This window comes from Microbacterium sp. 22215 (assembly GCF_052045655.1).
Taxonomy (GTDB): Bacteria; Actinomycetota; Actinomycetes; order Actinomycetales; family Microbacteriaceae; genus Microbacterium; species Microbacterium phyllosphaerae.
Genome location: NZ_JBQEPC010000010.1, coordinates 1 through 163,621, shown reverse-complemented (window position 1 = coordinate 163,621; position 163,621 = coordinate 1). Strand labels below are relative to the sequence as shown.

General features: G+C 68.5%; 155 protein-coding genes, 2 tRNA genes and 2 riboswitches. Of the genes, 58 read left to right on the top strand and 99 right to left on the bottom strand.

What is annotated here, in order from left to right:
* A partial coding sequence (locus ACTJKH_RS15660) for an LGFP repeat-containing protein (protein WP_440737664.1) occupies window positions 1–1,751 on the bottom strand: 1,751 nt, incomplete at its 3' end.
* A gap of 134 nt (window positions 1,752–1,885) precedes the next feature.
* Entirely contained in the window at window positions 1,886–2,959 is a 1,074-nt protein-coding gene (locus ACTJKH_RS15655; protein WP_440737663.1) for a glycosyltransferase, read from the bottom strand.
* A gap of 106 nt (window positions 2,960–3,065) precedes the next feature.
* Between ACTJKH_RS15655 and ACTJKH_RS15650 the strand changes: the two genes are divergently transcribed.
* A complete protein-coding gene (locus ACTJKH_RS15650; RefSeq protein ID WP_440737662.1) occupies window positions 3,066–4,826 on the top strand; it encodes a DUF4012 domain-containing protein in 1,761 nt (586 codons plus the stop codon).
* A 143-nt stretch (window positions 4,827–4,969) separates the two neighbouring features.
* Window positions 4,970–5,542, top strand: a complete 573-nt coding sequence (locus ACTJKH_RS15645; RefSeq protein WP_440737661.1) for a hypothetical protein — start codon at window positions 4,970–4,972, stop codon at window positions 5,540–5,542.
* Window positions 5,543–5,776: 234 nt separating this feature from the next.
* Here the strand turns inward: ACTJKH_RS15645 and ACTJKH_RS15640 are convergent, their stop codons facing one another.
* The 6 genes from ACTJKH_RS15640 to ACTJKH_RS15615 all read right to left on the bottom strand — a co-directional run bounded on the left by ACTJKH_RS15640 (window position 5,777) and on the right by ACTJKH_RS15615 (window position 11,672).
* Window positions 5,777–7,144 carry an LCP family glycopolymer transferase gene (locus tag ACTJKH_RS15640; RefSeq protein WP_440737660.1) on the bottom strand — a complete coding sequence of 456 codons (1,368 nt, stop codon included), beginning with the start codon at window positions 7,142–7,144 and terminating at the stop codon, window positions 5,777–5,779.
* A gap of 83 nt (window positions 7,145–7,227) precedes the next feature.
* Window positions 7,228–7,695 carry a 5-(carboxyamino)imidazole ribonucleotide mutase gene (gene purE, locus ACTJKH_RS15635; protein ID WP_210099143.1) on the bottom strand — a complete coding sequence of 156 codons (468 nt, stop codon included), beginning with the start codon at window positions 7,693–7,695 and terminating at the stop codon, window positions 7,228–7,230.
* A gap of 109 nt (window positions 7,696–7,804) precedes the next feature.
* Window positions 7,805–8,929 (bottom strand): 5-(carboxyamino)imidazole ribonucleotide synthase, encoded by a 1,125-nt coding sequence (locus tag ACTJKH_RS15630; RefSeq protein ID WP_440737659.1) that lies wholly within the window; start codon window positions 8,927–8,929, stop codon window positions 7,805–7,807.
* An 81-nt stretch (window positions 8,930–9,010) separates the two neighbouring features.
* Window positions 9,011–9,565 (bottom strand): PH domain-containing protein, encoded by a 555-nt coding sequence (locus ACTJKH_RS15625; protein WP_440737658.1) that lies wholly within the window; start codon window positions 9,563–9,565, stop codon window positions 9,011–9,013.
* Window positions 9,566–9,624: 59 nt separating this feature from the next.
* The gene (locus tag ACTJKH_RS15620) at window positions 9,625–10,386 is read right to left on the bottom strand and encodes a biotin--[acetyl-CoA-carboxylase] ligase (protein ID WP_440737657.1); all 762 of its coding nucleotides are present in this window, start codon (window positions 10,384–10,386) and stop codon (window positions 9,625–9,627) included.
* A 2-nt stretch (window positions 10,387–10,388) separates the two neighbouring features.
* Window positions 10,389–11,672 (bottom strand): CDP-glycerol glycerophosphotransferase family protein, encoded by a 1,284-nt coding sequence (locus ACTJKH_RS15615; RefSeq protein WP_440737656.1) that lies wholly within the window; start codon window positions 11,670–11,672, stop codon window positions 10,389–10,391.
* Between the two features lie 152 nt (window positions 11,673–11,824).
* Here ACTJKH_RS15615 and ACTJKH_RS15610 point away from each other — a divergent pair, with 152 nt between their 5' ends.
* Window positions 11,825–12,850 (top strand): glycosyltransferase family 2 protein, encoded by a 1,026-nt coding sequence (locus tag ACTJKH_RS15610; protein WP_440737673.1) that lies wholly within the window; start codon window positions 11,825–11,827, stop codon window positions 12,848–12,850.
* Window positions 12,851–12,872: 22 nt separating this feature from the next.
* Here ACTJKH_RS15610 and ACTJKH_RS15605 read toward each other — a convergent pair whose 3' ends face one another.
* The 3 genes from ACTJKH_RS15605 to ACTJKH_RS15595 are packed head-to-tail and all read right to left on the bottom strand — an operon-like array spanning window position 12,873 to window position 17,223.
* Window positions 12,873–14,309, bottom strand: coding sequence for a CDP-glycerol glycerophosphotransferase family protein (locus ACTJKH_RS15605; RefSeq protein ID WP_440737655.1), 1,437 nt, complete (start codon window positions 14,307–14,309; stop codon window positions 12,873–12,875).
* The gene (locus ACTJKH_RS15600) at window positions 14,306–15,559 is read right to left on the bottom strand and encodes a CDP-glycerol glycerophosphotransferase family protein (RefSeq protein WP_440737654.1); all 1,254 of its coding nucleotides are present in this window, start codon (window positions 15,557–15,559) and stop codon (window positions 14,306–14,308) included. The genes ACTJKH_RS15605 and ACTJKH_RS15600 overlap by 4 nt, the downstream gene beginning before the upstream one ends.
* 53 nt (window positions 15,560–15,612) lie before the next feature.
* On the bottom strand, window positions 15,613–17,223 hold the full coding sequence (locus tag ACTJKH_RS15595) for a S1C family serine protease (protein WP_440737653.1): 1,611 nt from the start codon (window positions 17,221–17,223) through the stop codon (window positions 15,613–15,615).
* 98 nt (window positions 17,224–17,321) lie between these two features.
* Between ACTJKH_RS15595 and ACTJKH_RS15590 the strand changes: the two genes are divergently transcribed.
* Window positions 17,322–18,521 carry an aminotransferase class I/II-fold pyridoxal phosphate-dependent enzyme gene (locus ACTJKH_RS15590; RefSeq protein WP_440737652.1) on the top strand — a complete coding sequence of 400 codons (1,200 nt, stop codon included), beginning with the start codon at window positions 17,322–17,324 and terminating at the stop codon, window positions 18,519–18,521.
* Between the two features lie 19 nt (window positions 18,522–18,540).
* Here the strand turns inward: ACTJKH_RS15590 and ACTJKH_RS15585 are convergent, their stop codons facing one another.
* Window positions 18,541–19,362: a carbon-nitrogen hydrolase family protein gene (locus ACTJKH_RS15585; RefSeq protein WP_440737651.1), complete on the bottom strand. Its 822-nt coding sequence runs from the start codon at window positions 19,360–19,362 to the stop codon at window positions 18,541–18,543.
* 79 nt (window positions 19,363–19,441) lie between these two features.
* Between ACTJKH_RS15585 and ACTJKH_RS15580 the strand changes: the two genes are divergently transcribed.
* Window positions 19,442–19,515: transfer RNA gene (locus ACTJKH_RS15580), tRNA-Met, on the top strand.
* Window positions 19,516–19,612: 97 nt separating this feature from the next.
* Here the strand turns inward: ACTJKH_RS15580 and ACTJKH_RS15575 are convergent.
* The 3 genes from ACTJKH_RS15575 to ACTJKH_RS15565 all read right to left on the bottom strand — a co-directional run bounded on the left by ACTJKH_RS15575 (window position 19,613) and on the right by ACTJKH_RS15565 (window position 24,085).
* On the bottom strand, window positions 19,613–19,870 hold the full coding sequence (locus tag ACTJKH_RS15575; protein ID WP_210097509.1) for a hypothetical protein: 258 nt from the start codon (window positions 19,868–19,870) through the stop codon (window positions 19,613–19,615).
* Window positions 19,871–20,052: 182 nt separating this feature from the next.
* Window positions 20,053–22,944, bottom strand: coding sequence for a UPF0182 family membrane protein (locus tag ACTJKH_RS15570; RefSeq protein ID WP_440737650.1), 2,892 nt, complete (start codon window positions 22,942–22,944; stop codon window positions 20,053–20,055).
* A 46-nt stretch (window positions 22,945–22,990) separates the two neighbouring features.
* On the bottom strand, window positions 22,991–24,085 hold the full coding sequence (locus ACTJKH_RS15565; RefSeq protein ID WP_440737649.1) for a YlbL family protein: 1,095 nt from the start codon (window positions 24,083–24,085) through the stop codon (window positions 22,991–22,993).
* Between the two features lie 117 nt (window positions 24,086–24,202).
* Between ACTJKH_RS15565 and ACTJKH_RS15560 the strand changes: the two genes are divergently transcribed.
* Window positions 24,203–25,624 (top strand): zinc-dependent metalloprotease, encoded by a 1,422-nt coding sequence (locus ACTJKH_RS15560; protein ID WP_440737648.1) that lies wholly within the window; start codon window positions 24,203–24,205, stop codon window positions 25,622–25,624.
* Between the two features lie 818 nt (window positions 25,625–26,442).
* On the opposite strand, the gene ACTJKH_RS15555 is transcribed toward ACTJKH_RS15560, so the two are convergent.
* On the bottom strand, window positions 26,443–28,164 hold the full coding sequence (locus ACTJKH_RS15555; RefSeq protein WP_440737647.1) for an ATP-dependent helicase: 1,722 nt from the start codon (window positions 28,162–28,164) through the stop codon (window positions 26,443–26,445).
* A complete protein-coding gene (gene nudC, locus ACTJKH_RS15550; RefSeq protein WP_440737646.1) occupies window positions 28,161–29,057 on the bottom strand; it encodes an NAD(+) diphosphatase in 897 nt (298 codons plus the stop codon). Before nudC ends, ACTJKH_RS15555 begins: the two co-directional genes overlap by 4 nt.
* Before the next feature lie 97 nt (window positions 29,058–29,154).
* On the opposite strand from nudC, the gene ACTJKH_RS15545 reads away from it, so the two are divergent.
* Window positions 29,155–30,465: a phosphotransferase gene (locus ACTJKH_RS15545; protein WP_440737645.1), complete on the top strand. Its 1,311-nt coding sequence runs from the start codon at window positions 29,155–29,157 to the stop codon at window positions 30,463–30,465.
* Here ACTJKH_RS15545 and ACTJKH_RS15540 read toward each other — a convergent pair.
* Together ACTJKH_RS15540 and ACTJKH_RS15535 are read right to left on the bottom strand one after the other, a co-directional pair.
* Window positions 30,411–33,854 carry a UvrD-helicase domain-containing protein gene (locus tag ACTJKH_RS15540; protein WP_440737644.1) on the bottom strand — a complete coding sequence of 1,148 codons (3,444 nt, stop codon included), beginning with the start codon at window positions 33,852–33,854 and terminating at the stop codon, window positions 30,411–30,413. The two genes, ACTJKH_RS15545 and ACTJKH_RS15540, sit on opposite strands and share 55 nt — an antisense overlap.
* Complete coding sequence (locus ACTJKH_RS15535; RefSeq protein WP_440737643.1) at window positions 33,851–37,081, bottom strand: ATP-dependent helicase; 3,231 nt, start codon at window positions 37,079–37,081, stop codon at window positions 33,851–33,853. The genes ACTJKH_RS15540 and ACTJKH_RS15535 overlap by 4 nt, the downstream gene beginning before the upstream one ends.
* A gap of 185 nt (window positions 37,082–37,266) precedes the next feature.
* On the opposite strand from ACTJKH_RS15535, the gene ACTJKH_RS15530 reads away from it, so the two are divergent.
* The 3 genes from ACTJKH_RS15530 to ACTJKH_RS15520 are packed head-to-tail and all read left to right on the top strand — an operon-like array spanning window position 37,267 to window position 38,302.
* A complete protein-coding gene (locus tag ACTJKH_RS15530; protein WP_210097501.1) occupies window positions 37,267–37,491 on the top strand; it encodes a DUF3107 domain-containing protein in 225 nt (74 codons plus the stop codon).
* Between the two features lie 7 nt (window positions 37,492–37,498).
* On the top strand, window positions 37,499–37,786 hold the full coding sequence (locus ACTJKH_RS15525; RefSeq protein ID WP_259159844.1) for a hypothetical protein: 288 nt from the start codon (window positions 37,499–37,501) through the stop codon (window positions 37,784–37,786).
* A 6-nt stretch (window positions 37,787–37,792) separates the two neighbouring features.
* Complete coding sequence (locus ACTJKH_RS15520; protein ID WP_440737642.1) at window positions 37,793–38,302, top strand: hypothetical protein; 510 nt, start codon at window positions 37,793–37,795, stop codon at window positions 38,300–38,302.
* Here ACTJKH_RS15520 and ACTJKH_RS15515 read toward each other — a convergent pair.
* A complete protein-coding gene (locus ACTJKH_RS15515) occupies window positions 38,299–39,012 on the bottom strand; it encodes a ferritin-like fold-containing protein (protein WP_210097499.1) in 714 nt (237 codons plus the stop codon). The two genes, ACTJKH_RS15520 and ACTJKH_RS15515, sit on opposite strands and share 4 nt — an antisense overlap.
* Before the next feature lie 168 nt (window positions 39,013–39,180).
* Between ACTJKH_RS15515 and ACTJKH_RS15510 the strand changes: the two genes are divergently transcribed.
* Window positions 39,181–40,704: a DEAD/DEAH box helicase gene (locus ACTJKH_RS15510; RefSeq protein ID WP_440737641.1), complete on the top strand. Its 1,524-nt coding sequence runs from the start codon at window positions 39,181–39,183 to the stop codon at window positions 40,702–40,704.
* An 88-nt stretch (window positions 40,705–40,792) separates the two neighbouring features.
* Here the strand turns inward: ACTJKH_RS15510 and ACTJKH_RS15505 are convergent, their stop codons facing one another.
* Window positions 40,793–41,668 carry a PHP domain-containing protein gene (locus ACTJKH_RS15505; protein WP_440737640.1) on the bottom strand — a complete coding sequence of 292 codons (876 nt, stop codon included), beginning with the start codon at window positions 41,666–41,668 and terminating at the stop codon, window positions 40,793–40,795.
* A gap of 87 nt (window positions 41,669–41,755) precedes the next feature.
* On the opposite strand from ACTJKH_RS15505, the gene ACTJKH_RS15500 reads away from it, so the two are divergent.
* From ACTJKH_RS15500 to ACTJKH_RS15490, 3 genes are read left to right on the top strand one after another with little or no spacing between them, the layout of a single operon-like run.
* Entirely contained in the window at window positions 41,756–42,778 is a 1,023-nt protein-coding gene (locus ACTJKH_RS15500; RefSeq protein WP_210097496.1) for an endonuclease/exonuclease/phosphatase family protein, read from the top strand.
* A gap of 37 nt (window positions 42,779–42,815) precedes the next feature.
* Window positions 42,816–44,237 carry an aminopeptidase P family protein gene (locus tag ACTJKH_RS15495; RefSeq protein ID WP_440737639.1) on the top strand — a complete coding sequence of 474 codons (1,422 nt, stop codon included), beginning with the start codon at window positions 42,816–42,818 and terminating at the stop codon, window positions 44,235–44,237.
* A 9-nt stretch (window positions 44,238–44,246) separates the two neighbouring features.
* On the top strand, window positions 44,247–45,140 hold the full coding sequence (locus tag ACTJKH_RS15490) for an aminoglycoside phosphotransferase family protein (protein WP_440737638.1): 894 nt from the start codon (window positions 44,247–44,249) through the stop codon (window positions 45,138–45,140).
* Window positions 45,141–45,143: 3 nt separating this feature from the next.
* Here ACTJKH_RS15490 and ACTJKH_RS15485 read toward each other — a convergent pair whose 3' ends face one another.
* The 5 genes from ACTJKH_RS15485 to ACTJKH_RS15465 are packed head-to-tail and all read right to left on the bottom strand — an operon-like array spanning window position 45,144 to window position 48,485.
* A complete protein-coding gene (locus ACTJKH_RS15485) occupies window positions 45,144–45,539 on the bottom strand; it encodes a VOC family protein (protein ID WP_440737637.1) in 396 nt (131 codons plus the stop codon).
* Window positions 45,536–46,273 (bottom strand): metallophosphoesterase family protein, encoded by a 738-nt coding sequence (locus ACTJKH_RS15480; protein ID WP_440737636.1) that lies wholly within the window; start codon window positions 46,271–46,273, stop codon window positions 45,536–45,538. The genes ACTJKH_RS15485 and ACTJKH_RS15480 overlap by 4 nt, the downstream gene beginning before the upstream one ends.
* A gap of 12 nt (window positions 46,274–46,285) precedes the next feature.
* Window positions 46,286–46,936: an alpha/beta hydrolase family protein gene (locus tag ACTJKH_RS15475; protein ID WP_440737635.1), complete on the bottom strand. Its 651-nt coding sequence runs from the start codon at window positions 46,934–46,936 to the stop codon at window positions 46,286–46,288.
* Window positions 46,936–47,733 (bottom strand): DUF4870 domain-containing protein, encoded by a 798-nt coding sequence (locus ACTJKH_RS15470; protein ID WP_440737634.1) that lies wholly within the window; start codon window positions 47,731–47,733, stop codon window positions 46,936–46,938. The genes ACTJKH_RS15475 and ACTJKH_RS15470 overlap by 1 nt, the downstream gene beginning before the upstream one ends.
* The gene (locus ACTJKH_RS15465; protein WP_440737633.1) at window positions 47,733–48,485 is read right to left on the bottom strand and encodes a general stress protein; all 753 of its coding nucleotides are present in this window, start codon (window positions 48,483–48,485) and stop codon (window positions 47,733–47,735) included. The genes ACTJKH_RS15470 and ACTJKH_RS15465 overlap by 1 nt, the downstream gene beginning before the upstream one ends.
* A 112-nt stretch (window positions 48,486–48,597) precedes the next feature.
* Here ACTJKH_RS15465 and ACTJKH_RS15460 point away from each other — a divergent pair, with 112 nt between their 5' ends.
* The 4 genes from ACTJKH_RS15460 to ACTJKH_RS15445 are packed head-to-tail and all read left to right on the top strand — an operon-like array spanning window position 48,598 to window position 52,011.
* The gene (locus tag ACTJKH_RS15460) at window positions 48,598–49,863 is read left to right on the top strand and encodes a magnesium transporter MgtE N-terminal domain-containing protein (protein WP_210097489.1); all 1,266 of its coding nucleotides are present in this window, start codon (window positions 48,598–48,600) and stop codon (window positions 49,861–49,863) included.
* Window positions 49,863–50,414 (top strand): DUF1003 domain-containing protein, encoded by a 552-nt coding sequence (locus ACTJKH_RS15455; protein ID WP_440737632.1) that lies wholly within the window; start codon window positions 49,863–49,865, stop codon window positions 50,412–50,414. The genes ACTJKH_RS15460 and ACTJKH_RS15455 overlap by 1 nt, the downstream gene beginning before the upstream one ends.
* Complete coding sequence (locus tag ACTJKH_RS15450) at window positions 50,411–51,529, top strand: Mrp/NBP35 family ATP-binding protein (RefSeq protein ID WP_440737631.1); 1,119 nt, start codon at window positions 50,411–50,413, stop codon at window positions 51,527–51,529. The genes ACTJKH_RS15455 and ACTJKH_RS15450 overlap by 4 nt, the downstream gene beginning before the upstream one ends.
* A gap of 8 nt (window positions 51,530–51,537) precedes the next feature.
* A complete protein-coding gene (locus tag ACTJKH_RS15445; RefSeq protein WP_440737630.1) occupies window positions 51,538–52,011 on the top strand; it encodes a YcxB family protein in 474 nt (157 codons plus the stop codon).
* A 27-nt stretch (window positions 52,012–52,038) separates the two neighbouring features.
* On the opposite strand, the gene ACTJKH_RS15440 is transcribed toward ACTJKH_RS15445, so the two are convergent.
* The gene (locus tag ACTJKH_RS15440) at window positions 52,039–52,425 is read right to left on the bottom strand and encodes a twin-arginine translocase TatA/TatE family subunit (protein WP_210097485.1); all 387 of its coding nucleotides are present in this window, start codon (window positions 52,423–52,425) and stop codon (window positions 52,039–52,041) included.
* An 89-nt stretch (window positions 52,426–52,514) separates the two neighbouring features.
* Here ACTJKH_RS15440 and ACTJKH_RS15435 point away from each other — a divergent pair, with 89 nt between their 5' ends.
* Window positions 52,515–53,150 (top strand): O-methyltransferase, encoded by a 636-nt coding sequence (locus ACTJKH_RS15435; protein WP_210097484.1) that lies wholly within the window; start codon window positions 52,515–52,517, stop codon window positions 53,148–53,150.
* 88 nt (window positions 53,151–53,238) lie between these two features.
* Here ACTJKH_RS15435 and ACTJKH_RS15430 read toward each other — a convergent pair whose 3' ends face one another.
* The 3 genes from ACTJKH_RS15430 to dapE all read right to left on the bottom strand — a co-directional run bounded on the left by ACTJKH_RS15430 (window position 53,239) and on the right by dapE (window position 55,781).
* Window positions 53,239–53,412 (bottom strand): DUF3117 domain-containing protein, encoded by a 174-nt coding sequence (locus ACTJKH_RS15430; RefSeq protein ID WP_017203323.1) that lies wholly within the window; start codon window positions 53,410–53,412, stop codon window positions 53,239–53,241.
* A 96-nt stretch (window positions 53,413–53,508) separates the two neighbouring features.
* Window positions 53,509–54,726: a hypothetical protein gene (locus ACTJKH_RS15425; RefSeq protein ID WP_440737629.1), complete on the bottom strand. Its 1,218-nt coding sequence runs from the start codon at window positions 54,724–54,726 to the stop codon at window positions 53,509–53,511.
* Window positions 54,708–55,781 carry a succinyl-diaminopimelate desuccinylase gene (gene dapE, locus ACTJKH_RS15420; RefSeq protein WP_440737628.1) on the bottom strand — a complete coding sequence of 358 codons (1,074 nt, stop codon included), beginning with the start codon at window positions 55,779–55,781 and terminating at the stop codon, window positions 54,708–54,710. Before dapE ends, ACTJKH_RS15425 begins: the two co-directional genes overlap by 19 nt.
* A gap of 65 nt (window positions 55,782–55,846) precedes the next feature.
* Here dapE and dapD point away from each other — a divergent pair, with 65 nt between their 5' ends.
* Window positions 55,847–56,800 carry a 2,3,4,5-tetrahydropyridine-2,6-dicarboxylate N-succinyltransferase gene (gene dapD, locus ACTJKH_RS15415; RefSeq protein WP_440737627.1) on the top strand — a complete coding sequence of 318 codons (954 nt, stop codon included), beginning with the start codon at window positions 55,847–55,849 and terminating at the stop codon, window positions 56,798–56,800.
* A 228-nt stretch (window positions 56,801–57,028) separates the two neighbouring features.
* Window positions 57,029–58,435: a DEAD/DEAH box helicase gene (locus ACTJKH_RS15410; protein ID WP_440737626.1), complete on the top strand. Its 1,407-nt coding sequence runs from the start codon at window positions 57,029–57,031 to the stop codon at window positions 58,433–58,435.
* A 70-nt stretch (window positions 58,436–58,505) separates the two neighbouring features.
* On the opposite strand, the gene ACTJKH_RS15405 is transcribed toward ACTJKH_RS15410, so the two are convergent.
* The 7 genes from ACTJKH_RS15405 to ACTJKH_RS15375 form a co-directional block, all read right to left on the bottom strand.
* Entirely contained in the window at window positions 58,506–58,985 is a 480-nt protein-coding gene (locus ACTJKH_RS15405; protein WP_440737625.1) for an SRPBCC family protein, read from the bottom strand.
* A gap of 11 nt (window positions 58,986–58,996) precedes the next feature.
* Entirely contained in the window at window positions 58,997–60,316 is a 1,320-nt protein-coding gene (locus ACTJKH_RS15400; protein WP_157534228.1) for a citrate synthase, read from the bottom strand.
* A 144-nt stretch (window positions 60,317–60,460) separates the two neighbouring features.
* The gene (gene dapC / locus ACTJKH_RS15395) at window positions 60,461–61,573 is read right to left on the bottom strand and encodes a succinyldiaminopimelate transaminase (RefSeq protein WP_440737624.1); all 1,113 of its coding nucleotides are present in this window, start codon (window positions 61,571–61,573) and stop codon (window positions 60,461–60,463) included.
* A 3-nt stretch (window positions 61,574–61,576) separates the two neighbouring features.
* On the bottom strand, window positions 61,577–61,897 hold the full coding sequence (gene fdxA / locus ACTJKH_RS15390) for a ferredoxin (RefSeq protein ID WP_042542002.1): 321 nt from the start codon (window positions 61,895–61,897) through the stop codon (window positions 61,577–61,579).
* 9 nt (window positions 61,898–61,906) lie between these two features.
* Window positions 61,907–62,380, bottom strand: a complete 474-nt coding sequence (locus tag ACTJKH_RS15385) for a histidinol dehydrogenase (RefSeq protein WP_440737623.1) — start codon at window positions 62,378–62,380, stop codon at window positions 61,907–61,909.
* Window positions 62,381–62,415: 35 nt separating this feature from the next.
* Window positions 62,416–62,730: an AzlD domain-containing protein gene (locus tag ACTJKH_RS15380; protein ID WP_440737622.1), complete on the bottom strand. Its 315-nt coding sequence runs from the start codon at window positions 62,728–62,730 to the stop codon at window positions 62,416–62,418.
* Window positions 62,727–63,437 carry an AzlC family ABC transporter permease gene (locus tag ACTJKH_RS15375; RefSeq protein WP_440737672.1) on the bottom strand — a complete coding sequence of 237 codons (711 nt, stop codon included), beginning with the start codon at window positions 63,435–63,437 and terminating at the stop codon, window positions 62,727–62,729. The genes ACTJKH_RS15380 and ACTJKH_RS15375 overlap by 4 nt, the downstream gene beginning before the upstream one ends.
* 93 nt (window positions 63,438–63,530) lie before the next feature.
* On the opposite strand from ACTJKH_RS15375, the gene ACTJKH_RS15370 reads away from it, so the two are divergent.
* On the top strand, window positions 63,531–64,079 hold the full coding sequence (locus tag ACTJKH_RS15370; RefSeq protein ID WP_440737621.1) for a helix-turn-helix domain-containing protein: 549 nt from the start codon (window positions 63,531–63,533) through the stop codon (window positions 64,077–64,079).
* A 1-nt stretch (window position 64,080) separates the two neighbouring features.
* Here ACTJKH_RS15370 and ACTJKH_RS15365 read toward each other — a convergent pair whose 3' ends face one another.
* From ACTJKH_RS15365 to typA, 4 genes are all read right to left on the bottom strand, one after another.
* On the bottom strand, window positions 64,081–65,706 hold the full coding sequence (locus tag ACTJKH_RS15365; RefSeq protein ID WP_259159871.1) for an MFS transporter: 1,626 nt from the start codon (window positions 65,704–65,706) through the stop codon (window positions 64,081–64,083).
* Window positions 65,707–65,742: 36 nt separating this feature from the next.
* Entirely contained in the window at window positions 65,743–66,753 is a 1,011-nt protein-coding gene (gene glsA, locus ACTJKH_RS15360) for a glutaminase A (protein ID WP_440737620.1), read from the bottom strand.
* A gap of 171 nt (window positions 66,754–66,924) precedes the next feature.
* Window positions 66,925–67,818 carry a phospholipase gene (locus tag ACTJKH_RS15355; RefSeq protein ID WP_440737619.1) on the bottom strand — a complete coding sequence of 298 codons (894 nt, stop codon included), beginning with the start codon at window positions 67,816–67,818 and terminating at the stop codon, window positions 66,925–66,927.
* A gap of 149 nt (window positions 67,819–67,967) precedes the next feature.
* Window positions 67,968–69,881 (bottom strand): translational GTPase TypA, encoded by a 1,914-nt coding sequence (gene typA, locus ACTJKH_RS15350; RefSeq protein WP_210097472.1) that lies wholly within the window; start codon window positions 69,879–69,881, stop codon window positions 67,968–67,970.
* 92 nt (window positions 69,882–69,973) lie between these two features.
* On the opposite strand from typA, the gene ACTJKH_RS15345 reads away from it, so the two are divergent.
* Window positions 69,974–70,768: a CPBP family intramembrane glutamic endopeptidase gene (locus ACTJKH_RS15345; RefSeq protein ID WP_440737671.1), complete on the top strand. Its 795-nt coding sequence runs from the start codon at window positions 69,974–69,976 to the stop codon at window positions 70,766–70,768.
* 22 nt (window positions 70,769–70,790) lie between these two features.
* Here ACTJKH_RS15345 and ACTJKH_RS15340 read toward each other — a convergent pair whose 3' ends face one another.
* From ACTJKH_RS15340 to ACTJKH_RS15280, 13 genes are all read right to left on the bottom strand, one after another.
* Window positions 70,791–71,354 (bottom strand): PH domain-containing protein, encoded by a 564-nt coding sequence (locus ACTJKH_RS15340; protein WP_440737618.1) that lies wholly within the window; start codon window positions 71,352–71,354, stop codon window positions 70,791–70,793.
* Window positions 71,351–73,030, bottom strand: coding sequence for a dipeptide ABC transporter ATP-binding protein (locus tag ACTJKH_RS15335; protein WP_440737617.1), 1,680 nt, complete (start codon window positions 73,028–73,030; stop codon window positions 71,351–71,353). Before ACTJKH_RS15335 ends, ACTJKH_RS15340 begins: the two co-directional genes overlap by 4 nt.
* Window positions 73,027–73,971, bottom strand: a complete 945-nt coding sequence (locus ACTJKH_RS15330; protein WP_440737616.1) for an ABC transporter permease — start codon at window positions 73,969–73,971, stop codon at window positions 73,027–73,029. Before ACTJKH_RS15330 ends, ACTJKH_RS15335 begins: the two co-directional genes overlap by 4 nt.
* Window positions 73,964–74,890, bottom strand: a complete 927-nt coding sequence (locus tag ACTJKH_RS15325; protein ID WP_210097468.1) for an ABC transporter permease — start codon at window positions 74,888–74,890, stop codon at window positions 73,964–73,966. The genes ACTJKH_RS15330 and ACTJKH_RS15325 overlap by 8 nt, the downstream gene beginning before the upstream one ends.
* 103 nt (window positions 74,891–74,993) lie before the next feature.
* Window positions 74,994–76,667 carry a peptide ABC transporter substrate-binding protein gene (locus tag ACTJKH_RS15320; RefSeq protein WP_440737615.1) on the bottom strand — a complete coding sequence of 558 codons (1,674 nt, stop codon included), beginning with the start codon at window positions 76,665–76,667 and terminating at the stop codon, window positions 74,994–74,996.
* Window positions 76,668–76,892: 225 nt separating this feature from the next.
* The gene (gcvP, locus tag ACTJKH_RS15315) at window positions 76,893–79,724 is read right to left on the bottom strand and encodes an aminomethyl-transferring glycine dehydrogenase (RefSeq protein ID WP_440737670.1); all 2,832 of its coding nucleotides are present in this window, start codon (window positions 79,722–79,724) and stop codon (window positions 76,893–76,895) included.
* Between the two features lie 61 nt (window positions 79,725–79,785).
* Window positions 79,786–80,163, bottom strand: coding sequence for a glycine cleavage system protein GcvH (gcvH, locus tag ACTJKH_RS15310; RefSeq protein WP_440737614.1), 378 nt, complete (start codon window positions 80,161–80,163; stop codon window positions 79,786–79,788).
* Complete coding sequence (locus ACTJKH_RS15305; RefSeq protein ID WP_440737613.1) at window positions 80,160–81,344, bottom strand: glycine cleavage system aminomethyltransferase GcvT; 1,185 nt, start codon at window positions 81,342–81,344, stop codon at window positions 80,160–80,162. Before ACTJKH_RS15305 ends, gcvH begins: the two co-directional genes overlap by 4 nt.
* Before the next feature lie 54 nt (window positions 81,345–81,398).
* A riboswitch (glycine riboswitch) is annotated at window positions 81,399–81,500 on the bottom strand.
* Between the two features lies 1 nt (window position 81,501).
* Window positions 81,502–81,596: riboswitch (glycine riboswitch) on the bottom strand.
* A gap of 126 nt (window positions 81,597–81,722) precedes the next feature.
* Window positions 81,723–82,559 carry an ATP-binding cassette domain-containing protein gene (locus ACTJKH_RS15300; protein ID WP_440737612.1) on the bottom strand — a complete coding sequence of 279 codons (837 nt, stop codon included), beginning with the start codon at window positions 82,557–82,559 and terminating at the stop codon, window positions 81,723–81,725.
* A complete protein-coding gene (locus ACTJKH_RS15295) occupies window positions 82,556–83,419 on the bottom strand; it encodes an ABC transporter ATP-binding protein (RefSeq protein WP_440737611.1) in 864 nt (287 codons plus the stop codon). Before ACTJKH_RS15295 ends, ACTJKH_RS15300 begins: the two co-directional genes overlap by 4 nt.
* A complete protein-coding gene (locus tag ACTJKH_RS15290; protein ID WP_259159882.1) occupies window positions 83,416–84,396 on the bottom strand; it encodes an ABC transporter permease in 981 nt (326 codons plus the stop codon). Before ACTJKH_RS15290 ends, ACTJKH_RS15295 begins: the two co-directional genes overlap by 4 nt.
* Window positions 84,389–85,384: an ABC transporter permease gene (locus tag ACTJKH_RS15285; RefSeq protein WP_259159884.1), complete on the bottom strand. Its 996-nt coding sequence runs from the start codon at window positions 85,382–85,384 to the stop codon at window positions 84,389–84,391. The genes ACTJKH_RS15290 and ACTJKH_RS15285 overlap by 8 nt, the downstream gene beginning before the upstream one ends.
* Before the next feature lie 38 nt (window positions 85,385–85,422).
* Window positions 85,423–87,114 (bottom strand): ABC transporter substrate-binding protein, encoded by a 1,692-nt coding sequence (locus tag ACTJKH_RS15280; RefSeq protein WP_440737610.1) that lies wholly within the window; start codon window positions 87,112–87,114, stop codon window positions 85,423–85,425.
* A gap of 245 nt (window positions 87,115–87,359) precedes the next feature.
* Between ACTJKH_RS15280 and ACTJKH_RS15275 the strand changes: the two genes are divergently transcribed.
* The 7 genes from ACTJKH_RS15275 to ACTJKH_RS15245 are packed head-to-tail and all read left to right on the top strand — an operon-like array spanning window position 87,360 to window position 94,683.
* Entirely contained in the window at window positions 87,360–88,076 is a 717-nt protein-coding gene (locus ACTJKH_RS15275) for an NUDIX hydrolase (RefSeq protein WP_210097458.1), read from the top strand.
* Entirely contained in the window at window positions 88,073–89,410 is a 1,338-nt protein-coding gene (gene nadA / locus ACTJKH_RS15270) for a quinolinate synthase NadA (protein WP_440737609.1), read from the top strand. The genes ACTJKH_RS15275 and nadA overlap by 4 nt, the downstream gene beginning before the upstream one ends.
* Complete coding sequence (nadB, locus tag ACTJKH_RS15265; protein WP_440737608.1) at window positions 89,407–90,909, top strand: L-aspartate oxidase; 1,503 nt, start codon at window positions 89,407–89,409, stop codon at window positions 90,907–90,909. Before nadA ends, nadB begins: the two co-directional genes overlap by 4 nt.
* Window positions 90,909–91,760 carry a carboxylating nicotinate-nucleotide diphosphorylase gene (gene nadC / locus ACTJKH_RS15260; RefSeq protein ID WP_440737607.1) on the top strand — a complete coding sequence of 284 codons (852 nt, stop codon included), beginning with the start codon at window positions 90,909–90,911 and terminating at the stop codon, window positions 91,758–91,760. The genes nadB and nadC overlap by 1 nt, the downstream gene beginning before the upstream one ends.
* A gap of 5 nt (window positions 91,761–91,765) precedes the next feature.
* Window positions 91,766–92,905, top strand: a complete 1,140-nt coding sequence (locus ACTJKH_RS15255) for a cysteine desulfurase family protein (RefSeq protein ID WP_440737606.1) — start codon at window positions 91,766–91,768, stop codon at window positions 92,903–92,905.
* A 36-nt stretch (window positions 92,906–92,941) separates the two neighbouring features.
* A complete protein-coding gene (locus tag ACTJKH_RS15250; protein ID WP_440737605.1) occupies window positions 92,942–93,889 on the top strand; it encodes a glycosyltransferase family 2 protein in 948 nt (315 codons plus the stop codon).
* A 20-nt stretch (window positions 93,890–93,909) separates the two neighbouring features.
* Complete coding sequence (locus ACTJKH_RS15245; RefSeq protein ID WP_440737604.1) at window positions 93,910–94,683, top strand: SDR family NAD(P)-dependent oxidoreductase; 774 nt, start codon at window positions 93,910–93,912, stop codon at window positions 94,681–94,683.
* Between the two features lie 7 nt (window positions 94,684–94,690).
* On the opposite strand, the gene ACTJKH_RS15240 is transcribed toward ACTJKH_RS15245, so the two are convergent.
* Window positions 94,691–96,736, bottom strand: coding sequence for an ABC transporter ATP-binding protein (locus ACTJKH_RS15240; RefSeq protein WP_440737603.1), 2,046 nt, complete (start codon window positions 96,734–96,736; stop codon window positions 94,691–94,693).
* A 170-nt stretch (window positions 96,737–96,906) separates the two neighbouring features.
* Between ACTJKH_RS15240 and ACTJKH_RS15235 the strand changes: the two genes are divergently transcribed.
* Window positions 96,907–98,385 (top strand): MDR family MFS transporter, encoded by a 1,479-nt coding sequence (locus ACTJKH_RS15235; protein ID WP_210097451.1) that lies wholly within the window; start codon window positions 96,907–96,909, stop codon window positions 98,383–98,385.
* A 25-nt stretch (window positions 98,386–98,410) separates the two neighbouring features.
* On the opposite strand, the gene ACTJKH_RS15230 is transcribed toward ACTJKH_RS15235, so the two are convergent.
* Window positions 98,411–98,554: a hypothetical protein gene (locus ACTJKH_RS15230; RefSeq protein ID WP_210099270.1), complete on the bottom strand. Its 144-nt coding sequence runs from the start codon at window positions 98,552–98,554 to the stop codon at window positions 98,411–98,413.
* A 93-nt stretch (window positions 98,555–98,647) separates the two neighbouring features.
* Here ACTJKH_RS15230 and ACTJKH_RS15225 point away from each other — a divergent pair, with 93 nt between their 5' ends.
* Window positions 98,648–99,229, top strand: coding sequence for a 1-acyl-sn-glycerol-3-phosphate acyltransferase (locus ACTJKH_RS15225; protein WP_440737602.1), 582 nt, complete (start codon window positions 98,648–98,650; stop codon window positions 99,227–99,229).
* A gap of 10 nt (window positions 99,230–99,239) precedes the next feature.
* Here the strand turns inward: ACTJKH_RS15225 and ACTJKH_RS15220 are convergent, their stop codons facing one another.
* Window positions 99,240–99,461 (bottom strand): hypothetical protein, encoded by a 222-nt coding sequence (locus tag ACTJKH_RS15220; RefSeq protein WP_440737601.1) that lies wholly within the window; start codon window positions 99,459–99,461, stop codon window positions 99,240–99,242.
* A 69-nt stretch (window positions 99,462–99,530) separates the two neighbouring features.
* On the opposite strand from ACTJKH_RS15220, the gene ACTJKH_RS15215 reads away from it, so the two are divergent.
* Window positions 99,531–100,064 (top strand): DUF6328 family protein, encoded by a 534-nt coding sequence (locus ACTJKH_RS15215; protein ID WP_440737600.1) that lies wholly within the window; start codon window positions 99,531–99,533, stop codon window positions 100,062–100,064.
* Window positions 100,065–100,084: 20 nt separating this feature from the next.
* Here ACTJKH_RS15215 and ACTJKH_RS15210 read toward each other — a convergent pair whose 3' ends face one another.
* Window positions 100,085–100,627 carry a Dps family protein gene (locus ACTJKH_RS15210; protein WP_210097447.1) on the bottom strand — a complete coding sequence of 181 codons (543 nt, stop codon included), beginning with the start codon at window positions 100,625–100,627 and terminating at the stop codon, window positions 100,085–100,087.
* 163 nt (window positions 100,628–100,790) lie between these two features.
* On the opposite strand from ACTJKH_RS15210, the gene ACTJKH_RS15205 reads away from it, so the two are divergent.
* The 3 genes from ACTJKH_RS15205 to ACTJKH_RS15195 all read left to right on the top strand — a co-directional run bounded on the left by ACTJKH_RS15205 (window position 100,791) and on the right by ACTJKH_RS15195 (window position 102,117).
* On the top strand, window positions 100,791–101,264 hold the full coding sequence (locus ACTJKH_RS15205) for a GNAT family N-acetyltransferase (RefSeq protein WP_440737669.1): 474 nt from the start codon (window positions 100,791–100,793) through the stop codon (window positions 101,262–101,264).
* A 76-nt stretch (window positions 101,265–101,340) separates the two neighbouring features.
* A complete protein-coding gene (locus ACTJKH_RS15200; RefSeq protein ID WP_210097446.1) occupies window positions 101,341–101,640 on the top strand; it encodes a Fe-S cluster assembly protein HesB in 300 nt (99 codons plus the stop codon).
* A 132-nt stretch (window positions 101,641–101,772) separates the two neighbouring features.
* Entirely contained in the window at window positions 101,773–102,117 is a 345-nt protein-coding gene (locus ACTJKH_RS15195; RefSeq protein ID WP_210097445.1) for a LysR family transcriptional regulator, read from the top strand.
* Window positions 102,118–102,120: 3 nt separating this feature from the next.
* Here ACTJKH_RS15195 and ACTJKH_RS15190 read toward each other — a convergent pair whose 3' ends face one another.
* Window positions 102,121–103,785: an ABC-F family ATP-binding cassette domain-containing protein gene (locus ACTJKH_RS15190; RefSeq protein ID WP_440737599.1), complete on the bottom strand. Its 1,665-nt coding sequence runs from the start codon at window positions 103,783–103,785 to the stop codon at window positions 102,121–102,123.
* Between the two features lie 107 nt (window positions 103,786–103,892).
* Here ACTJKH_RS15190 and ACTJKH_RS15185 point away from each other — a divergent pair, with 107 nt between their 5' ends.
* Window positions 103,893–104,561 (top strand): hypothetical protein, encoded by a 669-nt coding sequence (locus ACTJKH_RS15185; RefSeq protein WP_440737598.1) that lies wholly within the window; start codon window positions 103,893–103,895, stop codon window positions 104,559–104,561.
* A 21-nt stretch (window positions 104,562–104,582) separates the two neighbouring features.
* Here ACTJKH_RS15185 and ACTJKH_RS15180 read toward each other — a convergent pair whose 3' ends face one another.
* Genes ACTJKH_RS15180 through ACTJKH_RS15165 form a run of 4 tightly spaced genes read right to left on the bottom strand, consistent with a single transcriptional unit; the run spans window position 104,583 to window position 107,696 of the window.
* Window positions 104,583–105,119, bottom strand: a complete 537-nt coding sequence (locus ACTJKH_RS15180) for an isochorismatase family protein (RefSeq protein WP_440737597.1) — start codon at window positions 105,117–105,119, stop codon at window positions 104,583–104,585.
* Window positions 105,120–105,124: 5 nt separating this feature from the next.
* Entirely contained in the window at window positions 105,125–105,685 is a 561-nt protein-coding gene (locus ACTJKH_RS15175; RefSeq protein ID WP_440737596.1) for an alpha/beta fold hydrolase, read from the bottom strand.
* A gap of 58 nt (window positions 105,686–105,743) precedes the next feature.
* A complete protein-coding gene (locus tag ACTJKH_RS15170; RefSeq protein ID WP_440737595.1) occupies window positions 105,744–105,890 on the bottom strand; it encodes a hypothetical protein in 147 nt (48 codons plus the stop codon).
* A gap of 39 nt (window positions 105,891–105,929) precedes the next feature.
* On the bottom strand, window positions 105,930–107,696 hold the full coding sequence (locus ACTJKH_RS15165; protein ID WP_440737594.1) for a GNAT family N-acetyltransferase: 1,767 nt from the start codon (window positions 107,694–107,696) through the stop codon (window positions 105,930–105,932).
* 84 nt (window positions 107,697–107,780) lie between these two features.
* Here ACTJKH_RS15165 and ACTJKH_RS15160 point away from each other — a divergent pair, with 84 nt between their 5' ends.
* Window positions 107,781–108,560, top strand: a complete 780-nt coding sequence (locus tag ACTJKH_RS15160) for an alpha/beta fold hydrolase (protein WP_440737593.1) — start codon at window positions 107,781–107,783, stop codon at window positions 108,558–108,560.
* Between the two features lie 156 nt (window positions 108,561–108,716).
* On the top strand, window positions 108,717–109,007 hold the full coding sequence (locus ACTJKH_RS15155) for a hypothetical protein (RefSeq protein ID WP_440737592.1): 291 nt from the start codon (window positions 108,717–108,719) through the stop codon (window positions 109,005–109,007).
* Window positions 109,008–109,104: 97 nt separating this feature from the next.
* Here the strand turns inward: ACTJKH_RS15155 and ACTJKH_RS15150 are convergent, their stop codons facing one another.
* From ACTJKH_RS15150 to ACTJKH_RS15140, 3 genes are read right to left on the bottom strand one after another with little or no spacing between them, the layout of a single operon-like run.
* Window positions 109,105–109,425, bottom strand: a complete 321-nt coding sequence (locus ACTJKH_RS15150; protein ID WP_440737591.1) for a hypothetical protein — start codon at window positions 109,423–109,425, stop codon at window positions 109,105–109,107.
* A 5-nt stretch (window positions 109,426–109,430) separates the two neighbouring features.
* Window positions 109,431–110,522 (bottom strand): redox-regulated ATPase YchF, encoded by a 1,092-nt coding sequence (gene ychF / locus ACTJKH_RS15145; RefSeq protein ID WP_440737590.1) that lies wholly within the window; start codon window positions 110,520–110,522, stop codon window positions 109,431–109,433.
* A gap of 52 nt (window positions 110,523–110,574) precedes the next feature.
* Window positions 110,575–111,324 (bottom strand): class I SAM-dependent methyltransferase, encoded by a 750-nt coding sequence (locus ACTJKH_RS15140; RefSeq protein ID WP_440737589.1) that lies wholly within the window; start codon window positions 111,322–111,324, stop codon window positions 110,575–110,577.
* A 59-nt stretch (window positions 111,325–111,383) separates the two neighbouring features.
* On the opposite strand from ACTJKH_RS15140, the gene ACTJKH_RS15135 reads away from it, so the two are divergent.
* Window positions 111,384–111,977, top strand: a complete 594-nt coding sequence (locus ACTJKH_RS15135) for an exonuclease domain-containing protein (protein WP_440737588.1) — start codon at window positions 111,384–111,386, stop codon at window positions 111,975–111,977.
* A 44-nt stretch (window positions 111,978–112,021) separates the two neighbouring features.
* Entirely contained in the window at window positions 112,022–113,320 is a 1,299-nt protein-coding gene (locus ACTJKH_RS15130; RefSeq protein ID WP_440737668.1) for a DNA recombination protein RmuC, read from the top strand.
* A gap of 2 nt (window positions 113,321–113,322) precedes the next feature.
* Here the strand turns inward: ACTJKH_RS15130 and ACTJKH_RS15125 are convergent, their stop codons facing one another.
* Both ACTJKH_RS15125 and glpX read right to left on the bottom strand, forming a co-directional pair.
* Window positions 113,323–113,622 carry a hypothetical protein gene (locus ACTJKH_RS15125; protein WP_440737587.1) on the bottom strand — a complete coding sequence of 100 codons (300 nt, stop codon included), beginning with the start codon at window positions 113,620–113,622 and terminating at the stop codon, window positions 113,323–113,325.
* Between the two features lie 157 nt (window positions 113,623–113,779).
* The gene (gene glpX, locus ACTJKH_RS15120) at window positions 113,780–114,766 is read right to left on the bottom strand and encodes a class II fructose-bisphosphatase (protein WP_056308721.1); all 987 of its coding nucleotides are present in this window, start codon (window positions 114,764–114,766) and stop codon (window positions 113,780–113,782) included.
* Window positions 114,767–114,949: 183 nt separating this feature from the next.
* Between glpX and fbaA the strand changes: the two genes are divergently transcribed.
* A complete protein-coding gene (gene fbaA / locus ACTJKH_RS15115; protein WP_210097433.1) occupies window positions 114,950–115,978 on the top strand; it encodes a class II fructose-bisphosphate aldolase in 1,029 nt (342 codons plus the stop codon).
* Window positions 115,979–116,042: 64 nt separating this feature from the next.
* On the opposite strand, the gene ACTJKH_RS15110 is transcribed toward fbaA, so the two are convergent.
* From ACTJKH_RS15110 to ACTJKH_RS15100, 3 genes are all read right to left on the bottom strand, one after another.
* On the bottom strand, window positions 116,043–116,564 hold the full coding sequence (locus tag ACTJKH_RS15110; protein WP_440737586.1) for a DUF6264 family protein: 522 nt from the start codon (window positions 116,562–116,564) through the stop codon (window positions 116,043–116,045).
* Window positions 116,565–116,825: 261 nt separating this feature from the next.
* Window positions 116,826–117,617, bottom strand: a complete 792-nt coding sequence (locus ACTJKH_RS15105) for an IclR family transcriptional regulator (RefSeq protein WP_440737585.1) — start codon at window positions 117,615–117,617, stop codon at window positions 116,826–116,828.
* A gap of 2 nt (window positions 117,618–117,619) precedes the next feature.
* Window positions 117,620–118,663, bottom strand: coding sequence for a 4-hydroxy-3-methylbut-2-enyl diphosphate reductase (locus ACTJKH_RS15100; protein WP_210099130.1), 1,044 nt, complete (start codon window positions 118,661–118,663; stop codon window positions 117,620–117,622).
* Window positions 118,664–118,752: 89 nt separating this feature from the next.
* Here ACTJKH_RS15100 and xseA point away from each other — a divergent pair, with 89 nt between their 5' ends.
* From xseA to ACTJKH_RS15075, 5 genes are read left to right on the top strand one after another with little or no spacing between them, the layout of a single operon-like run.
* Window positions 118,753–120,045, top strand: a complete 1,293-nt coding sequence (xseA, locus tag ACTJKH_RS15095) for an exodeoxyribonuclease VII large subunit (protein ID WP_440737584.1) — start codon at window positions 118,753–118,755, stop codon at window positions 120,043–120,045.
* Between the two features lie 31 nt (window positions 120,046–120,076).
* Complete coding sequence (locus tag ACTJKH_RS15090; RefSeq protein ID WP_440737583.1) at window positions 120,077–120,316, top strand: exodeoxyribonuclease VII small subunit; 240 nt, start codon at window positions 120,077–120,079, stop codon at window positions 120,314–120,316.
* Window positions 120,313–120,951, top strand: coding sequence for a DUF4245 family protein (locus ACTJKH_RS15085; protein ID WP_440737582.1), 639 nt, complete (start codon window positions 120,313–120,315; stop codon window positions 120,949–120,951). Before ACTJKH_RS15090 ends, ACTJKH_RS15085 begins: the two co-directional genes overlap by 4 nt.
* Before the next feature lie 5 nt (window positions 120,952–120,956).
* Window positions 120,957–121,646 carry a carbonic anhydrase gene (locus ACTJKH_RS15080; RefSeq protein WP_440737581.1) on the top strand — a complete coding sequence of 230 codons (690 nt, stop codon included), beginning with the start codon at window positions 120,957–120,959 and terminating at the stop codon, window positions 121,644–121,646.
* On the top strand, window positions 121,643–123,037 hold the full coding sequence (locus tag ACTJKH_RS15075; RefSeq protein ID WP_210097426.1) for a class II fumarate hydratase: 1,395 nt from the start codon (window positions 121,643–121,645) through the stop codon (window positions 123,035–123,037). Before ACTJKH_RS15080 ends, ACTJKH_RS15075 begins: the two co-directional genes overlap by 4 nt.
* Before the next feature lie 228 nt (window positions 123,038–123,265).
* Here the strand turns inward: ACTJKH_RS15075 and ACTJKH_RS15070 are convergent, their stop codons facing one another.
* A complete protein-coding gene (locus ACTJKH_RS15070; RefSeq protein WP_440737580.1) occupies window positions 123,266–124,648 on the bottom strand; it encodes a PhoH family protein in 1,383 nt (460 codons plus the stop codon).
* A 227-nt stretch (window positions 124,649–124,875) separates the two neighbouring features.
* Complete coding sequence (locus ACTJKH_RS15065) at window positions 124,876–125,655, bottom strand: isoprenyl transferase (RefSeq protein ID WP_440737667.1); 780 nt, start codon at window positions 125,653–125,655, stop codon at window positions 124,876–124,878.
* 97 nt (window positions 125,656–125,752) lie between these two features.
* On the opposite strand from ACTJKH_RS15065, the gene trhA reads away from it, so the two are divergent.
* Complete coding sequence (trhA, locus tag ACTJKH_RS15060) at window positions 125,753–126,481, top strand: PAQR family membrane homeostasis protein TrhA (protein WP_440737579.1); 729 nt, start codon at window positions 125,753–125,755, stop codon at window positions 126,479–126,481.
* Between the two features lie 16 nt (window positions 126,482–126,497).
* Here the strand turns inward: trhA and ACTJKH_RS15055 are convergent, their stop codons facing one another.
* Window positions 126,498–126,782, bottom strand: a complete 285-nt coding sequence (locus tag ACTJKH_RS15055; RefSeq protein WP_259159931.1) for a hypothetical protein — start codon at window positions 126,780–126,782, stop codon at window positions 126,498–126,500.
* Window positions 126,783–126,851: 69 nt separating this feature from the next.
* Here ACTJKH_RS15055 and ACTJKH_RS15050 point away from each other — a divergent pair, with 69 nt between their 5' ends.
* Complete coding sequence (locus ACTJKH_RS15050; RefSeq protein ID WP_440737578.1) at window positions 126,852–127,238, top strand: DUF4307 domain-containing protein; 387 nt, start codon at window positions 126,852–126,854, stop codon at window positions 127,236–127,238.
* A gap of 96 nt (window positions 127,239–127,334) precedes the next feature.
* The gene (gene greA / locus ACTJKH_RS15045) at window positions 127,335–127,826 is read left to right on the top strand and encodes a transcription elongation factor GreA (protein ID WP_210097420.1); all 492 of its coding nucleotides are present in this window, start codon (window positions 127,335–127,337) and stop codon (window positions 127,824–127,826) included.
* A gap of 78 nt (window positions 127,827–127,904) precedes the next feature.
* On the opposite strand, the gene ilvA is transcribed toward greA, so the two are convergent.
* Both ilvA and ACTJKH_RS15035 read right to left on the bottom strand, forming a co-directional pair.
* The gene (gene ilvA, locus ACTJKH_RS15040) at window positions 127,905–129,134 is read right to left on the bottom strand and encodes a threonine ammonia-lyase (protein WP_440737577.1); all 1,230 of its coding nucleotides are present in this window, start codon (window positions 129,132–129,134) and stop codon (window positions 127,905–127,907) included.
* The gene (locus tag ACTJKH_RS15035) at window positions 129,131–130,327 is read right to left on the bottom strand and encodes an AI-2E family transporter (RefSeq protein ID WP_210097418.1); all 1,197 of its coding nucleotides are present in this window, start codon (window positions 130,325–130,327) and stop codon (window positions 129,131–129,133) included. The genes ilvA and ACTJKH_RS15035 overlap by 4 nt, the downstream gene beginning before the upstream one ends.
* 77 nt (window positions 130,328–130,404) lie before the next feature.
* On the opposite strand from ACTJKH_RS15035, the gene ACTJKH_RS15030 reads away from it, so the two are divergent.
* Window positions 130,405–131,667 carry a winged helix-turn-helix domain-containing protein gene (locus ACTJKH_RS15030; RefSeq protein WP_440737576.1) on the top strand — a complete coding sequence of 421 codons (1,263 nt, stop codon included), beginning with the start codon at window positions 130,405–130,407 and terminating at the stop codon, window positions 131,665–131,667.
* Entirely contained in the window at window positions 131,664–132,152 is a 489-nt protein-coding gene (locus tag ACTJKH_RS15025) for a hypothetical protein (RefSeq protein ID WP_440737575.1), read from the top strand. The genes ACTJKH_RS15030 and ACTJKH_RS15025 overlap by 4 nt, the downstream gene beginning before the upstream one ends.
* A gap of 68 nt (window positions 132,153–132,220) precedes the next feature.
* Here ACTJKH_RS15025 and ACTJKH_RS15020 read toward each other — a convergent pair whose 3' ends face one another.
* From ACTJKH_RS15020 to ACTJKH_RS15010, 3 genes are all read right to left on the bottom strand, one after another.
* Window positions 132,221–132,787 carry a LemA family protein gene (locus ACTJKH_RS15020; protein ID WP_056508667.1) on the bottom strand — a complete coding sequence of 189 codons (567 nt, stop codon included), beginning with the start codon at window positions 132,785–132,787 and terminating at the stop codon, window positions 132,221–132,223.
* A 94-nt stretch (window positions 132,788–132,881) separates the two neighbouring features.
* A complete protein-coding gene (locus tag ACTJKH_RS15015) occupies window positions 132,882–134,195 on the bottom strand; it encodes a D-arabinono-1,4-lactone oxidase (RefSeq protein ID WP_440737574.1) in 1,314 nt (437 codons plus the stop codon).
* Complete coding sequence (locus tag ACTJKH_RS15010; protein WP_440737573.1) at window positions 134,192–135,439, bottom strand: alanine racemase; 1,248 nt, start codon at window positions 135,437–135,439, stop codon at window positions 134,192–134,194. The genes ACTJKH_RS15015 and ACTJKH_RS15010 overlap by 4 nt, the downstream gene beginning before the upstream one ends.
* 511 nt (window positions 135,440–135,950) lie before the next feature.
* Between ACTJKH_RS15010 and ACTJKH_RS15005 the strand changes: the two genes are divergently transcribed.
* Window positions 135,951–136,026, top strand: a tRNA-Leu gene (locus ACTJKH_RS15005).
* A 9-nt stretch (window positions 136,027–136,035) separates the two neighbouring features.
* Here ACTJKH_RS15005 and ACTJKH_RS15000 read toward each other — a convergent pair.
* The 11 genes from ACTJKH_RS15000 to ACTJKH_RS14950 all read right to left on the bottom strand — a co-directional run bounded on the left by ACTJKH_RS15000 (window position 136,036) and on the right by ACTJKH_RS14950 (window position 146,326).
* Window positions 136,036–136,731 carry a DedA family protein gene (locus ACTJKH_RS15000; protein WP_440737572.1) on the bottom strand — a complete coding sequence of 232 codons (696 nt, stop codon included), beginning with the start codon at window positions 136,729–136,731 and terminating at the stop codon, window positions 136,036–136,038.
* Complete coding sequence (locus ACTJKH_RS14995; RefSeq protein ID WP_440737571.1) at window positions 136,728–137,558, bottom strand: cation-transporting ATPase; 831 nt, start codon at window positions 137,556–137,558, stop codon at window positions 136,728–136,730. Before ACTJKH_RS14995 ends, ACTJKH_RS15000 begins: the two co-directional genes overlap by 4 nt.
* Window positions 137,559–137,843: 285 nt before the next feature.
* A complete protein-coding gene (locus ACTJKH_RS14990; RefSeq protein ID WP_440737570.1) occupies window positions 137,844–139,328 on the bottom strand; it encodes an NAD(P)/FAD-dependent oxidoreductase in 1,485 nt (494 codons plus the stop codon).
* A 39-nt stretch (window positions 139,329–139,367) separates the two neighbouring features.
* Window positions 139,368–140,645: a S8 family peptidase gene (locus ACTJKH_RS14985; protein ID WP_440737569.1), complete on the bottom strand. Its 1,278-nt coding sequence runs from the start codon at window positions 140,643–140,645 to the stop codon at window positions 139,368–139,370.
* An 11-nt stretch (window positions 140,646–140,656) separates the two neighbouring features.
* Window positions 140,657–141,199, bottom strand: a complete 543-nt coding sequence (locus tag ACTJKH_RS14980) for a DUF501 domain-containing protein (protein WP_440737568.1) — start codon at window positions 141,197–141,199, stop codon at window positions 140,657–140,659.
* A gap of 68 nt (window positions 141,200–141,267) precedes the next feature.
* Complete coding sequence (locus ACTJKH_RS14975) at window positions 141,268–141,834, bottom strand: FtsB family cell division protein (protein WP_440737567.1); 567 nt, start codon at window positions 141,832–141,834, stop codon at window positions 141,268–141,270.
* A gap of 53 nt (window positions 141,835–141,887) precedes the next feature.
* Window positions 141,888–143,168, bottom strand: coding sequence for a phosphopyruvate hydratase (eno, locus tag ACTJKH_RS14970; RefSeq protein ID WP_440737566.1), 1,281 nt, complete (start codon window positions 143,166–143,168; stop codon window positions 141,888–141,890).
* Window positions 143,169–143,268: 100 nt separating this feature from the next.
* Entirely contained in the window at window positions 143,269–143,928 is a 660-nt protein-coding gene (locus ACTJKH_RS14965; RefSeq protein WP_440737565.1) for an O-methyltransferase, read from the bottom strand.
* A gap of 31 nt (window positions 143,929–143,959) precedes the next feature.
* Window positions 143,960–144,910, bottom strand: coding sequence for a lysostaphin resistance A-like protein (locus ACTJKH_RS14960; protein WP_440737564.1), 951 nt, complete (start codon window positions 144,908–144,910; stop codon window positions 143,960–143,962).
* 55 nt (window positions 144,911–144,965) lie between these two features.
* Window positions 144,966–145,979: a DUF1648 domain-containing protein gene (locus tag ACTJKH_RS14955; protein ID WP_440737563.1), complete on the bottom strand. Its 1,014-nt coding sequence runs from the start codon at window positions 145,977–145,979 to the stop codon at window positions 144,966–144,968.
* Window positions 145,976–146,326 carry a GntR family transcriptional regulator gene (locus tag ACTJKH_RS14950; protein ID WP_434329804.1) on the bottom strand — a complete coding sequence of 117 codons (351 nt, stop codon included), beginning with the start codon at window positions 146,324–146,326 and terminating at the stop codon, window positions 145,976–145,978. Before ACTJKH_RS14950 ends, ACTJKH_RS14955 begins: the two co-directional genes overlap by 4 nt.
* A gap of 98 nt (window positions 146,327–146,424) precedes the next feature.
* On the opposite strand from ACTJKH_RS14950, the gene ACTJKH_RS14945 reads away from it, so the two are divergent.
* Window positions 146,425–146,895 carry a PaaI family thioesterase gene (locus tag ACTJKH_RS14945; RefSeq protein WP_440737562.1) on the top strand — a complete coding sequence of 157 codons (471 nt, stop codon included), beginning with the start codon at window positions 146,425–146,427 and terminating at the stop codon, window positions 146,893–146,895.
* Window positions 146,896–146,947: 52 nt separating this feature from the next.
* Window positions 146,948–148,174 (top strand): APC family permease, encoded by a 1,227-nt coding sequence (locus tag ACTJKH_RS14940; protein ID WP_440737561.1) that lies wholly within the window; start codon window positions 146,948–146,950, stop codon window positions 148,172–148,174.
* Here ACTJKH_RS14940 and ACTJKH_RS14935 read toward each other — a convergent pair whose 3' ends face one another.
* Window positions 148,175–148,975 (bottom strand): helix-turn-helix domain-containing protein, encoded by an 801-nt coding sequence (locus tag ACTJKH_RS14935; protein WP_440737560.1) that lies wholly within the window; start codon window positions 148,973–148,975, stop codon window positions 148,175–148,177. It abuts the gene before it with no gap.
* Between the two features lie 2 nt (window positions 148,976–148,977).
* A complete protein-coding gene (locus ACTJKH_RS14930; RefSeq protein WP_210099269.1) occupies window positions 148,978–149,211 on the bottom strand; it encodes a hypothetical protein in 234 nt (77 codons plus the stop codon).
* 84 nt (window positions 149,212–149,295) lie between these two features.
* On the opposite strand from ACTJKH_RS14930, the gene ACTJKH_RS14925 reads away from it, so the two are divergent.
* A complete protein-coding gene (locus ACTJKH_RS14925) occupies window positions 149,296–149,817 on the top strand; it encodes a VOC family protein (protein WP_440737559.1) in 522 nt (173 codons plus the stop codon).
* Here ACTJKH_RS14925 and ACTJKH_RS14920 read toward each other — a convergent pair.
* The 4 genes from ACTJKH_RS14920 to nhaA all read right to left on the bottom strand — a co-directional run bounded on the left by ACTJKH_RS14920 (window position 149,789) and on the right by nhaA (window position 153,819).
* On the bottom strand, window positions 149,789–150,598 hold the full coding sequence (locus tag ACTJKH_RS14920; RefSeq protein WP_440737558.1) for an SGNH/GDSL hydrolase family protein: 810 nt from the start codon (window positions 150,596–150,598) through the stop codon (window positions 149,789–149,791). The two genes, ACTJKH_RS14925 and ACTJKH_RS14920, sit on opposite strands and share 29 nt — an antisense overlap.
* A 59-nt stretch (window positions 150,599–150,657) precedes the next feature.
* On the bottom strand, window positions 150,658–151,908 hold the full coding sequence (locus tag ACTJKH_RS14915; RefSeq protein WP_440737666.1) for a histidine--tRNA ligase: 1,251 nt from the start codon (window positions 151,906–151,908) through the stop codon (window positions 150,658–150,660).
* Window positions 151,909–151,973: 65 nt separating this feature from the next.
* On the bottom strand, window positions 151,974–152,585 hold the full coding sequence (locus ACTJKH_RS14910; protein ID WP_440737665.1) for a MazG family protein: 612 nt from the start codon (window positions 152,583–152,585) through the stop codon (window positions 151,974–151,976).
* A 67-nt stretch (window positions 152,586–152,652) separates the two neighbouring features.
* Entirely contained in the window at window positions 152,653–153,819 is a 1,167-nt protein-coding gene (gene nhaA / locus ACTJKH_RS14905; RefSeq protein WP_440737557.1) for a Na+/H+ antiporter NhaA, read from the bottom strand.
* Window positions 153,820–153,907: 88 nt separating this feature from the next.
* Between nhaA and ACTJKH_RS14900 the strand changes: the two genes are divergently transcribed.
* Together ACTJKH_RS14900 and gdhA are read left to right on the top strand one after the other, a co-directional pair.
* Window positions 153,908–156,595 carry a phosphoenolpyruvate carboxylase gene (locus ACTJKH_RS14900; protein WP_440737556.1) on the top strand — a complete coding sequence of 896 codons (2,688 nt, stop codon included), beginning with the start codon at window positions 153,908–153,910 and terminating at the stop codon, window positions 156,593–156,595.
* Between the two features lie 149 nt (window positions 156,596–156,744).
* On the top strand, window positions 156,745–158,115 hold the full coding sequence (gene gdhA, locus ACTJKH_RS14895; protein WP_440737555.1) for an NADP-specific glutamate dehydrogenase: 1,371 nt from the start codon (window positions 156,745–156,747) through the stop codon (window positions 158,113–158,115).
* Between the two features lie 91 nt (window positions 158,116–158,206).
* On the opposite strand, the gene ACTJKH_RS14890 is transcribed toward gdhA, so the two are convergent.
* The 3 genes from ACTJKH_RS14890 to ACTJKH_RS14880 all read right to left on the bottom strand — a co-directional run bounded on the left by ACTJKH_RS14890 (window position 158,207) and on the right by ACTJKH_RS14880 (window position 163,519).
* Window positions 158,207–159,634 carry an APC family permease gene (locus tag ACTJKH_RS14890; protein WP_440737554.1) on the bottom strand — a complete coding sequence of 476 codons (1,428 nt, stop codon included), beginning with the start codon at window positions 159,632–159,634 and terminating at the stop codon, window positions 158,207–158,209.
* 157 nt (window positions 159,635–159,791) lie between these two features.
* Window positions 159,792–162,896 carry an aminotransferase gene (locus ACTJKH_RS14885; RefSeq protein ID WP_440737553.1) on the bottom strand — a complete coding sequence of 1,035 codons (3,105 nt, stop codon included), beginning with the start codon at window positions 162,894–162,896 and terminating at the stop codon, window positions 159,792–159,794.
* Window positions 162,893–163,519 (bottom strand): gamma carbonic anhydrase family protein, encoded by a 627-nt coding sequence (locus tag ACTJKH_RS14880; RefSeq protein WP_440737552.1) that lies wholly within the window; start codon window positions 163,517–163,519, stop codon window positions 162,893–162,895. Before ACTJKH_RS14880 ends, ACTJKH_RS14885 begins: the two co-directional genes overlap by 4 nt.
* Window positions 163,520–163,621 lie beyond the last annotated feature (102 nt).

Below are 163,621 nucleotides of genomic sequence, written 5' to 3'. Positions count from 1 at the left end.
TGCGCCGTGCCCCCGCCATTCGCAGACACCGACACCGTGTCGCCCAACGGATAGCCCAACGCACCCGACGGACCGCCCTTCCCGGCGTAGAAGTCGAAAACATCGCCGGCGACGTATCGCCCCGCACCGTCGATCGTGTAAGCGGTTCCGTGCTGGAACTTCTGTGAGCACCCGCCACCAGCGAGTCCGCAAGACTGCGCACCGAGCGGCCACCCGAGCTGTCCGGACACACCACCCGCCCGGCTGTGCGCCTTGCGAATCTCACCGGCGATCGCATACGCACCGGCGCCGCTCATGCTCACGGCACCATTGGCGAAGGCCTGTTCCTTGCCCCCGCCGCTCGCGGCCGACGTGACCAGATTCGACGTCGGGATGCCCAGGATGCCCTTGGCACCCCCGGCCGCGTTGTATGTCTTGAGCACCGTCCCATCCGTCACGGAAAGCGCGCGCCCTCCGACTTCCGAGATGACCGCGTTCTGGAACGTCTGCACGCAACGGTCGCTCCCGCTGCTGCATGTCTTCTCCGAGGTCGGCCAGCCGGCGGACTGACGGACCCCTCCCAGCTCCGCGTGCGCCGTGCGTGTGAGCCCGGTCAATGAGAAGACGCCGCTCGGCCCGGCGTTGACGAGGACCTTCGTGAATGACTGCGCTGTTCCCCCACCATTCTCGGTAACAGCCACGGCTGCCGAGTTCGGGTAGCCGACCTTCGAGACTCCCTTGGAGATTGCCCATTTGGCGATCGTTCCGGTCGCGACGACGAGCGGCTTGCCCTGCTGCCAGTAAGCGATCGCGTTTTGGAAGACATGTCCGCACACAGTCGCACCGCTGCACTTCGGGGCGTCGAGGCGGTTTCCCCACGATCCTGACAGCCCACCAGCTGACGCCCAGGCCTTGCTGATCGCCTGGGAACCTTCGCTGACTTGACTCGACTGCGTCGAACCGAACCAGTCGGTGAAATAGTTGTAGAAGTTGCGATTGCCGTATGCAGAGCAGCTGTTACCCACCCCGTAGCCGGCCTTCAACGCTGCGGCGTTCGGCTGGTACGGCGTGTAGTAGTAGAGCGCGGCAGTCGCCTTGTTCGCGACGTACACGCGGCCCGACCCGCACGCCGAGTTCGGGTTGTAGAGGATGTTCCAAGTGTTCCCCGGGGCATACCACTGGAACCACTTGCCCTCCATGTAGATCTGCATCTGCCTCGCGGCACCGTAGATCTGGTGGAAGAAGCCGATGAAGTTCGGGTCGCACGGCGCGGTATCGGGGCAGCCTTGACCGAGCGCGATGTTGTAGCGCCAGTCGCTGGGCCAGGTGTGTGTGATCAGCCCCTGCTCCTTCTGGAGCATGACGATCAGCACCTGCGGGTTGATGTCGCACGCCTGCGCTACGCGGTAGATGATCCGCGCGGCGCTCTCGTTCGCAGCGCCCTTGTATCCCGAGCAGTACTGGTCAGCAGGTCTCGTCACCGAGGTGATCCGGAAGTCCTTGAGGCAGACGTACCCGCTCTGGCACTTCGAGACCTTGCTGTTGAAGAAGGTCTGGATCTGCGCCTCGGTCATGGTGCTCTTGTTCGTGAACACCGCATCGCTGATGATGTTGCCCGCGCTGAACCCCACCAGGGTCGTCTTCACGTCTCGGGCCTGCACGACTCCCGTCGACGCCGAAGTCGCCGCAGAGGCGGAGGCTGCAGGGACGGTGACACCGACCACGAGCGCCGCTACTGCGACGAAGGTGGCGAGGATTCGGGGCATCCTCATGGTGTTTCGAGAGCGTGGGGCACGTCGAGACATGTGACCAGTGTGACGGAAGTTGCAGGATGATGCCACTGTTGCGTGAAATCGGACGTTGCGAAACGGCGTGTCGGACGAAGACACAGCGGGCGCTCAGCACCTCAGAGATCGGCGTGCAGGCCCCAGACGCGCTCGGCCGCGCCGAGCCAGGAGAACGAGCGGGAGCGATCAGCGGCGAGAACGCTCAGTCTGCGCGCGCCCGCGCCGACTGCGTCGACCACGGCGTCGGAGAGGTCGGCAGGTGCGACCACCGCGCCCCCGTCGGCGATCACGTCGTGGTGCACCCCGCTCTCGACGGCGACGACCGGGACGCCGAGCGTCATCGCCTCGACGACGCGCCATGGCCAGGCCCCGCACGTGCCGGTGGCGACCATGGCCGAGGCCGCGCCGAACACGGCGGCGCGGTCGTCGGCGGAGAGCGGGCCCCGGATGTGCGCTCGCGACTCCGGCAGTCCGGCAGCAGCGGCGATCTCGGCCAGCTTCGGCTCCGATCCCTCCGGAGCGTCGAGCACGACCGCGTGCTTCCCCGAGGCGAGCGCTGCGCGGAAACCGAGATCGAGCGTGTCTGCGGATCCGGTCAGAACCACATAGCCGGACGGAAGCGACAACGATGCTCGGCGTGCTGAAGCATCGAGTGGAACGACGAATCCCGACGGCACGGCCCCGGGGATGACGCGGATGCGATTGCGGAGCTTCGCGATCTCCGCGAGACGCTCCGCGATCGCGTGCGACGGGACGACGACGGCGTCCGCGTGCTTGGCGGCTCTCTTGAGCATGCCGCGCTGCCAGGCGACCGACGTCTTCGACAGCGACTCCGGCGCCTCCCATGCCTGCAGGCCCCAGAGGGTGACGGTCGTCTGATCGTGGTCGTGGACACGGTCATGACGAACCAGGGGCGCCATCAGAGTCGCCGAGTGGATCAGTCCACCGCCGACTCCCGGGACGATCCCCATCTGCCACGACGCGGCGAGCTCCCGGCGAGCGAGAGACAGCCTGCGCACCTCGGAGATCCCCGGAACGGGCACGTCTGCGCCCGACGGCACGATGGCCTCCACCGTGCATCCCGACGGCGCGGTGGCGACGAGTGCGGCGGCGAGATCCGTCGACGCGGACGCCTGATCGGCATCGACGACATGCGTCAGCTGATCAAGAACCACACGCAGCCGAGCACCCATGCGACAACAGTAGTCGTCTGCGCCTCCAGAACCCGGGAGCGTGGCCGCAGCAACCGGCACCGATCTCCGTTCCCTCCGATATGCCGCATCGTGCTTGAATGCAGGGGTGAGTGACGGACGCCTCCCTGTACGTCGTCGATGGTTGCGGTGGACCATCGGCGTGATCCTGACGCTCCTCGTGCTCGCGACCGGATGGGTCACGATCCGCGGCATCGGCGCGGTGAACGATCTCCAGCAGGTCGCGTCGTCGTCGTCGAAGCTCAAGGCGGCAATCGGTGAGGGCGACCTCGACAAGGCGGCCTCGCTCTCCGAACGCATCGCCCACCATGCGAAGTCCGCACACGATCTCACCTCCGACCCGGTCTGGCAGGGCTTCGCCTTCGTGCCGTGGTTGGGACCGAACTTCTCCGCCGTGAGCGATGTGGCCGAGATCGCCGACGACGTCGCCGCTGACGCGCTCGTGCCTGTGCTCGACGCGGCCGGCGAACTCGACCTCGCGAGCCTGGGCCTGTCCGGAGGAGTCATCGACCTGACACCGTTCGCGGCGATCGAACCCTCCCTCGCCGATGCGAGCGACACGTTGGATGCGGCCGAGGAGCGCGCGCTCGGGATCGACGCGGATGCGACCCTCCCCCCGCTCGCCGATGCAGTGCGAGAGATGCGTTCCACCGTCACCCAGGCAGCGACCGTCGTCGGCTCGCTGCACGGTGCAGCGGCTCTGCTCCCGAGCATGCTCGGTGCCGAGGAACCGCGGAACTACGTCATCGCGATGCAGAACAATGCCGAGCTCCGCTCGTCGGGAGGCATCATCGGCGCGATCGCCCTGCTGCACGCGGAGAGCGGTCGGATCACGCTCGTCCAGCAGGCATCCGTCCCGGACTTCCCGGCGCTCGACACTCCTCTCCCCCTGAGCGACTCGACCGTCGCGCTCTTCGAGGATCAGCCCGGCCGCTACATGCAGAACCTGACCAGCGTCCCCGATTTCACCGAGGCCGGACCAGCGATCGCCACACGCTGGCAGGAGCGCTTCGGGCAGACGGTCGACGGCGTCATCGCCGTCGACGCCGTGATGACCGAGAATCTTCTCGCAGCCACCGGTCCCCTGTCGTTCGGACCGTTCGACGTGACGAAGGAGACGGTCGTGAGCCTGCTCCTCTCGGAGATCTACGCGGCCGTTCCCGATCCGAGGGCACAGGATGAGATCTTCTCGCAGGCAGCCGGCGTGCTCCTCTCCGCCGCGCTGACGAAGGCAGAGCCCAAGGATCTCGTCGCCGCTCTCGCCACGTCCGCGGATCAAGGACGCATCCGCATCTGGAGCGCGCACGACGACGAGGAGGATCTGCTCTCCGCCTCGTCCCTCGGCGGCGCCCTGCCCACCGATGACACGGAGACGCATGTCGGTGTGCTGTTCAACGACACCACCGGCGGGAAGATGGACTACTACACGAACGCCGCCATCTCGACGTCGATCGGCACCTGCGACGGTCAGCCGACGACGCAGGTGACCGTCACGTGGACCAATGACGCACCGGCGGATGCCGCGACCTCGCTGCCGCCCTATGTCACGGCCGATGGCTTCTACGGGGTGCCCGCGGGCTCCGTCCGCACGCTCGTCACCGTGTACGGGCCCGAAGGTGCCACGCCGTCGCACGTCGACCGAGACGGCAAGGAGGAGGCCGTCCAGACCGCGCTCCTGGGCTCGCGTTCCGCCGTCCAGCACGAGGTGCTCCTGGCCCCGGGCGAGTCCTCCACGATCACGGTCGAGTACCAGGGCACCGGCGCGGGAGAACGGCTGACCGTCGTCGACCACACGCCGATGATCCGCACTCCCGAGACATCTCGAGAACAACTGCGTTGCGCATCGTGACTTTCCCGATCCGATGATGTAGGGTCATTCTCACTGGGGAATATCTGGGTTCTGCAATTCTGTCGTGGGGACAGAAAGAGCTCACGCAGTCGGGTGCAGGGGTGTATCCGGATGCGATTCCGCATGACATTCTGGGGAGAATCATGCTGAAGAAACTGGCTGCCATCAGCCTTACCGCTGGCGCACTCGTGCTCATGGCACCTGCTGTCGCCTCTGCCGCACCGAGCGGGTCCGACTCGTACTCGGAGCCACCGCGCGTGAGCGTCGATCAACCGATCATCGACACCTGTGAGGTCTCGACCGTCGCCTTCGGAGCCGGCTACTTCCAGCCGTCCGAGAACGTCGGCGTGTCCGTCTCGGGTCTCGACGCCGGCGACTCGGCGGTCTCGGGGAACACCGCAGCTGCCGACGGCAGCCTCGTGGTGAGCTACCGCCCGCCCGCCGACGGCCAGGGATCGTATGCGCTCTCGTTCGACGGTTCGCGTTCGTACACGGCGACCATCACGGTCTCGCAGGGGCACGATGCCGCGGCGAGTTGCGAGCACGATCCCGCAGCTGTCGCCTCCGGCACCGAGCTTCCGCTCACCGGTGGCGGCCTCGAGCTCGCGCTGACCGGTGGAAGCGTGTCGCCGTGGCTCATCGGCGGCGGGGCAGCTGCCCTGGTCGCAGGCGGGGCGCTCGTCGCAACAGGGATCACTCGCCGCAAGCGCGCCTAGGTCAGATCCCCGTGCCAAGCGGGGATCGACTGGACGACGGTGATCCCTCCCCCTCCGATCACCGTCGTCTGGTGAATCCGGTCTCGTGCCGGATGCCCACGACCGCCACTCTCACTCTCAGGTGGCGGTCGTGGGCTTATTCGCGCGCCGGAACGGATCGATGAGCCACCGTAGCCCAGCCGGGGTCCGAGTCCTCTGCCAGTGCGCAGACCGTGGCAGCCCGCCGAGCGGGCATCACGGCGTCGGTGTCGGCGTCTCCGTCGGCGGGTGCAGCGTCTGCTGGATCATCTCGTGGATGTAGTCGTAGTTCGGCTCGTGCTCATCCACGCCGTTGTCCGGGGTGAGCTCGATCGTCGTGATCGGCAGCTCTTTCGCCTTCGTCATCAGGTCGAAGAACTCCGGGAGCTTGTCCTGAGGGAGGTCGGTGTCGATCAGCGCTGTGCCCGCTGCGGCCACTTCGTTGAATCTCGTCAGCACCGTCTGCGGCGTGAACTGGGCGAGGATCGCCTCCTGCAGCTCTCGCTGTCGCTTCATGCGGTCCCAGTCGCTGGTCGTGTAGCGCGAACGCGCATACCACTGGGCGGTGTCGCCGTCCATGTGCTGCTGCCCGACCTCGATCCATCCGATCGCCCATGCATCGACGTCGTGCGGGTCCGTGCCATCCGGCGGACCGCCCTTGGGCAACCGCTCCGTGACGTTGATGTCGACCCCGCCCAACGCATCGACGAGCGCCGCAAAACCGTGCATGTCGACGAAGACGTAGTACGGAATCTCGATGCCGAGAACCCCCTCAGCCGCATCCTTGGTCGCCTCGATACCGGGGTCAGACCCATGAGCCGCCGCGTCGGGGTACAGCCCCTCACCCTTGTCCTCGCGACAGATCTCCGCCGCATTGCGAACGTGGTTCATCCATCCGTTCCAGCCGCACGAACTCGAGCTGTGCCCCTCGAACCCGTTCGGGTACAGCGCCTGCATCGGGCTGCCCTCACTGAACGGCGCCCCGGGCAGCTCTCGTGGGATTCCGGTGATGGTGACGGCACCGGAGGTCGCGTTCACGGAGACCACGGAGATGCTGTCGTACCGCATCGAGTCACGGCCGTCCCCACTGTCGGCCCCGAGAAGGAGGATGTTGTAGTAGCCGTCGCTCGGAGGCAGGCTCGGACCGCTCTGGCCGAACAGGGTGCTGATCGTTCCACGAGCGGTGCCGACGTACGACGCGGCATACCCCATGCCGGTGCCGACCAGACCGAGAAGCAGCATCGCGACGAGCGGGATGGCGAACTTCGACGGCCCGGGGATCCGGACGAGCCGCACGAGGCGGAGGACATCGAAGGTGAGCACGATCCAGAGCACGATGTACGCGACCATCAGCACCTGCACGAGCGTGAGGATGACCGCCGAGAACCAGCCGCCGCCAACGGTCAGCCACAGCAGCACGGGTCGCGCGAAGAGAGCGAGACCGGCGCCGACGATCACCATGAACCACGCGAGAAGAGTCGCCCCCAAGCCGATGCGTCCGAGTCTGCGATTACCCGCCAGCACCTGAGCGGAGCCCGGCACGAGCAGGTTCAGCACGACCAGCCACCAGCCGCGCTTGGTCATCGTCGCGGCATCCGTCGGATCCGGATGCCGGAGCGGACGGGTTTCGATGAGCGGTCGCGCCGTACCTCTCGGCGGCGCAAGGGTCACAGCGAGCCCTTCAACCGTTCGTTCTTCTCCTCGACCTGCGCCTCGAGGTCGAGCGCATACGCTTCAACGCGATCGGCGAGGTCTTCATCCGACGTACCCAGGATCCGCGCGGCGAGGATGCCCGCGTTGCGGGCTCCCCCGATCGACACGGTCGCCACCGGGATTCCGGCGGGCATCTGCACGATCGACAGAAGCGAGTCCATCCCGTCGAGGTAAGCGAGGGGCACCGGGACACCGATGACCGGCAACGCCGTCATCGAAGCGAGCATGCCCGGCAGGTGAGCGGCCCCGCCTGCGCCGGCGATGATCACGCGGATGCCGCGACCACGCGCTTCGCGCGCGTACTGCATCAGCTTGTCCGGGGTGCGGTGCGCCGAGACGACCTCGACCTCGTGCGGGATTCCGAAGTCACTCAACGACTGAGACGCATCGCTCATGACACGCCAGTCGGAGTCGGAACCCATGACGACGCCGACGAGGGGCGCTGCGGAGGAGTGCAATGGCTCAGTCACCCACTCAGGCTACGGTCTGCTGCTGGGAGAAACCCCGAACGGCACACCTCTGAATGAGCCCTCAATCGAAGTGAGCGGCTGCTGCCCGCGCGATGTACACAGCGTCATCGAGGTCGTCGCCCGACACGTTCACGTGGCCGACCTTGCGGCCGGGACGCGGCTCCTTGCCATAGGTGTGGATCTTGGCGGAGGGATACCCCGTCATGGCACCGGCGAAACGCTCCCCGAGCGAGCCGTCCTTCGGGCCTCCGAGGATGTTGATCATCACGGACCACGGCGCGCGCGGCGTCGTGTCGCCGAGCGGCAGATCAGCGACGGCGCGCAGATGCTGCTCGAACTGCCCGGTCACTGCGCCGTCCTGGCTCCAGTGCCCGCTGTTGTGCGGACGCATCGCCAGTTCGTTCACCAGGATCCGCTCGTCGTCGGTCTCGAAGAGCTCCACGGCGAGCATCCCCGTGACGCCGAGTCCCTCGGCGATCGAGCGCCCGATCTGCTCGGCCATCTCGACGAGACGGTCGGGTGCCTGCGGAGCGGGCGCGATCACCTCGGCGCACACGCCGTCTCGCTGCACCGTCTCGACCACCGGGTACGCGACGATCTCGCCACTGGGGCGACGAGCGACCTGCTGGGCGAGCTCGCGCACGAATCCGACGAGCTCCTCGACCAGCAGCGCCTCGCCCTCGGCCAGAGCATCGAACCAGTCCTGAGCCTCGGCCGCCGCTCGCACGACCCGCACGCCCTTGCCGTCGTATCCGCCCCGCGGCGTCTTCACGACACCCTTGCCGTCGTGTTCGTCGAGGAACGCCTGCAGCTCGGCGAGGTCGCGCACCGGCGCCCAGTCGGGCTGCGGCACGCCCAGTTCAGCGAGGCGAGCGCGCATGACCAGCTTGTCCTGCGCGAACTGCAGCGCATGGGGCCCCGGATGCACGGCCACACCGTCGGCGACGAGCGCGCGAAGGATCTCCTGCGGGACGTGCTCGTGGTCGAAGGTGACGACGTCGACATCCTTCACGAAGGCGCGAACGACCTCGAGGTCGCGGTAGTCGCCGACAGCGGTCGCGGCGAGCTGCGCCGACATGCCCTCGTCTTCAGCGAGCACCCGCAGGTCGAGTCCGAGTTCGACCGCCGGAGCGATCATCATCCTGGCCAGCTGGCCTCCACCGATCACGCCAACACGCAACGCCATGTGCCGTCTCCATTCGTCCTGACCATTCTCGCGCATCCACGCGAACACCGATCACACGTCTCGCGCGGACGTCGGCATCGCTCAGAACGAGGTCTGAGCGTCCTGCCCGGACTGCGCGTCGCGATGCGCGAGGATCTGGCTGACCTCGATCTGGTCGGCGAGTGTCTCGTGCACGAGTGTCACCGTGGGAACGTTCGAGAGACGCAGCGGTTCGTCGACCCCGTTCGAGAGGGTGATGGTGCCCACACCCCACAGACGCTGCAGCACTCCGCGGCGCACTCCGATCGTGTACCCCCGCGCGTGGGACATCTCACGGCGGCTGCGGGCTCCGATGCCGTGACGGACGATGACTCGTCGGGTCGTGACGGTGACCGTGCGCGAGTACCAGACGACGTACGGCACGACCACGAGCAGGAGCACGAGCGCACCCGCTGCGCTCAGCAGCATCCAGTTCTCGAACGGAGCCGGAAGATTGTCGAAGAAGTAGGCCGTGGCACCGAACACGCCTATCAGGACCAGTGCGGACCAGAACAGCCGGCGCGCGTGGGTGCGGAACCGCGCGATGAGCAGCTCTTCTGTGGGCACGCCTGGCGGTGGCATCGTCGGCCTTCCGCCGAGAGTCACGGGCTGGGTCACCCTTCCATTGTGCCTGGAAGGACCGACATCGGTGCTCCCCGCGCCCGGGCGTGTCAGACTCAGGCCGGTCGGACGTGCACGACGTCGCCCGCCGAGACGGTGTGCTGGACACCTCCCGACGACACCACGAGCCGACCTTCGGCATCGAGAGCTGTCGCCTCCCCGACGAGGGTGCGGCCCCCGGGCAGCGACACCGCCACGTCGAGGCCGATCGTCGCGCATCGCTCGCTCGCCGAGGAATGCAGACCGCTCGAGACCGCGTCTCCGGCAGCGGTGAGCCCTCCGACCAGCACATCGAGCCGGCGCAGATAGGTCGCGAGCAGTCGATCGGCGTCCGTCTCGACTCCGAGCACCGCGAACGACGTCGCCGAGGGAACCGGAAGCTCCGCCGCAGTCATCGCCGTGTTGATCCCGGTGCCGACGATCACCGCATCGGCGGTCGCCTGTGCGAGGATGCCGCAGATCTTCCGCCCGTCGACCAGGATGTCGTTCGGCCACTTGACCGCAACGGTGTGGTCGGGAAGCTGATCGGCGATCGCATCCGCCATCGCGACGCCGGCCGCGAGAGGGATCCACCCGCGCACATCAGCGGCCGGAAGCCGCCGCAGAAGCACGGAGACAGCGAGCGACGCTCCCGGCGGTGCGATCCAGGAGCGGTCCAACCGCCCACGGCCCGCCGTCTGGTTGTCGGTCACGAGCACGGAGAGGTGCGGCCAGACGCCGGCATCCGATGCGTGCTCGTTCAGAACGGCGTTCGTCGAGCCGGCCTCGGACAGCACCTCGAGATGCGAGGCGACCGTGCGGGTGACGGGCAGGTCCATCGTCAGACCTCTTCCTCGTCGGCCTCTTCGTCGTCGTCGTCCTCGTCGGTTCGCACGGCGCCGATCTCGTTCGCCTGCCAGCGATCCCACTCCTGCATGAGGTGGTCGATCGCTCCGTGGAACTTCGCGGTGGCGACGCCCGGTGTCGTGTCTCCGAAGTAGTGCTGCACCCACATCCGAAGACGGGCGATCGCCGCCTCGTCGGCGCGCACGCGCTCGACCTCGGCGATGATGTCGACCGCGCCGTCTGCAGTCAGCCATTCGCAGTCCGACAGATATCCGTTGGTGTCGATCGACGCGCGGTCGTCGGTCGGGCGTGTGATCATCAACGGCTTGCCGACGGCGAGGCGGTCGTAGACCATCGCCGAGATGTCGACGATCGCCACATCCGCGGCAGCGAGCTGCCAGCCGAGATCCGCACCGTCGTCGTACACGTGCTGCGCGGTGGCGTCCGAGGAGTTGGCCGCGGCGATGGCTGCGATGATCCGTCGGTGCGCCGCATCGTACTCGTCGTCGACCACCCCACTGCGAGGGTGCGGGCGGTAGATGACCCGGTGGCGCTTCGACGCGAGCAGCGCCTTGACGAGCGATTCGCCGTGGGTCGCGATCGAACCGTAGTGCGCGCTCGGGCGGTCGCCCTCCCATGTGGGCGCGTAGAGCACGACGATGCGCTCGTCCGGGGTGTACGGCAGCGTCCCCGAGTAGTGGTCGGCCTGCGGTCGACCGATCTCGATCGTGCGGCTGTCGATGTCCCAGTCCCAGAGTGTGCGCGAGAGACGATCCCGAGCCGCCTGCCCCGCCACCAGTGCGTAGTCGTAGGCCTTGTACTGGTTGGTGGTCATGTACATCTTGTCGGACTCGCCGTGGTTGATGAACACGTGCCAGCGCCGGCCATAGCGGAACATCTGGAAGTTGCGCGTGTTCTGATTCACATAGAGGACCACGCGGATGTCCTGTGCGGCGATGAAGCGCTCCAGGTCTCGCACCGTCGGCACGAACGCGACCGGCGGTCCATCCTCATCGAGCAGCTTGTCGGCGCCGGTGGCCGATCGCGACAGCACCACGACGGGCCAGCGCTTCGAAAGCTCTGCCAGCGGTCGGTACCACTGGCGCATCTGGTACATGTTGACCGCACCGTCGGCGAAGTAGACGGCGACCTGATAGTGGTCCAGAGGGTGCGGCTCGCGGTCTGAGAGCCGCCGGCGCACGCGTTGCACCGCCTTGCGCGAGGCCAGCGCCCGCTTCAGCAGACGGTATGCCTTCTTCGCGTCGGACACTGCACCCATCCCTCCAGGATACCGAGTGCCGACGACACGTCCGACGGGTTCCGCAACCGACGGCCCGCTTCCGAATCAGCGAACGCCCGACGAGCCCATGCCATGATCGTCATGTGCCAGTCAACGACAACGATGCGCCAGAAGCCGGAGTGTCGTTCGTCATGCCCGTGCTCAATGAACGCGCCTACCTGGAGCACGCGATCAACTCCGTGCTGGCCCAGGAGCTGGCGGTTCCGGCCGAACTCGTGCTCGCACTCGGCCCGTCCACCGACGGCACGACGGAGCTCGCGCAGCGCCTCGCCGCAGGCGATGCCCGGATCCGGCTCGTCGACAACCCCGCCGCGCACATCCCCGTCGGACTGAACGCGGCGATCCGCGCCAGCCGCTACGCGACCATCATCCGTGTCGACGCGCACTCCGAGCTCGCCCCCGGCTACGCGGCGCGCGCGCTGGAGACGCTCGAGCGCACCGGTGCCGCCAACGTCGGAGGCGTGATGCACGCCGACGGACGAGCGCCGTTCCAGAGGGCGGTCGCACGTCTGTACAACTCCCCCGTCGGCCTCGGGGGCGGCGCCTACCACGGTGGCACGCACGAGGGCGAAGCCGAATCCGCCTATCTCGGCGTGATGCGCCGCGCCGTGCTCGACGAGGTCGGGCTCTTCGACGAGACGATCCGCCGAGGCGAGGACTGGGAGCTCAACCTCCGCATCCGCCAGGCCGGTCACCTGGTCTGGTTCGACCCGAGCCTCTCGGTGACCTATTGGCCCCGTGAGAGCTGGCTGCGTCTGGCGCGACAGTTCCGAGCGACCGGCGCCTGGCGCGGAGAGCTCGTGCGCCGATTCGGGCGGCGCAACGGCATCCGCTTCTTCGCGCCTCCCGCGCTCGTCGTCCTCGTCGTGATCGCCGTGCTCGTGGGGCTGCTGCAGATGACCGGGGTGCTCACCGGGCCGCTCTCCCTGGTCATCTCGGCGGTGGTCTACCTGCCGCTCCTGGCATATGTGCTGCTCGTGATCGCCGTCGCCTGCCTGCCCGGTGGCGGTGGGCCCCGTCAGCGGCTGTGGACCCTGCTCGTGCTGCCCACCATGCACCTCTCGTGGGGACTCGGCTTCCTCGGCGGAGTGCTCCGCGGAGCGCGCGACACCGTCGACGCCTCACGACTGGGCACGCGCAACACCCCCCTCCCCTGAGCGTGAGGGGGCGCCGGTCGGCTCAGCGGGTCACGTACCCCTGATCGAGGATGCGCGCGACGACCCGCTCTGCCGCGTGGCCGTCGTCCCTGGAGTTGAACTGCGCACGCCACGCCGTGTAGCGCTCCGCATAGACCTTCTCGTGCGTGTCGTCGGCGAGCGCGGAGACGAGTTCGCCCTGCGAATGCACGAGCGGGCCGGGCGCACGGGCTTCGAGGTCGAAGTAGAACCCTCGGAGCGCTCCCCGATAGTGCTCGAGATCGGGGACGAGGAAGTACATGGGCTTGCCGGTGACGCTGAAGTCGAACATGACCGACGAGTAGTCGGTGATCAGGGCATCTGCGGCGAGCAGCAGCTGCGACGTCTCGGGGTACCCGGTGACGTCGATCACGCGTGCTCCGGAGCGGTCACGGTCGGTGTGGATCGTGCGGGAGTGGCCTCGCACGAGCACGACCGAGTCGGTCTGACCCGCCAGCGCCTCAGGATCGACGAAGTCGACCATCTCGCTGCGGTCGTCCCGCCAGGTGGGTGCGTACAGCAGCACGCGCTCATCGTCGGCGATGCCGAGTGCGGCACGGATCGCGGCGGCGTCGCCGGTGACCAGCGCGTCGTCGCGAGGATAGCCCTCGACCCAGATCGGACGGCCGAAGAAAGCATATGCCTTGCGCAGAATGCGCTCCGAGTAGGTGTTCTGCGCGAGCAGCACGTCCCAGCGACGTGACTCCTTCACGACCGCCGCCATCCGGCGGGGGTCGAACCCGGGGCGATGCAGGGCGAGACGCTTGAGGGGCGTGCCGTGCCACGTCTGCAGGACCTTCTGGCCGGGCTTGCGCGCGAAGCGTCGCCGCAGCCAGTCGTTCACGACGAGCAGCCGCGCAGCCGCCCGAGCGCGCCACCACTCGGGGCTCCCCTCGACGACCGCGATGGCCCCATCGGGCACCGCGACGGAGAGGTCGACGACGCTCCAGTAGCGCACGACGTCCGGAGCCTGCGCCGACAGCGCACGGTCGATCGCCTGCGGATTGCAGCCGACGCTGCGCCCGTAGAAGCTCTCGAAGAAGACCGCGTTCTCGGTGCCGCCCGGGTGAGCGACATAGCGGCCCTCGAGGGTCGACTGCCCTTCGGACGTCTCGTAGGCGGGGTCGACGGGTGCCGCGATACGAGCGATGTTCCCCTCGACGGCGATGCGGACCCCTGTCAGCACCTGGGGAGTGATCTCGAGTTCGTCCAGCTCCACGCCGGAGACGCGGATGTCGTAGTCTCCCGTCGGCAGCGGAAGCTCCGCCCCGCCCCAGCGCGATGCGCGCAGCGGGAAGGTCGTCTTCCAGGTCTTGCCCCCGCCCGTGATCCGAGCGGCGACGCGCGCGCGAGGTCCGACCAGCTCCGCCGTGGCGGGACGCTGACCGGCCCCTGCGATGATCAGCGTCTCTGCCGCCTCATCGATCCGGGCCGTGGTCATACTGCTCCCTTCGGCGCGGGGATGCCTCGCGCACGGATTGTCTCGTACACGCGCCGGGTGTTGCGTCCGTCACGGAACGCGTGCATCTCCGCGCTGAGCGTAGCGGAACGCTGCGACCTCGCGGCGGACACGCCGTCATCGCCCAGAAGCTCCGACAGCTGCGGGAGCAGGTCACCCCACCCCTCGGCGGCGTCATCTCCCGCGACGTCACGGAAGCGGCCGTAGAAACCCCTGGTGCGTGCGTACTCGTCGGCGTCGGGAGCCAGATACAGCACGGGCATGCGCAGGAGTCCCACGTCGTACGCGAGCGACGAGTAGTCGGTGATCAGGACATCCACCGCCGGGAGCACAGGGGTCACGTCCGCGACGACGCTCGCACTCAGCATCCGCACCCGTCTGCTCGGCAGCGGCGGTGCGTATCCGCCCTCGCCGAGCGGATGCGACCGGACGAGCAGAACGGCGTCGCGCTGTTCGAGGAGTCGGATGATCTCGATCCACTGCTCGGCATCGGGCACAGCCGGATCGATCGCACCGTCGCGCCAGGTCGGGGCGTACAGGATCGTCCGTGTCGTGGCGGGAATGTCTCCCACAGCGCGGCCGAGGAGCGCGGATGCCGTGGCTCGCCGCTCGTCGGGCTCGCCGACCGACAGCACGTCGACGCGGGGCTCCCCCGTGACCACGACTCGCCCGTCGCCGAGCGCGAACGCGGATTCGAGACGGCCCCGCGAGCGGTGCGAGGCGGCGGGCAGCACCCGGATCTGCCGGGCGGCCCGACGATAGAGGATGCCGATCAGACGCCGGAGCAGAGGTGCGCCGGGAAGGGCCGGAACCTGCGTCGTCGCCGGTGAATCGAGACCGATGCGCTTCAGCGGGATGCCGTGCCACAGCTGCACGACGAAACCGCCGGGGATCGCGTACCGGTTCACGTCTCCGAGGCCATGCGTCACCACGATGACCCGGGCCCTGGCCGTCGCCCACCAGCCACGCAGACCGCCCTTGCGCACTGCGCGAAGACCGAGCGCCGCCGCATCGCGGTCCTCACGATCCGACGAGGTCAGCCAGAGCGTGTCGTGCCCCTCCGCCGCGGCGAGGCGTTGGAGGGCGAGCGCTCCATCACCGACCCCTGCACCGCAGCCGAAGACCCAGCGCGAGCCGCGCGGGACGAGAAGTGTGCCGACGCGTCCGGCGAGATAGAGCGGGATCCGGAGCAGCTTGGCCGCATTGCCGGAGCCGAAGGAGAAGGACGCCACCCCGCGAGCCTATCGCGGGGTGGCGTCCTTGTCGGTGCGCGGGGAGCGCGGGGTCAGCCGGCGAGCTCACCCAGCGTCACGTCGATCTCGTACTCCTTGCCACCGCGGATGTAGGTGACCTTCGCGTCACTGCCGGCCGCGGCCGCACGCACCTGCGCGGTGAGGTCGCTGGCGTTGGTGATCGGCACACCGTTGAAGGCGGTGACGATGTCGTCGGCCTTCAGTCCGCCGGCAGCCGCTGCACCGCCGTCGGTGACGTCGGCGATGTATGCGCCCGAGACCTCGGCGTCCTTGACCGACGCCGCATCCTGCACCGACGCTCCCAGCAGACCGTGGCTCGCGGCGCCGTCGGCGATGATCTCCTCGGACACCCGCTGAGCGATGTTCGCCGGGATCGCGAACCCGATCCCGATCGACCCGGACTCCTCTGAGCTTCCCGAGCTGGCGATCGCCACGTTGATGCCGATCAGCTGCCCCTTGCTGTTGACGAGCGCGCCACCCGAGTTGCCGTGGTTGATCGCGGCATCCGTCTGGATGACGGCGATCGAGATCGATTCCGAGCTCTGCTGCGACGTGTTGCCGGGCAGGTCGAACTGGAACGGACCCTGTCCGTCACCCTGATCGGGCGTCTGCTCGTCCTGCGGGGCGTCCTCGGACGACGAGTCGGGCAGAGCGGACGACGCGATCTGGATGCTGCGGTTGAGCGCGCTGACGATTCCGGTCGTCACGGAGTTCGAGAGTCCGAGCGGAGCGCCGAGCGCCACGGCGGTGTCGCCGACGTTGAGCTTCGACGAGTCTGCGAAGTCGATCGGCGTCAGGTCTTTCGCGCCCTCGAGCTTGATGACCGCGAGGTCGTAGATCGGGTCGGTGCCCACGACGGTCGCCGTGAAGATGCGGCCGTCCGAGGTCGTGACCCTGATGGTCGGGTCTGCGACGGCTCCGCCGAGGGTGACGACGTGCGTGTTGGTCAGCACATAGCCGTCGTCGCTGATGATCACGCCCGAGCCGCTGCCCGCCTGATCGGAACCCGCGACCTCGATCGTGACCACAGAGGGCAGTGCGGCGGTCGCGACCGCGGTCGTCTCGTTCACCGAGCCGGGGTTGTTGACGGTCACTGTCTCGGGACCTTGGGCGACCCCGGTCGAGTTCTGGTTCGAGATCCCGTTGAGGATCGCGCCGCCGCCGAAGCCGGCGACACCGCCGACGAGGGCCGCGGCGACCACGATCGCGGCGAACTTCACGCCGGCTCGGGGCTTCTGCTGCTTGACCTTCGTGGCACCGTCGACCGGCTGACCCGTCTGGGCTGCGGTGTGGATGCCGAACGCAGCCCCCGGGGCTGTGGCCGTGGGAGCACCCGGGTGCGAGGGGACCTGCTGTCCCGGGGCACCGAAGTAGGGCTGCGGCACCGTCTGGGCGGCCGGCGACACATGGGCCGCAGGTGCTTCGAACGTGGGGGTGGGAATCTGGGGCGCCGCCGGGGCGACGACGGGCGACGACGCGAACGTCGAGGGGACCTCATGGCCCTGACCCTGGCCGGCGGCCGTGCCGGGGGTCTCAGCGGCGGCATCCGTCGTCGAACGGTCGACGACCTCTGCTGCCTCGGTGGACGGCACCGCGTCGTTCGACGCGGGTGCCGAGTGGTCCTGGTTGTTGTCTTCGTTCATGATGTGCTCCTTCAACGACGCTCTCTCAGAGTGGCCCCTGTATCTGTGCGTTTCGTATGGCGAAGTTGAGTTTCCGCTATGGCCTTAGCCTGTTCTTCATGAGTGTCATCCCCGGCGCCTGGCGGCGCACGGCAGCGGGAGCCGGTCTGCTCGCATCCGACGGAACCGTCGCGCCCACCATCTTCGCAGAGATGTCGGCCGCAGCGGCCCGAACCGGAGCGATCAATCTCGGCCAGGGATTCCCTGATGAGGACGGCCCTGCCGAGGTGCTCGAAGCCGCACGCGATGCGATCGCTCACGGCGCCAATCAGTACCCGCCCGGCCGCGGCATCCCCGATCTGCTCGCGGCGATCAGCGAGCATCAGCGCCGGTTCTACGGGCTCGATGTCGATCCGGAGCGCGAGCTCATCGTGACGGCCGGTGCGACCGAGGCGCTCACCTCGACGCTTCTCGCTCTGATCGACGGCCCGGACGACGAGGTCGTCGTCTTCGAGCCCTACTACGACTCCTACGCCGCAGCGGTCGCGCTCGCCGGGGCTCGGCTGCGCACCGTTCCGCTGCGCGCGCCCGACTTCCAACCCGATCTCGACCGGCTCGCCGCCGCCGTCACGGATCGCACGCGGATCATCCTCGTCAACGACCCGCACAACCCGACCGGCGCCGTGTTCGATCGCGCCGTCCTCGCCGAAGTGGTCCGTCTGGCGGAACTGCACGACGCCATCATCGTGACGGATGAGGTGTACGAGCACCTCTCCTTCCACGCACCCCACACTCCGATCGCCACTCTGCCCGGTGCCGGCGCTCGCACACTGACCATCTCGTCGGCGGGCAAGACGTTCTCGACCACAGGCTGGAAGATCGGTTGGGTGCATGGACCCGCCGAACTCATCACCGCCGTGCTCACGGTGAAGCAGTACCTCACGTACGTGAACGGCTCGCCGTTCCAGCCGGCTGTGGCCGCGGGGCTTCGGCTGAGCGACGAGTTCTTCACCGAGGCCGCGGCGACCCTGGCGGCCAAGCACGAGCTCCTGGCGGCCGGTCTCCGCACCGCGGGGTTCACCGTGTTCGCACCCCGGGGCGGATACTTCACGGTCGCCGATGCCTCGCCCCTCGGCGGAGCGGATGCGGCACAGTTCTGCCGCGAGCTGCCTGAGCGCGCCGGCGTCGTGGCGATCCCGTTGACGGCCTTCGTCTCGGAGACCCGACGCGGTGACTATGCGGGACTCGTGCGCTTCGCCGCGTGCAAGCGGGTGTCGGTGCTCGAAGAGGCCGCCTCGCGACTGGAATCGAGCTTCTGAGCCGGCAGCCCCCGTCCGCTCAGCGAGGAACCACGGCGTAGCGCCGAACCCGCAGCGACGGGTTGACGGCGCGCACACGGTCGATCACGGCACGCTCGACCGCGGCGACCGCGATGCCCTCCGCCGTTCCCACCCCTGCGAGAACCACTCCCTGGGGATCGACGATCTGCGAATGACCGACACCGATCGGCGTCGGGTGGTCGGCACCGATCACGTACGCGGTGTTCTCGATCGCCCGTGCCGCGAGCAGCGTCGTCCAGTGCTGCTCCTTGAGCGGGCCACGCACCCATTCGGCCGGCACCACGAGGGCATCGGCGCCGGCATCGATCAGGGTGCGCGACACCTCGGGGAACCGCAGGTCGTAGCAGGTCATCAGACCGAACCGGATGCCGGCGATCTCGAAGGTCGCGGCGGTGCCGGTCTCCCCCGCCTCGATCCACTCGGACTCGGTCTGGCCGAACGCGTCGTACAGGTGCTGCTTGCGGTAGACGGCGAGGATGCCGTCCCCTCGCACGGCCACGACCGTGTTGCGCACATGGGCGGCGTCCGAGGCGCGCTCGACGAGACCGGCCACGATGACGACTCCGTAGTCGGCGGCCAGGGCGGTCAGGGTCGACACGAAATCACCGTCGAGGCCCTCGGCGTTGTCGGCCAGGCTCGCGTCCATCGGGTCGACGAAGTAGCTCGAGTACTCGGGGAAGACGATCAGCCGGGCTCCCCTGCCCACAGCCTCGGCTGCGAGGCGCGCGATGGTCTCCCGGTTCTCGGCACGGGACGCGGTCGGCGAGAACTGGCATACGGCGACGGGAACTCCGACGGGCCCGGCAGGGGTCTCTGACATGGCTCCATCCTCGCTCATCGCGTCGATCGCGGCCTCGATTCGCGCACTCCCGATTCCCGTGTTAGGCTATAACTCGTGCCGCGGGGTGGAGCAGTTCGGTAGCTCGCCGGGCTCATAACCCGGAGGTCGCAGGTTCAAATCCTGTCCCCGCAACAAAAGAAAGGCCCTCTGACTCGGAGAAATCCAGGTCAGAGGGCCTTTCGCTTTGCCGGCGCGGACTCGGAATCGTGCGATCCGACGGGGCGACGGATCAGTAGTCCCACTCGAGAGACGGATCCGCGGGCACCAGAGGCAAGTCATCCCGGTCCTGTTGCGGTTCGACGGTGACCTTCACCCGCGTACCCGAGCAGACGAGCACGCTCATCATCCCCACCGAGGCCGAGAATGCGACGAACGTAGGTCGCGTGCGGGCGGCCTTCTCGATCCGGCCCATGAGGTCGACGAGGTCCTGGTCCGCCGTGAGCACGAACTCCTCGTCGTCGACCACGATGCGAGTGACGGTGCCCATCGGACTGCTCCTCCGTACGGAAGACGAGGGATCGTCTCCAGAGTCCCGACGGTAGCCCCGGGACGAGACGAAGGCGCGGGGGTTGCGTCGATACCACGAGCGTGCATGGTCAGGTCGTGGAGCCCCGGAACGCGAATGGGCGCCCCGTCCGGGGCGCCCATTCGGCTGTCGTCAGTGCGGACTCACTCCCCCGACGAGCTCTCCAGCTCGAGGAGGGTGTTGACCGCATCCGTGAGACGCTTGTCGGCCTCGGCGAACTTGGTCAGGTCGCCCGACTTGAGAGCGGCCTCACGGTCGGTGAGTGCCTGCTGCGCCGCGGCGAGCGCCTCAGCCTGCGCGTCGGTCGGCGTGGTCGGCTCGGTCGGCACCTCTCCGGTATCGGGATCGGGGGTCGGTTCGACCTCGTCGTCTCCACCCGTAGCGCCGGCGTCGCCGCCGAACAGGGTGTCGAGCGCCGCGGTCAGTGTGTCCTCGAACGCGACCTTGTCGCCGAAGGCCACGAGGACCTTCTGCAGACGGGGCAGCTTCGTGCCCTCGGACGACTGCACATAGACCGGCTGCACATAGAGCAGACCGCCACCGACCGGCAGCGTCAGCAGGTTGCCGTACAGGACCTCCGACTCTCCCTGCTGCAGCAGGTTGAGCTGCGGCACCACGGCCGTGTCCGAGTTGTAGGTGTTCTGCACCTGCCCGGGGCCGGGCACCGTCGTGTCGGTGTCGATCTCGAGCATCCGCAGTTGTCCGTAGCCCTCGGCCTTCACGCCGGCTTTCGAACCGGCATCCGAGTCGACGGCGAGGTACCCCATCAGGACATCACGGTTGCTGCCGCCCTGCGCAGACGGGATGAACGTGGAGAACATCGAGAACCGCGGCGACTCCTGGCCGGGCATCTGCATCGTCAGGTAGTACGGCGGCTGCAGGACCGAGTCGCTCCGAGGGTCGTTCGGCGTCTGCCAGCGGTTGTCCTGCTGCGCGAACGAGCCCGCGGTGTCGATGTGATACGTGCCGAGGATGTCGCGCTGGACCTTGAAGAGATCGGTCGGGTAGCGCACGTGGCTCATCAGGTCGGCCGACATGTCGCTGACCGACTTGAGCGTCGACGGGTAGATGTTCTGCCACGTCTGCAGCACCGGATCCTGGTCGTCCCACGCGTAGAGGGTGACCGAACCGTCGTAGGCGTCGACCGTGGCCTTGACCGAGTTGCGGATGTAGTTGATCTCGTCGATCGCGAGCGTCGGCGACGGGAGGTTCGAGTCGGCGATCGCATCCGACAGGCTCACGTTCGTCGAGTAGGGATAGGTCGCGCTCGTGGTGTACCCGTCGATGATCCAGACGATCTTGCCGTCCACGACGCTCGGGTACGGGTCGCTGTCGAGCTCGAGGTACGGGGCGACCTTCTGCACGCGCGTCTTGGGATCGCGGTCGTACAGGATCTGCGAGTCGTCGTTGACGAGGTTCGAGAACAGGATCTGCTCCGACTGGAACTTCAGCGCGTACAGCAGCTTCGTGAAGGTGCTGCCGATCTTCGGCCCACCGTCGCCCTCGAAGGTCGTCTTGGTCTCGCTCGCGCCGTCCTTGCCTCGCGGGTAGTCGATCTCGACGGGATCGGTTCCGTCAGGTGCACCGACGATCGAGTACTCGGGAGAGTTCTCACCGAAGTACACGCGCGGCTCGAAGTTCTCCTGGTCGGTGAGGAACCCGGAGGAGGGGATCCCCCGCTCGAGGAACACCGGCTCGCCGTCGCTCGTGCGCTGGTTGCCGGCAGCGGCCACGAGCCCGTAGCCGTGGGTGTAGACCGCGGCGCGGTTGTTCCAGTTCGTGACGTCGACGCCGTTCATGTCGAGGTCGCGGACCGAGACCACGGTGTCCTGCATCTCGCCGTCGATCTCGTAGCGGTCGACGTCGAGCTTCTCTTGGAACTGGTAGTACCCGCGGTACTGCTCGAGCTGGCGCACGGCCGGGCTGATCACGTTCGGGTCGACGATGCGGATGGATGCCGTCGTCTCGGCGTCCTCACGCAGCTGACCGGCCTCGGCGTCGGTCTCGGCCTCGAAGGGAGTCGTCTCGAGGTCGGCAACCCCGTACGCCTCCTTCGTTCCGTCGATGTTCCGCTGGTAGAACTCGGCCTGATAGGCGTTCTGGTTCGGGCGCACCTGGAAGGTGGTGACAGCCCAGGGGAAGCCGACGCCGACGACGAGCGAGGCGACGATCAGCAGCGCAGTCGCCGCGAGCGGGAAGCGCCAGCGGCCGATGACGGCCGTGACGAAGAAGAGGACTGCGACGATCGCGGCGATGATCGTGAGGATCGCAAGCCCGGGGATGGTCGCATTGACGCCCGTGTACGCGGGGCCGACGATCCGGTCGTCCTGGGCGACGAGCGTCTTGTACCGGTCGAGCCAGAGGCTGGCGGCCTGCACCAGAAGGTAGAGGCCCGCGATGATCGCGAGCTGGATGCGAGCGGGCTTCGAGATGCGCAGCTCGCCCTGTCCGATCCGGACGGAGCCGTAGAGGTACGACACGAGCGCCGTCACGATGAGGGTGAGCAGGAGCACCGCCGACACGAACGCGAGAAGGATCGAGTAGAACGGCATGGCGAACATGTAGAAGCCCGTGTCCATGCCGAACTGCGGGTCGGTCGCGTCAGTGGCGACGCCGTTGGCCCAGAGCCACACGGTCTTCCACTGGCTCGCCGCCGAGAAGCCGGCGAACAGGCCGAAGAAGATCGGCATGCCCCACATCGCGAGTCGACGCAGCGGCTCGATGACCTCCTGGTACCGGTCGAGCTGCGAGCTGAGTCGCACGTAGACGGGCCGCAGACGGTACGCGAGCTGGATGGCCACGAACAGAGGGACGGCCATGCCGAGGAACCCGACGACGAACATCACCGCCGTGGCGAACCATTGGGTGGTGAGCACTCCCGCGAAGCCCACCTGGTCGAACCAGAGGAATTCGGTGTACAGCGACGCGAAGACGAAGAATGCGGCGATCAATGCGGCGATGATCGCCAAGGAGATGCCGAAGATTCGTCGCGAGGTTCGGGGAGTGGCCGGGTTCGGTGCAGAAGTCGAGGTCACCGTCCCATCCTAGGCACGCCTTACTGTGCTGCGGCTGTCATACCGATCACGGGGAGGTCACGACGTCGCATGTCGGGAGCGAGTCGACGTCGCCGCCGTTCGCGATCACTTCGAGCGCGTCGAGGGATTCTTCGAGAGTCGAGGTGCTGATCACGGTCAGCCCGTCGGGCACGTGCCCGGTGACCTCGTCGCAGTTCGAGCTGGGTGCGAGGAACCAGTCCGCCCCCGCATCCCGCGCGCCGTAGAGCTTCTGACGGATGCCGCCGATGGGCCCGACCGTGCCGTCGGCCTCGATCGTCCCGGTACCGGCCACGTTCTCGCCGCCGTTGAGCTCGCCCTCGGTCAGCGTGTCGATGATGCCCAGTGCGAACATCATCCCCGCGCTCGGACCGCCGACGTTGTCGAGCTGGAGTGTGACGTCGACCTCGAAGTCGTAGTCCGTGCGCAGGGTGACACCGATCAGCCAGGTGGTCACGTCGCCGTCGACCTGCTTCTCGGGCGTCACCTCGACGACCTTCTCGTCGCCTCCACGATCCACCGTGAGCTCGACGGGGTCTCCCCCGGCATCCTGGATGGCCTGCCGCAGCTGTTTCGCCGAGGTCACCGCCGTGCCGTCGATCGCGGTGATGACGTCGTCGGCCTGGAGGATGCCCGTCGCGGGCGCATCCTCGACCACGTCGACCACGGCGACCTCGGCGCCCGTGTCGTAGCCGAGTTCGTTCAATGCCGCTGCCGTCGCCTCGTGCTGCGAGTCGACCATCATCGTCGCGTTGCGCTCGTCGCGCTGTTCTGTGGTGACGCCTTCGGGGAACACGGAGTCGAGGGGGACGACGGCGCGAGAGGGATCCATCCACGCGAGAGCCAGCTCGAACCAGCTCGGCGTGCGCTCGCGGTTGCCGACCACCTGGACGGTCGTGAGGTCGAGCGTGCCCGCGGTCTCGAACGTCTCAGCGCCCTCGACCTGGATGAGCGGGATCTGTTCGCCGTCGGCACCCGCGGCGGTGCCGAGGGTGTCGTACACGGGGCCCGGCCGCTGGATCACGTACGGGGTGGGCAGGAAGGTCAGCACGACGAGCGCGATCAACGCGACGATCAGTGCCCAGACACCGAGTCCGAGCTTCACAGACCGTGTTCGATCCACAGTGTTCCTCCGTCGTTCGCGGGCGGCGTACAGCGATCTGCCCGCGTCGGGGTCTCGCGGCCGATCCTGTGACTAGCGTAGATGCCACGGCTTTAGGCGTGCTGAGAGGCGAGCGACATGTCAGACAACGAACCGACCCCCGAGGACTTCCAGGAGTTCCTCCGACGAATGATGTCCGGCCAAGGCGGCGGAGACATCGACCCCGAGGCGCTGCAGAACGCCTTCGCGGGGATGGACGGGATCCAGATCGACCCGGCGATGATGCAGACGATCATGTCGCAGCTCCAGGGCGCGTTCGGCGGCGATGCATGGGAGAACGCGTTGCGCCAGGCCCTGCACATCGCGAACCGCGACGGGCTCGGCATCACCGACGGCTCCCGGGGTTCGCTCGTCGACTCGTTCGCGCTCGCCGACCTCTGGCTCGGCGAGGCCACGACGATCTCCGAACTCGCCGAGGCGCCCAAGGCGATGACCCGAGGCGAGTGGGTCGAAGCGACCCTCCCGGTGTGGAAGGAGATCGCCGGCCCCGTCTCGACGAGCATCGCCGACGCTCTCACCAGTGCCCTCGACACGCAGGTGCCGGAAGACATGCGCGAGGTGGTGCAGGGAGCGGGCAAGCTCATGCGCGGGCTCGGCGGATCGGTGTTCGCCGCCCAGTTCGGACAGGTGCTCGGCAACCTCTCGCTCGAGGTCGTGTCGGGAGGCGACGTCGGCATCCCCGTGCTGCCGGCGGGAACCGCTGCCGTCATCCCGCAGAACCTGACGGCGTTCGGCGACGGACTCGAGATCCCGGAAGACCAGATCACGCTCTATCTGGCGACACGCGAACTCGCATACGCGCGCCTGTACCGCCACGCCAAGTGGCTGCACCTGCACGTGATGGCGCAGATCACGGACTTCGCCCGCGGCGTCACAGTGGATGTCGACGCCCTCGAAGACGTCGCGAGCCGCCTCGACCCGTCGAACCCCGAAGAACTCCGCGCGGCGATCGAGGGCGGAGCACTGCTTCCCACCCAGACCGAGGCTCAGCGCGAGTCCCTGGCGAGACTCGAGAACCTCGTCGCGACGATCGACGGCTGGGTCGACGTCGTCACCGCGCAGGCGACGTCCCGACTTCCCGACGGCGCGAGGATCGCCGAGGCCGCGCGCCGACGCCGCGCGGTGGGAGGACCGGCCGAAGACGCCCTCGGCGCGCTCGTCGGCCTGAAGCTGCGGCCGCGTCGACTGCGCGAGGCCTCGGCCATGTGGCAGGCGGTCACGGATGCCGTGGGGATCGCCGGACGCGACGCCCTCTGGGACTACCCCGACCTCATGCCGACCTCGGACGACATCGACGACCCTTCCAAGCTCGTCGCAAGGCTGCAGGCGACGGCCCGTGGCGAGCAGCCCGTCGCCGACGAGTTCGACGAGGCCCTCGCACGGCTTCTGGACGGCGACGACTTCTCGGGAGAGCAGCCGAGTCCGACCGGTGATGTCTCGACGAGCGACGACGCCGAGGAGGACGACGGCGAGGGCACCGGGGGCGACCGCCCGGTGTGATGGGCGGCGTTCCGCTCGCCGAGGACTCGACCTCGACGGGCAGAACGCACGACGACTTCTCCACGGATGCGGCGGACGGCTCCATCCGGAGCTGCGGAGTCCGCAGAATCGAGGGATGTCGCCTCTGACTCCCCAGACCACCACCCGCCTGGACCCGTCCGTGCCGCTGCTCTGGCGCGACGGAGAGACCCTGCAGATCGGCATCGAGGGCACCCTGCGCATCCCCGCGTCGGAGCCATGGGTGGAGCGGGTGGTCGCCCGGATGGCGGCAGGTTTCCGGCGCTCGGCATTCGATGTGATCGCCCACGCTGCGGGTGCGCCTCGCGCCGACGCGCGGGCGCTCCTCGCCCGCCTCGAGCCCCTGCTCGTCGATGACGCCGAGGCAGCGCGCGCGGCGTGGGTCGAGAGCATCGACGTGCTCGACGGACGCTGCGAGTACCGGATGCGCGAGGCCCTCGTCGAGGAGGGCATCGCCGCCGGCGCGAGAGAGAACCCCGGCGACATCGGTGTCGTCCTCGTCGAGGGTGCCGCCGCGGCACTGCAGTTCGCGCGCTACCTGCGCGAGGACACCGCCCATCTGCCGGTCTCGCTGGAGAGCGGCCGGACGACGATCGGGCCTCTGATCGTGCCCGGCGACACGCCCTGTCTGACCTGTCGTGACGAGCACGAGCGCGACCGCGACTCGGCCTGGCCGAGGATGCACGCGCAGCTCATCGGACGCAGGTCGGGGCCGATCAGCATCGCACGGATCGCCGAAGCGGCGACTCTCGTGGCGCGCCTGCTCATGACGACGGCCTCGCTCGGGTCCTCTGTCGAGGTCAGCGGCGATGGCCGGCGCGTGTGGCGTTCACTGACGTTTCACGCAGAATGCCGGTGCCGCGAGCAGTCGTTCCTATCTCTGCCAGGAACCGCGACGGCGCCCGCTCCCCTCGTCCCGCTGAGCGCGACCACGACAGAGACAGCGTACGCGCGGCGCGCGTGACGCCGACGTATGCGAGCCGCCGTTCCTCGTCGATCGCCTCGAAGCCGGTGGCATACGAGATCGGCAGTGCCCCCTCCGCCCAACCGGCGAGGTACACATGCGGCCACTCGAGGCCTTTCGCCGCGTGCAGCGTCGACAGCGTGACGGTTCGCATCGTCGGCTCGTGCTGATCCTTGGCCCGGGCCATGAGCGCGTCGCTGAAGGTGCGGAGGTTCTCGTCCGGACCGGCTTCCTCCGCCAGCCGGAGGATCGCCCGTCGCGCTTCCCAGCCGTCGCGCTGCGCTCCGCCGGCCTGCGGCGGATCATCGGTGAGACCGAGCTCGCGAAGCACCCGCTGAACGCCGGGGAGGAAGCCGTGCTCCGTGGGGGCCACGGCGGCGGCCCGCAGCGCGAGGATTGCCTGCCGCACCTCCGGCATCGCGAAGAAGCGGGTTCCGCCCAGCACGGATGTCGCGATCCCCTCTGCGGCGAGCGCCTGCTGCAGGACGGCCGACTGCGCGTGGGCCCGGTACAGCAGGGCGATGTCGGCCGGCGAGGCTCCGGCCTCGATCCGCGCCGACACCGAGGCCGCGATGCCCTCCGCCTCGTCGCGCTCGGTGTCGTAGGCGGTGACGGTCGGCGAATCGGCGTTGAAGGTCTCGCGAGCAGGCACCAGTTCGAGTGCGCCCGGCCGGCCCTTCATCAGCGCGTTGGCCGCGTCGAGGATCGGAGCCTGCGACCGATAGTTGGTCTCGAGGCGCACCACCGTGGCATCCGCGTGCCGGCGTTCGAACTCGAGCAGGAATCGCTGCTCCGCACCGGCGAACGAGTAGATCGTCTGGCTCGCATCGCCGACGACGCAGATGTCACGGCGATCGCCGAGCCACAGCTCCAGCAGCCGGTTCTGCAGCGGGGAGACGTCCTGGTACTCGTCGACAGTGAAGTGCCGGTACTGCTCGTGGACAGACGCCGCGACTCGCGGCTCGGCCTCGAGCATCCCCGCACAGGCCAGCAGGACGTCTTCGAAATCGAGCTGGCGTCTCTCGTCCTTCAGCGCCTCGTACCGCTGCTGGAGTTCGGCGAACTGCGACGCATCGATGCCGCTCATCGAACGCCCGAGTGCCGCATGCTGCTCGATCGAGAGCATCGACACCTTGCGCCACTCGATCTCGGAGGCGATGTCACGCAGAGTGGCCGTGCTCGGCCGCAGCCGCATCGCGTCGGCGGCCTGACCGAGCACCCGCACCTTGTTGTCGATGATCGAGGGCGCCGGCGAGCCGGCGAGTGTCGGCCAGAAGAAGTTCAGCTGCGCGAGCGCCGCAGCGTGGAACGTGCGGGCGGCGACGCCTTCGACACCGAGCGCGCGCAGTCGTCCCCTGAGCTCACCCGCAGCCTTGGCCGTGAAGGTCACCGCCATCACGCGCGACGGCGAGTAGGCGCCGGTGTCCACGCCGTGGGCGATGCGGTGGGTGATCACCCGGGTCTTTCCGGTTCCGGCACCGGCAAGAACGGCCACGGGGCCTCGGAGCACCGATGCCGCCTCCCGCTGTCGATCGTCGAGTGCCTCGAGCGCGCTCACGCACGCTCCTCGAACCACGACACGATGAGGGCGCGGGCGATCGATGCCGGGCCAGGCAGTCCGACGGGTCCGTCTCCGGCGAGGGCGGAGCCGATCTCGTCGCGAGTGAACCACCGCACGTCGATGATCTCCTCACCGTCCGGGCGCAGTTCGTGATCGTCCACAGCCACCGCACGGAAGCCGAGCATCAGCGACCGAGGGAAGGGCCACGGCTGCGACGACACGTATCGGAGGGATGCGAGGCGGACGCCGGACTCCTCCTCGAGCTCACGGTGCACGGTGGACTCCAGCGACTCCCCCGCCTCGGTGAACCCGGCGAAGCACGAGTACATCCGGCCGCCCCAGTTCGCGTTGGCGCCGAGCAGCAGCCTCTCGCCGTCGGAGCTCTCGACCGCGACGATCACGGCGGGGTCGGTGCGCGGGAAGTGCTCGCGGCCGCAGACGAGGCAGTGCCGCGACCATCCGGCCTGACGAAGCTCGGTCGCTCCTCCGCAGGTGGGACAGAACGGGGCGTCGCGCAGCCATCCCCCCAGTGCGAGGGCCTCGATGAGGAGCTCGGTGTCATCCGCGCCCAATCGCGCTCCGAGGTCGCGAAGGCCGAGCCAGGTCTCGTCCGGAGACGTGTCGACGGTGTCGCCCTCCGGCGGCAGCACCGCGAGGAGGATCGGCGTGCCCTCGGCGTCGCGCCCCAGCAGTGCCCAGACGGCCTCGGCGATCTCGGACGCGGGCACCCTGAGCAACGAGGCAGTGTCGAGGTCACCGCCGGCGATGCGCACGCGCCCGTCACGGACGGCGATCACCCGAGTGGTCTCGTCGGCGCGGAGCCGCTCGATGACTCCCGGTTCCGCTCTCAGATCTGCGGCTCGGTCGAGGGACGTGGTCTTCGTGGTCATCGGCTCCCTCTCTCACGGGCGTGGCGGAAGCGGGACCGCCCCCGCGTCCACCTACCCTGGGGGTATGGGACGCTCTCCATTCACTCTAGCCGCGGCGGTGACTGCCGCACTGCCCGGCGCGGAGGTGACCGGAGCCCGCACACTCAGCGCGGACGGCGACGGACGCTTCGACTCCGCGGTGGCCACGCTCGCAGACGGACGCGAGCTCGCGATCCGCGTCGCCGACGACGACGAGTCCGCCCGTGAGCTCGCCGGCGAAGCCCTCGCGCTGCGTGCTCTGACGGCCGGCGCACGAGCGATGCTCCCGTTCAAGGCGCCCGAGTACATCGGCGAGACCCGTCTCGCCGATGCCCGCGCCCTCGTGACCGAGCTGCTTCCGGGTTTCCAGATCGAGGCGGCGATGGTTCCCGCCGGGCGCGGCGCCGCCGAGTCGATGGGAACCGCGATCGCGGCCGTGCACGCTCTCCCCACCTCGGTGGTGCGCGGTGCCGGGCTGACCACGCGCTCCGCGCAGGAGAGTCGCGACGAACTGGCCCGTCTCGTCGATGCCGCCGCGTCGACCGGGCGTGTACCCGCTCGACTCACGGTGCGGTGGCGCGAAGCCGTCGCCGATGACGAGCTGTGGCGGTTCGAATCCACCGTCGTGCTCGGCGGAGTGCAGTCGACCTCCTTCCTCTTCCACGACGACCCCGAACGCGGGCCCGAGGTGACCGGCCTCATCGGGTGGCATTCACTGGCCGTCGGCGACCCGGCCGTCGACCTGTCGTGGCTCTCTGCAGCCCCGGATGCCGCAGACGACGTGCACGCCGCCTACGCGCGCTCTTCCGACCGTGTTCCCGACCCCGCGCTCGAGGTGCGGGCACGGCTGCTCGCCGAGCTCGAGTTCGCCCGCTGGCTGGTGCACGGAGACTCGCTGCGCCGCACCGACATCGTCGATGATGCGTCGGCCCTGCTCGAAGCCCTCGCCGAGGGATTGCACGAGGACGCGCTCGGAGTGATCTCCTCCCGCAACGACGGCGTCGACTCCGCCCTCGATGCGCTCGATCGCGTTCCCGCGAGCGCATCGACGGGTGCCGACACGTCGATGCAGACCGACGCGTACAACCCGAACGAGCTGTGGCGTGACGATGAGGCCGATGACGATGCCACCGGCGACCTCACCGACGGTGCAGCGGAAGCCGCGCGACGCCTTCAGGTGGGCGGCCTCGAGACGGAGGATCTCTCGGCCGTGCGGTCATCGACGTCCGACGACCACACGCCGCAGGGGCGCTCGACCGACGAGATGTCGGCCGGTGCTCACACCCACGCAGGCGATGGCGACCCTGACGGCGACGGTTCGCCGGAGGACGAGGCTCAGCGGGCGGCGCGGGCCGCGCTCCAGCGCTGGAAGAGCTCCGACTCGGTGTAGACCCGGTCGCCGCGGATGATGAGGTCGTCAGCGACGTAGTACAGCGCGACGTCGATCTCGTCGAGCGGCACTCCGAATCGTCGATGGTAGGCGAGACGGTAGAGGGCGAGCTGCAGCATGCGCTCTTCACGCTCCTGCGGCGTGCGCGGGGCCTTGCCGGTCTTCCAATCGACGATCTCGATGCGTCCGCCTCGGTCTTCTCGTCGATAGACGGCGTCGAGCTTGCAGATCACGATGTGAGCGTCGCCCGAGCGGTCGGCTCCCCCGAGGGCGAAGTCGATCTCGATCTCGACGGCGATGGGTTTCCGCGCACCCCACTCGCTGCGTTCGAAGATCTGCTGCAGGCCGGCGAGTTCCGCCGCGTCGACAGGTGACACCTCAGCCCCGTGATCGACGTCGAACGCGGAATCCTCCTCGTCGATCTCCCACAGCCCCTCGTCGACCCGATGCCCGACGCCGACGATCTCGCTGCGTCGCTCGACCCACGCGTGGAACAGGGTGCCCAGACGTGTCTGTCGATAGGGACGTTCGGGCATCGGCCGCACGATGGACGAGAGCGTGCCGCCGAAGTCGGTGACGTAGTCCTTGAAACGCGAGGCGGGGACGCGGGTCGGCGGTGGCGCATCGGTGCCACGCGCGCGTGCGGCGCGCTCGGCGAGAAGACGCGTCAGCTCGGGAGATGCCACAGGTTCGGTCTCGGCCGCCTCGCGGACGGCCGATGCTGCAGCCTCGACGGATGGTCGGCGAGCCCCGAGCGGGTCGAGGGGCCACGTCATGGTCGCTCCGGGGCCGTCATAGGGGTTCTCGTCGGGGTCGATCTCGTCGATCGCTTTGAGCCCGAGGGCCTCGATCGCTTCGATCAGGAACGGACTCGGAGCCTTTGGCTGCTTCTGACCGGCCCAGTGGGCACCTGTCAGCAGCAGGTCCGTGCGCGCGCGGGTGACGGCGACGTACGCGAGCCGTCTCTCCTCCTCCTGCTGGTAGGCCCGGTAGGAGTCCTTGAACACGGTGAGCGCGCCGGGCGTGGTCTTGCTCCTGCTGGTGAGCGAGGCGATTCCCGCCTTCAGCCGCTTCGCGGGGTCGAGCTCCTCCTCCGACGGCGGGATCCAGCTGAACGTCGGCAACGCCGCGCTGTCTCCACGCAGTGCGAACGGCAACACGCCGAATCCGAACCAGCCGGCCGTGTCCGTCGGTCGCGACGGCAGCTCGCCCTCGACCATTCGCACGACCGCGACGGCATCCCATTCGAGACCTTTGGAGCCGTGGATCGTCAGCAGCTGCACGACTCCGGGCTCGGGCGGTTCGGGACGAGGAACCAGCTCGTCGGTGGTCTCGGCCTTGTCGAGCCACGCGAGCAGGCTCGAGATCGTGCCGCGTTCATCGGCGGCGAGGAACGTGCGCACCTCGTCGGTGAAGGCGCGCAGCTGCGTCGACGCGATCCGCGCGGGACCGCGGGTCTCGTTCGCGGCGAGCTCGATGTCGAGGCGCAGTTCCAACTCGATGAGGCGCAGCAGATCGGGGAGCGGCAGAGACGACGCACGACGAAGTCGCTCGAGCATCTCTCCCGCCGCGCGAATGCGAGATCTGCCCTCGGGCGTGATCCCCGCGAGCAGGCGATAGTCGTCGCTGAGCCCTCGGAGCACGTCGACGGCATCGATGATCGACAACGCCTCATCGGCACCCCGCGACGCACGGACACGCTGGCGAAGCTCATCGTCGAGGGGCAGCAACCCGCTGTCGCGACGAGAGAGCTCGGCAGCGAGACCCTGCAGCGCCGCCATGTCGGCGACCCCGACGGCGAATCGAGGGCCCACCAGGAGCCGGATCAGCGCAGAGCCCGCCGTCGGATCGTGCAGCACGCGCAGCGTGGAGACGACGTCGACCACCTCGGGCGTCGACAGGAGACCACCGAGTCCGAGGATGCGGTGCGGGATCCCTCGCGCCGCCAGGGCCGCCGCGAACGTCTGCATGTGGCGCTTGGAGCGGAAGAGCACGGCCCCGGTGTGGGGCTTGGCGCCGTCGCCGTGGGCGGCGCGACGAGCGGCGAACCACTCGGCGACCTCGTGCGCCTCGTCATCGACCGTGAGCGGGAAGCGCACGTCGACGGCCCCGGCGCCCGCGCCCGGGCGGGCTTCGAGAGGCGGCACGTCCAATCCCGGTCTGCGCAGCGGACCGAGCACGCGATTCGCGACATCGAGGATGCTCCGGTCGTTGCGCCAGCTCGTCATCAGGCTGTAGTGGGCGACGCTCGCCTTCTCGGCGAAGGTGCGACCGAACGCATGTAGGTTGTCGGCGCTGGCGCCGCGCCATCCGTAGATCGACTGGTGCGGGTCGCCGACAGCCATCACGGCGGAGTCTCGGAACAGCCGCGCGAGGAACTGCGTCTGGATCACCGACGTGTCCTGATACTCGTCCAGGAGCACCACACGGTGCTGCAGCCGCAGTTCGTCGCGCACGTCGGACGAGGACTCGACGATGTCGTACGCACCGCTGACCTGGTCGGCGAAGTCGAGGACACCGCGTCGCTCCTTCTCTGCGATGTACTCCCTGACGAGTTCCGACAGCGCGGGAAGCGCCCGGAGATTGGCCTCCGCCGTCGCGACGTCGGAGTTGCTCCGGTACGGTTCGAACGCGTCGGCCTGGCGGAGTGCGATCCGGTCCGCGCGCGCGAGATCTGCGCGATGGTCGAGCGAATCGCCGGCGAGCCGCTGGACGGCGTCGACGACACCTGCCACCGACCGCTCGATCTCCTCCAGTTCGGGCAGGTCGGAGCGAAGCACGATGTCACGAGCGAGCATCCATGCCGCTGCCTGACTCAGCATCGCCACGTCGGATTCGCGGCCGATGCGTGCCGCGTGCTCGCGCACGATGCCGTCGGCGAACGCGTTGTAGGTCGAGACCTTGGGTCGGATCAGCAGGTCCTCGACCGCGGGCGGCGTCGTTCCCGCCCCGGTGCCGAAGCGAGAGGCGAGGTCATCGAGCACCTGGGAGCGCACGAGCTCCTGCTGGCGGCCCGGCGCTGCCCTCGAGACCCGGTCGAGCATGCCCGTCGCCACGATCTCGGACAGGTGAGGCAGCAGTCCCCGCCGGCCGTACTCGTCGATGAGTGCGAGACGGGTTCCGATGCGCTCGGCGAGCTCGCCCGCGGCCTTGCGGGTGAAGGTGAGCCCGAGGATCTCATCGCGCCGCACATGTCCGTTGGCGACGAGCCAGACCACGCGGCCGGACATCGTCTCGGTCTTGCCGCTCCCGGCCCCGGCGACCACGAGCGCCGGAGAAGGAGGCGCTTCGATGACTCGCTGCTGCGCCTCGGTGGGCGCCGGGAGGCCCAGTGCCGTGGCGATGTCGAGTGCGGACACCCCGTTGCCCGCTCCTGCCCACGCGCTCACGCGCTCACCGCCGCGACCGTGTGGATGCGGCACGGCTGGACCCGCCACTGCGTGTCGGCGCAGTGCGCCTCGACGTGGGCGGTGAAGCTCGACGCGGACATGCCGCGAGCGGCATCCGCGACCCGTGAGAGGAACCGCACCCTCTCGTCGCCCGCGAGCGTGTGTTGGTGAGCGACCCGGAAATCGCTGTTCGCCAGGGTCTTCGCCACGAGGACCAGCCTCGCCCCCGCGAGCGCCGCCGGATCGGCTCCGTCGATCAGACCCTCCTGGACCGCCACCTGGTAGGCGGCGAGCTGCGCGTGATCGGCGACCTTCTGCTCGCTCTCCGGCTCGTACTTGCCGGTCTTCAGATCGACGACGACGACGCGCTCTCTCTCAGGATCCGCCATGCTCGTCCATTTCTGCCCTCGCGCCTTGGCATGCTCCCCGCCGCCCGCCGTGTAAGCCTCGACCCTGTCGATGAACCCGTGGATGATCGCCTGCTGCGGGTGCGCTTCCGACTCGTCGAGCGTTGCGCGCACCGCCGGCACTCCCCCGTCGTCCGCGGGGATCTCGACGGCGAAGCGGAACTCGACCTCACCGGCGATCACGCGGCCGCCCTCCGTCGCCACGTCGGCGAGGTAGCTGTGGAGTCGATCGATGTAGAGCTCGGCGCGACGGCGCTCCTTCCGCCCGATCCAGGCCGTCTCGAAGTCGAGCTCGGGCCAGTGCTCGACGAGCACGGCGCGGAGTCGGTCGAGCTCGCCGTCCGGCACCTGTTCCATCGCCTCGTGGATGATCGTTCCTATCCCCGCCGACGGGGGCATGACGGTGTCGCCACCCAGCGCCGACACGGCCCAGTTCAGCTCGCACTCCTCGAAGGACTCCATGCGCGAGGGCGATACCCGGGCGGCCTCGACGGTGAGGTCGTGCAGAGGTGCATCGGTGGTCGGCGCCGTCACTCCGTACCAGTCGGAGGGATCGGCTCCGGGAACGCCCTCGCGCGCGAGCACGGCCAGCTGCGCGGCGGCGTGCTCTCGCGCAGGCACAGAGGTCGAGGTGGTGAGCACACGGCGGTGGCGGGCGACGAGCCCGCGCAGGGTGAGCGGATGCTCCGCCGATGCATGCATGTCGGGAGGGTCGGGCACCGGCAGAAAGGCGAAGAACGGACTCGGGGTCATGTCGTCGTCATCGACCGCCGTGATGAGGAGTCTTCTCCGCGCCCGCGAGATCGCTCGCACGAAGAGGCGCAGTTCGTCGTGAAGTGCGGCCCGGCGTCGATCGAGCACATCCGGGCTCTGCTCATCAGTCCCGGTACGGGATGCGAGCAGGGCATCCGCAAGACGCCAGGTCTGCAGCATCCCGCCGCGCAGGCGCACGTTGGGCCAGATCCCGTCCTGCACACCCGCCACCACGACGGCGTCGAACTCGGCTCCGAGTGCGGTCGCAGGCGTGAGGAGCGTGACCCTCCCCGGTCGATCCGGACTCGACAGGGAGTCTTCAGGGACCTCGCTGTCGAGGATGTCTCTCACGAAGACGTCGGGCTTCTCGTTCGGCGTGCGCTCGACGAACCGCTTCGCCGCGGCGAACAGCGACACGAGAGCATCGAGCGCCCTGGCCGTCTCCGCGCCGCTGGACTGCTGCGACATCTCGCGCCACGCGACCTGCAGCTTGCGTCCGTCGACGGCTCGCGCCTGATCCCACACGCGCCACAGCAGGTCGTGGATCGTCTCGCCTGCCTCGGCCGCGTCGGCCACCTCGGCGACCGCGTGCGCGAAGCGAGCGGCGGTGCGGGATTCCTGCGCGTCGATCAACGTGAAGTGGTCGGGAGACGTCAGCGCCTGCCGGAGCAGCTCCCGTGCCGGGGTCGAACCGCCGTTCGCGAGCTCGATGTGGCGCAGTCGGGCGCGGAGTCTCCTCAGGCCGATCGCGTCCATTCCCCCGAAGGGCGTGCGGAGCGCTTCCTCCCATTCCTGAGGAGTGCGGGCCTCCGGCGCGGTGAGCGCGAGGCGCACGATGCCGACGATGTCGCGCACGATCGGCTCGGTGCCGAGGGGGCGCTGCACGCCCGCGGCTCTGGTCGGTATCTCACGCGCCGCGAGCTCCGCCTCGAGCTGGGTCACCTGGCGGGTGTCGTGGGCGATGACGGCCAGGCGGTCCCAGGGGATGTCGCGGGTGAGATGCCACTCGCGCATGACTCCGGCGATGCGATCCAGCTCCTCGTGCGGAGACGGCGCGATGAATGTGCCGACCACCGCAGGTGCGCCGAGCTCGTCCGCCTCGACGGGCACCGGTGCACGTCGGTGCTCGACACGACCGGACACGCCGATCGCCTGGGTGACCGTGCGGGTCAGCGCGGTGAGGGCGCGGGCCTGGCGATGCGGCTCGTCGAGCACGTGCACCTCCCCCAGCTCGGCTGCGAGCTGCGCGAACAGCTCGGGGCTCGCACCGCGGAACGCGCCCGAGGAGATGTCGGGATCGCCGAACGCGTGCACCGCGACGCCTCTCGACCGCAGCGCCCGCACCACGGCGACGCCACCTCTGGTCAGCTCCTGGGCGTCGTCGATCAGGACCACGTCGAGGGCGGCCAGCGGACCGAGGGCCGCCGCATCCGCCGTCTGCAGGATCGCGGATGCCTCGGCGAGCAGATCGGCGGCGTCGCGATGCGAGGCGCGCGCCTGGTCGAGCACAGCACGGTACTCGACGAGGAAGTCGGCAGTCGCGGACCATGCCGGGTCGCCGGCTGCACGCAGTTCGTCCGGCTGTGCGCCGAGCTCGACGCACTCTGCGAGGAACGCTCTGAGTTCGGATCGGAACCCTTTGGAGGCGCGGACCGAGGGGCTCAGCGCCTCGGGCCAGACGATGCGCTCGTCTTCGACATCGCCGGCGAGGAGTTCGGCGATCAGCCGGTCCTGATCGGCTCCGGTGAGCAGCGCCGGCGGCTCGGACCCGGCGCGCACCATGGCTCCGCGTACGACCTGGAACGCGAAGGATCCGAGCGACCTCGCCAGCGGACCGGGCGTGGCCTGCCCGATGCGCACGCCGATCCGGTCTCGTAGCGCTGTCGCCGCGCCGCGGCTCGGTGTGAGCACGAGAAGCTCTTCAGGACGCAGCCCCTCGGTATCGAGCAGATGCACGACTCGTTCGGTGAGGGTGCGGGTCTTCCCCGTTCCCGGGGCGCCGATGATGACACCGGATGCCGTCGCGTCAGCGCCGATCACGGCTCTCTGCGCGGCATCCTCTGTCATGCTCTCCACGCTACTGCGGCCTGCGGACATCCCCGTCCGCGCCGGCCTCCCGTCGCTGTGCGCTCACGGCGAAACAGGGCCGTCGGCCGATCCCGACGCGCCGCCGCCCGGTAGAGTTGGGCGCAGTCGTCGACCCCCGTGGTCGACTCGACCACAGCATCGTCGACTGGAAAACAGGAGTACGCGTGGAAATCCGCATCGGCATCATCAACACCGGCCGCGAGCTCAGCTTCGAGACCGCATCGAGCGCGGACGAGGTCCGCACCCAGGTCTCGACCGCTCTCGAGCAGAACACCTCCCACCTGAGCTTCGCCGACGTGAAGGGCAACTCGTACCTCGTTCCCACCGCGAACCTCGCCTACATCGAGCTGGGGACCGAGGAGTCACGTCGCGTCGGCTTCTTCGCCTGACACGACGATGTACATCCTTCTCGCACTCATCGGGGCGTGCGTGCTCGGCATCGCCGCCCACTTCATGATCGATGGCCGAGAACTGCGCGGAGTCGCACTGACGCCCGCCATCGCGACGGCTGTGGCCGCTGCCGTCTACACCGGCCTGCAGTGGCTGGGCGTGGGTGAAGACAGCATCTGGCTGTGGCTCGCCAGCGTCCTCGGCTCGGTCGTGGTGGCCGCAGCGCTGACGATCGCGATCGTCGCTTGGCGTCGGCGGTCGGATGCCGCGGCCAAGGTCGCACTCGGCATCTGATCACTCGTGGACGAGCGTCGCACGCTGCGGTGGATCCGTATCAGCATCGGCGTGCTCATGCTCGGCCTTGTACTGAGCGGTGTCACTGCATTTCCGCTGCGGCTCGAGCTCGGCTTCGCGTCGAGCGTCCTGCACGACCCGCCGTTCGCCGCCTGGTTCCCTGATGCCGTCGGCTGGGTGGATCGTGTGGCGGATGCTCTGACCGACGTCGACGCCCGGTACCCGTTCATCGCCTACGGCACGGACTGGCTCGCCTTCGCGCACCTCGTCATCGCCGTCGTGTTCATCGGACCGCTGGTCGATCCGGTGCGGAACATCTGGGTGATCCAGTTCGGGGTCATCGCCTGCATCGGGATCGTTCCGCTCGCGCTGATCGCCGGCAGCATCCGAGGCATCCCGCTCGGCTGGCAGCTGATCGACATCTCGTTCGGCGTGATCGGAGCCATCCCGGCCGTGATCGCCTGGCGCCTGACGCGGCGCCTCGAACGGCTGCGGGCGAGGACGGTCTCCGGCTAGGAGGCCAGCCCCATCGCATCCATGCGACGCGCGTGGGCACCCATGAGCTCGGTGTAGACGAGCTCGACGCGGTCTTCACTCATCGCGGCGAGCTCGGGCTGGCGCAGAGCCGACCGGCACACCAGGATCGTGTCGCCGACCAGGCGCCGTGCCCACATCGAGAGCAGCGAACGCCATTCCCCGTCGCCGTCGATCGTCTCCTGGATGATCGCGACGATCTCATGGCGGGCGTCGTCCTCACTGAGGATCTCCGCGACGCGTTCGCCGGTCTCGCCGTAGCTCGACGCGAGCGCGAAGTAGAAGTCGTCGAGCATTCCGGCCGTGATGTAGACGGCCAGCAGCGTCTCGCGCGGGCGTGCACCGATCGTCTTGCGACGGAAGGCGTCGAGGTTCTCCCGGAACGGCAGCATGAGCTGCGTGGGATCGTCACCGCGCTCCGCGATCAGATCGACGATCGCCCTGTGCTTCGTCAACGCTGCGCCGGCCGCGCGCGACAACGACTCCTTCTCGGACAGCTCGGGAGTCGCCCGGATCAGGCGCGTGAGCGTCTCGAAGTACCCGAGCTGCAGGTAAGCCGCCTGGCCGAGGAATCTGTTGAGTTCCGGAGCGAGCTCGGCGAAGTCGACGCGCGTCGACGCGCCCTGATCACCACGGCTGCGCAACGTCAGTGTGCGCCGGGGCGTCCTACGCTTCCAGAACCAGTTCACCACGGGGTTCACAATACTCGGGCGACGCGTCTCTTCCGGGCGCCACCACCCCCTCGGGTAGGCTTGTGCTGTCCCCGCCGTCGGAGCGGGGCCCGCGCCTGTGGCACATGAGACGGCGTGGATCCGTGAAACATGGCGATCCTCGCAGGTCGCCGGACAGGCATCTGAACATTGACAACCTTCGCTGATCTCGGAATCGATCAGGACATCGTCGACGCACTGGCCTCCAAGGGCATCGTCGACGCCTTCCCGATCCAGGAGCAGACCATCCCCCTCGGCCTTCCCGGCCAGGACATCATCGGCCAGGCCAAGACCGGAACCGGTAAGACCTTCGGCTTCGGCATCCCCGTCGTGCAGCGCCTGGGCCTGAACCCGGAGCACGGCGTCAAGGCGCTGATCGTCGTCCCCACGCGCGAACTCGCGGTGCAGGTGTACGAAGACATCGATCTGCTGACGAGCAACCGCTCGACCAGCGTCGTCGCGATCTACGGCGGCAAGGCCTACGAGGGTCAGATCGACCAGCTCAAGGCGGGAGCGCAGATCGTCGTCGGCACGCCCGGTCGTCTCATCGACCTCGCGGGCCAGCGTCTGCTCGACCTCTCGAACGCGACCGAGGTCGTGCTCGACGAGGCCGACAAGATGCTCGACCTCGGCTTCCTCGCCGACATCGAGAAGATCTTCCAGAAGGTGCCCGCCGTGCGGCACACGCAGCTCTTCTCGGCGACCATGCCCGGCCCGATCGTCGCTCTGGCGCGCCGGTTCATGTCGAACCCGATCCACATCCGTGCGAGCGACCCCGATGAGGGCCTCACGCAGGCCAACATCAAGCACCTCGTCTACCGCGCCCACTCGCTCGACAAGGACGAGATCATCGCGCGCATCCTGCAGGCAGAGGGCCGCGGCAAGACCGTGATCTTCACCCGCACCAAGCGTGCTGCGCAGCGCCTCGTCGACGAGCTCGGCGACCGCGGATTCAACGTCGGTGGGGTCCACGGCGACATGGGACAGGATCAGCGCGAGCGCTCCATGGCCGCGTTCAAGGCGGGCAAGCGCGATGTGCTCGTCGCGACCGACGTCGCCGCCCGAGGCATCGACGTCGACGACGTCACGCACGTGATCAACCACACCATCCCCGACGAGGACAAGACGTACCTGCACCGCGCCGGCCGCACGGGTCGCGCGGGCAAGACCGGCATCGCCGTGACGTTCGTCGACTGGGAGGACCTGCACAAGTGGGCTCTCATCAACCGCGCCCTCGAGTTCGGACAGCCCGAGCCCGTCGAGACCTACTCGTCGAGCCCGCACCTGTTCGAGGACCTCGATATCCCCGCCGGCACCAAGGGCCGCCTCGTCTCGGCACCGAAGACGCAGTCGGTGAAGACCGAGCGCGCGCCTCGTCCGGAGCGCGCAGCGGATGCCGCCGCCGAGGGGACCGACGAGGGCGGCACCCGTCGTCGGCGTCGCCGCCGTGGAGGCTCGAACCCGGTGGGTTCGACGTTCGCAGAGGGTGCGACGGACTCGGCGTCCGGCGATTCGCAGTCCGCTCCGTCCGGTGACCGCAGCGCCGAGGGCGCAGGCACGCACGACGGCTCGGGCAAGGAGCACCACGACGGCAAGCCCGCACCGGCACGCCGTCGCCGTCGCCGCCGCGGCGGCTCGGGTGGCGCGGGAGCCGCCCCGGTCGTCGGAGCCTGACAGACCTCGATCCGATCGACGACAGAGGGGCGGATGCCACACGGCATCCGCCCCTCTGTCATGAGCCCGCAGACCCGCCGTCTCGCGATCAGGCGTAGCGCGGTGCGGTACCCGTGGCCCGCTCGACGAGTCTGGCCACCATCTCGTCGGACGTCGTGTTCTCCCCCGGCAGGTTGGGCTTGCCCGTGCCGTGGTAGTCGCTCGAGCCGGTAACGATCAGATCGTGCTTCGCGACGATCGCGCGCAGCGTCCTCTTGCCTGACTCGGTGTTCTCGCGATGGTCGATCTCGAATCCGCCGAGGCCCGCAGCGATCAGCCTCTCGATGAACGGCACCGGCATCATCCGGTCGCGTCCGACCGTGACAGGGTGCGCGATGATCGCCACTCCCCCGGCATCCGTGATGAGACGAACGGCTGTGAGCGGGTCGGGGGCGTAGTGGGGCTCGTAGTATCCCTCGCGCGGGTGCAGGATGCCGTCGAAGGCCTCGGTGCGATCTCTGACGATCCCTCGGGCGACCAGCGCATCCGCGATGTGCGGGCGCCCGACGGTCGCGTCCAGGGTCGTCTGGGCGATGACGTCGTCCCAACTGAGGTCGTAGTCGCGTCCGATGCTGCGGACGATCCGCTCCGCCCGTCCGATCCGATCACCGCGGATGCGGTCGGTCTCAGCCCTGAGTGCCGTGTCGAGCGGGTCGAAGAGGTAGCCGAGCACGTGCACGCTGCGCCACTCATGCTTGGCCGAGAGCTCCATGCCGGGGATGAACGTCATTCCGAGCTCGGCTGTGGTCGCCGCCGCTTCGTCCCATCCGGTCGTCCGATCGTGATCGGTCAGCGCCATGGTGCGCACCCCGAACCTCTGCGCCTGACGCACGACCTCTGCAGGAGACTCCGTGCCGTCGGACTGGTTGGAGTGCATGTGCAGGTCGGTGGGACCGGCGAAGCGAGGTGAACGAGCGGTGGCCATCCTCTGAGCGTACCGACGCCGGCGGGCGCCGGAGGCGCGGCCCGTCGAGGCAGGGACTTCACAGAGACGCCTTCTAGGCTGGATGGGATGTTTCGACTACTGGGGATCCTCATCACGGTGCTGTTCGCGATCGCGACGGCTGTCGTGGTGTGGCCGCAGTTCTTCCATCTCGAGCAGACCTACCCGTTCGCGCAGGTCGTCGCTGCACGCGGCGCCGTGCTGGCCGCCTTCCTCGTGGTGGCGGTACTCGCGCTGCTCCTTCTCCTCGCCAAGCCGCTGCGAGGATTCGCCGCGTCGGTCCTGATCGTCGCGCTGCTCGGAGCAGGTGCCACCGGCGTCATCGGATTCCAGCGCGGGTTCGGATCGGACACGCTGCCCGCGGCGACGGACTCGAGCATCCGCGTGCTCACCTGGAACACAGCCGGTGATGAGGTCTCGGCAGACGAGATCGCCGGCCAGATCCTCGACCAGGGCGCCGACATCGTCGCGCTGCCCGAGACGACCGAGGAGGTCGGCGAGCAGATCGCGGTGCTGCTGCGTGAACAGGGGCATCCGATGTGGGTGCACCACGTGCAGTTCAAACCCGACGTCGTCGACGGACCGAAGTCCTGGCACACGACCGTCCTCGTCTCCCCCGATCTCGGCGAGTACGCGGTGATCGAGTCGTCTGAGGATGGCACCAGCAACACCGGATCGGTGCCGAGCGCCGTGATCATGCCGGTGAGCGGTGACGGACCCACCATCGTCGCTGTGCACGCCGTCGCCCCGCGCATGGAGGACATGGCGCAGTGGCAGAGCGATCTGCGCTGGATCGCCGATCAGTGCCCTGAGGGCAACTTCATCCTCGCGGGCGACTTCAACGCGACGATCGACCACATGGCCGGTCTCGGAGTCGAGGGGGGCGACATGGGGTACTGCCGTGACGCGGCGAGTCGATCGGGCAACGGCTACAGCGGCACCTGGCCGAGCTCGCTCCCCGCTCTGCTCAGCACGCCGATCGACCACGTCATGGCATCGCCCAGCTGGACTGCCACGGGATCCGTCGTGATCGACGATGCCGGCGGGAGCGATCACCGGGGCCTCGTGGTGCAGCTCGAGCCCGCGGGCTGACATCACGCAGCCGACCCGCAGGTGACAGACTGGTGGGATGAGCACCGCAGAACGCGACACGATCGCCGAGCCCAGCACCGAGGCCCCCGCCGAGACGACCACCACGAACCGGAAGCAGCCCTTCCCCCGTGGATTCCTCGACACGATCTCGACCGGCTGGGCCGAACGCCCCGAGTCCATCCCGGCGCCGCGTGCGCAGGCCGCGTTCGCCGCCGTCCGTCGCTCTGCCGTGTCGGCGGCCTTCCCGGGCAAGCGCCTCGTCATCCCCGCGGGCTCGCTCAAGCAGCGCAGCAATGACACCGACTACCCCTACCGCGCACACTCCGCGTTCGCGCACCTCACCGGATGGGCCGCGGACTCCGAGCCCGACTCGATCCTGGTGTTCGAACCGACCGACGGCGGACACGACGTCACGCTGTACTTCCGCGAGCGGGCCGACCGCACGACGACCGAGTTCTACGCGGATGCCACCGTCGGTGAGTTCTGGATCGGTCCTCGCCCGTCGCTCGCCGGTGTGGCAGCCGACCTCGCCGTCGCGACCGAGCACCTCGACCGCTTCGCGGCGGTCGAGGGTGAGCTCGTGCTCGAGGAGGACGACGACCTGACTCGTTTCGTCTCGGAGCTGCGCCTGGTCAAGGACGAGTTCGAGATCGCCGAGATGCGCCGTGCGGTCGACATCACCGCGCAGGGCTTCGACGACGTGATCCGCTCACTCCCCGAGGCGATCGCGCACGCCCGTGGCGAGCGGGTCGTCGAGGGTGTCTTCCACCGACGCGCCCGCGAGGACGGCAACGGCGAGGGCTACGACACGATCGCCGCCTCCGGCCCCCATGCCTGCTACCTGCACTGGACCCGCAACGACGGCACGGTCGTCCCCGGCGACCTGATCCTCGTGGATGCGGGTGTCGAGGCTGACAGCCTCTACACCGCCGACATCACCCGCACTCTGCCGGTCTCCGGAACCTTCACCGAGGTCCAGCGCCGCGTCTACGAGACCGTCCGCGAGGCAGCGGATGCCGCTTTCGCCGCCGCCCGCGTCGGCGTGCGCTTCCGCGAGGTGCACGAGGCGGCCATGCGTGTGATCGCCGCCCGGGTCGCCGAGTGGGGCCTGCTCCCCGTGACCGCCCAGGAGGCCCTCGACGCGGATGCCGGCGGACAGCACCGCCGCTACATGGTGCACGGCACCTCGCACCACCTCGGCATCGACGTCCACGACTGCGCTCAGGCCCGTCGCGAGATGTACTACGACGGCATCCTCGCCCCGGGCATGGTCTTCACGATCGAGCCCGGACTGTACTTCCAGATCGACGACCTCACCGTCCCCGCCGAGTACCGCGGTATCGGTGTGCGCATCGAGGACGACATCCTGATGACGGAGGACGGCCCGGTCAACCTGTCGGCGGAGATCCCCCGCACCGCCGACGAGGTCGAAGCCTGGATCGCACGAGTGCAGGGCTGACCTCGCTGCATGCATGAGGGCGAGCTCGAGCTCACCGATGAGACCGCTGCGCGACTGATCGCCCGGCGGTTCCCGGAGCTCGCCCTCATGCCGGTGCGGCGCGTCCGCACGGCGGGGACGGTGAACACCGTCTTCCGCATCGGCGACGATCTGGCGGCGCGGTTCCCGCTCACCGGGGAGACCGAAGCGGCGCTGCACAGCGAAGCCGCCGCGATGACGGAGTTCGCCGCGGTGTGCCCAGTGGCATCGCCCCGCCCTGTCGGCGTCGGCCCGTCGACGTCCGAGTATCCGTCGGCGTGGTCGGTGCAGACCTGGGTGCCGGGCGTGACCGCGAGCCACGACGGCCACGCGGCATCCGGTTTCTTGGCGTCCGACGTCGGTGAGGTGATCGCGTCTCTCCGCGCCACGGATGTCCGCGGGCGTGCGTTCGACGGCCACGGTCGCGGCGGCGTCCTCGCCGACCACGACGAGTGGGTCGAGCTCTGCATCGACAGGAGCGGCCACCTGCTCGATGCTCCTCGAGTCCGTCGCCTCTGGAATGCCCTGCGGGGGCTCCCCTCGTCCGCCCCCGACCTCATGAGCCACCGTGACCTCACGCCGTTCAACATCCTGGTCTCGGACGATCGCCTGGCGGGGGTCCTCGACGGTGGCGGCTTCGGCCCCGCGGATCGTGCGCTCGACCTCGTCGCGGCCTGGCACCTGTTCGACGCACCACGTCGCCGTATCATCCGTGACCGGCTGGGCTCCAACGACGTCGAGTGGATGCGGGGTGCGGCCTGGGCCCTGCAGCAGGCGATGGGACTGGGCTGGTACTACGAGGAGTCGAACCCCGCGATGAGCGACCTCGGTCTCTCCACGATGCGGCGGCTGCTCGAAGACCCTGAGCTCTCATGGCTCGGCTGACGCCTATGCAGGCTGCTCCGCGACGATCTCGACCTTGAACCCCTGCGCGTTCTGCACCCAACCGGCGTAGTGGTCCGGTCCACCGGCGTGCGGATACCGCTCCTGGTAGAGCGGATGCCATCCGTGCGCGTCCGCGTCCGCCAGCAGGGAATCGACCTCGGCGCGCGTCCCACCCCAGAACGCGAGATGGTTGACGCCGGCGCGACGCCGATCGTGTGCGGTGGCTGACAGATTCGGCGAGGTCGTGAGCGTCACGTACGCGCTCCCCGCCTCCCATGTGCGACCGTCCGCCCACTCTCCGGTGAGCTTGAGACCCAGTCGCGCGAGCAGCCAGCCCCAGCTGTCCACGGCCTCGTCGAGATCGGCCACCCAGATCTCGACGTGGTGGAGCCCCTTCACGACTGCCGTCCTCGGTAGACGGCGGTGCGGAGCTCGATCGACCAGACGTCGGTGGTCGGCATCTCGAGCGACTCGGCGACAGCGATCTCGGCCTCGACGTCGTACGGCACGCGGACGAACTGGATGCCGAACGGATCGTCGGCCGATTCACCGCCCTCGAGGATCACGTACGACGGCACGGGCGTGTCGAGCGGGTTCCCGACGCTGCCGATGTTGAACAGCGTGCGCCCGTCATTCGATTCGATGTAGGCATCGTGGATGTCGGCGTATCCCACGACGTCGGGCAGCGGGCCGTCTCCGGTCATCTCGGTCGCCTCGAACATCGCGGAGAACTGCTCGGGCGTGTGGTGGAAGTGCACTCGGACGTGCGGGCTCTGCGCCGACGCGTGGAACAGCCGGATCCGACGACCGCTGAGCATCAGATCGACACTGAGGGGAAGCGCCGCGAGCCACTCCCTGCTCGACGGCGACAGCTCGTCGCGCCACCAGAGCATCTCGGCCGGCCCGTCGTCGGGGATCGTGGGAAGGAAGTCGTCCCAGTTGCCACGGACGTTCACCTCGCACACCGCACGGCAGCGCCGCACCGCATCCTCGCCTCGCGGACCCTTGCCCGCGGTGTCGCCGAGGTTGACGATGCGGGTGATCCCCCGGCGCCCGATGTCGGCGAGCACCGCCTCGAGGGCGGTCAGGTTGCCGTGAACATCGGAGATCAGGGCGATTCGTTCGAGGGTCACCCTGCCATGCTGTCAGGGCCGGGCGAAGTCTGCGACGAAAGGTGCGAGCGACGCGCCGATGTCGGATGCCGGGCGCTTGCGCCCCTTCACCTCGAACGTGTGGCCACCGCCCTCGATCCAGACGACACGGGCGTCCTGACAGGTGGCGACGACGTCGTCGAACTGCGTCACGGGTTGGATGAACGGATCGTTCGTGCCCTCGACGAAGAGCTGCGGCACGGTGATCGCCGGCAGGTGCTCCGCGCGTGGCTTCTCGGGCTTGCCCGGAGCGTGCAGCGGATAGCCGAGGTAGGCGAGGCCGTCGACGACAAGACCGTCGGACACGGCCATGGAGGCCATCCGTCCGCCGTAGGACTTGCCGGACGCCCAGACGGCAGCCTCCGGATCCTGTTCGCGAGCGAAGGCCACCGCCGCGTTCCAGGTCGCGATCGCGTGCGTCGCCGGCCCCGGCATCCTGCGCCCCTGCTCGACGTAGGGGAAGTTGAATCGCAGCGTCGAGAAGCCGAGTGCACCGAGCGCATCGGCGAACCCCGTGAGGAACGGGTGGTCCTTGCCTGTGCCCGCGCCGTGCGCGATGACGATCGTCCTGCCGGTGGTCCCGGCGGTCCAGTCGGCAGAGACCGTCGTCGCCCCGGTGGGCAGCTCGACGGAGATCTCTGACATCAGGCGCGCAGGTACGGGATCGCGAACGGGACTCGCATGAGCTTGCCGCCCGATGTGCGGACCATGCCCATGATGACGAGCCCAAGGTGGAACACCGACAGGGCGAAGTAGATCGTGATCGGGATGCCGATCGGATAGAAACCCGTCGACGGAGAACCGGGGGTCAGACTGGCCAGCACCACGAAGTGCGACACCAGGAGCACCGTGGAGACCAGGAGGTAGGTGAGCCCCCAGTTCAGCGCGGCACGCGCGTTCTCCCGGGCGACTCCCCCGAAGCGACGGGAGGCTCCGCCACTGACCGCCATCGCGATCCCCGACGCGAGTCCCCCGACGAACGGGAACGGGATGAGGATCAGAAGGCCGAGCGCCCACGGGAGCAGGCCGCGCGGCGGGACGGCAGCCGGGTACGCCCCGACGGGGTGGCCGGGCGCAGGGTATCCGTTCTGCGGCGTCGGATACCCGTGGCCGGGTGCCTGCGGGTACGGAGGTGCCTGCGAGTACATGGGCGCCTGCTGCGGGTAAGCGGGCGGCTGCTGCGGCGGGTACCCGGGGGCCTGCTGCGAGTAACCGGGCGGCTGCTGATACGCGGGCGCCTGTCCCGGACTCTGATGCGGCGCGGCATGCCCCGGAACCGGAGCATCGGAGTAGACGGGTGCCACGGCCGAGGGAGGCACCGCCCCGGGCGCCGGCGGAGCAGGCGGCACCGACACGTACGGCGGTGCGGCCGGCGGCATCGGCGGCTGCGCCGGTGCGGACGGATCGATGGGGTCGAACGGCTCGCGCTGCGGTTCGGTCATCAGGCGGGCTCCGCCGACTTCGGCGGAACACCGGCGGCACCGGCATCCGGGGCATCAGCGGGCGGCGTGCTCGGATCCGCCGGGCGCGGCGGGATCGCAGGTTCCTCGGGCGGGGTCTGGCCGCCGCCCAGGGGCGGTGTCGGCTCGGAGCCGGGTACCTGTTCGGGGCCGGGCGTCGGCTCGACGGGCGTGGCGGGAGGGGTGGGTGCCGTGTGGCCCCCGGGGGTGATGCGCTCACCGTACCGCGGCGGCTCATCGAGGTTCACCGGTGCGCGGACCGGTGTCGGCTTCGCGGCACCGAGCGCCAGACGCGCCTTCGCGAGGGATCCCGCCTGCACGCGGACCTCGTAGTGATCGGCCGCGAACTGCGTGATGCTCGCGAAATCGCGACGACGACGCACGATCGCATACGTGACGAGGCTCAGCAGCATGCCGAGCGCGACTCCGATGAACACGAAACCGACGAAGAGCTGGATCGGCACCTCAGGGTTGCCGATCACGAGGATCGCGGAGAGGAAGAGCCCGATGAGCACGCCGTTGACGGCACCCGAGCGAGCGGCAGCGGCGTAACCGAGGCGTCCGGTGATGCGCTCGACGGTGCGGACGCTCTGTCCGATGATCGCGATGTCGCGCGCAGGCACGTCCTCGGCGATCAGTTTCGAGACCGTCTTCTGCGCTCCCTCGTAATCACGGGTGGAGGCGACGATCTCGCCCTCATCGCGGCTGTCAGCTGGACGGTTCAGCATGCTCATCCCGCCATTGTTCCATGCCCACCGGTGGCGGGGCCGGGAGCGTGTCGCGCCGAGGCCCCGGTGCGACACACTCGGCAGGCCCCTCGCAGGCCCTGCGCACTACGCTGGATGAGTGAGCACACAACGGGTATTCGCCGCGCGCCTTGCAGGCTGCGCCGTCTTCGACCCCGTGGGCGACCGGCTCGGCAAAGTCCGTGATGTCGTCATCGTGTACCGAAGTACGGCGGCTCCGCGCGTGATCGGCCTCGTCGTCGAGATCCCGGGCCGCCGCCAGGTGTTCCTCTCGATCGGACGCGTCACCTCGATCCGTGCGGGTCAGGTCATCAGCACCGGCCTCATCAACGTGCGCCGATTCTCGCCACGCGCCGGCGAGGTCCGCGTCCTGGCCGAGCTCCTCGGTCGACGGGTGGGTCTGGTCGACGGCAGCGGTACCGCCGTGATCGAAGACGTCGCGATCGAACCGAACCGCCTCGGCGAATGGGCTGTCAGCCAGCTCTTCCTGCGCCGTCCGAAGACCAGCGCGTCGCCGTTCGCCAAGGGCCCGACCACATTCGCCGCATGGAGCGAGGTCACGGAGCAGCACTCGCCGGGTGAGTCGCAGTCGGCGGAGCAGCTCGTCGCCTCGTACTCCGAACTGCACGCCGCCGACCTCGCGAACACCCTGCTCGATCTGCCGCAGCAGCGCATGATCGAGGTCGCCGAAGAGCTCTCCGACGACCGTCTCGCCGATGCCCTCGAGGAGATGCCCGAAGACGAGCAGGTGCACATCCTCGATCGCCTCGGTGACGAGCGCGCCGCCGACATCCTCGACCAGATGGAGCCCGACGACGCGGCCGACCTCCTCGCCCAGCTCCCTCCCAACAGACTCGAGCAGCTGCTCGAGCTGATGGAGCCGGAGGAGGCCGAAGACGTCAGGATGCTGCTGCGCTACGGCCCCGACACGGCCGGCGGTCTCATGACACCCGAGCCGATCATCCTCTCCGCCGATGCCACGGTGGCCGAGGCACTCGCCCTGATCCGTCGGCACGAGCTGCACCCGGCCCTCGCCGCGGCGGTCTTCGTGACGCTGCCGCCGTTCGAGACCCCGACCGGCCGTCTGCTCGGGATGGTGCACTTCCAGCGGATGCTGCGCTATCCGCCCCATGAGCGACTCGGCGCCATCATGGACGACAGCCTGGAGCCCGTGCACGTCACGGCCTCCGCCGCGGAGGTCGCCCGGATGCTGGCGAGCTACGACCTGGTGTCGCTGCCTGTGGTCGACACCGCGCACCGCCTGGTCGGCGCGATCAGCATCGACGACGTCCTCGACTATCTGCTTCCCGATGACTGGCGCACGCACGACAGCGACGAGTCGACGGTCACGAAGGAGGTGCGCTGATGGCCCGCTCCCGCTCGCCCCAGCTCGACGCTCCTCTCGGGCGCGGCACGACGCTCGGACGCGGAACGCCCCGCCAGCGGTCGACCTCGCGCGACAGGTTCGGCCGTTTCACCGAGTGGGTCGCCCGGGCGATGGGAACTCCGGCGTTCCTGCTGATCCTCACCCTGTTCTGCGTGCTGTGGATCTGCTGGAACACGCTGCTGCCCGACGACCTGCGCTTCGATGACGCCGCACTCGGGTTCACCGCCCTCACCCTGATGCTCTCGCTGCAGGCGTCGTACGCCGCTCCCCTGATCCTTCTCGCACAGAACCGACAGGACGACCGCGACCGCGTGCAGATCGAACAGGACCGTCAGCGCGCGGAACGCAATCTGGCCGACACCGAGTACCTCGCCCGAGAGATCGTCGCGCTGCGGATGTCGCTCGAAGAGCGCAACAATCAGGTCGTGACCCGCGACGTGCTGCGCCAGGAGCTCAAGGCGCTGCTCGCCGAACTCGGCGAGCACGATGAGCCGGGCGAGCGTCGCCCCGGCGGCCGCCCCTCCTCATGACCGCTGCGGACGCCGTCAGAGCGGCCGTCGCCGCGGTCACCGATCCCGAGCTCCGGCGACCGATCGGCGACCTCGACATGGTCAGGGAGATCTCCGTCGACGACGGACGCGCGCACGTCTCGATCGTGCTCACGATCGTCGGATGCCCGGCGGCGGCACGTATCGAGTCCGACGTCCGCGCCGCGGCGGCCTCCGCCCCCGGCATCACCGAGGTGGAGGTCGCGGTCGGCGTCATGACTCCCGCCGAGCGCAAGGCGCTCACCGAGAAGCTCCGTGACGGACGCCCCGCACGTCAGATGCCGTTCGGTCCTGACTCGCTCACCCGCGTCATCCTGGTCTCCAGTGGCAAGGGCGGCGTCGGCAAGTCCACCGTGACGGCGAATCTCGCGGCTGCCCTCGCCGATCAGGGACTGGCCGTCGGTCTCGTCGACGCCGACGTGCACGGCTTCTCGATCCCCGGCCTGCTCGGCATCCCCGCGGGGACGCAGCCGACTCGCATCGACGATCTGATGCTGCCGCCCGTGGCGCACGGGGTGAAGACCATCTCGATCGGCATGTTCCTCCGCGACGGCGAGGCCGTCGTCGCCTGGCGGGGTCCGATGCTGCACCGCACCGTGCAGCAGTTCCTCACCGACGTCTTCTTCGGCGACCTCGACATCCTCCTGATCGACATGCCCCCCGGTACCGGCGACATCGCGATCTCGATCGGTCAGCTGCTTCCACACGCCGAGGTGCTCGTGGTCACGACGCCGCAGGCGGCGGCATCCGATGTCGCGATCCGCAGCGGACTCGTCGCCCGCCAGACCGGCCAACGGGTGATCGGCGTCGTCGAGAACATGGGCGCGTTCACTCTGCCGGACGGCACTGTCGTCGACCTGTTCGGGTCGGGCGGCGGAGCTGCGGTGGCGGCTGCCCTGTCCGAGACGCAGCCCGTTCCGCTGCTGGCCTCGATCCCTCTGAGTCCGGCGCTGCGCACCGGTGGAGACGAGGGCGTGCCGATCGTACTGAGTGACAGCACGGATGCCGCGGCGACGGCGATCCGCGCGCTCGCCCGCACCCTCGCAGGCCAGGGGCGAGGTCTCGTCGGCCGTTCGCTCCCGATGAGCCTGAGCTAGGGGCACTCATGTCACTCACCGTCGATGAGAGGCTGCTCCGAGGAATGGCGCGGGATGCCGCTGTCTACGCTCTCACCCGCCCCACAGCGATCATCATGTGGGCCGCCCTGACCGCCGCCCTCGCCCTCAGCATCCTGAACCAGAGCGCGGCCGGAGGAAGCCCGGGACTGTCGGGACTGCTGCCCGTCGCGAGCATCGCGCTCATGGTCTATGCCGTGGTGATGACGATCGTCGGCGCTCGACGTGCCGTACGCTCGGCCACGCCGCCCGGCACGGTGGTCTGGGTGCGACTCGGGGAGACGGCCCTGCACATCGGCGCGGGGACGCGCTCGTCCGACATCGACTACCGCACCTTCCAGAGCATGCGCGCGGGCTCGGACGCGGTGGTGCTGAAGCTGCGCGGAGCGTCCGCGATGACAGCGATCCCCCGCAGCCTGCTGACCGACGCCGACATCGCGCAGTTGCGCGCTCGGATCGGTTGACCTCGGCCGACGCGTCTGCGCTGGAGGTCAGGTGGCCTCAGGATCGTACGGCGGAGGACTCGAGTGCGAGAACTCCGGACGCACCCGCGGAGCGTGCACCGGTTTCACGGCCGGCTCGGCGACGACGGTCTCTGCACGAGCCTTCCCCGGTGCGGGGTCATCCTCGAAGAGAGCATCGCGGATGATCCGGCGAGGGTCATACTGGCGAGGGTCGAGCTTGCGCCAGTCGACGTCGTCGATCTCGGGGCCCATCTCGTCGCGGACGCGCGACTTCGTGTCCCTCAGGAACTCCCCGGCACGCCGAGCGAGCTTGGCTACGCTCTCGGCGTAGCGCGGCAGCCGCTCCGGTCCGATGAGCAGCACAGCGATCAGACCTATGAGCAGCAGCTTCTCGAAGGTGATCCCGAACTGCATCTGTCCAGGCTACCGCCGCGCCTGCCCTCCCGCCGCGCACCGAGCGCATACCCTGGGAGAACACATATCTCAGTCGGGAGAACCAGGCAATGAGCGAGAACGATGCGAACGCACGTTTCATCCGCGAATCCATCGTGGAGCCGTCGCCGATCGCCCGCGCCCGCGCGCACGCCGTCGAACTCGGCGCCTCGCCGATCAGCGCCGCCATCGGCTCGCAGATCGCCGTGCTGGCTGCCGCGACGGGCGCCAGGTCGATCGTCGAGATCGGCACCGGAGCGGGCGTCTCGGGGCTCTGGCTGCTGCGCGGAGCGCCGCAGGCCGTCCTGACCTCGATCGACAACGAGCCGGAGCATCTGGCCGCGGCTCGTCAGGCGTTCGCGGATGCGCGCGTCCCGGTGACGAAGGCGCGTTTCATCACCGGCCGCGCCGCCGACGTGCTGCCGCGTATGAACGAGGCGTCGTACGACATCGTTCTCGTCGACGCCGACCCCGAGAACGTCATCGACTACGTCGAGCACGGGCTGCGGCTCGTGCGCACGGGCGGCATGGTCCTCGTCCCCCGAGTTCTCGGTGGAGGCCGGGTCGCCGACCCCGTGCAGCGCGACGAGGTCACGTCGGCCTATCGCTCGCTCATCCAGGAGACGCAGGAGTCGTCTGCGGTGCTCGCCACCGTCTCGACGAGCGGCGAGGGCCTGCTGCAGCTGATCAGCGTCGGAGAGTCCTGAGCGATCGGGCCACCACGACAGAAAGAGGGCGACGGATCATCGATCCGTCGCCCTCTTCGTGAATCCGCGTGCGCGAATTCGAGTTCGATCAGGCGGGAGCCACGACGGCTGCCAGCACGTCGTGAAGCTCCTTCGCCTCTGCGTCGTTCACGGAGACGACCAGACGGCCGCCTCCTTCGAGCGGGACGCGCACGATGATGAGTCGCCCTTCTTTCACGGCCTCCATGGGTCCGTCTCCGGTCCTCGGCTTCATCGCTGCCATCGTGGGCTCCTTTTCCTCCGGTGGTATGCGATCAGTTTATCGGGTGTTACCCGAACCTGGATGTCGCCTATGAAGAAATGCATCAAGCCTTAACATTCACGGCACCTGCCAGAAGGTGTTCCCGAGCGCGAAGACGTTGTAGATCCAGACCCACTGGCCCAGCACGCAGGCCGCCAGGACGCCCATCCGCCAGAGCCGCGAACGCGGCACCGCGAGCGCTCCCCAGGCGGGACTCAGGGGCAGCAACAGCCGGAATGTGCTCGACTGCGGGAAGAAGACCGCGAGCAGGTAGAGCAGATAGCTCGCGCTCCACAGCCGCAGATCCGGACCGAGCGCCCTCACCTGCGGCAGGTAGATCAGTGCGGCGCCGACACCGACCACGAGGAGGGCGAGCACGATCGGCCCCCATGACGTGGGAAGCCCCCACTGTCCGAACCAGAACTGGGATGCCTGGATCCATCCTTCGAACGGAATGAACCCCTCCACACCGCCGACGAGCCAGTTCCTGCGCCAGGCGAGCTCTGTCGCGAGATAGGCGCCCGGATCCCCCGTCGCCACTCCCGCGATCACCTGCCACGAGAATCCGGCCACCGTGGCGAGCGCGCCGAGGGCGATGATGTGCGCGATCTCTCTCGGGCGCAGCGGGTCCTCGCGCCGGTGCCACCATCGGAGAATGCCGTGCAGGCCGAGATAGAGCGCGAAGGCCAGGATTCCGGGCCGCGTGAACGCCATGACCGGGATCAGCAGATACAACCACACGTAGCGGCGGCGCACCGTGGCATCCAGTGCCAGGAAGAGCAGGAGAAGGAAGAGCGTCTCCGCGTACCCGACCTGGAACATCGCGGCGATCGGACCCGCGGCGAAGAACACGACCGCCCACATCGCCGCCTGCTGACCGATGCGGTCTCGAAGGAGGCGGTGCAGCGCGAGACACGCGAAGTATCCGGCCACGAAGGACAGCAGGAAGGCGCCCATCCCCCAGGAGCCGAACAGGAACCCGACGGCCTTGGCTGCGAAGGCGAACACGGGCATGAACGCCCAGGCGTTCTCGGCGACCTCACCCGACTCGGTGAGAGGCAGATCGGCGGGGTACCCCTCTTCGGCGACGAGCCAGTACCACTGGGCGTCCCATCCGACGATGAAGTCGGCGAGGCCGGGCTCGGCGCCGAACCGTGACAGCGAGGTCGACTGCTGAGCGGCCGCGATCATCAACACGGTGGTGATGACTCGCGCCGTCAGATACACGAGCGCGATGCGCAGCGCGAGCGGAGCACTCGCCCAGCGACGGGTGACGGTCAGCGCGAGCTGAGCCACGTGCGGAGTCCTCGCTCGACCGCATCGATCTGCGCGAGCGGCACCCGCTCCTCGTCGTGGTGCGCGAGGTGAGGGTCGCCGGGGCCGTAGTTGACGGCAGGGATGCCGAGAGCCGAGAAGCGGGCGACGTCGGTCCATCCGTACTTCGGGCGGGGTTCGGCGCCGACGGCTGCCACGAACTCCTGGGCGATGGGCGCGTCGAGGCCCGGGCGGGCGCCCTCGGCGGCGTCGGTGATCTCGACGTCGAAACCGGCGAGGAGGTTGCGGATGTGGGCCTCGGCATCGGCCGCCGACTTGCTGGGCGCGAACCGGTAGTTCACCTCGACCTCGCACGCGTCGGGGATCACATTGCCCGCGACTCCGCCCGTGATGCGCACCGCGCTCATGCTCTCGCGATACAGCAGGCCGTCGACCGGGATCTCCCTGGCGCGGTACTCGGCGAGGCGCGCGAGGATCGGAGCCGCACGATGGATCGCGTTCTCGCCGATCCACGCGCGTGCGGCGTGGGCTCGCACGCCGGTGGTGCGGACGATCGCGCGCATCGTGCCGTTGCATCCGCCCTCGACCTCGCCGTTCGACGGCTCGCCGAGGATCGCGAAGTCGGCCTGGAAGAGGTCGGGGCGCACTGCGGCGAGAAGCGCGAGGCCGTTCTTCGACGCCTCGACCTCCTCGTTGTCGTACCACATCCAGGTGATGTCGACCGAGGGCTCGGTCAGCTCGGCGGCGAGCTTCAGCTGCACGGCGGTGCCGCTCTTCATGTCGACGGTTCCGCGGCCCCAGAGGTACGCGACGCCGTCGATCTCGACGTCCTTCGTCGGCACGTTGTCATTGATCGGCACGGTGTCGATGTGACCGGCGATCGCGACCCGCTGCTCGCGACCCAGGTTCGTGCGGGCGACGATCGTGTTGCCGTGGCGGAGAACCTCGAGGTGGTCGTAGCCCGAGATCGCCTCCTCGATGGCATCCGCGAGGGTCTTCTCGTCACCCGAGACACTCGGGATGTCGCAGATCGCGCGGGTCAGGTCGACGGAGGACGCTGTCAGATCGAGCACCATGCCCCCAGCCTACTTACCCCGACATCTGTGCGATCGCGCACATCTCGTCGCGATAGCGTGGAGTCATGACTGAGGCGCGCACCGTGTGGGGTACCGGACTTTCGACGATCGCCGGCGACGGCACCGTGCTGGACGCCTGGTTCCCCGAAGTGCTCACCGACGCACCGTCGGCCGGAGACGCCGCTGTCGCGCTCGTCAGCCTCGAGGCTCTGGCCGGACCCGACGAGCGCCGCAACGTCACCGTCGAGACGGTCCGACTGCAGATCGACCTCGATGCCGCACCGGCATCGACCGTCGACGCCTACCTGCGTCTGCACGCTCTGTCGCACCTGGTGGTGCGTCCGAACGAGCTCAACCTCGACGGCATCTTCTCGCACCTGCCGAACGTGGCCTGGACGAACGCCGGCCCTGTTCATCCCGATGACGCGGCCCGGCTGCGTCCGCAGCTGCAGCGCGCCGGCATCCAGGTGCAGGGACTCGACAAGTTCCCCCGACTCAGCGACTACGTGCAGCCGGCAGGTGTCCGCATCGCCGATGCCTCACGCGTCCGGCTCGGTGCGCACCTCTCCCCCGGCACGACCGTGATGCACGAGGGCTTCGTGAACTTCAACGCCGGTACGCTCGGCTCGTCGATGGTCGAAGGCCGCATCTCGCAGGGCGTCGTCGTGGGCGACGGCAGCGACATCGGCGGGGGCTCGTCGATCATGGGCACTCTGTCGGGAGGCGGCGCACACCGTGTGTCGATCGGTTCGCGCACGCTGCTCGGAGCGAACGCCGGCATCGGCATCTCGCTCGGCGACGACTGCGTGGTCGAGGCCGGTCTCTACGTCACTGCGGGCACCAAGGTCGTCCTCGTCGACGGCCCGACCACCGCCGAGGGCGGCAAGAAGACGGTGAAGGCCGCCGAGCTCTCGGGACAGGACGGGCTGCTGTTCCGCCGCAACTCGCTCAGCGGAGCGGTCGAGGCGGTCCGGCGCGCCGGCGTCGGCGTGACCCTCAACGAAGCGCTGCACGCCTGACCGCGCGACGCGCTGTGGCGGGCGACGTCCCAGGCTTCTCCTCCTGACGCGTGATAGTGTCGGATCGACGCTCCTCGCGATGCGAGACGTCTGCGTCGTCGACACGCTCCCGCGCCACTTGCCTGGTTCTGGCCATTTCGAACGGCGAAACGATGCGCGATCCCGCGCCGTCGCCCACCTTCCCGCACCCGGCCCGATGGTTCGTGCGTGCATTCTCGGAGATACTTCATGACTTCCTTCCTCGATCTCGGCGTGCCCGCCGACCTCGCCGCCGTCCTCTCGAAGGACGGCAAGACGGAGGCGTTCGCGATTCAGCGCGACACCCTCCCCGACTCCCTCGCCGGCCGCGACCTCCTCGGCCGCGGACGCACGGGCAGCGGCAAGACGATCGCGTTCGCGCTTCCCCTCGTCTCGCGCCTCGCGGCCTCGTCGCGCAAGAGCCGCCCGAACCACCCTCGCGGTCTGGTGCTCGCACCGACCCGTGAGCTCGCCACTCAGATCGCCGCGACCATCGCGCCGCTCGCCGAGGCCAAGGGCCTGCGCGTCACCACCGTCTTCGGCGGTGTCAGCCAGCGCCCGCAGGAGCAGGCGATGCGCAACGGCGTCGACATCGTCGTGGCGTGCCCCGGCCGCCTCGAAGACCTCATGAAGCAGCGGGTCGTGCAGCTCGACGCCGTCGAGGTCACCGTGCTTGACGAGGCCGACCACATGGCCGACCTCGGCTTCCTGCCCGGCGTCACCCGCATCCTCACCGCGACTCCTGCGGGCGGTCAGCGCCTGCTGTTCAGCGCGACCCTCGACCGCGGCATCGACACTCTCGCCCGCCGCTTCCTCTCGAACGCCGTGAGCCACGAGGTCGACGAAGAGAGCGTTCCGGTCGGCGAGATGACGCACCGCGTGCTCGTGGTCGACTCGACCGACAACAAGACCACGCTCGTGCGCGACCTCGCTTCGGGCACGGGTCGCCGCATCCTCTTCACGCGCACGAAGCACCAGGCCAAGAAGCTCGCGAAGCAGCTCACCGCCGCCGGCATCCCGGCCGTCGATCTGCACGGCAACCTGTCGCAGAACGCCCGCGAGCGCAACCTCGGCGCTTTCTCGTCCGATCCTGCGGACGGCGGAGTGCGCGTTCTCGTCGCGACCGACGTCGCCGCCCGCGGCGTGCACGTCGACAACGTCGACCTCGTCGTCCACGTCGACCCGCCCATGGAGCACAAGGCGTACCTGCACCGCTCGGGCCGCACGGCTCGCGCCGGCGCAGCAGGAACGGTCGTCACGGTGGTCCTGCCCGAGCAGCGTCGCGATGTGAAGGATCTCCTCCGCAAGGCTGCCATCTCGGCCGCTCTCGAGCCGGTCACGTCGGATGCCGTCACCGAGCTCGTGCCCGAGCGCGCCCCGCACGTGCGCCCGGCGCCGGTTCAGCAGCAGCAGCAGCGTCAGGCCCCGAAGCAGCGTCCGGCCGGTGGCGAGCGGAACTCCGCAGCGAACCCGCCGTCGCGTCGCAGCCGCCGTCCCCGCTCCGGTCAGGGCGGCCAGGGACAGGGTGCGCAGGCCGGGTCCCGTCAGGGCGGCCAGGGCGGCCAGTCCCGCTCGGGCGGTCAGGGCGGCCGCGGTCGCGGTTCACAGGGCCGCTGACCCACACACGACACGGCGGGTGCGTCGATGCTCAGGCATCGAGGCACCCGTTCGTCGTTTCAGTCCAGGCTCAGTGCGGGGTGCGCCGTACTTCCTCGAGCACCTGAGGGTCCGAGCATCCGCGTACGAATCCCGCCAGACGGCGTCTGATCTCGAAGCCGAGAACGCGCACGCCGATCCATTCGGCGATCGGAGCGATCCACGTGGGGCAGCACGAGAAGTTGTACTTCCACACGGCGAGCGTGCCGTCCGGCACCTCGGTGAAGCGCCAGCCGCCGCCGAGCTTGGTGAAGAACCACGGCCCGGTCTCCATGACCATGCCGACGTTGCGCGGCGGGGCGTAGGACACGTATCTGCTCACCATCGAGAAGCCGAATCGCTGCCGAGTGAACGTCCGCACGTCCTTGGCCGCCACCTCCGCGCCGTCGAGAAAATGCTGCTCGCTGATGAAGGGGTCCCAGCGCCTGCGCACCGCTCCCGTCGTCTGCGAGACCGCGAAGGCCGTCGCCGGGTCGACCGGAACGACGGCCTCTGCGCTGACGACGGGCATCGCGCGTCGGATCAGCGGGTCTGGAACGTGCGCTCGGGCGAACCCGTGTAGAGCTGCTGCGGGCGACCGATCTTGGTCTGCGGGTCGAGCTGCAGCTCACGCCACTGCGCGAGCCAGCCGGGCAGACGGCCGATGGCGAACAGCACGGTGAACATGCGCGTCGGGAAGCCCATCGCCTTGTAGATCACGCCGGTGTAGAAGTCGACGTTCGGGTACAGACGACGCTCCTTGAAGTAGTCGTCGGCGAGGGCGAGCTCCTCGAGCTCCTGTGCGAGGTCGAGCAGCGGATCGGTGACGCCGAGTTCTGCGAGCACCTCGCCCGCGGCCTCCTTGACGAGCTTGGCGCGAGGGTCGTAGTTCTTGTAGACCCGGTGCCCGAAGCCCATCAGCTTCACGCCCTCCTCCTTGTTCTTCACTCGCTCCACGAAGCGAGACACGCTCTGGCCGGAGTCGCGGATCTGGCCCAGCATCGTGAGGACGGCTTCGTTCGCACCGCCGTGCAGGGGGCCGGAGAGGGCCTGGATGCCGGCCGAGATCGAGGCGAACTGGTTCGCACCGGTCGAGCCGACCAGGCGCACGGTCGAGGTCGAGGCGTTCTGCTCGTGGTCCTCGTGCAGGATCAGAAGGAGCTCGAGCGCCTTCGACATCACCGGGTTGACCTGGTACTCCTCGGAGTGCACGCCGAAGTTGAGCTTGAGGAAGTTCTCGACGAACCCGAGCGAGTTGTCGGGGTAGAGGAAGGCCTGGCCCACGCTCTTCTTGTGCGCGTACGCAGCGATGACCGGAAGCTTGGCGAGCATGCGGATCATGTTGAGCTCGACGTGCTCGGGGTTGTGCGGGTCGGTCTGGCCCTCGTAGTAGGTCGAGAGTGCCGCGACCGCCGACGACAGCACCGACATCGGGTGCGCCGTGTGCGGCAGAGCCGAGAAGAAGCGCTTGAGGTCTTCGTGCAGCAGCGTGTGCCGACGGATCTTCTCGTCGAATTCCGCGAGCTCGGCCGCCGACGGCAGCTCGCCGTAGATGAGGAGCCACGCGACCTCGAGGTAGCTGGTCGAGCCCGCGAGCTGCTCGATCGGGTACCCGCGATAGCGCAGGATGCCCTTGTCGCCGTCGATGAACGTGATCGCGGACTTCGTCGACGCCGTGTTGACGAACCCGTAGTCGAGGCCCGTGTAGCCGGTCTGGCGGGTCAGCGTCGAGAAGTCGATGCTGTCAGTCCCTGCCGTGCCGCGCACGAGCGGGAACTCCGCAGTGGTCTCGCCGATCGTCAGCTTCGCCGTCGCCTGCTGCTCTGCCGCTGCGCTCACGCGGGCCTCCTCATGGATCTTCATCAAGTCGGATGTGGCGATGTCACGGCGCTGTGCACCAGGTCGGATCGAGATCATCGATACATGACCGAATCGCCTTTACAGCCTAGTAGGCACACCGGCCTACTGTGACATCGAACAAAAGAAAGGTGGCGCCGAGGAGGGAACCTACAGAGCCTGGGCGTGCAGGCGACGAGCGCCCTCGGCGATCCGCTCAGACGGAGCAGTCAGAGCGAGACGCACGTGCTGGGTCGAGTACGGGCCGTAGAAGGGGCCGGGGCCTGCGAGGATGCCGAGATCGGCGAGCCTCGCGATGCTCGCCCAGGCGTCCTGCCCCTCGGTCGCCCACAGGTACAGCCCCGCTTCGGAGCCGTCGATGCGGAAGCCCGCGGCCTCGAGGGCTGGACGAAGAGTGTCGCGCCGTTGGCGGTACAGCTCCTTCTGCGCCGCGACGTGCTCATCGTCGCCCAGGGCGACGGCCATCGCGTGCTGCACGGGCTCTGGCGGCATCAGTCCCAGATGCTTGCGCGCCGTGAGCAGTTCACCGACGATGCGCGCGCACCCGGCCACGAAAGCCGCGCGGTAACCCGCGAGGTTCGACTGCTTGCTCAGCGAGTAGACGCTGAGCAGATTCGCCCTGCTGCCGTCCGTCACACGCGGATCGAGGATCGACGGAATGGGCTCGCTCGCCCAACGACCGTCCCAGCCGAGCTCGGCGTAGCACTCGTCACTGGCGAGCACCGCTCCGAGCTCACGAGCACGACGGACCGCCACGGCGAGCTCGTCGACCGTCCAGGTGCGCCCGTCGGGGTTGCCCGGCGTGTTGATCCAGATGAGCTTGGTGCCCTCGGGCCACTCGGCCGGGTCATCCGCGGCCAGGGGCGTCGCGCCGACCACTCGAGCGCCCACCTCATACGTCGGGTAGGCGATGCGCGGATGCACGACGATGTCACCCTCGCCGAGCCCGAGAAGCGTCGGGAGCAGGGCGACGAGCTCCTTGGATCCGATCGTCGGAAGCACGTTGGCGACCGTGAGATCGGGCACTCCCCTGCGGCGCGCGTACCAGTCGACGATCGCTTCGCGAAGCACCGGCGTGCCGACCGTCTGCGGGTAGGCGTGCGCATCGGTCGCCTCGGCCAGTGCCCGACAGATCAGCGCGGGTGTCGGGTCGACGGGCGAGCCGACGGAGAGATCGACGATCCCGTTCGGGTGCAACGCGGCGCGCTCACGGTACGGGACGACCGCATCCCAGGGGTAGTCGGCGAGGTCGCGGACGCTCACGGACTACTCGCCCTGAGGCGGCAGGGCGGCGATGATCGGGTGGTCATGCGCGATGACGCCGACCTTGGCCGCACCGCCGGGAGATCCGACCTCGTCGAAGAACTCGACGTTGGCCTTGTAGTAGTCCTGCCACTCGTCGGGCAGGTCATCCTCGTAGTAGATCGCCTCGACCGGGCAGACCGGCTCGCAGGCCCCGCAGTCGACGCACTCGTCGGGGTGGATGTACAGCGAGCGTTCGCCCTCGTAGATACAGTCAACGGGGCACTCGTCGATGCAGGCGCGATCCTTGACATCGACGCACGGGAGGGCGATCACATACGTCACCCCCTCAGTCTACGACTCGCGACCCGTCCGATCGCCCAGGCGGGTCTCACCGGTCACGCCCGGCACCTCCGTGATGGGAGCCGACGCCGGCGCCGCGTCGCGCTCTGCGGCCACGGTGCGCACAGGAAGACGCGAGAAAGACGGCCAGGCCACGGCCAGCAGCACGAGGCCGGCGACCAGGTAGATCCAGATGCGGCCGCTGAGCGTGTCCTCGACGACCACAGAACCTCCGGGGCCGACCCCCGAGATCAGAAGCAGCATCCCGACCATCCCGAGCCCCGCGGCAAGCGTCGCACCCCGATCGTGAGTGAGCGCGCGAATCGCCACGAGGATCGCGCCGCACGCGATCGCACCCACGATCAGCCCCGCCGGGATCGGCCCCCACATGAGACTGTGGCCAATCGTGCCGGCGACGCCGAAGACGCCGCCGACCAGGGCCGCGGCGATCCAGGAGAGCACCCGGGAGATCCATCCGATACGCACGAGACGATCCTACGCGTGGTCACCGGCGAACGAGATCAGGAGGCGAGGCCCAGCAGGCGAAGCACGGCGGCCACCGCGGCCGCGGCGAAGACCACGACGAGGAATGACTGACGCAACCACAGCAGCCCCGCGGCGACGAGCAGCGCAGGCACTCGCGCATCGACGACCACGGCCTGACCCGCGCCGAGGGTCTGCACGGCGACCAGAGCCGCGAGGAGAGCGACGGTGAGCAGATCCGAGATGCGTGCGGGTCGGGGCGCCTCCAGCACCTTGGGCGGAACGAGGTATCCGACCGCTTTGAGGGCGAGGCAGATCAGCGCCGCCAGAAGGATCGCGCTCCAGACGCTCATCTCTCCCCCTCCGAGTTCTGCTCGCCGACCGGCGTGTCTCGCCCGAGCCAGTTGAACCATCCGACGAAGATCGCCACGAGCGCGGCGACCAGCACCGGCAGACCCGGCATGATGAACGGTGTGAGCGATGCGGCCACCACCGCTGCGGCCACCCCGACGGCGATCGCCTGACGCTGCTTGAGCCGAGGCCACAGCAGAGCGAGGAAGGCCGCCGCCGCCGCCCCATCCAGCCCCCAGGTCTTCGGATCGCCGAGCACGTCGCCGACGAGCGCACCGATCAGGGTGGTGACATTCCACCCCACGAAGATGCCGATCCCCGTGACCCAGAATCCGATCTGACGGAGCCGTGGATCACTCTGCGATATCGCCACGGCGGTCGACTCGTCGATCGTGAAGTGCGCCGCGGCGACCCTCCTCGCCGGGGTCGTGCCGACGATCGGCGACATCCGCATGCCATAGGCGACGTTGCGCACCCCGAGCAGTACGGCTGACGCGATCGCCGACGGAAGGGCCGCGACTCCCCCGGCGGCGAAGACCCCGACGAAGGCGAACTGCGAGCCGCCCGTGAACATCAGCAGGCTGAGGACGCAGGACTGCCAGACATCGAGACCGGATGCCACGGCCAACGCTCCGAACGAGATCCCGTACGCGCTGGTCGCGAGCACGACTCCGAGCGCCTCACGCCAGACCTCGCGCTCGGCGCTCAAAAGAGCACCGTTCGATGCAGTGAACACATGACCATCATTCTGAACACTGATGATCGGATAGTCAAGCGAACGATCGTTTGACATGATGAACACATGGACGACCTCCGCACCCGCATCGCCCGCACCTTGCGCAGAGAGAGGGAGACGGCCGGATTGTCGGTCTCCGAGCTCGCCCGTCGAGCAGGCATCTCGAAGGCGACGGTCTCACAGCTCGAGTCGGGGTCGGGCAACCCCAGTGTCGAGACGCTGTGGGCTCTCGGCGTCGCGCTGGGCGTGCCGTTCGCCGTCCTCGTCGACCAGCAGGCCAACGCACCGACGCTGATCCGCGCCGACGATCTCGCCGGTGTACCGTCCGCGGCGGCGGCGTACAGCGCCACGCTGCTCGCTGCGAGCCCGCCCGGCGCACGTCGGGACATCTACGTGATCAAGGCGGAACCCGGAGATCCACGACGCTCGGATCCCCACCACCCCGGAACGACCGAGCACGTCATCCTCATCTCGGGGCAGGCGCACATCGGACCGGTGGGCGACCCCGTGCTGTTGAACCCGGGTGACTATCTCTCGTATGCCGGAGATGCACCGCACGTGTTCGAGGCCACCGTGCCCGGCACCAGCGCGGTGCTGATCTCCGAGCTGCGCTGAGTCAGTCCCCGGCCGGCGCGGGCGACGGGTCGGGAATCTCCTCCGGCTTGTACTTCGGCAGACGGGACGCCGGGAGGATCGCCACCGCGCTGAGACCCGCGAGCAGCAGCAGTCCGAGGCGAAGCGTGCCCAGGCGCGATTCCTCGTTCACCGCCACCGCGGCGTCGATCTGATCGGGGGTCGCGTCCGTCTGCTCGAGCGCCGCACGGAGGTCGTCGTTGCTGACGAAGTTCAGGTTGTCCATGTCGACCTGCGCCACCAGGGCGGGCGGCAGCTCGGGGTGCTCCACGACGGCGCGTCCGATGCTCAGACCGAGCAGCGAGACGAGCAACGCTCCGGCCAGTGCGGTTCCGACCGCGGACGCGAGATTCTGCGTCGTTCCGCGGAGTGATCCGACGTCACCGGCGAGTTCGGCGGGCGCCGCCGTCACCAGCACGTTGAAGACCAGGGTCACCAGGGCGCCCTGCCCGATGCCGAAGACGATCAGCCCCAGGATCGTGGGAAGCGTCTCCCAGTTGTTGTTCACGACGAACGAGAGCCACACGAGCGCGACCGTCGTGAGGATGAAACCGAAGACCCCGATCACGCGCGGCGGGTAGCGCTTGTAGAAGCGCACCACGAGCGTCGCGGTGATGAAGACCGTGAGGTTGAACGGCATCATCGCGAGCGAGGTGTCGAACGGCGTGCGTCCCTGCACGATCTGGATGTACAGCGGGATCGTGAAGTTCACGCACGCTTCGAGAGCCACGACGATGAACATCGCGTACACCGCCGCCCGCTCCTTCGACGAGTCGAGCACACTGAGGTCGATCAGAGGCACCTTGCCCTCGGCCATCCGGCGCCGGGTCCACACGAAGAAGATCTGGCCGAGCACGATGCCCACGACGATGAACGCGGGCGCGGGCGACAGCCCCAGGATGCTGAACGGCGCCGCATCCGTGGCCGCGACAGCTCCCCATCCGTTCAGGTTGTTGAAACCGAGCGTCAGCAGCACGATCGCGGCGCCGATGAGCAGCGAGGCGACCAGATCGATGCGGATCGAGGCGTCTCCGCGGTCTCCGCGCAGCGTGAAGCTGAAGGCGAAGACCACCACCGCGATGCCGAAGACGATGAAGAACATCGGACGCCAGCCGACGAGCGTGCCGAGCGTTCCGCCGATGAGGAACGCCGTCACGCCCGAGATCGCACGGGCGGAGCCGATCGCACCGATCGCGGTCGCCTGCTGCGCACCTCGATAGTTCTCGGCGATCAGGGCGACGATCGACGGGACGATGATGGCGGCCGCAGCACCCGCAACAGCTTGCCCGGCGATGGCCCACCCCACGCTCGGAGACACGATCATCAGCACCGATGACGCGGCGAAGAGCACGATGACGACACGGAAGATGAGCACCCAGCCGACGCGCTGCCCCAGCTTCGCACCGGTCATCACCAGTGCCGCGACCGCGAGCCCGTACATGACGATGGTGGTGCTCGCGACCGTGGGCGGCACCCCGAACTCGCTCACCATGCCGCCCAGCGAGATCGGCAGTGCCGCCACGTTGAACGACATGAGCACCTGGGCGAGGAAGAGACTGACCAGCGGCATCCACGATGTCTTGGTGGCCGTGGCGGCGGTGTGTGTCATGGGAGGATCCTCTGATCGTGGTGGGATGCGTCGAGCTCAGTCCGCGGTTCGCGTCTGCGCGGGGGCAGAGGCGAACAGGTTGAGCCCCAGTGCGCGGGACAGATGACCGATCGCCAGCTGGGAGCGGATCGAGTTGCCTGCGCCGTCGAGACGGGGCGAGAATCCGGCGACCGCGCCCTTGCCCGGTGCGACGGCGACGATGCCTCCTGCCACCCCCGACTTGGCCGGAAGCCCGATCTCGAAGAGCCACTCCCCCGATGCTTCGTAGAGTCCCGTCGAGGCCGTGACGGCGAGGGTGTCGCGGCAGACCTCGGCGGAGACCACACGCTCACCCGTGACGGGATTCACACCGCCGTCGGCCAGCGTCGCCCCCATCACCGCGAGATCGTGTGCCGTCACACTCAGCGCGCACTGACGAGTGTAGACGTCGACGACCTCATCCGGGTCGCCGTCGAGTCGACCGTAGCTGCGCAGCAGCCATCCCATCGCGCGGTTGCGCTCGTTCGTCTCGGCTTCGGAGGCGTAGACCACGCCGTCGAGGCTGAGCGGCCGGCCGGCGAAAGCCGACAGCCCCTCTCGCACGCGCTCCCACTGCTCCACCGCGGTCGCCCCCGGCATGAGCCCCGTCGTCGCGATCGCGCCGGCGTTGACCATCGGATTCATGGGGTGTCCGCCGTTGAGCTCGAGAGCCATCAGCGAGTTGAAGGCGAGGCCGGTGTTGTTGACGCCGACGATGTCCCGCACGCGCTCGTGACCGTGCTCCTGGATGGCGAGGGCATAGACGAACATCTTCGAGATCGACTGGATCGAGAACGGATGCAGGGCGTCGCCCGCGTCGTGGAGTCCACCGTCCACCTGGATCACGGCGAGTCCGAACAGCTCGGGGTCGACCTCGGCGAGCACCGGGATGTAATCGGCCACGGCCCCGTCGGTGTTCCCGGCATACCGCCGGTGCGCCTCGCGGACGTGATCCTCGACGCTGTCCCACCCCGGGAGCGTTCCGGTCGACACCTGCTGCGGGATGCCCGACAACGCCGCGACGTCCATTCGTCCTCCTCGGATCCACGACCCCCCAGCCGTCATCGCTCACGGTAGTGGCTTCGGGTGTCGATGCCTAGAGGCAGTTCGGAGCATGTCGAGGCCCCCGTGAAACGACGAGACCCACCTCCGCAACGAATGCGGGGTGGGTCTCGACGAGACGGTGGTTCGCCAGGCGACTCAGTACCAGTTCGACGCCTGCGAGTGACCCCAGGCGCTGCAGGGCGCTCCGTAGACGGAGGAGATGTACTCCAGACCCCAGGCGATCTGCGTGGCGGCGTTCGTCTGCCAGTCGCTGCCGGCCGAAGCCATCTTGCTGCCAGGAAGCGCCTGCGGGATGCCGGTCGCTCCACCCGACGCGTTGTACGCCTGGTAGTTCCAGCCGGACTCCTTGGTCCACAGCGAGTTCAGGCAGGAGAACTGATCGTCGCCCCATCCGTACTTGTCGGCCATCATCTGGCGCGCGGTGGCCTTGGCCCCCTCGGGCGTGTTGGCCTGGGCGAGCGCAGCGGCTTCCGCGGCGGCCTTCTCCGCGGCGGCCTTCGCGGCATCATCCGCGGCCTTCTTCTCCTGGGCCGCGGTCAGCGACTTCTTCAGCGCGGCGGTGTCGGCGATGACGTCGTCGGTTCCCGTCGACGTCTCCAGGGCGAGGCTCGAGAGCAGCAACGCCGACATCGATGCGCGATCGCCACTCAGGTGTGCGACATCCGCAGTGAGCTCGGCTGTCTCGACCGACGCGGGGTCCGCGCCGAGATCGAGCCCGGAGGCCGCGACCTCCGCGTTGAGCGCCTCCGCCGCGGTGACGGCATCCTGCGCGAGTGCGATCGTGATCGCCGAGTCATCGGCGATCTTCGCCATCGGCTCGCCGCCGGTCACGAAGGAGGTGACCTCGGCGACGGCGTCGGGCATCTCGGCTCCCGCCGCGGGACCTGCGGCCACGCCGACGGTGACGGCGAGGCCGAGGACGGCTCCGGCGATGGTTCCGAAGATCATCTTGGGGCGGCGGGCCGTGATCGCGTTGCGAGCGGATGCCGCCGCGTGGGCGCGCCGAAGAGCACGGGTGTTCTGAAGCATGGGTTCGACTTTCGGGTCGTCGTACGCCCGTAACAGGACACTCGTCGGGAGGTTGCCCCAGGCGCAAGGTAACGATTCTGCAACGGCCCGCCTGGGCGTTCTATGAGAAAAGGGCCCTGTNTGTACAGGGCCCTTCTCTTAGAGGATTCTCAGGCGCTGGCGTCCTGACGCTTCAGACGAGCGGTCTCACGCGCACGGGTGTTCGCGTCGAGGTTCACCTTGCGGATGCGGACGACCTCGGGCGTGACCTCGACGCATTCGTCGTCACGCGCGAACTCGAGGCTCTCCTCGAGAGTCAGCTGGCGCGGGGGCGTCATCGACTCGAAGGTGTCGGAGCTCGCCGCACGCATGTTGGTGAGCTTCTTCTCCTTGGTGATGTTGACGTCCATGTCGTCGGCGCGGGAGTTCTCGCCGATGACCATGCCCTCGTAGACCTCCTGCGTGGGCTGCACGAAGAACGACATGCGCTCCTGCAGGGCGATCATCGCGAACGGGGTGACGACACCCTGACGGTCGGCGACGATCGAGCCGTTCTGACGCGTCGTGATCGAACCGGCCCACGGCTCGTACCCGTGCGAGATCGCGTTGGCGATACCCGTACCGCGCGTCGTCGTGAGGAACTCGCTGCGGAAGCCGATGAGGCCGCGCGACGGGACGATGAACTCCATGCGCACCCAGCCGGTGCCGTGGTTCGTCATGTTCTCCATGCGACCCTTGCGGTTCGCGAGAAGCTGGGTGATCGCGCCGAGGTGCTCCTCCGGAGTGTCGATCGTCAGGTGCTCGAACGGCTCGTACGTCTTGCCGTCGATCTTCTTCGTGACCACCTGCGGCTTGCCGACGGTGAGCTCGAAGCCCTCGCGACGCATGTTCTCGACGAGGATGGCGAGAGCCAGCTCACCGCGGCCCTGCACCTCCCATGCGTCGGGGCGTCCGATGTCGACGACCTTGAGCGAGACGTTACCGATCAGCTCCTTGTCGAGACGATCCTTGACCATGCGAGCCGTGAGCTTGTGGCCCTTGACCTTGCCCATGAGCGGCGAGGTGTTCGTGCCGATCGTCATCGAGATGGCGGGGTCGTCGACCGTGATCGCGGGAAGCGGGCGCACGTCTTCGGGGTCGGCGATGGTCTCACCGATGGTGATGTTCTCGAAGCCGGCGATGGCGACGATGTCGCCGGGGCCTGCAGAGTCGGCCGGGTAGCGCTCGAGCGCACGGGTCTTGAGCAGCTCGGTGATGCGCGCGTTGCTGGTCGAGCCGTCGGCACGGACCCAGGCGACGGTCTGGCCCTTCTTCAGCGTTCCGTTGAAGACGCGCAGCAGCGCGAGGCGGCCGAGGAAGGGGCTGGAGTCCAGGTTGGTGACCCAGGCCTGCAGCGGGTGCTCGTCGTCGTACGCCGGAGCCGGGACGTGCTCGAGGATCGCCTCGAAGAGCGGCTCGAGGTCGTCGTTGTCGGGCAGCGAACCGTCGGCGGGACGGTTCTGCGATGCCGCGCCGGCACGGCCGGACGCGTAGACGACCGGCACGTCGAGCAGAGCGTCGACGTCGAGGTCGGGCACGTCGTCGACGAGGTCGGATGCGAGCCCGAGGAGCAGATCGTGCGCCTCCTCCTCGACCTCGGCGATGCGAGCGTCGGGGCGGTCGGTCTTGTTGACCAGGAGGATGACGGGGAGCTTGGACTCTAGAGCCTTGCGCAGCACGAAGCGGGTCTGCGGAAGCGGCCCCTCGCTCGCGTCGACGAGCAGGACGACGCCGTCGACCATCGACAGGCCGCGCTCGACCTCACCGCCGAAGTCGGCGTGACCAGGCGTGTCGATCACGTTGATCGTGATCTCCTTGCCCTGAGCGTGCTTGCCCTTGTAGGTGATCGCCGTGTTCTTGGCGAGGATCGTGATGCCCTTCTCGCGCTCGAGGTCGTTCGAGTCCATCGCGCGCTCATCGACGTGGGCGTGTTCGCCGAACGAGCCCGTCTGACGCAGCATGGCGTCGACGAGAGTGGTCTTGCCGTGGTCGACGTGCGCGACGATAGCGACGTTGCGGAGGTCAGAGCGAAGGGCGTGCGCCATGCATATGTCCTAAAGAGTGTGGGTTTTTGCCGAGAAGCCGACGTTCCAGACTATCGTATGCGGCGGAGTCGTTCCTGAGCGCGCGAAGTACGATCGAGGGCGTGACCGATGCCGACCTCTCCCCCGCCCCCTCACGCAGTCGTCTGTGGTGGGAGATCGCCATCGTGCTGGCTCTCGGTCTCGGGCAGTCCGCCGTGTACGCGATCGTGCAGCTGGCGTACCGCCTCACCGACGAGACGCCTCTGGCGGACCAGACGGCGACCCTGAATCCGTCCCGCAGCGACCGCGAGATCTTCGACCTCATCTACCAGGTGCTGTCCATCGGGTTCTCGCTGGTCCCCGTGCTTCTCGTGTGCTTCCTGCTCTGGCAGACGTCGCGCCCGCATCTGGGCAGAGTGGGCCTCGACGGCACGAAGATCGCAGCGGATGCCGGACGAGGAGCGCTTCTGGTGCTCGCCATCGGCATCCCCGGCCTCGGCCTCTATCTGGTCGGAAGAGCCACCGGGCTCTTCGTCGCGGTCGACCCGGCGGGACTCGACGCCCACTGGTGGACGGTGCCGATCCTCCTCCTGGCGGCAGCGCGTGCCTCTCTGCAGGAGGAGTTCGTCGTTCTCGGGTATCTGTTCGCCCGGTTGAAGCAGCTCGGATGGGGTCCGTGGGCCATCATCCTGACGACCTCGCTGCTGCGCGCGAGCTACCACCTCTACCAGGGCCCCGGGGCCTTCATCGGGAACTTCGCGATGGGCCTGCTGTTCGGCTGGCTGTTCCAGCGCAGCGGCCGGCTGATGCCGTTCCTCGTCGCGCACTTCCTGATCGACGCGACCGTGTTCGTCGGGTACCCGTGGGCCGCGGCGACGTGGCCGGACCTCTTCGGGCTCCCCGGCTGACGGGAGCGCTCCGGAGCCTCGCTCAGGCGTTCGCGATGACGACCGACACGACGGCCCACAGCGCGATGACGCCGAGCGCGATCAGCGCCTGAGCGTCCCAGGTGCGGCGGACGGGAGCATCCGCCGTCGCCGGCGCCTGCTGCCAACGGTCGCGGATCTCGGTCAGCTCCCGCAGGCCGGCCGGAGCCTTCGCCTCGTCGTCACCGCTCGTGGGGCGACGGACCGGACGCGCTCGTGCGGGTCCGCCGTAGCACGAGAGATCGCTGCCGTCTTCGAGCGAGAAGAGCAGCTGCCAGCGCAGGTCGATGTCGCGCACCCGGCTCCAGCCGAATGATGTGCGGCGCAGCATGTTCTGCACGACCGCGCCGTCGTCGTCGACTCGGACGACCGACACGAAGGCGATTTCGTAGACGACCCAGAGTCCGAGGAGCACCCACGGCGCGAGCAGGAGCATCTGACCCCACCCTGCACGCACGACGGCGTCGCCGAGAAGGAAGAGCGCCAGGAGCGAGCAGAGCACGAGGGAGACCGGCCCGGAGGCCGCACGGAAAGTCCGTGCGGCCTCCGGTCGAGGTTCGGTGCTCACTCTCCGTGACCACCGAGGGTGATCGACGCACCCGGGATCGCCTTCAGAAGACGATCCGTGTATTCCTGCTGCGGGTTGGCGAAGATCTCGTCGACAGTGCCCTGCTCGACGATCTTGCCCTTCTCCATGACGCACACGAGATCGCTCGAGACACGGACGACCGCGAGGTCGTGCGTGATGAACAGATACGTGAGATCGAGCTCTGACTGGAGTTCGGCCAGCAGCTGCAGCACCTGATCCTGCACCAGCACATCGAGCGCCGACACCGCCTCATCGAGGACGATGATGTCGGGCTTGAGGGCGAGAGCGCGCGCGATCGCGACACGCTGACGCTGACCGCCCGAGAGCTCGTTCGGGTACCGGGTGGCGAGCACACGGGGCAGTGAGACCTGGTCGAGAAGCTCCTCGACCCGCTCACGCTGAGACGCGCGGTCGCCGACGCCGTGGATCTGCAGCGGCTCGGCGATGGTGTTGCCGATGTTGCGCAGCGGGTCGAGCGAGCCATACGGGTCCTGGAACACCGGCTGCATGCGCCGACGCAGACCGAACGCCTGGGCGTTCGACAGCTTCGACACATCCTGGCCGTCGATCTCGATGGTTCCGCTGGTGGGCTCCTCGAGCTTCAGAACCATCTTCGCGACGGTGGACTTGCCCGAACCCGACTCGCCGACCAGAGCGAGCGTCTTGCCGCGAGGGATCGCGAACGACACGTCGTCGACCGCTCGGAACGCCTCACTGCGGAAGCCTCCCTGACGGATCCGATAGTCCTTCGTGAGCCCAGCGACCCGCACGGTCGGCGGGATGTCGGCGAGATCCTCGAGCGTCTCGATACCCCGGTCCTCCACCACCGCCTGGATGCGCTGCGACGCGACACTCGGCGCGGCAGACACCAGGCGCTTCGTGTACGGGTGCTGCGGGTTCTCGAGGATCTGCCTGCTGGGACCCGCCTCGACGATGTTGCCGCCGTTCATCACGATGATCTTGTCCGCACGCTCGGCCGCGAGGCCCAGGTCGTGCGTGATCAGGAGCACCGAGGTGCCCTTGTCGCGAGTGAGCGACGCCATGTGATCGAGGATCACGCGCTGCACCGTCACATCCAGAGCCGAGGTCGGCTCGTCGGCGATGAGCAGCTTCGGATCGGCCGCGAGGCCCATCCCGATCAGCGCACGCTGACGCATGCCACCGGAGAACTGGTGCGGGAACTGGTGCAGACGCTTCTCGGCATCCGCCAGCCCGGCCTGCTGCAGCACCTCGACCGTGCGCGCCTTGGCGGCCTCGCGCCCCTGGGCGATGCCGTTCGCACGGATCGCCTCCTTGACCTGGAAGCCGATGCTCCAGACGGGGTTGAGGTTCGACATCGGATCCTGCGGAACGAAGCCGATGTCCCGTCCGCGAACAGCCTCGATCTCGCGACGGTTGAGCGTCGTGAGCTCGCGGCCTTCGAGGGTGATCGATCCGGCGGTGACTTCACCGGTTCCCGGGAGCAGGTTCACGATGGCCGTGGCCGTCGTGGACTTGCCCGAGCCCGACTCGCCGACGATCGCGACGGTCTCGCCCGGCATGACGTCGAAGCTGACTCCGTGGAGCACTTCGCGCAGGCCCTCCTGCGTGCGGAACGCGACGCTGAGGTCACGGATGCTGAGCAGCGGGACCTGTTCGGTGATTCGCTCGCTCATCGGCGTGCCCTCGCCTTCGGGTCGAGGGCGTCTCGGATGAGCTCGCCCAGGGTGACGAACGCGAGCACCGCGAGGGTGAGCGCGATCGACGGATAGATGAGTGCCATCGGCGCGACACGCAGCGACGCCTGGGCGTCGCCGATGTCGTTCCCCCACGACATGACGCTGCTGCCGAGTCCGACTCCGAGGAACGACAGAGTGGCTTCAGCGACGATCGCAGCGGCGAGGCCGAGCGTCGACACCACCAGCAGAGGCGCGATCGCGTTCGGGACGACATGGTTCAACAGGATCTTGAACTTCGACTGCCCCAGGGCCTGCGAGGCCATCACGAAGTCGGCCTGACGCACGCGGAGCACCTCCGCTCGCACGACACGGGCGGTGGATGCCCAGGCGAACCCTCCGATGGCGAGCGCGAGGATCCACACCGAACGGATGTCCTTGAACACCGTCATCACGACCACGGCCGCGAGGATGTACGGGATCGCGAAGAAGATGTCGCCGACACGCGAGAGGACCGAGTCGAGCCACCCGCCGTAGAAGCCCGCGAGCGCACCCATGATCAGACCGAGAACAGACGAGATCAGCGTGGCGATCAGGCCGACCGCGAGGGACGTCTGGGCGCCCCACACGATGCGCGCGTAGATGTCGCAGCCTTGGAAGGTGAACCCGAGGGGGTGCCCCTCGGCCGGTCCGCCGTTGCTGTTCGACAGGTAGCACTGGTCGTTGGGCGGCGTCGCGGTGAACAGCGTCGGCCACACGGCCATCACAAGGAAGACGAGGGCCAGCGCGATCGAGAACCAGAACAGCGGACGGCGACGCAGGTCGAACCAGGCGTCCCGCCAGAGGTTGCTGGGCTTGTCCGAGATACGGACCGCGTCGACCGCGATCGACTCCGTCTCGACGGGGGCGACGTAGTGCTTGGGAGAGATGGGATCAGGCATAGCGAATCCTCGGGTCGAGCAGACCGTAGAGCAGGTCGATGAGCAGGTTCACCAGCACGTACAGGATGACGAAGACGGTCACGAACGAGACGACCGTCGGCCCCTCGCCGCGCTGGATCGCCTGGAAGAGCGTGTTTCCGACACCCGGCACGTTGAAGATGCCCTCGGTGACGGTCGCACCCACGAGCAGCACACCGAAGTTCGTGGCCGAGTTGGTGATCACGGGGATCAGCGAGTTGCGCAGCACGTGCACGGGAAGCACGCGGTTGCGCGAGAGCCCCTTGCTGTACGCCGTGCGTACCCAGTCCTGATTCAGGGTCTCGATGACCGAGCTCCGCATCAGACGCATGCTCACCGCGTAGAGACTGAACCCGAGCACGATCGCGGGAAGCCAGAGTCCACCCCAGTCGTTGTCGGCGCCGACCGTCGGCTTGAACCAACCCCACTGGATCGCCAGGAAGTACTGGGCGAGGAACGCGACCACGAAGATCGGGATCGCGATCGCGACGAGAGCCACGACCAGCGAGACGTTGTCGAAGAGCTTGCCCTTGCGCAACGCCGAGATCGTGCCGATGATGATCGCCAGGACGAACTCGATGGCGATCGCCATCACGGCGAGACGCCCCGTGACGGGCAGCGTCGCGGCGAGCACCGTGGAGACGGGGCGACCGGAATAGGTCATGCCCAGGTCGCCCTGGAAGACACCGGTGATGTAGTACCAGTACTGCACGAGGAACGGCTCGTTCAGGTGGTACTGCTCTCGCAGCTGCGCGACGACCGCCGGGCTCGGCGTCTTGTCGCCGAACAGGGCGAGGATCGGGTCGCCGGGCATGGCGAACACCAGGAAATAGATGAGCAGGGTGGCTCCGAAGAAGACCGGGATCACCTGCAGAAGACGTCTCAGAATGTAACCGAGCATCCGCTTGTCCCTTCTGTGAGGGGAGAGATAGCCGCGTGGACACAAGCCTGTGAGGCGGTGACGAAGAAATCGTCACCGCCTCACAGGTGAAGTGCCGTCAGACTTACTCGCCGGCCTTCGTGATCTCGTAGTAGAGCGGAACCGAGTTCCAGCCGAACGTGACGTTGTCGACGCTCTCGCCGAAGCCACCGGTCACGTTGGAGTACCACAGCGGGATCGCGGGAAGATCCTTGAACAGGACCTCCTGCGCCTTGGTGAAGTCCTCGATCTGTGCATCGGGGTCGGGGTTGCTGATGCCGGCCTTGATGAGGTCGTCGAACTCGGGGTTCGAGTAGTCACCGTCGTTCGAGCCGGCGCCGGTCGCGTAGAGCGGTCCGAGGAAGTTGTACAGACCCGGGTAGTCGGCCTGCCAGCCCGAGCGCGCAGCCGTGGTGATGGTGCGGTCGTTGATCTTCGTGCGAAGGTCCTGGAAGGTCGGGTACGGGTCGCCCGATGCCTCGATGCCGAGCGTGTTCTTGATGCTGTTGCTCACCGCGTCGACCCAGGCGTCGTGCCCACCGTCGGCGTTGTAAGCGATCTTGAACTCGCCGTCCCACGGCGAGATGGCGTCGGCCTCGGCCCACAGCTTCTTCGCCTCGTCGGGGTTGTACTCGAGAACCTCGCTGCCGGGGACCGAGTCGGACCATCCGTCGATCACCGGGGAGGTGAAGTCGGATGCCGGGGTGCGGGTGCCCGAGAAGATCGTGTCGGTGATCTCCTCGCGGTTGATCGCCATCGACAGCGCCTGACGACGCAGCTGGCCCTCTTCGCCGCTGAAGTGCGGGAGGAACTGGCCGATCGTGAACGACTGGAAGACCGCGGACGGCTGGTTGACGGCGCGGTCGCCGAACTCGTCCTGGAAGACCTGGAGCGAGCCGGTCGGGATCGCGTCGATCACGTCGACGTCCCCACCCTGCAGGTCGGCGTAAGCCGCTTCCTGCGTGGCGTAGAACTTGATGGTCAGACCGCCGTTGGCAGCCTTGCGTCCGCCGTCGTAGTCGTCGTTGCGGACGAGGTCGATCTGCACGTCGTGCTGCCACGCGTCGTCGCCGTCGATCATGTACGGGCCGTTGCCGATCGGGTTCTGGCCGAAGGCCTCCATGTCCTCGAAGGCCACGTCGGGCAGCGGGTAGAACGCGGAGTATCCGAGGCGCAGCGCGAAGTCGGAGGCCGGCTTGTTGAGCGCGATCGTGAAGGTGTAGTCGTCGACCTGCTTCAGACCGGACAGGTCACCCTGCGCGCCGAAGACGTCGTCATCGGGGTTGTCGGGGTCACCCGCGTCGTTGACGAAGCCCTCGATGTCCTCGAAGAAGTAGCCCGAGAGCTGTGCGTTCTCGGCCTGTGCGCCGTAGTTCCACGCCTTGATGAAGTTGTCGGCGGTGACCTCTTCACCGTCGGTGAACTTCAGGCCCTTGCGGATCTTGACCGTGAGGTTCTGCGGGTCCTCGGTCGTGATCTCCTCGGCGACGTCGTTGACGGGCTTGCCGTCGGCGTCGTAGTAGATCAGACCGGCGAAGATCTCGTCGAGGATCTTTCCGCCACCCACCTCGTTGGTGTTCGTGGGGATCAGCGGGTTCTCGGGCTCGGAGCCGTTCGTGGTGATGATGGCATCCGGGTCGCCGGCTGCGCCGGAGCCGCCGTCGCCGTCGTTGCCTCCACCGCTCGCGCAGCCCGCGAGCGCCAGGGCGCCGATCGCGAACAGCGCGGTGCCCGCAAGGGCGATCTTGTTGCGCTTCACTTTGTGTCCTCCTGTGGACGGGTATTCATCAGACTGCGCGCTCATCGTCGAACGCGTAGGGATAGTTGACTGTAACCCGCGATTCAGGGGACGCCGCACTCGGCTAATGAACCGTTACTGAGTGGTGACCATATGTAATCTCGCGGAAACATGCGGAAATGCACGGAAACGAGAGACGGCGCCATGCCCGGATGGACACGACGCCGTCTCTGTACGCTCCTCGAGTCAGGCGAAGGCCTCGACCGGCGGGCAGGCGCACACGAGGTTGCGGTCGCCGTAGGCCTGGTCGATGCGGCGCACAGGCGGCCAGTACTTGCCGGCGACCAGAGCGTGCACCGGGTATGCGGCGTCCTCTCGGGTGTACGCGTGACTCCACTCCCCCGCGATCAGCGAGACCGCGGTGTGCGGTGCGTGCACCAGTGGGTTGTCGTCGGCGGGCCAGCGCCCGGCTGCGACGGCATCCGCCTCGGCCTTGATCATGATCATCGCCTCGATGAAGCGCTCGATCTCGCCGAGGTCCTCCGACTCCGTCGGCTCGACCATGAGCGTGCCCGCGACGGGGAACGACATCGTCGGCGCGTGGAAGCCGTAGTCGATGAGCCGCTTGGCGACGTCGTCGACGGTGATGCCGGTGGCCTCCTTGAGCGGACGCAGGTCGAGGATGCACTCGTGAGCGACGCGGCCGTTCTCGCCGGCGTAGAGCACCGGGTAGTGCTCGCCGAGGCGCGCGGCGATGTAGTTCGCCGAGAGCACGGCTGCTGCCGTCGCGTGACGAAGGCCGTCTGCCCCCATCATCCGCACGTACGACCAGGAGATCGGCAGGATGCCGGCCGATCCGTAGGGCGCGGCGGAGACCGCTCCGCCCTCGAAGACGAACCCGCCCGCATGCTCCGCGCGCTGGGCGAGCGGGTGCGACGGCAGGTACGGCGCGAGGTGAGCCTTGGCCGCGACGGGACCCACGCCGGGGCCACCGCCGCCGTGCGGGATCGCGAACGTCTTGTGCAGGTTCAGGTGCGAGACGTCGCCGCCGAGGTCGCCGAAACGGGCGTAGCCGAGCAGCGCGTTGAGGTTCGCGCCGTCGACGTAGACCTGGCCGCCGGCCTCGTGCACGGCAGTGGTGATCTCGACGACGTCCTGCTCGTACACGCCGTGCGTCGACGGGTACGTGATCATCAGCGCGGACAGCTCGCCGGCGTTCGCCGCGATCTTCGCGCGCAGGTCGTCGAGGTCGACGTTGCCGAGTTCGTCACAGGCGACGACGACGACCTTCATGCCGGCGAGCACCGCAGAGGCGGCGTTGGTTCCGTGCGCCGACGACGGGATCAGGCACACCGTGCGCTGAGTGTCGCCGTTCGCCAGGTGGTAGCCGCGGATCGCGAGAAGGCCCGCGAGCTCGCCCTGCGATCCGGCGTTCGGCTGCAGCGAGACCGCGTCGTACCCGGTGACCTCGGCCAGCCACGCCTCGAGCTGCGTGATCATGTCGAGGTATCCCTCGACGTCGGAGGCCGGAGCGAACGGGTGGATGCCCGCGAACTCGGGCCACGTGATCGATGCCATCTCGGTCGCCGCGTTGAGCTTCATCGTGCACGACCCGAGGGGGATCATGCCGCGATCGAGCGCGTAGTCGCGATCGGCGAGGCTCTTGAGGTAGCGCATCATCGCCGTCTCGCTGCGGTGCGCATGGAAGACGGGGTGCGTGAGGTACTCGTCCTGGCGGAGCAGGTCGCCGGGCAGAGCGCCCTGCGAGCCTGAGCCGTAGAAGCCGAAAGCACGGTCCTGCGAACCGCCGAACACACGGGCGACCTGGTGGAGCTCGGCGACCGTCGTGGTCTCGTCGACCGAGATCCCGACCGTGTCGGCATCAGCCGCGTGCAGCAGGATGCCGAAGCCGTGATGGGCCTGCTCCACGTATTCGGCCGCGCGGCCGGGCACCCGCACCTGCAGCGTGTCGAAGAACGAGTCGTGCACGACATCCGCACCCGCGTCGGCGAGCCAGTCACGCAGCATCGCGGTCTTGGCCGCGACCTCCCGGGCGATCGCCTTGAGCCCGTCAGGCCCGTGGTAGACCGCGTACATCGACGCCATCACCGCGAGGAGCACCTGCGCGGTGCAGATGTTGCTGGTCGCCTTCTCACGGCGGATGTGCTGCTCGCGCGTCTGCAGCGACAGCCGGTACGCGGGCTTGCCGTCCGCATCCACCGAGACACCGACGAGGCGTCCCGGCAGCTGCCGCTCGAGCCCGGCACGAACGGCCATGTACCCGGCGTGCGGTCCGCCGAACCCGATGGGCACACCGAAGCGCTGCGTGGTGCCGACCGCGACGTCCGCTCCGAGGGAACCGGGCGAGGCGATCAGGGTGAGTGCGAGCAGATCGGCCGCGACGACCGCGAGTCCGCCGGCGAGGTGCGCGGCGTCGATCACGGCGGTGGGGTTCCACACACGACCGGAGGCACCGGGGTACTGCACGAAGACGCCGAACATCTCCGCGGGGAGCTCCTCGCCTGCGGCGAAGTCGACGCTCACGAGCTCGATGCCCACAGCCTCGGCGCGGGTCTCGAGCAGGGCCTTCGTCTGCGGGAACGCGTCGGCGTCGACCGCGAACACGTTCGAGGCCTTCTTCGATGCGCGGCGTGCCAGGAGCATCCCCTCGACGACAGCGGTCGACTCGTCGAGCATCGACGCGTTGGCCGTGGTGAGACCGGTGAGCTCGGCCACCATCGTCTGGAAGTTGATGAGAGCTTCGAGGCGCCCTTGCGAGATCTCCGGCTGGTACGGCGTGTAGGCCGTGTACCACGAGGGGTTCTCGAGGACGTTGCGCTGGATCACCTGAGGGGTGATCGTGCCGTAGTACCCGAGGCCGATCATCGGCCGGTTCACCGTGTTGCGGGCGGCGATCGCTCGAAGCTCGGCGAGCGCCTCGGTCTCGCTCGCTGCGCGAGGGATGACTGAATCCGAGGTGGCGGACGTGAAGATCGACGACGGCACGGCCTGGCGCATCAGCGCCTCGACCGGGCTCCAGTCCTCGAGCTCGGACTCGACCCCCAGCGCGTCCAGCATCTGACGCTGGGCGGCCGCGGTGGTTCCGATGTGACGATCGGCGAAAGAGACCACTGGTCGATCAGCCCTCCGTGAGAGCGACGTACGCGTCGCGGTCCATGAGTCCGTCGAGCGCACCGGCGTCGACGGAGACCTTGATCAGCCAGCCGCCGGCGAACGGCTCGGCGTTGACGAGGGAGGGGTCGTCGACCACGGCGTCGTTGATCTCCACGACCGTGCCGGTGACCGGCGCGTAGAGCTCGCCGACCGACTTGGTCGACTCGATCTCGCCCACCACCGATCCGGCGGTGACCTCGGTGCCCACGGCGGGGAGCTCGACGAAGACGACGTCGCCGAGCTTGTCGGCGGCGTAGTCGGTGATCCCGATGGTCACGGTGTCGCCGTCAGCGGCGATCCACTCGTGCTCATCGGTGTAGTGGAGTGCGTTGAGGTCGGTCATTTGGTCCTCCGGTAGAAAGGCAGGGCGGTCACGGTCGCGGGGATGCGGGTCCCCCGCACATCAAGGAATACTGCGGTTCCCTCCGCAGCGGAAGACGGTGCGACATAGGCCATCGCGATCGGGTGGCCGAGCGTCGGGCTGAGCGCACCGCTGGTGATCGCGCCGAGCACAGCGCCGTCTTCGTCCACGACGGAGTACCCGGCACGGCCCGCGCGCTTGCCTTCGGCGACGAGCCCGACGAGCACGGGGGCATCGGATGCGGCATCCACCGCTCCCTTGCCGATGAAGCTCTCCTTGTCGGTGACGACGACGCGTCCGAGACCGGCCTGCGACGGCTTGGTCTCGCGGGAGAGCTCATGCCCGTAGAGCGGCATACCCGCTTCGAGTCGGAGCGTGTCGCGCGCCGCGAGGCCGGCCGGCACGAGACCGTGCGTCTGCCCGGCGTCGACGAGTGCGTCCCAGAGCGCGGGGGCATCGGCGACACGGACGAGCAGCTCGAAGCCGTCCTCACCCGTGTACCCGGTGCGGGCGAGGAGCAGTGGGCCGCCGAGGAAGGAGGCGTCGGCCCAGGAGTAGTACCTCTGCTCCGCCCAGGGAGTGCTGAGGTCGGAGATGCCTGCCGTCGACGAGACGATGGCCTCGGATGCGGGTCCCTGGACGGCGAGCAGCGCGTACTCGTCGGAGACGTCCTCGACGTCGACGCCGCGATCTCCGAGGAAGCCCTCGAAGGTGCGGTCCTCCCCCGCGGCGAGCGCCGGACGTTCACGCTCGATCCGCGAGGGGAACGAGCGGACGCGCGAGGCGAAGGCGGCATCGACGAATCCGCGGTTGCCCGCGTTCGCGATGACGAGGAAGCGATCGTCGGCGAGCCGGTAGACGATGACGTCGTCGATGATCCCGCCGTCGTCTGCGAGCATCAGCGAGTACTTCGCCTTGCCCACGGGCATCGCGGACAGTCGGCCGGCCAGGGAGTAGTCGAGGAAGTCCCCGGCGAAGTCTCCGGTGACCATGAACTCGGCCATGTGCGAGATGTCGAAGATCCCGGCTGCCTGTCGCACCGCGTGGTGCTCGGCGAGGTCGGACGTGTAGCGCACCGGCATCTGCCAGCCGCCGAAGTCGGTGAACGAGGCGCCGAGCGCCTCATGGCGCTCACGGAGCGGGGTGTAGCGAGGGTCGGACATGGAGTTCTCCCGGGCTGGGTCGGGCGGAACAGCGCAGACGCTGGTCCTCGGAACTCCCCCTCTGTCATGGGCCTGAGAGCTTCACCCAGAGACTGGGCTTTCACCGTCGGCGGAGCCGAGCGCTACAGCATCGCTCGATCTCACTTTTCAGAGTGGCCGGAACCGCGCGGTACGCATACCTGAGAGATTGGCGGGGAGGCTTGCTCCTTCGGTGCCCGGCTGCGTTCGCCGGGGCTCTCCCGCGTGGGTCATTCGGCCTGTCTTCACTTGTGCGTTCAGTCTAGCGGGTCGTCCGCACCGAGACGGGTGCCGTTCCGGTCGCACCTCGTGCCGCGCGAACGGGTCGCCGGCGGCACGAAGTGGAACCGGAACGGATGCTCAGAGACCCGCGAGCTCGGCGCGGACCTCGTCGCGGAGGCGGCCGAGGTTCTCGGGTTCGGGCGCCGCGCCCAGCAGGGTCTTCGTGTACTCGTGCTGCGGATTGAGGATGACTTCGTCAGCCGGCCCGCGCTCGACGACGTCGCCCTTGTAGAGCACCATGATCTCGTCGCTGAAATGCCGAGCCGTCGCGAGGTCGTGCGTGATGTAGAGCACGCCGAGGTTCTCCTCTCGCTGCAGATCGGCCAGCAGGTTGAGCACCCCCAACCGGATCGAGACGTCGAGCATCGAGACGGGCTCATCCGCGACGATGAACCGTGCCCCCGGTGCGAGCGCCCGCGCGATGGCCACACGCTGACGCTGACCACCGGACAGCTCGTGCGGGCGACGTTCGGCGAAGCTCTCGCCGGGTGACAGCCGCACTCGCTCGAGCAGCTCGATCGCCCGCGCACGCACCTCGGCGCCCGAGAGCGTGGGGTGGTGGAGCCTGATCGGTCGCTCCAGGTGATGGACGATCGTGTGGAACGGGTTCAGCGAGGCGAACGGATCCTGGAAGACCATCTGCACCTGCGAGCGGTACTCCTCGACCGCTCGGCCCCGCATCCCCGCATCCTTGCCGTCGAGCAGGATCAGCCCGCTGGTCGGAGTCTCGAGCTTCATCAGCATCCGGGCGATGGTGGATTTGCCCGAACCCGATTCGCCGACGAGGGCGACCGTCTTGCCCGCCTCGATCGTGAACGAGACGTCCTTGACCGCATGGAGGGTCGACGTCTTGAGCCCGGATCGCAGCGTGAAGTCCTTCACCAGGTTGCGGGCTTCGAGGGTGGAAGCACTCATCGGATCTCCTCCTGGCTGGGCTGGTTGCCGGTGCGGACGAAGTCTCCGCGCTCGCCGGTCAGACTCGGGAAGCTCGACAGCAGCTTCTTCGTGTATTCGTGCTGCGGCGTGCGGTAGATCTCCTCGGCCGTGCCCTCCTCCACGATCTGCCCCTGCAGCATCACGGCGATCCGGTCGCTGATCTCGATCAGCATCGGGAGGTCGTGGGTGATGAAGATCACCGCGAAACCCAGCCGTTCGCGCAGTCGCATGATCTCGCGGATGATGCCTCGCTGCACCACGACGTCGAGCGCGGTGGTGGGTTCGTCCATGATCATGACCTGCGGATCCAACGCGAGCGCCATGGCGATCATCATGCGCTGCCGCATGCCGCCCGACAGCTCGTGCGGGAAGCTCGTCAGCCGCGACGGGTCGACCCCGACGAGGGTCAGCAGCTCCTCGGCACGCTCCTGCTTGTCCTTCTTGGACATGCCGGGGCGATGCGTGTCGAAGATGTCGAAGATCTGCGCCTTGACGCTGATCACCGGGTTGAGCGAGTTCATCGCACCCTGGAACACCATCGAGATCTTGTCCCAGCGGAAGGCTCGGAGCCCGTCGCCGTCGAGTGCGACGATGTCGATGTCGTGGCCGTCACGGTCGTGGAAGACGATCTCGCCGCTCGTCATGAGCGCCGGCGCCTTGAGCAGCCGGTTCATGCCGTAGGCGAGGGTCGTCTTTCCGCATCCCGACTCTCCCGCCAGACCGAGGATCTCTCCGCGGTTGAGGGTGAGGGAGACATCTCGGACCGCCTTGACGGGCGGATCCACCTCGTACTCGATCGACACGTTGCGCGCCGTGAGCACGGCATCCGGAGCGCTCATGCGGCGACCCCCTTCGTCTTGGCTGCCTTGCGCACACGTCGGGCGGCGTCGGGCGCATTGCGCAGCTTGGGGTTGATGACCTCGTCGATCGCGAAGTTGATCAGGGCGAGACCTGCACCGAGCATGGCGATCATGACGCCCGGGGGTACGAACCACCACCAGGCTCCTCGACCGAGCGCCTGCCCGGACTGCGCGTCGTTGAGGATGGTGCCCCAGGTGATCGAGGAGTTCGGGCCGAGGCCCAGGTATGAGAGGCCGGCCTCGCCGAGGATGGCGAAGATGATCGCGAAGAGGAACTGCGCCGTGAGCAGCGGCAGCAGGTTCGGCATGATCTCGACCAGGATGACGCGGAAGGATCGCTCCCCCGCCACCTTCGAGGCGTAGACGTAGTCACGGGTCCGCAGAGAGCGCGTCTGGAGTCGGAGTACGTACGCGGCGCCCGCCCAGGAGGTGATGCCCAGCACGAACGCGACCAGCTGCCAGCTGCGCTGCGGCACGAAGGACGAGATCACCATGACCAACGGCAGGCCCGGGATCACGATCATCACGTTCGTCAGCAGCGCGAGAGTGTCTTCACGCCAGCCGCCGAGGTAGCCGGCGAGCACGCCGAACAGCAGGGACAGGACGATGGCGATGCCGCCCGCGACCACGCCGACCAGGAGCGAGCCCTGGGCACCGATGGCGAGCTGGGCGAACATGTCGTTGCCGAGCTTGGTGGTGCCGAGCCAGTGTTCCGGCGACGGCGGGAGCAGAGCAGGGTTGTCGGTGCTCCGCGGGTTCTGCGAGAACATCGGCGCGATGATCGCGAACAGGACGATCGCGATCACGATCGCCGCTCCGGTGATGAACTTCGGAGACGTCGTCGGGAGCACCCGGCGGCGCTTGCGCCCGCGTTGCGTGGCCAGCGAGATGGTGGTCGCCGGCTGGGTCGTGGGCTGATCCTTGGTGATCAGCGCTGCGTTGTCGGTGTCAGACATTCTGGCGCGCCCTCGGGTCGATGAAGCCATAGACGAGATCCATGATGAAGTTGGCGGCGAGCACCGTGATCGTGATGACGAGGAAGAGCCCCTGCATCAGCGCGTAGTCGTTGTTCGTGACCGCCTGGAACATCAGCTTGCCGATGCCCGGATAGGTGAACACCTGCTCCATCACGATCGAGCCTGCGACCACGAATCCCAACGTGATCGAGAAGCCGGCGATCGAGGGGATCGCGGCGTTGCGTGCGGCGTACGTCGTCATGATGCGGCGAGGACGCAGCCCCTTGGCCTCGGCCGTGAGCACGTAGTCCTCAGCCATGGTCTGCACCATCATGTTGCGCATCCCGAACATCCACCCGCCGACCGACGAGATGACGATCGTCAGCGCCGGAAGGATCGCATGAGAGAGCGCATCCGTGAAGAACGCCCACGTCGGTTCGGGGCCGTCGGGGAAGTCGAACACGTCGTAGCCCCCGAAGATCGGGAACCAGCCGAGACCGACCGCGAAGACGGAGACGAGGAGCAGCGCCATCCAGAAGTACGGGATGGACTGCAGGACGGTGGTCGCCGGGATCAGATGATCGACCCAGGTCCCGCGCTTCCATCCGGCCCAGGCGCCGAGCGCGACGCCGAGGATGAAGGAGATCACTGTCACCGTGCCGACGAGGATGAGCGTCCAGGGCAGTGCCTGGCCGATCAGCTCGCTCACGGGAGCCGGGAACTTCGTCACCGAGATTCCCAGGTCTCCCTGGAACATGCGGCCCCAGTAGGCGATGTACTGCTCCCAGAGGGACGAGTCATCACCGCCGAGAAGCAGCTTGATGTTGCGGATCGTGGTCTCGGAGACCTCGCCGCCCGCTCGCTGCATCTTGGCGATCATGATGTCCGCCGGGTTCCCCGGCATGAGCCGGGGAAGCAGGAAGTTGAGTGAGATCGCGGCCCACAGCGTGAACGCGTAGAACCCGATTCTTCGTGCATAGAACTTCATGTCACAGACCTTGCTTCCTGCTCCCCCGACCCCATTCCTTACTTGACCGGCTGCAGCTGCGTCAGGATGTAGCCTGCCGCGATCGCACCCCAGGACGGCGGGAAGGCGTAGAGGTCGTCCTCCGTCGGCCAGCCCGTGAAGTCCTTCGTGTTGTAGAAGGTCTGCGTCGCGTTGATGACGAGCGGGATGTAGGGCAGATCACGGACGATCTCGGTCTGGATCGTGCCGTACAGCTCCTTCTTCTCAGCCTCGTCGTTCGTGCTGATCGCGGCCTGGACCGCGTCGTCGACGACGGGGTTGCTGTAGCGGCTGAAGTTCCAGCGTCCGGCCGGGACCTCCGAGCCCACGGCTGCGGTGGAGCCGACGGTCGTGCCGCCGAACCAGTCGCGGTAGATCTGGAACGGGTCGGCCACGGACGTGCCGATGACACCGCCGACGATCAGCTGGAAGTCGCCACCCTGACGGGCGTCCGAGAACTCCTGCCACTGCACGGTCGACGCGGTGACCTTGATGCCGGCCGCCTCGGCCTGCTCGGCGATCAGCTTCGCAGCATCGTTGTAGTCGGTCCATCCGTCGACCGAGATCAGGCTGAGCTCGAGCGGCTTCCCGTCCTTGGAGTAGAAGTCGCCGTCCTTCGTGTAGCCGGCCGCCTCGAGGATCTCGCCCGCCTCTGCGGCGTTCGCCTCCTGGGGGCTGACTTCGTTGGCCGAGTCGGCGACCCACTTCTCGTCGCGCGGGAGCAGCGCGAACGTCGGCGAGATGTCGCCGGTGAGCCCGACGAACGCCTTGTCCTTGATCGCCGCACGGTCGATGGCGACGTTCAGCGCCTGACGCACAGCGACGTCGGTCTGCGGACCGGTGCAGCCGAGCTCGGCGTTCGAGCACGTGTACAGGACCGTCGGGTCCTGCGGGGTGTTGATCCAGTCGATCGCGCCGTTGCCCGTGACGTCGTCGGGGTTCGGGATGAACATGCCCGTCCAGTCGAGCTTGCCCGCGGCGAGCAGATCCTGGGCGGTCTGGTTGTTGTCGACCGCGATGTACTGGACCTTCTTGACACCGAGGTCGTCGGCGCCGCGGAAGTTCTCGTTCGCGACGAGCGTGTACGACTCGCTCGTGGTCTTGTCGACGACGTACGGGCCGGAACCGACCGGCTCCTCGTTCGCGAAGTTCGCGAAGTCGGTGACGTCGGCCCAGATGTGCTCGGGGAGGATGTAGGTCGAGCCGAGACGCTGGAACTCGGTCGTGTACTGGGCGGTCGTGTAGGTCAGGACGACGGTGGTGTCGTCGGTCGCCTCGGCCGAGACGAGGCCGTTACCCTCGGGGTTGTTGGCCTCGTACGCAAACGAGAACGCGACGTCGGCGGCGGTGAGAGGCTCGCCGTCACTCCACTTGAGGTCGGGCTTGATGGTGACGGTGATCACCGTGCCGTCCTCGTTGTACTCGTACGAGTCGCCGATCAGACCGACGGGCTCGGAGTCGGCCGTCTTGTTGAAGAAGAACAGCGGCTCGTAGATGGGTCCGAGCGCGCCATGGAGCACGGTCGGTGCGAACGGGTTGTAGTTCGCGGTGATCGGGGTCTGGCTGCCGGCCCACACCCGAAGAGCCCGGTCGCCGTCGCCACCGCTCCCCTCGTTGCCGCCGCCTGCGCCACAGGCGGTCAAACCCAGGGCGAGGACGGATGCCCCCGCCACAGCGGTGAGCGCGATCTTGCGCCTTCCGTTACGGATCATTCTGTATTTCCTCTCGGTGCTGCACTGCAGGAGGGATCTCCGGGATGGAGCCGAGCCCCAGAGCGGAACTCGCGACAGATCCCCGTGAAGGGATTTGTTAGGACAGTAACCTAACAAATAGCCATCCGGGCGACAAGAGTCCGGAACGCTGGTATATAACGTTTCGGCCTCAGCGGCCGATCCGTCATACAGGTGCACTAAGAGTCGGGATGACACTAAGATCGATCTCGGAGGTTAAGGTACGTATGACTCAAACCAGGGGCATCGATGTCGCCGTGTCGACGGTGATCCTCACGCTGCGTCGCACCGACGACGGCGCGGCGGTGCTCGCGCTGCCCCTGGTCCTGCGCACGCGCGAGCCGTTCGCCGACCAGTGGGCGCTTCCCGGAGGCTGGCTGACGCCGGCCGAATCGCCGGTCGATGCCGCCGCCCGCACACTCGCCGAGACGACCGGTCTCACACCCAGCTACCTCGAGCAGCTCTATGCCTTCGGCGCCGTCGACCGCTCCCCCACGCGCGTCGTGTCGATCGTCTACTGGGCCCTGCTGCGGCAGGACGAGGTCGACGCCCAGAGCGCCGCGCATCGGGCATCCGGTCTCGCTCCCGAGAACGTGCGCTGGTTCGATCTCGGCGACCTGCCACCGCTCGCGTTCGATCACCGCAAGATCATCGACTACGCGCTCTGGCGCCTGCGCAGCAAGGTCGGCTACAGCCGGGTCGCACACGGCTTCCTGCCGGCCGAGTTCACTCTGGCCGACCTTCGGGAGGCCTACGAGGCGATTCTCGGCAAGCATCTCGACCCGGCCAACTTCCGCCGACAGGTCGAGTCCGCCGGCAACCTCCTCCCCACCGACCAGTTCCGCACCGGCAGTCACCGCCCCGCCCGCCTGTACCGCTACAACACCGATGTCGAACTGGCCGATCACGGCCCTCTCGGCCCCGAGGAAACGAGCACCCGATGAGCATCACCTTCGTTCCGACCCCGGCAGTCCAGCCCGTCGACGCCTCCGTCGACCACGCGATCCAGTCGATCGTGTCGGGTGCCTCGACAGACGCGACCTGCACGACCGATCTCGCCGCGGGCCCCTGGGACTTCGACGCGCGCCCCGGATACGGGCCGGGATCCTCGATGGGAGATGTCATCCCGACCGGAGCGCCGCGTCAGGGCGAGCTTCCGGCGGAGTATCGCGAGGCGAGCGAGGACGAGCTCGACGAGCGCATCCGCGTGGCCAAGGCGACGCTCGGCGACCGGGCCGTCGTGCTCGGACACTTCTACCAGCGCGAGGAGGTCGTGCGTCACGCCGACTACCTGGGCGACTCGTTCCAGCTCGCGACAGCGGCGAAGGAGCGACCGGATGCCGAGGCCATCGTCTTCTGCGGCGTGCACTTCATGGCCGAGACCGCCGACCTGCTCTCGGGCCCCGACCAGGCTGTGATCCTGCCGAACCTCGCAGCCGGATGCTCGATGGCCGACATGGCCGACATCGATCAGGTCGAGGACTGCTGGGAACAGCTCGCCGATGTCCTCGGCGATCTCGACGCTCAGGATGCCGACGGCCGGGTGCCCGTCATCCCCGTGACGTACATGAACTCGTCGGCCGCGATCAAAGGCTTCGTCGGACGGCACGGCGGAATCGTGTGCACGTCGTCGAATGCGCAGACCGTGCTCGAGTGGGCGTTCGAACGAGGCCAGCGGGTGCTGTTCTTCCCCGACCAGCACCTGGGTCGCAACACCGCGAAGGCGATGGGCGTGCCCCTCGAGCAGATGCCGATGTGGAACCCGCGCAAGGCGCTCGGCGGCTCGACGGCATCCGCTCTCGTCGACTCCCGCGTGATCCTCTGGCACGGCTTCTGCTCGGTGCACCGGCGCTTCTCCGTGGCGCAGATCGACCAGGCTCGCGCCGAGCATCCCGACGTGCGTGTGATCGTGCATCCGGAGTGCCCGATGGAAGTGGTGGACGCCGCGGACGAAGCGGGTTCCACCGACTACATCCGCCGCGCGATCGCCGCCGCGACAGAGCCCACGACCTTCGCGATCGGCACGGAGATCAACCTCGTGCGCCGACTGGCCGCACAGTTCCCCCAGCACGAGATCTTCTGCCTCGACCCGGTGGTCTGCCCGTGCTCGACGATGTACCGAATCCACCCCGGATACCTCGCGTGGGTGCTCGAAGAGCTGGTGGCCGGCCGCACCCCCAATCGGATCACGGTGACGGCGGACGTGGCCGACCCGGCGCGGGTCGCCCTCGAGCGGATGCTGGCGGCGAAGCCGCCGGTGGTGGCGAGCGCACGATGAACGTCATCGTCGTCGGTTCGGGCATCGCAGGCCTCACCGCCGCGCTGCACGCCCAGGAGGCGGGGCACGCGGTCACGGTCGTGACCAAGGGTGCGCTCGGTGACGGGTGCACCGGGTACGCCCAGGGCGGTGTCGCCGGGATGTACGGCCCGGACGACTCGGCCTCGCAGCACACATCCGACACGATCAGCGCAGGGGCGGGGCTGTCGGATCCCGCTGCCGTGGCCGTGCTCGTGCAGGATGCGGCCGCGAGGATCGCGGAACTGATCGCTCGCGGCGTCGCCTTCGACCGCTCCCCCGAGGGCGAACTTCTGCTCGGGCGCGAGGCCGCCCACAGCCATGCCCGCATCGTGCACGCGGGTGGCGACGCCACCGGAGCAGCGATCGCCCGTGCGCTGGTCGCCGCCACTCGGCACGCGGCCATCACCGTCGTCGAACACGCGTTCCTCGCAGACCTCATCGTCACGCAGGGCGAGGCACGCGGCATCCGCGTGCTCGTCGACGGAGCTGTCGCAGACTTCGCAGCAGATGCGGTGATCCTCGCGACGGGCGGGGCCGGCCACCTCTACGCGCACACGACGAATCCTGCCGGCACCACCGGCGACGGCATCGCCGCCGCGCTCCGTGCCGGCGCAGCGGTCGCGGATCTGGAGTTCATGCAGTTCCACCCCACGATCCTCGCCGAGGGGCCGGCATTCCTGGTGTCCGAGGCCGTGCGCGGTGAGGGCGCGACACTCATCGACGTCGACGGTCGGCGCTTCGTGTTCGACACCCACCCCGACGGCGAGCTGGCTCCCCGCGACGTCGTGTCGCGCGCGATCGCACGACAGGCCGCGGCTCAGGGCTCTCCCGTGCGTCTCGACGCCACGATGCTGGGCGCGCGCATGCTGGCGCACCGCTTCCCGACGATCGACCGGGTCACGCGCGAGCGCGGTTTCGACTGGGGTATGGAGCCGATTCCGGTGACCCCTGCCGCGCACTATCTGATGGGCGGTGTCGTCACCGACCTCGACGGCCGCACGTCGATCCCCGGTCTCCTCGCCGCCGGAGAGGTCGCCCGCACCGGCGTCCACGGCGCCAACCGTCTCGCCTCGAACTCGCTGCTCGAGGGTGCGGTCTTCGGGGCTCGCGCGGCCGACGCCGTGAGCACGCCCTGGACGAGCTCCGTGGCGTCCCCCTCGGTGGAGACCCCGAGATCCGGGCGCGGCGCCTCGCCGCTCTCGCCCGTGGACGGCGCCTCGTTCAGCCGCGATGCGCTCCAGCGGCTGATGTGGGACGACGTCGGGCTCCTCCGCACAGAGGAGGGCCTCGAGCGAGCACTCGGCTCCCTCACCCTGTGGCTCTCCGCCGCAGCGGCCCCCGTCACCCTCGCCGAACGCGAGGACGCGAACCTGCTCCTCCTCGCCGTGTCCACGGCCTCAGCCGCACTCGCCCGCACCGAATCGGTCGGTGCCCACTACCGCGACCCCGTCGCCTCGCCGCTCTTGGAGACCGTCTGATGCTCACGCCCGCACTCATCACCCGTGTCGTGGGCGCAGCCCTCGAGGAGGATGCTCCGTGGGGTGACCTCACCAGCACCACGCTGCTCCCCGCCGACGCCACCGCCACCGCCGATCTGGTCGCCAGGGAAGAGGGGATCTTCAGCGGAGGCGACGTGTTCGCGGCCGCCTTCGCCCTCACCGATCCATCGATCACGATCGACGTGCACGTCGGCGACGGCGATCGCTTCACTCCCGGCGACGTGCTCGCCTCGGTCTCGGGGTCGGCCCGCGGCATCCTCACCGCCGAGCGCATCGCGCTGAACTTCGCGCAGCGGATGAGCGGCATCGCGACGCTGACCGATGCCTACGTGCGAGCGATCGAGGGCACCTCGGCGCGCATCGCGGACACCCGCAAGACCACCCCCGGCCTCCGCGCGTTCGAGCGGCATGCGGTGATCTCGGGCCGCGGCCACAACCATCGGTACTCGCTGTCGGATGCCGTGATGGCGAAGGACAACCATCTCGCAGTGCTCCAGCGCTCGGGTGTCGACCTGGCCACCGCTCTGCGAGAGGCCTTCTCACGGCTGCCCCACACGACCCATGTGGTCGTCGAGGTCGACCGGCTCGATCAGATCCCCGCCGTGCTCGACGGCGGAGCGCACACCGTGCTGCTCGACAACTTCTCGGTGGACGATCTGCGTGCCGGCGTGGCGCTGATCGGCGACCGTGCCCAGGTCGAGGCGTCGGGCGGGGTGAACCTCGACACCGTCGGCGAGATCGCGAGGACCGGTGTGGACGTGATCTCGGTCGGGGCTCTGACCCACTCGGCACGCGCGCTCGATCTCGGCCTGGACGTGCGGATCGACTGACTCCGATGCTCTACCTCGATCATGCGGCGACTGCCCCGGTCCGGCCGGAGGTGCTCGACGCGATGCGTCCGTACCTCACGGGAGTGTTCGGCAACCCCTCCAGTCATCACACCTATGGCGAGGCTGCGGCGAGCGCGCTCGACGATGCACGGTCGCGGGTCGCGCGAGCGCTCGGCATGCGCATCGGCGACGTCGTGTTCACCGGCGGCGGCACCGAGGCCAACAACCTCGCGGTCAAGGGGATCGTGCTCGCCGCTCTCGCCGACGGCCGGCGTCATCTGGTGGTCTCGCCGATCGAGCACGAGTCGATCCTGGAGTCCGCCGACTATCTGCGACGCTTCCACGATGTCGAGGTCACGGCCGCACCCGTCGATCGACAGGGCCGGATCTCCGCGGTCTCGCTTCATGAGGCGATCCGCGACGACACCGCGCTTATCGCCCTCGGGCACGCCAACAACGAGATCGGCACGATTCAGGACGTGGCCGCGCTCGTGGAGGTGACCAGGTCCGCACGGGTTCCGCTGCACGTCGACGCCGTGCAGTCCGCAGGGTGGCTGCCGCTCGCGGAGCTCGGGGCGGATGCGATCGCGATCGCCGGGCACAAGCTCGGAGCCCCGAAAGGGATCGGCGCTCTCGCCGTGCGCGGACGGCTCGCACTCGAGCCGCTCCTGCACGGGGGCGGGCAGGAGCGCGGCCGCCGCTCGGGGACCGAGAACGTCGCGGGGGCCGTCGGACTCGCCGTGGCCTTGGATCTCGCCGAGGCGGAGCGCGAGGCGCTGAACAGCCGCATCGGCGCGACGACGCAGCGGTTCATCGCCGCCGTCCTCACCCTCGTGCCGCAGGCGGCGCTCACGGGTGATCCGATCAGACGGCTTCCCGGCACGGCGAGCTTCACGTTCACCGGTGTGAGCGGAGAAGCCGTGCTGCTCGAGCTGGAGCGCCGAGGCGTCGTCTCCTCGAGTGGATCGGCGTGCGCAGCGGGAAGCGACGAACCCTCCCACGTGCTCCTCGCCTGCGGCGTGGAGCCGTCCGTCGCGCAGACGTCCGTGCGCTTCACATTCGGCCGCGACCCGCTCCCCGAGGACCTGCCCGACCGGCTCGGGAACCTCGTGGCGGAGTCGGTGCGCGCCGTCGCAGTCCGCTGAGGAAGACACCCTGTTCAGCGGCCATAGACTCGGCTGGTGACCGCCACCGCCCCGATCGTGACTCTGATCGTCCCCGGCCGCGACATCGCCGCCTTCGCTCCTGCCGCACTCGATTCGCTGCGCGCGCAGACCGAGACCCGCTGGCATGCGATCCTGATCGACGACGGATCGACCGATGACACCGCCCGGATCTTCGCCGAGGCCGCAGCATCCGATCCACGGTTCCGCTTCGTGCGACATGAGGCGTCGCGGGGGCTCGGAGCCGCGCGGAACGCGGGCATCGAGCTCGTCGACACCCCGATGGTCGGGTTCCTCGACGGCGATGACGAGCTGACCTCCACTGCTCTCGAGCGACTCATCGGAACCCTCGCAGAGACCGGGAGCGACTTCGTCGCCGGTGCCTACGTGCGGTCGCGCTTCGACGGCGAGCGCTATGTTCCCGGACGCGTGCAGCCCTGGGTCGAGGCCGCGACCTCGCCGGCGCGACTCGGCACCACGATCGTCGAGCATCCCCGAGCGAGCGCCAACATCGTGGCCTGGTCGAAGGTCAGCCGCACAGAGTTGTGGAGCGATCTGAGGTTCCCCGAAGGGGTCGCGTACGAGGATCAGGTCGTGGCCCAGCTGATGTACACGCGGGCACGGGCATTCGACGTGCTCCCCGACACGGTCGTCCGCTGGCGGCTCCGCGCCGACGGGACCTCGATCACGCAGGGCCGGGCGCAGCTGCCGGTGCTCCGGGACTACCTCACGGCGCTTCGCGGCGGCATCCGCGTGCTCCATGACGCCGGTGCGCACGCCGCCGTGACCGCGCGCCTCGAACTGATCCTGGCGATGGACCTGCCCCCGCTCCTCGACATCGCTGCGACCCACCCCGACCCGGCCTACGCGGCGGAGGTCGAGGCGTTCGTCGCCGAGATCCAGGCGCTGCCGGAGTACTCCGGGGCCACCCCCGATCCCCGCCTCACCGCCGCTCTGGCCTGGTGAGTGCACGTCCAAGGAGACCCATGAACGACTACCTCGCCGACCTGTTCTCGCTCGAGGGCCGCATCGTGGTCGTGACCGGAGGGAGTTCGGGAATCGGTCGTGGGATCGCGACGGCTCTCGCCAAGGCGGGAGCCGCGACGGTGATCGTCGCCCGCGGTTCCGAGCGCATCGACCAGACGGTCCGCGAACTCACGGACGCCGGATGCCGAGCGGCGGGCGTCGTGGGCGACCTCAGCACCCGCGACGGGATCCACGCCGTGGCCGATGCGGCCGCCGCGCCCTTCGGAGAGCCTGACATCCTCGTGAACTCCGCGGGCATCAACATCCGTCCCCCGTTCGCCGAGATCACGGAAGACGATTGGGACGCGACGATGACCGTCAATGCGCTCGCCCCGTTCCTGCTGGGCCAGCGCTTCGCCTCCGGAATGGCGGAGCGGGGTTACGGGCGCCTCATCCACATCAGCTCGCAGCAGGCGCATCGCGCCTTCGTGGGGAGCGGCGTCTACGGAGCATCGAAGGGGGCCGTGGAGTCGTTGATGCGGTCGGAGGCCGAGGCCTGGGGCGGGACGGGCGTCACGAGCAACTCGCTCGTCCCCGGGTTCGTGCTGACGCCGCTGAACGCGCGACTGCAGGAGGACCCGGCGCAGATCGCGGCCCTCGCCGCCCGCACGATGATCGGGCGGAACGGGCTGCCGTCGGACTTCGCCGCCGCGGCCGTGTTCCTCGCCGGCCGGGGGTCTGGCTACGTCACCGGGCAGTCTCTCTTCATCGACGGTGGACTGTCGGTGCATTGAACCGTCTTCAGCCCTCGGCGGGATAGACCCTCTCGTCCGCGCGCGAGGCATCGAGCAGCGGCACCGGCGCCGTGAGGGCTGCGACCGCATCCGCTCCCGCCGAGTCCTCGGGTGCACGGTCGGCCCTGCGATCCGTGAGCGCGGCGACCACTCCGCCCGCGACGACCTCTTCGATCACCGTCTCGGTGGCGAGCACGCGCGAGGCCGCGACCTGCTGCGCGGCCAGTTCCGCATACAGCCCTCCGCGTGCGAGGAGTTCGGAGTGGGTGCCCGACTCGACGATCTGACCGGCCTCGACGACGTGGATCACGTCTGCACCGATGATCGTCGACAGCCGATGCGCGATCGTGAGCGTCGTTCTTCCCTTCGCCGCCTCATCGAGGGCCTCCTGCACGACGCGCTCCGAGACGGTGTCGAGCGCCGAGGTGGCTTCGTCGAGCAGAAGCACGGGAGGGTCCTTCAGCAGCACGCGGGCGATCGCGATGCGCTGCTTCTCCCCGCCCGAGAGCCGATACCCGCGCTCCCCCACGACGGTGTCGTAGCCGTCTTCGAAACCGTCGATGATGTGGTGGATGTTGGCCGCCTGGCAGGCGGCGATGACCTCGGCCTCGGTCGCCTCCGGCTTCGCGTAGAGCAGGTTCTCGCGGATCGTCGCATGGAACAGGTACGTCTCCTGCGAGACGATGCCCACCTGATCGATGATCGACTCCTGCGTGAGCGTGCGGACATCGGCCCCCGCGAAGAGCACCGCCCCGCCGTGCGCCTCGTACAGGCGCGGTGCGAGGTAGAGCACCGTCGTCTTGCCCGCGCCCGAGGGACCGACGAATGCGACGTGCTGCCCGGGCTCCGCGACGAACGACACTCCCTGCAGAGTCGGCCGCGCGTCTGGCGCTGCATCGGGATAGCGGAACACGACATCGGCGAACTCGATGCGCCCCCGCGGGCCCGGCGCCTCGGAGACGGAGATCGCGTCGGGAGCATCCTGGATCTCGGGGACGAGATCCAGGTACTCGAAGATGCGCGCGAACAGCGCTGACGACGTCTGCAGGTCCAACGACACCCGCATGAGGCCCATCAACGGCTGGAGCAGTCGCGCCTGCACGGTCGTGAACGCCACAACCGTGCCGGCCGTGATCGCGCCCGTGCCGCCGGCGATCAGGTAGCCGGAGACGAGGTAGATCACGGCCGGGACACTCGCCATGAGCACCTGGACGACAGCGAAGAAGCCCTGACCGCTCATGGCTCGTCGCACCTGGAGCTTCACCTGATTGCGGTTCTCGGCCTGGTACCGCTGGGATTCGGTGCGCTGACGGTTGAACGCCTTCGACAGCAGCATCCCCGACACGCTCAGCGTCTCCTGCGTGATCGAGGTGAGCTCGGACAGCGATTCCTGCGTCTCCCCGGCGATGCGCGCCCGCACCTGCCCGACTCGTCGCTGCACGATGATCAGGAACGGCATCAGCACGACCGCGATCAGAGTGAGACGCCAGTCGATCAGGATCATCGCGACGAGCGAGGCGATCACCGTGACGATGTTGCCCAGGATGCTGGTGACCGTGTTCGTGAGCACGCCGGAGACGCCGCCGACGTCGTTCTGCAGACGCGATTGGATCACTCCGGTCTTGGTGCGCGTGAAGAATCCGAGTTCCATCGCCTGAAGATGCTCGAAGAGCCGCACTCGCAGATCACCCGTGACGCTGTTGCCCACCGTCGAGGTGAGCCAGGTCTGGGCGACGCCGAGCACGGCCGAGAGGAGGAACAGTCCGACCATCCCCGAGACGAGCCAGATGAGCAGCTGCAGCTGCGGGCCGCCACCGGCGACGGGGAACAGCGCGTCGTCGAAGATGCGCTGGACGATCAGCGGCGGGATCACCGCGATGCCCGCGCCGATGACGACGAGCACGCCCGTCCAGAAGATGCGCCACCGGTACGGGCGGAAGAGGGTGACGACCCTGGCTCCCAGTCCGCTGATGCTCGGGGCGTCGGCGTTGAGGCGACGCTGCGTGTCTTCGTCCACGCGACGGAACCCGCCGTGCATTCCACCCATGCTCATGTCGCCAGCGTAGTCAGCGTGGCGGACGTCGGGCCGCCCGCGGCGTCCGGACGGTCCGCTGAGAGCGGATTCACTCCGATTCGGAATGAAATGTCCGAACCTGTGGTTACGCTGAGTGGTCCCCGCGCACTCGCGCGATCTCTCCCCCTCTTCAGTGCCTAGGAGGCCGTATGTCTGCCGTCGACACCGGGTCGATCACCACGCCCCCTGCCGCACCCGGAGGTGAGATCGCACGCAGTGACATGCGCGTGATCTGGCTCCTGCTCGTCGCCGCGTTCGTCGCCATCCTCAACGAGACGACGATGGGCATCGCGATCCCCCACCTGAACGTCGACCTCGGCATCCCGCCCGAGCTCGGCCAGTGGCTCACGAGCGCGTTCATGCTGACGATGGCCGTCGTCATCCCGACCACAGGATTCATCCTGCAGCGCTTCACGACGCGCCAGGTCTTCATCGCCGCGATGATCTCGTTCTCGCTGGGAACCCTGGTCGCCCTCGTCGCGCCCGGGTTCGCCGTTCTGCTCGTGGGTCGCGTCATCCAGGCGGCCGGCACCGGAATCATGATGCCCCTGCTGATGACCACCATCATGAACGTCGTCCCGCCGCAGTCGCGTGGTCGCATGATGGGTCGAGTCGGCCTGGTCATCTCGCTCGCGCCCGCGATCGGCCCGACGCTCGCCGGCGCCGTGCTCGAGACGCTGCACTGGCGCGCGCTGTTCGCGATCATCCTGCCGATCGCCCTGGTCTCGCTCCTCATCGGGGCCAAGTGGATGACGAACCTCGGCGAGACCCGCAAGGTCCCCCTCGACGTGCTCTCGATCCCGCTCGCTGCGCTCGGCTTCGGCGGCATCGTGTTCGGTCTGAGCCAGTTCGGCGGCGAGGGCGGCTCGGGCGAGACGACCGGAATCGTCGCACTCGTCGTGGGTGCCGTCGCGCTCGCCCTCTTCGTGTGGCGCCAGCTCGTGCTGCAGCGGGTCGATGACGCGCTTCTCGACCTGCGGGTCTTCCGTTCGGCGAACTTCACGTTCTCCGTCATCATCATGACGATCCTCGCGCTGTCGATGTTCGGCACCCTGACGCTGCTCCCCCAGTACCTGCAGAACGTCGCCGGGCTCAACGCCCTCGAGTCCGGCCTCATCCTGCTGCCGGGCTCCGTGCTCATGGGTCTGCTGGGTCCGATCATGGGTCGCGTGTACGACGCACGCGGCACCCGCCCGCTGCTGATCCCCGGAACGATCCTCGTGTCGGCGGCGCTGTTCTACTACTCGACCGTGGGCGAGCACACCGTGTGGTGGGTGCTCATCATCGTGCAGGCCGCGATGTCGGTCGGTCTCGCCATGTCGTTCACGCCGCTGTTCTCCGCCTCGCTCGGATCGCTGCAGCGCTCGCTGTACTCGCACGGCTCCGCGGTGCTCAACACGCTTCAGCAGGTCGGTGGAGCGGCCGGCGTCGCCGTGCTCACCGTGACGTACTCGGCCATCCTCCACGCGGGTGAAGCGGAGGGGCTGGAGACGGCCGCCGCAGGAGCCCCCGGTGCGCGCATGGCCTTCCTGATCGCCGCGATCATCTCGCTCGCGGCTGTCGCGCTCAGCGCGTTCGTCACGAAGCCTGCCGACGACATCGCCGGTGGAGCACACGGCGGGCACTGACCACCGCCACGGCGGCGTCTGATCGCTACTGCGTCTTGGGCGCAGGGAAGTGGCAGACGCCGCCGCTGCAGTACCCGGCGGAGTCGTTCTCGAGCAGGTTCAGAGCGTCCGGCAGCGGCCGGAGCGCGGGGGTCGCGTCCTGCTCGGCGGAGTCCTGTGTCGTGGCCATCATTAGATGCTACGCCTGCTGCGACCCAGTGGCGCGGAAATCGACACGCCGATCGACAGCAGACGGACAGCAGTGCTCCCCTACGGTTGACGAGTGCTCACACGACTCCTCGCCCGCCTGTATTGGACGTTCAGCCGCTGGACCCTCACCGCTGAGTCGACGCCGACTCGCCCCACGATCCTGATCGGCGCGCCCCACACGTCCAACTGGGACTTCGTGCTGATGCTCGCCATCGCCTGGCGCCTGCGCATCGAGGTCCACTGGCTGGGCAAGAACAGCCTCTTCCGAGGGTGGCGCGGCCCCATTATGCGCCGGCTCGGCGGCATTCCCGTCGATCGTTCGGATCCCGCCCGAGTCGTCAACGACGTCGTCGCTCAGGTCAACTCCGGAGGCGTGTTCGGGCTGGTCATCACCCCCGACGGGACCCGTGGGGGCAACGAGTACTGGAAGTCGGGGTTCTACCGCATCGCGCGCGAGACCGGGATGCCCGTCACCCTCGGCTTCGTCGACCGCACGACGATGACGACCGGACTCGGGCAGACGCTCGACCTCACCGGCGATGTCGCCGCCGACATGGATCGGATCCGGGCGTTCTACGCCGACAAGGCGGGCCTCCGCCCCGAACGTCGGACGGTCCCCCGTCTCCGCGAGGAGCAGACGACCGAAGAAGACTGAGACCGCGGTCTCAGTCGGCGTCCGCGGCATCGACTTCTGCCTGCGCCTCCGCGCGCGCAAAGGCGAGATCGTCGTCGGACAGTGTCTCGGCCATCCCGACGACGGCACCCGTGATCGTCCGGATCTCCTCCCGGGCCTTCTCGCCCAGGTGCGGAGCGGTGTCACTCAGCACCTCCACGCGTGCCTCACGAGAGATCTCCGACCACCACTCGCGGATCGGTGGGAGCGTCATCACGCTCTCCTTCTCGGCCGGCGCGCAAGAGAGTGGACAGGATTCGACAAGTCCCACGAGACTGGCCGCATGGAAACCGATGACCGACCCGTGCCGTCCCCTGAGCTCGACGACCGTCGAGACGGACGAGACGAGACGCGCAACGAGCGCGCAGACCGCAACTGGGAAGAACTTCTCCAGGAACTGCGGGTGATGCAGACCGGTACGCAGATCCTCACCGGCTTCCTGCTCGCCGTGGCTTTCACTCCGCGGTTCGAGGACATGGATGAGTTCCAGCGAGATGTGTACGTGGTGCTCGTGGCCCTCGCGGCAGTCGCCACGATTCTGGCGCTCGCCCCCGTTGCTCTGCACAGGGCGCTGTTCGGTCGACGCCGCAAACCCGAACTCGTGCGGGTGGCTGCGCGGATCGTGGTCATCGATCTCGTGGCGATCTCCGCCCTCACGATCGGTGTCACGACTCTCATCGTCGATTTCACGGTGAATCGCAGCGCGGGACTCATCGCTCTCGTCTCCTCAGTGGTCTTCGTCGGCCTGCTCTGGCTCGTCCTCCCCCGCCTCGTTCGGCGCGAGGCCGAGCGAGGCGGGTCGGTCGATCGGAGCTGAGCGGGAAGACCGAGGAATCCTCAGCGCCCTGCCGGGGTCCGGTTCTCGGCGCTGACCATCCACGCGAACTGCTCGAGGCTCTCGATGACCGCGTGCAGGATGTCCGCCGACGTCGGATCCTCTTCGTCGACGGCGTCATGGACTTCGCGGATCGTGCCGACGACGGCATCCAGTCGCGCGGTGATCAGATCGATCGTGTCGGTGGTCGACACCTCGCCCGCCGGGAACGCGGGAAGCGAGGTCGTTTCGGCGATCGTGTCGGTACGGCCGTCGGGAACGGCATGCAGCGCACGCATGCGCTCGGCGACCGTGTCACTGAAGGTCCGGGCCGCGTCGATGATCTCGTCGAGCTGTCGGTGGGTGTCGCGGAAGTTGCGTCCGACGACGTTCCAGTGCGCCTGCTTGCCCTGGAGCGACAGCTCGATCAGGTCCACGAGCACGACCTGCAGGTTGGCGGCCAGGGTCGGGGAGGCGGTGAACCCCTTCTCGGCGTTCTGCCGCCTGGTGGTCTTCGCGCCACGCTTGGACGTGCTCGCGGTCTTCGACTTCGTGTTCTCAGCCATGGGGGTCCTCCTCGTGTCGGTCCTGCGACGCTAGCCCTCGATCCTCCCGGATTCGAGGGGGTTGACACCTCAGCGGCGCAGGCCTGATGGTGGCGCAGTGATCGAACCAGATACTTCCTCAGACCAGACCGGTGACACCGGACCAGACGTGGCGATCGCGTCGATGACCGAAGCGGATGCCGGCGAGGTGCTCACGCTGCAGCGTGCGGCCTTCGTGTCGGAGGCGCAGATCTACGGCAGTGCCGACATGCCGCCGCTGACGCAGACGCTCGCCGAGGTCGAGGCGGAGCTGAGAGCGGGGAGCGGGCTGACTGCTCGCATGAACGGCCGCCTGGTGGGCGCGATCCGTTTCGTGGAGGACGACGGCGTGCTGCTCATCGGGCGCATCGCGATCGCCCCCGACATGCAGGGCGAGGGCATCGGTCGAACACTTCTCGACGAAGCCGAGCGGTCGTCGACGGCAACGGAAGCGGAGCTCTTCACGGGCAGCCTGAGCGAGGCGAACATCCGTCTCTACAAGGCACGCGGCTACCGCGAGACGGTGCGCGTGCCCGACGGTGACGGCACGGAGCAGGTGTTCCTGAGAAAACCTCTGCATCAGGTGGGAGACCCCTCCGAACCGGGCGCGTCGGGTTGAAACGCGTCGCGGGGTGGGGAATCGTGGCCCGGACACGCCGCACCCGCGTCGTGACCGCAACCGGAAGGAGAGTCTCGTGCTCACCCTCACCGATAACGCCTCCGCAATCGTGAACACCCTCGTGAGCCGTCAGACGGACGCCACCGACGCAGGGCTCCGTATTCACTCCACGCCCGCACCCGGGCCCGACGGCGGCGCGCGCCTCGCCGTCCTCGTCACCCCCGATCCCGAGCCCGAAGACCAGGTGGTCGAGGTCTCGGGCACCCGTCTCTTCCTCGATGAGACCGCAGCCGCCGCTCTCGATGACAAGATCCTCGATGCCGGAGTGGATGACGAAGGCTCGGTGTCGTTCGCTGTGCTCCCGAAGGTCGCCTGACGAAAGAACTTCCAGGATGCCGCGGCTCGTCGAGCCGCGGCATCCGTGCGTCTGAGTCGGGTGCGCATCCGGCTCGCGTAGGTTAGAACCAGAGCCGCGATCGTCGTGGCCCGAGAAGGACCGTTCACGCGCATGAAGTTGGCACTGCTCCGTCGCTACGTCGTCCTCGCCGAGACGCTGCACTTCCCCCGAGCCGCGAAAGAGCTGGGCATCCCCCTGGCCTCGCTCTACACCTCGCTCGACAAGCTCGAAGAAGAGGTGGGCCACACGCTCGTCAACCGCGAGGGCACGCCCCGCCTGACGAACGTCGGCGAGCTGTTCCTCGTCGAGGCTCAGGCCACGGTGGCTGCCGCTCCCCCGCCTGCGCCGAAGACCGTGGCTCCGGCCGGCGGCAAGGCCAAGGCATCCAAGGGCAAGGGACGCGCGCCCATCGTCAAGGGGCAGCCCAAGCCGTACAAGAAGCGCCAGGGTCGCTGAGCCTCAGCGCTCTTCGACCTGCCCATTGTCGACGCTCCAGCGACGGGTCGTCTGCACCGCCTCGAGCATCCGACGGTCGTGCGTGACGAGCAGAAGCGTGCCGGTGTAGGACTCCAGCGCCTGCTCGAGCTGTTCGATCGCCGGAAGGTCGAGGTGGTTGGTCGGCTCGTCGAGCACCAGCAGATTGATGCCGCGCGCCTGCAGAAGAGCGAGCGCCGCCCGGGTGCGCTCGCCGGGCGAGAGCTCGTCGACCGGACGCGTCACGTGATCGGCCCGGAGACCGAACTTCGCCAGCAGCGTGCGGACCTCAGCCGATGACATCTCGGGAACCAGCGCCTCGAAGGCGTCGGCGAGCGCAGCATCGCCGACCAGCAACGATCGCGCCTGGTCGATCTCGCCGACCCCCACACTGCTGCCCATGGTCGCAGTCCCCTCGACAGGCGCCTGCCGCCCGAGGAGCGCTCGGAGCAGCGTGGACTTGCCCGCACCGTTCGGGCCGGTGATCCCGATGCGGTCGCCCGCGTCGACCTGCAGCGACAGCGGCCCCAGCGTGAAATCGCCCTGCCGGAACACCGCGGAGTTCAGCGTCGACACGACGGTGCTCGAGCGAGGCGCGGCTCCGATCGTGAACTCGAGCTGCCACTCCTTGCGCGGCTCCTCCACCTCGTCGAGGCGTGCGATCCGACTCTCCATCTGACGCACCTTCTGCGCCTGCTTCTCGCTGGACTCCATCGACGCCTTGCGCTTGATCTTGTCGTTGTCCGGCGACCTCTTCATCGCGTTCCGCACACCCTGACTCGACCACTCGCGCTGGGTGCGGGCACGAGCGACGAGATCGGCCTTCTTGTCGGCGAACTCGTCGTACTTCTCGCGCAGGTGCCGGCGCACGACGGCACGCTCCTCGATGTACGCGTCATATCCGCCGCCGTAGACACGGTGGGAGTTCTGCGCGAGATCGAGCTCGAGCACCCGGGTGACGCTTCGGGCGAGGAACTCGCGGTCGTGACTGACGAGCACGACGCCGCCGCGGAGTCCGCGCACGAAGGCCTCCAGCCGGTCGAGGCCGTCGAGGTCGAGGTCGTTGGTCGGCTCGTCGAGGAAGACGATGTCGAAGCGCGAGAGCAGCAGAGCGGCCAATCCGACGCGGGCGGCCTGCCCGCCGGAGAGCCCCGTCATGAGTGCGTCTTCGGCGACACGTCCACCGCTCGGAAGCCCCAGATCCGCCAGCACCGCAGGGATGCGCTCGTCGAGGTCGGCGGCACCGCTGGCGAGCCACCGGTCGAGCGCCTGCGAGTACGTATCGGCCGGATCCGTTCCCTCCGGCGCGAGGGACGGGTCGCCCAGCGCGGCAGCAGCGGCATCCATCTCTCGTGTCGCCGCAGCACAGCCGGTCCGACGCGCGATGTACTCGGCGACGGTCTCACCCTCGACGCGCTCGTGCTCCTGCGGCAACCAGCCGACGAAGGCATCGGTCGGTGCGAGCGAGACGGTGCCGTCAGCGGGCGCGAGGACACCCGCGAGGATCCGGAGCAGCGTGGATTTGCCCGCTCCGTTCGCGCCGACGACGCCGATGACGTCTCCGGGAGCGACGGTGAGGTCGAGGCCCTCGAAGAGGATGCGGTGACCGTAGCCACCTGCGAGATTCTGGGCGACGAGGGTTGCGGTCATCAGACAATCTTCTCAGCCCTGCGCCGTCGTTCACGCACACGATCACGGTTCGCCAACGCTCGGCCCCGCAGCCGCGCGCCGGCATCGGCGACCAATACGATCGGGGCATGCGCCGACGTCACGCTCCGCTCCTTCTCGCTCTGGCCACCACCGCCGCGCTTCTGCCCGCCTGCGCGCCTGAGCCTGCTCCGGGCGCCTCGACCCCCGCGCCGACATCGTCGGAGACGCCGAGTGCCACCCCCACCCCTGCAGCCGAGGCTCGCCTCGTCGTCACGATCGACGGGCTCGAGTTCGTCGACGGCGCCGACACCGAGTCCGCGGGATACGACGATGCCGCGGCTGTCCTGGAACTGCTGGAGACGGCGACGGGCGAGGCGCCCGCCCTGACCGACCTTCAGGACCCGCCGGGTTACGAGACCAACCTGGTCAGCTACGACTGGGACGGCCTCAGCGTCGTGACCGAGGAGGGCGGCGAAGGAGCCTCCTCACGGATCCTCGTCGATGCCGCCACGGTGGGAGGCGTCCCGATCGCCTCGCAGGAGGGGCTCACGATCGGTTCGACCCGCGATCAGGTCATCGCCGCGCAGGGCTGGGACGTCTGGGACGAGGACGATGACGGCATCGCCGACTACCTGGGCGTGGGCGAGCAGGAAGTCCCGGGAACGACCTCGCTGACCCGCCCGGGAGAGACCGGCATCCGATACGTCATGTTCTCGCTCACGGACGATGTCGTGACGAAGATCAACGCGCCGGCTGACGACTTCAGCGACCTCTGAACCTCATCGACGCGGCTTCCGTCAGAGCGCGACCTGATCGTGCGTGGCGATCGTGAACCGCTGACCCGGGTACCGCAGACCCGAGAAGTACATGTTCGTATGCGCGACGATCTGCTCACCCGAGATCGGCACGCCGTCCCATTCGGTGTCGACAGTGGTGTGCGCGTCGCTCACGAGCGTGACGTCGTATCCCTCAGCAGCCGCGCGCTGCATCGTCGTACGCACGCAGAAGTCCGACTGCGCCCCTGTGATCACCAGGTGCGTCGCGCCGAGCTCGTCGAGCGTCGTTCGCAGGGTCGTGTCTGCGAAGGAGTCGCGATAGTCCTTGTGGACGAGCCGCTCCCCTTCCGCACGCAGCAAGGGCGCCGCGAGCTCCCACTCGGGCGTGCCCACTCCGACCGGATCGTGATGGATCCAGACCACGGGGACGTCGGCGGCGCGAGCGCGATCGACCAGCGCAGCGGCACGCCCGAGCACGCCCTTCTCGTCGAAGCATCCGGGCATCACCCCGGCCTGCAGATCGATTGCGAGAACGACGGTGCGCTTCGGCGACACCATCCGGATCAGTCCCAGTCCAGGTATTCCTCGATGATCACACCGGTCTCGATCGGGTGGTGCATCGGGAACAGGTGATCGCCGGCGATCGTCTTGATGCTCGAGCGGTCGGGGATCGTCGACTGCAGCGCCTCGGCGTTCGCCGCCGGGGTGTCGGTGTCTTCAGTCCCCTGGACGATCAGCACCGGGATCGCGGGCGCGACAGCGATGTCGACGTCCTCGACGCCGAGCAGCAGGAGCCCGTTCGCGCGGTCAGTGTGTGCGGCGACCAGAGCGCGGGCGATCGTGCCACCGAATCCGTGTCCTCCGACCCACGTGTCTTCGATGCCCACGTGGTCGATCACGGCGACGACGTCTGCGACACGCTCGTCCACGGTCGCCTCTCCGCCGCGGTGGCCGATGCGCAGCACGTGGAAGCCCGCCTCCTCGGCGAGGTAGTGCGCGGCGACGCCGAGCACGTCGGCCGCCAGCCCCTGCTCCTGGACCAGCACGAGCTTGACAGGTCCGTCGCCCTCATCCACGAAGGGGATGGCGCGGCCCTCTGGCTCGAAGATCTGGGTGTCGGTCATGGGCGCGCGGCTCCTCGTTCGGCGTGCAGGGGTCGTGTTCCAGCGTAGTCGAGGGCGTCTAGCCGCTGTGGTCGCCGAGGTCGGGCTTCGCTCGCAGAGCGTCGGCGATCTCCTCCTCCGGTCGCGGCGCGATGGTCTCGTCGACTTCGAGTTCGGGGACGGACGGCTCGTCCGGGGCGGGTATGTGCAGGTTGTGGTCAGACATGGCGAATCCTTCGGTCGGCGGCACCCACAGCGTACGCCGTTAGATCTGGCGCTTCAGTCCGACGTGGGCGGTCTCGTATCCGAGCCGCGTGTAGAAGGCGCGAGTACGATCCCGTGCTTCATCGGTCGTGACCTGCGACAGCCGCGCACCCCGTGCACGACCGAACTCGTGCGCCCACTCGAGCATCGCCGCCCCCAGGCCCTGCGACCGCTCCCCTGGCGCGACTCGCAGTCCCTCGATCTGAAGTCGGGTCGAGCCACCGCGCGAGAGCCCCGGGATGACGGTCAGTTGGATGGTGGCGACGATGTCGTCGGTGCTGTCCCGGACGACCCCCAGGTAGTTGGAAACGTCGCGAGCGACGGCGCTGAAGCCCGCCTCATATCGCTCGAGTTCGACGCTTTCACGGTCCGAGCCGAACGGGTCATCCGACAGCAGCGCTGCGATCGCCCCGATGTCATCGCGGCCCGCGCGCTCGAGACGGAAGGTCCGGCCTGCCACCTGCAGCCGTCCACGCACGGACGACCGCGCGTCCGCCTGCAATCGGGAGACGAGCAGGTCGAGCCATCCGCCGACGTTGACGCGCGCCTCAGCCGTGTCGGGATAACGGCATCTGAGGTGCAGACCCGACTCGTCCAGGATGAACCACAGCATGACGCCGTCGGTGTCGGTCGCGGCGCTGACGTACTGGGCATCCAGGCCGACGGAGTCGATCCGTACGGGCAGCCTGCGCAGGTCCAGCCACGAGATCGCGAACATTCCGGGAGCCACGGGCATGCCGCCCCACGGAGCCAGGACGTCTGCGAGCGGCCACGCGCCGAGTTGCACAGCCTCCTTGACCGCAGCCGCCGCGTCGTGCGGTTCGGCGAGCTCCGATTCGAGGACGGAATTGGTGATGAACCAGCCGACCGAGTCGTGCCAGTTCTCCTCGAAGCGGCTGTGCACCGGGAACACCGCTCGCAGCGCGGTGCCCGCCAGCTCGCGGGTCACGGCGGTCATCGCGACGACTGCGCGTGCGAGGGTCGAGACGCCGTCGTCACGCGCTTGCGCAGCGAACGCCGCGGCGTCATCGACATCGAACACGTCGCGCACCTCGACCCGCTCACGCTGCGGCTCGGGCGCACCCAGCGACAGCGGGAACCGCGGCATCACGCCGCCGCTGTCGGCGATGATCGATTCCCAGCGCTGACGCACGCTGTCCGGTGCAGCATCCCGATCGAGGAGTGCCTGCGTGTGCTCGACGAATGCCGGAGCCGGCGTCGGCATCGGTTTTGCGCCCGACTTGCCTGCATCGAGCGCGGACAAGAGGTCACGCGCGATCACCAGCATCGACCACATGTCGACGTGCGCGTGATCCGCCGCGATCACGACCGTGAGCCCCGCGGCGGTCTCCAACACGCACAGCCGGTGCGAAGGACTCCGGTAGGGCGAACACGCGGCATCGAGGATGTCCCGCAGCGCGTCATTGACAGCCTGACCAGGGCCCACCTCATGCTCGACCCAGCTTCCGGGGCCGATCTCGATCTCGTGGAGCACCGGGACGCCATCAGCACCGGGCGCGAATGCCGTTCTCAGCGTGCCGTGACGGGCGATGACAGCCAGCCAGGCATCCGCGATCGCCTCGCGACGAACATCGGCGGGGAGCCGGAACGACAGTGCCATCCAGGAGCCGGGTCGGTCGCCCGCCCCGACATGGAGTCGCTGATCGAACGAGACGGGGAGGCGCCGCCCGAGCGGGGACGCGCTCACGTCGTACCCCCAGAGCCGTCCGAACGGGAGGCGGAGGTGCGTGACGTTGGTCAGTCGCATGGGCAGTACCTTATCGGCCCCAGATAACCTGAAAACTCCACGACTGCCCGACCCGACGCGGTCAGTCACCGATCGAGGAGCCTGATGCCCACTTTCGAGGTGCCCGGAGCCGAGCTCGCCGTCGCGTTGAGCGATGAAGGCGGCCACCCGGTCGTCCAGCTGCATGGCCTCACATCGAGCCGCGCCCGTGACCGGGTGCTCAGTCTCGACCTCGGTCGAGGACTCAGCGGAACTCGACTGCTGCGGTACGACGCACGTGGCCACGGCCGGTCGACCGGTCGGAAGGTCCCCGAGGACTATCGCTGGGAGAACCTCGCCGACGATCTCCTGCGAGTGCTCGACCACTGGTTCCCTGGCGAACGTGTGCATGGAGTGGGCCCGTCCATGGGAGCCGCGACTCTCTTGCACGCGGCATCGATCGAGCCTGATCGCTTCACCGGCCTCACGCTCATGGTGCCGCCCACGGCCTGGGAGACCAGAACTGATCAGGCCGCGATCTACCGAGCCGCGGCCGCGCTCATCGAATCCGACGGTGTGGAGGCATTCCTCGCCGGCACGCGCGGATCCACACCGCCCCCTGCCACCGTCCCCACCCCCGAGTCCTGGCCCGACATCGCCGATGCTCTCCTGCCGTCGGTCCTTCGCGGCGCAGGGCTCAGCGATCTGCCCTCCGCGAAGGACATCTCGCTAATCGGAGTGCCGACGACGATCCTGGCGTGGGTGGATGACCCGGGTCACCCGCTGTCGACCGCGGAACGACTCGCCACGCTGCTCCCGGACGCGACGCTGACGGTCGCCCGTACGCCGCAAGACGTCGAAGCGTGGCCCGAGGTCTTGCGCCGCGACGTCGAGCGTCGCGGCTAGGCCCGCTGTTCGCACCGAGTTCGCTCGCGCCTCCACGGCATCGCGATCATCGCCGGTCGATGTCACGATCTCGGTGGTGTGCTCGCTCCGGCAGCGCAGTGATATCTTCATGCGGTGAGGCGAGAGTTCGGGGATACCGCAAAGGCGACCTTCGCCGTGAGCATCGTCGTGGACATGCCGATAACCAAGCTCCATGCGCTGGACGTCATCGCTTTCGTGGCGGACAGCGCCATCGGAGACGCACGCACCGCGTCTCCTCGGGTACCGCTGTCGCCCGACGCCTGGGCAGAGGTGCAGATACCACGCTTTGCCGATCCGCCGCCGATCGCCATCGACGTCTGCTCAGACGCAAGCTTCGATGTCGCGCGCGCTGCCGCCGGCCGCCTTGCGGAGGCATTGGTGCAGGTCGGCTGGACCGTGCGAACTCGACGTAGCGACGAGATCTGATTCGCGACCCGCGGCTTAATACGAGACGCGCCCGATCGCCTCAGCACTCGGGCAGAGCCCCGCTCAGTTGTTGAAGCGGAACTCCACGACGTCATCGTCATGCGTCAATCGGCGGCAGCCGCTTCGCTGTGATGTCTTCCGCATCGAATTCGGGCCAATGCGTTCGAACGAACTCGATGAGCTTGTCGGATTCCACCCACTCGATGCTCCACCTCGACCATTCGACGTTCGGCTGGTCATCGTGCGGCCAGTAGGAGTCCTCGCACTCAGCTTCATCGGACACGTCCCAGGGCTTGTCGTGAAACTCCCACGATCGATCCTCCATCGGCACGACCAGCACCGCCCGCCCCGCGACTTCTCCTGTCGTCGCTCGGCCACCACCGGTCAGGTTGGATTCGAGAGGACTCTGCGCGGACACGTGACCTACTTGGATCCGCCAGATGTGTTTCCGATACGGAACTCCACCACGTCGCCGTCCTGCATGACGTAGTCCTTGCCCTCGAGGCGAGCCTTGCCCTTCGAGCGGGCTTCGACGACAGAGCCGGTCTCGACGAGGTCGTCGAACGAGACGATCTCGGCCTTGATGAAGCCCTTCTCGAAGTCGGTGTGGATGACTCCAGCTGCCTGCGGCGCCTTCGAGCCCTTGGGGATCGTCCAGGCGCGTGCCTCCTTGGGCCCTGCGGTGAGGTACGTCTGCAGGCCGAGGGTGTCGAATCCGATGCGGGCGAGCTGGTCGAGGCCCGACTCGTCCTGACCGGTCGACGCGAGCAGCTCTGCGGCATCCTCGGGGTCGAGATCGATGAGCTCCGACTCGATCTTCGCGTCGAGGAAGATCGCCTTCGCCGGGGCCACGAGGGCCGCGAGCTCCGCCTTGCGGGCGTCGTCCGTGAGAACGGCCTCGTCGACGTTGAACACGAAGATGACGGGCTTCGACGTCAGGAGTCCCAGCTCGCGAATCGGGGTCAGATCGATGCCGGCGACCGAGAGCAGGACGCCGCGTTCCAGAGCATCCTTCGCGGCGACAGCCGTCTCGAGCACGACGGGCTCGATCTTCTTGCCGCGAACTTCCTTCTCGTACCGGGTGATCGCCCTGTCCACCGTCTCGAGGTCGGCGAGCATCAGCTCCGCGTTGATGGTCTCCATGTCGGATGCCGGGTTGACGGCACCGTCGACGTGCACGACGTCGTCGTCGGCGAAGCCGCGGACGACCTGCGCGATGGCATCGGCTTCGCGGATGTTCGCGAGGAACTTGTTGCCGAGGCCCTCACCCTCGCTCGCGCCGCGCACGATGCCGGCGATGTCGACGAACGACACGGCGGCGGGGAGGATGCGCTCGCTGCCGAAGATCTCGGCGAGCTTGTCGAGACGCGGATCGGGCAGGTTCACCACCCCGACGTTCGGCTCGATCGTCGCGAACGGATAGTTCGCCGCGAGCACGTCGTTCTTGGTCAGAGCGTTGAAGAGGGTGGACTTGCCGACATTGGGCAGGCCGACGATTCCGATAGTGAGAGCCACGGGGGTCGAGTCTACCTGTCGCAGACGGTTCGCCCCCGCGGGATGCCCGGGATCAGCCGCGCACCGCCCGGAACGCGTGCGTGACGTAGGGAAGGTCGATGGTCGAATCCCCGTCGAGTCCGAGCTCGTCGAACAGGGCATCCATCTGGCGCGTGATCTCGGCGCGCTCGTCCGCGGGAGCGGTGATGAGGTAGCTGCGAGAGAGGGCCATCTGGTGCAGCTGAGTCCGCGTCATCGGACGGTTCCACTCCCAGCGTTGGGTCTCGACCTCGCCGAACGGCGCGGCGATGCGCGGGCCCTCGGATTCGGGGCCGTTCACCATGTTCTCGGCCGGGCTGCTGTGCATGACGTCGGTCAGGCGACGCACCCACTCAGTGCTCTCGTCGCGGATGTTCCAGATGAGACCCAGAACTCCCCCGCTGCGGACGACGCGACCCAGCTCCGCGGATGCGGTGATCGGCTCCACCCAGTGCCATGCCTGACCGAGGACGGCCGCGTCGATGCTCGCGTCCGGGAGGGGCATCTGCTCGGCCGTCCCCTGGAATGTGGGCACTCCGGGAACGCTCTGGCGCAGCGCCGCGAGCATCGCCGGATCGGGATCGACGGCGACGACCTCGGCGCCGGGCGCGTGTGAGAGCACGCGGGTGAGCTTGCCGGTCCCCGCGCCGACGTCGACGATGCGGCGCGAATCGGCCGGCATCCGCTCGAGCATCCATGCGACCGCGTCGAACGGGTACTCGGGCCTTCCTGCCTCGTAGTTCGCGGCTTCCGCGCCGAAGGATGTCGCCCTGTCTGCACTCATATCGTCAGCCTACGGCGAGTCCTCCTCGGGGGTCCTTCTCGCCGGGAGAAGGTGGATACGTGCCACTGGACTTCACCGCGATCGACTTCGAAACCGCGAACTCCAGCCCCGCCTCCGCGTGCTCCGTCGGACTCGTCCGCGTGCGTGACGGCCAGATCGTCGCCACGGCAGGATGGCTGATCCGCCCGCCCGCCGGCCACGACGAGTTCCAGGAGTGGAACACCAAGATCCACGGCATCCGCGCGCACGATGTGGTCGCTGCCGCCTCCTGGGCGGATCAGTTCGATCGCCTGTGCGCCTTCGCGGGTGCCGACGTGCTGGTCGCCCACAATGCGGGCTTCGACCTGAACGTCCTGCGCCGCGCGGCGGAAGTCACCGGAGGCGACTGCCCTCCGTACCGCTCGCTCTGCAGCCTGCAGGTCGCGCGCAAGACGTACGAGCTCGAGTCCTACCGCCTGCCGAAGGCCGCCGAGGCCGCGGGCTTCACCGGTTTCTCTCACCACGACGCGCTCGCAGACGCCCTCGCCTGCGCCCACATCATCATGGATGCGGCGCGGCGACAGGGCGCCTCCGATGTGTTCGCCCTGGCTTCGGCGCTCAAGCTGCGGGTGACCGAGCCCGTGATCGCGACTCCGGAGCGCGCGGTCGCCTGAGTCGCAGCGGACGAATGTCCGAGGCCGCGCGCATCATGGAGCACATGGATGCTCTGACGATGATTCTCCTGCTCGCCGCGCTGGTGGCCGGCGGAGCGGTCGGCTGGTTCCTCCGCGCCTCGCGCGGGGCGGCCGACCTCGCCCGGGCGCAGGCCGAACTCGCCGCGGCACGAGACGACCGCGACCGCCAGTACGACCTGTATCGGGATGCCGTCGAGCACTCCAGAGTCGAGCAGCGCGCCGAGGCGCAGCGGGTGCAGCAGCAGAACGCGGTCCTCACGGCTCTCGCCCCCGTGCGCGAGAGCCTCCAGCAGATGCAGCAGAAGGTGTCGGCCATCGAGCAGGAGCGCCATGCGCAGTTCGGCTCCCTCGCCGAACAGCTGCGGCGCGCACAGGAGTCCGATGAGGCGCTGCGAGCGACGACGGAGTCTCTCGCCGGAGCGCTCAAGTCGACCGCCACGCGCGGCGTGTGGGGCGAGACGCAGCTTCGCCGCGTGGTCGAGGCGGCAGGACTCACCCGGCACGTGGATTTCGATCTCCAGGCCACCATCTCGTCCGACCACGGTCAGGGTCGCCCCGACATGGTGATCCGTCTGGCGGGAGGCACCTCGATCGCCGTCGACGCGAAGGTGCCGCTCGACGCCTATCTCGAAGCGTCCGCGCTGCCGATCGGCGACACTCACGAAGCACAGCGCCGGGTGCACATGCAGAAGCACGTGAAGGCGGTCCGCGCACACATCGACGCTCTCGCCAAGAAGGCGTACTGGTCGGGCCTCGACGCGAGTCCCGAGTTCGTGATCTGCTTCCTGCCGAGCGAATCACTGCTGGCCGCAGCCATCGACGAGGATCCGACGCTGCTCGACTACGCCTTCAGCAAGCGGGTCGCACTGGCCTCCCCCGTGAACCTGTGGGCGGTGCTGAAGACCGTGGCGTACACCTGGACGCAACAGGAGGTGTCCACCGAGGCACGCGCGCTGCTGAACCTCGGTACTCAGCTGTACGACCGTCTCGGCGTACTCGCCGGTCACGCCGACGACCTGCGCCGAGCACTCGAGCGCACGGTCGACAGCTACAACCGGTTCGCCGGCTCGCTCGAGAGCCGAGTGCTCGTGACGGCACGGCAGTTCCCCGGGATCAGCGCGACGACGCTCGACTCAGCTCCCCCGACGATCACCGCACAGACACGCAGGTTCACGGCCGAAGAGCTCGTCGAGAAGACGGAACCGCAGGATTCGGGACTACTGGCCGACGTCGGAGAGATCCGGTCACGCCTGGTCGGTCACGATGTGACGCATGTGACGGCCTCGGATTCCGACGGACCCGAGACGACAGCGCGCGGCTGAGCTCAGGCGATGCCGGGCACGCCGCTCAGGAGCAGGATCACCAGGCCGCTCGTCACGACGAACGCTCCGATCATCCACCACGAGCTCAGTTCGTGGCCCTCGTCGCGGCGCACGCGGAAAAGCACGTCTGCGCGGCGAGCAGGGTCCACGACGGCCGACGTCTTGACCACGGCCGGTCCCGGCACGCTCGACGCGATGGGCACCCCCGCCTCGTCGACGTTGACACGCATGATGCGTCCGGTGGGCGTCGTCACGATCTTGGTCGGAGCGGCTGTGGAGCCACTCGTGTGCTGCGTTGTCATCGGTCTGCCCTCCTGTGCCTGCGGTGCCTGGCGGCTCCGTCGACGGCGACAAATCCAGTGACAATTGTGACACGGCTGCGCGCGAATCCCGGGCTTCGCGCCCCAGAGGGCGGTACCGGGTCGGTAACGATGACCGGGAATCCTCAGCCGGCGAGCATCAGAGCCACTTCGACACGAGGTGCTCTGAGGCGATCCGGCGCAGTGTTCCCGACGCCCCGCGGAGCACGACGCTCTCGGTGTAGATGTAGCCGCCCTCGCGACGCACGCCGGCCACGAGTTGACCGTCGGTGACGCCGGTGGCGACGAAGATCGTGTTGTCTCCCCGCACCAGATCGTCGGCTTCATAGACCTTGTCCATGTCGAGACCCGCGTCGATACCGCGCTGACGCTCATCGTCGTCACGCGGCCAGAGCCGCCCCTGGATGTGACCGCCGAGCGCCTTGATGGCACAAGCGGTGACGATGCCCTCCGGGCTGCCGCCGACGCCGACGCACATGTCGGTGCGAGCGGCGTGACGCGCTGCGTTGATGCCGCCGGCGACGTCACCGTCACTCATCAGACGGGTTCCTGCGCCGGCATCCCGGATCTCCTGGATCAGCTTCTCGTGCCGAGGACGATTCAGCACCGACACGACGATCTCATCGACCGGCTTGCCGAGCGCTCCGGCGAGCTTGCGGATATTCTCACCGATCGGGAGACGGATGTCGACCACGCCCACTCCGGCGGGGCCCGTCACGAGCTTGTCCATGTAGAAGACGCTGGAGGCGTCGAGCATCGAGCCGCGGTCGGAGACGGCGATCACAGAGAGCGCGTTCTGGCGACCCGCCGCGGTGAGCGATGTGCCATCGATCGGGTCGACCGCGATGTCGCACTGCGGGCCGGTGCCGGTGCCGACCTCTTCGCCGTTGAACAGCATCGGCGCGTTGTCTTTCTCACCCTCGCCGATCACCACTCGCCCCTGGAACGCCACCGTTCCGAGGAACGCACGCATGGCGTCGACGGCAGCGCCGTCAGCGGCTTCCTTCGCACCCCGACCGATGAACGGCACGGCGCGGATCGCGGCAGCCTCCGTTGCTCGCACCAACTCCATCGCGAGGTTGCGGTCGGGACGAAGGGGGCTGAGATCCGCTGTGAGACTAACCATGCGGTCAGCCTAGCCATCGAGACACTGCCAACCGGGGTGTTTTCGGCCTCTCCAGGCCGAAGGAAAAGCGATTCTTAACGTGAGAGCAGGAGCAGGAGCCGCCCCGCGCTTCGCCGCCAGAAACCGAGAGCCAGCCCCGATAGAGTGACTGCTGTCCCGGCTTCCCTAATCGCAGGAGTTCTCATGCCCGTCGCCACCCCGGATCAGTACGCCGAAATGCTCGACCGCGCGAAGGCCGGCGGCTTCGCGTACCCCGCTTTCAACGTCTCCAGCTCGCAGACGATCAACTCGGTCCTCCAGGGCCTGACCGAGGCGGGTTCCGACGGAATCATCCAGGTCACCACGGGTGGCGCGGACTACTTCGCCGGCCACACCGTGAAGGCACGCGCGACCGGCGCACTCGCCTTCGCGCGGTTCGCGACCGAGGTCGCCAAGAACTACCCGATCACCGTCGCGCTGCACACCGACCACTGCCCGAAGGACGCACTCGCCGGCTTCGTCGAGCCGCTGATCTCGGCTTCCGAAGAAGAGGTCAAGGCCGGGCGCAACCCGATCTTCCAGTCGCACATGTGGGACGGCTCGGCTGTCCCCCTCGCGGAGAACATCGAGATCGCCCAGGACCTCCTCCCCCGCATGAAGAACATCAACGCCATCCTCGAGGTCGAGATCGGCGTCGTCGGCGGAGAAGAGGACGGCGTCGCTCACGAGGGCTCGAACGACGCGCTCTACACGACCTTCGCGGATGTCGACCAGGCCGTCCAGGCTCTGGGCCTCGGCGAGCAGGGGCGTTACATCGCCGCACTCACGTTCGGCAACGTGCACGGCGTCTACAAGCCCGGCGGAGTCAAGCTGCGTCCCGAGCTCCTGGGCGAGATCCAGCAGCAGGTCGCTGCGAAGTACAACACGGGCGCGAAGCCGCTCGACCTCGTCTTCCACGGCGGCTCCGGCTCGACCGACGACGAGATCGCCCTCGCGGTCGCCAACGGTGTCATCAAGATGAACATCGACACCGACACGCAGTACGCATACACCCGTGCGATCGCCGACTACATGTTCAAGAACTACGACGGCGTCCTCAAGGTCGACGGCGAGGTCGGTAACAAGAAGCAGTACGACCCGCGCGCATGGGGGAAGATTGCTGAGACGGCCATGGCCGCTCGCGTGGTCGAGTCCACGCGCCAGCTCGGCTCGTACGGACAGTCGAAGAGCTGATCACGTTCTGACAGAGAGATGCCCCCGACCGCTTCGGTCGGGGGCATCTCTGCGTTTCGGGCGGCTACTGGCCGGCGGTCTTCGCCACGAAGTCGATGAATGCGGGGTCGTTCATCAGCGGGATCGCGGCGCAGATCGATGCCACGAGCAGTGTCACGGCCGCGCCGGCGATCGGGACCCACCAGGACGTCTTGCCCGTGCGCAGCCGACGGATCGAGAGGAACGCAGTGAGCGACCATCCTGCCGCGAGGACGATCGCGGCGATCGTGCCCCAGAGCTTGCCCTGAGCGAAGTTGGTGAACTCCCCGTCGACGCCGAGAACGCTCATCATCTCGTTCATCGTCGTCGAGAAGTCGAGATACGACAGACCGGTCATCACCACATTGATGAGGCCGTAGGCGAGCAGCGCGATCGTCACGAAACGATCGCCGGGGCGTGAGCGCACGGCGGGTTCGCGCGCGGCGTCCGGTTCGGATGCCGGCGCGGCCTCGACCGGTGCGACGTCCGTGATCGGCGGAAGACCCGCCGCCCTCCGCTGCTCCTCGAGGGTCGCGATTTCGCCGTACTGCGGCCTCTGATCCGTCATCCCGCCATGGTAGCCGTCTCAGATCAGCGGAGTTCTCAGACAGGATCCGCCCGAACATGATGGCGGCCCCGGAGAAGTGGGGACTCCTCGGGGCCGCGGATTCGGAACGCTGGGGACGCTCGTCATCCAAGTTGGCGAGGAACGCTGGGGACATTCCACCACCTGTAGTGCCGTTTGCACATGCGACTACTCCTACACATAGTAGGAAAGCGCGTGCCGACCCGCTAGGGGCATTTCTTCAGATAGTGAACCAACTGAACGTCAGAAGGACGACGGGAGCTCCGGCTCGCCGCTCGTCAGAGCATCCGCCCCCAGCTGAAGCGACAATCGGGTCGCCGACTGCTTGAGCTTCGTCACGAGCGCGCGGTCGACGTGCGCGCCGTCCGCAGGAAGCGAGATCGCGAGGGACGCCACGATGTTCGGGGCGATCACAGGGACGGCGACGCAGTTGTTGCCGAGCGCATATTCCTCGCGGTCGAGGGCGAATCCGGGCGACCGCTCGAGCTCGGCCAACAGCGCGCTGCGGTCGCTGATCGTGCGCGGAGTGAGCTCCTCCAGCCGGTGACGGGACAGATAGTCGAGACGCTCGTCGCAGCTGAGGTCAGTGAGGATCTGCTTGCCGAGCGCCGTCGCATGCGCGCTCGACTCGAGCCCCACCGACAGATCCACACGGGGGCGCTGCACGGCGTCGACGACGTCGACCAGGTGCACCTCGCCGTCGTGATACCTCGACAGGTACGCCGTCGCACCCAGGGTCTCGGTGACCTCGCGCAGCGCGGTGCGCACGCGCGCGAGAAGCACCCCGCCGGCGTCCGGACCCGACTGGAACACCGGGAAGCTCGTGCCCAGCACGAGACCGTCCGGTTCGTTCGTCAGATACCCCTCATGGACCAGCGTGCGCACGAGGTTGTACGTCGTGCCCTGGGTGAGACCCGTGAGCGCCGCGAGCGCCTTGACCGGCACGGGGCGCGCCGAATTCGCCACGATGTCGACCAGACGCAGAGCGCGCTGGACCGAACCGATCAGCGTCGGCGCCGCGTCGGTCGTGGGCACCGTCAGGCGTTTCCGCCCGAGGCGCGGCCCCCCAGCGCACGCGCATCGCGCTGACCCGAGGCATCCTGGCGGAGCTCCTTCGGCAGCGAGAACATCAGGTCCTCCTCCGCCGTCTTGACCTCTTCGACGTCGTGGTAGCCGGCACCGTCGAGCGCGTCGAGCACCTCGCGCACGAGCACCTCGGGAACGGATGCTCCACTGGTCACGCCGACCGTGGCCACACCGTCGAGCCACTCCTGCTTGACCTCTTCCGCGTAGTCGACGCGGTACGCGGCCTTGGCTCCGTACTCCAGCGCCACCTCGACGAGCCGCACCGAGTTCGAGGAGTTCGAAGATCCCACCACGATCACGAGGTCTGCGTTCGCCGCGACCTTCTTGATGGCGACCTGGCGGTTCTGCGTCGCGTAGCAGATGTCGTCGGACGGCGGATTGTGCATCTCGGGGAAACGCGTGCGCAGACGGTTGACCGTCTCCATGGTCTCGTCGACCGAGAGCGTCGTCTGCGAGAGCCAGACGACCTTCGACGGATCCTTCACCTGCACCGTGTCGGCCTCGTCGGGAGAGTTCACGATGGTGACGTGATCCGGAGCCTCACCGGCCGTCCCCTCGACCTCCTCGTGGCCCTCGTGACCGATGAGCAGGATCTCGAAGTCATCGCGGGCGAAGCGGACCGCTTCGCGGTGGACCTTGGTGACGAGCGGGCAGGTCGCATCGATCGCGTGCAGACCGCGATCGGATGCCGCCTCGACGACGGCGGGCGAGACTCCGTGCGCACTGAAGACGACGTGAGCGCCCTCGGGCACCTCATCGACCTCTTCGACGAAGACCGCGCCCTTCTCCTCGAGCTCGGTGACGACGTGGATGTTGTGCACGATCTGCTTGCGCACATACACCGGCGCTCCGTACCGCTCGAGTGCCTTCTCGACGGCGACGACCGCACGGTCGACTCCGGCGCAGTATCCGCGCGGCGCCGCGAGCAGAACGCGCTTGTTCCCCGCCACCGGGTTATCCTGAAGCCGCCCGGCCGCCCCACGTACTCGTGGGATGCGCGGAAGAGGCAGATGAACGGCAGTGGAGGTCACACTGGAATTCTACCGCCGACAACCTGAGCAGGAGCGGAAGGTGCACTGAGCGGATGACGGTCTTCGAAGCCTCGACTCGACCAGGCGAGACTCCACCGGCTGATGCGGTCGCTCCGCGCGACTCGTCGGCGGACGCCCCGACCTCGGTCGCACGGCTGAACGGGACGATCCGCGACTTCGTCGCCCGGTGGAACACCGTCTGGGTCGAAGGCGAGATCACCTCCTGGAACGTCCGGGGCGGCAACATCTTCGCCCGCCTGAAGGACACCCGCTCCGACGCTCAGATCTCGATCCGGATCTGGTCGAGCGTCCGACCGAGGATTCCGGGCGATCTCGCCGTCGGCGACCATGTGGTGGCCGCGGTCAAGGCGGACTACTTCGTCAAGGCGGGCGACTTCAGCTTCACCGTCTCGGCGATGAAGCACGTCGGTCTCGGCGATCAGCTCGAGCGCCTCGAGAAGCTCCGCCTCCAGCTGCGCCAGGAGGGCCTGTTCGATCCTTCGCGCAAGAAACGGCTCCCGTTCCTCCCGCATGTGATCGGTCTGATCACGGGCGAGCGATCCGATGCCGAGAAAGATGTGCATCGCAACGCCGAGCTGCGCTGGCCGCAGGTGCGATTCCGCACCGAGTATGCCGCCGTGCAGGGCGACCGGTGCGTGCCCGACACCCTGGCCGCGCTCGCCCGACTCGACGCCGACCCCGATGTCGACGTCATCATCATCGCGCGTGGCGGCGGAGACCCGCAGACGCTCCTCGGATTCAGCGACGAGCGCCTCGTCCGCGCCGTGGCAGCGGCATCCACCCCGGTGGTCAGCGCGATCGGACACGAGAACGACCATCCCCTCCTCGATGACGTCGCGGATCTCCGCGCCTCGACTCCGACGGATGCGGCGAAACGGGTCGTGCCCGACGTCAGCGAGCAGCGAGCACTCATCGCCCAGCTGCGCTCCCGGGCGACCTCCCGGCTCACACAGCGGCTGTCCCACGACATCGCCCAGCTCGAGCAGCTGCGCTCGCGTCCCGCGCTGCGGTCGCCCGACCCCATCATCGACTCGCGGTCCCAGGACGTGTGGCTGCTACTCTCGCGTGGGCGCGACACCATCACGCGCCTGCACGACGCGGCCGGTCGAGAGACCAGCGAGCTGCGGGCCTCCCTGCGCGCACTCTCGCCCGCGGCCACGCTCGCCCGCGGATACGCGATCGCCCATCTCGACGGCGGCGTGATCCTCCGCGACGCGGCGGACGCGCCCGCGGGCAGCGCCCTCACGATCACCGTCGACCGCGGGTCGATCGCCGCTCGCTCGGAGGGCGAGATCGCCGAAGAGTCGACGCCTCCATCCGGCTGAGCGGCCCGCGCGCACCGCGTAGGATGGAGGCGTGAGTGCGCTGAACGACACCCCTGTGGACACGCTGTCGTTCGAGGCCGCTCGCGACGAGCTCGTGAAGGTCGTCTCCGAGCTCGAACAGGGCGCCCCGACGCTCGAGCAGTCGCTCGCCCTCTGGGAGCGCGGCGAGGCGCTCGCGGCGCGTTGCGAGGAATGGCTTCTCGGCGCGAAGCGTCGACTCGAGGCCGCCCGTGCCGCAGCATCCGATCCGTCCGACGAGGTCGAGTCATGAACAAGCCCGCTCCGATCGTCGCCGAGATCGGCCGCCCCGAGACTCCGGAGGAGACGGCCGCACGCAAGGCGGCCTTCAGCAAGGCGTATCGCTCGAGCCAGACCGTCCGCGGTCTCGTCGCGGCGCTCATCGCGACGCTCGCGATCGTCCTGGTCATCGTGCTGATCGTGCCGCGAGGAGAGCCCGCGACGGCAGCGAAGATCGACATGGTCGGCATCGCCGCCGACGTCGAATCGACAGTGGACAGCCCGGTGATCGTGCCCGACCTCGGCGATTTCTGGCGCGTCAACGCGGCTGGTCTCACGAGCGGAGCGACCGCGGTGTGGGATGTCACCCTGGCGCCCTCCGCTGAGGACGAGCGCGGCTTCATCAAGCTCGCTCAGGCGTTCGACGCGGACTCGTCCTGGGCACCGCAGCGACTGAACGGAACAGCCCCCACCGATACGGCCTCGATCGGCGGCCTCGAATGGGATGTCTACGAGCTCGGTGATGCCGGAGCGAAGCAGAACATCACCTACGCGATCGGCACGCAGGCGGGTGACGACTACCTCCTGCTCTACGGCTCGCGTTCTACGGACTCCACCGCCGACCTCGCCGAATCCCTCGTCCCCCAGATCCGCGAACTCTCGGAGTAGCCCTCATGACAGACACGCTCACGCCCGCCGCCGCCTGGAAGCAGATGCAGGAGGGCAACCAGCGATTCGTCGACGACGCTCCGCGACACCCGAACCAGGATGTCGCCCGCCGCAAGCACCTCGCCGCAGCGCAGCATCCGGTCGCGACCCTGTTCGGATGCTCGGACTCGCGTCTCGCCGCTGAGATCATCTTCGACCTCGGCCTCGGCGATCTGTTCGTCGTCCGCAACGCCGGCCAGGTGATCGGCGAGTCGATCGTCGCGAGCCTCGAGTACGCGGTCGCCGTGCTGAACGTGCCGCTGATCGTCGTCCTCGCCCACGACTCGTGCGGCGCCGTGCGCGCCGCCATCGACGGGACCGCGATCGACGCCGCGCCCCTCCCCCCGCACATCTGGAAGCTCATCGCGCCGATCGTGCCCGCAGCCCGCAAGGTGCTCGTCGAGAACGGCGGCACGACCGTCGATGAGATCGACGCCGACCTGGTCGGCCAGGAGCACCTGCGCAACACCGTCAGCGATCTGCTGCAGTCGTCCGAGGTGATCTCCAACGCGGTCGCCGAAGGCCGCCTGGGCATCGTCGGCGCCAACTACCGTCTGGCCGAGGGCACCGCGGTGCCCGTCATCACGGTCGGAATCGACTCAGACGGAATCGACACCGAGGGGCACGGCCCCGCAACCAAGGAGGGTTCGGAATGACCGACACCGAGTACCGCATCGAGCACGACACCATGGGCGAGGTGCGGGTTCCCGTGAACGCGCTCTACGGCGCGCAGACGCAGCGCGCCGTCGAGAACTTCCCGATCTCGGGCAAGGGCCTCGAGTCCACGCAGATCGCCGCCCTCGCGCGCATCAAGAAGGCCGCAGCGCTCGCGAACAAGGAGCTCGGAACCCTCGACGGTGCCATCGCGGACGCGATCGCGCAGGCCGCCGACCAGGTCGCCTCGGGTGCGCACGACGCCGAGTTCCCGGTCGACACGTACCAGACCGGCTCCGGCACGTCGTCGAACATGAACATGAACGAGGTCCTCGCGACCCTCGCGACCCGCATCCTCGGTGCGAACGTGCACCCGAACGACCACGTGAACGCCTCGCAGTCGTCGAACGACGTGTTCCCGACCTCCGTGCACATCGCCGTCACGCAGGCGCTCATCGACACCCTGATCCCGGCGCTCGACCACCTCGCCGTCGCCCTCGAGGCGAAGGCCGAGCTGTGGAAGGACGCGGTCAAGTCCGGTCGCACGCACCTCATGGATGCGACCCCGGTCACCCTGGGCCAGGAGTTCGGCGGCTACGCCCGACAGATCCGTCTCGGCATCGAGCGCGTGCAGTCGGCGCTCCCCCGCGTCTCCGAGGTCCCGCTCGGAGGCACGGCCACCGGCACCGGCATCAACACGCCGCTCGGCTTCCCGCAGAAGGTCATCGCACTGCTCGCGGCCGAGACCGAGCTGCCGATCACCGAGGCGAAGGACCACTTCGAGGCGCAGGCCAACCGCGACGGTCTCGTCGAGGCATCCGGTGCGCTGCGCACCATCGCCGTCTCGCTGACCAAGATCAACAACGACCTCCGCTGGATGGGCTCAGGCCCCAACACGGGACTCGGAGAGCTGCACATCCCCGACCTGCAGCCCGGCTCCTCGATCATGCCCGGCAAGGTCAACCCCGTCGTCCCCGAGGCCGTGCTGATGGTCTGCGCACGCGTGATCGGCAACGACGCGACCGTCGCCTGGGCCGGAGCGTCAGGATCGTTCGAGCTCAACGTCGCCATCCCCGTGATGGGTACGGCGCTGCTGGAATCGATCCGTCTCCTCGCGAACGCCTCGCGTGTGCTCGCCGACAAGACCGTCGACGGTCTTCAGGCGAACCTCGAGCGCGCCGCCGCATTCGCCGGCATGAGCCCGTCGATCGTCACTCCGCTGAACAAGCTCATCGGATACGAGGCGGCGGCGAAGATCGCCAAGCACGCTGTCGCCAAGGGCATCACGGTGCGAGACGCCGTGATCGACCTCGGCTACGTGGAGCGCGGCGACCTCACGCTCGAGCAGCTCGACGAGAAGCTCGACCTGCTGTCGATGACCCACCCCGGTTGATCTCGACGCACTGACAGCGCCCCGATTCGCAGACTCGGTCCCGATCTGCCGACTGTTCCTGGTGAACAGTCGGCAGACCGGGTCAGGGCCCGCAGATCGGGGCGCTGTCTCTTCCTGCACGGGTGCAGGATACGAACGGTCGTCACCCCCCAGATCGGGACCGAGGCCGGTCCGGGGCAGACGGAAGCGGATGCCGTGAACCCCCGCGGCATCCGCTTCCGGGCGAACTCAGCTGAGCTCGCCGCCCTCCAGGAGCTCGGTGACGAGGGCAGCGATCGCGGAACGCTCCGACCGCATCAGCGTCACGTGGGCGAACAGGTCGTGGCCCTTCAGAGTCTCGATCACACTGGCGATGCCGTCGTGACGGCCGACGCGCAGGTTGTCGCGCTGACCCACGTCGTGGGTGAGGATGACCCGGGAGTTCTGCCCCATACGGCTGAGCACGGTGAGCAGCACGTTGCGCTCGAGCGACTGCGCCTCATCGACGATCACGAACGCATCGTGCAGCGAGCGTCCGCGGATGTGCGTGAGCGGGAGCACCTCGAGGATGCCTCGCTCGACGACCTCCTCCATGACGTTGCCCGAGACCACGGAGCCGAGGGTGTCGAAGACCGCCTGCCCCCAGGGCCCCATCTTCTCGCCCTGGTCGCCGGGAAGGTAGCCGAGCTCCTGACCGCCGACCGCGAACAGCGGGCGGAAGACGATGATCTTCTTCTGCTGCTGGCGTTCGAGCACCGCCTCGAGTCCGGCGCACAGCGCGAGCGCCGACTTGCCCGTGCCCGCTCGTCCGCCGAGAGAGACGATGCCCACATCGGGGTCGGTCAGCAGGTCGATCGCGATGCGCTGCTCTGCCGAACGGCCGTGCATGCCGAAGATGTCGCGATCGCCGCGCACGAGCTTGTACTCGCCGTCACCCGTCATCCGTCCGAGGGCGGAACCGCGCTCCGAGTGGATGATGAGCCCCGTGTTGACCGGGAGCCCTCTGGCGTCCTCGCTGATGCCGACCTCGCTCTCATAGAGGTCGCTGATCTCGTCGCCCGAGAGGTCGAGGGTCGTGATGCCCGTCCAGCCGGAGTCGACCGCCTGCTCGGCCAGGTACTCCTCGGCACGGAGACCGAGAGATGCGGCCTTGACGCGCATCGGGAGGTCCTTCGAGACGATCGTGACATCCTGTCCGTCCTGCGCGAGGTGCATGGCCACCGAGAGGATGCGGGTGTCGTTGTCGCTGAGTCGGATGCCGGCCGGAAGCACGGAGGCGTCGGTGTTGGCGAGCTCGACGCGAAGAGTGCCGCCCTCTCCGACCTCGACCGGGAAGTCGAGGCGTCCGTGCTCGACGCGAAGATCGTCGAGGTGGCGCAGGGCCTGCCGGGCGAAGTAGCCGATCTCGGGATCGTGGCGCTTGCCCTCGAGTTCGGTGATGACGACCACCGGAAGGACGACCGAGTGCTCGGCGAACCGGAAGAACGCCTGCGGATCGCTCAGCAGGACGGACGTGTCGAGTACGTAGGTCCGGAGATCCTGATCAGGATCAGCGGACGCCGCTCGCGTCGTCGTCTTACGGGTGGACTGCTGCGCGGTGCTTGCGGACTGCTGCGCTGTACGTGAGGTCACGACCCACTCCCGACCCGGGGAGAATCCCGGTTGTTCGAACGAGTCGACCAGGGGGTCACGAGTCGTCAACCTGAGGCCGACCCGACGGGCACCTTGCCCGATGACTAGAAGCTACGACCAGGTGCCGACATTGACGTGGCTCGACACGCCATCACTTCGTTACGTGTTGATTAACGGCTCGTGGCCATGCTGCCGCGAGAGTCGCCGGCTGTGCAGACGACGTCGGATCAGCGCCCGAAGCGCCGATCGCGGTCGGCGAAGTCGCGGATCGCTCGCAGGAAGTCGACCTGCCGGAGATCCGGGCCGAGCGCTTCCACGAAGTAGAACTCGCTGTGCGCGCTCTGCCAGAGCAGGAAGTCGCTCAGCCGCTGTTCACCACTCGTGCGGATCACGAGGTCGGGATCCGGCTGCCCACCGGTGTACAGGTGCTCGCCAATCATCTCGGGTGTGAGGTGTGCGGCGAGATCCTCGATCGTTCCGCCCGATGCCTGGTGCGCGGTCACGATGCTGCGCACCGCGTCGACGATCTCGTTGCGTCCGCCGTATCCGACCGCGAGGTTCACATGGAGTCCGGTGTGATCGCGCGTACGCTCCTGCGCGTCGTCCAGGACTCTGGCGAGTTCCGGGGGCAGGATGTCGGATCGCCCCACGTGCTTGACGCGCCAGTTCGGCTCCTCCGACAGGGCCTCGGCGAGCTCGGCGATGATCTCGATGAGATCGGCCAGCTCCGCGGAGTCGCGCTTGAGCAGATTGTCACTCGACAGCAGGTACAGAGACACGACGCGGATGCCGAGCTCATCGCACCATCCGAGGAACTCCCGCATCTTGGCGGCACCGGCCCGATGCCCCTCGGCCGGAGTCGCGTACCCCAGCTGGCGCGCCCACCGCCTGTTGCCGTCGATCATCATCGCGACGTGGTGCGGCACGGACGCCGGATCGAGGTGGCGGCGGAGCCTGTTGGTGTAGAGACGGTACAGCGGCCCCCGCCCCTGACCTTCACGTGACATCACCTCCCTACGCTATCGTGCCCGGGCCCGGGCGACAGGGGGCTGACGCTCAGGATATGTACGCCGGGCGGCATGGCCCGCCGCCTAGAGTGAGGGCGTGAGCACACCCGACTCCACCGCACCCGACGTCCCCCAGCTCCCTCTCCTCGAGGAGGCGGCGCACGACGCGGCTGTCGAGATCAGACCCACCTGGCGGGGCTGGATCCACGCCGCGACCTTCCCGATCGCAATCGTCGCCGGAGTCGTCCTCATCATCGTCGCGCAGGGCGGAGCGGCCAAGTGGGCCGCCGCGGTCTTCATGGCGACGTCGCTTCTGCTCTTCGGCAATTCGGCGCTGTACCACCGCTTCGACTGGAGCCCGAAGGTCAAGGTCGTCCTCAAGCGGATCGACCACGCGAACATCCTGCTCCTCATCGCGGGCACGTACACGCCTCTGGCCGTGCTCGCGCTGCCGCCAGGCAAGGGAGCACTGCTCCTCGTACTGGTCTGGAGCGGCGCGCTGCTCGGCATCCTGTTCCGCGTCTTCTGGATCAACGCTCCGCGCTGGCTCTACGTCGCGCTCTACCTCGTGCTCGGCTGGGCGGCCGTGATGTACATGGCCGACCTGCTCGCGGCGAATGCGGCGATGATGGTCCTGGTGATCGTCGGCGGCCTGCTGTACACGGGCGGAGCCGTCGTCTACGCGATCAAGAAGCCCAACCCGTGGCCCGGCCACTTCGGCTTCCACGAGATCTTCCACGTGTGCACGGTACTGGCATTCCTGTGCCACTGGACGGCGTGCCTCCTGATCGCTCTGGCACCCCTGTCACCGTCGCTCGGAGCCTGATCGGCTCAGTGTGTGATCAGCGCTTGTCCGGGTCGTCGTCGCCTTCGCGGACGACAGGCAGATCGGCGTCCGTCTCCGTCGCCTCGTCCGCGGCGCGGGCGGCCTCTTCCGCGTCGAGCTCTTCTCTGACCTCTTCGCGATAGCGGACACGACGGATCCGCCGGTTCATGTCGAGGATCAGCAGGATCACGGCGACGAGGATGATCACCACGGCGGCGAAGCCGACGAAGCCGGGCGTGACCAGCTGAGGGTCCACCGTCATCGTGGGAGTCGGCATCGGGGTCTCGGTCAGAGCAAGCACGGAGTCGGCCTTTCATGCGCAGGTCGCATAACCTGGAGTTACCAGCCTAACGACCGGAAGACCCACCCCGTGACAACCGCAGAACAGCTCGACGACCGCTACGGCCGCACCCGCAGACGACGGGGGCCCTGGATCGTCCTGATCGCGATCGCGGTGCTGATCGTCGGCGCCTTCGGCTGGATGACCGTGACCAGGCAGATGAACGCGGTCGACGCCGACGATCTCGGTTTCGATCTGGTCGACGAGCACACCGTGAACGTGAGGTTCCAGATCACGGGAGTGCAGGGCAAGGACGTGGCGTGCATCGTCGAAGCCCTCGATGAGGAGTTCGGCGTGGTCGGATGGAAGGTCGTCGAGATCCCCGGCGGAGAGACGCATTCCCAGGCCCTGTCGGCGACCGTCCCCACGGTCTCGGCAGCGACCACAGGTTTGGTGAACAGCTGCTGGGTCGCCTAGACTCGTCGCAGCAAGACGACGCCCTGGCAACCTGCCGGGGCGTCTTGGCATATCCCCCGCGGATCGTCAGCGGGTACCTACCGAAGGAGCTTCGTCATGTCTACTGACGCTCAGGTTCCCTTCCTCACGCAGGAAGCATACGACCGGCTCGTCGCCGAGCTGGAACACCTGTCCACGACGGGACGCGACGAGATCGCCAAGCGCATCGAAGCGGCCCGCGAAGAGGGTGACCTCAAGGAGAACGGCGGCTACCACGCCGCCAAGGACGAGCAGGGCAAGCAGGAAGCCCGCATCCGCACCCTGGAAGGCCTTCTCAAGACCGCCAAGGTCGGCGAGGCCCCCGCGAGCCGCGGAATCGTCGAACCCGGCACCGTCGTCACCGCGGTGGTCGCCGGCGGCGAAGAGGTCTTCCTCCTCGGCAGCCGGGAGATCGCTTCCGGTGGCAGCGACCTCGACGTCTACAGCGAAGCCAGCCCGCTCGGCCAGGCGATCCTCGGTCTCAAGGTCGGCGAGAAGTCGTCGTACGAGGCCCCGAACGGTCGCTCCATCGCCGTCGAGATCGTCAACGTCGAGACCTACACCGGCTGAACCCGGTCCGCGCGATCGCGCCCGCCATACGAAGAAGCCCTGTCCGGACGGACGGGGCTTCTTCGTCTGCTCATGCCGTCAATCCGGGACGACGATCGGGGCGAACCCGGCTCGGCGCAGCGTGTCGAGGGTGTGCTCGGAGTGCTCGGCACCGCGCGTCTCGACGCTGAGCTCGAGGAAGACCTCGCTGATCTGCAGTCCGTGGCCGTGGCGGGTGTGCATCGCCTCGATGACGTTGGCGCCCGCCTCGGCGATGAGCTCGGACACGCGTGCGAGTTGACCGGGACGGTCGGGAAGCGGGATACGGATCGTGAGATATCTGCCGGAGGCCGCGAGGCCGTGCGAGACGACGCGCTGCAGCAGCAGCGGATCGATGTTCCCGCCGGAGACCACCGCCATCGTCGTGCCGCTCGCCTTCACCTTGCCCGCGAGGATCGCCGCGACTCCCACCGCGCCGGCGGGCTCCGCGATCACCTTGGACTGCTCGAGCAGCACGAGGATGGCGCGAGCCAGGTCGTCATCCGTGACCGTGACGACCTCGTCGACGAGATCCTTGATGATCTCGAACGGGATGGCGCCCGGTCGCGCGACCAGGATGCCGTCGGCGATCGTCGGCTTCGTCTCGATGTCGACGGGATGGCCGGCTTCGAGGGACGGGGGCATCGCCGCGGCGTTCTCGGCCTGGACGCCGATGATGCGGACGGTGCGTCCGAGCTCTGCCGCTTTGGCCTTCACCGCGGCCGCGACGCCGGCGATGAGACCTCCACCACCGATCCCGATCACGATCGTGTCGACATCCGGCGCGTCCTCGAGCAGCTCGAGACCGAGCGTGCCCTGACCGATGACGACATCGCGATGGTCGAACGGATGGATGATCACGGCGCCCGTGCGCTCGGCGAACTCGGCGGCCAAACGCAGCGAGGTGGCCACGGTCTCGCCCTCGAGCACGACCTCGGCGCCGTAGCTCCTCGTCGCCAGCAGCTTGGGCACCGGAATCCCCAGCGGCACGAAGATGGTCGCCGGGATGCCGAGGGCCTGCGCCGCGAGGGCGACGCCCTGGGCGTGGTTCCCGGCAGACGCCGCGACCACGCCGCGCGCGCGTTCTTCGGCGCTCAGCTGCGAGAGGCGATACGCCGCGCCTCTGATCTTGAACGAGCCGGTGCGCTGCAGGTTCTCCATCTTGAGCAGCACCGGTGCACCGAGGATGTCGGACAGGGCCCGAGACGGGAGGGTCGGCGTGTGCGTGATCACCTCAGCCAGACTCTGAGCAGCGCTCTCGAACTCGGTCAGGCTGGGGACTGCGCTCATCGATTCCTCCGTGTCCGCTCGCGCGGAACTGTACTCCAGATAAGGTCTGCGTCGGGTTGATCGCCGGTGCGCCAGGAGCCGGTGCTGACGGTGACCGCCGCGACGTTCACGAATGCCGCGAGCGGCACGGCGAACAGCGCACCCGGGATCCCGCCGACCATCGAGCCGCCGGCGACGACGAGGACGACGGCGAGCGGATGCACCTTCACGGCCGAGCCCATCAGGATCGGCTGCAGGATGTGGCCCTCGAGCTGCTGCACACCGAGCACGACCGCCAGCATCGCGAGCGCGATCCAGGGGCCGTTGTAGACGAGGGCGAGCAGCACCGCGATCGCACCGGTGACGACGGCACCGACGATCGGGATGAAAGAGCCGAGGAACACGAGCACCGCGACGGGGATGGCCAACGGGACGCCGAGCAGGGCGGCGCCGACTCCGATGCCGACGGCGTCGATCGCCGCGACGAGCAGCTGTGTGCGGGCGTAGTTGACGATGGTGGCGAAGCCGTTGCTGGCGGCCGCGTCAGCGGCAGGGCGAGCGGCCCGCGGGAAGAGACGCAGGGTCCACTTCCAGATGCCCCGGCCGTCGGCCAACAGGCAGATGAGGATGAAGAGCGAGAGCACCGCCCCCGTCACCACGTGCGCGGCGGTGGTGCCGACCGCGAGGGCGCCGTTCAGCAGCGCCTGCGTCTGCTCGTTGATGATCTGGAGGCCCTGGTCGATGTAACCCTGGATCTGCGACTCGCTGAGGTGCAGCGGTCCGTCGAGGAGGAACGTGCGGAACTCCGCGATGGCCTGGGAGCTTCGCTCCTGCACATCGGGCAGCTGTGCGCGGACCTGCCAGATCACGAGCCACATGAGCAGGGAGACGATCGCGAGCGTGCCGATGATCGAGAGGGCGACGGCCAGCCATCGCGGGAACCGATGCCGCAGCATCCATTGGAAGCCCGGCCAGAGCAGTGCGGTGATGAGGATGCCGACCATCAGCGGGATCACGAGCAGCTTGAGCTCGATGACGAGCCAGATGAAGCCGGCCACGACCGCGGCGATCAGCAGCACGCGCCAGGCGTAGGCCGCGGTGACACGCAACCCGACGGGCACTGCTTGGTCGGCCTCCGTGGTCACGGTGCGATCCGTCACCTCCGGGCGCGGACGGAAGAGATCCCTCAGCCTCGGACGCTGCTCTTCGCTCATCGCCCAAGTCTACGGCGCTGCCGTCGGACGCCATGACGGCGGGTGTCGATGTCGGTCACCGGCGATACGCTGACGACGTGACCGACACCCTCAGCTCCGCCCAGGCGCGTCGAATCGCGCTGGCCGCGCAGGGCTTCACTCGCGCCCGCCCGAGTTCGGTGACCGCACGGCACGTGCATCGTGTGATGGACAGGCTCGGCGTGCTGCAGATCGACTCGGTCAACGTGTTCGCCCGCTCGCACTACCTGCCGCTGTTCTCCCGCCTGGGGTCATACGATCCCGCGCTGCTCGATCGGGTCTTCCACTCGCGCACGACCCATTACGTCGAGTACATGGCTCACGAGGCGACGTTCATACCGATCGAGGACTGGCCCCTCTGGCGGTTCCGTATGGACGACTTCCGTGCCCGGTGGGCGGGGCCGGACTCCTGGATGAGCAGCAACGCCCGCACGCTGCGGTGGGTGAAGGACGAGCTTCGGGAACGCGGACCGCTGCGCCCCGCGGACCTCCGAGCCGATGCTCCGCGGGAACGCGGCACCTGGTGGGACTGGGATGACGTGAAGCTCGCGCTCGAGCACCTGTGGCGCACCGGAGACGTGGCCATCAGCGGCCGCAAGGGGTTCGAGCGCAGCTACGCCCTCGCCGAGCAGGTCATCCCGGAGGCCGTGCTCTCGCAGCAGGTCCCCCGCGATGAGGCGATCCGTGAGCTCACTCGCCGTGCCGCACGGTCTTCCGGCGTCGCGACGCAGTCCGACCTCGCCGACTACCATCGCATCCGCGACCGCGCGGCGGTGTCGCAGTCCATCTCAGACCTCGTCGATGCCGGCGAGCTCCTCCCGGTCGCCGTGCAAGGGTGGGAACGCGGCGGTCGCCCGCTCCCCGTGTGGCGTCACCGCGAGGCCGTGCTCCCCCGCAGGGTCGACGCGGCTGCGCTGCTCACTCCCTTCGACCCGGTCGTCTGGTTCCGCGACAGGGCGCTGCGCGCGTTCGATCTCGACTACCGCATCGAGATCTACGTCCCCGCCGAGAAGCGGCGATACGGCTACTACTCGCTTCCGGTGCTCGTCGGTGATCGGATCGTCGCGCGGGTCGACCTGAAAGCCGAAAGATCGACCTCGACGCTGCAGGTGCAGTCCGCCTGGTGGGAGCCTCAGGCTCGGCCCCTCGACGACATCGAGCGGATCGCACGGGAGCTGGTGCGCGCGGCCTCCTGGCAAGGGCTCGAGCGTGTGTCGGTGTCGGGCTGGGGCACGGCATCCGACGAGCTCCACTCCGCGCTCTCGGGACTCGCGGGCGCGTCGGTGCGCCGCCACGTCCACGCCCGAGAGCCCGTCGCATGAATCGGCGCCTCGGGTGGTCGATCGCCGTGACCGCGGCGATCCTCGTCGTACTCGCGGTGGCGACCTGGCTGTGGCTGTCCGCGAGCGCGACGGCTCCCACTGAGACGGACCCTCGGCCCGACGCCACGCAGTCCCCCACGCCGCTGGCGACGACGGAGGTGCGAGACCTCGCGCAGCAGCAGCTCGACGAGCACCTCGAGGACTGCACGGTCGATGCGGACGCCGTTCCCGAAGGCTGCGGCATCCGGATCCCCTGGGGTACGGAGTTCGCCGCGGTCGACGGCATCCGCTTCCGGATCGACCGTCTGCCTGTGCTCGAGATCACCGATGACGGTTTCGTCGCCGACGGCGGCATCCTCATCGCGACGGTATCGGGCACGGGACAGGACGGAGCTGCGAGAACCGAGACCTACCGCACCGAGTCGTGGAGCCTTCGCGGTGATGTGACCGTCGACGGCACCGAGGTCGATGTCGACGTGTGGTGACCTTCTCGTCGGCCGAGTGCACACAAGAAGAAGGCCCGATGCGCTGCTGCGCATCGGGCCTTCTCACGTCAGAACTGCACGCGTGGTGGTTCTGAGATCGCACCGCTGTCTGCGACCTCGAAGAACTCGCGCTCGGTGAATCCGAGGCCCTTGGCGAAGAGATTGTTCGGGAAGACCTTGATCTTGGTGTTCAGCTCACGGACGCCGCCGTTGTAGAACCGTCGCGCCGCCTGGATCTTGTCTTCGGTGTCGACGAGAGCCTGCTGCACCTGCAGGAAGTTCTGGCTCGCCTGCAGCTGCGGATACGCCTCCGCCACCGCGAAGAGACTGCGAAGGGCCTGCTGCAGGTGTCCCTCTGCGATCCCTGCCTCACCGGGGCCACCGGCCGACAGCGTCTCCGCACGCGCGCGGGTGACGTTCTCGAAGACCGCCTTCTCATGCGAGGCGTACCCCTTCACCGTCTCGATGAGATTCGGTATCAGGTCCGCTCGACGCTTCAGCTGCACGGTGATGCCGCTCCACGCCTCGTCGACGCGCACGTTCAGCTGCACCAGCGAGTTGTAGGTCGCCCAGAGGTAGATTCCGATGAGCAGAATCACACCGACGACGATCAGTACCGGCACGAGCCATTCCATCAGAGGCCCACCCTTCCTCGTGTTTGTCTCATCCTATCGGCGCAGTCTGCGCGTCGACTGGGTGCGACGCCCCCGCGACCGTCGGCGATCGGGATCACGCTCCGAGGACTCGGTCGAGGTATCGGTTCGTGAACCGACGATCGGGGTCGAGCCGGTCGCGGAGAGCGACGAAATCGTCGAAGCGCGGGTAACTCTCGCGCAGCCGGTCGGCGCCGAGCGTGTGCAGCTTGCCCCAGTGCGGGCGGCCACCGTGCTCGAGCATGATCTGCTCCACGGCCTCGAAGTACGCCGTCGGATCCGCGCGCCAGTAGCGGTGGACCGCGATGTACCCACTGGCTCGTCCGTATGCCGTCGACAGCCACCTGTCGTCCTCCGCGGCGAACCGCACCTCGATGGGGAACTCGATGCGCCAGCCGCGTCGCTCGATCAGCGCCCGCACGGCACGGAAGGCCGGGACGACATTCTCGGCGGGGAGCGCGTACTCCATCTCTCGGAACCGAACCGTGCGGCTCTGCGTCAGCACGCGATGCGACAGGTCCGTGTACTGCCGATCACCTGTCAGCTTCACCGCGAGCCTGTTGAACGGCGGCGTGATCACGGGGGCGATCTGTCCGGCGGCGCACACCGCACGATAGACCCCGTTCGAGAGCAGCGTCTCATCGATCCAGCGGCCCACCGTCGGCAGCGGCTGGCGTCTCGTGGACTCCGGAACGCGCGTCTGTCTTTTCGTCAGCGCGACGTCGGTGTGCGGGAACCAGTAGAACTCGAAGTGATCTGACGCGGCGACACGGTGCGCCAGCGTCGCCAGCACGTCGTCGAGCGGAGCGGGCTCATCGATCGCCTTCAGGATGAAAGCAGGAACGCACTGCAGCGTGACCTCGACGAGGATCCCGAGAGCACCCAGACCGAGCGCCACAGCCGGCAGCAGGTCGGTGTTCTGCTCGGCGTCCACGCGGAGGAACTCGCCGGTGGCGGTCACCAGGGTGGCCCCCACCACCTGAGCGGCGAGGCCCCCGAACGACGCTCCCGTGCCGTGGGTTCCGGTCGAGATCGCTCCCGAGATCGACTGCCGATCGATGTCGCCCAGGTTCTCCATCGCGAGACCGTACGGAGCGAGGAGTCCCGGGATGCGGTGCAGCCGAGTGCCCGCGAGGAGAGTGACCTGCCCGGTAGCCTCGTCGACCGAGACCAGCCCCTGCATGTCATCGAGTTCGAGCAGCACCCCCGGAGCCACGGCGATGCCGGTGAAGCTGTGCCCTGCACCGACCGCCTTGATCGTGAGCCGCTGCGCGACCGCCGCCTTCACGGCGCGCTGCACCCCCTCGGGTGTGCGTGGTCGCTCGACCCGGAGTGGCTTGACCTGCGCCGATCGCCCCCAGTTCTGCCAGGTGCCACCGATTCTCGTCACAGGAACGCCTTCCCCTCGCCGCGATAGGTCGGCAGCTCGTCGATGATCTCGTCACCGGAGACCAGGTGATACCGTTCGATCCGCTCGGCGGGTTCGCCGCTCTTCGCGTGGCGGAACCAGACGCGATCACCGACGCCCAGTCGTTCCGCCGACCGGCCCTGCAACGGCGTCTGCACCTCACCCGCGGCCTCACGGGAAAGCGTGCGCAACCCCTCCGGCCAGACGGGAAGCGGCTGACGCGAGCCGACCGCGGGACCGGAAGCGATCCACCCGCCGCCGAGCACCGTGGCGATGTCCGCTGCAGGCCGCCGCACCACGTCGAACGCGAAGGCTGACGCCGGAGCCGGCCGGAACGAGCGATACCCGTCGAAGAGATGCCCTCCGAGCAGCCCGCTGCCTGCGCTCGCCTCCGTCAACGACTCGTCACTGCCGGTGAACTCGAGAGACCCCGTGCCACCGCCGTTGAGGAACTCCAGCGGAGCGATCCCGGACAACGCGGCGACGATCGCCGCCCTGCGCTCACGGAGCTCGGCGCGCGACCGTGCCTGCATGAGCCGGATGACCGGCGCATCCGGTCCGGCGTTGTCTCCCTGTCCTGCGATCTGTGCCTCATACATCTGGAGGCCGACGAGCGAGAACCCTGGACGACGCACGATCTTCCGCGCGAAGGCGGCGACCTCGCCCGCGGTGAACAGCGCCGACCGTCGCACTCCGATGTGCCCGAGTGCGGCGGAGCGAAGCGACGCATCGGCGTCGATCGCCACGCGGACGTCCGGTCGGCTCCCGGCCGGTGCGACGCTGTCGATGATGTCGAGGTGTGCGGGGTCGTCGACCATCAGCGTGATCCTGCGCGCGGCATCCTCCGAGGCGAAGAGCTGCGCGAGCCCGGCCCGGTCGACGGTCGGATATCCGAGGACGATGTCGTCATGCGTCTCGGCGAGCCACAGCGCCTCGGCGAGGGTGAAGGCGAGGATCCCGCGGTACCCCGGCAGCTGCAGCACCGCGTCGAGCACCGACCGCACGCGAACCGACTTCGAGGCGACGCGGATCGGCAACCCGCCCGCGCGCACGAGCAGATCCATCGCGTTGTGCCGCAGCGCCTCGCGATCGATCACCGCCACAGGAGCAGGCAGGTGGCCGGTCGCGGCGGACAGCCGCGGCCAATATCGTGACGGGTCCTGCCACTCGGGGGAGACGGTGGAGCGTCTCTTCTCGGGGCTCAGATCGGCGGTGAGGTCGCGCACTCCCCCACCTTAGGGCTTGCGCGTACTCAGATTCACTCTTTGCGGGATCGAGTCGCAGGGGCCGCTCACGTGCCCACCTCGAATCCCCGCGCGACGTCCGCCCTGAATCCCAATACATTAGCTGGGTATCGCGTCATGAACCGCGCAGATCCCCGTCTCTCTCACTGAAGCGGTCGCGAGACCGCCTCACCGGCCGTGTCAGGCCGGTTGCCGGGGGGTAGCGATGCTGTCTCAGCAGCATCAAGAGAGAGACGGGCGCTGAGAAGCCCGTCTCTCTCGTCACGTCGGGGAGAATCACGGAATCACAAGAACTTGGACGGTCTGCGTCATGAACCGAGTGCGCACGGGTCTTGCATGATGGACCGTTCCGGAGCGGTCCCCAGCACCTGCCGTCGACCCGCCTCCCCGTGGTCGTGTGCCGTTCAGATCGGGTGCTGAGGTGTCGGGTGCCCCCTACGGGCGCCCGACACCGACTCCCCCGTGTACTCTGAGCGCACGGTCAGCGCTGAACGCCCCCGTAGCCCAATGGCAGAGGCAGGCGACTTAAAATCGCTTCAGTCTGGGTTCGAGTCCCAGCGGGGGCACCAGCGGCACCGTCATTCGCGTGATCCGTCGGCGCGCGTCGCGGCAGACCGCGAGCCACGGGCGTCGCGCACCCGGCGCAGGATCAGGACCGCGAGTGCGACGGCGATCGCGGTGTACACCGCGTAGTCGAGGTATCCGAGGACATGCTCGAGCTGCTCGTGCTGAGTGCCGAGAGCCGCCCCGACCCCGATGAGCAGTGAGTTCCACAGGCCGCTGCCCACGATCGTGTACGCACTGAAGCGGAGCAGATTCATGCGCGTCGCGCCGGCCGGGATCGAGATCAGGCTGCGCACCCCGGGAACCAGTCGGCCGACGAGGATGGTCCACGCTCCGCTGCGCTCGAACCAGCGCACGCCGCGCTCGAGGTCGGCGCGGCTCACCAGCTTGGTGGCCGAGAGCAGCCGCACCGCTCGATCCACCCCGATGGCGGACCCGAGCCAGTAGAGCAGGAGCGCACCGATCCACGACGCGAGGGTGCTCCAGACGATCAGCCAGCCGAGGGTGAGGTCGCCGCTCTGGCTCAGATAGCCCGCGAACGGCAGGATCACCTCGCTGGGGATCGGCGGGACCAGCACCTCGACGAAGACGAGCACGCCGACTCCGATGTCGCCGAGACCGGTGAGGACATCGGCGGCGAAGCCTGTGAGACCCGAGAAGCCGTGGTCAGAGGCCGAGGCGTCGACAGCCACCGCGCTGAGAGAAGTCATCGGCCGAACAGATCGCCGATTCCGGGGATGCCGAGGTCGCCGAGGCGCTGCCCCCACTCGCTCGCCGTGTCACCGAGCCCCGACACCGTCTCGCCCGCCGACCCGAGGACCCCCTCGGCTGCACCGGCGAGCTCTTCCGCTCCGAGCCCGCTCGCGATCGCTTCGACGTCGATGCCCTGCGCCAACGCGTCGAAGTCCACTCCGAGACCGGCCGCCTGCTCGAGAAGGGGAGCTGCGACGGCGCTGCCCACTGCCCCGACCGCGACGACGCCCAATGCTCCCGCCGCGGCTCCTCCGACAGCGCCGGCCGCACCGAATCCGCGTACTCGCGAGAGCAGCCCCCGCATGCGGCCGGGCCGCGATGCCTCGGAGCGTCCTGCAGCGCGAGCCAGATCGTCCGGCGACGAGGATGCCGGTCGCTCCCCCGGCGCGAGTTCCGCCGTCATCCGCTCCTGCACCTGCACTCGTTGCGCGGGCGTGAGCCGGGCGAATGCCTCCCGGTGGATCTGCTCGACTCGATGGGGGTCGGCCGTCTCGAGCAGGTAGTCGTACCGGGCGATGGCCGCGCGATCGGCATCCGACCCCGCCCTCGTGCCCCCGGCTCCGGGGCGATCGGTGTACGCGCGTCCGGCGGCCGGGGGCGCGTAGGGCTCACGACTCGCGTGGTGCGCCGGCGGCGGCGCGTATCGATCGCGCTCGGAGGGACGCCGACCCGGCACCTGCGGCGTTGCGCCTGCCTGCGAGCCGGACCGGTCGTTGCGGGATCCGCTCTCGTCGAGATCGAGAGCGCGAGCGGCCATCCCGAGCAGTCGGTTGAGTTTTCCCATGGTGTCGATTCCTTCGTGGAGTGTGGACGGCCACGGGACTCGACAGTGGTGCGAAGAGGGTCCTCGGCCGTCCGCGAATACGGACGCCAGGTCTCCTCCACCCTCTCGGGCCGGTGGGCCGGGACGAGATGTCCGTAATGACGACTCCACCGCAGACGGGAGTACTCCCCTTGCTCGACCGACGGTAGCAAGCGTCCCTATGAGCTCGGTGCGAGCCGCGCCGATCGTCCGTCGCAGACGACGAACGCCCCGACTCCAGGGAATCGGGGCGTTCGGCGACACGGACTACTTGGTGGCGGCCGTCTCGGCAGGCTTCTTCGCTGCCGGCTTCTTGGCTGCAGGCTTCTTGACTGCGGCCTTCTCGCCGGCGGGCTTCTCATCGGCGGCCTTGTCGACGGCCTTCGCCTGCTCCGCAGGCGCCGTGACCGCGGGGGCCGGAGCAGCGGAGGCAGGACGCGGACGTGCGGCGAACTCCTCGAAGACGTAGCGCGGGTTCTGCACGGTCTCGAGGTTCACGAGGTCGCGGCCGAGCCACAGGTTGTTCCACCAGCCCCAGACCACACGGAACTTGCGCTCCCACGTGGGCATCGCGAGGCCGTGGTAGCCACGGTGCGCGACCCAGGCGACGAAGCCCTTGAGCGCGATCTTGCCGGACTGGAAGACACCGTTGTAGAGCCCGAGGCCTGCGACGGCGCCGAGGTTCTTGTGGACGTACTCCTTCGGGTCCTCACCACGCAGCACGGCGACGAGGTTCTTCGCGAGCAGCTTGGCCTGACGCACCGCGTGCTGGGCGTTCGGCACGCAGAAGCCGCCGACGCCACCACCGGAGAGGTCGGGAACCGCCGAGACGTCACCGGCTGCCCATGCACCCTCGACGAACGCCTCGGGCGTGCCGACACGCAGGTCTGCGCGGGTCTGGATGCGACCACGCTCTTCGATCGGGAGGTCGCCGCCGCGCACGACGGTCGGGTTGGCCATGACACCGGCGGTCCAGACGATGAGGTCGGTCGGGATGACCTCACCCGTCGAGAGCTCGACGTTGCCGTCGACCGCGCTGGTGAGCTGCGTGTCGAGGTGCACGTTGGCACCGCGCTTCGCGAGGTCCTTGAGCACCCACTCGCTGGTCGGCAGCGACACCTCGGGCATGATGCGGCCCATCGCCTCGATCAGGTGGAAGTGCGTGTCTTCGAAGGTGAGCTGCGGGTACTTGCCCACGAGCGAGGATGCCAGCGAACGCAGCTCGGCGAAGACCTCGATGCCGGCGAAGCCACCACCGACGACCACCACTGACAGCAGACGGTCGCGCTCGGGGCCCGCAGGCAGAGATGCGGCCTTGTCGAAGTTCGACATCAGGCGGTCACGGATCGCGACGGCCTCTTCGATCGTCTTCAGACCGATCGCGTTGTCCGCGATGCCCGGGATCGGGAACGTGCGCGAGACCGCGCCCGCGGTGACCACGATCTGGTCGTAGGCGAACTCGTACGGCTCGCCCACCGGCGGCGTGATGGTCGCGACCTTCTCGGCGTGGTTGATGCCGGTCACCTTGGCGTTGAGGATGTTCGTGCGCTTGAGGTGACGACGGTGAGCCACCACCGAGTGGCGGGCTTCGATCGAGCCGGCGGCCACCTCGGGAAGGAACGGCTGGTACGTCATGTACGGCAGCGGATCGACCATGGTGACGTCTGCTTCACCCTTGCGAAGGTGCTTCTCCAGCTTCCACGCCGTATAGAAGCCTGCGTAGCCTCCACCGACGATCAGAATCTTGGGCACAGTGCTGTTCTGAGGCACAGGGGAACAACTCCTCGGGAGTCAGGGATGTGGCGTGCGAGCGCGCGCCGATCGGATGCGCCGGGCAGCTGCGGTGACGCCAAGCGCTACCAGGATACCAGGGACTGTGAGTGCAATCAGCGGCAGGGTACCGTAACGCAGAGTTTCAGCGCTGGGAAGCAGCGGTGAAACGGGTTCGCTCGGCGCGTCGGCGGCGGGCAGCGGGGGCACTTCGACCGGTGTGACCGTGGGCTCGGGCTCCGGAACGGACTCCGCCCTCCGGTACAGCCGGACCCACTCGGCGAGGTCGCCCATCGGGTTCTCGTCCACCTTCGCGACGTCTGCACTCACGGCGGCATCGGCGTCGACGAGACCGTACCCGTAGAGCGGATCCGGCAGCTTCGTCGTGCCCGGCACAGGGATCGCCGTCTTGATGATGCGGTTGATCACGTTGGCCGCGTCGAGATCCGGATGCGCCGACCGGATGAGTGCCGCGATGCCTGCGACGATCGGCGCTGCACCGCTGGTGCCGCTCCACGAAGCGACCTTGCCGTCGGCGGAGACGCCGATCAGGCCCTCACTGGGCGCGGCGATCCCGATGGTGATGCCCTGCGTCGAAGCCTCGACGCTGGCGGTGCCCGTCTGGTCGACCCCGCCCACCGTCAGCACGCCGGGAATCGTCGCGGGGGCACCGATGATGTTGGTCCCGCTCCCCCTGTTCCCCGCAGCGACCACGACGACGACGTCGTGGTCGAACGCGTAGAGGAAGGCGTCATCCCAGCTCTTGTCCCAGTCGAGTGTGTTGGTCGTGAACGAGAGGTTGATGATGTCGGCACCGTGATCGACCGCCCAGTGCATGGCCTTCGCCACCTGGTCGGTGAACGGGACGGCCGCAGCGGCGCCGAAACCGACCGAGATCGACAGCAGATCGGCCTCCGGCGCGACCCCGATCATGCCCTTGCCGTCGGCAGCACCGCGGCCCGCGGCGAGCGACGCCACCCACGAGCCGTGGTTGCCATCGATCGCGCCGACCGGAGTGCGTCCGTCGGGGGTTCCGGTGCCGGACACGTCCGTGCCGCCGGTGACCGCCTCGTCGAAGACGCCGGGCACCTTGCCGATGCCGGTGTCGATGACCGCGATCGTCACGCCGTCTCCGCGCGTCGTCTGCCACGCATCACGGATGCCGGCGCCGTCGAGCCAGTACTCCGAGGCGCGCACCGGGTCAGCCGGGTCGTCCGGCACGGGAGGCGGAGTCGCCGCGGCTCCCAGCAGCAGGACGGATGCCACGACGGTCGCCGCTGCGACGCCGTTGCGCAGCATCCGACCAGGCTTCATGCCGACGACGCCCCGGCGTCGCGCAGAGCCGCACCCGGGTCGTCGCACCGGCACCGCTCGGGGGACCAGCTCGAGCGCTCGAGCGCCAGGTCGCCGATCGGATTCACACCGGGCCCTGCGGCCAGAGCGTGACCTGCCAGAGCGTGGAGGCACTTCACGCGTGTGGGCATGCCGCCGGCGGAGATGCCGTCGATCTCGCTCACCTCGCCGAACTGCTCGCGGTCGCTCAGATACGCCCGGTGCGCGGCGAGATAGGCCGCCGCGATGTCCTCGTCGTCGGCGAGAAGCGCGGCGAGCTCGGGCATGACCTGCGTCGCCTCGAGCGTCGACATCGCCGCGGTCGCCGCGGGGTGCGTCAGGTAGTAGAACGTGGGGAACGGCGTGCCGTCGGTGAGCCGGGGCGCAGTGGCGACGACCGTCGGGTTTCCGCACGAGCAGCGCGCCGCGATGCCGACGACGCCTCGAGCCTGCCTTCCCAGCTGGGCCGACACCACAGCGAGCTCGGCGGTAGTGGGGGCGGGGTATGGCGGCGTGGTCACCCCACCAGCGTACGGGAGACGCCCGGGAAGATGCTCGGAGGCCTCGCCCTGGCGGGATGTGGCGACGTTCAGCGGGCGACCGCAGCGGTGTCGCTGAGTCCGGCGGCCGTGAGGGTGCGCAGCAGCTGCGGCATCCAGTCCGACGGCGTCTCTTCGAGAGTGTCGCTGACCGGGCCCTGCTGCTGCGGAAGCGCCGCAGGGTCGAGGTCGTTGTCGATCAGGTAGACGACTTCGCCCGGCTTGACGTAGTACAGACGCTCACGAGCCTGGGTGGTGATGTACGCCGGGTCCTCCCAGCGCTCGCGCTCCTTCTCGAGCGCGGTGATCTCGTCTTCGGACACCTGGATCGACTGCTCGAGTGAGGCGATCTTCTGCCGCTGGTCGATGAACGTGCCGAGTGTGGGGACGAGCACCCACGCGCCGAGGACGACGAGCGAGAGCATGATGACGGAGAAGGCCGAGAGCCGGATGCCGGAGGCCCACTCGCGCACGTCGACACGGCGGTCCTGAGTGCTTCTGCTCGTCGCGGTGCGCGACGAGCGCGAGCCGGCGGTCCGCGTCGTCGCCTTCGTCGTCTGGCCTGCGGGCCGCGAGGGGCCCGCAGACGCCGAAGGAGGAGCCGGTCGTCGTGCCACGGCTCCTCCTCCGTACGTGCCGCTCACGCGGCGTGTGTCTGTCTCAGCTGCAGTCAGCCCTGGTAGCGCGGGAACGCCGAGCGACCGGCGAAGACCGCCGCGTCGCCCAGTTCCTCTTCGATGCGCAGAAGCTGATTGTACTTCGCGACGCGCTCGCTGCGAGCAGGCGCACCCGCCTTGATCTGACCCGCGTTCGTGGCGACGACGAGGTCGGCGATCGTGGTGTCCTCGGTCTCGCCCGAGCGGTGCGAGAGCATCGCCGTGTAGCCCGAGCGCTGCGCGAGGCTGACCGCGTCGAACGTCTCGGTGAGCGTACCGATCTGGTTGACCTTGACGAGCAGCGAGTTGGCGACGCCGCGCTTGATGCCGTCGGCCAGGCGGGTCGGGTTCGTGACGAACAGGTCGTCGCCGACGAGCTGGACCTTCGAGCCGAGTGCGTCGGTGAGGAGCTTCCAGTTGTCCCAGTCGTCCTCGGCGAGCGCATCCTCGATCGTGACGATCGGGAAGTCGTTGACGAGGCCCTGGTAGTACTCGATCAGCTCGGGGCCGGTCCAGTCCTTGTTGTCGAGGCGGTAGACGCCGTCGGAGAAGAACTCGGTGGCTGCGACGTCGAGGCCGAGGGCGATCTCGGTGCCCGGCTTGAAGCCGGCCTTCTCGATCGCCTTGACGAGGAAGTCGAGACCCTCGCGGTTGCTGGGCAGGTCGGGGGCGAAGCCACCCTCGTCGCCGAGGCCGGTCGCGTAGCCAGCGGCCTTCAGCTCGCCGCGCAGCACGTGGTAGGTCTCGACGCCCCAGCGGAGCGCCTCGGAGTAGGTCTCTGCACCGATCGGCGCGAGGAAGAACTCCTGCATGTCGATGCCGTTGTCTGCGTGCTCGCCGCCGTTGATGACGTTGAACAGCGGGACGGGCAGCACGTGCGCGTTGGGTCCGCCCAGGTAGCGGAACAGCGGCAGGTCGGCCGAGTCGGCCGCGGCCTTCGCGACGGCCAGGCTGACGCCGAGGATCGCGTTCGCGCCGGTGCGCTGCTTGTTCTCGGTGCCGTCGGTCTCGATCAGGATCTCGTCGACGATGCGCTGCTCGCTCGCCTCGACGCCCTCGAGAGCCGGGCCGAGCTCGTCGATGATCGCGTCGACGGCCTTGAGGACGCCCTTTCCGCCGTAACGGCTCTTGTCGCCGTCACGCAGCTCGTATGCCTCGAATGCGCCGGTGGATGCACCGGACGGGACGGCGGCCCTCTGGACGACGCCGTCGTCGAGGAGCACCTCCACCTCGACGGTCGGGTTTCCGCGCGAGTCGAGAATCTCGCGTGCGCCTACAGCCTCGATCAGTGCCACTGATGTGCTCCTTGCTCAGAGAAAAGGTGTGTGGAGCGTCGTCGATCCGCGCCCCAGTCTAGCCCGCCCGTCGATCAGGCCCCTGGCCCGCGTCGGAGGGTCACACCACGAGGGCGACCGCGATGCCGTCCCACCCCTTCGCCCCCACGGTCTGTAGTGCGGTGGCGTCGAAGCGAGGGTCCTCCCCCAGCATCCGCAGGCCGTCCCTCGTACCGACCACCTTGGGATCGGTGGAGTCCTCGCGGACGATCTCGCCCTCGCGCCCGATGTTGTCGAGGACGACCACGGTGCCGGGGCGCCCGAGCCTCGCGGCCCAGTCGAGGTAGATCGTGTTCGACTCCTTGTCGGCGTCGATGAAGACCAGGTCGAAGCCACCGACGAGGGTCGGCAGCACGTCGGCACCGCGGCCGATCCTGATGTCCACCCGATCGCCGACTCCCGCCGCGTCGATGCTCGCCCGCGCCACGGCGGCGTTGTCCGCCTCGGCCTCAACCGTCACGACACGACCTTCCGGGCCGACCGCGCGCGCGAGCCAGATCGTCGAATACCCGCCGAGAGTCCCGATCTCGAGCACCCGGCGAGCGCCGCTGATCCGTGCGATCAGGTTCAGCAGCTTGCCCGAGACCGGTGCCACCTCGATCGCGGGCAGACCTGCATCGCGCTGGGCGGCCAGGGCCGCCTCGAGGTCCGGGTCGTGGCCGACGAGCAGGTCGGCGAGGTAGGCGTCGGCGTCGGACCAGGCGTCGGGAGTGGAATCCATGCCCTCAGCCAACCGCGCGGTCTCGGGGGCGTCAAGGGGCCGCGGGATGCCGGTCTCCGCGCGGGGCCGACAGCAGCCGGCCCGGCGCGCCCGCGAGCTCGGGCTGGTGACGGAACTGCCCTGTGAGGGCGAGGATCACGATCACGACGGTCGCCACGATCCACCCGGCGACGCCCAACGGGCCGGCGAGCGCGAGGTCGGGCTGCGACGCGGCGACGAGGATCACGAGTCCTCCCGCGGCGTTCAGCGCCCCGTGGGCGAGGACCGCCGGCCAGATGGACGCCGAGCGCAGACGCAGCCATCCCAGCAGGATGCCCCACGCGACGCAGCCACCGATCATGAAGAGCACGCCGGTGATGTCGGTGCGGCCGAAGTTGTAGCCGAGAAGGATCACCGGACTGTGCCAGAGGCCCCAGATGACCCCGCTGATGAGCAGCGTCGGCCAGGTGCCGAGTGGCCGGAGCGCGGGCACGAGCCATCCGCGCCAGCCGAGCTCCTCACCGAACGCGATCACGCTGTTGACGAGGGCACCGACCGGGATCATCGCGATCTGTGAGAGGACCAGGAGCTCGATCGGCGGCATCGGAGTCCCCTCGGGAACGAGTTTCGCGACCTCGGCCGCAAAACCCGCGAACGTGGGATCGAGCCGGATGAACCCGAGCGCCGCGGCGATCATGATGCTGAGACCGACGAGGAGCGGGGGCGCGAGCCAGCCGACGACCATGAGCCAGACCACGCGCTTGGCCGGTCTCAGCGGCCAGAGGCCGAGGAAGCGCACGCGTTCACCGGGCGCGGGGATGCGCATCGTGAACGTGATGACGAGCGCCGCCACTGCGGGCGTGAGCATCATCACCGGCAACAGCACCCCCGCGATCGGTTCTGCGAGCCCGTCGCCCAGCCACAGTGGCAGGGACACGAGCCAGGCGAGCCCGCACGCGAGCACGGTGAAGGCGGTGATGGCGGCGACGCGGGTGCGGGTCATGACGGTACTTCCCTGTTCGTGTGCTGCGGATGCGGGGGCTGGCGCACGGTCGACGTCACGTGGCAGCGGCGAGGACGGATGCCGCGGTGGCCGCGTCATCGACCGTGACGACGAACACCCGCCCGTTCGTCCGGGTGACCTCGAGGGCATCCCCCTTGCGGAGCACGATCCCGCGCCGACCGTCCATCCCGAACCGATACCCCCAGCCGCCGAACTCGGCGAACGGGTCGACCTGCACCGCTCGGGCGCTCGCGATCTCAGCCGGCGGGATCTCGATGCGCGGCCACCCCGCCACCGAGCGCACTCGGAGACCGGCGGCGCTCGCACGGACACGGAAGGTGAGACTGGTCGAGACCAGCACGACGAGCACGAGGGCGACTGCCGCCGTGATCCATCCTGCGGCGATGCCCTGAGCCAGCAGAAGCACGCTCATCGCGACCACGACGAAGACGCCGATCCCGAGCACGACCTGGCCGGTCCGTGCGACCGTGACGGTCTTCATCCACACCGCCCGTTCGTGTTCGGCCAGGGGCAGCGGCGTCGCGGCGGCGCCCGACGAGTCGGGCAACACCGGCACCGAGGGCTGCAGGAACCAGCCCGCGACGGCGAGACCGAGCATGACGAGCAGGAGGACCGGGACCCACGGCGTGATGTCCGCGGCATCCGCGGCATCCGTGAGGCCGCGCTGCGCGGCGGTCGAGGCGATGGCCAGCATCGCGAGCATGCCCGCTGTCCCGAAGCTGACGGCGCCGAGCAACCGGGCCGTCGCCGACCACTGGGGCTGCGGGATCGGCGCGGCGGCGCCCTTCTGCGGGAGCCGATGCGAGAACAGGGCGATGAGCGCGAAGAGCAGGACGGTGCCGCCGCCGAGGCCGATCAGCAGGGCGAGGGGCGTCCACCGAGGCCCGAAGCCGTCGGCGCCGTCGAGACCCCAGTGGATCGCGGCAGGTTCCGGCACGTCGGGGAGCCAGGCGAGGACCACGATGGTCGCCAGCGCGATCAGCGCCAGCGGGAGGATCACCCCCACCCACCAGAAGGCGGTGCGGGCTCTGCGAATCTCGGGGGTCATGCGTCGGTCTCCTTGATGAGGGCGGCCAGGGTCGTGGGAGAGACGCCGAGGGAGGCGGCGCGGGCGACCAGCGCGGTGATGTCGTGCGAGAGCTCGGCGAGAGGCGCGGCGGAGGCTGCGACCACCGCTCCCCTGCCACGGCGCAGGTCGATCAGGCCCTCGTCTCTGAGCTGCTGGTAGGCACGGAGGACCGTGTGCAGGTTGATCTCGAGGGCGTCCGCGAGCTCGCGCGCGGCCGGCAGCCGGTCGCCGGGTCCGAGCCGCCCCGTCAGGATGTCGGCACGGACGGACGTCGCGACCTGGTCGAAGAGCGGCCGAGCGCTGTCGGCATCGATTCGAATCAGCATCGCGTCCTCAATTTCTATTAGTTATAGGAGAACTATAACAACTGTCGGAACCCTCCAGCAAGCTTCGCCTCGCCGGCAACGTCGTCCACACTGACCTCATGCGCATCACTCCCCGCCGCCTCGCCATCGGCATGAGCCTGTGGGTTCCCAACCTGTTCAGCGGAATCCGCGTCCGCCGCTTCAGTGAGGACTGGACCCACGCGACCGTCGAGCTGCATGTCAACGTCTTCACCCGCAACTACGTCAAGACCGCGTTCGGCGGCTCGATGTCGGCGATGACGGATCCCTACTTCTTCATGCTCGTCATGCACCAGCTCGGACGCGACCACGTGGTGTGGGACACCCGCGGCGAGATCGAGTTCCTCAAGCCCGGCCGCGGCGTCCTCACGGCCGAGTTCGAGGTGAGCCGGGAACGCGCCGCGGAGATCCGTGAGCGCGCCCACGGCGGCGCCAAGGTGCTCGAATGGTTCGAGACGGTGATCACCGACCGCGACGGCGATGTGGTCGCCAAGGTGCGTCGCGAGGTCTACATCCGTGAGAAGAAGCGGGTCACCTCGGCACGAGGCTGATCTGCGACGACGAGTACACCGTGAATTCACCGCGCCGTGGCACGATGACGGGATGCCCCTCGCCCGCCGCCTGACACTCGGCGACGCCACAGCCATCGGACTCGGCTCGATGATCGGCGCCGGAGTGTTCTCGGTCTGGGGGCCGGCGATCGGAGTCGCCGGCAGCGGCATCCTGATCGCGCTCGTGATCGCCGCGATCGTGGCGTACTGCAACGCCACCGCGTCGGCTCAGCTCGCCGCCGTGCACCCGGTCGCCGGCGGTACCTACGCGTACGCGCGCGCCGAGATCGGTCCGTGGTGGGGATTCGTCGCGGGCTGGAGCTTCGTGGTCGGCAAGATCGCGAGCTGCGCGGCGATGGCCATGACCTTCGCGGCGTACGCGGCTCCGGACGGGTGGCAGCGGCCCGTCGCGATCGCGGCGGTGGTCGCCCTCGTGACCGTCAACTGCCTCGGCATCACGCGGACGGCTCTCGTGACTCGGATCCTCGTGGTCTGCTCGCTCCTCGGGCTCGCCCTCGTGGTCGCGGTCGGCCTCGGCTCGGCATCCGCGTCGACGCCCTCTCCTCTCCCCGACGCGACCGCCTACGGGGTGCTGCAGGGTGCCGGACTCCTCTTCTTCGCGTTCGCGGGATACGCACGGATCGCGACCATGGGCGAAGAGGTCGTCGACCCCGCTCGGACGATCCCCCGCGCCATCGCGCTCGCGCTCGGCGGAGCGGTGTTCGTGTACGTGCTGATCGGGATCACGGTCGTCGTCACGCTCGGCGGGGAGGCCGTGTCGAGCTCGGCGCCGCTCGCCGACGTGCTCGCATCGACCGGGTGGGCCGCGTTGACACCGGTCGTCCGGATCACGGCGGCCGCCGCCTCGCTGGGCGCGCTGCTCGCCCTGCTCACGGGAATCGGACGCACGACGCTGGCCATGGCGCGAGAGAAGGATCTTCCGTCGTTGCTCGCGAAGGTCGACGACCGTCGACAGGTGCCGCGTCGCGCCGAGATCGTCATCGCCGTCATCGTGGTCGGGATCGTGCTCGTCGCCGATCTGCGAGACGCGATCGGGTTCTCATCCTTCGGAGTCCTGCTGTACTACCTGATCGCGAACGCCGCGGCGTTCCGTCAGCACGGTGCCGTGCGTCGCCACCCCCGCGCACTGCAGGTCGTCGGGGCGCTCGGCTGCCTGCTGCTCGTGAACACGCTGCCGGTGCTGGCGTCGATCGTCGGAACGGCCGTCGTGCTGACCGGGGTGCTCTACAGGGTGGTCCGACTGCGGCTGACGCGCTGATCAGGCGTGCGGGGTCGCTGCGGGCTCCTCGCCGGATCCCCCGCGATACGTGCGTGGAGCGATCCCCAGGATCCTGCGGAAGTCGCGCGTGAGGTGCGCATGGTCGGCGTATCCCAGCTCGGCTGCCAGCTCGGACAGGTCGGCCCCGGGATCGAGTCGGAGCCGCTCAGCGGCTTCCTGGAGCCGGCGCCGCCGGATCATCGCCGCCGGAGCGATGCCCACGTGTCGGTGAGCCAGCCGTTGGAGGGTGCGCACCGACACCGCGAGCCGCGTCGCGGCCTCCTCGACGGTATCGGCGGCTCGGTCTCCCATGAGGATCTCGACGAGCGCGTTCGCCTGAGCTGCCGCACCGTCGATCGGGCCGACTCGATGTGCGAGCCAGTCCGAGAACGCGGCGACGGCACGCTCACGCCGCCCGTCGCCCGAGCGCATCGCGGCACCGACCGACTGCGCCAGGTCGGGGGCGTCGACGATCGACTCGGCGTCGACGAGCGCCGCCGGATCACCGGTGAGCGCTGCGACGGCGGCCGGCCGCAGCAGAGCGCCCACCGCCCACCCGGTTCCGCTCAGGTCGCGATGCGATGCGTGCGTCGTCGCACCCGACAGCGTGACCACGCCCTGCTCGACGACGAGGTTCAGCGCCGGGTAGCCGACGATGTCCTGCCTCGACGATCTGCCGGGCTCGATGTCCCACTCCGGGATCCAGAACCAGACGACGAGATCCCGCGCGTTCGCCGCGGGCGGCAGACGATGGAACTCCGGCAGACGTGCCGGGTACAGCACCCCGCGCGTCTGGCGCACGCTCACTCGCCGTTCGGGCGATCCGGCGACGAACCCACGGCGCTCGAGGACGGCGACGCGATCGGATCAGCCGGAGGCCACACCACGAGCAGGAACGCCGCGATCGGGCCCAGGAAGACCGTGAGCACGAACCACACCAACGCGGATCGGTTCCGGGTACGCGCGAATCCTCCGGCGAGGATCGCGACCGTCAGCCACATCGCGGACACGGTGGGCCCGAGGTAATCGACATCCATGCCCTCGACCCTACGACGAGACCCGTGGCGAGGTTGTCGCGAATGTTCAAGCGCACGATGCGGGTCTTTCCGTACCGTGGCGACATGACCACCGAGAACACGACCGGCGCGACCGGCGCACACACCACAGACGGACGACCGCACAGCGCGACCTCCCTCACCCCGTTCCTCGCGATCCCCGGGGCGCGCGAAGCGATCGACTTCTATCGCGACGTCTTCGGCGCCCGCGTCGTCGACGTCACCGAGTTCGGAGGCGTCGTCGCCCACGCCGACCTCGACTTCGGTCTCGGACGCCTGCAGCTGGGCGAGCCGAGTCCTGAGTACCACCTCGTTCCCGCGCCCGCGGGCGATGACGACTGCTACTCGATGGGGTTGTACGTCCCCGACGTCGACGTCGTCGTCGAGCGTGCCGTCGCCGCCGGGGCGACGGTGCGGGAGGCTCCGTCGGCGTTCGTCTCGGGAGACCGCTTCGCGAGCATCCGGGATCCCTTCGGCGTCCGGTGGTCGGTGATGACCCGCGTCGAAGACCTGTCGGACGAGGAGAGCGCGCGACGGGTGGCCGAGTGGGCCGCGTCGTTCAGTGCTGCACCTGAAGACGCGAGCTGAGCGCGGTCTCCGCGGCGAGGCAGACGGTCGAAAGCAGCGCCTCGGCCGTGCGCCGGTAGCCCAGAGGACTCGGATGGAAGCGATCCATGCTGAACATCGCATCCGGATCGTCGAAGAACATCGGCCCGACGGCACGACGGAGATCGACCGGGCGTGCCCCCGCAGCGAGCGCCGTCTCGGTCTGCGCCTCGGCGAGCCGACGCGACATGCTGGACACCAGGCGACGCAACGGCTGCGGCACCGGGCGCAGGGCGCCGAGATCGGGGCAGGTTCCGACCACGACCTCGGTGCCGCGACGGCGCAGACGCAGGATCGCATCGCGCAGGTGCTGCGTCGAGACCGCGACCGCGATCCGGTGGGTGACGTCGTTGCCGCCCACCACGATCACGGCCACGTGCGGCGCGTAGTCGTCGGGAAGGTCGGCGAGCTGGGCCGCGAGGTCCGGTGACTCCGAGCCGACGACCGCTGCGGTGCGCAGATGGACGGGCCGCCCCAGCCGTCGTGCGAGGCCCTTGGCGAGGCGACCGCCGAGGGTCTGCTTGCGCCGCTCGGCGCCGAGACCCGCCGCGAGCGAATCCCCGAGCAGGAGCAGCTCGATCGGATCACCGCCGAGCGACGGACGCCACAGTCGGTCGCTGTCGAGTGAATGCTCGCCGAGCGGCTTGCCGATGCGTCGGCGAGCGATGGCCGCCTGATGCGAGAGGACGGATCGGATGCCGGCGGCCACCGCCATCGCGGCGACACCGACCCCTGCGAAGGCGACGAGATGCTGTCGTCTCATGTGCCGATTCGACCCGACCGGCGTGAACGCCGCGTGAACGGCATCCGGCGAACCGGGCCTCAGGACAGGGGCTTGAGCTCCAGCTGCGCGACACCGGCAGAGACGGTCGCGAACTCCGTGTACCCGTCGGCGGCCGAGCGCTCGAGCAGCGCCTTGACGTTCTTCGTGCGTCGCTCCAACCGCACCCTGGCACCGGACGCCACGAGTGCGGCCTTGTGGGTCACGAGCTCGACCACCGGAACGTCGGCGTCGTGGATGAGCACGACCGCCCGCTCGCCTGCGTCCACTCCCGCCGTCACGAGGTCGACCAGGCGCTCGAAGCCGAGGGAGAACCCGACAGCCGGCACCTGCTGGCCGAGGAATCGCCCGATCATGCCGTCGTAGCGACCTCCGCCGCCCAGCGAGTACGACACCGAAGGGTGCGCGAGCTCGAAGATCGTGCCGGTGTAGTAGCCCATGCCGCGCACGAGGAACGGATCGAAGACGAGCGGGATGTCCGTCGCGCCGCGACCGGCCGCCACGGCCTCGCCGATGCCGACGAGGTGTCCGACGATCTCGTCGGGGGCGTCATCGGGCAGCGCCTTGCGGATCTGCCGTTCACCGAACGGGTTGTACTCCATCGTCTGCGGGCGACGCAGGAACGACTCGAAGGCGTCGACGGCGGAGGCAGCGGCGCCGCGTTCGCGCAGCTCCGCGGCCACCCCCTCGGGCCCGATCTTGTCGAGCTTGTCGATCGTGATCAGCACGCCCGGGCGCTCGTCAGCGACGAAGCCGAAGCTGTCGAGCATCCAGTCGAGCGCGCGCCGGTCGTTGATGCGCACGGTCGCGCCCTCGAGACCGAGCGCGTCGACGGCGTCGAGCGAGGCGACCATGAGCTCGGCCTCTGCCCGCGACGAGTCATCGCCGATGATGTCGATGTCGCACTGCACGAACTGGCGGTAGCGGCCCTTCTGCGGACGCTCGGCACGCCACACCGGGCCGATCTGGATGGAACGGAAGACACCGGGCAGCTGCCCGCGGTTGCTCGCGTAGAAGCGCGCGAGCGGAACGGTGAGGTCGTAGCGGAGCCCGAGGTCGGCCAGGGCGCCCTGGTCGTCGGCGGCCTGGCGGATCGCGTCGGCGTCGAGGCCCCGGCGCAGCACGTTGTAGGCGAGCTTCTCGTTGTCGCCGCCGATTCCGGCGTGCAGGCGCGAGTACTCCTCGAGTGCGGGCGTCTCGATCTCGTCGAATCCGTGCGACCGGTAGCGATCGCGGATGACGGAGAGGACGCGCTCACGGCGGGCCTTGTCGGCGGGGAGGATGTCGCGCATGCCGCGCGGCGGGTTCACAGTAGCCACGCCTCCATCTTTCCAGGTCGGCAGGGCGGCCTGTGGCGTCAGGCTCCGGATTCGGCGTCGCGCACGTCGGCTTCGAGTCCTCGGAGCCGCTCGCGGAGCGCGCGCTCGGCATCCCATCCCTCGGCGCGAGCGATCGCGACGAGCTCGAGCAGAGCGTCGCCGAGCTCCGCCTCTGTCTCAGGTGCGGTCGCGGTGCCGCCGGACGGGCCCGCGACCTCGACGCCTGCCCCTGCGGCTCGTCCGACGATCTTCTGCGCGAGTGCGAGTGCAGGCATCCCTCGAGGAACGCCGTCGAGAACACTCCGCCTCGCGCGCTTCTCCGCCGCCTTCGCGGCGTTCCAGTGCACGAGCACCTCATCGGGGGTGGTCGCGACCTCCCCGGCGAACACGTGGGGGTGCCGGCGGACCATCTTCTCGGTCAGGGTGTCGGCGACGTCGTCGATGTCGAACGGGTCGTCGGGGTCCTGTGCGGCGATCGCCGCATGGAACAGCACCTGCCAGAGCAGGTCGCCGAGCTCTTCACGCAGGTCGGCTCGCGTGCCGCTCTCGACGGCGTCGATGACCTCGTGCGACTCCTCGATCAGGTACGGCACGAGGTCGCGATGGGTGATCTGCTGTGACCAGACGCACCGTTCGCGCACCTCGCGCATGGTCTCGGCCGCAGCCCGCAGCGGGTCGCGATCCTGCTCTTCGGTCACTGTTCCTCCTCGAACGCGGTCAGGATGTCTCGGCGTTCAGCCGACGGTACGAGCGTGCCCGGAGCGACACGATCACGGCGGAGAGCACGAGCGCCAGCAGCGATCCGACGAGCACGCCGAGGATCGCCTGATCGCGGATGCCGGCGTCGGACGCGAAGGCGAGGTTCGCCAGGAGCAGCGAGACCGTGAACCCGATTCCGCCCAGAGCACCGGCGGCCAGGATGTCGCCGAACGGCAGCGCAGGAGCGGCGCCACGGGGACGGATGCGCATCGCCAGCCAGCCGAACAGCGAGATGCCGAGGATCTTGCCGACGGGGAGAGCGACCACGATCCCCCAGAACGCCGGTGAGAGCTCGGAGAGCGCGAGATCGGGGATCACGACGAAAGCCGCGACGAAGGCGAAGACGGGCAGGATCACGCCGTTGACGGTGGGTTCGAGGGCGTGTCGGGTGCGCGCCGCGGGAACCGGCGACATCACGAGTCCGAGCATCACGCCGGCGATCGTCGCGTGGATGCCGGATGCGGCGACGAGTCCCCAGGCGAGGAGACCGACGACGACCATCGCGACGGCGATGGCCGCATGGCCCGTGGCATGGAGCAGCCTGCTGAGCAGCCAGAACACCGCGACCGCGACCACGGCGAGCGCCAGCATCAGCCACTGCACGTCATGAGCGAACAGGACCGCGATGAAGATGATGCCGATGATGTCGTCGAGGATCGCCAGCGCCAGGAGGAACACGCGCACGGTCGGCGGCAGCCCACGCCCGAAGACCGCGAGCACGCCGAGTGCGAAGGCGATGTCGGTCGCGGTGGGGATCGGCCAGCCGGTCGCCGTCGCCGAGTCGCCCGCGATGAGCAGGTAGACCGCGATCGGCACCAGCACACCGCCGGCCGCCGCGATCGCAGGCTGCACGGCCTTGCGCGGGGAGTCGAGCTCTCCGTGCGTCAGTTCGTGGCGCAGTTCGATCGCCACGACGAGGAAGAACACCGCGAGCAGACCGTCCGACACCCAGTGCTCGATCGAGAGATCGAGCGACGTGCCCGGCACGGCGATGTGGAAGTCGAGGACCGCGGCGAGCGCGTCATGGGTGGGCAGGTTCGCCAGGAGGAGACCGAGCCCGGCCGCGACGAGAAGGAGGACAGCCGGGAACTGCTGGCTGCGGAGGGGGTTCGCGGAGATACGCATCGTCTCCATGGTAGTTCGCAGGGCATCGCCGCCGTCTCTCATCGTCATGAGTTCAGAGCACCACCCCGAGCCGGGATACTCTCGAACGGTGACCCCCGAACACGCCTTCCCCGAGCCCACCGACACCTCGGCCATCCGCATCATCGGCCGTTTCGAAGCGGGCCGCGGCATTCCCGACGCGATGCGCTCCGATGTGAGAATGCTCGGCGCCCTCCTCGGCCAGGTACTGCGAGAGGCGGGCGGTGACGATCTCTTCGAGGACGTCGAGCGTCTGCGCCTCGCCACCATCCAGGCCTACGACGAGGAGACGTCCGACGCATTCGAGCGTGCGGCCGCCATCGCCGAGTCGTTCAGCATCGCCCGCGCCGACGAGGTGGCTCGTGCGTTCACGTGCTACTTCCACCTCGTCAACCTCGCCGAGGAGCACCAGCGCGTGCGCGTCCTGCGCGAGCGCGCCGGACAGCCCGGCCGCGAGGATGCCGCCGACACGGTCGCCACGGCGTACGCCCGGCTGAAGACCGAGGTCGGCGACGACGAGGCGCGCCGTCGCCTGGAGGGTCTGCGCTTCCACCCGGTCTTCACCGCTCACCCGACCGAGGCCCGACGCCGGGCCGTGTCGTCGAGCATCCGTCGCCTGTCCGAGTTGCTCACCCAGCACGACGCGGCGAGCGAGGGGGGCTCCGAGGAGCACCGCGCTCGTCGTCGGATGCTGGAGGAGATCGACACCCTCTGGCGCACCGCGCCGCTGCGCGCCGAGAAGCCGTCTCCGACCGACGAGGTGCGCACGGTCATGGGCGTGTTCGACGAGACGCTGTTCACGACGGTCCCCCATGTCTACCGCCGTATCGACGACGCGCTCCGCGGTGACGACTCCGGTTCGACGCCACCCGTGGTGCCCGCATTCGTGCGCATCGGATCCTGGGTCGGCGGCGACCGCGACGGAAACCCGTTCGTCACGGCATCCGTGACGCGCGAGGCCTCGCAGATCGCCTCGGACCATGTGCTCCGCGGCCTCGAGCGTGCGCTGGAGCGCATCGGCCGCACCCTCACCCTCGACGCCGAGGACACCCCCGCGAGCGCGGCGGTCTCGGACATCTGGGAGGCATTCGCCGCCGCGGAGCCGCGCGCCGCCGAAGAGCTGGGTGCGCGCTCCCCCGGTGAGCCGCACCGCCGGGTGCTGCTCGCGCTCGCCCACCGCGTGGCCGCGACCCGTCGAGGAGACGAGCAGCGGTACAGCCGCCCCGAAGAGCTCCTCGCCGACCTGCGCGCCGTGCAGGCGTCTCTGTCGGATGCCGGAGCGAAGCGTCACGCCTTCGGCGGGGTGCAGCACCTGATCTGGCAGGTGGAGACGTATGGCTTCCACCTCACCGAGCTCGAGGTGCGTCAGCACTCGCAGGTGCACGCGAAGGCGCTCGCCGAGCTGGCGAGTGGCGAGCCCATCAGCGCGCAGACCGAGGAGGTGCTCGAGGTCTTCCGCGCGATCGCCGAGATCCAGCGCGACCGGGGCCTCCGCGCCGCCGGCCGCTACGTCGTGTCGTTCACGCAGGCCGCGTCGGACCTCGCGAACGTGTACGCGCTCGCACGGCACGCACTCGGCGACGACGCTCCCGTGCTCGATGTCGTGCCGCTGTTCGAGACGTTCGCCGACCTGCAGGCCGCACCCGAGATCCTCGCCGAGGCGGTGACCTTCCCCGAGTTCCGGGAGCGGATGGCCGCCACCGGCAACCGGCTCGAGGTCATGCTCGGATACTCCGACTCGTCGAAGGACGTCGGCCCCGTCGCCGCCAACCTCGCTCTGTACGAGGCGCAGGAGAAGATCGCGCTGTGGGCGCAGGAGTCGGACATCGAGCTGACGCTGTTCCACGGCCGCGGCGGCGCCCTCGGCCGAGGTGGCGGACCCGCCAACTCGGCGATCCTCGCGCAGCCGCCGCACTCGGTCGACGGTCGCTTCAAGCTCACCGAGCAGGGCGAGGTCATCTTCGCCCGCTACGGCGAGCCGGCGATCGCGATGCGTCACATCGACCAGGTCGCCGCGGCGACCCTGCTCGCGTCGTCGCCGACCGTCGAGAAGCACACCAGCGACTCCGCCGCCCGGTTCGCCGACATCGCCTCGGTGATGGACCGCTCCTCGCGCGAGCGCTTCTTCTCGCTCGTCAAGGCCGAGGGCTTCGCGCACTGGTTCGCGACCGTGACGCCCATGGAGGAGATCGGTCTGCTCGCGCTGGGCTCGCGCCCCGCACGACGAGGCCTGTCGGTCGAGTCTCTCGAAGACCTCCGCGCGATCCCGTGGGTGTTCGCGTGGACGCAGGCGCGCATCAACCTCGCCGGCTGGTTCGGTCTCGGCACCGCACTGGCCGCCGTCGGCGACGAGGCCCGTCTCATCGAGGCGTATCGCGAGTGGCCGCTGCTGCGCACGATGATCGACAACGTCGCGATGAGCCTCGCGAAGACCGATGAGCGCATCGCTCGCCAGTACCTCGCCCTGGGCGATCGGGACGATCTCGCCCAGCTGGTGCTCGATGAGATGACGCTCACCCGCGAATGGGTGATCCGCCTCACTGGCGGTGTCGGTCTCCTCGAGAACAAGCCGATCCTGCAGCGCGCCGTGCAGCTGCGCACGCCCTACGTCGATGCCCTCTCGCTGCTGCAGCTGCGTGCCCTGCGCGCGCTGCGTGACCCTGCGGAGGCGACGGGTTCCGGTGCGGAGGACGAGCAGAAGCGACTGCTGCTGCTGTCCGTCAGCGGTGTCGCCGCCGGCCTGCAGAACACCGGGTGACCCGCCCCGTCGTCGCGATCGACTGCATTCCGGTGTGAGAGTCCTCACCTCGGCGTGCCCGCTAGAGTGAAGATTCTGCCCGATCCGGCGACCTCTCACGCGACACGATCGCACGCACCATCTTCTTCCCCCGTTCAGAAAGCTCTCGCGTGACTTCTTCGTCTTCCGCCGACTTCCATCCGCTCGCCGACTCCGTGCAGCCCGTCTTCGACACGGTCCTCGCCCGCAGCCCCCACGAGCCCGAGTTCCAGCAGGCCGTGCACGAGGTGCTGAACTCGATCGCCCCGGTGCTCGCGCGGAACCCGCAGTTCGTCGACGGGGGCATCCTCGAGCGTCTGGTCGAGCCGGAGCGACAGATCCTGTTCCGCGTCCCCTGGGTCGACGACGCGGGTCGCATGCAGGTCAACCGCGGCTACCGCATCCAGTTCTCCTCGGTGCTCGGCCCCTACAAGGGGGGCCTCCGATTCCACCCATCGGTGAACCTCTCGATCATCAAGTTCCTCGGCTTCGAGCAGATCTTCAAGAACGCGCTCACGGGACAGGGAATCGGCGGCGGCAAGGGCGGATCCGACTTCGACCCGCACGGCCGGTCGGACGCCGAGATCATGCGCTTCTGCCAGTCGTTCATGAACGAGCTCTACCGCCACCTGGGCGAGCACACCGACGTCCCCGCGGGTGACATCGGTGTGGGCGGTCGCGAGATCGGCTACCTCTTCGGCCAGTACCGCAAGATCACCAACCGTCACGAGTCGGGCATGTTCACCGGCAAGGGCACCGGGTGGGGTGGCGCCGAGGTGCGCACCGAGGCCACGGGCTACGGCGCCGTGTTCTTCGCGCAGGAGATGCTCGGAGTCCACAACGACTCTCTCGAGGGCAAGCGCGTCGGCGTCTCGGGCTCGGGCAACGTCGCGATCTACGCGATCCAGAAGGCGACGCAGCTCGGCGCGACCGCCGTCACTGCGTCCGACTCGTCCGGCTACGTCGTCGACGACGCCGGCATCGACGTCGACCTGCTGCGCCAGATCAAGGAGGTCGAGCGCGCTCGCATCGTCGAGTACGCCAACCGCCGCCCCGGTGCGCGCTTCGTCGAAGGAGGCAGCGTCTGGGAGGTTCCCGTCGACATCGCGGTGCCCTCCGCCACGCAGAACGAGCTCGACCTCGCTGCCGCCGAGGCGCTCATCGCGAACGGTGTGCGGGCGGTCTCGGAGGGCGCGAACATGCCGTGCGTGCCTGCAGCCGTCGACGCGTTCCAGGCTGCGGGCGTGCTGTTCGCCCCGGGCAAGGCAGCGAACGCCGGTGGCGTGGCGACCTCCGCCCTCGAGATGAGCCAGAACGCCTCACGTCAGCGCTGGAGCTTCGACGCCAGCGAGAACAAGCTGCGCGAGATCATGGCCGACATCCACAGCGCCGCCTTCGACGCCGCCGAGCGGTACGACGTCGCCGGTGACTATGTGGCGGGTGCGAACATCGCCGGATTCGAGCGCGTCGCCGGTGCGATGCTCGCGCAGGGTGTCATCTGACCCGACGTCGCGCGCGTCCTGAGACGACAGAAGAGCCGCTTGCCTTTCGGGTGGGCGGCTCTTCTGCATCCGTGTTCTGTGCGTGCGGGGATCAGCTCTCGTCGACCGGCACCTTCACGACTTTGTTGTACCCCGTGACAGCCTGGTTCTCGTCGAACGCGACCACCTTCTTGCGGAATCCCTTCGTGATGACGGCGAGGTAGATCACGCCCAGCACGGTCCAGACGAGACCGCCCCGCAGCGCATCCTCATGCAGGTTGACCCACAGGAGCCCCGTCAGCAGCATGCCGATCCCGGGCATCACGATGTACGAGAAGATGTCGCGAGGCGTGTGGCGCCGTCCCTTGCGGATCGCGAACCACGCGATCACCGAGATGTTCACGAAGGTGAAGGCGATCAGCGCCCCGAAGTTGATCCACGCGGCGATCAGTTCGAGCGTGAACGGGATCGCGAGCAGTGAGATGGCGCCGACCAGCACGATGTTGAAGGTCGGCGTGTGGGTGCGCGGGTTGATGTAGCCGAACGCCTTCTGGGGCAGCACGTTGTTGCGACCCATGACGAGCAGCATGCGCGAGACCGATGCGTGCGAGGCGAGGCCCGAGGCGAGGGTCGCGCAGAATCCGGCGGCCGTCAGCACTGCCATCAGCACGTCGCCGCCCACGAGGTTTCCGATGATGGGCAACGTGGAGTCCTCGACATACTGCATGTCGCCACCGGGAGCGAACTCGTTCCAATCGGGGAAGCGGAGCTGCGTCACGTATCCCGCGATCAGGAAGATCGCCCCACCGAGGAGCACGGTGAGGAGGATCGCCTTCGGCATGATCTTCGGGTCCTTCGCCTCTTCGGCGTACATCGTGACGGCGTCGAAGCCGATGAACGAGAAGCAGACGATGGTGGCTCCCGTGAGCACCGCTCCGATCGTCGCGCCGTCGTGGATGAACGCCGCAGAGGAGGCGATCGTGGCTGCGCCCTCTCCGCGCATCAGCTGGGCGACGACCATGACCACGAAGACGACCATCACGACGATGGAGAACACGAGCAGGATCATGTTCATGTTGGAGGTGCCTCGCATGGTCATGTAGATGATGCTCGTCACGAGGATGCAGTACAGCACGACCCAGATCCACCCGGGGATGTCGGGGAACAGCGCCTCCAGGTAGCTGCGGATGATGAGGCAGTTGACCATCGGGAGCAGGACGTAGTCGATGAGCGAGGTCCAGCCGACCATGAATCCGAGGTTCGGATGGATCGATTCGCGGACGTAGGTGTACGCGGATCCGGCGCTCGGGATGGCGCTGGAGATCTTGCCGTAGCTGATGGCCGTGAAGACCATGACCACGAGCGCCACGAGGTAGGCGGCGGGGACGACGTTGTCGGTGTCGCGGGCCACCATGCCGAACGTGTCGAACACCACGGTCGGCGTCATGTAGCCGAGTCCGAGCCCGACGATCGCCCAGAGACCGAGGTTGCGCTTGAGGGTTCCTCCACCCTGCGCGAGCGGCTTCGTCTTCGTGGCCATGTGTACTCCTTCGGGAACAGCGCATGGGCCGGACTTCGGGTCGTCCGACGCTGAGCATCAGTATGTACCCGAGATATTCGACAGCGGAAGAGCTGATCTGATTCGAAATGCGCATTTAACATGACAAATCCACGCGGGATTCGAAGACGACCCGAGATCACCAGCCTTCGGAGAGCACCCGATCCAGCATCGCGACGACGTGATCGGCGCTCTCGAACGCCAGGCACAGCGGCGGCTTGATCTTCAGCACGTTCGACCGTTCGGAGGTCGTGAGCACGATGACGCCGAGCTCACGCAGTCGCTCGCAGATCGCCGCCGCCTCGGCAGCGGCCGGCTCCATGGTGTCGCGGTCGCGCACGAGCTCGACACCGAGATAGAGCCCTTCGCCGTGGACGGGACCGATGAGCGGATGCCGGAGCGCCAGCCCGCGAAGCGCCTCAGACAGGTGTCGGCCGACCTCGAGCGCGTTGCGCTGCAGGTCGTCCTCGACCATGGCGTCGAGCACGGCGAGGCCGACGCGGCAGCTCAGCGTGCTGCCACCGGCCGAGGAGAAGAACTGACCCTGGGCGCTGAGAGCATCGGCGATCCGCCGTGAGGTGATCACTCCCCCGATCGGGAACCCGTTGCCCATGGGCTTCGCGATCGTGACGATGTCGGGCACGACGCCTGAGCGCTCGAACCCCCAGAAGCTCGAGCCCATCCGTCCGAAGCCCACCTGCACCTCGTCGGCGATGCAGAGCCCACCGCGTGCGCGCACCAGCTCGTAGGCGCCCGCCAGATAGCCGTCGGGCAGCAGGACTCCGCCGGCGTTGCCCAGCACGGATTCGCACAGGAAAGCCGCGACGTCGCGCCCCTCTGCGGCGAGACGGTCGAGGTCGACAGCGAGGTCGGCGAGGTAGCTGTCGGCTGTATCGTCTCCGCGGTACGTGCCACGGAAGGAGTTGGGCACGTCGGCGACATGCACCCAGTCGGGGCGCGTCTCGAGCGCATGAGGGTTGTCGTACGCGCTCGTCGTGACGGCATCGCTCGCCATCGTCCACCCGTGATAGGCCTCGCGGAGCGCCACCACCGTACGTCGTGCGGTCGCCGCCTGCGCCAGGCGGATGCCGAGATCCACCGCCTCCGAGCCGCTGTTCACCAGCAGCACGGTGTCGAGTCCGCTGCCCTCGGGCATCAGCGCGATCAGCCGCTCGCTGTATTCGGCGAGGTCACGGAACAGGAAGCGCGAGTTCGTGGCGAGGGTCTTGAGCTGCCGATTCGCGGCCTCGGCGACCTTCGGATGCCCGTGGCCGAGGCCTGCGACGTTGTTCACCATGTCGATGTGACTGCGACCCGTGGTGTCGATGAGGTGATGCCGCCAGCCGCGTTCGATCTGCGGCGGGTGCTCGTAATAGCGCTCCTGCGCTTCAGCGAAGATCCGTTCGCGACGGTGGAGTTCGTCGCGCGAATCGTCGCGCTGCGCGAGCGCCGGAAGCCCCAGCAATGGGGCGGGGTCGGCGGTGAAGCGGCGCCAGGCGTCGACCCGATCCGGCCTGACCAGGTGTGCGGCAGTGGGGTCGGCGGGCAGCGACGGAGCATCCGCTCGGCGGAGTCCTACGACCAGCGTCCTGATCTCGAACGACGCCGCGAGTCGGCCGATGCTCTCACCCTTCTCGACCCTGCCGTTGCGTGTCGGCTCGAAGTCAGGGCCGCGGAGATCGAGTTCCCACCCGCCGTCGATCGTGATGCGCACACTGCCGTCGGTGATCTTCAGGTCGCCCTCGACGGGCGCGATCATGCGCGACGACGGCCCGGGAGCGACGTGCACCTCGGTCTCGACCGGCCAGGTCGCCGCGGCATCTGCGGTGTCGACCTCGGTGCGCGTGAGTCGGAACACGCCGTATGGCATCACGGCGGCGCGTGCGCCCTGGGCGTGAGCCGCGGTGATGAGCTGCGCCTCGGCGTCATGAGCCATCCAACGGCCGGCATCCAGTGCGTCGGATTCCACGCCGGGGTCGGCGACGACGACGCGACCGTCGAGCTCGGGCAGCAGCGGAGCGAGTGGGGAGATCAGGTGATCGCCGTCGGGCGGCGGTGCGTCCTCCTCGGGCCCCTCGCGCTCGGGCGTCTCCTCCTCTGATCCGTCCGCCTCCGATGTCTCGACTCGCGACGCGGCGACGACCGGCGCAGTGACGACCGGCCCGGGCACGACTGACACCTCGACGACCGGCTCCTCGACGACCGGCACCTCGAAGGCGGGGGCGTCGAATCCCAGCCTGTCGAGCACCAGCTCCGTCGCCTCGACGAGCGGCACAGCGGTCGCGGCGTCGAAGATGGCCTGCTCCCCCGCGATCCGCTCGCGCGCATACTCGTTGTCGCCGTCGATCTGGAGCTGCCTCCAGCCGCTCGCGACGAGGAGCGCCGATCGCAGCACGACCAGCGGCCAGACGGCGAGCGCCTCATCGCGGCTGAGGGGTGCATCCGCGTGGAACGCGGCGACGGTGTCGAGTGCGCGCAGAGGGCGCTCGGGTTCGTGGTGGAGCATCGACGAGACGCACACCGCGAGTTCGGCGACCCGCCAGCCGAGGCCGAGATCGCCGAGATCGAGCACGACGTGCGGGTGCAGTCGAGAGTCAGTGCCGCGCCGACCGGTGACGTTGTCGTCGGTGAGATCGCCGTGGATCGGCTGCACCGGCAGCCGATCGGCCACGACCGCCATCGCCTTCTGCGCGACATCGGACGCCGTGCGCACCCGCGAGCGCAGCTCCGCGTCGGTCACCGACGGCGCCAGCATCGTGATCTGCTCGAAGGCGACGCGCATGTCCCACATCTGCTCGCGGTCGAGGCCGGGATGCTCGAGGCCTGCGAGCGCGTTCACGGATGCCGCCGCGAGCGACCCGAACTCCGCGAGCACGACCGGCGCGAGGTAACCCGCATCGACGAGCGCCTCACCGTCGGCGAACTCGCTGCGTCTCACCGCGAATCCGCGCCATCGCTGTGTGAGCGCACCGTCGAGACCGGGCAGCACGGCGGGAACCGGCACTCCGGCCGCGCGATAGGCCTCGAGGGCCTGATGCTGCGCGTCGCGTGCCTCATCACCGAACACCGGGTTGTCGACACGCAGGACACTGCGCGTCCCGTCGGTCTCGACGAGCACGAAGTTGCGATCCTGATTGCTGCCGAGTTCGCTCGCCACCGCGTCGATGCCGTAGCACTCCCGAGCTATCGCGGCCGCGTCGGCCGCACTCACATCGGGTCGGACGAGACCTGCGCCGTCGCTCACCCTCGACCCGCCGCGCGGCCGTCGGCGTCGAGACGCACATCGTGGGCGTGACGCGCGAGCGAGCTGCCGTAGCGCTCCGTCAGCTGCACCATCAGATCGGGGGTGTCGCGGTCGACGCCGAAGACGTGACCGGGGAAGTCGAGCTCGGGCTGCGCGGCCGAGATCTCCGCCTCGCGGTCGGGCGAGAGCAGCTGCACGGGGTCGCCGACCGCGACCCATCCGATCGGCACGACCGTGCCGGCCGGCAGCACGGCGCGTCGGTGCACGATCGCGTTGACCCTGACCTCGCATCGGTCGCCGACCAGGGCGCCGTTGAAGATGCGCGCGCCCGAGGCGAAGAAGACCTCCTCGCCCACCGTCGCACCGGCGATGCTCGCCAGGGTGCCGACGAGCGTGTGCGCGCCGATGTGCACGGCATTCGCGGCGGTCGCACGGATGAGCGCGTTCTCCATCACGATGACGTGCTCGCCGATCGTGATCGGACCGCCCTCCGCCGTGATCACGGCGCCGTGCAGCACTTGGCAGCCGGCGCCGATCTCGACGTCGCCGGAGATCACGGCGGTGGGAGCGACGACGGCGGTGTCATGGATCCGGGGCCGAGCCCCGAGGTGCTCGTACAACATGACGCCAGCGTAGTGCTGCGAGGCGCACGGCGAGAAGGCGGCTCCCGGCGTGGAGCGAGCAGGAGCTCCGCTGCTACGCTGTCGCCCATGCAATGCCGGTGA

What these genes read in the sequence shown, in the direction of transcription:
- ACTJKH_RS15655 (WP_440737663.1), bottom strand. Translation starts at nt 2,959, where the DNA reads ATGGGTGCTCGGCTGCGTGTGGTTCTTGATCAGCTGACGCATGTCGTC.
- ACTJKH_RS15645 (WP_440737661.1), top strand. Translation starts at nt 4,970, where the DNA reads ATGCTGAAGAAACTGGCTGCCATCAGCCTTACCGCTGGCGCACTCGTG.
- ACTJKH_RS15640 (WP_440737660.1), bottom strand. Translation starts at nt 7,144, where the DNA reads ATGACCAAGCGCGGCTGGTGGCTGGTCGTGCTGAACCTGCTCGTGCCG.
- purE (WP_210099143.1), bottom strand. Translation starts at nt 7,695, where the DNA reads ATGGGTTCCGACTCCGACTGGCGTGTCATGAGCGATGCGTCTCAGTCG.
- ACTJKH_RS15630 (WP_440737659.1), bottom strand. Translation starts at nt 8,929, where the DNA reads ATGGCGTTGCGTGTTGGCGTGATCGGTGGAGGCCAGCTGGCCAGGATG.
- ACTJKH_RS15620 (WP_440737657.1), bottom strand. Translation starts at nt 10,386, where the DNA reads ATGGACCTGCCCGTCACCCGCACGGTCGCCTCGCATCTCGAGGTGCTG.
- ACTJKH_RS15615 (WP_440737656.1), bottom strand. Translation starts at nt 11,672, where the DNA reads ATGGGTGCAGTGTCCGACGCGAAGAAGGCATACCGTCTGCTGAAGCGG.
- ACTJKH_RS15610 (WP_440737673.1), top strand. Translation starts at nt 11,825, where the DNA reads ATGCCCGTGCTCAATGAACGCGCCTACCTGGAGCACGCGATCAACTCC.
- ACTJKH_RS15605 (WP_440737655.1), bottom strand. Translation starts at nt 14,309, where the DNA reads ATGACCACGGCCCGGATCGATGAGGCGGCAGAGACGCTGATCATCGCA.
- ACTJKH_RS15595 (WP_440737653.1), bottom strand. Translation starts at nt 17,223, where the DNA reads ATGAACGAAGACAACAACCAGGACCACTCGGCACCCGCGTCGAACGAC.
- ACTJKH_RS15590 (WP_440737652.1), top strand. Translation starts at nt 17,322, where the DNA reads ATGAGTGTCATCCCCGGCGCCTGGCGGCGCACGGCAGCGGGAGCCGGT.
- ACTJKH_RS15585 (WP_440737651.1), bottom strand. Translation starts at nt 19,362, where the DNA reads ATGTCAGAGACCCCTGCCGGGCCCGTCGGAGTTCCCGTCGCCGTATGC.
- ACTJKH_RS15575 (WP_210097509.1), bottom strand. Translation starts at nt 19,870, where the DNA reads ATGGGCACCGTCACTCGCATCGTGGTCGACGACGAGGAGTTCGTGCTC.
- ACTJKH_RS15560 (WP_440737648.1), top strand. Translation starts at nt 24,203, where the DNA reads ATGTCAGACAACGAACCGACCCCCGAGGACTTCCAGGAGTTCCTCCGA.
- nudC (WP_440737646.1), bottom strand. Translation starts at nt 29,057, where the DNA reads ATGACCACGAAGACCACGTCCCTCGACCGAGCCGCAGATCTGAGAGCG.
- ACTJKH_RS15535 (WP_440737643.1), bottom strand. Translation starts at nt 37,081, where the DNA reads ATGACAGAGGATGCCGCGCAGAGAGCCGTGATCGGCGCTGACGCGACG.
- ACTJKH_RS15525 (WP_259159844.1), top strand. Translation starts at nt 37,499, where the DNA reads ATGTACATCCTTCTCGCACTCATCGGGGCGTGCGTGCTCGGCATCGCC.
- ACTJKH_RS15505 (WP_440737640.1), bottom strand. Translation starts at nt 41,668, where the DNA reads ATGGCCACCGCTCGTTCACCTCGCTTCGCCGGTCCCACCGACCTGCAC.
- ACTJKH_RS15500 (WP_210097496.1), top strand. Translation starts at nt 41,756, where the DNA reads ATGTTTCGACTACTGGGGATCCTCATCACGGTGCTGTTCGCGATCGCG.
- ACTJKH_RS15495 (WP_440737639.1), top strand. Translation starts at nt 42,816, where the DNA reads ATGAGCACCGCAGAACGCGACACGATCGCCGAGCCCAGCACCGAGGCC.
- ACTJKH_RS15490 (WP_440737638.1), top strand. Translation starts at nt 44,247, where the DNA reads ATGCATGAGGGCGAGCTCGAGCTCACCGATGAGACCGCTGCGCGACTG.
- ACTJKH_RS15475 (WP_440737635.1), bottom strand. Translation starts at nt 46,936, where the DNA reads ATGTCAGAGATCTCCGTCGAGCTGCCCACCGGGGCGACGACGGTCTCT.
- ACTJKH_RS15470 (WP_440737634.1), bottom strand. Translation starts at nt 47,733, where the DNA reads ATGACCGAACCGCAGCGCGAGCCGTTCGACCCCATCGATCCGTCCGCA.
- ACTJKH_RS15465 (WP_440737633.1), bottom strand. Translation starts at nt 48,485, where the DNA reads ATGAGCATGCTGAACCGTCCAGCTGACAGCCGCGATGAGGGCGAGATC.
- ACTJKH_RS15455 (WP_440737632.1), top strand. Translation starts at nt 49,863, where the DNA reads ATGGCCCGCTCCCGCTCGCCCCAGCTCGACGCTCCTCTCGGGCGCGGC.
- ACTJKH_RS15450 (WP_440737631.1), top strand. Translation starts at nt 50,411, where the DNA reads ATGACCGCTGCGGACGCCGTCAGAGCGGCCGTCGCCGCGGTCACCGAT.
- ACTJKH_RS15445 (WP_440737630.1), top strand. Translation starts at nt 51,538, where the DNA reads ATGTCACTCACCGTCGATGAGAGGCTGCTCCGAGGAATGGCGCGGGAT.
- ACTJKH_RS15440 (WP_210097485.1), bottom strand. Translation starts at nt 52,425, where the DNA reads ATGCAGTTCGGGATCACCTTCGAGAAGCTGCTGCTCATAGGTCTGATC.
- ACTJKH_RS15435 (WP_210097484.1), top strand. Translation starts at nt 52,515, where the DNA reads ATGAGCGAGAACGATGCGAACGCACGTTTCATCCGCGAATCCATCGTG.
- ACTJKH_RS15430 (WP_017203323.1), bottom strand. Translation starts at nt 53,412, where the DNA reads ATGGCAGCGATGAAGCCGAGGACCGGAGACGGACCCATGGAGGCCGTG.
- dapE (WP_440737628.1), bottom strand. Translation starts at nt 55,781, where the DNA reads ATGGTGCTCGATCTGACAGCGTCCTCCGTCGACCTGACCCGCGCGATC.
- dapD (WP_440737627.1), top strand. Translation starts at nt 55,847, where the DNA reads ATGACTGAGGCGCGCACCGTGTGGGGTACCGGACTTTCGACGATCGCC.
- ACTJKH_RS15410 (WP_440737626.1), top strand. Translation starts at nt 57,029, where the DNA reads ATGACTTCCTTCCTCGATCTCGGCGTGCCCGCCGACCTCGCCGCCGTC.
- ACTJKH_RS15405 (WP_440737625.1), bottom strand. Translation starts at nt 58,985, where the DNA reads ATGCCCGTCGTCAGCGCAGAGGCCGTCGTTCCGGTCGACCCGGCGACG.
- ACTJKH_RS15400 (WP_157534228.1), bottom strand. Translation starts at nt 60,316, where the DNA reads ATGAAGATCCATGAGGAGGCCCGCGTGAGCGCAGCGGCAGAGCAGCAG.
- ACTJKH_RS15380 (WP_440737622.1), bottom strand. Translation starts at nt 62,730, where the DNA reads ATGAGCGTCTGGAGCGCGATCCTTCTGGCGGCGCTGATCTGCCTCGCC.
- ACTJKH_RS15370 (WP_440737621.1), top strand. Translation starts at nt 63,531, where the DNA reads ATGGACGACCTCCGCACCCGCATCGCCCGCACCTTGCGCAGAGAGAGG.
- ACTJKH_RS15365 (WP_259159871.1), bottom strand. Translation starts at nt 65,706, where the DNA reads ATGACACACACCGCCGCCACGGCCACCAAGACATCGTGGATGCCGCTG.
- glsA (WP_440737620.1), bottom strand. Translation starts at nt 66,753, where the DNA reads ATGGACGTCGCGGCGTTGTCGGGCATCCCGCAGCAGGTGTCGACCGGA.
- ACTJKH_RS15355 (WP_440737619.1), bottom strand. Translation starts at nt 67,818, where the DNA reads ATGCTTCAGAACACCCGTGCTCTTCGGCGCGCCCACGCGGCGGCATCC.
- typA (WP_210097472.1), bottom strand. Translation starts at nt 69,881, where the DNA reads ATGGCGCACGCCCTTCGCTCTGACCTCCGCAACGTCGCTATCGTCGCG.
- ACTJKH_RS15335 (WP_440737617.1), bottom strand. Translation starts at nt 73,030, where the DNA reads ATGAGCGAGCGAATCACCGAACAGGTCCCGCTGCTCAGCATCCGTGAC.
- ACTJKH_RS15330 (WP_440737616.1), bottom strand. Translation starts at nt 73,971, where the DNA reads ATGCCTGATCCCATCTCTCCCAAGCACTACGTCGCCCCCGTCGAGACG.
- ACTJKH_RS15325 (WP_210097468.1), bottom strand. Translation starts at nt 74,890, where the DNA reads ATGCTCGGTTACATTCTGAGACGTCTTCTGCAGGTGATCCCGGTCTTC.
- gcvP (WP_440737670.1), bottom strand. Translation starts at nt 79,724, where the DNA reads ATGCTGGACGCGCTGGGGGTCGAGTCCGAGCTCGAGGACTGGAGCCCG.
- gcvH (WP_440737614.1), bottom strand. Translation starts at nt 80,163, where the DNA reads ATGACCGACCTCAACGCACTCCACTACACCGATGAGCACGAGTGGATC.
- ACTJKH_RS15305 (WP_440737613.1), bottom strand. Translation starts at nt 81,344, where the DNA reads ATGTCCGACCCTCGCTACACCCCGCTCCGTGAGCGCCATGAGGCGCTC.
- ACTJKH_RS15300 (WP_440737612.1), bottom strand. Translation starts at nt 82,559, where the DNA reads ATGAGTGCTTCCACCCTCGAAGCCCGCAACCTGGTGAAGGACTTCACG.
- ACTJKH_RS15295 (WP_440737611.1), bottom strand. Translation starts at nt 83,419, where the DNA reads ATGAGCGCTCCGGATGCCGTGCTCACGGCGCGCAACGTGTCGATCGAG.
- ACTJKH_RS15290 (WP_259159882.1), bottom strand. Translation starts at nt 84,396, where the DNA reads ATGTCTGACACCGACAACGCAGCGCTGATCACCAAGGATCAGCCCACG.
- ACTJKH_RS15285 (WP_259159884.1), bottom strand. Translation starts at nt 85,384, where the DNA reads ATGAAGTTCTATGCACGAAGAATCGGGTTCTACGCGTTCACGCTGTGG.
- ACTJKH_RS15280 (WP_440737610.1), bottom strand. Translation starts at nt 87,114, where the DNA reads ATGATCCGTAACGGAAGGCGCAAGATCGCGCTCACCGCTGTGGCGGGG.
- ACTJKH_RS15275 (WP_210097458.1), top strand. Translation starts at nt 87,360, where the DNA reads ATGACTCAAACCAGGGGCATCGATGTCGCCGTGTCGACGGTGATCCTC.
- nadA (WP_440737609.1), top strand. Translation starts at nt 88,073, where the DNA reads ATGAGCATCACCTTCGTTCCGACCCCGGCAGTCCAGCCCGTCGACGCC.
- nadB (WP_440737608.1), top strand. Translation starts at nt 89,407, where the DNA reads ATGAACGTCATCGTCGTCGGTTCGGGCATCGCAGGCCTCACCGCCGCG.
- nadC (WP_440737607.1), top strand. Translation starts at nt 90,909, where the DNA reads ATGCTCACGCCCGCACTCATCACCCGTGTCGTGGGCGCAGCCCTCGAG.
- ACTJKH_RS15255 (WP_440737606.1), top strand. Translation starts at nt 91,766, where the DNA reads ATGCTCTACCTCGATCATGCGGCGACTGCCCCGGTCCGGCCGGAGGTG.
- ACTJKH_RS15245 (WP_440737604.1), top strand. Translation starts at nt 93,910, where the DNA reads ATGAACGACTACCTCGCCGACCTGTTCTCGCTCGAGGGCCGCATCGTG.
- ACTJKH_RS15240 (WP_440737603.1), bottom strand. Translation starts at nt 96,736, where the DNA reads ATGAGCATGGGTGGAATGCACGGCGGGTTCCGTCGCGTGGACGAAGAC.
- ACTJKH_RS15235 (WP_210097451.1), top strand. Translation starts at nt 96,907, where the DNA reads ATGTCTGCCGTCGACACCGGGTCGATCACCACGCCCCCTGCCGCACCC.
- ACTJKH_RS15230 (WP_210099270.1), bottom strand. Translation starts at nt 98,554, where the DNA reads ATGGCCACGACACAGGACTCCGCCGAGCAGGACGCGACCCCCGCGCTC.
- ACTJKH_RS15220 (WP_440737601.1), bottom strand. Translation starts at nt 99,461, where the DNA reads ATGACGCTCCCACCGATCCGCGAGTGGTGGTCGGAGATCTCTCGTGAG.
- ACTJKH_RS15215 (WP_440737600.1), top strand. Translation starts at nt 99,531, where the DNA reads ATGGAAACCGATGACCGACCCGTGCCGTCCCCTGAGCTCGACGACCGT.
- ACTJKH_RS15210 (WP_210097447.1), bottom strand. Translation starts at nt 100,627, where the DNA reads ATGGCTGAGAACACGAAGTCGAAGACCGCGAGCACGTCCAAGCGTGGC.
- ACTJKH_RS15205 (WP_440737669.1), top strand. Translation starts at nt 100,791, where the DNA reads ATGACCGAAGCGGATGCCGGCGAGGTGCTCACGCTGCAGCGTGCGGCC.
- ACTJKH_RS15195 (WP_210097445.1), top strand. Translation starts at nt 101,773, where the DNA reads ATGAAGTTGGCACTGCTCCGTCGCTACGTCGTCCTCGCCGAGACGCTG.
- ACTJKH_RS15190 (WP_440737599.1), bottom strand. Translation starts at nt 103,785, where the DNA reads ATGACCGCAACCCTCGTCGCCCAGAATCTCGCAGGTGGCTACGGTCAC.
- ACTJKH_RS15185 (WP_440737598.1), top strand. Translation starts at nt 103,893, where the DNA reads ATGCGCCGACGTCACGCTCCGCTCCTTCTCGCTCTGGCCACCACCGCC.
- ACTJKH_RS15180 (WP_440737597.1), bottom strand. Translation starts at nt 105,119, where the DNA reads ATGGTGTCGCCGAAGCGCACCGTCGTTCTCGCAATCGATCTGCAGGCC.
- ACTJKH_RS15175 (WP_440737596.1), bottom strand. Translation starts at nt 105,685, where the DNA reads ATGACCGACACCCAGATCTTCGAGCCAGAGGGCCGCGCCATCCCCTTC.
- ACTJKH_RS15170 (WP_440737595.1), bottom strand. Translation starts at nt 105,890, where the DNA reads ATGTCTGACCACAACCTGCACATACCCGCCCCGGACGAGCCGTCCGTC.
- ACTJKH_RS15165 (WP_440737594.1), bottom strand. Translation starts at nt 107,696, where the DNA reads ATGCGACTGACCAACGTCACGCACCTCCGCCTCCCGTTCGGACGGCTC.
- ACTJKH_RS15160 (WP_440737593.1), top strand. Translation starts at nt 107,781, where the DNA reads ATGCCCACTTTCGAGGTGCCCGGAGCCGAGCTCGCCGTCGCGTTGAGC.
- ACTJKH_RS15140 (WP_440737589.1), bottom strand. Translation starts at nt 111,324, where the DNA reads ATGAGTGCAGACAGGGCGACATCCTTCGGCGCGGAAGCCGCGAACTAC.
- ACTJKH_RS15130 (WP_440737668.1), top strand. Translation starts at nt 112,022, where the DNA reads ATGGATGCTCTGACGATGATTCTCCTGCTCGCCGCGCTGGTGGCCGGC.
- ACTJKH_RS15125 (WP_440737587.1), bottom strand. Translation starts at nt 113,622, where the DNA reads ATGACAACGCAGCACACGAGTGGCTCCACAGCCGCTCCGACCAAGATC.
- glpX (WP_056308721.1), bottom strand. Translation starts at nt 114,766, where the DNA reads ATGGTTAGTCTCACAGCGGATCTCAGCCCCCTTCGTCCCGACCGCAAC.
- fbaA (WP_210097433.1), top strand. Translation starts at nt 114,950, where the DNA reads ATGCCCGTCGCCACCCCGGATCAGTACGCCGAAATGCTCGACCGCGCG.
- ACTJKH_RS15110 (WP_440737586.1), bottom strand. Translation starts at nt 116,564, where the DNA reads ATGACGGATCAGAGGCCGCAGTACGGCGAAATCGCGACCCTCGAGGAG.
- xseA (WP_440737584.1), top strand. Translation starts at nt 118,753, where the DNA reads ATGACGGTCTTCGAAGCCTCGACTCGACCAGGCGAGACTCCACCGGCT.
- ACTJKH_RS15085 (WP_440737582.1), top strand. Translation starts at nt 120,313, where the DNA reads ATGAACAAGCCCGCTCCGATCGTCGCCGAGATCGGCCGCCCCGAGACT.
- ACTJKH_RS15080 (WP_440737581.1), top strand. Translation starts at nt 120,957, where the DNA reads ATGACAGACACGCTCACGCCCGCCGCCGCCTGGAAGCAGATGCAGGAG.
- ACTJKH_RS15075 (WP_210097426.1), top strand. Translation starts at nt 121,643, where the DNA reads ATGACCGACACCGAGTACCGCATCGAGCACGACACCATGGGCGAGGTG.
- ACTJKH_RS15065 (WP_440737667.1), bottom strand. Translation starts at nt 125,655, where the DNA reads ATGTCACGTGAAGGTCAGGGGCGGGGGCCGCTGTACCGTCTCTACACC.
- greA (WP_210097420.1), top strand. Translation starts at nt 127,335, where the DNA reads ATGTCTACTGACGCTCAGGTTCCCTTCCTCACGCAGGAAGCATACGAC.
- ilvA (WP_440737577.1), bottom strand. Translation starts at nt 129,134, where the DNA reads ATGAGCGCAGTCCCCAGCCTGACCGAGTTCGAGAGCGCTGCTCAGAGT.
- ACTJKH_RS15035 (WP_210097418.1), bottom strand. Translation starts at nt 130,327, where the DNA reads ATGAGCGAAGAGCAGCGTCCGAGGCTGAGGGATCTCTTCCGTCCGCGC.
- ACTJKH_RS15025 (WP_440737575.1), top strand. Translation starts at nt 131,664, where the DNA reads ATGAATCGGCGCCTCGGGTGGTCGATCGCCGTGACCGCGGCGATCCTC.
- ACTJKH_RS15020 (WP_056508667.1), bottom strand. Translation starts at nt 132,787, where the DNA reads ATGGAATGGCTCGTGCCGGTACTGATCGTCGTCGGTGTGATTCTGCTC.
- ACTJKH_RS15000 (WP_440737572.1), bottom strand. Translation starts at nt 136,731, where the DNA reads ATGACTTCTCTCAGCGCGGTGGCTGTCGACGCCTCGGCCTCTGACCAC.
- ACTJKH_RS14995 (WP_440737571.1), bottom strand. Translation starts at nt 137,558, where the DNA reads ATGGGAAAACTCAACCGACTGCTCGGGATGGCCGCTCGCGCTCTCGAT.
- ACTJKH_RS14985 (WP_440737569.1), bottom strand. Translation starts at nt 140,645, where the DNA reads ATGCTGCGCAACGGCGTCGCAGCGGCGACCGTCGTGGCATCCGTCCTG.
- ACTJKH_RS14965 (WP_440737565.1), bottom strand. Translation starts at nt 143,928, where the DNA reads ATGGATTCCACTCCCGACGCCTGGTCCGACGCCGACGCCTACCTCGCC.
- ACTJKH_RS14960 (WP_440737564.1), bottom strand. Translation starts at nt 144,910, where the DNA reads ATGACCCGCACCCGCGTCGCCGCCATCACCGCCTTCACCGTGCTCGCG.
- ACTJKH_RS14955 (WP_440737563.1), bottom strand. Translation starts at nt 145,979, where the DNA reads ATGACCCCCGAGATTCGCAGAGCCCGCACCGCCTTCTGGTGGGTGGGG.
- ACTJKH_RS14950 (WP_434329804.1), bottom strand. Translation starts at nt 146,326, where the DNA reads ATGCTGATTCGAATCGATGCCGACAGCGCTCGGCCGCTCTTCGACCAG.
- ACTJKH_RS14945 (WP_440737562.1), top strand. Translation starts at nt 146,425, where the DNA reads ATGCGCATCACTCCCCGCCGCCTCGCCATCGGCATGAGCCTGTGGGTT.
- ACTJKH_RS14940 (WP_440737561.1), top strand. Translation starts at nt 146,948, where the DNA reads ATGCCCCTCGCCCGCCGCCTGACACTCGGCGACGCCACAGCCATCGGA.
- ACTJKH_RS14930 (WP_210099269.1), bottom strand. Translation starts at nt 149,211, where the DNA reads ATGGATGTCGATTACCTCGGGCCCACCGTGTCCGCGATGTGGCTGACG.
- ACTJKH_RS14925 (WP_440737559.1), top strand. Translation starts at nt 149,296, where the DNA reads ATGACCACCGAGAACACGACCGGCGCGACCGGCGCACACACCACAGAC.
- ACTJKH_RS14920 (WP_440737558.1), bottom strand. Translation starts at nt 150,598, where the DNA reads ATGAGACGACAGCATCTCGTCGCCTTCGCAGGGGTCGGTGTCGCCGCG.
- ACTJKH_RS14915 (WP_440737666.1), bottom strand. Translation starts at nt 151,908, where the DNA reads ATGCGCGACATCCTCCCCGCCGACAAGGCCCGCCGTGAGCGCGTCCTC.
- ACTJKH_RS14910 (WP_440737665.1), bottom strand. Translation starts at nt 152,585, where the DNA reads ATGCGCGAGGTGCGCGAACGGTGCGTCTGGTCACAGCAGATCACCCAT.
- nhaA (WP_440737557.1), bottom strand. Translation starts at nt 153,819, where the DNA reads ATGCGTATCTCCGCGAACCCCCTCCGCAGCCAGCAGTTCCCGGCTGTC.
- ACTJKH_RS14890 (WP_440737554.1), bottom strand. Translation starts at nt 159,634, where the DNA reads ATGGCCACGAAGACGAAGCCGCTCGCGCAGGGTGGAGGAACCCTCAAG.
- ACTJKH_RS14880 (WP_440737552.1), bottom strand. Translation starts at nt 163,519, where the DNA reads ATGTTGTACGAGCACCTCGGGGCTCGGCCCCGGATCCATGACACCGCC.